The sequence below is a fragment of the Acidithiobacillus caldus ATCC 51756 genome, assembly GCF_000175575.2.
Lineage (GTDB): Bacteria > Pseudomonadota > Gammaproteobacteria > Acidithiobacillales > Acidithiobacillaceae > Acidithiobacillus_A > Acidithiobacillus_A caldus.
On sequence record NZ_CP005986.1, the window covers coordinates 111,626 to 339,855 of the forward strand.

The 228,230-nt window shown below is 61.2% G+C and carries 219 protein-coding genes, 2 tRNA genes and 10 pseudogenes (2 of these 231 running past the window's edge); 107 read left to right on the top strand and 124 right to left on the bottom strand.

All coding sequences use genetic code 11. The features are described 5' to 3' along the window. Together ACAty_RS00545 and ACAty_RS00550 are read left to right on the top strand one after the other, a co-directional pair. Positions 1 to 832: the 3' portion of a site-specific DNA-methyltransferase gene (locus tag ACAty_RS00545; protein ID WP_004869889.1), read on the top strand. Its footprint begins 455 nt before the window's first position; the window shows 832 of its 1,287 coding nt (coding positions 456-1,287); its start codon lies beyond the left edge, outside the window; the stop codon is at positions 830 to 832. Next, positions 829 to 1,065, top strand: coding sequence for a DUF7220 family protein (locus tag ACAty_RS00550; protein ID WP_004869891.1), 237 nt, complete (start codon positions 829 to 831; stop codon positions 1,063 to 1,065). Before ACAty_RS00545 ends, ACAty_RS00550 begins: the two co-directional genes overlap by 4 nt. On the opposite strand, the gene ACAty_RS00555 is transcribed toward ACAty_RS00550, so the two are convergent. The 7 genes from ACAty_RS00555 to ACAty_RS00585 all read right to left on the bottom strand — a co-directional run bounded on the left by ACAty_RS00555 (position 1,041) and on the right by ACAty_RS00585 (position 3,435). Beyond that, on the bottom strand, positions 1,041 to 1,247 hold the full coding sequence (locus ACAty_RS00555; RefSeq protein ID WP_004869893.1) for a hypothetical protein: 207 nt from the start codon (positions 1,245 to 1,247) through the stop codon (positions 1,041 to 1,043). The genes ACAty_RS00550 and ACAty_RS00555 overlap by 25 nt on opposite strands. Positions 1,248 to 1,257: 10 nt before the next feature. Continuing rightward, positions 1,258 to 1,623, bottom strand: coding sequence for a hypothetical protein (locus ACAty_RS00560; RefSeq protein WP_004869896.1), 366 nt, complete (start codon positions 1,621 to 1,623; stop codon positions 1,258 to 1,260). A 9-nt stretch (positions 1,624 to 1,632) separates the two neighbouring features. Continuing rightward, the gene (locus tag ACAty_RS14735) at positions 1,633 to 2,013 is read right to left on the bottom strand and encodes a hypothetical protein (protein WP_051620694.1); all 381 of its coding nucleotides are present in this window, start codon (positions 2,011 to 2,013) and stop codon (positions 1,633 to 1,635) included. Positions 2,014 to 2,016: 3 nt separating this feature from the next. Then, positions 2,017 to 2,301, bottom strand: coding sequence for a hypothetical protein (locus ACAty_RS00570; RefSeq protein WP_004869900.1), 285 nt, complete (start codon positions 2,299 to 2,301; stop codon positions 2,017 to 2,019). A gap of 67 nt (positions 2,302 to 2,368) precedes the next feature. Next, a complete protein-coding gene (locus ACAty_RS00575) occupies positions 2,369 to 2,566 on the bottom strand; it encodes a hypothetical protein (RefSeq protein ID WP_004869902.1) in 198 nt (65 codons plus the stop codon). Beyond that, positions 2,563 to 3,159 carry a DUF3489 domain-containing protein gene (locus ACAty_RS00580; RefSeq protein ID WP_004869903.1) on the bottom strand — a complete coding sequence of 199 codons (597 nt, stop codon included), beginning with the start codon at positions 3,157 to 3,159 and terminating at the stop codon, positions 2,563 to 2,565. Before ACAty_RS00580 ends, ACAty_RS00575 begins: the two co-directional genes overlap by 4 nt. Before the next feature lie 33 nt (positions 3,160 to 3,192). Further along, on the bottom strand, positions 3,193 to 3,435 hold the full coding sequence (locus tag ACAty_RS00585) for a DUF6900 domain-containing protein (protein WP_143969850.1): 243 nt from the start codon (positions 3,433 to 3,435) through the stop codon (positions 3,193 to 3,195). A 98-nt stretch (positions 3,436 to 3,533) separates the two neighbouring features. Here ACAty_RS00585 and ACAty_RS00590 point away from each other — a divergent pair, with 98 nt between their 5' ends. The 41 genes and pseudogenes from ACAty_RS00590 (at position 3,534) to ACAty_RS00785 (ending at position 40,473) form a co-directional block, all read left to right on the top strand. Continuing rightward, positions 3,534 to 5,399, top strand: a complete 1,866-nt coding sequence (locus tag ACAty_RS00590; protein WP_038471368.1) for a phage terminase large subunit family protein — start codon at positions 3,534 to 3,536, stop codon at positions 5,397 to 5,399. Then, a complete protein-coding gene (locus ACAty_RS00595; protein ID WP_004869909.1) occupies positions 5,396 to 5,608 on the top strand; it encodes a phage head-tail joining protein in 213 nt (70 codons plus the stop codon). The genes ACAty_RS00590 and ACAty_RS00595 overlap by 4 nt, the downstream gene beginning before the upstream one ends. After that, on the top strand, positions 5,608 to 7,062 hold the full coding sequence (locus tag ACAty_RS00600; RefSeq protein ID WP_004869912.1) for a phage portal protein: 1,455 nt from the start codon (positions 5,608 to 5,610) through the stop codon (positions 7,060 to 7,062). The genes ACAty_RS00595 and ACAty_RS00600 overlap by 1 nt, the downstream gene beginning before the upstream one ends. Positions 7,063 to 7,064: 2 nt before the next feature. Beyond that, the gene (locus ACAty_RS00605; RefSeq protein WP_004869915.1) at positions 7,065 to 8,327 is read left to right on the top strand and encodes a S49 family peptidase; all 1,263 of its coding nucleotides are present in this window, start codon (positions 7,065 to 7,067) and stop codon (positions 8,325 to 8,327) included. Then, a complete protein-coding gene (locus ACAty_RS00610) occupies positions 8,324 to 8,713 on the top strand; it encodes a head decoration protein (RefSeq protein ID WP_004869916.1) in 390 nt (129 codons plus the stop codon). Before ACAty_RS00605 ends, ACAty_RS00610 begins: the two co-directional genes overlap by 4 nt. Positions 8,714 to 8,726: 13 nt before the next feature. Next, positions 8,727 to 9,755 (top strand): major capsid protein, encoded by a 1,029-nt coding sequence (locus tag ACAty_RS00615; RefSeq protein WP_004869918.1) that lies wholly within the window; start codon positions 8,727 to 8,729, stop codon positions 9,753 to 9,755. Then, complete coding sequence (locus tag ACAty_RS00620) at positions 9,749 to 10,084, top strand: head-tail joining protein (RefSeq protein WP_153801792.1); 336 nt, start codon at positions 9,749 to 9,751, stop codon at positions 10,082 to 10,084. The genes ACAty_RS00615 and ACAty_RS00620 overlap by 7 nt, the downstream gene beginning before the upstream one ends. Next, positions 10,081 to 10,632, top strand: a complete 552-nt coding sequence (locus ACAty_RS00625) for a hypothetical protein (RefSeq protein WP_038471373.1) — start codon at positions 10,081 to 10,083, stop codon at positions 10,630 to 10,632. Before ACAty_RS00620 ends, ACAty_RS00625 begins: the two co-directional genes overlap by 4 nt. Then, complete coding sequence (locus tag ACAty_RS00630; protein WP_004869923.1) at positions 10,629 to 11,105, top strand: phage baseplate assembly protein V; 477 nt, start codon at positions 10,629 to 10,631, stop codon at positions 11,103 to 11,105. Before ACAty_RS00625 ends, ACAty_RS00630 begins: the two co-directional genes overlap by 4 nt. A gap of 11 nt (positions 11,106 to 11,116) precedes the next feature. Further along, positions 11,117 to 11,413 (top strand): PAAR domain-containing protein, encoded by a 297-nt coding sequence (locus tag ACAty_RS00635; protein WP_004869926.1) that lies wholly within the window; start codon positions 11,117 to 11,119, stop codon positions 11,411 to 11,413. Further along, positions 11,410 to 11,769 carry a GPW/gp25 family protein gene (locus ACAty_RS00640; RefSeq protein ID WP_038471377.1) on the top strand — a complete coding sequence of 120 codons (360 nt, stop codon included), beginning with the start codon at positions 11,410 to 11,412 and terminating at the stop codon, positions 11,767 to 11,769. Before ACAty_RS00635 ends, ACAty_RS00640 begins: the two co-directional genes overlap by 4 nt. Beyond that, positions 11,766 to 12,620 carry a baseplate assembly protein gene (locus tag ACAty_RS00645; RefSeq protein WP_004869930.1) on the top strand — a complete coding sequence of 285 codons (855 nt, stop codon included), beginning with the start codon at positions 11,766 to 11,768 and terminating at the stop codon, positions 12,618 to 12,620. Before ACAty_RS00640 ends, ACAty_RS00645 begins: the two co-directional genes overlap by 4 nt. Positions 12,621 to 12,657: 37 nt before the next feature. Continuing rightward, on the top strand, positions 12,658 to 14,229 hold the full coding sequence (locus tag ACAty_RS14740) for a phage tail protein (RefSeq protein ID WP_004869932.1): 1,572 nt from the start codon (positions 12,658 to 12,660) through the stop codon (positions 14,227 to 14,229). A 33-nt stretch (positions 14,230 to 14,262) separates the two neighbouring features. After that, positions 14,263 to 14,955 carry a hypothetical protein gene (locus tag ACAty_RS00655; RefSeq protein WP_004869934.1) on the top strand — a complete coding sequence of 231 codons (693 nt, stop codon included), beginning with the start codon at positions 14,263 to 14,265 and terminating at the stop codon, positions 14,953 to 14,955. Between the two features lie 12 nt (positions 14,956 to 14,967). After that, positions 14,968 to 18,123: a DUF4815 domain-containing protein gene (locus tag ACAty_RS14745; RefSeq protein ID WP_004869937.1), complete on the top strand. Its 3,156-nt coding sequence runs from the start codon at positions 14,968 to 14,970 to the stop codon at positions 18,121 to 18,123. A gap of 12 nt (positions 18,124 to 18,135) precedes the next feature. Further along, complete coding sequence (locus tag ACAty_RS00665; protein ID WP_004869938.1) at positions 18,136 to 18,384, top strand: hypothetical protein; 249 nt, start codon at positions 18,136 to 18,138, stop codon at positions 18,382 to 18,384. 14 nt (positions 18,385 to 18,398) lie between these two features. Next, complete coding sequence (locus ACAty_RS14750; protein WP_004869939.1) at positions 18,399 to 18,926, top strand: hypothetical protein; 528 nt, start codon at positions 18,399 to 18,401, stop codon at positions 18,924 to 18,926. Positions 18,927 to 18,947: 21 nt separating this feature from the next. Beyond that, on the top strand, positions 18,948 to 19,259 hold the full coding sequence (locus tag ACAty_RS00675) for a hypothetical protein (protein ID WP_004869941.1): 312 nt from the start codon (positions 18,948 to 18,950) through the stop codon (positions 19,257 to 19,259). After that, on the top strand, positions 19,259 to 20,671 hold the full coding sequence (locus tag ACAty_RS00680) for a hypothetical protein (RefSeq protein WP_004869942.1): 1,413 nt from the start codon (positions 19,259 to 19,261) through the stop codon (positions 20,669 to 20,671). Before ACAty_RS00675 ends, ACAty_RS00680 begins: the two co-directional genes overlap by 1 nt. Next, positions 20,668 to 21,120, top strand: a complete 453-nt coding sequence (locus ACAty_RS00685) for a hypothetical protein (RefSeq protein WP_004869944.1) — start codon at positions 20,668 to 20,670, stop codon at positions 21,118 to 21,120. The genes ACAty_RS00680 and ACAty_RS00685 overlap by 4 nt, the downstream gene beginning before the upstream one ends. Then, a complete protein-coding gene (locus ACAty_RS00690; protein ID WP_226824401.1) occupies positions 21,120 to 21,449 on the top strand; it encodes a hypothetical protein in 330 nt (109 codons plus the stop codon). The genes ACAty_RS00685 and ACAty_RS00690 overlap by 1 nt, the downstream gene beginning before the upstream one ends. Before the next feature lie 81 nt (positions 21,450 to 21,530). Then, complete coding sequence (locus tag ACAty_RS00695) at positions 21,531 to 23,027, top strand: phage tail sheath subtilisin-like domain-containing protein (protein ID WP_004869948.1); 1,497 nt, start codon at positions 21,531 to 21,533, stop codon at positions 23,025 to 23,027. A gap of 11 nt (positions 23,028 to 23,038) precedes the next feature. After that, positions 23,039 to 23,551 carry a phage major tail tube protein gene (locus ACAty_RS00700; RefSeq protein WP_004869950.1) on the top strand — a complete coding sequence of 171 codons (513 nt, stop codon included), beginning with the start codon at positions 23,039 to 23,041 and terminating at the stop codon, positions 23,549 to 23,551. A 12-nt stretch (positions 23,552 to 23,563) separates the two neighbouring features. Beyond that, entirely contained in the window at positions 23,564 to 23,812 is a 249-nt protein-coding gene (locus ACAty_RS00705; protein ID WP_004869952.1) for a phage tail assembly protein, read from the top strand. Next, positions 23,809 to 23,955, top strand: coding sequence for a hypothetical protein (locus tag ACAty_RS15700; protein WP_004869954.1), 147 nt, complete (start codon positions 23,809 to 23,811; stop codon positions 23,953 to 23,955). The genes ACAty_RS00705 and ACAty_RS15700 overlap by 4 nt, the downstream gene beginning before the upstream one ends. A gap of 9 nt (positions 23,956 to 23,964) precedes the next feature. Beyond that, positions 23,965 to 27,045, top strand: a complete 3,081-nt coding sequence (locus ACAty_RS00710; protein ID WP_004869957.1) for a phage tail tape measure protein — start codon at positions 23,965 to 23,967, stop codon at positions 27,043 to 27,045. Between the two features lie 30 nt (positions 27,046 to 27,075). Next, positions 27,076 to 27,945 carry a phage tail protein gene (locus ACAty_RS15040; RefSeq protein ID WP_004869960.1) on the top strand — a complete coding sequence of 290 codons (870 nt, stop codon included), beginning with the start codon at positions 27,076 to 27,078 and terminating at the stop codon, positions 27,943 to 27,945. Beyond that, positions 27,945 to 28,175, top strand: coding sequence for a tail protein X (locus tag ACAty_RS00720; RefSeq protein WP_004869962.1), 231 nt, complete (start codon positions 27,945 to 27,947; stop codon positions 28,173 to 28,175). The genes ACAty_RS15040 and ACAty_RS00720 overlap by 1 nt, the downstream gene beginning before the upstream one ends. A gap of 3 nt (positions 28,176 to 28,178) precedes the next feature. Further along, on the top strand, positions 28,179 to 29,246 hold the full coding sequence (locus tag ACAty_RS00725) for a phage late control D family protein (protein WP_004869964.1): 1,068 nt from the start codon (positions 28,179 to 28,181) through the stop codon (positions 29,244 to 29,246). After that, positions 29,233 to 29,517, top strand: coding sequence for a DUF6127 family protein (locus tag ACAty_RS00730; protein WP_004869966.1), 285 nt, complete (start codon positions 29,233 to 29,235; stop codon positions 29,515 to 29,517). The genes ACAty_RS00725 and ACAty_RS00730 overlap by 14 nt, the downstream gene beginning before the upstream one ends. Further along, positions 29,514 to 29,990 (top strand): hypothetical protein, encoded by a 477-nt coding sequence (locus ACAty_RS00735; protein WP_004869968.1) that lies wholly within the window; start codon positions 29,514 to 29,516, stop codon positions 29,988 to 29,990. The genes ACAty_RS00730 and ACAty_RS00735 overlap by 4 nt, the downstream gene beginning before the upstream one ends. Next, positions 29,987 to 30,469 carry a lysozyme gene (locus tag ACAty_RS00740; protein WP_004869971.1) on the top strand — a complete coding sequence of 161 codons (483 nt, stop codon included), beginning with the start codon at positions 29,987 to 29,989 and terminating at the stop codon, positions 30,467 to 30,469. Before ACAty_RS00735 ends, ACAty_RS00740 begins: the two co-directional genes overlap by 4 nt. A 328-nt stretch (positions 30,470 to 30,797) precedes the next feature. Further along, positions 30,798 to 32,147 (top strand): DNA cytosine methyltransferase, encoded by a 1,350-nt coding sequence (locus ACAty_RS00750; RefSeq protein ID WP_004869972.1) that lies wholly within the window; start codon positions 30,798 to 30,800, stop codon positions 32,145 to 32,147. Positions 32,148 to 32,207: 60 nt separating this feature from the next. Further along, positions 32,208 to 34,190, top strand: coding sequence for an McrB family protein (locus ACAty_RS14755; protein WP_004869975.1), 1,983 nt, complete (start codon positions 32,208 to 32,210; stop codon positions 34,188 to 34,190). Then, a complete protein-coding gene (locus ACAty_RS00760) occupies positions 34,168 to 35,493 on the top strand; it encodes an McrC family protein (RefSeq protein WP_004869977.1) in 1,326 nt (441 codons plus the stop codon). The genes ACAty_RS14755 and ACAty_RS00760 overlap by 23 nt, the downstream gene beginning before the upstream one ends. 16 nt (positions 35,494 to 35,509) lie before the next feature. Next, positions 35,510 to 35,704: pseudogene (locus ACAty_RS16705) on the top strand (hypothetical protein); the annotation flags it as partial. A 139-nt stretch (positions 35,705 to 35,843) separates the two neighbouring features. Further along, positions 35,844 to 36,242 (top strand): annotated as a pseudogene (locus ACAty_RS00765) (integrase core domain-containing protein); the annotation flags it as partial. A 30-nt stretch (positions 36,243 to 36,272) separates the two neighbouring features. After that, a pseudogene (locus ACAty_RS00770) lies at positions 36,273 to 37,148 on the top strand (IS5 family transposase); the annotation flags it as partial. A 234-nt stretch (positions 37,149 to 37,382) separates the two neighbouring features. After that, positions 37,383 to 38,942, top strand: a complete 1,560-nt coding sequence (gene istA / locus ACAty_RS00775) for an IS21 family transposase (protein WP_004869982.1) — start codon at positions 37,383 to 37,385, stop codon at positions 38,940 to 38,942. A gap of 22 nt (positions 38,943 to 38,964) precedes the next feature. Next, the gene (gene istB / locus ACAty_RS00780; RefSeq protein WP_004869984.1) at positions 38,965 to 39,699 is read left to right on the top strand and encodes an IS21-like element helper ATPase IstB; all 735 of its coding nucleotides are present in this window, start codon (positions 38,965 to 38,967) and stop codon (positions 39,697 to 39,699) included. 168 nt (positions 39,700 to 39,867) lie between these two features. After that, the gene (locus ACAty_RS00785) at positions 39,868 to 40,473 is read left to right on the top strand and encodes a transposase (protein ID WP_082179223.1); all 606 of its coding nucleotides are present in this window, start codon (positions 39,868 to 39,870) and stop codon (positions 40,471 to 40,473) included. Positions 40,474 to 41,005: 532 nt separating this feature from the next. Here the strand turns inward: ACAty_RS00785 and ACAty_RS16045 are convergent. Both ACAty_RS16045 and ACAty_RS00790 read right to left on the bottom strand, forming a co-directional pair. Beyond that, entirely contained in the window at positions 41,006 to 41,164 is a 159-nt protein-coding gene (locus ACAty_RS16045) for a hypothetical protein (RefSeq protein ID WP_004869988.1), read from the bottom strand. Between the two features lie 239 nt (positions 41,165 to 41,403). Then, positions 41,404 to 42,528: a Fic family protein gene (locus ACAty_RS00790; RefSeq protein ID WP_014002076.1), complete on the bottom strand. Its 1,125-nt coding sequence runs from the start codon at positions 42,526 to 42,528 to the stop codon at positions 41,404 to 41,406. Between the two features lie 812 nt (positions 42,529 to 43,340). Between ACAty_RS00790 and ACAty_RS00800 the strand changes: the two genes are divergently transcribed. The 8 genes from ACAty_RS00800 to ACAty_RS00835 all read left to right on the top strand — a co-directional run bounded on the left by ACAty_RS00800 (position 43,341) and on the right by ACAty_RS00835 (position 52,600). Then, positions 43,341 to 44,795: a DUF3375 domain-containing protein gene (locus tag ACAty_RS00800; protein ID WP_004869991.1), complete on the top strand. Its 1,455-nt coding sequence runs from the start codon at positions 43,341 to 43,343 to the stop codon at positions 44,793 to 44,795. Between the two features lie 244 nt (positions 44,796 to 45,039). After that, positions 45,040 to 46,302, top strand: coding sequence for an IS256 family transposase (locus ACAty_RS00805; RefSeq protein ID WP_004868469.1), 1,263 nt, complete (start codon positions 45,040 to 45,042; stop codon positions 46,300 to 46,302). After that, complete coding sequence (locus ACAty_RS00810) at positions 46,299 to 46,916, top strand: DUF4194 domain-containing protein (RefSeq protein WP_051620697.1); 618 nt, start codon at positions 46,299 to 46,301, stop codon at positions 46,914 to 46,916. The genes ACAty_RS00805 and ACAty_RS00810 overlap by 4 nt, the downstream gene beginning before the upstream one ends. Further along, a complete protein-coding gene (locus ACAty_RS00815) occupies positions 46,909 to 50,301 on the top strand; it encodes an ATP-binding protein (protein WP_004870006.1) in 3,393 nt (1,130 codons plus the stop codon). Before ACAty_RS00810 ends, ACAty_RS00815 begins: the two co-directional genes overlap by 8 nt. Further along, a complete protein-coding gene (locus tag ACAty_RS00820) occupies positions 50,298 to 51,491 on the top strand; it encodes a DUF3322 domain-containing protein (RefSeq protein WP_004870008.1) in 1,194 nt (397 codons plus the stop codon). Before ACAty_RS00815 ends, ACAty_RS00820 begins: the two co-directional genes overlap by 4 nt. Positions 51,492 to 51,553: 62 nt before the next feature. Further along, entirely contained in the window at positions 51,554 to 51,817 is a 264-nt protein-coding gene (locus tag ACAty_RS00825; protein WP_004870010.1) for a type II toxin-antitoxin system Phd/YefM family antitoxin, read from the top strand. Positions 51,818 to 51,828: 11 nt separating this feature from the next. Beyond that, positions 51,829 to 52,170 (top strand): type II toxin-antitoxin system RelE/ParE family toxin, encoded by a 342-nt coding sequence (locus tag ACAty_RS00830; RefSeq protein ID WP_004870013.1) that lies wholly within the window; start codon positions 51,829 to 51,831, stop codon positions 52,168 to 52,170. 353 nt (positions 52,171 to 52,523) lie between these two features. Then, positions 52,524 to 52,600 (top strand) — tRNA-Met (locus tag ACAty_RS00835). Between the two features lie 129 nt (positions 52,601 to 52,729). Here the strand turns inward: ACAty_RS00835 and ACAty_RS00840 are convergent. From ACAty_RS00840 to ACAty_RS00900, 13 genes are all read right to left on the bottom strand, one after another. Beyond that, on the bottom strand, positions 52,730 to 54,037 hold the full coding sequence (locus ACAty_RS00840; protein WP_004870015.1) for a ParB/RepB/Spo0J family partition protein: 1,308 nt from the start codon (positions 54,035 to 54,037) through the stop codon (positions 52,730 to 52,732). Further along, the gene (locus ACAty_RS00845; RefSeq protein WP_004870017.1) at positions 54,030 to 54,809 is read right to left on the bottom strand and encodes a ParA family protein; all 780 of its coding nucleotides are present in this window, start codon (positions 54,807 to 54,809) and stop codon (positions 54,030 to 54,032) included. Before ACAty_RS00845 ends, ACAty_RS00840 begins: the two co-directional genes overlap by 8 nt. After that, the gene (locus tag ACAty_RS00850) at positions 54,806 to 55,237 is read right to left on the bottom strand and encodes a hypothetical protein (RefSeq protein WP_004870019.1); all 432 of its coding nucleotides are present in this window, start codon (positions 55,235 to 55,237) and stop codon (positions 54,806 to 54,808) included. Before ACAty_RS00850 ends, ACAty_RS00845 begins: the two co-directional genes overlap by 4 nt. A 92-nt stretch (positions 55,238 to 55,329) precedes the next feature. Continuing rightward, entirely contained in the window at positions 55,330 to 55,917 is a 588-nt protein-coding gene (locus tag ACAty_RS00855) for a S26 family signal peptidase (RefSeq protein ID WP_014002081.1), read from the bottom strand. Next, entirely contained in the window at positions 55,914 to 56,198 is a 285-nt protein-coding gene (locus tag ACAty_RS00860; protein ID WP_014002082.1) for a hypothetical protein, read from the bottom strand. Before ACAty_RS00860 ends, ACAty_RS00855 begins: the two co-directional genes overlap by 4 nt. Before the next feature lie 6 nt (positions 56,199 to 56,204). Next, the gene (locus tag ACAty_RS00865; protein ID WP_038471395.1) at positions 56,205 to 56,429 is read right to left on the bottom strand and encodes a hypothetical protein; all 225 of its coding nucleotides are present in this window, start codon (positions 56,427 to 56,429) and stop codon (positions 56,205 to 56,207) included. Next, positions 56,426 to 56,701, bottom strand: a complete 276-nt coding sequence (locus ACAty_RS00870) for a hypothetical protein (protein WP_038471398.1) — start codon at positions 56,699 to 56,701, stop codon at positions 56,426 to 56,428. The genes ACAty_RS00865 and ACAty_RS00870 overlap by 4 nt, the downstream gene beginning before the upstream one ends. Then, positions 56,701 to 57,900, bottom strand: coding sequence for a carbon-nitrogen hydrolase family protein (locus ACAty_RS00875; RefSeq protein ID WP_004870028.1), 1,200 nt, complete (start codon positions 57,898 to 57,900; stop codon positions 56,701 to 56,703). The genes ACAty_RS00870 and ACAty_RS00875 overlap by 1 nt, the downstream gene beginning before the upstream one ends. A gap of 140 nt (positions 57,901 to 58,040) precedes the next feature. Further along, the gene (locus ACAty_RS00880; protein WP_004870029.1) at positions 58,041 to 58,238 is read right to left on the bottom strand and encodes a hypothetical protein; all 198 of its coding nucleotides are present in this window, start codon (positions 58,236 to 58,238) and stop codon (positions 58,041 to 58,043) included. Next, a complete protein-coding gene (locus ACAty_RS00885) occupies positions 58,235 to 59,029 on the bottom strand; it encodes an ExeA family protein (RefSeq protein WP_004870032.1) in 795 nt (264 codons plus the stop codon). Before ACAty_RS00885 ends, ACAty_RS00880 begins: the two co-directional genes overlap by 4 nt. A gap of 2 nt (positions 59,030 to 59,031) precedes the next feature. Continuing rightward, positions 59,032 to 60,345: a DDE-type integrase/transposase/recombinase gene (locus ACAty_RS00890; protein ID WP_038471401.1), complete on the bottom strand. Its 1,314-nt coding sequence runs from the start codon at positions 60,343 to 60,345 to the stop codon at positions 59,032 to 59,034. Between the two features lie 133 nt (positions 60,346 to 60,478). Next, complete coding sequence (locus ACAty_RS16320; protein WP_226823421.1) at positions 60,479 to 61,012, bottom strand: DUF6431 domain-containing protein; 534 nt, start codon at positions 61,010 to 61,012, stop codon at positions 60,479 to 60,481. Between the two features lie 590 nt (positions 61,013 to 61,602). After that, positions 61,603 to 61,923 carry a hypothetical protein gene (locus tag ACAty_RS00900; protein ID WP_014002084.1) on the bottom strand — a complete coding sequence of 107 codons (321 nt, stop codon included), beginning with the start codon at positions 61,921 to 61,923 and terminating at the stop codon, positions 61,603 to 61,605. 1,348 nt (positions 61,924 to 63,271) lie between these two features. On the opposite strand from ACAty_RS00900, the gene ACAty_RS00905 reads away from it, so the two are divergent. Continuing rightward, on the top strand, positions 63,272 to 64,327 hold the full coding sequence (locus tag ACAty_RS00905) for an IS5 family transposase (protein ID WP_038471408.1): 1,056 nt from the start codon (positions 63,272 to 63,274) through the stop codon (positions 64,325 to 64,327). A gap of 194 nt (positions 64,328 to 64,521) precedes the next feature. Then, a pseudogene (locus tag ACAty_RS15710) lies at positions 64,522 to 64,627 on the top strand (IS30 family transposase); the annotation flags it as partial. 153 nt (positions 64,628 to 64,780) lie between these two features. On the opposite strand, the gene ACAty_RS00910 reads toward ACAty_RS15710, so the two are convergent. From ACAty_RS00910 to ACAty_RS00920, 3 genes are all read right to left on the bottom strand, one after another. After that, positions 64,781 to 65,278, bottom strand: a complete 498-nt coding sequence (locus ACAty_RS00910; protein ID WP_201765144.1) for a DsrE family protein — start codon at positions 65,276 to 65,278, stop codon at positions 64,781 to 64,783. 148 nt (positions 65,279 to 65,426) lie between these two features. Then, entirely contained in the window at positions 65,427 to 66,482 is a 1,056-nt protein-coding gene (locus ACAty_RS00915) for an IS5 family transposase (RefSeq protein WP_014002136.1), read from the bottom strand. Between the two features lie 78 nt (positions 66,483 to 66,560). Next, positions 66,561 to 67,922: a hypothetical protein gene (locus ACAty_RS00920; RefSeq protein WP_004873230.1), complete on the bottom strand. Its 1,362-nt coding sequence runs from the start codon at positions 67,920 to 67,922 to the stop codon at positions 66,561 to 66,563. A gap of 185 nt (positions 67,923 to 68,107) precedes the next feature. On the opposite strand from ACAty_RS00920, the gene ACAty_RS00925 reads away from it, so the two are divergent. Further along, on the top strand, positions 68,108 to 68,587 hold the full coding sequence (locus tag ACAty_RS00925; protein ID WP_038471414.1) for a DUF302 domain-containing protein: 480 nt from the start codon (positions 68,108 to 68,110) through the stop codon (positions 68,585 to 68,587). Positions 68,588 to 68,680: 93 nt separating this feature from the next. Here the strand turns inward: ACAty_RS00925 and ACAty_RS00930 are convergent, their stop codons facing one another. Next, entirely contained in the window at positions 68,681 to 69,175 is a 495-nt protein-coding gene (locus tag ACAty_RS00930; protein ID WP_014002086.1) for a DsrE family protein, read from the bottom strand. 125 nt (positions 69,176 to 69,300) lie between these two features. Here ACAty_RS00930 and ACAty_RS00935 point away from each other — a divergent pair, with 125 nt between their 5' ends. Continuing rightward, positions 69,301 to 70,518, top strand: a complete 1,218-nt coding sequence (locus tag ACAty_RS00935; protein WP_014003081.1) for an ISL3-like element ISAtc2 family transposase — start codon at positions 69,301 to 69,303, stop codon at positions 70,516 to 70,518. A gap of 98 nt (positions 70,519 to 70,616) precedes the next feature. Here the strand turns inward: ACAty_RS00935 and ACAty_RS00940 are convergent, their stop codons facing one another. Together ACAty_RS00940 and ACAty_RS00945 are read right to left on the bottom strand one after the other, a co-directional pair. Continuing rightward, complete coding sequence (locus ACAty_RS00940) at positions 70,617 to 71,171, bottom strand: FUSC family protein (protein ID WP_014002087.1); 555 nt, start codon at positions 71,169 to 71,171, stop codon at positions 70,617 to 70,619. A gap of 36 nt (positions 71,172 to 71,207) precedes the next feature. Then, a complete protein-coding gene (locus ACAty_RS00945; RefSeq protein ID WP_004870041.1) occupies positions 71,208 to 72,113 on the bottom strand; it encodes an oxygenase MpaB family protein in 906 nt (301 codons plus the stop codon). A 255-nt stretch (positions 72,114 to 72,368) separates the two neighbouring features. On the opposite strand from ACAty_RS00945, the gene ACAty_RS15065 reads away from it, so the two are divergent. The 5 genes from ACAty_RS15065 to ACAty_RS16595 all read left to right on the top strand — a co-directional run bounded on the left by ACAty_RS15065 (position 72,369) and on the right by ACAty_RS16595 (position 74,940). After that, the gene (locus tag ACAty_RS15065) at positions 72,369 to 72,665 is read left to right on the top strand and encodes a toxin-antitoxin system TumE family protein (RefSeq protein ID WP_077272838.1); all 297 of its coding nucleotides are present in this window, start codon (positions 72,369 to 72,371) and stop codon (positions 72,663 to 72,665) included. Continuing rightward, positions 72,643 to 72,987: an HVO_A0114 family putative DNA-binding protein gene (locus ACAty_RS00955; protein WP_226823167.1), complete on the top strand. Its 345-nt coding sequence runs from the start codon at positions 72,643 to 72,645 to the stop codon at positions 72,985 to 72,987. Before ACAty_RS15065 ends, ACAty_RS00955 begins: the two co-directional genes overlap by 23 nt. Positions 72,988 to 73,603: 616 nt before the next feature. Continuing rightward, positions 73,604 to 73,765, top strand: a complete 162-nt coding sequence (locus ACAty_RS16710) for a YMGG-like glycine zipper-containing protein (RefSeq protein ID WP_206743975.1) — start codon at positions 73,604 to 73,606, stop codon at positions 73,763 to 73,765. 577 nt (positions 73,766 to 74,342) lie between these two features. Next, a complete protein-coding gene (locus ACAty_RS14760) occupies positions 74,343 to 74,801 on the top strand; it encodes a lytic transglycosylase domain-containing protein (protein WP_226823019.1) in 459 nt (152 codons plus the stop codon). 16 nt (positions 74,802 to 74,817) lie between these two features. Beyond that, positions 74,818 to 74,940 carry a hypothetical protein gene (locus tag ACAty_RS16595; RefSeq protein WP_014002093.1) on the top strand — a complete coding sequence of 41 codons (123 nt, stop codon included), beginning with the start codon at positions 74,818 to 74,820 and terminating at the stop codon, positions 74,938 to 74,940. 88 nt (positions 74,941 to 75,028) lie between these two features. Here ACAty_RS16595 and ACAty_RS00965 read toward each other — a convergent pair whose 3' ends face one another. Then, positions 75,029 to 75,373: a hypothetical protein gene (locus ACAty_RS00965; RefSeq protein ID WP_038471420.1), complete on the bottom strand. Its 345-nt coding sequence runs from the start codon at positions 75,371 to 75,373 to the stop codon at positions 75,029 to 75,031. A 275-nt stretch (positions 75,374 to 75,648) separates the two neighbouring features. On the opposite strand from ACAty_RS00965, the gene ACAty_RS00970 reads away from it, so the two are divergent. Further along, positions 75,649 to 76,323 (top strand): hypothetical protein, encoded by a 675-nt coding sequence (locus ACAty_RS00970; RefSeq protein WP_051620700.1) that lies wholly within the window; start codon positions 75,649 to 75,651, stop codon positions 76,321 to 76,323. A gap of 240 nt (positions 76,324 to 76,563) precedes the next feature. Here ACAty_RS00970 and ACAty_RS16195 read toward each other — a convergent pair whose 3' ends face one another. After that, entirely contained in the window at positions 76,564 to 77,268 is a 705-nt protein-coding gene (locus tag ACAty_RS16195; RefSeq protein ID WP_004870052.1) for a hypothetical protein, read from the bottom strand. An 85-nt stretch (positions 77,269 to 77,353) separates the two neighbouring features. Between ACAty_RS16195 and ACAty_RS15720 the strand changes: the two genes are divergently transcribed. The 7 genes and pseudogenes from ACAty_RS15720 (at position 77,354) to ACAty_RS01010 (ending at position 85,087) form a co-directional block, all read left to right on the top strand. Then, positions 77,354 to 78,001, top strand: a complete 648-nt coding sequence (locus ACAty_RS15720; RefSeq protein ID WP_141738383.1) for a hypothetical protein — start codon at positions 77,354 to 77,356, stop codon at positions 77,999 to 78,001. Between the two features lie 9 nt (positions 78,002 to 78,010). Further along, complete coding sequence (locus ACAty_RS00980; RefSeq protein ID WP_014002098.1) at positions 78,011 to 78,550, top strand: DedA family protein; 540 nt, start codon at positions 78,011 to 78,013, stop codon at positions 78,548 to 78,550. A gap of 754 nt (positions 78,551 to 79,304) precedes the next feature. Further along, a complete protein-coding gene (locus ACAty_RS00990; RefSeq protein WP_038471426.1) occupies positions 79,305 to 80,096 on the top strand; it encodes a hypothetical protein in 792 nt (263 codons plus the stop codon). A gap of 665 nt (positions 80,097 to 80,761) precedes the next feature. Beyond that, positions 80,762 to 81,042, top strand: a pseudogene (locus tag ACAty_RS16325) (transposase); the annotation flags it as partial. A 162-nt stretch (positions 81,043 to 81,204) separates the two neighbouring features. After that, positions 81,205 to 82,164 carry a glycosyltransferase family 2 protein gene (locus tag ACAty_RS01000; protein WP_038471432.1) on the top strand — a complete coding sequence of 320 codons (960 nt, stop codon included), beginning with the start codon at positions 81,205 to 81,207 and terminating at the stop codon, positions 82,162 to 82,164. A gap of 9 nt (positions 82,165 to 82,173) precedes the next feature. Next, positions 82,174 to 83,814, top strand: coding sequence for an ArnT family glycosyltransferase (locus ACAty_RS01005; RefSeq protein ID WP_004870060.1), 1,641 nt, complete (start codon positions 82,174 to 82,176; stop codon positions 83,812 to 83,814). Between the two features lie 253 nt (positions 83,815 to 84,067). Next, positions 84,068 to 85,087, top strand: coding sequence for an IS5 family transposase (locus ACAty_RS01010; RefSeq protein WP_169737323.1), 1,020 nt, complete (start codon positions 84,068 to 84,070; stop codon positions 85,085 to 85,087). 164 nt (positions 85,088 to 85,251) lie between these two features. Here ACAty_RS01010 and ACAty_RS01015 read toward each other — a convergent pair whose 3' ends face one another. Beyond that, positions 85,252 to 85,698: an MFS transporter gene (locus ACAty_RS01015; protein WP_082179227.1), complete on the bottom strand. Its 447-nt coding sequence runs from the start codon at positions 85,696 to 85,698 to the stop codon at positions 85,252 to 85,254. Positions 85,699 to 85,746: 48 nt separating this feature from the next. Here ACAty_RS01015 and ACAty_RS16715 point away from each other — a divergent pair. Both ACAty_RS16715 and ACAty_RS01025 read left to right on the top strand, forming a co-directional pair. After that, positions 85,747 to 85,905: pseudogene (locus tag ACAty_RS16715) on the top strand (transposase); the annotation flags it as partial. Positions 85,906 to 86,372: 467 nt separating this feature from the next. Beyond that, the gene (locus tag ACAty_RS01025; RefSeq protein ID WP_004870068.1) at positions 86,373 to 87,329 is read left to right on the top strand and encodes a hypothetical protein; all 957 of its coding nucleotides are present in this window, start codon (positions 86,373 to 86,375) and stop codon (positions 87,327 to 87,329) included. A 209-nt stretch (positions 87,330 to 87,538) separates the two neighbouring features. Here the strand turns inward: ACAty_RS01025 and ACAty_RS01030 are convergent, their stop codons facing one another. Next, entirely contained in the window at positions 87,539 to 87,724 is a 186-nt protein-coding gene (locus ACAty_RS01030) for a hypothetical protein (RefSeq protein WP_004870070.1), read from the bottom strand. 99 nt (positions 87,725 to 87,823) lie between these two features. Further along, positions 87,824 to 88,645 (bottom strand): annotated as a pseudogene (locus ACAty_RS01035) (IS5 family transposase); the annotation flags it as partial. Between the two features lie 142 nt (positions 88,646 to 88,787). On the opposite strand from ACAty_RS01035, the gene ACAty_RS16260 reads away from it, so the two are divergent. Together ACAty_RS16260 and ACAty_RS16265 are read left to right on the top strand one after the other, a co-directional pair. Next, complete coding sequence (locus ACAty_RS16260; RefSeq protein ID WP_198408163.1) at positions 88,788 to 89,324, top strand: hypothetical protein; 537 nt, start codon at positions 88,788 to 88,790, stop codon at positions 89,322 to 89,324. Beyond that, the gene (locus ACAty_RS16265) at positions 89,273 to 89,971 is read left to right on the top strand and encodes a hypothetical protein (protein WP_198408164.1); all 699 of its coding nucleotides are present in this window, start codon (positions 89,273 to 89,275) and stop codon (positions 89,969 to 89,971) included. The genes ACAty_RS16260 and ACAty_RS16265 overlap by 52 nt, the downstream gene beginning before the upstream one ends. Here the strand turns inward: ACAty_RS16265 and ACAty_RS01045 are convergent. The 3 genes and pseudogenes from ACAty_RS01045 to ACAty_RS16600 form a co-directional block, all read right to left on the bottom strand. Beyond that, positions 89,963 to 91,188: pseudogene (locus ACAty_RS01045) on the bottom strand (IS110 family RNA-guided transposase). The gene ACAty_RS16265 and the pseudogene ACAty_RS01045 overlap by 9 nt on opposite strands. Positions 91,189 to 91,672: 484 nt before the next feature. Then, positions 91,673 to 92,383 (bottom strand): annotated as a pseudogene (locus tag ACAty_RS01050) (IS110 family RNA-guided transposase); the annotation flags it as partial. A 357-nt stretch (positions 92,384 to 92,740) separates the two neighbouring features. Further along, entirely contained in the window at positions 92,741 to 92,872 is a 132-nt protein-coding gene (locus tag ACAty_RS16600; protein ID WP_004870081.1) for a hypothetical protein, read from the bottom strand. A 378-nt stretch (positions 92,873 to 93,250) separates the two neighbouring features. On the opposite strand from ACAty_RS16600, the gene kdpA (ACAty_RS01065) reads away from it, so the two are divergent. The 6 genes from kdpA (ACAty_RS01065) to proB all read left to right on the top strand — a co-directional run bounded on the left by kdpA (ACAty_RS01065) (position 93,251) and on the right by proB (position 100,348). Continuing rightward, positions 93,251 to 95,011 (top strand): potassium-transporting ATPase subunit KdpA, encoded by a 1,761-nt coding sequence (gene kdpA / locus ACAty_RS01065; RefSeq protein ID WP_038471437.1) that lies wholly within the window; start codon positions 93,251 to 93,253, stop codon positions 95,009 to 95,011. A 4-nt stretch (positions 95,012 to 95,015) separates the two neighbouring features. Beyond that, positions 95,016 to 97,076, top strand: coding sequence for a potassium-transporting ATPase subunit KdpB (gene kdpB, locus ACAty_RS01070; protein WP_004870085.1), 2,061 nt, complete (start codon positions 95,016 to 95,018; stop codon positions 97,074 to 97,076). A gap of 10 nt (positions 97,077 to 97,086) precedes the next feature. Then, positions 97,087 to 97,689 carry a potassium-transporting ATPase subunit KdpC gene (kdpC, locus tag ACAty_RS01075; RefSeq protein ID WP_004870087.1) on the top strand — a complete coding sequence of 201 codons (603 nt, stop codon included), beginning with the start codon at positions 97,087 to 97,089 and terminating at the stop codon, positions 97,687 to 97,689. A 245-nt stretch (positions 97,690 to 97,934) separates the two neighbouring features. Next, positions 97,935 to 99,104 (top strand): porin, encoded by a 1,170-nt coding sequence (locus ACAty_RS01080; RefSeq protein ID WP_038471440.1) that lies wholly within the window; start codon positions 97,935 to 97,937, stop codon positions 99,102 to 99,104. Between the two features lie 101 nt (positions 99,105 to 99,205). Further along, positions 99,206 to 99,400 (top strand): hypothetical protein, encoded by a 195-nt coding sequence (locus tag ACAty_RS01085; protein ID WP_004870092.1) that lies wholly within the window; start codon positions 99,206 to 99,208, stop codon positions 99,398 to 99,400. Between the two features lie 45 nt (positions 99,401 to 99,445). Then, the gene (proB, locus tag ACAty_RS01090; protein ID WP_077272696.1) at positions 99,446 to 100,348 is read left to right on the top strand and encodes a glutamate 5-kinase; all 903 of its coding nucleotides are present in this window, start codon (positions 99,446 to 99,448) and stop codon (positions 100,346 to 100,348) included. A gap of 681 nt (positions 100,349 to 101,029) precedes the next feature. Here the strand turns inward: proB and ACAty_RS01100 are convergent. Beyond that, positions 101,030 to 101,929, bottom strand: coding sequence for an IS1595 family transposase (locus ACAty_RS01100; RefSeq protein ID WP_014002140.1), 900 nt, complete (start codon positions 101,927 to 101,929; stop codon positions 101,030 to 101,032). 66 nt (positions 101,930 to 101,995) lie between these two features. On the opposite strand from ACAty_RS01100, the gene ACAty_RS01105 reads away from it, so the two are divergent. The 6 genes from ACAty_RS01105 (at position 101,996) to ACAty_RS01130 (ending at position 106,407) form a co-directional block, all read left to right on the top strand. Then, a complete protein-coding gene (locus ACAty_RS01105; protein ID WP_238323806.1) occupies positions 101,996 to 102,181 on the top strand; it encodes a hypothetical protein in 186 nt (61 codons plus the stop codon). A 618-nt stretch (positions 102,182 to 102,799) separates the two neighbouring features. Next, positions 102,800 to 104,377 carry a potassium-transporting ATPase subunit KdpA gene (gene kdpA, locus ACAty_RS01115; protein WP_004870103.1) on the top strand — a complete coding sequence of 526 codons (1,578 nt, stop codon included), beginning with the start codon at positions 102,800 to 102,802 and terminating at the stop codon, positions 104,375 to 104,377. Between the two features lie 44 nt (positions 104,378 to 104,421). Next, entirely contained in the window at positions 104,422 to 105,168 is a 747-nt protein-coding gene (locus tag ACAty_RS01120; protein ID WP_004870104.1) for a response regulator, read from the top strand. Positions 105,169 to 105,411: 243 nt separating this feature from the next. After that, positions 105,412 to 105,681, top strand: a complete 270-nt coding sequence (locus ACAty_RS01125; RefSeq protein WP_004870107.1) for a metal-sensitive transcriptional regulator — start codon at positions 105,412 to 105,414, stop codon at positions 105,679 to 105,681. Between the two features lie 328 nt (positions 105,682 to 106,009). After that, complete coding sequence (locus ACAty_RS16050) at positions 106,010 to 106,150, top strand: hypothetical protein (RefSeq protein WP_004870110.1); 141 nt, start codon at positions 106,010 to 106,012, stop codon at positions 106,148 to 106,150. Continuing rightward, complete coding sequence (locus ACAty_RS01130) at positions 106,150 to 106,407, top strand: hypothetical protein (protein ID WP_004868019.1); 258 nt, start codon at positions 106,150 to 106,152, stop codon at positions 106,405 to 106,407. The genes ACAty_RS16050 and ACAty_RS01130 overlap by 1 nt, the downstream gene beginning before the upstream one ends. A gap of 336 nt (positions 106,408 to 106,743) precedes the next feature. Here ACAty_RS01130 and ACAty_RS01140 read toward each other — a convergent pair whose 3' ends face one another. After that, positions 106,744 to 110,007 carry a DEAD/DEAH box helicase gene (locus ACAty_RS01140; protein WP_226824137.1) on the bottom strand — a complete coding sequence of 1,088 codons (3,264 nt, stop codon included), beginning with the start codon at positions 110,005 to 110,007 and terminating at the stop codon, positions 106,744 to 106,746. A gap of 389 nt (positions 110,008 to 110,396) precedes the next feature. Between ACAty_RS01140 and ACAty_RS16720 the strand changes: the two genes are divergently transcribed. Both ACAty_RS16720 and ACAty_RS01145 read left to right on the top strand, forming a co-directional pair. Further along, the gene (locus ACAty_RS16720) at positions 110,397 to 110,654 is read left to right on the top strand and encodes a type II toxin-antitoxin system RelE/ParE family toxin (RefSeq protein WP_226823048.1); all 258 of its coding nucleotides are present in this window, start codon (positions 110,397 to 110,399) and stop codon (positions 110,652 to 110,654) included. Next, on the top strand, positions 110,651 to 110,932 hold the full coding sequence (locus ACAty_RS01145) for a HigA family addiction module antitoxin (RefSeq protein ID WP_038471449.1): 282 nt from the start codon (positions 110,651 to 110,653) through the stop codon (positions 110,930 to 110,932). Before ACAty_RS16720 ends, ACAty_RS01145 begins: the two co-directional genes overlap by 4 nt. A 119-nt stretch (positions 110,933 to 111,051) precedes the next feature. Here ACAty_RS01145 and ACAty_RS01150 read toward each other — a convergent pair whose 3' ends face one another. The 6 genes from ACAty_RS01150 to ACAty_RS14765 all read right to left on the bottom strand — a co-directional run bounded on the left by ACAty_RS01150 (position 111,052) and on the right by ACAty_RS14765 (position 115,483). Further along, a complete protein-coding gene (locus ACAty_RS01150; protein WP_004870120.1) occupies positions 111,052 to 112,059 on the bottom strand; it encodes a hypothetical protein in 1,008 nt (335 codons plus the stop codon). 117 nt (positions 112,060 to 112,176) lie between these two features. Continuing rightward, positions 112,177 to 112,488 (bottom strand): hypothetical protein, encoded by a 312-nt coding sequence (locus ACAty_RS01155; RefSeq protein ID WP_004870122.1) that lies wholly within the window; start codon positions 112,486 to 112,488, stop codon positions 112,177 to 112,179. Then, complete coding sequence (tnpC, locus tag ACAty_RS01160) at positions 112,478 to 114,040, bottom strand: IS66 family transposase (protein WP_004870123.1); 1,563 nt, start codon at positions 114,038 to 114,040, stop codon at positions 112,478 to 112,480. The genes ACAty_RS01155 and tnpC overlap by 11 nt, the downstream gene beginning before the upstream one ends. A gap of 8 nt (positions 114,041 to 114,048) precedes the next feature. Beyond that, positions 114,049 to 114,456, bottom strand: a complete 408-nt coding sequence (gene tnpB, locus ACAty_RS01165; RefSeq protein ID WP_153801812.1) for an IS66 family insertion sequence element accessory protein TnpB — start codon at positions 114,454 to 114,456, stop codon at positions 114,049 to 114,051. Further along, a complete protein-coding gene (tnpA, locus tag ACAty_RS01170) occupies positions 114,432 to 114,728 on the bottom strand; it encodes an IS66 family insertion sequence element accessory protein TnpA (RefSeq protein WP_004867952.1) in 297 nt (98 codons plus the stop codon). Before tnpA ends, tnpB begins: the two co-directional genes overlap by 25 nt. A 194-nt stretch (positions 114,729 to 114,922) precedes the next feature. Continuing rightward, a complete protein-coding gene (locus tag ACAty_RS14765; protein WP_051620702.1) occupies positions 114,923 to 115,483 on the bottom strand; it encodes a cytochrome b in 561 nt (186 codons plus the stop codon). Between the two features lie 842 nt (positions 115,484 to 116,325). Here ACAty_RS14765 and ACAty_RS16330 point away from each other — a divergent pair. After that, complete coding sequence (locus tag ACAty_RS16330) at positions 116,326 to 116,682, top strand: DedA family protein (RefSeq protein ID WP_226859608.1); 357 nt, start codon at positions 116,326 to 116,328, stop codon at positions 116,680 to 116,682. A gap of 716 nt (positions 116,683 to 117,398) precedes the next feature. Continuing rightward, positions 117,399 to 117,800: a DUF4168 domain-containing protein gene (locus ACAty_RS01185; protein ID WP_051620706.1), complete on the top strand. Its 402-nt coding sequence runs from the start codon at positions 117,399 to 117,401 to the stop codon at positions 117,798 to 117,800. Between the two features lie 432 nt (positions 117,801 to 118,232). On the opposite strand, the gene ACAty_RS01190 is transcribed toward ACAty_RS01185, so the two are convergent. The 3 genes from ACAty_RS01190 to ACAty_RS01200 are packed head-to-tail and all read right to left on the bottom strand — an operon-like array spanning position 118,233 to position 121,036. After that, positions 118,233 to 119,237 carry a hypothetical protein gene (locus ACAty_RS01190; protein ID WP_004870130.1) on the bottom strand — a complete coding sequence of 335 codons (1,005 nt, stop codon included), beginning with the start codon at positions 119,235 to 119,237 and terminating at the stop codon, positions 118,233 to 118,235. A gap of 60 nt (positions 119,238 to 119,297) precedes the next feature. Next, positions 119,298 to 120,572 (bottom strand): Y-family DNA polymerase, encoded by a 1,275-nt coding sequence (locus ACAty_RS01195; protein ID WP_004870132.1) that lies wholly within the window; start codon positions 120,570 to 120,572, stop codon positions 119,298 to 119,300. Further along, entirely contained in the window at positions 120,569 to 121,036 is a 468-nt protein-coding gene (locus tag ACAty_RS01200) for a LexA family protein (protein WP_004870134.1), read from the bottom strand. Before ACAty_RS01200 ends, ACAty_RS01195 begins: the two co-directional genes overlap by 4 nt. A 120-nt stretch (positions 121,037 to 121,156) precedes the next feature. On the opposite strand from ACAty_RS01200, the gene ACAty_RS15110 reads away from it, so the two are divergent. The 3 genes and pseudogenes from ACAty_RS15110 to ACAty_RS15735 form a co-directional block, all read left to right on the top strand. Beyond that, entirely contained in the window at positions 121,157 to 121,654 is a 498-nt protein-coding gene (locus tag ACAty_RS15110) for an LEA/WHy family protein (protein WP_038471461.1), read from the top strand. Between the two features lie 71 nt (positions 121,655 to 121,725). Then, a complete protein-coding gene (locus ACAty_RS01210) occupies positions 121,726 to 122,280 on the top strand; it encodes an FUSC family protein (RefSeq protein ID WP_004870141.1) in 555 nt (184 codons plus the stop codon). Between the two features lie 415 nt (positions 122,281 to 122,695). Beyond that, a pseudogene (locus tag ACAty_RS15735) lies at positions 122,696 to 122,923 on the top strand (IS3 family transposase); the annotation flags it as partial. A gap of 89 nt (positions 122,924 to 123,012) precedes the next feature. On the opposite strand, the gene ACAty_RS01215 reads toward ACAty_RS15735, so the two are convergent. The 15 genes from ACAty_RS01215 to ACAty_RS01290 form a co-directional block, all read right to left on the bottom strand. Further along, on the bottom strand, positions 123,013 to 124,185 hold the full coding sequence (locus ACAty_RS01215; RefSeq protein ID WP_004870143.1) for a tyrosine-type recombinase/integrase: 1,173 nt from the start codon (positions 124,183 to 124,185) through the stop codon (positions 123,013 to 123,015). Between the two features lie 593 nt (positions 124,186 to 124,778). Continuing rightward, on the bottom strand, positions 124,779 to 126,854 hold the full coding sequence (locus ACAty_RS01220; RefSeq protein WP_038472482.1) for an O-antigen ligase family protein: 2,076 nt from the start codon (positions 126,852 to 126,854) through the stop codon (positions 124,779 to 124,781). Positions 126,855 to 126,962: 108 nt separating this feature from the next. Next, positions 126,963 to 128,408: a mannose-1-phosphate guanylyltransferase/mannose-6-phosphate isomerase gene (locus ACAty_RS01225; RefSeq protein ID WP_004870147.1), complete on the bottom strand. Its 1,446-nt coding sequence runs from the start codon at positions 128,406 to 128,408 to the stop codon at positions 126,963 to 126,965. Next, positions 128,405 to 128,851 (bottom strand): GDP-mannose 4,6-dehydratase, encoded by a 447-nt coding sequence (locus tag ACAty_RS01230; protein WP_051620708.1) that lies wholly within the window; start codon positions 128,849 to 128,851, stop codon positions 128,405 to 128,407. The genes ACAty_RS01225 and ACAty_RS01230 overlap by 4 nt, the downstream gene beginning before the upstream one ends. Before the next feature lie 66 nt (positions 128,852 to 128,917). Continuing rightward, positions 128,918 to 129,352 carry a PIN domain-containing protein gene (locus tag ACAty_RS01235; protein WP_038471464.1) on the bottom strand — a complete coding sequence of 145 codons (435 nt, stop codon included), beginning with the start codon at positions 129,350 to 129,352 and terminating at the stop codon, positions 128,918 to 128,920. Beyond that, the gene (locus tag ACAty_RS01240) at positions 129,342 to 129,593 is read right to left on the bottom strand and encodes a type II toxin-antitoxin system Phd/YefM family antitoxin (RefSeq protein ID WP_004870153.1); all 252 of its coding nucleotides are present in this window, start codon (positions 129,591 to 129,593) and stop codon (positions 129,342 to 129,344) included. Before ACAty_RS01240 ends, ACAty_RS01235 begins: the two co-directional genes overlap by 11 nt. A gap of 115 nt (positions 129,594 to 129,708) precedes the next feature. Next, entirely contained in the window at positions 129,709 to 130,878 is a 1,170-nt protein-coding gene (locus ACAty_RS01245; RefSeq protein WP_004870155.1) for a glycosyltransferase family 4 protein, read from the bottom strand. Between the two features lie 259 nt (positions 130,879 to 131,137). After that, positions 131,138 to 132,304 carry a glycosyltransferase family 4 protein gene (locus tag ACAty_RS01250; RefSeq protein ID WP_004870156.1) on the bottom strand — a complete coding sequence of 389 codons (1,167 nt, stop codon included), beginning with the start codon at positions 132,302 to 132,304 and terminating at the stop codon, positions 131,138 to 131,140. A gap of 300 nt (positions 132,305 to 132,604) precedes the next feature. After that, positions 132,605 to 133,891: an O-antigen ligase family protein gene (locus tag ACAty_RS01260; RefSeq protein ID WP_004870158.1), complete on the bottom strand. Its 1,287-nt coding sequence runs from the start codon at positions 133,889 to 133,891 to the stop codon at positions 132,605 to 132,607. Then, positions 133,888 to 134,766, bottom strand: coding sequence for a glycosyltransferase family 2 protein (locus tag ACAty_RS15115; protein WP_038471474.1), 879 nt, complete (start codon positions 134,764 to 134,766; stop codon positions 133,888 to 133,890). The genes ACAty_RS01260 and ACAty_RS15115 overlap by 4 nt, the downstream gene beginning before the upstream one ends. Next, positions 134,759 to 135,835 carry a glycosyltransferase family 4 protein gene (locus tag ACAty_RS15120; RefSeq protein WP_004870162.1) on the bottom strand — a complete coding sequence of 359 codons (1,077 nt, stop codon included), beginning with the start codon at positions 135,833 to 135,835 and terminating at the stop codon, positions 134,759 to 134,761. The genes ACAty_RS15115 and ACAty_RS15120 overlap by 8 nt, the downstream gene beginning before the upstream one ends. Position 135,836: 1 nt before the next feature. Beyond that, complete coding sequence (locus ACAty_RS15125) at positions 135,837 to 137,264, bottom strand: glycosyltransferase family 4 protein (protein ID WP_004870164.1); 1,428 nt, start codon at positions 137,262 to 137,264, stop codon at positions 135,837 to 135,839. A 94-nt stretch (positions 137,265 to 137,358) separates the two neighbouring features. Beyond that, on the bottom strand, positions 137,359 to 138,807 hold the full coding sequence (locus tag ACAty_RS01275; RefSeq protein ID WP_004870166.1) for a flippase: 1,449 nt from the start codon (positions 138,805 to 138,807) through the stop codon (positions 137,359 to 137,361). A gap of 334 nt (positions 138,808 to 139,141) precedes the next feature. Beyond that, positions 139,142 to 139,447 carry a hypothetical protein gene (locus tag ACAty_RS01285; RefSeq protein WP_004870168.1) on the bottom strand — a complete coding sequence of 102 codons (306 nt, stop codon included), beginning with the start codon at positions 139,445 to 139,447 and terminating at the stop codon, positions 139,142 to 139,144. Beyond that, the gene (locus ACAty_RS01290; RefSeq protein ID WP_004870171.1) at positions 139,444 to 139,806 is read right to left on the bottom strand and encodes a MarR family EPS-associated transcriptional regulator; all 363 of its coding nucleotides are present in this window, start codon (positions 139,804 to 139,806) and stop codon (positions 139,444 to 139,446) included. The genes ACAty_RS01285 and ACAty_RS01290 overlap by 4 nt, the downstream gene beginning before the upstream one ends. Positions 139,807 to 140,326: 520 nt before the next feature. On the opposite strand from ACAty_RS01290, the gene ACAty_RS16335 reads away from it, so the two are divergent. Continuing rightward, on the top strand, positions 140,327 to 140,716 hold the full coding sequence (locus ACAty_RS16335; protein ID WP_051620716.1) for a hypothetical protein: 390 nt from the start codon (positions 140,327 to 140,329) through the stop codon (positions 140,714 to 140,716). On the opposite strand, the gene ACAty_RS01300 is transcribed toward ACAty_RS16335, so the two are convergent. The 6 genes from ACAty_RS01300 to dhaK form a co-directional block, all read right to left on the bottom strand. Further along, positions 140,702 to 141,532 (bottom strand): Wzz/FepE/Etk N-terminal domain-containing protein, encoded by an 831-nt coding sequence (locus tag ACAty_RS01300; protein ID WP_004870176.1) that lies wholly within the window; start codon positions 141,530 to 141,532, stop codon positions 140,702 to 140,704. The two genes, ACAty_RS16335 and ACAty_RS01300, sit on opposite strands and share 15 nt — an antisense overlap. 225 nt (positions 141,533 to 141,757) lie before the next feature. After that, the gene (gene wbaP / locus ACAty_RS01305) at positions 141,758 to 143,206 is read right to left on the bottom strand and encodes an undecaprenyl-phosphate galactose phosphotransferase WbaP (RefSeq protein WP_004870179.1); all 1,449 of its coding nucleotides are present in this window, start codon (positions 143,204 to 143,206) and stop codon (positions 141,758 to 141,760) included. Positions 143,207 to 143,443: 237 nt separating this feature from the next. Continuing rightward, positions 143,444 to 143,857, bottom strand: a complete 414-nt coding sequence (locus ACAty_RS16605; protein ID WP_272945200.1) for a putative PEP-binding protein — start codon at positions 143,855 to 143,857, stop codon at positions 143,444 to 143,446. Then, positions 143,760 to 145,925 (bottom strand): putative PEP-binding protein, encoded by a 2,166-nt coding sequence (locus ACAty_RS01310; protein WP_153801794.1) that lies wholly within the window; start codon positions 145,923 to 145,925, stop codon positions 143,760 to 143,762. Before ACAty_RS01310 ends, ACAty_RS16605 begins: the two co-directional genes overlap by 98 nt. Then, entirely contained in the window at positions 145,903 to 146,517 is a 615-nt protein-coding gene (gene dhaL, locus ACAty_RS01315; RefSeq protein WP_004867375.1) for a dihydroxyacetone kinase subunit DhaL, read from the bottom strand. The genes ACAty_RS01310 and dhaL overlap by 23 nt, the downstream gene beginning before the upstream one ends. Then, a complete protein-coding gene (gene dhaK, locus ACAty_RS01320; RefSeq protein ID WP_004867373.1) occupies positions 146,514 to 147,521 on the bottom strand; it encodes a dihydroxyacetone kinase subunit DhaK in 1,008 nt (335 codons plus the stop codon). The genes dhaL and dhaK overlap by 4 nt, the downstream gene beginning before the upstream one ends. A gap of 351 nt (positions 147,522 to 147,872) precedes the next feature. On the opposite strand from dhaK, the gene ACAty_RS01325 reads away from it, so the two are divergent. Further along, on the top strand, positions 147,873 to 148,406 hold the full coding sequence (locus ACAty_RS01325; protein WP_004867367.1) for a carboxymuconolactone decarboxylase family protein: 534 nt from the start codon (positions 147,873 to 147,875) through the stop codon (positions 148,404 to 148,406). Positions 148,407 to 148,500: 94 nt separating this feature from the next. Continuing rightward, complete coding sequence (locus tag ACAty_RS01330; protein WP_238323807.1) at positions 148,501 to 151,344, top strand: bifunctional diguanylate cyclase/phosphodiesterase; 2,844 nt, start codon at positions 148,501 to 148,503, stop codon at positions 151,342 to 151,344. Between the two features lie 91 nt (positions 151,345 to 151,435). Here ACAty_RS01330 and ACAty_RS01335 read toward each other — a convergent pair whose 3' ends face one another. The 16 genes from ACAty_RS01335 to cysM form a co-directional block, all read right to left on the bottom strand. Beyond that, positions 151,436 to 151,822 (bottom strand): DUF4168 domain-containing protein, encoded by a 387-nt coding sequence (locus ACAty_RS01335; protein ID WP_004867361.1) that lies wholly within the window; start codon positions 151,820 to 151,822, stop codon positions 151,436 to 151,438. A 146-nt stretch (positions 151,823 to 151,968) separates the two neighbouring features. Continuing rightward, positions 151,969 to 153,324 carry a DNA repair protein RadA gene (radA, locus tag ACAty_RS01340; protein WP_014002191.1) on the bottom strand — a complete coding sequence of 452 codons (1,356 nt, stop codon included), beginning with the start codon at positions 153,322 to 153,324 and terminating at the stop codon, positions 151,969 to 151,971. Beyond that, a complete protein-coding gene (gene alr, locus ACAty_RS01345) occupies positions 153,321 to 154,418 on the bottom strand; it encodes an alanine racemase (protein WP_004870208.1) in 1,098 nt (365 codons plus the stop codon). Before alr ends, radA begins: the two co-directional genes overlap by 4 nt. A gap of 78 nt (positions 154,419 to 154,496) precedes the next feature. Next, positions 154,497 to 155,381, bottom strand: coding sequence for a hypothetical protein (locus ACAty_RS01350; RefSeq protein WP_004870211.1), 885 nt, complete (start codon positions 155,379 to 155,381; stop codon positions 154,497 to 154,499). 148 nt (positions 155,382 to 155,529) lie between these two features. Beyond that, complete coding sequence (dnaB, locus tag ACAty_RS01355) at positions 155,530 to 156,903, bottom strand: replicative DNA helicase (protein WP_004870213.1); 1,374 nt, start codon at positions 156,901 to 156,903, stop codon at positions 155,530 to 155,532. 16 nt (positions 156,904 to 156,919) lie between these two features. Beyond that, positions 156,920 to 157,366, bottom strand: a complete 447-nt coding sequence (gene rplI, locus ACAty_RS01360) for a 50S ribosomal protein L9 (protein WP_004870216.1) — start codon at positions 157,364 to 157,366, stop codon at positions 156,920 to 156,922. Positions 157,367 to 157,426: 60 nt separating this feature from the next. Beyond that, positions 157,427 to 158,347 (bottom strand): DUF2232 domain-containing protein, encoded by a 921-nt coding sequence (locus tag ACAty_RS01365; RefSeq protein ID WP_004870218.1) that lies wholly within the window; start codon positions 158,345 to 158,347, stop codon positions 157,427 to 157,429. Positions 158,348 to 158,365: 18 nt separating this feature from the next. Further along, entirely contained in the window at positions 158,366 to 158,644 is a 279-nt protein-coding gene (gene rpsR / locus ACAty_RS15140) for a 30S ribosomal protein S18 (protein ID WP_004870220.1), read from the bottom strand. A gap of 39 nt (positions 158,645 to 158,683) precedes the next feature. Beyond that, the gene (gene rpsF, locus ACAty_RS01375) at positions 158,684 to 159,061 is read right to left on the bottom strand and encodes a 30S ribosomal protein S6 (RefSeq protein WP_004870223.1); all 378 of its coding nucleotides are present in this window, start codon (positions 159,059 to 159,061) and stop codon (positions 158,684 to 158,686) included. A gap of 138 nt (positions 159,062 to 159,199) precedes the next feature. Further along, on the bottom strand, positions 159,200 to 160,237 hold the full coding sequence (gene nagZ / locus ACAty_RS01380) for a beta-N-acetylhexosaminidase (RefSeq protein WP_226047721.1): 1,038 nt from the start codon (positions 160,235 to 160,237) through the stop codon (positions 159,200 to 159,202). Then, positions 160,215 to 162,314, bottom strand: a complete 2,100-nt coding sequence (locus ACAty_RS01385; RefSeq protein ID WP_004870229.1) for an APC family permease — start codon at positions 162,312 to 162,314, stop codon at positions 160,215 to 160,217. The genes nagZ and ACAty_RS01385 overlap by 23 nt, the downstream gene beginning before the upstream one ends. After that, complete coding sequence (locus ACAty_RS01390; protein WP_004870231.1) at positions 162,315 to 162,806, bottom strand: L,D-transpeptidase; 492 nt, start codon at positions 162,804 to 162,806, stop codon at positions 162,315 to 162,317. A gap of 16 nt (positions 162,807 to 162,822) precedes the next feature. Further along, positions 162,823 to 164,145: a 23S rRNA (uracil(1939)-C(5))-methyltransferase RlmD gene (gene rlmD / locus ACAty_RS01395; RefSeq protein ID WP_004870233.1), complete on the bottom strand. Its 1,323-nt coding sequence runs from the start codon at positions 164,143 to 164,145 to the stop codon at positions 162,823 to 162,825. Positions 164,146 to 164,216: 71 nt separating this feature from the next. After that, positions 164,217 to 164,942, bottom strand: coding sequence for a DUF1318 domain-containing protein (locus ACAty_RS15145; RefSeq protein WP_004870236.1), 726 nt, complete (start codon positions 164,940 to 164,942; stop codon positions 164,217 to 164,219). Then, the gene (locus ACAty_RS01405) at positions 164,943 to 167,036 is read right to left on the bottom strand and encodes a hypothetical protein (RefSeq protein WP_051620723.1); all 2,094 of its coding nucleotides are present in this window, start codon (positions 167,034 to 167,036) and stop codon (positions 164,943 to 164,945) included. After that, a complete protein-coding gene (gene cysM, locus ACAty_RS01410) occupies positions 166,999 to 167,883 on the bottom strand; it encodes a cysteine synthase CysM (protein WP_004870241.1) in 885 nt (294 codons plus the stop codon). The genes ACAty_RS01405 and cysM overlap by 38 nt, the downstream gene beginning before the upstream one ends. 114 nt (positions 167,884 to 167,997) lie before the next feature. Here cysM and ACAty_RS01415 point away from each other — a divergent pair, with 114 nt between their 5' ends. Continuing rightward, complete coding sequence (locus ACAty_RS01415) at positions 167,998 to 168,756, top strand: VIT1/CCC1 transporter family protein (RefSeq protein ID WP_004870244.1); 759 nt, start codon at positions 167,998 to 168,000, stop codon at positions 168,754 to 168,756. Beyond that, entirely contained in the window at positions 168,756 to 169,451 is a 696-nt protein-coding gene (gene pgl, locus ACAty_RS01420) for a 6-phosphogluconolactonase (protein WP_004870248.1), read from the top strand. Before ACAty_RS01415 ends, pgl begins: the two co-directional genes overlap by 1 nt. Positions 169,452 to 169,560: 109 nt before the next feature. Here pgl and ACAty_RS01425 read toward each other — a convergent pair. Together ACAty_RS01425 and ACAty_RS01430 are read right to left on the bottom strand one after the other, a co-directional pair. Then, positions 169,561 to 169,636, bottom strand: a tRNA-Lys gene (locus ACAty_RS01425). Between the two features lie 67 nt (positions 169,637 to 169,703). Beyond that, on the bottom strand, positions 169,704 to 170,273 hold the full coding sequence (locus tag ACAty_RS01430; RefSeq protein WP_004870251.1) for a DUF4337 domain-containing protein: 570 nt from the start codon (positions 170,271 to 170,273) through the stop codon (positions 169,704 to 169,706). 85 nt (positions 170,274 to 170,358) lie between these two features. On the opposite strand from ACAty_RS01430, the gene msrA reads away from it, so the two are divergent. Both msrA and msrB read left to right on the top strand, forming a co-directional pair. Further along, positions 170,359 to 170,955 (top strand): peptide-methionine (S)-S-oxide reductase MsrA, encoded by a 597-nt coding sequence (gene msrA / locus ACAty_RS01435; protein ID WP_004870254.1) that lies wholly within the window; start codon positions 170,359 to 170,361, stop codon positions 170,953 to 170,955. Positions 170,956 to 170,961: 6 nt separating this feature from the next. Further along, positions 170,962 to 171,405, top strand: coding sequence for a peptide-methionine (R)-S-oxide reductase MsrB (gene msrB, locus ACAty_RS01440; RefSeq protein ID WP_004870257.1), 444 nt, complete (start codon positions 170,962 to 170,964; stop codon positions 171,403 to 171,405). A 39-nt stretch (positions 171,406 to 171,444) separates the two neighbouring features. On the opposite strand, the gene ACAty_RS01445 is transcribed toward msrB, so the two are convergent. The 31 genes from ACAty_RS01445 to ACAty_RS01595 all read right to left on the bottom strand — a co-directional run bounded on the left by ACAty_RS01445 (position 171,445) and on the right by ACAty_RS01595 (position 211,579). Beyond that, on the bottom strand, positions 171,445 to 174,576 hold the full coding sequence (locus ACAty_RS01445; RefSeq protein ID WP_038471487.1) for an EAL domain-containing protein: 3,132 nt from the start codon (positions 174,574 to 174,576) through the stop codon (positions 171,445 to 171,447). Between the two features lie 120 nt (positions 174,577 to 174,696). Continuing rightward, positions 174,697 to 176,661, bottom strand: coding sequence for an exodeoxyribonuclease V subunit alpha (recD, locus tag ACAty_RS01450; RefSeq protein WP_004870262.1), 1,965 nt, complete (start codon positions 176,659 to 176,661; stop codon positions 174,697 to 174,699). A 5-nt stretch (positions 176,662 to 176,666) separates the two neighbouring features. Next, entirely contained in the window at positions 176,667 to 180,224 is a 3,558-nt protein-coding gene (recB, locus tag ACAty_RS01455; protein WP_004870266.1) for an exodeoxyribonuclease V subunit beta, read from the bottom strand. Further along, positions 180,221 to 183,661, bottom strand: a complete 3,441-nt coding sequence (gene recC / locus ACAty_RS01460; RefSeq protein ID WP_004870269.1) for an exodeoxyribonuclease V subunit gamma — start codon at positions 183,659 to 183,661, stop codon at positions 180,221 to 180,223. Before recC ends, recB begins: the two co-directional genes overlap by 4 nt. After that, positions 183,658 to 184,395, bottom strand: coding sequence for an HvfC family peptide modification chaperone (locus ACAty_RS01465; protein ID WP_004870273.1), 738 nt, complete (start codon positions 184,393 to 184,395; stop codon positions 183,658 to 183,660). Before ACAty_RS01465 ends, recC begins: the two co-directional genes overlap by 4 nt. Continuing rightward, positions 184,392 to 185,225 carry a DUF692 domain-containing protein gene (locus tag ACAty_RS01470; RefSeq protein WP_004870276.1) on the bottom strand — a complete coding sequence of 278 codons (834 nt, stop codon included), beginning with the start codon at positions 185,223 to 185,225 and terminating at the stop codon, positions 184,392 to 184,394. The genes ACAty_RS01465 and ACAty_RS01470 overlap by 4 nt, the downstream gene beginning before the upstream one ends. Positions 185,226 to 185,231: 6 nt before the next feature. After that, positions 185,232 to 185,537: a hypothetical protein gene (locus ACAty_RS01475; RefSeq protein ID WP_004870278.1), complete on the bottom strand. Its 306-nt coding sequence runs from the start codon at positions 185,535 to 185,537 to the stop codon at positions 185,232 to 185,234. A 52-nt stretch (positions 185,538 to 185,589) separates the two neighbouring features. After that, positions 185,590 to 185,940 carry a hypothetical protein gene (locus ACAty_RS01480; protein ID WP_004870280.1) on the bottom strand — a complete coding sequence of 117 codons (351 nt, stop codon included), beginning with the start codon at positions 185,938 to 185,940 and terminating at the stop codon, positions 185,590 to 185,592. A 52-nt stretch (positions 185,941 to 185,992) separates the two neighbouring features. Beyond that, positions 185,993 to 187,348, bottom strand: coding sequence for a sigma 54-interacting transcriptional regulator (locus ACAty_RS01485; RefSeq protein WP_004870283.1), 1,356 nt, complete (start codon positions 187,346 to 187,348; stop codon positions 185,993 to 185,995). A gap of 6 nt (positions 187,349 to 187,354) precedes the next feature. Further along, complete coding sequence (locus ACAty_RS01490) at positions 187,355 to 187,639, bottom strand: hypothetical protein (RefSeq protein WP_004870285.1); 285 nt, start codon at positions 187,637 to 187,639, stop codon at positions 187,355 to 187,357. Positions 187,640 to 187,667: 28 nt separating this feature from the next. Next, positions 187,668 to 189,167: a HAMP domain-containing sensor histidine kinase gene (locus tag ACAty_RS01495; RefSeq protein WP_004870287.1), complete on the bottom strand. Its 1,500-nt coding sequence runs from the start codon at positions 189,165 to 189,167 to the stop codon at positions 187,668 to 187,670. Further along, on the bottom strand, positions 189,164 to 190,450 hold the full coding sequence (locus ACAty_RS01500; RefSeq protein ID WP_038471490.1) for a dihydroorotase: 1,287 nt from the start codon (positions 190,448 to 190,450) through the stop codon (positions 189,164 to 189,166). Before ACAty_RS01500 ends, ACAty_RS01495 begins: the two co-directional genes overlap by 4 nt. Beyond that, positions 190,440 to 191,423 (bottom strand): aspartate carbamoyltransferase catalytic subunit, encoded by a 984-nt coding sequence (locus tag ACAty_RS01505; protein WP_004873232.1) that lies wholly within the window; start codon positions 191,421 to 191,423, stop codon positions 190,440 to 190,442. The genes ACAty_RS01500 and ACAty_RS01505 overlap by 11 nt, the downstream gene beginning before the upstream one ends. Continuing rightward, positions 191,420 to 191,926 carry a bifunctional pyr operon transcriptional regulator/uracil phosphoribosyltransferase PyrR gene (gene pyrR, locus ACAty_RS01510; protein ID WP_004873233.1) on the bottom strand — a complete coding sequence of 169 codons (507 nt, stop codon included), beginning with the start codon at positions 191,924 to 191,926 and terminating at the stop codon, positions 191,420 to 191,422. The genes ACAty_RS01505 and pyrR overlap by 4 nt, the downstream gene beginning before the upstream one ends. Continuing rightward, a complete protein-coding gene (ruvX, locus tag ACAty_RS01515; RefSeq protein WP_004873234.1) occupies positions 191,923 to 192,369 on the bottom strand; it encodes a Holliday junction resolvase RuvX in 447 nt (148 codons plus the stop codon). The genes pyrR and ruvX overlap by 4 nt, the downstream gene beginning before the upstream one ends. Next, positions 192,362 to 192,919: a YqgE/AlgH family protein gene (locus ACAty_RS01520; protein WP_004873235.1), complete on the bottom strand. Its 558-nt coding sequence runs from the start codon at positions 192,917 to 192,919 to the stop codon at positions 192,362 to 192,364. Before ACAty_RS01520 ends, ruvX begins: the two co-directional genes overlap by 8 nt. 61 nt (positions 192,920 to 192,980) lie before the next feature. After that, complete coding sequence (gene gshB, locus ACAty_RS01525; RefSeq protein WP_004873236.1) at positions 192,981 to 193,913, bottom strand: glutathione synthase; 933 nt, start codon at positions 193,911 to 193,913, stop codon at positions 192,981 to 192,983. Beyond that, entirely contained in the window at positions 193,906 to 195,201 is a 1,296-nt protein-coding gene (gshA, locus tag ACAty_RS01530) for a glutamate--cysteine ligase (protein ID WP_014002209.1), read from the bottom strand. Before gshA ends, gshB begins: the two co-directional genes overlap by 8 nt. Further along, positions 195,198 to 196,367 carry a citrate synthase gene (locus ACAty_RS01535; protein WP_004873238.1) on the bottom strand — a complete coding sequence of 390 codons (1,170 nt, stop codon included), beginning with the start codon at positions 196,365 to 196,367 and terminating at the stop codon, positions 195,198 to 195,200. The genes gshA and ACAty_RS01535 overlap by 4 nt, the downstream gene beginning before the upstream one ends. An 89-nt stretch (positions 196,368 to 196,456) precedes the next feature. Continuing rightward, complete coding sequence (erpA, locus tag ACAty_RS01540) at positions 196,457 to 196,828, bottom strand: iron-sulfur cluster insertion protein ErpA (protein ID WP_004873239.1); 372 nt, start codon at positions 196,826 to 196,828, stop codon at positions 196,457 to 196,459. Between the two features lie 74 nt (positions 196,829 to 196,902). Next, positions 196,903 to 197,190, bottom strand: a complete 288-nt coding sequence (locus tag ACAty_RS01545; protein ID WP_004873240.1) for a hypothetical protein — start codon at positions 197,188 to 197,190, stop codon at positions 196,903 to 196,905. Next, on the bottom strand, positions 197,187 to 199,514 hold the full coding sequence (gene feoB / locus ACAty_RS01550; protein ID WP_226824213.1) for a ferrous iron transport protein B: 2,328 nt from the start codon (positions 199,512 to 199,514) through the stop codon (positions 197,187 to 197,189). The genes ACAty_RS01545 and feoB overlap by 4 nt, the downstream gene beginning before the upstream one ends. Next, entirely contained in the window at positions 199,507 to 199,788 is a 282-nt protein-coding gene (locus ACAty_RS01555; RefSeq protein ID WP_004873242.1) for a FeoA domain-containing protein, read from the bottom strand. Before ACAty_RS01555 ends, feoB begins: the two co-directional genes overlap by 8 nt. Before the next feature lie 106 nt (positions 199,789 to 199,894). Then, positions 199,895 to 200,386, bottom strand: a complete 492-nt coding sequence (locus ACAty_RS01560) for a phosphate-starvation-inducible PsiE family protein (RefSeq protein ID WP_193787413.1) — start codon at positions 200,384 to 200,386, stop codon at positions 199,895 to 199,897. Between the two features lie 11 nt (positions 200,387 to 200,397). Further along, complete coding sequence (locus ACAty_RS01565) at positions 200,398 to 203,427, bottom strand: FAD-dependent oxidoreductase (RefSeq protein ID WP_038471495.1); 3,030 nt, start codon at positions 203,425 to 203,427, stop codon at positions 200,398 to 200,400. A 48-nt stretch (positions 203,428 to 203,475) separates the two neighbouring features. Then, entirely contained in the window at positions 203,476 to 204,456 is a 981-nt protein-coding gene (locus ACAty_RS01570; protein WP_004870307.1) for an alpha-ketoacid dehydrogenase subunit beta, read from the bottom strand. Continuing rightward, complete coding sequence (pdhA, locus tag ACAty_RS01575) at positions 204,444 to 205,430, bottom strand: pyruvate dehydrogenase (acetyl-transferring) E1 component subunit alpha (RefSeq protein ID WP_004870308.1); 987 nt, start codon at positions 205,428 to 205,430, stop codon at positions 204,444 to 204,446. The genes ACAty_RS01570 and pdhA overlap by 13 nt, the downstream gene beginning before the upstream one ends. 68 nt (positions 205,431 to 205,498) lie before the next feature. Further along, positions 205,499 to 206,233, bottom strand: coding sequence for a DUF429 domain-containing protein (locus ACAty_RS01580; RefSeq protein ID WP_004870310.1), 735 nt, complete (start codon positions 206,231 to 206,233; stop codon positions 205,499 to 205,501). A 55-nt stretch (positions 206,234 to 206,288) separates the two neighbouring features. Further along, positions 206,289 to 208,109, bottom strand: a complete 1,821-nt coding sequence (locus ACAty_RS01585) for an SLC13 family permease (protein WP_004870312.1) — start codon at positions 208,107 to 208,109, stop codon at positions 206,289 to 206,291. Next, positions 208,109 to 208,840 (bottom strand): winged helix-turn-helix domain-containing protein, encoded by a 732-nt coding sequence (locus ACAty_RS01590; RefSeq protein WP_004870314.1) that lies wholly within the window; start codon positions 208,838 to 208,840, stop codon positions 208,109 to 208,111. Before ACAty_RS01590 ends, ACAty_RS01585 begins: the two co-directional genes overlap by 1 nt. Further along, positions 208,841 to 211,579, bottom strand: a complete 2,739-nt coding sequence (locus ACAty_RS01595; protein ID WP_226047719.1) for a sensor histidine kinase — start codon at positions 211,577 to 211,579, stop codon at positions 208,841 to 208,843. A 252-nt stretch (positions 211,580 to 211,831) separates the two neighbouring features. Here ACAty_RS01595 and ACAty_RS01600 point away from each other — a divergent pair, with 252 nt between their 5' ends. The 4 genes from ACAty_RS01600 to kdpC (ACAty_RS01615) are packed head-to-tail and all read left to right on the top strand — an operon-like array spanning position 211,832 to position 216,359. Next, complete coding sequence (locus ACAty_RS01600; RefSeq protein ID WP_038471499.1) at positions 211,832 to 211,924, top strand: potassium-transporting ATPase subunit F; 93 nt, start codon at positions 211,832 to 211,834, stop codon at positions 211,922 to 211,924. Continuing rightward, entirely contained in the window at positions 211,921 to 213,687 is a 1,767-nt protein-coding gene (gene kdpA, locus ACAty_RS01605) for a potassium-transporting ATPase subunit KdpA (protein ID WP_004870320.1), read from the top strand. Before ACAty_RS01600 ends, kdpA (ACAty_RS01605) begins: the two co-directional genes overlap by 4 nt. A gap of 10 nt (positions 213,688 to 213,697) precedes the next feature. Further along, positions 213,698 to 215,764 (top strand): potassium-transporting ATPase subunit KdpB, encoded by a 2,067-nt coding sequence (gene kdpB, locus ACAty_RS01610; RefSeq protein ID WP_004870322.1) that lies wholly within the window; start codon positions 213,698 to 213,700, stop codon positions 215,762 to 215,764. Positions 215,765 to 215,774: 10 nt separating this feature from the next. Then, complete coding sequence (gene kdpC, locus ACAty_RS01615; protein ID WP_004870323.1) at positions 215,775 to 216,359, top strand: potassium-transporting ATPase subunit KdpC; 585 nt, start codon at positions 215,775 to 215,777, stop codon at positions 216,357 to 216,359. Between the two features lie 159 nt (positions 216,360 to 216,518). Here kdpC (ACAty_RS01615) and ACAty_RS01620 read toward each other — a convergent pair whose 3' ends face one another. After that, the gene (locus ACAty_RS01620) at positions 216,519 to 217,454 is read right to left on the bottom strand and encodes an extracellular solute-binding protein (protein WP_004870325.1); all 936 of its coding nucleotides are present in this window, start codon (positions 217,452 to 217,454) and stop codon (positions 216,519 to 216,521) included. Positions 217,455 to 217,571: 117 nt separating this feature from the next. Here ACAty_RS01620 and ACAty_RS01625 point away from each other — a divergent pair, with 117 nt between their 5' ends. Further along, complete coding sequence (locus ACAty_RS01625) at positions 217,572 to 219,053, top strand: FAD-binding domain-containing protein (RefSeq protein ID WP_004870327.1); 1,482 nt, start codon at positions 217,572 to 217,574, stop codon at positions 219,051 to 219,053. A 105-nt stretch (positions 219,054 to 219,158) separates the two neighbouring features. Here ACAty_RS01625 and ACAty_RS16200 read toward each other — a convergent pair whose 3' ends face one another. Then, positions 219,159 to 219,746, bottom strand: a complete 588-nt coding sequence (locus ACAty_RS16200) for a cytochrome P460 family protein (protein WP_004870328.1) — start codon at positions 219,744 to 219,746, stop codon at positions 219,159 to 219,161. Between the two features lie 335 nt (positions 219,747 to 220,081). Here ACAty_RS16200 and ACAty_RS01635 point away from each other — a divergent pair, with 335 nt between their 5' ends. Beyond that, positions 220,082 to 221,614: a DHA2 family efflux MFS transporter permease subunit gene (locus ACAty_RS01635; RefSeq protein ID WP_004870330.1), complete on the top strand. Its 1,533-nt coding sequence runs from the start codon at positions 220,082 to 220,084 to the stop codon at positions 221,612 to 221,614. 92 nt (positions 221,615 to 221,706) lie between these two features. Further along, positions 221,707 to 222,615, top strand: coding sequence for an EamA family transporter (locus ACAty_RS01640; protein ID WP_004870331.1), 909 nt, complete (start codon positions 221,707 to 221,709; stop codon positions 222,613 to 222,615). 185 nt (positions 222,616 to 222,800) lie between these two features. Here ACAty_RS01640 and ACAty_RS01645 read toward each other — a convergent pair whose 3' ends face one another. From ACAty_RS01645 to ACAty_RS01655, 3 genes are all read right to left on the bottom strand, one after another. Next, a complete protein-coding gene (locus ACAty_RS01645; protein ID WP_004870333.1) occupies positions 222,801 to 223,418 on the bottom strand; it encodes a hypothetical protein in 618 nt (205 codons plus the stop codon). Continuing rightward, entirely contained in the window at positions 223,402 to 223,938 is a 537-nt protein-coding gene (locus tag ACAty_RS01650; protein ID WP_004870335.1) for an RNA polymerase sigma factor, read from the bottom strand. Before ACAty_RS01650 ends, ACAty_RS01645 begins: the two co-directional genes overlap by 17 nt. A 208-nt stretch (positions 223,939 to 224,146) precedes the next feature. Further along, positions 224,147 to 224,905, bottom strand: a complete 759-nt coding sequence (locus ACAty_RS01655) for a substrate-binding domain-containing protein (RefSeq protein ID WP_038471502.1) — start codon at positions 224,903 to 224,905, stop codon at positions 224,147 to 224,149. A 308-nt stretch (positions 224,906 to 225,213) separates the two neighbouring features. On the opposite strand from ACAty_RS01655, the gene typA reads away from it, so the two are divergent. After that, positions 225,214 to 227,031, top strand: coding sequence for a translational GTPase TypA (gene typA, locus ACAty_RS01660; protein WP_004870339.1), 1,818 nt, complete (start codon positions 225,214 to 225,216; stop codon positions 227,029 to 227,031). Positions 227,032 to 227,046: 15 nt separating this feature from the next. Here typA and ACAty_RS01665 read toward each other — a convergent pair whose 3' ends face one another. Both ACAty_RS01665 and apaG read right to left on the bottom strand, forming a co-directional pair. After that, the gene (locus ACAty_RS01665; protein ID WP_004870341.1) at positions 227,047 to 227,652 is read right to left on the bottom strand and encodes a class I SAM-dependent methyltransferase; all 606 of its coding nucleotides are present in this window, start codon (positions 227,650 to 227,652) and stop codon (positions 227,047 to 227,049) included. 11 nt (positions 227,653 to 227,663) lie between these two features. After that, a complete protein-coding gene (gene apaG, locus ACAty_RS01670; RefSeq protein WP_004870342.1) occupies positions 227,664 to 228,047 on the bottom strand; it encodes a Co2+/Mg2+ efflux protein ApaG in 384 nt (127 codons plus the stop codon). Positions 228,048 to 228,207: 160 nt separating this feature from the next. Between apaG and ACAty_RS01675 the strand changes: the two genes are divergently transcribed. Continuing rightward, on the top strand, positions 228,208 to 228,230 hold the beginning of the coding sequence (locus ACAty_RS01675; protein WP_004870345.1) for a DNA-formamidopyrimidine glycosylase family protein. Its footprint extends 784 nt past the window's final position; only the first 23 of its 807 coding nucleotides appear in the window; its start codon is at positions 228,208 to 228,210; its stop codon lies off the right edge, out of view.

Consider the following 228,230-nt stretch of genomic DNA (forward strand, 5'->3'; position numbering starts at 1 on the left):
CGACGTGCCCGAGGAACCCGTCTCCCGGCTGGGCGACGTCTGGCGACTCGGGCCGCACCGCCTGGTCTGCGGCGACGCAACCACCGCCGAGGCCTATGCGCGCCTGTTTCCGGACGGCGAGCGGGCGGACATGGTGTTCACCGATCCGCCCTACAACGTGAACTACGCCAACAGCGCGAAGGACAAGCTGCGCGGCAAACACCGCCCCATCCTCAACGATGCGCTGGGCGAAGGCTTCTACGATTTCCTCTACGACGCGCTGTCGCTGCTCGTTGCCCACACCCGCGGCGCGATCTACGTCGCCATGTCCTCCAGCGAACTGGATACACTGCAGGCGGCTTTCCGCACCGCCGGCGGCCACTGGTCCACCTTCATCATCTGGGCCAAGAACACCTTCACGCTGGGTCGCTCGGACTACCAGCGCCAGTACGAGCCGATCCTCTACGGCTGGCCGGAGGGTGGCGAGCGTCACTGGTGCGGCGACCGCGACCAGGGCGACGTCTGGCAGATCAAGAAGCCAGCGAAGAACGATCTGCACCCGACCATGAAGCCGGTGGAGCTGGTCGAGCGGGCCATCCGCAACTCCAGCCGCCCCGGCGACGTGGTGCTCGACCCCTTCGGCGGTTCCGGCACCACCATGATCGCCGCCGAGAAGGCCGGGCGCGTGGCGCGGCTGATCGAGCTCGACCCGAAGTATGCGGACGTGATCGTGCGGCGCTGGCAGGACTGGACGGGCCAACAAGCCACCCGCGAGGCGGATGGCGTGGCGTTCGACGACCTGGTCGGCACGGCGGATGCCATCGGCCCGGCAGATGCCGAGGAGGCACTGTGAAGCAGTCGCGCTGGATGTCGCTGGTGGAAGCCGTGACCAATGTGCTGGTCGGCTATGGCGTGGCGGTGGCGACTCAATGGCTGGTGTTTCCCCTGTTTGGTCTGTACGCCACGCTGCAGGAGAACTTGCTGATCGGCCTGATTTTTACCGTCGTCTCTTTGATTCGAAGCTACCTGCTGCGCAGGGTGTTTGAGGCGCTGCGCGTGCGTCAGCTGTCCGCAAACTCGGGGTAAAGGTCGCCGCTGCTGATGTCGGCGCGGTACGTGACGTTGCGAAACTCGTCCGGCGCGTCAGCCAGGATCACGCCGCCGACCGACTGGATGGCGACGCCGTACTTGCGGGTGAGTGCCGTCAGCTCGGCGATGAACTGGTCGTAGTGGGCTTCGAGTTGTGGGGTGGTGGAGATGGCGGCCACGTTGTGCTCCTCACGCCGCCAGGGACTCTTCGACGATCTCGCAGTGGATCACGAAGCCCGTCAGGTAGGGAAGGCCCTTGGGGATGCCGTACTGCTTGCTGGTGCTGCGGCCAATCGTCCAGCCCATCCAACGCTGCGTGGCGGCGTTGATCGCGTCGGCCAGGGTGGCGCCTGTGTAGAGGCCGTTTTGCACATCGTCGGCAAAGTGGCGTCCGTGGCCGCTGTCGAGGAAGGTGCGCACCGATTCGAGGGGCTGGCCGGTGGCCTCGGAGACTGCGGTCATCGCGATCGGCCAGGCGGCGTCGGCGTGTTCGTTCATCGTGCCGTAAAAGCCCCAGGCGTCGTTCTGGGCGGCGGGGATTTGCTTGGTGGTCATTGTTTTCTCCTACGGATTGGTGGTTGCGATACCCGTATGAACGCGCTGTTCGATGGAGAAGCCAAGCGCTTTTTCAATCGAATCGGGCCAGGGCGTGACCCGGATGGTCGTGGGGTCGTAAATCTGCTCGCGCGCACGGGATAGGGCGGCGGAGGCCTTATTGAGAGCTTCTCTCTCCGTCTTTGCCCGGACGTGGAACACGACGCAGTCGTGATGATCGGTGGTGCGGATCGCATTCACTGACCAACGGCGCGATGGGGCAGCTGGCCTGGTCTTTTGTCGGCCTGTCCCGCCGCACTTGAAGCACACGCCGCCCAGCACGTTGGCGTAAATGGCAAGACGACCCTTCCCCTGGCAGCGCGCGCATGGATAGGTCGTGGGCGTCTTCATCGCTTACTCCTGGTTGGCGGCGCGGGCGACTTCGTGCGCGCGGGCCAGTTCCGCCTGGGCGCTGGCAATCAGGTCCAGGCGCAGGTTGGGCAGGATGTTGCTGGCCAGCTCGTTCAGGAGCCAGTTCATCGTTTTTGCTTGGTCGTGAACCGTTTCGGCTCCTTCAAATCGCTCGGCGTAACGGTCGAGTTCGCGCAAGCTGCGCTCCAGGGTGCTGCGTGCCTGGGCGATGGCCTCGCGGGCGTTGCGTTGGGCGGCGTCGATCAGGTAATCGCGTTCGGTTTTCATGGAGGGCTCCTTTCGGTGGGTGGTTGCGACACCCGTATGAACGCGCTGTTCGATCGAGAAGCCAAGCTCAATCTGCATCGTGCTGGGCATCAAGGGCTTCAATCGCCAGCACCAGATCGGCGATGCGGTCGGCCTCGAAGCCAAAGCCCCGGCGGCGCAGAAGGTGCTCAATGCTCGGATGCTTCATCCGGGCGATCTTCCGGCAGGCATCGAGCAAGGCCTGCAGCGGTGCTGCCGGGATCGGGTCGTCGGGCTGCGTGCTCATGCGGTGGCTTCCTCGGCAATGCGGTAAAGGCGCTGCCCTGCACCCGGCGTGCCAGCAGGCCCTTCGATCTTCTCGGAGACGATGGTCAGGCCCAACTTCTTCTTGAGTGCGCCGGCAAAGGTGCCGCGTACCGTGTGCGCCTGCCAGCCCGTCGCCTCACTGATCTGCGCGATGGTCGCGCCCTCGGGGCGCTTCAACATCTCGATCACCAGCGCCTGCTTGCTGTTGCCCGGGCCACGCTTCGGGCCGACATCGGGCCGATCCTGTTGCCAGCTGGCCTCGGCGGCGGTGACTGCGGCCTCCAGTTCCGGGTCGACGGCCAGGGGCGGCGTGGCAACGCGGGTGGCCACCGTCGGCGGCAGGACATCTTCCGGCTGCGCCTCGCCCTTGATGATGGCGATGGCGGCTGGGCTCAGGCGCCACTGGCCGCCTTGCTGCTCGATCAACCCCCGCTGCGCGAGGCTGGCGATCATCTTGAGCTTGGCGCCGCCCTTGAGGGCCAGCAGCGGTTCGATCAATCCGCCGGCGTCGCAATGCGCGCGGGTGATCAGGTCCAGTTGGCGTTCGGTGATCGGGGTGGTTTGTGCGGACATGGTCGTGCTCCTTGTGAGTGATGTGAAGGAAGGTCAGGCGGCTTGTTGTTGGATCGGCCGATCAGTGGCCTTGGCGGCGGCGCTTTGGCCTGCGGTCAGGCCTGCTTGGTAGGCCGCCATCAGGGCGCTTTGGACGGCCCAGACGCTGACGTCGTGGAAGTCCAGGCGGTCCCTGTTGCGGGTTTCCAGGGTCTCGATGAAGAGATGGTCCAGGGCGATCCGGGCGAGCAGCTGGTCCAGTTGCTGGGCGGTCTTGTTGGCAGTTTTTCGCATCATGGTTCTCCTTGGCGTGTGTTGCTGTGGTGTCTGTATGAACGCGCTGTTCAAGCAGAAAGCCAAGCGTTCGGCCTATCTATTTCGCATCGGAGTGGCTTGTGTTCGACACTGCTGAATCGGCTGTTGAATCGGCCTGGAAACGGGGCCTCGCGCCCGACCCCATCCTCACCGTCGATGACTGGGCCAACCGGCACCGGATGCTCTCGTCGGTCGCCTCAGCCGAACCCGGCCGCTGGTCGACCAGCCGCACGCCGTATCTCAAGGAGGTGATGGAGGCGCTGTCGGCCACCTCGCGCATCGAGCGTGTTGTGTTCATGGCCGGAGGGCAGGTGGGTAAAACCGAATGCGGACTCAACTGGGTCGGCTACGTCATCCACCACGCCCCGGGGCCGATGTTGCTGGTGCAGCCCACGGTGGAAGGCGCCAAGCGCGTCTCCAAGCAGCGCGTCGATGCGCTGATCGAAGCCAGCCCTGAACTGGCCAGCCGGGTCAAAGACCCCCGCAGCCGCGATTCGGGCAACACCCAGCTGATGAAGGAATTCCCCGGTGGCGTGCTGATCATGACCGGCGCCAATTCGGCGGTGGGCCTGCGCTCGATGCCGGTGCGTTACCTGTTTCTGGATGAGGTCGACGGCTATCCAGGGGATGCCGATGGCGAGGGCGATCCGGTGGCGCTCGCCGTGCAGCGCGCTGCCACCTTCGTCAATCGCAAGGTCTATCTGTGCTCAACGCCGACGCTCAAAGGCTTCTCGCGCATCGAGGCGGCCTACCTGGAGTCGGACCAGCGGGTGTTCGAGGTGCCCTGCGATCACTGTGGGGCGCACAGCCAGATCCAATGGCGGGACATCAAGTGGCCGACCGGCAAGATGGCGGACGCCGCCTGGCACTGCCCGGCCTGCGACGGCATTCATCCCGAGTACCGCAAGCCGGCACTGCTGGCCAACGGTCGTTGGACGGCTAAGGCCGAGGGCGATGGCAAAACGGTGGGATTTCATCTGTCGAGCCTGTACAGCCCGTGGCTGACCTGGGGTGAGATCGCCCAGGAGCACCACGCTGCCAAGGACGACCCGGTGCGGCTCAAGGTCTGGGTCAACACCAAACTGGCCGAGACCTGGGAAGACCGGGAGGGAGAGACCTTGGATGCGGAGGGCCTGATGGAACGTCGTGAAGCCTACGGGCCTGCGATTCCGGCTGAGGTGGCACTGCTCACCTGCGGTATCGACGTGCAGGACGACCGACTGGAACTGGAAGTGGTCGGCTGGGGCCGAGACGAGGAGTCCTGGTCCATCGACTACAAGGTGCTGTGGGGCGACCCGTCGGCACCGGACACCTGGTCGCAACTGGATGCTTACCTCGGCAATCGTTTCGAGCACGAGACCCTGGCCAACGGCCTGACCATCGAAGCTGCTTGCCTCGACACTGGTGGTCACCACACCCTGGCGGCCTACGCATTCTGCAAGGGCCGCGAGAGGAAACGCATCTGGGCGATCAAGGGCGGTTCAGGCAAACGGCCGATCTGGCCCAAGCGACCGAGCAAGGCCAACAAGGGCAAAGTCAATCTGTTCACGGTCGGCGTCGATGCCGCCAAGGAAGCGATCTACGCCCGGTTGAAGAAGACAGGCTCAGGCCCAGGGGCGATGCACTTTCCGATGGATCGGGATGCGCAGTATTTCGAGCAGCTGACCGCTGAGCGGATTCGCACCCGGTATGTGAAGGGCTTCCCGCAACGCTTCTGGTGGAAGCCCGATGGTCGCAGGAATGAAGCGCTGGACTGCCGGGTGTACGCCTATGCCGCGCTGCACGGCCTGCTGTCGATGGGCCTGAACCTGAACAAGCGGGTCGAGGCGCTGCCTCCCGCGCCCGTCAATCGCAAGTCTGCCAGCAACGCCACACCGGTGACTGTGCCCATGACCGCCAGCCCGCGCCGTCGGCGCATGGCGATTTCGTCGGGTTATGTGAGATGACCATAGAAGAGCTCAAGGCACAGCTTGATGCGCTGCGAGCAGCGCGCTACAGCGGGATGCTGACCGTCAAAGCCGGCGACAAGTGGCTGACCTACAAGTCGGACGCCGAGCTGCAGGCGGCGCTCCAAGATTTGGAGCGCGAGGTCGCCAACGCCGAAGGCCGCCGCCCGGCGCGGCGTATCCGCGTCTACGCGAGCAAGGGGTTGTGATGGGCGTGTGGCAACAGTGGCGTCAGCGGCTGGGGCGGCAGGTGTTGCGCGTCGGCGCGATGGTCGGCGGCTTCGAGGGCGGCTTGTCGTCGCGCCGCCTGAAGATGTTTCAGGCCAGCCGCGCGCACGTCAACACCCTGATCCAGTCCTCCGGCGCGGACATGACCGCGCGCGCGCGCTACCTGATCCGCAACAACGGCTACGCGGCCAATGCGGTGGAGTCGTGGGCGAGCAATGCCGTGGGCACCGGCATCAAGCCCTCGTCGGCCATCGCCGATGCCGCGCTCAAGGATCGGGTGCAGCGCCTGTGGCTGCGCTGGACGGACGAGTCGGATGCCGAATGGCTGACCGACTTCTACGGCCAGCAGCGCCGTGCTGCGCGCGAGCTGTTTATCGCTGGCGAAGTGTTTTTCCGGCTACGGCAGCGCCGGCCCGAAGATGGCCTGAGCGTGCCGCTGCAGCTGCAGATGCTGCCATCCGAGATGCTGCCGCTGACCGACAACCGCGTGCTCGACAACGGCCACGTGGTGCGGCAGGGCATCGAGTTCGACCGCATCGGCCGTCGCGTGGCGTATCACTTTCTGCGCCGCCACCCTGGAGACATCACCGATCCAGGCTTGGCCGGCGAGACGGTGCGCGTGCCCGCCGAGATGGTGCTGCACATCATCGACCCGGTGGACGCCGGGCAGCTGCGCGGGGTCTCGCGCTTCGCGCCGGCTTTGGTCAAGCTGTTTTTGCTCGACCAGTACGACGACGCCGAGCTTGACCGCAAGAAGGTCGCGGCGATGTTCGTGGGCTTCGTGCGCCGACCCGAGCGGGACTTTGACAACAGCGGCGAGCGCGACGCGCAAGACGAGCCGCTGTTGCCGCTGGAGCCGGGCCAATTGCAAATCCTGGATGAGGGCGAAGACATCACCTTTTCCAACCCGGCTGATGTGGGCGGCAACTACGAGGCATTCCAATACCGAACGCTCTTGCAGGTGGCCGCCGCCTTGGGGCTGCCCTACGCCAACCTGTCGGCGGACATGCTCAAGGCCAACTACTCCAACACCCGAGCGGCGCTGCTGGAGTTTCGCCGCCGCATCGAGGCCTTCCAGCACTCGGTGCTGGTGTACCAGCTGTGCCGCGCGGTGTGGGCGCGCTGGATGGACACGGCGGTGCTGTCTGGCGCGCTGACGCTGCCGGACTACGAGCGCCGGCGCGCCGAGTATCTGGCGTGCAACTGGCTGCCGCCGCGCTGGGACTGGGTCGATCCGCTCAAAGACATCCGCGCCGAGATCGAGGCCATCGAGGCTGGGCTCAAGTCCCGCACGCAGGCGATTGCCGAGCGCGGCTATGACGCCTCGCAGGTCGACGCCGAGATCGCCGCCGATCGGCAGCGCGAGCGCGACCTTGGACTGTGGTTTCAGCGTCGGGCTGCGCCAGTCCCTGTCGATCAACCCGAGCCTGACTGACCATGACCGATCTGCCCCACCTGGCGTCCCGCCTGTACGGGACGCCGCTTCTGATCGCGCGCCCCAAGCTCGATGTGATCCTGGGCGTGATGGCGCGCAAGCTCGCCGGGCAGCCGCTGGCGATGCCGACGACCGAGTCGGCGCAGCCGAGACCACCCGCGCTGCAAATCGTCGACGGTATCGCCATCGTGCCGGTGCTGGGGACGCTGGTGCGGCGCTCGGCGTACCTGGACGCGACCAGTGGCCTGATGAGCTACCACGCGATCCAGGCGATGGCCGAAGACGCCTTTGCCGACCCGCAGGTGCGCGCGGTGCTGCTGGAGGTGGACTCCAGCGGCGGCGAGGCGGGCGGCGTTTTCGACCTGGCGCTGCGTCTGCGTGCCTTGTCCAAAGCGTCCGGCAAGCCGCTGTGGGCCATCGCCGACGAGGCAGCGCTCTCAGCAGCCTACGCCATCGCGTCTGCCGCTGAGCAGCTGTGGCTGACCCGCACCGCCGAGGCGGGCTCCATCGGCGTGGTGGCGGCGCACGTGGACCAGTCGGGCGCGGACGCCCAGGCCGGGCTGTCGTACACCCTGCTGCACGCAGGCGAGCACAAGATCGACGGCCACCCGCACGCGCCGCTGCCCGCAGAGGTGGCAGCCGACATCCAAGCCGACATCGACCGCCTCTACGACCAGTTTGTCGAGCTGGTGGCATCACACCGGCGGCTCGATGCGCAGGCGGTGCGCGCCACGCAAGCGCGCATCTACCGAGGCCAAGCCGCCCTGCAGGCGGGGCTGGCCGACCGCATCGGCACGCTCGATGACGCGCTGGCGGCGCTGCAGCAGCGCCTGGCGCGGCGCGCGAGCGCCGATCGCTCTGCGCCCCGACTTTCCCACTCTTGCAAGGAGATGACCATGCACGATGACGCCCCCGATGCGCTGGCCGCCGAGGTCAGCGTTGACGCAAACGCTGCGGCCGCGCAGGCGGCCGCGCCCGATACAGCTGCGCTGGCTGCGCAGATCGAGCAGCGGCTGCGCGCCGAACTGGCCGAACTGAACGAGATCGCCGCCCAGGCCAAGCGCCTTGGCGTGACGGTCGATCCGGCGCAGGCGCTGGCCCAAGGTATCAAGCCCGATGCGCTGCGCCGCACGGTGCTGGAGCAGGCGGCCGCGCGCGATGCGGCAGCCGACATCGTCGCCGTCGCCCTCGCGTCGGCATCGTCCCCATCCGTCGCCGACAGCCCACTGGTCAAGGCGGCCAAAGCTTACGGAGGTAATCAATGAGCACGCTGACATCTGAGCCGACGCTGGGCGATGTGCTCAAGCGCGAGTACGACCCGGACTACACCCGCGAGACGGTGACCCTGAAGGCGGGTGCCGCCTATCCGTTGGGTGCCGTGCTCGGTCGCATCACCGCCACCGGCGTCTATGCCTTCTCGCCCGCGGCATCGACCACCGGCCTTGAAGGCGCGGAGATCGCCTGCGCCGTGCTGCTGGAGCCGGTCGCTGAGAGCACGACGGACACCAAGGCCTTGGCCCTGGTGCGCGGCCCAGCCATCGTGGCCGATCAAGCCCTGGTCTTTGATGCGTCGGTGGACACCGATGCGCAGCGCGCCGCCAAGCGCGAGCAGCTGGCTGCCTACGGCATCGTGGTGCGTACAGCCGTTTGAGAGGAGATTTTCCATGACTGTGATCGTCAATCCGTTTGCTGGGAGCGGCTTTACCCTGGCCGAGATGACGGCGGCCATCCAGCAGCTGCCCAATCGCTACGGCCGCGTGGGCGAGCTGGGTTTGTTTGCGTCCGAGCCAATCTCGCAGCGCACCGTGGTCATCGAGTCGGTCGACGGCGAGCTTCGCTTGCTGCCGTCTGTGCAGCCCGGCGCGCCGGCCACCGTGGGCACGAGCGAGCAGCGCACGCTGCGTTCGTTTGTCGTACCGCACATCCCGCACAACGACGTGATTCTTCCGGCGGAAGTGCAAGGCGTGCGCGGCTTTGGCGCGGCAGCCAATGAAGACCCGCTGGTGACCGTGATGACGCGCAAGCTCGCGCGCATGCGCGCCAAGCACGCGCAGACGCTGGAGTACATGCGCGTCAACGCGCTGCTGGGCGTGACCAAGGACGGCGCGGGCCAGACGATCTACGACTGGCACGCCGAGTTCGGCATCGCGCGCGCGCAGTTCGACTTCACCTTTGGCGGCAACGAAGACATCATCACCCGCTGCACCCAGGTGGCGCGCCACATCGAAGAGCATCTCAAAGGCGAGACCATGAGCGGCATCCATGCGCTTGTGAGCCCCGAGTTCTTCGACGCCTTGGTCAAGCACAAGAGCGTCAAGGATGCCTACGCCTTCCACCAGGGCACGGCCGGCGCCAACCCGCTCAGAGACGATGTGCGCCGGGGCTTTCGCTTTGGCTCCATCGTCTTCGAGGAGTACTTCGGCACCGTGACGCTGGCCAACGGCACGACCGAGCGCCTGATCCCGGCGCGCGAGGGCGTGGCGTTCCCGCTCGGCACGCTGGACACCTTCCGCACCTACTTCGCGCCGGCCAACCTGATGGAAGCCGTGGGCACCTACGGTCAGGAGCTTTATGCGTACCAGGTGCCGCGGCAGGACGGCAGCGGCATCGACATCTACACCCAGTCCAACCCGCTGCCGATCGTCAAGCGCCCGGCCTTGACCGTGCGGCTCTTCTCCAGCAACGGATGGTGATGACGCCGTTTGCGCGCGCGCAGCGGCTGGTCGCCGACGCCGTGCGGTCGACATTTGCCGAGCCGGTGCTGCTGCACCGCGAAACCGGCGATCCGCAGCCGCTGCGCGGCATTTTCAGCGCCGCGCACGAGGCGGTGGATGTCAGCAGCGGGCAGCCGGTGTCGATGGTGCAGCCGCTGCTGGAGGTCTGGAAGGACGACTGCACGCCGCCGCCGGTCGAGGGCGATGCGGTGACGGTGCGCGGGCAGCGCTATCTGATCGTCGATGTGCGCCCGGACGGGTGCGGCTTTTTGCGGCTGCTGCTGCATCTTGACGGGGCGTCGCCGTGAGCAAGCCACCACGCACTGTGATCCGCGAAGCGGTGGCGCAGCGCCTGGCAGCGCATTTGCCGGCGGTCGATGCGCGCATCACGCCGCAGCGCATCCACGTGCATCGCGCCACGCCGCTGGCATCTGGCCGCTTGCCGGCGATCCTCATCTACGCGCAGCAGGAGCGCATCGAAGAGCAGCCGCACGCTGATCCGGGCTTGCGCTACCGCAAGTTGGACGTGGCGGTCGACATCGTCGCCGGTGGCGCGACCGCCGCCGACGATGTGGACACGCTGGCGCAGGCGGTCGAAGCGATCCTCGATCAGGACGAGACGCTGGGCCGCCTGGTCGAAGGCACGCGGCTGTTGCGCATCGAGATCGACCAAGACGGCGAAGGCGAAACACCGGTGCTGGCGGCGCGCCTGACCTTTGAGGTCAGCTACTGGACCAAGCCCATCGAAGAAGAAGGCCGCCTGCCGCTGCACGTGCTCTACAGCTGGGTGCCCAAGATCGGCATCCCGCATGAGCCGGACTATGTGCCGCTGACCGATCCGCCGCCGACGCCATGAGCGAACGCCATCTGCATCACGACCTCACCGAAGACGAGCGACGGCTGAGCAATGTCGTGCTTATCGGGCAGGTGGCCGAGCTCGATGCGAAGAAGGCCCGGGTGCGGGTGCGCGCCGGGCCGATCCTGACCGGCTGGCTGCCGTTTGCCACGGTGCGCGCCGGGCCTGACCGCACCTGGCACGCGCCCGAGCCGGGCGAGCAGGTGGTGCTGGTCGCGCCCGGCGGCGACCTCAACCAGGCGGTGGTGGTGGGGTCGATCTACCGCGACGCCTATCCGCCGCCGGCGGACGACCCCGACATCAGCTGCACGGTGTGGAACGACGGCGCGTTCGTGCGGTACGACCGCCGCCAGCACCACTGGCACCTGTCGGTGCCATCCGGCGGGCGCATCGTCATCGAGGTTGGCCCCAGCAAGATCGAGATGGATGACGCTGGCATCCGCATCACGGCGTCGCGCATCGATCTCAACTGATGGAGTGCGACATGCCTGCCGTGACGCGATTGGGGGATCTGTGCACGGGGCACGGCTGCTATCCGCCGCGGCCGAACATCACGGCGGCATCGACGGTGTTCGTCAACGGCATCCCGGTGCATCGGGAAAAGGACGAGTGGGATTTGCACGGCTGCGCAGTGTGTCCGCCGCATGGCGGCCGCTTGGCCGCCGGCAGCCCAAGCGTTTATGCCGAGGGCAAGGCTGTGGGCCGCATCGGCGATCCGGTGGACTGCGGATCAGCAGTGGCGCAGGGATCTCCAAACGTCTTTTGTGGTGACCTCACATGATCGGAGTGGATGCATCCACAGGTAAGCCGCTTTCTGATCTTGACCATCTTCGCCAAAGCCTCCGCGACATCCTGACCACCCGCATCGGCACGCGCGTGATGCGCCGTGACTACGGCTCTCGCATCCCAGACCTGATCGACCGCCCGATCACGCCGCGGCTCGCTGTGGAACTGTATGCGGCGGTGGCGGAAGCGCTGGCGCGCTGGGAGCCGCGCTTTCGGCTGACGCGCGTGCGCATGACGGATGCGCGCGCAGGGTGGGTCGAGCTCACGCTGGAGGGCGAAGTGCGGCCGCAGGGCTTCGCCGACCGCCTGGTCACCTTGTCTGGCATCGGCATCGCAGGAGATCGGTCGTGAGCGCGTATCCCGTCACTGTCGCCGACTTGGCGAGCCTGCCGCCGCCGCAGTCCATCGAGGAGTTGAGCTTTGAGCGCATCTTTGCCGAGATGCTGCAGGACTTTCGGGCGCGCTATCCGCAGTACAGCGCGCTGCTGGCCTCCGACCCGGCGATCAAGCTGATCGAGGTGGCGGCCTACCGCGAGTTGCTGCTGCGTGCCCGCATCAACGAAGCGGCACGGGCCAACCTGCTGGCCTTTGCCGTCGGCAACGACCTGGAGCACCTCGGGGCCTTCTATGGTGTTTCCCGTCTGCCGCAGGAACAGGACGAGCCGCTGCGTCGGCGCATCCGCGCCCGCATCATGGGCTTTGCCAACGCAGGCGGTGCGGCCCACTACCGCTACTGGGCCTTGTCGGCCTCGCCGGAAGTCGCCGATGTGGCGGTCGATAGCCCCGGGCCGGGTCGGGTGCGCATCAGCGTACTGCCCACCGGTCACAGCGACACCGTGCCGGAAGCGCTGCTGGACACGGTGCGCGCCACGGTACTGCGCGACGACGTGCGGGTGCTGACCGATACCGTGGAAGTGGTGCCAGTCAGCCTGGTGCCGGTGACGGTCTCGGCGCAAATCTGGCTCTACCCCGACACCCCGATGGCGGTGTTCGACGGGTTGGCCTCGCGTCTGACCCGCGAGCTCGCCCAGGCCGCCGTGCTCGGCTGGGACCTGACCCGCTCCTGGCTGATCGGGCAGTTGCAGCAAGCCGGTATCCACAAGGTCGCGCTGCTCAGTCCGGACGCGGACATTCGTATCCACAGCACCCAGGCGGTGCGCCTGACCGATGTTCAGCTGACCTTCGCGGGCAGAGACCGGTAAGCGCGCCGCCCTGGGGTTTCTCTACCCAGGAGGGCGCATGACATCGGATCACCTGCTGCCGCCCAATGCCACGGCGCTGGAGCGTTCGCTGTCGCTCTCGACCGACCTGTTGACCCGACTGGGCGGCGAGACCGAGCCCCTCAAGGGCTTCAAGACCGACCCCAGCGACAGTCTTTTGCCCTGGTTGATCTGGGAGTACGGACTGGGCGAACTGCTGCCCTACCTGCCCGATCCTCGCCGGGCGATTGCCGAAGGCATCCGCTGGCAACGCTTGCGCGGTACCCCGGCAGCGCTCACGACCGCCTTGTCGTGGATCGGTGCGACCGCCACGGTCGAGCAGGAAACGCCCGGCATTCACTTTGCGGAGTTCCAGTTCGATCCGGGTCAGGTGCTGGATGACGATGGGGCCATCGCTAACCTGATCGCCATCGCCCGGTTGTCGGCACCGGCCAGAAGCCGCCTGTCACGCATCTACCACGGCTGGGATCTGCGCCGTCTGGTGCTCGATGAGAGTCGGCTGGGCGAGGCGCTGCTGTCGGACCACAGCGGCGTGTTCTGGCGGGATGGGCAGACCAAGCTGTCGTTTGGCCGGGTCCGCCAATTGGCGAACCCGCCGCCCGACATCGTGCTGGCGCCCGCGCGGGAAGCCGTGCGCTTTGCGATCGCGCGCCTGATGGATCGCTACTTGTTGAGCTTCTCGGCCCTTGGTGATCCGGGCCATACGCCCAACGAGGAGATTCTGCATTCGCACCTGTTCACGCTGGCCAATGCGCAGGGAGTGCCCGACCCCGTCGGCGTGCGACCCGAGCGCAGGTTTTGCAAAGCGATGGTGGTGCTCTCGGACAGCACGCCCTTGGGCGACATCAACGCCAACCTGCCGAGGTTTGTCTGGCAGGAACACGGCGAACAATTCGGACTCGGTAAGGGCACCTTGTCCGAATCGGATCATCGCCTGCGCCGAGTGGAAGTGCTGGAGCGCTTTTATGCCCAGCATCCGACGGCGCTGGCGGTCCCGGTCGTTGAAGTCACGCCGGGCCGATCACCAACAACCACCGCCACCGTGCGCGCCCGCGCCGATACGGCGCTGGGCGTACTGCGCCTGGGCGATGTCATGCCGGCCCGGGATGTCCTGTCCCTGACACGGCTGTACAGCCTGATCCAGGCGCCGCTGCCTGACCCCGCGAGTTTGCGCCCACGTCTGTACCAACGGGCGCAAGTAGTGCTCTCCGAGGTGACGCTGGGCGATGTGAACAGCCGCACCCCACGTCGGGCCATCTATCGCACCCGGCCTGTTGCCCGACTGGGTGATCTCACTTTGGGTGAGGCCGCTGAGATCGAATGGCGGCCACTCACCGAGATGCAAATTTGCACATCGGTACTGACGCCGCCACTGCCCTATGACTTTGAAGACGCTGCGGCAAGGATGCTGCGCCTGCTGTCTCAGGCCACTGAGCCCTATGTCTCGGCGGTGCTGCAGCCGGCACGGATCTCGACGGCCAGTACCCGCGCTGCCTGGCGCGGCCAGACCTGGACCGGCGTGCGCTGGCCACGTTCAACCTGGACCGATACCCGCGAGCTGATCGGCAGCGCCCATAGCACGCGGTCCTGATTTTCTGACCCCATTCATTTCCTGGAGCACCCGATGGCCATCCTGACTGCCAGCGGTCGCGCGGCCCTTGCCGCCGCGATCAAACAACAGACCCTGCACCTCGCCTTGGGCGAGGGCGACCCCTTGTGGGACACCACCAACGCGATCAGCCCCCCGTTTGATGAGGCTGGGGTGATTGAGCTGGGTTTCCAGCATCTGGCCGACATCCGCGTCACCTCACTCGATGACCAGACCGAATACGCGCTCGACATCGACTACAGCGCCAATGCCCGTGAGGGCGTGATCCGGCGTCTGCCTGACAGCACCATCCCGGAAGGCGGTGACGTCACCGTCCACTTCAAGGTCACGCACCCGCCCGAGTCGATTGGCCAGACGGCGCTGCTGCGCGAAGTGGGCCGCCGGGTGGTGGACGAGGTGCATTTCGTCACGGCCGACCCCGAAGGCGAGATCGTCGTGCCGACTGGGCGCTACCGGCTGGTCACCGAGCCCACGAACCACCTGTTCATCCGCGTGCGTTTCGACTTCGAGGATGCCGCCACCAGCGTGGTGCGCGAGCAAGGCCTCTTCGTCGGCACCCAGACCGATCCCGCTTTGCCTATCGGGCAGAAGTTTTTCATCCCCGCCCAGATCACCGATCCGGGCATTTTGCTCGTGCTGCAGAACTCGGTGCCCATCGTGCGCCAGCCTTCGACGCGCGAGACCTTCGAATTCGTCGTCACGTTCTAAGCGAGGCCATCCATGATCGAGCGTTACTACAACCTGTTTGACCCGGCCAAGCATTACAGCCAGCTCTTGTTCCGCGCCGGCGATGGCCTGCAGTCCCGAGAACTCAACGAGATCCAGACGACCCTGATCCACCGCCTGCAAGGCGTGGCCGATGCCTTACTCAAGGATGGCGACATCGTGTCCGGCTGCAATCTGCAGGTCAATCCCGATACCGGCGCAGTAACGCTGGAGGCGGGTCGCGTCTATCTGCGCGGCGCGGTGCGCGATGTGCCGGCCGCCACTTTCACAGTGCCTGTTGATGGTCGCGTGGCCGTCGGTGTGCGCTTCACCACCCGCATCGTCACCGAACTCGAAGACCCCAACCTACGCGAGCCCGCCGTCGGCGTGCGCAACTACCAGGAGCCGGGGGCCGGTCGTCTGCAGGAGACCATCGCCTGGGGCTGGGAAGGCGCGGGCACCAGTGACGGTCAGCCCGGTGACTTCCACGCCGTCTATGCGCTGGACAATGGCATCCTCGAGAACCGCCGCCAGCCGCCCGTGCTCGATGGCGTGATCGCGAGCCTGGCGCGCTACGACTATGACGCCAACGGCCACTACGTCACCGAAGGGCTGGGCGTCCGATTCCTCAGTACCGATGCCCAAGAGCACATCTTCTCGGTCGCCGAAGGCCGGGCCAACATCGACGGTTTCAAAGTCGAGCGCAGCCAATCGCAGCGCCTGCGGCTGCCCATCGATCCGGATTTGCAGCGGGTGTCCTCGGAACCGCAGGTCTTCAATGATTCGGGCGATGGATCGATGGTCGTCACCATCAACCGGCCACCGCTAGCCCAGGTGCTCGACATCAAGGTCACCCAACAAAAGACCGAAACGGTGGCGCACGGTGCCTTCACCGGTAGCCGCGATGTGCTGACCGAACCGACGGTGGTCGCGGTGCTGGAGATCAAACAGGGTGGAACGACCTACGTGCAAGGCACTGATTACAAGGTGGTGGGCGATGAGATCGACTGGAGCCCGGGGGGTGCCGAGCCGGCTCCCGGATCGAGCTACCAGGTCACCTACCAGTACATCGCCAGCATCACGCCGACCGAATTGACCGACACCGGCTTCAAAGTGGCTGGCGTCGTACAGGGCTCGACGATGTACATCGACTACCAGTGGAAGCTGCCGCGCGTGGATGTGCTGGCGCTCACCGCCGATGGCCAGGTCGAGCGCATCAAGGGCATCAGCCAAGTGCGCAATCCCGTCGCACCCACCGTCCCGGCCTCGCGCCTGGCGCTGGCGGAGATTGCCTACGACTGGCGCAGTGGTTCGCAGCCGGTCGTGCGCAATGTGGCGATTCGCACCATCAAGGTCGCGGAACTGACCGCGATGCAGCGCCAGATCGCGGACCTCTACGATCTGATGGCGCTCGAACGGCTGCGGGTCGACGCCAATATCCGTGAGCCCGCCGTCAAGAAGGGGCTGTTCGTCGACAACTTCCTCGACGATGACCTGCGCGACCATGGTGCAGCGCAAACCGGGGCCATTGTGGCCGGGGTGCTGACGCTGCCGATCACTGCTTCGGCGCAGCACGCCAAGGAGAACGGTAATGCGCTGCTGACGTTGGACTACACCCTGACCCCGGTGATCGAGCAGCTGGCCCGTACCGGGTCGATGAAGATCAACCCCTACCAGGCCTTCGAGCCGGTGCCGGCCCGGGTGACGTTGAATCCGGCGGTGGACCAGTTCACGGTGACGAATACCACCTGGGCCTCGGACGTCACCGAGCGGCTCATCACCGGCAGCGGCTTGCTCGAGCAGGTCGTCGAGGTTCGCCGTTCGGAGCAGGTGCTGGCCTCCTCGAGTGAGGAGGCACGGTTTCTGCGCAGCATCGATGTGGCCTACACCGTCATGGGCTTTGGGCCGAACGAGGCGCTGGCGCAACTGCGCTTCGACGGCCTCGTGATCGGCCAGCCCTCCGGCAAGGCGGCCGATGCTGCCGGTCTGCTCACAGGCAGCTTCCGCATCCCGCAGGCCATCCCCGCCGGTGCGAAGCTGGTGGAATTCCTGGGTGCCGGCGGCAGCTACGGCTCCGCCACCTACGTCGGTCGGGGTCAGATCGTGACGGAGACCCGTCGTCGCATCCTGACCACGGTAGTGCGTCGCTGGGACCCACTGGCGCAGACCTTCACGTTGCCCGAGCGCCGCACCATCGGTGGCTTGGAGTTGTGGTTCACCACCAAGGGCGGCGCTGCGCCAGTGATCGTGCAGATCCGTGAAACCCAAGTGGGCCTCCCGACCACGACCGTGCTGACTGAAGGTCGCCTGGCGGCTGCTGACATCAAGACCGATGGCAACCCGACCCGGATCACCCTCGATCCGGTGGCACTTGAGGCCAACCGCGAGTACGCCATCGTGGTGCTCACCGACGATGCGAACCACGCCGTGTCGGTGGCCGAGCTCGGCAAATACGACCCGCGCACCGGCTGGGTCACGGCGCAGCCCTACCAGATCGGGGTACTGCTCTCGTCCTCCAACGGCATCACCTGGACGCCGCACCAGACGCAGGACCTGACGTTTCGACTCTTGGGTTGCCGCTTCACGCAGCAGTCCAAGACGATCAGTTTGGGCCAGTACACGGTGACCAATCTGTCGGATCTGATGGCACTTGCCGGCGTTGAACGCCCTGCGGCCGGCACCGATGTGCAGTTCCTGGCGACCGACCCCCAGGGGCGGATCTACACCCTGTCGGAAGACCAGGGACTGGCGCTCACCGAGAAGCTCTCCGGCAACCTGGCGGTGTCGGCCAAGCTGACGGGTTCGGAGACGGCCAGTCCGATCTTGTATCCGGGCACCCAGCTGGTGTTCGGCACGCTCGAAGCCGCAGGCGACTACCTGTCGCGCGCCATTCCCGCTGCTGCCACCTTCAATGTGTCCGTCACCTTCGATGCGCTCACCCCCGGCACGTCCAGTGTCACGGTGCAGGCCGAGTCCGGCACGCCAGGCAGTTTTACAGACCTGGCGCTGGACAAGGGCGTGGAAGTGGGCAACGGCTGGGTCGAGCGCACCTACAAGGCCAGCAGCCTCGTTGGCGTCGGTGCCGACCGCACCACGCGCGTGAAGCTGGCGTTGTCCGGCAATCCCCAGCACCGGCCCTTCGTGCGCAACCTGCGCGTCATCGTCACCTGATGGGGGTGAGCGATGACCCAGGAGCGCACACCGCGCGGCTATCCACTGCCGCACCCGACACATCTTCTGTCGGACGACGTGCATCGACTGCGCGAGGCGATCACCCGCATCGACGCCGACATCACCGAGGCGGCGCAGCAGCACTCGAGTGTGAGCACCTTTTTGTCTGGTGCGATCGATGGCCTGGCGGCCGAGCAGTCGGCCACCGACCGCTACGTGCATCGGCTGCGTCTGCGCGCTTTGCACGGGTATGACTTTTGAGCGAGGAGCCACACATGGCACGTGATCCCCTGTTGCGCGACGCAGTGCGCGCGATCAAGACCAAGATCGGAGTGGCGGCGGAGACCGCCACACCGGAGGAGCTGGCCTATCTCGGTACCGCGATTGACCGCATTGGCGGGCGCGCGACCGTCCTCGAAGTCGAGGAGATGGGTGACATCAAGATCGCCGAGATCACCGAGCACGCGGCATCGGTCGAGTCGCAGACGATTGCCAGCATCACCGCCACCAAGGAGGCAGCCGAGGCGTCGGTGACCGCCACCAAGGAGGCGGCGGAGGGCTACATCGTGGCGACGCGCAATGCCGCGCAGGCCGAGATCGACGCCACCAAGGTCAGCGCCGTCAACACGGTCAATGCCGCGCGCGACGCAGCGGTCAATACCGCCAACGCCAACCGTGATGCCGTCATCGCCGAGGTCAATGCCTTCAAGGCGGCTGCCTTGGCCGACGTGGCGGCCGCTGCTGGCAGCGTGACGCAGCAGCTTGTGTTTGGCGCGCGGGCGTTTTTCTACGCGCAGATGTAACCCTCTTGAAGGAGTCAACCCATGGGCTTGTTAGCAACCCTCAAATCCGCTGCCGGTACGGCGGCTGTGCTCTACACCGTACCGACCGGGCGGTCGGCTACGGTCAATCTGTCTGCTTGCAATGCGGGGCAGGCGGACGCGCGTGTGCGCGTGGCTGTCGGCACCGGCGATGCACCGCCTGGGAGCGGCTGGATCGAGTTTGATGCGACGCTGGCGTCGTCGAGTGTGCTCGAGCGCACGGCGATTGCGCTGGCCGCTGGTGAGCGTTTGTTCGTGCAGGCGAGCACGGCGGATGTTTGTTTCAACGCCTGGGGCATCGAGGAGGTCGCGTAATGGGACGGTATCTATCCAATCCGCTCGGCCGCAGTGACGGCCCCGTGAGCGATGTGCGTTACGCCGTGTGCAACTTCGGGGGCAGCGGGGGCAGTTACTACCGGCTGCTTGATGGCGACTTCAAGCCGGCGCGACAGATCCCGAATCTTGCGCCCGCGATGACGCCCATCTCGGTCAGTGCCTATGCCTCTTACGGCACCGTCCAGCCCTCCGGGTTGGGGATTTCGCTGGACCCGGTGTTTGCGCTGGGCGGGGCTTGGTCGGGACCGGCCAACACCAGTGGAACCTCGACCTACTACGACGGTGCGCTGCAACAGGCCATCAACTTCGGCGGAGCCACTGCCGCGCCGAGCACCAGCAACAGCAATTACGACCACTACACCGGCCGCTGCGGCGAGTTCGGCCACGACCGCTGGAACCTCGACAACCGTGGCGCGATCCTGCTGCCCCAGCGCAGCCCGACCTTCGGGGTGGAGACCAAGACCGAAGCGAACGATGCCTTCGTCAATGGCGATCTGGCCGACGGGAGCCTCACGCTGCTGCTTTGGAATGGACGCCTGTATCTCACCCGCCGCGCTGAGGTGGAAACGGTGGTGGTTTCCAACGGCGTCCGGGGCTGGATCAGCCGCTTCACCGTCCCAGGGTTGCCCAACGGCTACTTTGGCACGGCGTCCTACAACCGCACCCGCAACGAGATCGTCATCCTGGGCGGCAGTTCCGCCACGTCCAGCAGCGGGATGTGGCTGCGGCTGTACCGCAATCTGCCGGTGCTCGACGAGACCAGCAACCTGGAGACCATCCTGTCGGCCATCACGCCGCTCGAGGTGGCGATCACCTGGTCGGGCTGGACGCCGGCAGCCAATGCCGAAGCGGTCGGTGGGGCCACGCCGGTGCTCACCGATAACGGCGATGTCTACATCGGCTTCTTCAACGCCGGTACTGCGCTTTATGTGGTGCGCTTGCCGCGTACTGGGGACACCACCTTCGGTGCCCTGGTCAATGCCATTTCCTTTGGCGTGACAACCAGCTATGGCCGGCACAACGCCCGGGGTTCCGGGATGCAGGTGATGCAGACCCGCGATGGCAGCACCGTGGCCTTCTACAGCCAGTACTACTACTACGGCGCGGGCCTGGGGGTCATCACCGTCAACAAGCGCTCGAGCAGCGCCCGGGTGATGTACGCCGACAACCAGACCTCGGACGGTCGCAGTCTGCTGCACTGGGGTGCGTCGGGTTTTGCGGTGGCGTTCAATGCGTCGAGCAGCTACAGCGCGGGCAGCAGCGGTGCGGTGTACGGCTACGACTGTGCGGTGCAAACCGCCACCGTGTCCCCGGCGCAAATCGTGCTGCCCATTCCCAACGGCTACAACACCGGCGGCACCTATCCCTTCTACGTGGAGGTCAGTGTATGAGTGTCTATTTCGATATCCGCAACGACGCGGTGGCGGTGATTGAGACCGACACACCCGAGACCGGCTGGATCAAATTGACCACCAAACAGTCGCGGCTGGCGGCCCGCTACCGAGTCGAGGCGGGCAAGGTGGTGGACGCCTATCCCGGCAAGACGGACGAGGAGGTGCTGGCCGCGATTGCCGAGCAGCAGGCGGCGCAGGAGCAACCAACCAAGCCGTCGTCTCCGCGTGTCTTGACCAAGTTGCAATTCCTCAACCGCTTCACGAACGAGGAACTGGCCGCTGTGTACACGGCGGCCAAGACCAACGTGCTGATTGAGGTTTTCCTGGACAAGCTAAAGCTCGCGCAGGAAATCAACCTGGACGACCCGCAGACCGTGGGCGGCTTGCAAGCGCTGGCGGCGGTTGGATTGCTGTCGGAGGCCCGCGTGCAGGAGGTGCTGGCGTGATGCGGACGCTGCAGCGCGCCATCGGACAGCGTCTGTCGCTGTTGGCGATCTGGCTGCTGTGTCAGGTCGCCGCAGCGGTGGCATCCGCGTGGATGCTGCTGGCCATCGTCACCGGTTCCCGCCGCGCCTGGACGCTGGCGGTGTCCTACGACCAGCTCGCCAACGCTGCGTTTGGCGGGCACGAGGACGAGACGATCTCCAGCCGCGCCGGTAAAGCCGCACGCCGAGGCAAGCGCTGGGCCTGCGTGCTGTGCCGGCTGCTGGATCGGCTTGACCCCGGGCACTGCGAGAAGGCCATCGAGCCGGATCGGGGCACGGCGCTGCGCTGAGCGCTCAATCTCAGCGCATCCAACTCCTTTTCAACCCCCCCGTAATCCGCCAATTGGCGGATTTTTTGTCTGGAGACACGCATGACAGACCGTTTTCTGCACGGCATCGAGATCGTCGAGATCAACGAAGGCGCGCGCAGCGTGCGCACCGTCAAATCCTCCGTCATCGGGCTGGTCGGCACAGCGCCCGACGCCGCCGGCGCGCAGCGCGCCGAACTGACGGTCGGCAGCGGCAACGCGGCGCTGCGCGTCGTCGCCAAACAGGCTGGTGTCGTCGGCAACGCGCTGCGCCTTGAGTTGTGTGCAGCCGCCGAGCCCAACCAGCCGTTGGCCATCGCGGTCGATGGGCGTGCGCCCGGCCTGATCCTGATTTTGGTCACGCTGGCCAGCGATGCCGATGGCCAGCGCATCAGCACGGCAAGCGATGTCGCCGCCGCGTTGAATGCGGACGATGACACCAAGGCCCTTATCGAGGCCGCCGCTTTGGGCGACGGAGCCGGCATCATGCAGTCGACGCTGGGCCCGAAAGCGCTGGATGGCGGCATGGACGAGCCGTTCCCGCTCAATGTCCCGGTGCTGATCACGAATCGTCGCCTGATCCCGCATCTGGGCCAGTCCGGCACGCTGCCGTGGGCCATCGCCGGCATCTACGACCAGTCCGCGCCCATGATCTACGTCGTGCGCGTTGCCGAAGGCAGCACGATGAGCGAGACGATCAGCCACGTCATCGGCGGCCGCGACGCCGCCGGGCAGCTCACGGGCATCAATGCTTTGCTGACGACCCGCGCAGAGATCAAGCCGCGCATCCTGATCGCGCCGGGGTTTTCGCACAACAAGCCGGTGGCGGACGCACTGATATCGGTGGCGCACAAGCTGCGCGCCATCGCCGTCATCGACGGGCCCAATACCAGCGACGAAGCTGCCATCGACTATCGAGCGCAGTTTGGCTCGGAGCGGGCCTATCTTGTCGATCCGTGGCTGATGGTGCGTCGCCCGGACGGCTCGCAAGCGCCCGAGCCGGCGTCGGCGCGCGTCGCCGGGCTGATCGCGCTGTCCGATGAGATCAACGGCTTTTGGGCGAGCCCCTCCAACCAGGTCATCCGCGGTGTGCTGCGCCCGGCGCGCTCGCTGTCGTGGGCGATCGACGACCCCAACACGCAGGCAAACTACCTCAACGAGTTTGGCGTGGCGACCTTCATCGTGCACGACGGAGTGCGTCTGTGGGGCAACCGCAGCTGCGCCACCGATCCGCGCTGGAGCTTTCTCTGTGTGCGCCGCACCGCCGACATGATCAACGAAAGCCTGCTGTACGCGCATCTGTGGGCGGTGGACCGCAACATCACCAAGACCTACGTCGACGAGGTCACCGAGGGCGTCAATGCATATCTGCGCCAGCTCAAGGCCAAGGGCGCGATTCTGGGCGGCAAATGCTGGGCCGACCCCGACCTCAACACACCCGAAGCCATTGCCGATGGGCGCGTGTACTTCGACTTCGACTTCACGCCGACATACCCGGCCGAGCACATCACCTTCCGCTCGCGCATGGTCGGCGACTACCTCGAGGAAATCTTCAAGTAAGGAGCAAGGCCATGCCCATTCAACTGCCCCGCGTGCTCAAGAATATGAACCTCTTTGTCGATGGCCGCGGCTACGCCGGGCGCATCGACGAAATCCAGCTGCCCAAGCTCACGCTCAAGACCGAGGAGCACCGCGCTGGCGGCATGGATGTGCCGGTCGAAATTGACCTCGGCATGGACAAGCTCGAAGCCGAGCTGACCATCTCGGACTACGATCCCGAGGTGTACAAGCTGTTTGGCCTGCTTGACCTCAAGCCGGTGCAGATCACAATCCGCGGCGCGATCCAGGCGCAGGGCGAGGATGCCAAGCCGGTGGTCGTCAACCTGCGCGGTGGCTGGCGCGAGATCGACGCTGGCACCTGGAAGCCCGGCGACAAGAGCACGCTAAAGGTCTCGGTGGCTGCGAGCTACTACAAGCTCACCATCGACGGCCAAGAAGTGGTGGAGGTGGACGCCATCAACCTGGTACGCAAGGTCGGCGGCGTCGATCAGATAAACGCCATCCGGGCTGCGATCGGGCTGTAACTGGGGGTCGCTATGGGTCACGTCGAACGCATCAAACTCAACTTTCCCATCGAGCACGACGGTCTGCCGATCCAAGAGATCGCCCTGCGCCGCCCCACCGTCGGCGACCACCTGGCCGCGCAGAAGGCGGCTGGTACCGACGCCGAGCGCGAGATCCGGCTCATCGCCAACCTGGCCGAGTTGCCGACTGACGCCATCCTCAAGCTCGACATGAAGGACTACGCCCAGTTGCAGAAGGTGCTGGGCGGTTTTTTGCAGTGAATCCGGGTGAGCTCTCCGCCCTCGTGGTGGAGCTTGCCCTCTACACCCATTGGCCTCGATCCGAGTTGCTCGCCCTGGAGGTGAGTGAGTTGGTCGAGGCCTTGTCATTGGCGCGGCGCTTGTCGGCCACGCCGTCTTCCTGAGGTTTCCCAATGGCCACCGCACATCCTGTTCAGATCAGTATCGGTGCCACGCTGGCGGCATCCCTTGGTTCGGCGGTGCGCGGTGCCCAGGCGCAGCTGAACCAGCTGGGCTCCACGATGGCCGAGCTGGGTAACAAGCAGTCCGGCATCAAGCAGCTGGAGACCCTGCGCGCCCAGGCCAAGGATGCCGCACTGGCGATGCGTGCTGCCCAGCAGAAGGTTTCCGGGCTGGAAGCGAACATTGCCAACCAGGGCGGTGAGCCTTCGGCCAAGCAGGCCCGCGAGCTGGAGCGTGCCCGTGCCGCAGCGGCTCGGGCGGAGGCAGCCTACCGTCGCCAGCGGGCAGCGGTGGATGAACTGAGCACCTCTTTGCAGCGTGCGGGCGTCAACACCCGCGCCATGGGCAGCGAGTCTGCGCGGCTCGGCAGCCAGCTGGAAACGCTCCGATCCCGTACCGAAGCCCTGACCCGTGCCCAACAGGCACAGGCCCGCAACCTGGAGAGCCGCAGCGCCTACCGCGCCCAGATGATGGATGCGGTGGCCCTGGGCGGCGCCCTCTATGGTTTGGTGCAACCGGCGGTCCAGTTCGAGTCGGTGATGGCCGACGTCAAGAAGGTGGTGAACTTCGACACGCCGGATCAGTTCGGGCAGATGAGCAAGGATGTGCTCTTGCTGTCGACGCGCATTCCGATGGCCGCTGACGGCATTGGCGCCATCGTCGCGGCCGCCGGTCAGGCCGGCATCGCCCGCGAGGAGTTGCTGCGCTTTGCCGAGGACGCCGCCAAGATGGGGGTGGCATTTGACCTAACCGGTGAGCAGGCCGGAGCCGCGATGACCGGCCTGCGCTCGATCTTCGGATTGACCCAGGACGAGGTGGTGAAGTTGGGGGATGCCATCAACCACCTGTCCAACAACATGGATGCCAAGGCATCCGATCTTCTGAACATCGCCAACCGGGCGGGATCGACGGCGAAGCTGTTCGGCCTGTCCGGGGCACAATTGAATGCCCTCGGGGCGACCTTCCTCGCCTTGAAGACGCCGCCCGAGGTGGCCGCCACCGGCATCAACGCCTTGCTGATGAAGCTGGCAACCGCCGACAAACAGAACGAGAAGTTCCAGCAAGGCCTGCAGGACATCGGGCTGTCGGCCGAGGTCATGAAGAAGATGATCCAGCGCGATGCCCAAGGCGCGCTGACCACCTTCCTGCAGCAGGTGAAGAACGCGCCCGATCTGATGGGCACCCTGTCTGATCTCTTCGGCATGGAGTACGCCGACGACATCGCCAAGCTGGTGGGCTCGATGGAGACCTACGAGAAGGCGGTGGGCCTGGTAGCCGACCAGACAGCCTATGCAGGCTCGATGCAGAAGGAGTACGAAGCACGCTCGGCCACCACCGCCAACAATCTGCAGCTCCTCAAAAACCAGATGAGCCGGCTCGGCATCACGGTGGGCAATGCGCTGCTGCCGGCCTTGAACAACTTGGTGGGCGCGCTGATGGCGCCCATCGACAGCCTGGCCAATCTGGCCGAACGGTTTCCTATCGTCACCCAGGTGGTGGTGGGGACTGTCGGTGCCGTGCTGGGGCTGAAGGTGGCGACGATTGCGCTGGGTTACGCCTGGACCTTTGTGAAGGGGCCGATCTTGGGGGCGCGGGTAGCGTTTCAGTCGGCACGCGCTGGTCTTGCGTTACTGCAAGTTCAAGCGGCGGCCACCGGAGCTAGTGCCGGAATTTTGTCCATCGCCTGGAGCCGCATCCAGACAGGTGCCCTTGGGCTGATCGCGCCGATCAAGTCGGCGGCACTGGCTTTCTGGTCGATGTTGCCGGCGATTGGTGCGACCACGGTGGCGCTCTTGGCCAACCCGATCACCTGGATCGTTGCCGGCATTGGGGTGGCGGTTGCCGGACTGGCCTTGGTGATCCGCAAATACTGGGACCCGATTGCCGCTTACGTCGGCGGTGTGTTCGAGGGCATTCGTTCGGCCATGCAGCCGGCCATCACCAGCTTGACCACGGCCCTGGCCCCGCTGGCACCGATTGGCCAAGTGGTGGCGTCGGTCTTCGGGGTTGTCGCCGATGCAGTCAGCGGCCTGGTCGGCTGGGTGAGCGAGTTGCTCGCGCCGGTGACGCTCTCCAAGGATGAATTCGACAGCCTCTCGGCATCGGGCCAGTCCCTCGGGACGGTGATCGGCAGCGTATTGAGCGCGGCGTTTACGGTGCTGACATTCCCGATTCGGGCAGTCGGTACGTTGGTGGGCTGGGTGATGGAGGGCTTTCGGTGGCTGGTGTCGTTCTCGCCGCTGGCTGCGCTGCAAGCCGCCTGGCAACCGCTCTCGGGCTTCTTCGGTAGCCTGTGGGCCGGCGTGGTCAGCGGGGCACAGTCGGCCTGGCAGCAACTGACCGCTGTGCTGAGTTCGCCCAACCCGCTGCAGGCATTGCAGTCGGTGATGGGGTCGATGCTGAGTGCGCTCGGCAGCCTGCCCGGCCAGTTCATGAGTCTCGGCAGCGCGATGCTGCAAGGCCTCGCCCAAGGCGTGCGCAATGCCGCAGAGCAGGCCGTCGCAGCCGTGGGTGAAGTAGCCGCAGGGGTGCGTGACCGCTTCAAGGCGATGCTGGGCATCCACAGCCCGTCGCGGGTGTTCGCCACGCTGGGCAGCGCGCTGTCGCTCGGCCTGGCGCAAGGGGTGGCGGCAGCGGGGCCGGCGGTAGTGAATGAAGTCGGGCAACTCGCGCAGTCACTGCAGGCGGTGCCGTTGGTACTGGCCACACCCGAGGTGTCGTCACCCGGGCTGCGCCTGCCCTCACCGGATCGGCCTTCTATGGGCTTGGCCGTGCCGTCGGACTGGGGCGTGTCGATCCGTCGTGATGGGGTCAATCGGGGTGACGAGCCTGTTCTCCCTCGTTCAATGCGTGCGGTGCCGTCTGGTCAGATCTCCACGCCCGGTGCGCCCTCGATCCACTTCGCCCCGCAGATCACCATCCACGCGCCCCCGGGCAGCGACCCACAGGCCCTGGCCGATCTGCTCGACAGTCGGCTGCGCAGCCTGATCCGCGAAGTCTTGCGTGGCTCCAGCGCGGCACTGCACGACTGATCCTTCTATTCCTTGTTGCGGAGGTTCGCTATGGCCGAACGCGTGATGTTGGCCCTGGGGCCGTTTCGTTTCGAGATGGGGCACGCCACCTACCAGAGCCTGGCCATGAGCCAGTCCTGGCGCTGGCCGGAACAGGCCCGTATCGGGCGAGAACCTGCGCTGCAGTTCACTGGCCGTGAGCCAGCGGAGATTCGGCTGCAGGGTGTGCTGTTTCCGGGGTTCGATGCCGGTTTGGCACAAGTCGAGGAAATGCGCGAACTGGCTGATCGGGGCGAGCCGCTGCAACTGGTCGACGGCCTGGGGCGGGTGTGGGGCGCGTGGGTGATCGTCGAAGTGGGCGACACCCGCAGCGTGCTGATGGACGATGGCCAGCCGCGCCGAATTGCGTTCGAACTCAAGCTCAAGTCGTACGGCGAAGACAACATCGTCACCGATATCAGCGGCGGCTGGAGCCCGTTTGCCGTGCTGCTGCCGATCATCGATGAGGTGGCGACCGACCCGCTGGGCGCGCTCAATACCGTGGTCGGCGATGTGGTGCAACGAATTGCGGGGTCGATGGGCGGCAGCGTCATACAGCGCGCATCCGTGCTGCAGGACGCCGTGCGCGACGTGATGCAGCCGTTGCGCACCGCGCTCAACGGCGCAGTCAGCCGACTGCGCGAGGCAGGCGTGACGCTGCCGGCCATCGATGCGCTGCTCACGAGCGTGGCGCGCGCCAGCGCCGCGCCGCTGTCGTCGTATGACGTGATGGCCGCGCAGATCGCGGCGCTGCGCGACGACATCGAGCGCGCCCGCCGCGAAGCCGAGCGCCACCCGCAGGCCGCCGAACTCCAAGAGGTGCTGGGCAGCGCCGAGCGCGCCTTGCAAGGTCTGGTGCCCGCCGAGCAGGAGACTGCCTGATGCTGACGCAAGACGACATCGTGGTCATGGCCCGCGAAGGGGACATGATCGACTACCTTGTGTGGCGGCACTACGGGCGACTGGACGTGCTGCCGCTGGTGCTGCAGCACAACCGGGCGCTGGCGCGCCTGAGTGCGCGCGACATGCTGCGCTTGCCGCAAGGCACGCCCGTGCGCATGCCCGTGCTGGCCGATGCGCCGCAGCTGCCTGTCGTGCGCCTGTGGTCGTAAGCCATGCAGCCGCGCTTTCGAATCATCGCCGACCGGAACGACGTCACGCGCGCCGTCGCCGATCGGCTCATCGAGCTCATCATCACCGACGAGGCGGGGCTGGCGTCCGACGTGGTGCGCTTGACGCTCGATGACCGCCGTCGCGCCGACGGCGCAATCGCGCAGCTGCCGCGCATTGGCACGCAGCTCGAGGTTGCCTTGTCATACGCCGGCGGCGCGTGGGTACCGATGGGTCGCTACATCATCGATGAGGTCGAAATCAGCGCGCCGCCGGCCACGCTGACGGTCTCGGGCAAGGCCGCCGACATGGTCGGGCCATTTCGCAGCCCCAAGACGCGATCGTGGCACGACACGACGCTGGCACGCATCGTCGAAGCCATCGCCGCCGAGCACGGCTACACGCCCAAGATCGACCCCGAACTGGGCGCAATCGCCATCCCGCACGTCGACCAGACCGAGGAGTCTGACATGGCGCTGCTCACCCGGCTGGCGTCCAAGCACGATGCCGTATCCAAGCCGGTGGCCGGCCACCTGGTGCTGGCCAAGCGCGGGGCGGCCAAGAGCGTCACCGGCCAAGCGCTGCCGACGATCACGCTGCGGCCGGATCAGATCAGCGAGTGGCGCTATCAGTACAGCGCCCGCCGGATAGCGGGCAAAGGCGGCCCCGGTCTCGCCGACAACAGTGACGAGAGCCACGGCGGAGTCAAGGCCTACTGGTGGGACTACCAAAAGGGCGAGCGGCGCGAAGTCGTCGTCGGAAACCCGCCTTATGAGGAACTGCGCTACGTGCACGCCACCGAAGCCGAGGCCCGAGCCGCTGCCGCCACCCGCAAAAACCGCGGCGAGCGCTCGCGGGCCGAGCTGAGCTTTCGGATGCCCGGAGACCCGCGCCTGGCCGCCGAGGCGCGGCTATCCATTGCACTGCGACCGGTCATCCCGACTCGGTGGCGCATCACGCGCGTCGAGCACCGCTTGAGCGCGCAGGGGTACAGCACCAGCGTCGAGTGCGAACGCGACGTCACCGATCCGATATCGATCACGCAAAGCGAGGTGAACGATGACACCCCATGACACCCAGCCGATCACGATCACAGCCAACGAGCTCAAGGCGATGCTGGAGCAGGCTGCCGAGCGCGGCGCTGAGCAATGCCTGGCCCGCCTCGGCCTTGAAAACGGCCACGCCGCGCGCGACATCCGCGAGCTGCGCGACCTGCTGGCCGCTTGGCGCGAGGCGCGCCGCGCCGCCTGGCAGACCATCGTCAAAGTCACCACGACTGGCATCCTGGCTGCGCTGCTGGTCGGCATTGCAGTCAAGCTCAAACTGACAGGAGGCGGCTCATGATCGAAACCCTGTTGGGCGGATTGCTGGGCGGCGCTTTCCGGCTCGCGCCCGAAATCCTCAAGTGGCTCGACCGCAAGGGCGAGCGCAGCCATGAACTGGCGATGCAGGACAAGGCGCTGGAGTTCGAGAAGCTGCGCGGCGCGCAGCGGATGGCCGAGATCGGTGCCGGGGCCGATGCAGCGTGGAACGTCGGCGCCATTGAGACGCTGCGCGAGGCGGTCGCTGCGCAAGGGCAACGATCCGGCGTGCGCTGGGCCGATGCCTTGTCGGCCAGCGTGCGGCCGGTGATCACCTACTGGTTCATGGCGTTGTACTGCTCGGCCAAGACGGCGGCGTTCGCGGCCGCAGTGACTGCCGGTGCGGGCTGGGGCGCGGCCATCCTGCACGCCTGGACAGACGCCGATCAGGCGCTGTGGGCCGGGGTGCTGAACTTCTGGTTCCTTGGGCGGGTATTCGAACGGGTGTGGCCGTGATCACGGTTCCGCAGGCGGCCATCGACCTGGCCAAGCGCTTCGAGGGCTTCCACCGCGTGGCGAAGAACGATCCCGGCCGCGCCCATCCCTACGTCTGCCCGGCTGGGTACTGGACCATCGGCTATGGGCATCTCTGCGATCCCAAGCACCCGCCGATCACCGAAGCCGAGGCCGAAGCCTACCTCGCCCAGGACTTGAAGGCAGCGCTCGCTGCCACGCTGCGCTACTGCCCAGTGTTAGCCACCGAGCCGGAAGGGCGGCTTGCCGCCATCGTGGACTTCACGTTCAACCTCGGCGCGGGAAGGTTGCAGACGTCGACGCTGCGGCGGCGGGTCAATCAGCGGGACTGGCGCGGTGCAACGCAAGAGCTACGCCGCTGGGTATACGGCGGAGGCCGGATCTTGCCAGGTTTGGCTTTGAGGCGAGAGGCAGAGGTTGCGCACCTTGACGTCGATCCACTGAAAAGTGGAGCTGCGTGACTTCGTAGGCGCTTGATTGCGCACAAGTACGCATTTGTCTTGCTTTGTGAGGATTTTGGTGGTCTAATATGAGGTATACCCTGTACAAGGAGCCACCGTGGCTGTGCCAACGAAGATCTCAGTACTTGTCCCCGATGACGAAGCTCGTCGCTTTGAAGCCTTCTGCAACGAACGTGGGTACAAGAAATCGACGCTGATTGTTCGACTGATCAAGGAGCACTTGGATAGAGAGCAGTACCCGTTCCAGGGGTCATTGCTCACCCCAGCCTCCAGCAAGGAACGGGATTCCGTAAGTGCAAAGAAGAGCCGATAGAACGGGAACCAAGAAGTGACAACACCAAATAAGCCAAGACTTTCCTGCATCGACCTCTTCGCGGGATGTGGTGGCCTGAGTCTCGGGCTTAAGGAAGCGGGCTGGAGCGGGCTCTTCGCAATCGAGCGCGACCCAATGGCGTTCGAAACCCTGTCTCAGAACTTCCTGGTTCCGGGGGCGCCATACGCGAGTTTTGCAGACTGGCCTGCATGGCTGCCAAAGACAAACCATGACATCGTGGCCCTCCTGAAGAACGAATCAGTGCGGAAGCACCTTCGATCTTTGCGTGGTGCGGTGACGATGATAGCGGGAGGGCCGCCATGTCAAGGATTCAGCGTCGGAGGGCGCCGCGATGGTGCAGACGAAAGGAACAGCCTCGTTTACCAAATGCTTGACATGGTTGAGCTGGTTCGCCCGCGAGTCGTGCTGATTGAGAATGTTGAGGGGATTGCACGCCGGTTCGTTGCACGCCCAGGCGAGGCGAGCACCTCTGTTGCTGAATCGGTAATCGAACGGCTCTCAGATCTTGGCTATACGAGCATCTTTGATGTGCTCGATGCCAGTCTATTCGGAGTTCCCCAATCCAGGCGCCGCGTGGTCATTGTGGGCATTCAAGACTGTCCGATGTCTCCTGCAGACCTTAAGGCGACCTTTAACGAGATGCTGAGTAAATCAGCAGTCGCAGTACGCCAACATTGGGGTCTACATCAAACCAAGAACGTCACTGCGAAGGAAGCCATAGCCGACCTCACAGGCGGCGCCCGGGTGGTGTGCCCCGATTCAACAGAGTTTGAGTCGGCCGTATACACCAAGGCCACCTCCGCATATGCACGCGCGATGAGGAGGGGGCAAAAGACGGGGAGCATTCCGGACTCCCACCGTTTCTCGAAACATGGCGAGCGAATCCAGGCACTGTACAACCTGGCTCATCAGACCCAACCCCCTGGGCGACTGTCGAAAGCGTTCTTGCTTGAAAACGGCACAAAGAAGGACAAGAAAGTTCTCATCGATGCGTCAGCGGTAGTGTCGACGATCACGACTCACCCGGATGAATTTATTCATTATGCTGAGCCGCGGAATATTACTGTCCGCGAAATGGCAAGACTTCAATCATTTCCTGACAACTTTCACTTTTACGGCCGATATACGATCAACGGACCGCGCCGAAAACACGACGTAGCAAGGTGCTCGCAAGTGGGCAATGCAGTGCCGCCGCTGATGGCTGAAGGTCTTGGTCTAGCGTTGCGCAACCTTCTTGACTTGCTGAATGCGCAATCTGCCGCTGCATCCCCCGCGCTGCCAGCAAGACAGCGCCCCAAGGTTTCAGCGCAGGAAAAGATCTTCTCGGGGATTGTTGCCGACTGAGCAGCGAATAAGATTGTATTCACAGGGGCAAGTCGCCCCTTTTCTTCTTCCAGGATAAATATGGCTCTTCTCGACCTTCTACGATCAAACAGCAAGCCGACCTGCGAAGCTGAGCGCACAAGCGCCCTCGCTGAGATAGGCGGGCTATTCCCGGACACAGAGTGGGGGGTGGACGCCGACTTCAACTATTACACACAAGCCAACATTGACAACCTTTGGACCAATGAGCTTCGCCGGGGCATCAAGAACAAGCTCGAGACTGCCGGCCTTGGTGAAGCGGATTACGGGACTTGGCTTGGGGACGTCCATTTCCTGAACATCGGGATTTACCGCAAAAGCCTCTTTGAGCGCTACAGAAGTAACGCGGGCTGGCGCCTAGTTCTCATGGCCTTGCCACGGGCAGGCGCGATCTTGGTAGGTTTGGCGTCCCATTATCAAAACGCCCAGAATCACAACAGGCTCGGCGAAGTATCGAATCTTCTCTTCGACATCGCCTCGGAAGCATTGGTGAACGATGGGCAAGGGCCAATGTACGGCCGCAAGATCTCAAGCGCCGACTGGGACCAGAACGGCTTATTTCCGACTCCGCTAGCGTCCATCGCAGGCATCTCCGTTGCCCCAGACGTTGTCTTTCTGAAAGACATTCGAACAACAACGCTCAAGAAGATATTGGCATCCTTTGTCGCGGTCAAAGTTCTGCCCAACTCGGTTGCCCAGGCCGACCTGCATCGCGAGCTCATGGAATTGGCAGTTTCCGCGAAATACCTCTCCGCAAAGGTCTACCCATTCAGGAGCCTCGAGGAATTTGAGGCTCTCCGGGCCCTTGCGCTGCAGGACCTGGCCGCAGCCGGTACGCGGTTGCTATTACGGAAGAAGAGCTCAACCCGATCTATCGTTCGCGTCTATTATGGCCCACCCGGCACCGGTAAGACCCTAGCAGCCGTCCGCGAAGCGGTGAAACTTGTCGAGCCAGGCTTCGACGACAAGGGAAACCCGACGACGTCTTTCGAAAAATTCAACGACTATCGAGATCAGTGCGCTTTCATCACTTTTCATCCTTCGCTTCAGTACGAGGACCTTGTCGAATCGATTCGGCCGGTGATATCCGATGACAATGACGCCCCTGGCGATGAAGGCGATACGCCTGACGAAGCCTCACCAAAAGGTCAGCTTCGTTACAGAGTGCACGAGGGTTTGCTACTCCGCATGATCCGGCGAGCGCTTCAGACGCCTGGGAAGGAGTTTGTGATTGTCGTAGATGAGATAAATCGAGGTGATGTCAGCCGAATCCTGGGTCCGTTGATATCAACCTTGGATTCTGACAAGAGAGTTGGAGCTGAATTCCCGATTGGAATAGAGCTTCAATACCCCCGCGCAGAAGAGTTGGAATCCCGGCTTTTTATGCCGTCAAACCTACATTTGATTGGGACAATGAACTCGTCCGATCGGAATATCGCGCTCGTTGATCATGCGCTTCGACGCAGGTTTGAGTTCATTCAAATTCCGCCAGAGCCTTCCCTGCTGCGAAGCACGACAGATGCGCAATCGATAGATTGCGGGCTGCTTCTGCGAACGATCAATGCCAGGATCGAGCATCTGCTAGATGCAGATCATTGCATCGGTCATGGCTACTTTATCGGCTGCGATACCAACGCAAAAGTGATCGAGCGACTAGCGACTAAGGTCATTCCGTTGCTGCGAGAGTATTTCTATGGCAACGAGGGCTTGATGTTGATGGTCCTTGGGGACTCTGCCTCGCAGACTGCGAACTTCTTCAAGCTCAATCCCCCTGAGAAGCAGTTCGAGACGCTATTTGGAATAGATCAGGATACGGCGTCCGCCTACGGCTACCGCCCTCACAAGACTCCCAAGAGCCTTGAGCTGGACTCCCGATTTTGGAATCCGACAAGGCTTATTCCCGGGCCTGATGACGAAGCTTATGCAGTTAGCTGTCTACTGAAGCTTTGTCAATCAGGATCGCCAGTTCCTCCGAACTCTGGTGACGTCGAGGGGGAAGTGAATGAAGCGCCTGCTGCGGTGTGAGGAATGGTCAAAGCTGCGCGTAGGTCCCGGACTTGAGCTGGAGTCCTTAGAAGAACTTACCTCGATTGTTGCCGGCTGGAAGTATAGTACCGGCGAAGATCCCGACGCGTACTTCGACATTTTGCCAGGAGCGCTAGTGCCCAAATTCTGGACGGGCACGCTGGAAACCGAGCTTTTAGTCCTTGAGGTTGCGCCGATTGGGGCGAAGCAACTCGAACCAGAACTACGGTCCAACCTGGATGGCAGCTTGTCGGCGATGCTGGCAACCGCCTTGTCGGCCCAGTCAATGACAGCGGGACTGGCATCCATAAGCGCAGATGGCAGTAGGCATGACGCTCTTATGGAGATGTTCTGCGATGAACTGCAACTCGCGCGTCGCCGCCAAGTAATCCGAAGATACGCATCGACCTCCGATAGCCTGCCCTCGCCCAGAGGCCGAATATCGTTTCCGGGCCAGTGCTATGAGAGCATTCGGAGACCAGGCCGCTTCGCGTCTGCGTGGGTGGCACTCACCGAAGACGTCCCTGAAAACAGGATATTCAAGGAAGTCTTACTCCGCTACCGGCCGCGATGCTCTGCACGAATCCGCGGCCGCATTGATCTATGTCTATCCGAACTCGACTCCGTTGATGCTTCCGGAGATCACCGCTTGGAGTGGGCAAAGGTGCGCGCGGACCGGCTTCCACCCATTTATCACTCCTTGCTTCGGCAAAGCAAGGCCCTCTTGGATGAAGAGGGTGCCGGAGTTTTTGCTGGAGACAAGCTTGCCACGGCAGAGATTGTCTTTACGTCACGCCTTTTTGAGCAATTTGTGGCCAAGGAACTGTCTTGGATCTCGCCGGCAGCCGGCTTGGTCTCCAAAGCGCAGGATCGAGGGACATTTACATGCTCACGAGGCGACGGAAAAGGTGTTTTTGAGTTGATTCCGGATGTGAGATTGATTGACGACCGTGGAAAGACTGCGCTGATAGTGGACACCAAGTGGAAGTCCCTTGACATGCGCAAGCGTCATCTTGGCATTTCGCGCGAAGACATCTATCAAGTCTTGACTTATGGGTCGCGCTTCAATTGCGCCGACGTTGTCCTCCTATACCCCGACGTGACAAACGAGACAGGCAAGACCGGTTACTACCAAAAATTCGAGTCCATCTTAGGTGCTCGAAAGTATTCGGTCCATGTCCTGAAGATACCGCTGCTTGCACCCACGCTCATGGTTGCAAGGGACTTGCTTAGGAAGCTAATTACAGAGAAGGGCCTGCCGGTTACGAATTCTATAGCCCAGGCTTCTGCCTTGATTACATAGGAATGGTAGGCTTGGCTTGGCGCGGGTAAAAGATGAGTCCCGATCAAAAATCATGGCCTCAATCAAGAGGCGTGATACGAAGCCTGAACTTCTGCTCCGCAAGGAGCTCTGGCGGCGAGGGCTTCGTGGATATCGACTAGACGTCCAACTCCCGGGGCGGCCCGACATATTTTTCCCGAAGCACAAACTTTGCATATTTGTGGACGGGTGCTTCTGGCACGGATTGCCCAATCCACTACAAAGGCGTTGCAAGAAATACAGAGTACTGGGATGCAAAAATTCAACGCAACATTGCGCGGGACCAGGCAATCACGAAGAGCCTCATCGCAATGGGTTTTGCCGTTATGCAGGGCAGCATCCGGTCGCGGCGGGTCATCGAAGTGCTGGCGAAGCTGGTCAGCGAACATGGCGCACCGCGCTATCTTCGTTCCGACAACGGCCCGGAGTTCGTCAGCCGGGCCATCCTGCGCTGGCTGCACGGCGAAGGCATCGAGACCGCCTTCATCGAACCGGGCAAGCCTTGGCAGAATGGCACCGCCGAGAGCCTCAACGGCAAGTTCCGTGATGAGTGCCTGAGCATGGAGTGGTTCCGGAATCGGTTCGAGGCCAAGGTGCTGATCGAGACCTGGCGGCGGCACTACAACGAAGACCGGCCGCATTCGAGCCTCGGCTACCGCACACCGAAGCAGTTCAAGGCAGAGCAGAAGCAACAAGACGAATCATCAACCACCCCGGCCATCCTCAACTGATCGGTGGTCCTAAGAAATCCGGCAGGTCACCACCCGCTGGCGGTACTGGCCACGCGCATGCCGTGGGACGAGATCGAGAAGTCGCTGGCTCCAGCGTTCGCACACAAGGACCGCGCTGGTCGCGCTGTGGAGGAGGCGGACCTGTTCGGCACGACGCTGCAATTGGTCGGCGGTGGTGTGAGCAACCGCGGCCGGCCGCGCCTGCCGATCCGGCTGATGGTGGCGCTGCTGTACCTGAAGCACGCGTTTGACCTCAGCGACGAGGAACTCGTCCTACGCTGGAGCGAGAACGTGGTGTGGCAGTTCTTCAGCGGCATGGCGTACTACACGCCCAAGCTGCCGTGCGACGCCACGCAGATCGGGCGCTTTCGGCGCGTGCTGGGCGAGGCCGGGGTGGAGCAACTGCTGAAGTCCACGATCGAGGCGGCGGTGGCGATGAAGGCCGTGGACAAGCGCGAGTTCGAGCGCGTCATCGTGGACTCCACGGTGCAGGAGAAGGCCATTGCGCACCCGACCGACAGCCGGCTGCTGGAGGTGGCGCGCGAGAAGATCGCTCGTCTGGCCAAGCGTGCCGGCATCCAGCTCAAGCTCACGCACGCGCGCGAGGGCAAGACGCTGCGCCGCCGGGCCGCGGGCTACGCCCACGCCAAGCAGTTCAAGCGCCTCAAGCGCGTGCTGCGCCGCCAGCGCACCATCCTGGGCAGTCTGCTGCGCGAGGTGCGACGCAAGATGACGGCGTTGCCACAGGCGGCGCAGGACGGCCTGACGGTCTGGCTGGAGCGCGCCGAGCGGCTGCATGCCCAGAAGCCGCACGACAAGGGCAAGCTGTACGCGCTGCACGCCCCGGAGGTCGAGTGCATCGGCAAAGGCAAGGCCCGCCAGCCCTACGAGTTCGGCGTCAAGGTCTGCGGATTCCGACCCAACGTGACCGCTGATTCCGAAATAGTGTGACCGGCGATTCCGCGATCGTGACCGCGGATTCCGATTTGATCGTGACCGATTTCGGCCGGTTGTCGGAATGAGCGGTCACGTTGTCGGAATGACCGGTCACGATCAAATCGGAACGGGGTTTGTGCAGTCAGGCGTGGCAACGTCGTTTGTCAGGCCGGTTACCCTCGCGCGCTTTGCGCGGAGACGGGGATGCCGGCGGAGCCGATTGCCATGCACAAGATCAAGGAGCTGTTACGGCTCAAGTACGACTGCGCGCTCTCGCACGAACAGATCGCCCGCGCGCTGTCGATTTCGAAAGGGGTGGTCGCCAAGTATGTGAAGGCGGCCGAAGTCAGCGGCCGACCGTGGGCGGAGCTGTCCGCTACCGACGAGGCCGAGCTGCGCCGTCTGCTGAGCGTCGGCTCGCGCGGCCGCGGGGCGAGTCTCGGCTACGCGACGCCGGACCTGGCGGCGGTGCATCAGGGCCTCAAGCAGAAGAACGTCACGCTGGCGCTGCTGTGGGAGGAGTACGTGCAGGCGGCCGACGGGCCAGCCTACCAGTACTCGCGCTTTTGCGACCTGTACCGCGAGTTCGCCCGGCGCCTGAAACGCTCGATGCGCCAGGTGCATCGCGCCGGCGAGAAACTCTTCATCGACTACGCTGGCGACACGGTACCGATCGTCGATGCCGCGACCGGCGAGATCTCGCGGGCGCAGATCTTCGTCGCGGTGCTGGGCGCATCGAGCTACACCTTCGCCTGCGCCACGGCGACACAGTCGCAGGCCGACTGGCTGGGAGCGACGGCAAAGGCGCTCGCCTTTATCGGCGGGGTGCCCGAGTTGATCGTCCCGGACAATACGCGCTCGCTCGTCGGCCAGGCCGACCGCTACGAGCCGCAATTGCAACGCACGACTGCCGAATTCGCCGCGCATTACGGCGTGGCGATCCTGCCGGCGCGCCCCTACAAGCCGCAGGACAAGGCCAAGGTCGAAGTTGGCGTGCAGGTCGTGCAACGCTGGATTCTCGCGCGGCTGCGCCATCGGCGCTTCTTCTCGTTGATGGAGCTCAACGAGGCCATCGCCGCCCTCATCGAACCGCTGAACGCACGCGCCTTCCGGCGCCTGCCGGGGTCGCGTCGTAGCGCCTTCGAGACGCTCGACCGGCCGGCGCTGCACCCGCTGCCGGCGACCGCGTTCCAGTTCGCGACGTGGAAGCGGGCCAAACCCAACATCGACTACCACGTCGAGTTCGACGGCCACTACTACAGCGTGCCGTATGCGTTGGCCGGTCAGGCGGTGGAGCTGCGCATCACCGCGAGCAGCATCGAGTGCTTCGCCGCCGGCAAACGTGTCGCGGTGCATGCGCGCAGTCACCGCCGCGGCGCCTTCACTACACTGGACGAGCACATGCCCGCCTCGCATCAGGCGCACCGTCAATGGACGCCGGGCAAGCTCATCAGCTGGGGCACCGCGATTGGTCCGCATCTGGGGGAGGTGGTGCGCTACCAGCTCGAACGCATGCCCCATCCGGAACAGGGCTACCGCGCCTGCCTCGGCCTGATGCGGCTCGCCCGCCAGTACGGCAAGGAGCGCCTGGAGGCCGCCGCGACCCGCGCCGTCACACTCGGCGCGATGCGTTACCGCAGCGTCGCTTCCATCCTCAAGAGCGGCCTCGACCGCGCCCCCTTGCCCCCGACCGCCCCGCAGCAGGCCGAACTCGCGTTGCCCACCGCCCACGAGAACCTGCGCGGCGCGCACTACTACCACTGATTTCTACCACCGGAGCCACACAATGCTGATGCACCACAGTCTGGAACAACTGCGCGCCCTGCGTCTGGAAGGCATGGCGCGCGCCTTCGAGGAACAGCTCGCGCAGCCGGCAATCGCCGCCCTCAGCTTCGAGGAGCGCTTCGCGCAACTCATCGACCGTGAGGTGCTCGCGCGCGATGGCAAGCGTATCGACCGCCTGCTCAAGGCCGCCCGCATCAAGGTCGGCGGCGCTTGCCTCGAGGACGTCGATTACCGCGCCGGGCGCGGCCTCGACCGCAGTCAAATCGCCGCACTCGCAACGGGCCACTGGATTCGCCAGCACCAGAACTGCCTCATCACCGGCCCGACCGGCAGCGGCAAGACCCGGCTCGCCTGCGCGCTCGCCAACGCCGCCTGCCGCCAGGGGCTCTCCGCGTACTACGTGCGCCTGCCACGCCTCTTCGAGGAGCTGCGTATCGCGCACGCCGACGGCAGCTTCAGCCGGCGGCTGATGCAGCTCGCCCGCCTCGATCTGATCGTCATCGACGATTGGGGGCTGGCCGCGCCCTCGGCGCAGGAGCGCTCCGACTTGCTGGAGCTGCTCGACGACCGGGTCGGATCGCGCGCGACGCTCATCACCAGCCAGCTGCCGATCGAGCACTGGCATACCTACCTGGGCGATCCGACCTTCGCCGACGCGATCCTCGACCGCGTCGTGCACGCCGCCCACAAGCTCGCCCTCACGGGCGAGTCGATGAGAAGAAAGGAGAAGGCATGAGGCCGTGCAGGCGAGACGGCTTACCCACAGGCGCCCGCCCGCCAGCGTATGAGGCGCGCTGGCGTTCGCCTGTGGATAAGCCTGCGCCCACGCCCGAATTGACCGTGATCGTGACCGACGCGGTTAGAATCTGAACCCCACGCTTGCGCGCAAACCCACCCGGTCACGATCCTCGGTGCAGGCGGTCACGTTCGTCGGAATGCGCACAAGGTCAGCGTGGCGGTGACCCACCGGCATGGACTGATGGTCGGCGCGCGCAGCTTCCCCGGCAACCCGTACGACGGTCACACGCTGGCCGCGCAGTTGGAGCAGACGACCACGCTGCTGCAGGACATCGGCGTGAAGCCGACCACGGCCGTCGTGGACCTGGGCTACCGCGGCGTCGATGCCCAGATTGCGCCGGTGCAACTCGTCCATCGGGGCAGGAGCAAGACGCTAAGCGCCGCGCAACGCGCCTGGCTGCGCCGACGCCAGGCCGTGGAGCCGGCCATCGGGCACCTGAAGGCCGATCACCGGATGGACCGCTGCTGGCTGAAGGGAGCAGAAGGCGACGCGCTGCACGCGGTGCTGTGCGCGGCAGGCTTCAACATCCGCTGGCTGCTGCGGGCCATCGACCGCCTGGGCCTGGCGGGCCTTTTCTTCGCCGTAACCTTCGCCCTGACGCCGCTGGCACGCATCGGCCAACAGGCCATGACCACCCTGGCGCCCCGTCGGGGCGCGCTCCGCTCATCGATGGCGCGTCAGCGTTTGGTCCATCGCCCAGTGGGTGGGTGAATTTCGCAGGACCGACTAATTGCCCAAATCATCGAATCCGCACCCTCAAGGCCGAGGTGTTACTATCTGGCTCAGAAAACGGACGCGGGTTCGGTTCCGTGTTCCGCCACCATTTAGAAAAGACAAACCCGTCTCTCTGGGGTCATTCTCCGGGGTGACGGGTTTTCTTTTTTTTCCTTGTTTCTAAAGGGTTTGCGCCCGTTTCACATCTTTCCAAAGCACCTCTCCGCACCATCGATTCTCCCCATCTTCCCGCCTTTCTTTCTCTGTTTGGCCCCTGATTCTCTGTTTTCTCCGGACCAAGTCCGAAGCGCGTCCGGAAAGCTACATCCATGATTGATATGGGTTTGCGGCTTGTTGCCGTTTTTGGCGGTTGTCTTAGGTCATCGCTCGATGTCGCAACCGGACGTTTTTTTCGAAATCGCCCGCCTCGGCCATGAAAAGAAGCGCGGTCAACTCCGCTTTCCTACCCCCCAAAATAGAAAAGCCGACGCTGATGGTCGGCTCTCTGGGGTGGTCTCCGGTCCAGTCGTCACTCGGTGGCGAAGCCGAACTGGCGGCGCTGCTCGGTCCAGTCCTCGGGAAAGGTCTGGGTCAGCTTCGCCAGCGAGAGCCCGTTGGGTTCCTCACCGTTGATCAGGGCTTCGACGATGTCGGGGGCCAGGGTCGTCAGTTTGAGGATGCGGGCCACATACGAGCCATCGACGTCAAGGGTACGGGCAAGCTCGCTGATGGACTTGATCTGGCCGGATTCGAGGATGTTGGTCCAGGAAAAGGCTCTTCCCAGCGCCTGGAGTGTTAATCAGCGAGCAGCCAGTTGTTTTTGATTGAGATGAGCGACTTCCATCTTGGTCTCCTTCCGAACGAGTTGGCAGGATTCCATGAAGGCGCTGTTCGGCCGACGAGCCAAGGCAATTCCAGGAAGCGCCGCTACTCCGGCAGATCGTTCAGCTCGTAGGTGGTGCTACGTCCGCCCGCATCCGATTTCCGCAATACACCCCGAGTGAGCAGGTCATTGATGTCGCGCAGCGCCGTGTCCGGCGAGCATTTGGCGATGGCCGCCCACTTGCTGCTGGTGAGTTTGCCTTCGAAACCGTCGAGCAGCTTGTTCAGCAACTTCACCTGTCGCTCATTCAAGGGTGTGGTCGCCCAGCGCTGCCAGAAACGGGCTTTCGTCAGGACGGCGTCCAGCGTGTGCTGGGCCTCGTCGACGGCACGATGAAGGGTGTCGAGGAACCACGCGAGCCACTCGGTGACATCCAGCGACCGTTTCTGGGTCCGCTCCAGGATGTCGTAGTAAGCCTTGCGTTCGCGCTGGATCTGCGCCGACAAACTGTAGAAGCGTTGCGGGCTGCCGTCGGCGCGTGCCAGCAGCAGATCGCCAATGGCCCGCGCGATACGGCCATTGCCATCGTCGAACGGATGCAGCGTGACGAACCACAGATGGCCGAGCCCCGCTTTGATCAGTGGTGGCTCGTTTGACGCACCATTGAGCCAGTCAAGGAAGCGGCCGGTTTCGGCCTCGAGGCGATCAGCCGGCGGTGCTTCGAAATGCACCCGCTGGCGGCCGATGGGTCCGGACACCACTTGCATGGGGCCACTGGCGTCATCGCGCCAGCTACCGACCTTGATCTTGGCAAGACCGGAGTAGCCGGTAGGAAACAGCGCGGCATGCCAGCCGAACAGACGCTCCCGCGTTACCGGTGCCTGGCAGTTGGCCGTGGCGTCCAGCACCATCTCGACCACGCCCTCGACGTGCCGATCGACCGGGGCCAAGGCGCCGATGTCCACGCCCAGCCTGCGGGCGATGGAAGAGCGCACGGATTCGACATTGAGCTGCTCGCCCTCGATCTCGCTGGTCTTGACCACGTCTTCGGTCAGTGCCGCCAGGCTCGCCTGATCGCGCAGGGCCATGCCCACGTCGGCCAGACGGCCCATCAACAGCCCCTGGGCGCGGCTGACCTCAACCATAGGCCCAGCCAGTGCTGCCAGGTCGAAGTGCCAGTTCGGCCAGTCTTTCGACTGCCAGATGTACTTGTAATCGCCGCTATTCATGCGGAGATTATGGGGCGCATTCTCCGCACACGCAAGTCTTTCCCCGCATACGGCGCGGTGAATAGGAGCGCCATTCGCCGCATGGAGGGCTGCCTTGCCCCGGAATGGGTGTAAATGGGTGTGCTTTTGGTCAGGATGACGGACGCGGGTTCAATTCCGCGTGTGGGAACTGAACTGACCTTGGAAAGCAGACGAGGTTGAACGCCATTTTCGGTGACCAATCAGGCCAATAAAACTGCTTGATTGTCCGCAGATTAGCCTGTCAACCCCCGCTTTTCGCTCTGGTACGCAGGGCTTCGCAACTTGCCAGAACGCCGGTATCGCGTACTTTCAATAGTCGTTTGATGCGGGATACCACCCCACCACCAATTACTCCGTTTCGCCCGGACCCGCGCGGCGATCGAAGAAGCGGGCGCCGCTACCCAAGGCGAGCAACCGTCACGGTTAGCCGGTGCCAAAGGCACCTTGGGAGGCCTGAGTAGGCAACGCCCGCGGTCCCCATGCAAGGCAGCCCTGGCATCGCGATAGTCGATAAAGATCCGTTCATGTACACTTTTTACGATCTAGATCGAGTGTGACGCAAACCAATGGATGGCCAACGCCATGAATGCCGAACCGTTGGTCACTACCATCGATGTCGCTCGTCACTTGGGCGTGGTGAAAGACACCAACTACCGCTGGCATGGGCGCTAAGGGTCGCCAGTGCACCGCGTGGGGCGCTTGTGTGCGACGTTCAAAATGTCCGAGGTGGCAGAATGATGGACAACGGCAGTAGGAAAAACACGGACATCGGTGCCAAGCTGGACTGACTGGTGACCCTCGACTACGCCACCCTAGACGCCCTGCGCACCCACCATCCCGCCTGGCGACTGTTGCGCTCGGACCATGCGCCGCTGGTAGCGGCCTTTCTGCACCGCATATTCGTGGTGCCCAACGTGCGGATGATGGCTGCCGCCGACTTGTCCGAGGCGCTGGAAGACGAGTTGTACGCCTTGCGTCTGCAGCTCGGCGAAGCGGCGTTTCCCAAGCCCGCTCTCGACTATCTGAACGATTGGGCGTCGCCGGATAAGGGCTGGCTGCGCAAGTTTTACAAGCCCGGCACCGACGAGGCGCAATTCGATCTCACACCCGCGACCGAGAAGGCCATCGCCTGGCTGGCGCAGCTTTCCGAGCGGCAGTTCGTTGGGACGGAATCGCGCCTGCTCACCCTGTTCGATCTGCTCAAACAGATGAGCGAAGGCAGTGAGGCCGACCCGGCCAAGCGCATCGCCGAGCTGCACAAAAAACGTGATGACATCGATGCCGAAATTGCCCGGGTGTTGTCGGGCGACGTGCCGCTGCTGGATGACACAGCGCTGAAGGATCGGTTTTTGCAGTTCATCCAGGGGGCGCGCGAGTTGCTCACCGACTTTCGCGAGGTAGAGCACAACTTCCGTCAGTTGGACCGGCGCGTGCGTGAGCGCATCGCGCTGTGGGAAGGCGGCAAGGGCGACCTGTTGGACGATATCATGGGCGAGCGTGACGCCATCGCCAATTCCGATCAGGGCAAGAGCTTCCGCGCCTTCTGGGACTTTTTGCTATCCAGCCGTCGTCAGGAAGAATTGACCAAGCTATTGGATCGCGTGCTCGCGTTGCCCGCGGTGGCGGACCTGAATCCAGACACCCGGACCCGCCGCGTGCATTACGACTGGCTGGAGGCCGGCGAACATACCCAACGCACGGTGGCGGCTTTGTCGCAACAACTCCGCCGCTTTCTCGACGACCAAGCCTGGTTGGAGAACCGCCGCATCATGGATATCCTGCACGGCATCGAGAGCAAGGCCCTGGCGTTGCGGGAAGCGCCGCCAACGGGAACGGTGATGGAGGTGGCTGAGGCCTGCGCCGATATCGCACTGGCGATGGAGCGGCCCCTGTTCACGCCGGCGATCAAACCAGTCATTGCCAGCCTGACGCTGCTAGCGGGGGACGAGGATATCGACCCCTCCGCCCTGTTCGAACAGGTGGTGGTGGACAAAGCGAGGCTCACCCGTTATATCCGCCATACCTTGCAGGATAGGGCGCAGATCACCTTGCGCGAACTGGTGACCTCCCAGCCCCTGCGGCAGGGCTTGGCGGAACTGGTGGCCTACCTGCAACTGGGCAGTGACGCCTTCAACACGGTGGTGGATGAGGACACGCCGGAAGCCATTCACTGGCAGGCTGAGGATGATCGTGGCGAAACTGTGCATCGCACGGCCCGCTTGCCTCGAGTGATTTTTACGCGCTGAATACAAGACGAAAAGGGCAATGCAACAGGGATGGAACAAGATAGCACCGGCGCAATGACCACTGCTGCAGCCGAGCCGGATCTGTCGTCGTTACTGATCGGGCTGCTCAAGGGGGTGCAGTACCGGGAGCAGAGCTATGCTCGAATCTGGTGTACGGGAGGTCTACAACTAGCTTGAGGAGGGTGGCGCACTGTTGCTAGAAAAGGGTTTCTGGATCCGATTCGCAACGAATGAGGAGTGCGCCATGCAAGAGAGTACTGGTTTCGACGGAGGAATGGGAGAGTTGGGCCTGAACATCGAGGGCTTATTGCGGCGGTCCGCGCGCCAGCTGATCCAACAGGCCATCGAGGGCGAGGTGCAGGTGCTGCTGGAGGAGTATGCCGCGGTACGCATGGTCGATGGTCGCCGGGCCGTCGTGCGGAATGGATATCTGCCGGAGCGGGAGATCCTGACAGCGGTCGGCCCCGTGCCTGTACAGGTCCCCAAGGTGCGAGACCGCTCCGGTTCGGGCGTGGTCTTCCGTTCTTCCCTGGTACCGCCCTACGTGCGCAAGTCGCGGACCGTGGCCGCAGCGCTCCCCTGGTTGTACCTGCACGGGGTATCGTCGGGACGGATGCACGAGGCGCTGTCTGTTCTCCTGGGCGAGGAGGCCAAGGGGCTTTCTCCGGCCGTGCTGGGACGCTTGAAAGTCGAATGGGCGCAAGAGCATGCCCAATGGCAGCGCCGGTCTCTACAGGGAAAACGCTACGCCTATTGGTGGGCCGACGGGGTCTATACCCAGCTGCGGGCGGAGGACGATCCCCGGATGTGTCTCTTGGTCATTATTGGCGTGACGGCCGAGGGCAAGAAGGAGGTCGTGGCGGTCACCGACGGTTTACGGGAGTCCAAAGCCTCCTGGCTAGAGATCCTGCGGGACTTGCGCGACCGCGGGCTGCAGGAGGCGCCACTACTGGCCATAGGAGATGGGGCGATGGGTTTCTGGGCCGCCCTGGACGAGATTTACCCACAAACCCGTCATCAGCGCTGTTGGGTGCACAAGACGGCCAACATCCTCAACGAGCTACCGAAGCGCCTTCAGGGGAAAGCCAAGGCCGCCCTGCAGGCGATCTGGATGGCCGACACCCGTGAAGCTGCGGAGAAAGCCTGGCAAGCCTTCGTGCGGGACTACCAGGCCAAATATCCCAGAGCGGTCGCAAAGCTCGAGAAGGACCGGGACGTGCTGCTGACCTTCTTCGACTTCCCGGCAGAGCACTGGCGGCATATCCGCAGCAGCAACGCCATCGAATCGACCTTCGCCACCGTACGGCAACGCAGCAGCCGCACTAAAAACTGTGTCTCTCGAGCCACTTTCCTTGGCCTGAGCTACAAGCTCATCCAGCAGGCAGAGAGACACTGGCGCGGGATTCAGCATCCGGAAAGACTGCGCGAGCTCTTTGCCGGGGTGACATTTGTCGATGGGATGCCTGCCAACGAAACCCGGCTGGATCCTCAACAGGACGCCGCCTGAATCGTGTTAGCAAATGCTCATACACCAATCTTGACCATAGCTCCCGGGAGCAGGACGAGCGCCAGTGGGCGGCATTGCTAAACCTGCAGGCCCGCGTGCGGGACTACGTGGCGGTACTCAATCTGGAACTGGTGCTGGATGAGGCGGAAGGGTATGCCTTCCTGAAAAGCCGCCCGGAACCTGCTGAGGATGATCCGTCGCCACGCTTGCCCCGTCTGGTTGCACGCCGCCCCCTGTCGTTTCCGGTGAGTCTGTTACTGGCCTTGCTGCGCAAGAAACTGGCCGAATTCGATGCTGGCGGTGGCGACACGCGTCTGGTGCTATCGCGAGACGAGATCGTCGAACTGGTCCGGGTTTTCCTGCCGGACGGGCCCAACGAGGCCAAACTGATCGACCAGATTGAAACCACCATCAACAAGGTGGTGGAACTGGGCTTTCTACACAAGCTCAAGCCTGCGAGTGGTAGCTTGGCAGGGCAGGCCAATTTCGAGGTTCGGCGCATCCTTAAGGCCTTTGTCGACGCGCAGTGGCTGGCCGAGCTTGATGCCCGCCTGGCGGCCTACCAATCCGCCCTGTCTGGCGCGGCGTCGAGCAAGGAGGCGCGCGATGAGTGAGGCGCAGTCCCTGGGGCTGGATTTCGTGGCGGACGATGCCTTGTCGGGTTTTCGTCTCATGCGGCTTTCGGTTTTCAATTGGGGCACCTTCGACGGCCGGGTCTGGACGCTGCAACTGGACGGCAAGAATGGGCTACTCACTGGTGACATCGGTTCCGGCAAGTCCACGCTGGTGGATGCCATTACCACGCTGCTGGTGCCAGCCCATCGCATCGCCTATAACAAGGCCGCCGGAGCGGACAGCAGGGAACGGACCTTGCGTTCCTACGTGTTGGGGCACTATAAATCCGAACGCAACGAGGTCACGGGGGTGGCTAAGCCGGTATCCCTGCGCGACGAGCACAGCTATTCCGTCATCCTGGGCGTGTTTTACAACGCGGGGTACGACCAGATGGTGAGCCTGGCGCAAGTGTTCTGGATGAAGGAGGCGCAGGGGCAGCCCGCCCGCTTCTTCCTCGGGGCCGAGCGCAGCCTGTCGATCGCCGAGGACTTCGCAAACTTCGGCACCGACATCGCTGCCCTGCGCCGCCGGCTGCGCGGAACCGGCGCCGATCTCTTTGACAGCTTTCCGCCCTATGCGGCGTGGTTCAGGCGCCGCTTCGGCATCGAGAACGATCAGGCGCTGGAGCTCTTTCACCAGACGGTGTCGATGAAATCGGTGGGCAATCTCACCGACTTCGTGCGCAACCATATGCTGGAGCCGTTCGAGGTGGCATCGCGCATCCAGGCACTGATCGGCCATTTCGACGATCTCAACCGCGCCCATCAAGCCGTGCTCAAGGCCCAGCAACAGGTGGAGTTGCTGACGCCCTTGGTGGCCGACTGCAAGCGGCACAGCGAACTGGTGAAGGAGGTGAATCATCTGCGGCAATGTCGCGACGGCCTGCGGGCGCACTTTGCCAGCCTCAAATTGGGATTGCTGGACAAGCGCCTAGATCTGCTCGATGAAGAGTGGAACAAGATCGATGGGCAGGTTCGACGCCTGGACGGTATGCGCGAGGAGCAAGGCCGACAGGTCGATGAGCTGAAACAGGCCATCAACGACAACGGCGGCGACCGTCTGGAGCGGCTCGCCGCCGAGATCCACAGGAAAGAGCAACTGCGCGATGCGCGCAAGGCCAAGGATGCGCGTTACCGTGAACTGGTGGCCGTTTTGGGTGAGTCCGTGCCCCGCGACGATGCCGGCTTTACCGCGCAGCGGGCGCAATTCAAGGCGTGGCGGGAAGATATCCAAAACCGCGATGCCGACCTCCAAAATACGCTGACCGAGCATGGCGTGAGCTTGCGCCAGGGAAAGCTCGAGCACGAACGGTTGACCGCGGAAATCGAGAGTCTCAAACGCCGTCGCAGCAACATCGACGACCAGCAGATTCAGATACGCGCCGCCCTCTGCGCCGCGCTGGGCCTGGAGGTGGATGATATGCCCTTCGCGGGCGAGTTGATCCAAGTACGCGATGAGGAGCGCGACTGGGAAGGTGCGGCCGAAAGACTGCTGCGCGGCTTCGGTCTGGCCCTGCTGGTGCCGGATGCCCACTACAAGGCGGTGGCCGAGTGGGTGGACAGTAGCCATCTGCGCGGGCGCTTGGTCTATTTCCACGTGCGACCGCGCAAAACATCCGATCTGCCGGAACTGCACCATGACTCCTTGGTGAGGAAACTCGTCATCAAGCCCGATTCACCCCACTACGACTGGCTGGAGCGGGAGCTCGCCCATCGTTTTGACGTGGCCTGTTGTGCCACGCAAGAGCAGTTCCGCCGGGAAACGCGGGCGATCACCCGCGCCGGCCAGATCAAAGACCCGACTGGCCGGCACGAGAAGGACGACCGGCACGCCATCTCCGACCGCAGCCGCTACGTGCTTGGCTGGAGCAACAGCGCCAAGATTGCCGCGCTGGAAGCCAAGCGCCGCCAGCTCGAAAGCCATCTCGGCGAGCTGGGCAGCCAGATCGGCAAGATCGACGGCGAGCGGAAGGAACTGCTATCCAAACTGGATGCATTGACCCGCCTGGAAGAGTTTACGAGCTTCGAAGAAATCGATTGGGCCAGCGTGGCAACGGACATCGCAGCTCTGGAAGACGAGCGCCAAAAGCTTGCGCAGGCATCGGATGTCCTCAGCCAATTGAACGAACGCTTGCAGGAACTGCAGCAGGCGCTCAAGGGCACCGAAGAAGAATTGCAATCCGTGCGCGACCGCCGCGCCAAGGTGGAGCAGCGTCGCTCGGATGCACAGGAACTACGCCAGCAGACGGCTTTACTGGTCCAGGACGCCGCTATCGATGCGACGCTGTCGACCACCTTGGAGGCGATGCGGGCCGAGGCCCTGGGAGAACACCAATTGACCGTAGAATCCTGCGACAACCGCGAGCAGGACGTACGCGCCTGGCTACAAGCTCGGATCGATGCCGAAGATCGGAAACTTCGACATCTCACAGAAAAAATTATCAAGACGATGGTCTCATTCAAGGAAGCCTTCAAGCTTGAGACCGCCGAGATGGATGCCAGCCTGGAAGCCGCCTTCGAATACGAAAACCTGCTCATACAGCTCAATCGCGATGATCTACCGCGTTTTGTTGCGCGGTTCAAAGAACTGCTCAACGTCAACACCATTAACGAAATCGCCAACTTCAATGCCCAACTGGCTCGCGAGCGTGAAACCATCAAGGAGCGTATCGCCCACATCAACAAATCGCTGGGTGAGATTGACTACAACCCCGGGCGCTATATCGTGCTCGAATCGCAGGCCAGCCCCGATGCCGAAATTCGCGATTTCCAGCAGGATCTACGCTCCTGCACCGAGGGTGCGATGACTGGCTCAGATGATACCCAGTATTCCGAAGCTAAGTTCCTCCAGGTCAAGGCCATCATCGACCGGTTCCGTGGCCGTGATGGCTTGTCGGAACAGGACCGCCGCTGGACCGCGAAAGTCACCGACGTGCGCAACTGGTTCGTGTTCGCCGCCAGCGAACGCTGGCGCGAGGACAATAGCGAACACGAGCACTACTCCGATTCTGGCGGCAAGTCGGGCGGGCAAAAAGAGAAATTGGCCTACACGATTCTCGCCGCCAGTCTGGCCTACCAATTCGGCCTGGAATGGGGGGCGGTGCGCTCGCGCTCCTTCCGCTTCGTGGTCATTGATGAGGCGTTTGGGCGCGGCTCGGATGAATCTGCCCAATACGGCCTAAAATTGTTTCGACAACTCAACCTGCAATTGTTGATCGTGACGCCGCTACAGAAAATCCACATCATCGAGCCCTTTGTATCCAGCGTAGGGTTCGTGCACAACGAAGGCGGTCGAGCCTCCAAATTGCGTAACCTGTCCATCGAAGCGTACCGGGCGCAGAAGGCCTCGATGCCAAGCAAATCGCAGCAGGCGCCTACGCCGTGACTTGGACTGGCCCAAAAGAATTGAAAGCGCAGTTGGTGCGGCTTTGGGAGCGCGGTGAACTGCTGCGAGATACTGTGACAGGCCAGACGCGTTTTCCTTTGCGCATGTCTCTCAGGTCCCCAACCTCTGCGGACATTACAAATCGTTTTGATGAAGTTCGCCAATGGGCCGCCGAATTGGACGCGACGAATGCAGTGCGCGTGGAGTGGCAGGAGCGCAAGCACCGCGTCCAGGGCGCGCAAAAGCTGCCAACTTGCGTGTGGGTCGAGACGATTGAGGATGCGTTGACCTGGTTAGGCAAACGCAAAGATTGGGAACGCTTTTCCGCCCTGATTTCCGCCACCCGACAAACGCACCCAGTCTTGCTGCCCTGGCTAGAGAAGCACCCACTGCAGGCATTGGCGCTATCCGAAGAATGGTCACGATTACTTGCTGTAGTAACATGGCTTGCCGAGCATCCGCGTCCCGGCATTTACTTGCGGCAAGTGGATTTGCCAGGCATTCACAGCAAATTCATCGAAACCCATCGCGGTGTACTGACCGAATTACTGGATCTGGCCTTGCCTGTCGCTGCGGTGGAGACCAGCAAATCCGGTCTGCGTCAGTTTCCAGCCCGTTACGGATTTTTGGAAAAACCGATCCGTATTCGCTTCCGCGTACTTGATCCGTCGATTCATGTCGTACCCGGCTCAGCATCCCCCGACATAACTCTGGATGCCGATAGCTTCAGTCGCTTGGCGCTCGACGTGCAGCGTGTATTCATCACCGAGAACGAAACCAACTTCCTGGCCTTTCCGCAGGTAGCGAATGCCATCGTGATTTTTGGTGCTGGTTATGGTTGGGATGCACTTGCCCGCAGTCATTGGCTCAAAAGCAGTGCCATGTATTATTGGGGTGATATCGATACGCACGGTTTTGGCATTCTGGATCAGCTTCGCGGCCACTTTGACCACGTGGTTTCGTTCTTGATGGATAGAGCCACGCTCCATGCGCACGCGGTTTTTTGGGGCAGTGAGGACAAACCCCTCCGAGTGGACTTGCACCGACTCACGATCGAGGAGAGAGCCCTCTACGACGACCTGCGCAATAACCGCATTCGCCCCGGACTACGGCTCGAGCAAGAGCACATCGGCTTTCACTGGCTCGCCCACCGCCTTCATGTCCCTGATAGCACGTGCACATCCAATTGAGCTGCCTTGCCGTAAGACCAAAATAAGACTATATTTGATCTCATCGAGTCGGGAGCACAGCTATGCGCTACTCATCACAAGTCAAGCCGATCAGCTATCTCAAAGCCAACGCAGCCGAGGTGCTGACGCGCCTCGCGGAGCAGCGTGAACCGATGGTCATCACCCAAAACGGCGAAGCCAAGGCGGTACTGCAGGACATCGCTTCGTTCGAGGAGACGCAAGAAACACTGGCCTTGCTAAAGATTCTCGCGTTGGGCAATCGGGATTTGGCCGCTGGCAAGGTCAAGCCTGTCTCTGACGTCGTTGCCCGCTTGCGGGCCAAGTGAACTCCACTCCGATGGCAGGCACGCCTGCCAAGTTTGAGGTCTTGCTCACCGAGGGTACGGAGCAGGACTTGGAGGCCATCCACGATTACCTCTGCGAATTCGACTGCATCGCCAACGCCACCCATGTGTTGGATGAGTTGATGTCCGTTGGGGAGAGTCTGTCGAAATTCCCGGAACGCGGTAGCTATCCGAAGGAACTGGTCGGCCTTGGGATCAAAGAATACCGCCAGATCTTCCTTAAACCCTATCGCGTGATCTACCGTGTCACAGGCAGCCAAGTCATTATTTACCTGATTGCGGACGGACGCCGCGACCTGCAATCCATACTCGCTCGTCGCCTGTTAGGTGCTTGACGTGCAGCAACCCGCGCCAGCGCTCATCAGCTCGGGAGGCCGGCGGGACGCGCGCCTGCGCGCCAGACCCCGTCTGTATTGGGCGATGGCCCTAGCGAGCGCCGCCGAATTGGCCGGATCGCTGGTCAGCTGCAGAGTTACCATGATGCAGTCGCCGCTCTGAGCGACATGACGACCACATCGCCCTTGGCAGCGCGGCGGCTGATGATTGTAAAAACTGCCTCGCCCGCACGAGTTGCGCTGCTCGTATCGAACCTACCTACTTTTCGCCGATCTCTACCCCATCACGAGGACGCCGCCGCACACACTCTATTGACAGCACCGGCGCTTGGGGCTTAAATGGCAACCCTCACGGCGCTTTAGCTCAGTCGGTTAGAGCAGCGGAATCATAATCCGCGTGTCCGGGGTTCGAGTCCCTGAAGCGCCACCAATAAAAACAAAAAGTTAAGAACTTTTTCCCACCCATCCAAATCGACTTCCGTGCAATTTGTGTGCAAATCGGCTCGAAAGGCACCTGCTTTCCCGCAGACCCGTGAAGCCCGATTTGCACAGCGGTTGCTCACGACAGGGCCCTGCCCAAGGCATCCAGCAGGGTGTCCCGATCCAGATCCAGAGGGCGGGCCAGGCCCGCTTTCTCAAAGATCAAGGCGATCAGCTCGCCTGGTAGCTCGATCGTGATGGAGTCACTCCGACCGCGACTGGCCTGTTCCACTGCCGTGTAGGGGCTGGCTACGGGATCCGAAGCATCCTGCCGCTCAAATCTGGGTTGATCGATCTCTGGCTCCAACCGATCCGTCTCCGGGTTCCAGTGCTCCGGAGCGTCCTCAAAGCCTCCGGCGTTGCCGGAATCTTCCACTGCATTCTGCTCGTGGTTCCGGAAACTGGTCGGAGTTTCGGTTTCTGCTTGGGGCTCTTTTTTCCGCTCGTCAGTGCCTGAACGGTCCACGGTGCTCGCCAGGGCATCGGCAAGGCTCATGCCGCCCTGCACCCGTGCCAGTGCCGCCGCCTTTTCGGGATCGGCTTGCCAGGACTGGAGTATCCGCAGATCGTCCAGAGAGAGCCCCCGCCTCTGGAGACCCAGACCGGACTCCAGATCGTAACGGCTGGCTTCTTCGTCCACCAATGAACGCGAATAAGGCTCGCCTTGGGCAATCCGCACGCGCACCGCCTCCAGGATGGCTTGCCGCCCATCGGCAAGCCAAGGCTTCATGCGCATCAAGTCGGCTTGCCCAATCTCTTCCAGGGGTACACCGATTCGATTGGAGACTTCCTGAGCCTCTGGGCTGGCAACATTCAGTATTTGGAGAACCCATGTCCGCGATTTTCCCAAGCGCCGAGCTAGTTCACTCACGGAAATCTTCGTCTCGTCCAGTAGCTTTTGCAGTGCCCTGGCCGTATCCAGGGGGGTCATATCTGCCCGCGCCAGATTCTCCACCATCTGCATTTCCAGCCGGTCGTGTTCCGACTCGGGAGTCACCAGCACTGCCGGAATCCGTGCCAGGTCATACCCTTTGCGCCGACAGGGCTCCCCCGTTTGCAGGGCGATTTTTGCGGCACGCCAACGCCGCTCGCCGCTGACTATGCGGTAACGGCCACCGCCCAGAGAGCGCACGGTAATGGGCTGGATAATGCCGTGCGCCAAGATGCTGCCCGCCAATTCTTCCAGCCCGTGCGGGTCATCACCGTCCGACATACCGGAGATGCGCCGGGGCTGATCCGGGTCCGGTTCGATGGCATCCAGCGGCAAAAATTGGTAGGCCGATTGGGGTGTGTCCGCAGGCTTTTTGGCGACGGCGGCCTCCAGATCCTGGAATGCCCGCCTGGTGACATTGTTCTGAATCGCCTTGCTGATATCCACCTTAGCCATATGCCTCCTCCTGAGTTTCTATATCGTCCACCACCAAAACCTGCTCGATGAGTTTCTTGCAGACCGATGCCCACACCGCCACGGCCGGGTCGTTCCGGTCGTAATCCCAGACGGGCTTCCCGTCTTTCAGCGCGTTGGGAACGAGGGTTCGGGAAGTCAACTCCTCCGGCAGCATGTGCGGTCCAGCCGCAGCAGAGCGACGGAGCGTGTCAAGAATCGCTTCCTGATGCGTGGAGTTCTTGATGCGCTTGTTGACCACCAGCCGCAGGTCCAGACGAATCTCCTGGGCAATGTCCGTCCAGATTTGCAGCAGCCCGGCGAGCCCCTGGATCGCCTGAATCTCCGGCTCCAGAGGAACCACCAGCAATCCGCCCTGTTGCATGGGAACCACCTGCCGCGCCCCCACAGCAGGCGGCGTGTCGAATACCACCAGGTCGTAATCGAGGGAGTGCAGCCGGTGTAGCGCCCTCTGCGTCTCTTCCTCGGGCTGCTTGTCGACCTCGGCGGCATACTCGTTGCCAGGCAGCACGTCAAAGGACATGCGCGACGCCACGGGCCTTGGAACCGGCAACTCGTCATCCCACAGATCAAGCACCGTACCTGCTTCGTGCCGCGCTCTCCCGGTAGCCAGAAAGGTCGCGTTTCTTTGGCCGTCCAGATCGACCAGCAGAGTCCGTGCGCCCTTGGCCCGCGCCGCGTATTCGGCGATGTGCAGGGACAGGGCGGTTTTTCCAACTCCGCCCTTCTGGTTCGTTACCGTAATGAACTTCATGAGGAATCTCCCTTGTTCGCAAGAGCTTTCGCTCGCCGTTCCCGTTCGTAGGCGGGTGGGTACTGGTACCAGGCCCACCAGTAGAGCATCGTGTAGTAGAGGCTCGACACGCTGATCTTCTCTTTCGCCGCCAAGGCCTCCAGCCGTATGGCGGTCTCGTACCGGACGCGCACGTTGACCTGCGTCCAGCCGGTGACGGTTTTGCTGCCCACCTCCGAAAGCCGGGTGGTCAGGCCCCTGGTAGGCCGCCAGCGCAGGCCATATTTCCACGGCGCTTCGGTGAGGAACCGCTCCGCGCAGTCCTGATACATGGACTTGAGCGTCTTTCCCAGGGCGAAGGCCAGCGCCTTGGTGTACAGGTGCATCTTCACGGGCAGGCGGGTGGAGACTTCGGCGTATCGGCTGCCCCTTTCCTGTAAGACACGCATGGGCTTCGACTCCATTGTTGTTGACGTTCCTAGGGTAGGGCCAAAGCCCGATTGCTCAGCCGGATGCCCCCGCAGGTTTTGGGAAAGCCGCATCAATCCCCCTTCCGAAGCCAGTATTGGCTACCGGGGAGGATCCAGTACGGATGTGCCGCTTGCAGGATATGCCCTTGAGACGCCGGCCCGTAATAGCTGGAGTCAAAGGCGTAGTTCCCCGGTGCGTAGAGCCAGACCTGGCCGTTTTTGAGGTGGTAGGTGCCGAAGGGGTAATGCAGGATCGCATCCCGCCCGCCTGGGGTGCGCCGGTCCACGTGCGAGTTCGGCAGGTAGCGGCCATCCACCCAGACCCCCTGACGGGAGAGCGTGACCGTCTGGCCGGGTAGTGCCCCGACCTGCTTGATCCAAGGCTGATTCTCGGGAAACCAATGGTCCCGGAGGCCTTCGGCAACCGCAGGGTGGGTGATGGGATCGGGAAGCTCCACTTCCACCAGCTCTCCATCGTGCAGCGGATAGGGGTTGCCGATGAGTTGGTAGAGACCCAACGGCTCGCAGGTCGACAGGTTCAGGACCAGATGCTCCCGTTGCATCCAGATCCCCACGCCAGCGAGCAGGCACAGCAGACCAACGATTGCCCAGAACAGCCACCAAAGCAGTCGCTTTGCCCAGACGTACCAGCACTTCACTGGTTGCTCCAGTGTCGGTTGCAGGGACGAAGGCTACGGGCCGAAATGCAGGCGTTGGCGGCATGCTGCGCCCGATATTTCGAGAGCATCCGCTCCGAGCGTTCGCTCAAATAATCCGGCCCACGCTCTGCGATGACGGCGCGTTCCACGGCGGCTGCTGGGATGCCAAAGCGCAACAATGCCCGTTTCAGGACTTTTCGCTTGGGCATGTCGGTGCGGTCGAGTACCCAACAGGCCCAACGCACCGCTTCCTGTATGGCCGTGGTTTCTGTGCGGTTCATGTTCATTTACTGCAGCGTAATTGCTATACAGTTGTCTGGGTTGCCATCATCAACCCAAATAAAATCCGTTTTGACCGATTCAACATCATCTACCGCGCCCATTTCCTTCAAAGTAAAAAGCGCTTTTCGTGAGAGACGATGCCATTCAATAAGATCGGGTAACATCCTCTGCAAGGTCTCTTCATCCAGTCGTAAAAAGTCTCTTACCTCATTGAAACATTGTTCTTTCATGAATAATTTCCCTTGTCTCGTAGACGGTCACGGATCTCCCGCATCTTTCTGCCATGGCGATCCAGAATCCAGGCCATGGGAACAAAGAACAGCCGGAACGGGAGAAAAAACAGGATTTCGAGATGCGTGGCGGCCCAGAGCAGTCCCTCCGCCATCTTGCGGGGGGCGGGACGCTCGAAGTACCGAATCAGTGCAGCATCCCACTTTCGGAATAGCGCTTTAGCTTTCATGCACAGGGTATAGACCGAGCGGGCCCGAGATAGCGCAGCCATCACTGGTTCACCGCGAAGAGCACCGGAACCCCGAGAAAAGTCCCCCAGGCCTTGGCGGAAGCTCGCTGAATCGCAGGGATGTCAGTGCCCCTGGCCCACCAGTCGTTCGCCGGAGCCAGCAGAACCTGTGGGCGGTGGAGTGCCAGATTCAGCGCAGGCCACATCAGCAGTTGTTCGTAACAGATCAGATACCCTACCCGCAGGCTCCCAACCCGGGTCATTTCCGGCCTCTGGGAAAAGGGGGCCATGCGAAAACTTCCTACGGGTGTCCAGGGGTGCCACATGGAGAATGGGACGGGAATAGTATCGGGAAGCACCCGAGTCCGCCCGTCGTGGATCTGCACGAGCGCGTCCACGTAGCCGCGACCATGGGGGACGAAGGTACCGACAAATACCGTCTGGCATGGATGATCGGCGGTCCAGTGCACCACCGGCCTCCAGATGTCCTCCGTCCCGACCAGCCAGAGTCCAGCTACGGTCTCCGGCAGCAGAACTATATGGACACCCTTGTGCAGCAATGCCATGGTGCTTCGCTCCAGTCGCATCGAAGCCTCGACGTAGGACAGCGGCGAATCGAGATGCCCCAGGCGGGTATTCACCCCAACCCAACTGGCAGGAGCAGGATGGCGCGCGGCCAGCACAAGCGATCCCGCCCCCAAGGCGGCGGCCGTGCCGACACCAATCACCAGCCCGGCCAATGCCGCTTTTCTGCCCAAGGCTGCCAATGCGATACCGAGCAACACCAGCATCACGCCCGTCCATCCCTCCGAGATGGCCCCCAGCCAGGGAGAGGTCCATCCAATGATCCCCAGTGGGGGAAGGATGGTGGAGATGGCCGACAGCAAAGCCGTGGTCACCACTCCGGCGCAGGGTGCCCCGATCAGTGATCGGGACTTACGAAAGATTGGGCTGTAGAAGAAATAGGGGAGAGCAAAGATCAGCGACGATCCGGTCCAGAAGGCCAAGCCCAGAAGCAAACCGGCAGACGGAAAGAATACCGCCGTTCCGTGAATGAGCCCCCAGGTGGTTGCCAGGTGATAACCGAGCATTAGCAGGAACGGTCCCGCCCAGCCACGGAAGGCAACGGATGGGATTGCCACCAAGGCCGCAGGAGCAAGCCAAATGGCGTGAGGCCAGGAGAGCCAGCCGATGGCCGCGCCGATCAGAAATGGAGTCAGGAGATGGATTGCTTGCTTCATGTCGGGGTGTTACGTCCCGCGATAATTTCGGCGTAACGTCCCGCGCTATTTGAGGGCGAACAAGCGGGTGCGTCCCACGCGGGTTTAGAAGATACGCGCACCCAGAAGAGCACGGGACGGCGTCATCCCGTGCGATGGGTTCAGAACGGTGGATGGGATTCTGCGGACCGGATCCGATGAGCCCTGGCCTGGGCGCCGTAGCGGCTCTCCAGCAGACTCCCCAAGGCGTCGACGAAGTGCAGCAGCGCCGCTGCGGCCTCATCGGACAGCCCTGCCGGGAACAGCCGGTCCCAATCCTCCAGCAGGGCATCGGCCTCGTCGATTGGCGGAGCCTTCATCGTAACGCCTCGATGGCGGTCTGGATCAGGTCGTCGGGCAGATGGTTCAGCCCCTTGGGCACGGCCAGGCGCAGGGCCGTGTGGAGGACGTTGCCGGCCTGCCGTGGGCAACCCTTGGATGCCTGGTGGAGCAGCTCCAGGCCGGAGTCGGACAGCAGGGTGTGCGAACAGCCGGCGGAGCGGAAGGCATGGGTGATCAGGGCGGCGAAGCGCTCTCGCTCCAGGACCGGGCGCAGGTGATAGCGGACCCGGATGCGACTGGCCAGGGCGGCATAGGGAACCCGATCCAGGGTTTGTGCGAGGCTCGGGTGGCCCACCAGCCAGACGGTCAGCAGATCCCGAGAGTCGAAGGCGAAGTTGAGGAAGGCCGGGAAATCGCGGAAGAAGTCCGGGGGGAGGTTCTGGGCTTCGTCCAGGATCCAGACGGGTAGGACCTGCTTGTTCTCGACCAAGTCCTGGATGCGTTCCTTGAGGTCTTTCCATAAATGGGCGCGGCGGTAGTGGGGTTCGACGCCCAAGGCGCGGCCCAGAGCGCGGTAGATATCGACCCGGCCGAAGTCCGTGTCGGACTGGTAGACGACGCGGTAGCGATGGGGATTGAGTGGCTCGGTGAGCAGGCGCAGGGTGGCGGTCTTGCCCACCCCGGGGTCGCCGGTAAGCAGCCCGAGGCCGGGAGTGTGCAAGAGCCATTGGAAGGACTCACGCAGACTGGCAAGGCTGCCGTCGTCCCAGAGTTCCGGGGACTCTTTGCTCAGAGGTAGATGTTTCAGACCGAAGTGTTGGAGAAGCATGGTCAACCCTCCTTCTTGCCGTAATACTGCCGATGGGCGATCTCGACCAGGCTGCTGCCGGTTTTTTCGGGGGCATCTGGGGCCGGACTGGGCTTGTGGCGGCGACGTTGGGCGTTGGCTTCCAGATCCAAGGGGGTAGCCGGTCCCAGATCCTCGCCGGTTTCCTTCTCTACGCGAAGGACGCGCTTGCCGTGGGGATCCACGACCAGGGTGACGGCTTTGCCGGCAAGTTCGTAGGGGACTTCGAAGCGCCGCCCTTCCCAGGAGACGGTGCCATCCTTGCGCACCTTCCGGGGGAGCCGGTGATAGAAGAGATCATCGATCCGGGGAGCCTGGATGCCGAGGCTGCGGATATGGGGCAAATCCTGCTGGTAGCGCTGCAGCGGTGTGAGCCCGGCCAACCCGCCATGGGGCCGCTGGTGATAGACCTGCTCCAGCCAGGCCCAGAGGCGGGCGTTGAGGTCGTCGAGACCGCGAATGGCCCGTAAATCCAGTTCGCTGAGGAACTGATCGCGGAAGGTGCGGTGCCAGCGCTCCAGCTTGCCCTTCCCCTCGGGGGCATAGGGGCGGCAGTAGATCAGCGCGATGCCCAGGTGGACGCAGATACCTTGCAAAGAGGCCGAGCGGTAGGCGGCGCCGTTATCCACCACCAGTTTCCGGGGCACGCCCCGCTTGAGCAAAGCCTGTTTGAGGACGCCCTCGATATCGAGGGCCGTCTCTCCGAGACAGAAGGCGCTGTGGGTGAGGAGCCGGGAGGCGTCGTCCATCAGGGAGACGAGATAGACCTTGCGCGGTTTCCCATGGAGGGAGATCCGGGGGCCATGCAGCACATCGCCATACCAGACATCCCCGGCATGGGCGGCGACGAAGCTGCGTTTTTCCTCTGGCGCCCGTTCCTCGGGCCGGGACAGGCCATGATGTTGCAATAGGCGGTGGATGGCCGAGCGCGACACGCTCCCCAAGGGGACTTGGCCGCTGCTTTCCAAGAGCAGCACGATCTGCCCCAAAGAGCGGCGGGGATTCTCCCGCTTGAGCACCAGGATCTGTTCCTGAACCTCGGCGGCGATCTGGGACCGGCCGCGGTCCCGACGGGGACGGGGCGCGAGGCCATCGATCCCATGATCCCGATAGGCGTAATACCAAGCGGCGATGGTCTTGGGGCTGAGCAGGGTCCGGCGGGAACCGGGGACCTCGTAGTGGCGCTCGGCCAACTCCCGGACCAGGCGCTGGAACTCTCCCCGGTTCAAGGAGCGGTGCAACAAGGGGCCGAGTACCGACAAGCGGAACAAGGCCACTGGATCGATCGGTTTGGTCATGGCAATTCCTCATGGGGCAAAAACGCAGCCCCATGCCACCAGAACCGCCCCCATCGTGGGGAGAGGGTAAAGTGTGTGGGGTCAATCTGTGGGTGGGTTTTCCTCCGTCTCGCCAGGATCAGCGTGCCAAAGATCAGGGGACGGTGGCATCGTGGCTATCGAGCCAAGCAACCAGTTCAGAGAGCGGTTGCCGATCCAGGACCTCGACCCAAAACTCCGGCCAGCCGGGTGTGCGCCCCCAATGGGGATGATCGGTACACAGATGGAATTGCCAGAGGGGATGCCGGCCTTGGAGCCAGCGCAACCAGCGGCGGCAAGTATCTCGGCTGGGTCCAAAGCGCAGGCTGGTGAACGACAAGGAGAAACTCAGCCACAGGTACAGCAAGACGCACTGCTGGATGGCCCAGCCATACCAGCGTCGTGGGGCTACACAGGAAGGCAGTCGGGAACACGTGTGGCGGCAGCGTCGGCAATAAAAGCGAGGGATCCAGACGGGGTTTTCCGGCCCCCGAGGCGAACGGTCCGCCTTGCGCTCATAGTGGCCATGGTGCCAGGGGTGACCAGACCCACAATGGGGGCAATGCGCTGGACGATAGCGTTCTTGATACTGGGCAAGGGTTTCCCGGTGTTGTTGTAAGGACAGAATACCAGCTACGATGCGCTTCAAGGGCAGATCCTCCAGGTTGAGCAGGTTGGAACGTCTCGAAAGCTTCCTACCATACCCAAGGGGAGTCTGCCCTTCCTACCCTCCTAGCTGTCCCAGTTTATCCAGGAACTGTTTCCCATAATCCCTCCAACGGAAAGCGGGATAACTCGCTTCGCTGATTCTGAAATAACGAAAGACGTAACACGGGGTATAGACCGACAGAAGCAGAGATAGCGATGCGGGTGTTTTCGGAACCCCCGCATGGAGACGACCCGGCACCGGCAGGTGTTTTCGGAAAACACCCCAAGATCGGGGAGGGCGCAGGCACGAGCCAAGGCCAGCGACACAGCACAGGTGATTTAAAGCGGCATTCTCTCCCCCCGCGCCCCCTCACCCGATTCGTGTCGGACTTCCTGACCGTACCTACGTTCGTTTCCGATGGGGGCGGCCACACGCTTTCCACCGGGCTGCGGAAGAAGAAATACGCCGAACTCAGCGACAAGGAGCTATTCCCTATCGCCTGGCAGAAGTACCGCAACCGCCTCAGCGGCAGGCCGAAAAAAAAACGCCCCAGGAATGACCTGGGACGCCCTCTTCACTGGTCCTCTGGCTTACCTACGCCGGTTCATCCAGTAGTATCCGGCAATCGCCCGCCACTTGGCGGCCTCGTCCTCTGCACTCTCTGGTTCGCTTGGCGTACCGTCGGCTTCCTCCATGCAAGCGGCCTTGTACTCCAGCCAACACCACACGATTGGGAACAGAAAATACCAGCTCAATATAAAGACCAACGCTACAGTGAAGTCATCCACTGGCAACCCACGGGCGAAACCGTAGCCGATCAGTGCCATGATAATGGCCCAAGCAGTGCCGTGGACCTGAACATAGTCCTTGAGAACCTTCTTCGCGTAATCCTTTCGAGACAATTTTTTCATCTCTAACCTCTTTGCGGAATCGTTTCCTCACACCTTGCCACCCATATAGTATTTTTTGGGGCGCGTCGCAAGTTTTTGCCAGAAATCTTGTAAAGAATCTCCTTTGGATATTTCATCACCATGTTATCGCCTATTACATGAGGGTCAGAGGGGCCGGATCGCCGTCCAGCTGGTCCACCGCGCCCCGCACGTCCTCCAGCATCACCCGCCTCGACGGCACCTCCGCATGCATGGTCGCATCCCCTATCCTAAACGGTTACATTGTAAACGTAATTACCGTAAGTTTTAAGAGGATTAGAGTAATCCGTCTGCCCAATCGGTGGGGTGCGTGCCTGGCCCGCCGCGCCACCCCAACCCAAAGTCGGAGGTGGACACGGGTATCCACCCTAAGGTCGGAGAGCGCGCAGGCATCAGCCAACTACCGGCGAGTGGAATCCCGGATTCCATCCAGAGCCCAGATGAACTCCCGGAGTTCACCCCAATACGGGGGAGACACGGGCTAGTGAATGCCGGGCGTTCACCCCAGAGCCGATGACGCGGCAGGTGTTTTCGGAAAACACCCCATCTCGCTGGGAGGGCGGAACCGCTCTAGGCGAAACGTGGGCTGCGTCACGGCTCCAAGGAACCGACAAGCGCGTCCCTATTTTCCCTTTATCTTGCGTTCCAATCTCATGGAGTAATAACTCCAGACGCTTCACTTTGTAGGGAATGTTCAGGAAAAATGGTTTGGCTCGACGGCAGGTGGTTTCCCGGAAATCATCCACCTATCGCCGAGAAGGCAATCTGCGAAAGCCAGCCTTTCGCCTTGGTGACCAGGTCACCGCCAGTGGATCGTCTACCTACCCGCACTCAATCCTGGTCTAATTACGCTTGCGTTCCACTTTCAAGGGGTAACAGCCCACATGTCCGCGTTTTACCGAGCATGACCGCTTGCCAGATAGCTTCCGCAGGCAGCCACCACCTGCCCTCTGAGCGTTACCAAGCCCGCTCTTACGGGTTAACCTTCCACTGAGGTATGACGGCTTGAGACTGGAAGCGGTCATTGGGAACATATGCCACAAGCGGTAGAGTACGGGGCGTGGGCGCTCTCACATCGCCGCCGTGGTCCGCGCACGCTACTCGTCGGCAGTGCTCTGGCGGAGCTTGTATAGCGCCAAATTGTCTAGCACGCTTGGTCACCGGAGCAGATTGCCGGGAGATTGCGTATGGAGCACCCGGAAGACCCCAGTCAGCGGGTTTCACTCGAGGCTATATATCAAGCGCTGTGAAAGACCCTGACCTACGACTAAGAAGCTGCTGAAAAAGTCGGTGGTATACTGGGCAAAATGGTGCAGCGGGGGGTGGAAAGATGCGTGGAGCCAAGGTAGAGACTCAAGGGTTATTCAGCTACGTTTCCCCGGAGCAACGGGTGCCCCAGGACCATCCGCTGAGAGCGATCCGGGCTATCGTGGAGCGGTCCCTAGCGGAGATGGATAGCCACTTCAGCACGATGTACTCGAGCTACGGTCGCCCCTCCATTCCCCCGGAGTTTCTCCTGCGCGCACTGCTCCTGCAGGTCTTCTACAGCATCCGCTCGGAACGGCAGCTGATGGAGCAACTCAACTACAACCTGCTGTTCCGCTGGTTTGTCGGTTTGGGAATGGACGACGAGGTCTGGGTGCCCACGGTCTTTACTAAGAATCGCGATCGGTTGCTGGATCACGGGACGGTACGGGAATGCTTCCGATCCGTACTGGAACAGGCTCGCGGCCAGAATCTGCTCTCCGAAGAGCATTTCTCCGTCGATGGTACGCTGTTGGAGGCCTGGGCCTCGCAGAAATCCTTTCAGCCCAAGGATCCCGAAGATCGTAGCGGTGATGGCTCCGACTTCCGGGGCCAGGAGCGCAGCAATGAGACCCACGCATCGGTGACGGACCCCGATGCCCGGCTGTACAAGAAGGCTCCCGGAGAGGCGTCCCGTCTGGCCTACCTGGGTCATGTGCTAATGGATAATCGGCATGGATTGATTGCCGGGGAACAGGTGACCACCGCCGATGGCACGGCAGAAGTGGATGCCGCTACCCAATTGGTGGATGATCTGGGCGGGAACCAGCGCATCACCCTCGGTGCCGACAAGGGCTATGACCGTCACGGCTTTGTTCAGGATCTCCGGGACCGGAATGTGACCCCTCATGTAGCCCGCAAGCGGAAAGGCTCGGCCATCGATGCCCGGACTACTCGCCACCGGGGCTATGCCATGAGCATCCACGTCCGGCGGCGGATAGAATCCATCTTCGGCTGGATGAAGACTGTGGGAGGGATGCGGAAAACCCGATTCCGTGGTTTGGAACGGGTCGGTCTGCACTTCTCCTTGGCGGCCACCGCGTACAACCTCGTGCGGATGGCGCGACTGGCAGTGGCTTGATGGGATTCGTGCGTCCGGAATCCGTCCAAGGGCTACCAAAAGCTCAGAAAAACAACAAAACAGCTGCGCCCGCGCCTGTTTCCCGGGGTTTTGTGACCGAATATCCCAATCAAAAGAGATTTTTCAATATTTTTTCAGCGACCTCCTAAGGTAAGAAAATGCCGCGACACGAAGAGCTGTAGAAGCATATCCTGCTGCGTGAGTATTTTGCTGACCCACATAGCCCCTGGCAGCGGCCCACTTACCTAATTGCCAATGGGCGTGCTGCGTCAGCACTGCCCGAAGGGTACGGATTTGGCGCTACACTCCCAGTAATACTTGACTATTGAAAATCTCTGGTTTCCTAACGCCAGCTAAAGTCTTGCCTAGAAATCAGCTCGTTAAATAGGCGTGTTGCGGCAAATTGAAATCGACTTTCAATGCTCATATGCTCCCTGCCATCAGCCAATTTGGCTAGGGTTTTACGTAGTCAAATCCATGGCTCTCTAATTGCATAATTCTGACTATGCCAGCAGGGACAATAACCGCAGAAGGAACCAACTTTGGCATATGCCCTAACTTCTTTTTAAACTGGAGCATGGTGTTGTGGCATGCATCAAATTCAACGCCTTCTGCATTCAATGCCGCTATTCTTTGTTTCATCGGGCTGTTCGCCAGCAAGAATTTCAGACCGGGCCCGAATGCGACTATCACTACTTGGACTTTTTCTTGCCCGAAATAGTTTAAAATATTCTGGCTGGTATTCAGAGCCAAGTTCCATCGCGCCGGGTTATCCTGACTGATTTGTACCACTAGCTTTCTGTTCGCAAACGGGTGATCGTGAACGAAAGCGGGATGATCGAAATGAAAATCATGTAGCATTGAAACATTGGCTACCGCCAATGTTGTTCCGAAGATAATGAACAACATCCCCAGAAACAGTTTATTCACTGCGTGTTTTAGAAACATCATTAGGAGGTCGCTGAAAAAATATTGAAAAATCTCTTTTGATTGGGATATTCGGTCACAAAACCCCGGGAAACAGGCGCGGGCGCAGCTGTTTTGTTGTTTTTCTGAGCTTTTGGTAGCCCTTGGACGGATTCCGGACGCACGAATCCCATCAAGCCACTGCCAGTCGCGCCATCCGCACGAGGTTGTACGCGGTGGCCGCCAAGGAGAAGTGCAGACCGACCCGTTCCAAACCACGGAATCGGGTTTTCCGCATCCCTCCCACAGTCTTCATCCAGCCGAAGATGGATTCTATCCGCCGCCGGACGTGGATGCTCATGGCATAGCCCCGGTGGCGAGTAGTCCGGGCATCGATGGCCGAGCCTTTCCGCTTGCGGGCTACATGAGGGGTCACATTCCGGTCCCGGAGATCCTGAACAAAGCCGTGACGGTCATAGCCCTTGTCGGCACCGAGGGTGATGCGCTGGTTCCCGCCCAGATCATCCACCAATTGGGTAGCGGCATCCACTTCTGCCGTGCCATCGGCGGTGGTCACCTGTTCCCCGGCAATCAATCCATGCCGATTATCCATGAGCACATGACCCAGGTAGGCCAGACGGGACGCCTCTCCGGGAGCCTTCTTGTACAGCCGGGCATCGGGGTCCGTCACCGATGCGTGGGTCTCATTGCTGCGCTCCTGGCCCCGGAAGTCGGAGCCATCACCGCTACGATCTTCGGGATCCTTGGGCTGAAAGGATTTCTGCGAGGCCCAGGCCTCCAACAGCGTACCATCGACGGAGAAATGCTCTTCGGAGAGCAGATTCTGGCCGCGAGCCTGTTCCAGTACGGATCGGAAGAATTCCCGTACCGTCCCGTGATCCAGCAACCGATCGCGATTCTTAGTAAAGACCGTGGGCACCCAGACCTCGTCGTCCATTCCCAAACCGACAAACCAGCGGAACAGCAGGTTGTAGTTGAGTTGCTCCATCAGCTGCCGTTCCGAGCGGATGCTGTAGAAGACCTGCAGGAGCAGTGCGCGCAGGAGAAACTCCGGGGGAATGGAGGGGCGACCGTAGCTCGAGTACATCGTGCTGAAGTGGCTATCCATCTCCGCTAGGGACCGCTCCACGATAGCCCGGATCGCTCTCAGCGGATGGTCCTGGGGCACCCGTTGCTCCGGGGAAACGTAGCTGAATAACCCTTGAGTCTCTACCTTGGCTCCACGCATCTTTCCACCCCCCGCTGCACCATTTTGCCCAGTATACCACCGACTTTTTCAGCAGCTTCTTAGGTTGGCCTCCTCGCCTCAAAAACTGATCATCGCCTGCATGGCAAACTCATTGTCGGTTGCAGCGCTAACGGCTGCGCCGGGGCTGTTTGGTGCCACCCCTGGGGCCTTGAGCGTGCGAAAATAGTATCCCGCCATCAATTTTGTGAACGGTGTGAAGTGGTACTGCAGGGCAAGAGCCCAGGTCTTGAATATTCGCTCCTGACCCGCTGCCTCTAAGTTGGGGAGACGATTGTAATAGTCATAGCGAACGTCCGCCTCAATCCGTTTGGTGAGGAAAAGCCCTCCCTCGATATAATATCCGTTGGCAGTGTTGTTAATGTTCGTATACAACTGATCATTGTACAGTGCTGGCTGCAAGCCGAGTGCTTGACTGAAAGCGGCAGGCGCAGAGATCCATCCATTACCTCGCATATACTCGAATTTCAGCCTGCGACCCCACTGGTGCATGTAGCCTTGCAGGTACTGAAATCCAGCCCCCTCCCGCTGCATGGTATATGCGTGGCCAAGATAGTCCGGCTGTGCGTTCTGGTACCAAACCCAAGCGGTGACATCACTGCGGAACGGGCCGTGCCCACCGAAGATATATGATCCCTGAAGTCGGGCTGCATACAGGGGACTATTGGAGAGATTCCCCGCCGCTACGCTTCCATACATGCCAACCATGGCCCCGTAAGCGACCTGCCAGTGTCCCCATGTCTTCCAGTCAAAAAGCTGAATACCTGGGTACCGGAACGCGTTGACTCCGAGGGCTTCAGAAGAGGGGACAAGCACAGATCCACTGGGACCCGTTGCATAGGGCGATGACGGACTCGCCTCATAAAATGGTTGCAGCATTAGCTGATTGATGACCGTAGGGAAAACCACATAGTTGTAGCTCATGTACCCATTCATGGCATCTTCCGCACTCGGTGCGCGGATTATTCCTGCTTCAATGCGCACCCCGGGAACGTAGCCACTGAACGTGAAACGACCATCTTGCAGTTGTGGAGTATACTGCCCCCTGACCATAGTAGCGGCATTATTCCCAAATTCACCCGCAAAAAAGTAAGAAATATGTGGATTGATCCACCCTCGGATCATTAAACGAGCACGCTGGATAATACCCGTAGTGCTATTTGAAAAATTCGGCCCCACCAAATTGTCATGGGGTACAGCGGAAATATATCGTTTCAGAGCTGGATTATAGATCTCTGCCGGCGTTCCCGCCATCGCGAAAACATCTGGTTCGATAAACCCAGAAATCAGAGGAACATTCTTGGCGTTGGTATCCTGAATTTTAAACCAGTTTGCTGCCGACGCTGTTGTGAAGCATATGCCAATCGAACTTACCGCCAGAGCGATAGCGAGTCGACGTTTTGCCGCGACGGGACCATTCATTGTTCCACTCCTTTGGACTTGTGTTAATTGGTTATTCGTGTAAGCATTATTCGTGCCGCTTTGAAAATATTGACAACCATCCTCAGAGTGGCGCGAAATGGCGCAGCTAGGCCTTGTACTAATGTCCGACAAGGAACAGCGCAATCTGTTTTTATTATGATTTACTTATTTTTAGGAGATGTGAAATGAGAAGCTCTGTAACAATTCTTGCAGGTATCACAGCCGCCATATTCATGACGTCTGTAGCCGGCGCGACCGACCTGTATGTTGAGACCATTTCGGCACCAATCAATCAAGTCGCCCCAGAGCTGGCGCACGCCTTGGCTGCACACCACTTCAAGGTCGTGATGCATCTGGACATATTGAAGCGAATCGAAGCGAAAGAAATGCAGTTGCATATCCCTCACCTGAATAGGGGTCAGTTCACCGATGTACAGGCTTTTGTATTTTGCAACCCAATGTTTTTTAGTCAGTTACTCAACAGTGACTGGAAGTCCGCTTCGCTCTGCCCCTTGAATCTAACAGTGTACGGAAAGGGTATGTCTACCACGATCGTGTATCCTGAGCGCATCGCGTATGTTCAGAAGACTCCCGCCAATCGGACAGCACAGCGTATCGACTCCGCAGTTATCGCAGCTCTGAAAAGTATTCCCAAAGTAAACTGATCCTCACAACGAAACGCTTTTACTCTTGGCGCTAGGGTTGACATCAGGGCGCCAGGATGATGAGCGTTAGGCACAGCGTGGCATATTGAGCCATCAATACACGGGAACCAAGGCGTATCCTCGCTGCTGGTAAGCAATCACCGAGATGAAGCCACTCTCGACAGGCTGTACAGTTGGTATCAACGCAGAGGGATGAACATCCATGCCATGGAGAGCAACACCGCAGGCCTGGAAGCGGATACCTTCCTTGGTGAGCATACCAATCTCATGCTCGATAGTTGCAACAGCTCGTTCCTCGGTATACGGGATTCCCCTACGGTTTTTTGTCAAGAAGGCAACGTCTGGTCCAATAAAGACCACGATGAAATGTGGCGTTACCTTCTGTTGTAGAAGCTGTTTACGGGTTAGGCCGATAACTTTTACCAAGTGGGCAACAGCATTGGGATTTTTGATGTTAACCAGAAACACCGCCTTGGCCGAATGAAGACCAGAAAGTGCCTGTGCATCGGATAGGGTGTTACCTTGACTGATGCAGGAAAAGAGGCCTGACGATATAACCAACATAATTGCTAATATTCTGAAGCTCATGGCGTTTCCTCTCCTAGTCAACGAGTCAGCCTGCTAACCACGAAGCAAAATCAGGCTCTTCGACATTTTGAGTGGGTAAGGCGGTATGATTGCCTAGTGGAGCGGTCAGCAAGCCGAGGGGATTTATGGACCAAGGGAATCAGCTGTTCACGCTGGCATTGGGCCTAGTTCCACCGTGGGCGGTGGACGCGGTTCGGTTTACGGTGGAGGAGAAGCGCCTGGACCTCTATGTGAACTTCTCAAGAGGTAGCCACTTCCCTTGTCCGGTCTGCGGTCAGGATTGTCCCGTCCATGACACGCAGGAGAAGGTCTGGCGCCACCTCGACTTCTTCCAGCATGCGGCCTACCTCCATGCTCGGGTGCCGCGGGTCCAGTGCCCGGAACACGGTGTGCATTTGGTGCCCGTCCCCTGGGCGCGGGAAGGCTCAGGATTCACACTGCTCTTCGAGGCTCTCGTCATGGCCATGGTCCGGGAGATGCCGGTGTTGACGGTTTCCCGATTGGTCCGGGAGACGGACCAGCGACTCTGGCGGGTGATCGACCATTATGTCTCCAAAGCCCGCGAGGCGGTGGACATGTCGGAGGTTCAGGCCATCGGTGTCGACGAAACCAGCAGCCGGCGCGGCCACGACTACATCTCCCTGTTCGTGGACCTGGCGGCCAAGCGCTTACTCTTCGCCACCCCAGGCAAGGATGCTCAGACCTTTGAGAAGTTCTGCGAAGATCTGCAGGCCCATGGTGGTAACTCCGAGGCTATTGCGGAGGTGAGCATGGACCTCTCTCCAGCCTTCCAAAAAGGTGCCGCAGAACACCTACCCAACGCCCAGGTCACCTTCGATCGCTTTCACCTGATGAAGCTCATCAATGAGGCCGTGGACGTCGTGCGCAAGGGAGAGGTGTACTCCCAACCCGACCTAAAGAAGAGCCGCTGGCTTTGGCTCAAGAATCCAGGAAAGCTCTCGGCCAAGCAGAGCGCCAAGCTCCAGGAGCTCCTCAAGAACCAGAACCTCAAGACGGCCCAGGCCTACCAGTTCCGCCTGACCTTCCAAGAAATCTTCACGATCCAGAATCGCCACCAGGGCGCTGTGCTCCTCAAGGCCTGGATGGAAAACGCCAAGGCCAGCGGACTACCCCCTCTGGTCAAAGTCACCTACACCCTCATGAACCACTGGGATGGCATCCTCCGCTGGTTCGAGAGCCAGATCACCAACGGTATCTTGGAGGGCTTCAACAGCCTCCTGCAGTCTGCCAAGGCCAAGGCCCGTGGCTACCGAACCCACAAGAACTTCATCAATATGGCCTATCTCATCCTGGGTAAGCTCGATCTCCGGCTACCCACATGAAACGTCGAAGAACCCAAAATCAGTACCGACGTCTTTACGCCCCGTAAGAAAGGTGTTTTGGCAGAGTAAGCGCTAAGACTGAACGACAGCTAACGCTGCTATTTTTCCCTGATTACCGGCAGTACATGTAACATGTATCCGCCAAAAAGTCCTACCATAGCCCCAAGCAGAACCTCGCCCATCCGCATGGTAGCATTCAGCCATGGAGGGCTAGTATTCAAATGGGAGAAAATCACGATCAGCAGTAGCGTCGATACGACCTGCCGCCCGCGATCAGCAAACCCTAATATTTGGCTGAGTAGTAAGGATAGACCTATCACCACGGCCAAGGATCCCATGTTTGGCGGAAAGTAAATTAGATAAATCACCGCGGCAAAGGCCCCCAGGATGCCTGAGATCAAGGTGGCCCAAAAACTGGATCGTGTTTCCTGCCAGTGATCCTTGAAGACGGCCAAGACCGTGACCGCTGACCATAATGCGCCAATGACTGCTGCCGTGACATGGGTGGGTACCAGTTCATCAAGGCCATAGCCCATGAAATACGCGATGAGAACCAGGACGGTGATGATCGTACTGCGCAAATACGGATCCCGGCGCTGCAATTGCATTTGCTTTTCTTTTAGTTGCAGAGCACTTCGTGTAAACAATGACATGACAGTGGCAAATCCCCCATTTTCAGTGTCGTCGACTTACCTCGGACCAAGTTCGTCGAGAGTGTAGCCCGTAGGGTAGCTTGGTCGACGTAATCGCGTGCGTAAAACAGGTCTTTGGTGTAGTGGCAAGGCGGCAGCAACTTTTCCTCGCACGCGCAGCGCTTGAGTCAGTGACCATCTCAACCAGGCTGGTTGAGGCGGGATGCCTAAGGCGGATAGCAGGGGTGCATCGAGCAAGGCATGGATGGCGGGGCGGCCCAGCGCAAAAAGAGCGCGGGGCAGATAGAATCCGAGCAGCAGATCGGAGGTCTGCCGGGCAACGTCGCGGTTGGACTGAGCAAGGCGGAATCGTGCGCTTTCATAGGCGATGTTGAACCGCTCGAACTCCCCATAGTCCATAGGGATGTCTTGAATATGCATGCGCTCACCGACGGCATGCCAAAAGTAGAACCAGGCCAGTCGTTCGCTTTCCTGCAGGGCGCGGTACCCATAGCGGTCTATCCAGCGGATCGGTTCGTAGACGAAGGTGGACAGCACATAGAGATAGTCTTCATTCCGAATGGGATAGCGTGCATGTTGGCTATTGATATTGGCGATGGCGGCCTTTCCCCGTGGGCTATTGTAGCCGTGCTCGATGATCTCGCTGAGCAAGAGATCGGTGTCGTCATAGCGTTTTCGGGTCCGTTCTGTGAGCTCACCCGTGCTGCGCAGCAGCGCGGATATCCGTGGAACGGCGTAGGTCCGGAATAATGCCAACTCCAATGAGCGGGCCACATCGAAGGGAAACGCGCAGGTGGCGATCAGGAAGGTCATGCGGCAGTGATCGGCCAGGGGATCGAGCTGCAGGAGTTCCTGGGTATAGGCGGTATCGGGACGGATGAGCCCTCCACAGAGGATGACGGTGAAGGATAGGATGGTGCCCGAAGAGGCCTCCGGGAGCAAACGACGGACTGGGGATTATCGCCGTATCGCGATGCGCAGGTTGCCGGCGTCCGGAATATTCCCCGATGGGTCTCTGAAGAGAGTCCCGCGCAAGATCACGGACTCCGCTGGTAGCGTGAACCCAGTTTGGGCAAGTTGTCGCTAAGCGCGCAAGTTTCTTCGCTACCGAGAGGGATCCAGAATCGGATCCACCGTCTCCGACCATTTGGTGTTGGTTCCCTTGCCAACAATGCTGCCCATGGCTACTCTTAGCCCATGAAGGCCACAAAACTGGCTCAACGCCGAGTCGTTCTTTCGGAGACGCGCTTCGCCGAGATCGTGGTCTGGCATGTTGCTAACCCGGTACCAGGCAGCGCTCACTCGTTCAAATATCGGCTTGCCTATGTGGTCCTTGGTGACTGCGTTCTGCGCTACGACAACGAGGCTGGGAAAGGAGACCATCGGCACGTGGGCGGTACGGAAGAGGTCTACCGATTCTCCAGCCCGCGCCAGTTGATGGCCGATTTCTTTGAGGATATTGCGAGGTGGAATGATGAACACCCTGACGATTGAGGTCCGCCCCCTGCGCGACAGTCTAGCGAACGCCGCGCAGGCTATGGAGGACTTGGTGCCGACCGAGACCTCTATCAGCTTTGATTCTCCCGAGCTGCTCTGGAAGGTTTTGACCGCAAAGCGGTGGGAACTCCTGAAGGTCATGGTGGGCGCCGGTCCGCTGGCGTTACGTGAGATCGCACGGCGGACGGGGCGCGCCGTGAAATCTGTCCATATGGATGTTCATGCACTGTTGGATGCGGGGGTCATCGAGCGCCGGGCGGCGGGTTTTATTTTACCGTACGATGCCGTGCACGTTGATTTTTTTCTCAAAGCTGGATGATGTGCCAACTATGGCAGCTCTGCGGGAACATTGCACCTACGGGGCTTGCGGAGATATTATCGAATGCGGAGAATGGCAAATTCAGACTGAAAGCGGTCATTCAACGTGTTGAATAATTTGCCTATAGATAGCGTTATATCACATCAATTTGAAACAAAATGGCACTCTCCCTATTTCCCAATGTGCAACGAGGGGCGATCCTTCTTCGGCAGATTGTAATAGGCAACAGTTCCCGCACCATTGAGTGCAATGAGAGCCAGACATCCGGAGAGCGGTATCAGCAAGAGAAGCACAATGGTGATTTGAAGTATCCGACGCAACGCGTGAGGGTAAATCATCAGTGTCGTCTCGCTACTGTAGGTATCTGGCTACAGTCAGTCTTCGCATATTGGCCGCCAATTCTGCTGTTCATCGGATAATTGTTGCATCTTTCCTCTTGGCACGAAACATGCTGCTATTCAAGCTGTCTCAACAAGCGGGAGGGTACACCATGTCTTCGTTTGCCAAATCACGAGGTCTAGAGCGGCCTCAGTCTTCCACCTTGCGGATTAGCTTCAATGGTCGCAAGGCTTGCTTTTTCGCACTGTGCCTGACGGCTCTCACGGGTTGCGCGAATATGACGCCCACCCAACAATCTGCTTTGAGTGGCGGGGCGATCGGTGCGGCTGGCGGTGCAGTGATGGGTGCCGTGGTTGGCGGGAGTCCCGCCGTGGGTGCTGCCGTCGGCGGCGCAGCCGGAGCTGCCGCCGGGGCATTGCTGTCACAAAATAGACAATGATGAATCACCCATTCGAGGGTTTACAGCTGGCGGGTCAGGTGCCACGATCCATCAATGATGTCGAAGGCTCGGTGATTACAGAGATGAGCTGTCTGGGAGCTGATCTCCTCTATGTGTATGCCCCTCCGTGTGATGAGTCAGGGAAGGCAGCCCGACCTGCCAACGACTCTCTCGTGATGTTCTGGGATTTTCCTGGGATTTCCCGGACCTTCTTTCACCGGTCAGAGGCGCTGGCGATGTTTCTTCCGGTACGGTGGCTTCTGCGAGAGGGGCCACCGGGAGTCTGGGTATACACCACAATACCCGTGGTGTGGAGTAAAGATCCCGGAGATAGGGCGCTAAATCCTGTCCTTCACAAACTGGCGGCAAATGTACAGTCCGTTTTTGATCGCGTCTGCGGGGAATCAGTCCCCACGAGTCCCTCTTGCGCTCGGGATTGATCACCATGCGCCTGGGCAGACTTCGTCAGCGGGATCGATGGATCCAGGGACTCGTTCTGCTGCCGCTATTCGTTTTTCTCCCCCAATCCTTGCAACCCGCCCCGCCCGGTATCCCTGTTGTGTTGCAATGGAAAGTGATGGTGTCGGAGCGGAATCAAGCCTGGCATCGCTTGGCGGGATCCCTTGTAGCGCCAATCCGGCTGGCATCCCACAAGACGGGTCTTTCGCCAGCTCTTCTGGCCGCTGTGGTCTATGTGGAGAGTCGAGGGCGGGCAGGGGCAGTCAGTGCTGCTGGGGCCATTGGCCCCATGCAGCTGATGCCAGCCACCGCATGGACGGTTTTGCACGTCAACCCCTGGCAAGTGCAACAGAACATTCTGGGTGGGGCGCAGTTTCTGCAAAGCCTCCTCAAGCTCTTTCATGGAAACCTGACCTTGGCATTGGAGGCGTATAACGCCGGCCCCACCCGGGTAGCCTCGGGAGAACCGCCTCCACCATCTGCCGTCACCTACGCGAAAACCGTTGAAACGTTTCTACGGCGGGCAGAGGTTAGAACCGATTCGTCGCCGCAGAAGCGCTTCCTCCATCAGTTGTAGTATCCGGGAGGCGGTGGTGGCGGACCCGGTGGTGGTGGCGGAGGAGCCCCTGGCCCGGGCGGAGGGGGTGGTGGCGGTGGCCCGTAAACTCCTCCGGGACCCGGAGGCGGCGGTGAAACTTCTGCGTAACAACCCGTGAGCCCCAGGCTCAGCCCGAGGAGGGTCAACCAGCCAACTAGCCTCACGCCCTTGCGTTTGCGCCCATCAATGTTCATTCGTGTTCTCCTTCAATACCCATAGATCGAGCGGTCGTACTTGCGCTCTGCTTTGTACATCCTCTTGTAATATTTACGGCGCGCCTTCCAGTAGCGATGTTCCGCCTTACGCTGACGCTTCTCCCAGCGCCGCTCCCAATGCGCCTCTCTCCGATACGCCCGCCAGGAATATGCCGGACCGTAGCCATCGGTATACAGGTCCCCTCCTGCAGGTTGTACCCAGACACTGGCAGAGGGTACTCCCAAAGCCAAACTGAGCGTATCGGCCCGCGCGCTGCTGAGGCTTGTGGCGAAAACGGCCCAGAAGACCAATGGGATTCCCCAAAGAACTATACGGCTGTGAAGCTTGCTATTCATTGCTGCCTCCCTATCGTACTCTGCAAACCCAAGCAGGAAAGATGCCAATCCGTAAAATCCGCTGCCAGGCTGCGAAACTCTCGCATCTTCAACGCTGAGATGCCACTCCCCAGGCCGATCGGGGCTGATCTCGTCTCCTTCAGGCGACAGTTCTGGGGGAAGTGACCAAGGGGTTACACTGTTTGCCGCGGTATCCCCACGAAAAGGAAGGGCGTTTTGCGGTTGGCACGAGGATTGCTGACCTTGCTCACAAGCCGTGAAACAGGAGTGATCCCATGAAAAGAAATCGGTTGTTCGCAGTATTGATTGGCACCGGTCTGCTCGCTGCTACCGCAACGGCAGAGGCCTCTATTTACTCGGTCATGAATCAGGCCGACGTGTCCGGCAATGTCCAGGGCACTACCAACCAGTATGGCAACACTACCGGCGGCCTCGGTGTGCGGGGAAGCCTGTTTTCGAATGGACTTTTCGGTACCGCCAAGTATCGCCATCAATTCGGTACAGCCGATCAAGGAGATACGAGCGGTGACAGCAATACCTTTGGTCTGAAAATCGGTTACCTCTTCCCAGCAAGCCCGATTCTCGCAGTCGGACCGTATCTGGGCTACGAATACAACCGATTCTCGCAGAACGATGCGTATCTGAATTCCCAATCGTCTCAGAGCCTCGACAACCTTGGCGGTGGTTTGTACGCCGCAGCTTCCTTACCTTTTGCGAACGTAACCGGGTATCTGGGATATCTGGGGGGTGTCTCGGAAACCAGCCACGTCACAGGCTTTCCGCCCCTGCGGTATAACCGATCCTCGAATCTGCTGCAGTTGGGGGTGACCGCCTATTATCCTCTAGTTGCCAATCTGAATTTCTTTGTGGGCCTGCACGATGATGACTTCACCCAAGCCGGCGCTCCCAACCTGTTGCGGGGCACGGTCGGAATTGGGGCGGCGTTTTAAGCGTTCCGTGATGGAATAAGGAGTCTTTCATGTTGCCGCCGAAGAAATCCTTGCTCTCGCTGTTGCTCGTATCGAGTCTTGGCTGGGTTGCAGTTGCGCACGCCGACCCGTTGAATTTCAGCCTCGATTTGGGTGGGCCAGGGTACACCATAGGGTTCTCCAACTACCCGCAGTACAGTTTCTGGGCGCCGCCTCCAGTATATGAGGAATATTATCCGCAGCCGCTCTATGCGCAGTATCTCATGTGGTACTACTACCCCCAGTACTACTATGAGTACTACCCAGCGCCGCCACCTCCACCTCCTCCAGGGGCTCCACCGCCCCCGCCACCTCCGGCAGGTGCGCCGCCACCCCCGCCTCCTGGGGCATATTTCGCGGGCTTGGGGATTCCTCCGCCACCGCCACCTCCTCCAGGGGCACCCCCACCGCCACCACCGGGAGGACCACCACCGGGAGGACCACCGCCGGGAGGACCACCGCCGGGAGGACCACCACCGGGAGGACCACCACCGGGAGGACCACCGCCGGGAGGACCACCGCCGGGAGGACCACCACCGGGAGGACCACCGCCGGGAGGACCACCGCCGGGAGGACCACCACCGGGAGGACCACCGCCGGGAGGACCACCGCCGGGAGGACCACCACCGGGAGGACCACCACCGGGAGGACCACCACCGGGAGGACCACCGCCGGGAGGACCACCGCCGGGAGGACCACCACCGGGAGGGCCACCGCCGGGAGGGCCACCGCCGGGAGGGCCACCGCCGGGAGGGCCACCGCCGGGAGGGCCACCGCCGGGAGGGCCACCGCCGGGAGGACCACCACCGGGAGGACCACCACCGGGAGGACCACCACCGGGAGGACCACCACCGGGAGGACCACCACCGGGAGGACCACCACCGGGAGGACCACCACCGGGAGGACCACCACCGGGAGGACCACCACCCAGATAGCCTCGGAAACCGTCCCCGTTTCTCGTATAGATCCGGGGCGTTATCTTTTGGGAAGAATCATTCGCATGGAGAAAGTCTTGACAGAATCTTCCTGGAAATGGCCGCTGGTATTGGCCGCGGTTTTGGGCCTATCCGCTGGAATGGGTAGCACTACGGTATCCGCGCATGTCATCATCTCATCCAGAGGTGCGTGCCATTGGTTGCGCAGGAACGCGGTTCAGCCGTCGCCCGCGACTCGAAGGATCTTTGCGCAGGCGCGCCGTTTATCGGGGACGAAAACCAGCATTTACCTCGATCGTAGCAAAACGATTGCGCACGTCGCGCACATTCCGGATGCACCCTACCTCACGGCGATTGTTGGCAGAGAAGCTCGATGTGTCGCAGTCAGCCCGGTTTGGCTTGATCCGCTCACTACCGCAGAAAGGCTCTGGCTGACCTTGGTTGGAATCGGCGGACTAGAGCATCCTCATACCTACAAAATGATGCTGCATGCTGCAGAAAACCCGCCCTCTGGACTGTTTTCTGGGCTTGCTCGCTGGTGGGGGCGTAGGACCGCGGATCGTGCGATTCTTGCCTCCGAGAAACAAGCCACTCTGTGGCTACGCAAAGACAATCCCAAAGCGGCCTACGCGGCGCTAGAGCGATTGCAGAGACTCCCAGACTTTGCCACGGATCATTGGTTACCCAAAATCTCCGCCCAGAAACGGGCAGTACAGCAAGGATGACGATACATCGTGCAATGGTTGCATCATGAGGCAATGGCATACCTGCAGGAACTTCACGCCACCGTGCAGGCAGGGGCTGGAGTTGTTGGTCAATACGGCGTCTGGATGGTGTTTGGCAGTCTGCTGATCGAGAGTGCAGGAGTAATCTTTGCTCCCGGGGAGACCTTTCTGATCGCTTCTGGTTTTCTGGCCGCGCAAGGAACGCTGAATCCGGGCTTGCTTTTCCTTCTCGCCGTTGCTGGCACCTCCCTGGGTTGGTTTCTCGCGTATTTTCTTGCGGACCGAGTGGGCATCTCCTGGCTACGCAAACACGGGAAATGGATTGGTGTGACACCTGATCGTTTACAGAAAACTCATCGATTCCTCGAGAAATACGGCAGCATTGTGGTCCTCTTTGGGCGTTTTGTGGTGCCACTGCGACAGCTTCAGGGATATATTTCCGGATCTGCAGAAGTTCCATTACGAGACTTCTACCTCTGGAATGTTCTCGGTGCCGTGACCTGGGTCAGCTTTTGGGGCGGTGCAGGGTATTTGTTGGGTTTGCTCTAGGCTCAGAGGCACTAGCTCCCCGCTGTCACGATATGACGACAAGTAGACATGAAGCTAACTGGCGCAGTGCAAGGTGATTGCGCGTGTTGTCCGTCAGATGAATGCACGACCGTCGCCATTTGAGTACATGCGACGAATGCTGTCCCATGATAAACACTTGCGGCCACATCTGGCATAGTTCATGCTTGAATTCCTTGGCGGTAACTCGAACGGAGGACGATCACCCATGAATAAAGCTCTTGCGTCAGCATTTTTTGGAATAGGTCTTGCGATGACTGCAGGTTATGCCGCTGCGGCATTGCCTCCACCACCGCCAGGAGGAACTGCTCCCACCCCTGGAGCCATGCCCCCACCGCCACCTGGGGGTTCGGTGCCCACTCAGCCGGCCGGCACACCAACTCCTATGCCCACGAACCCTCCCTATCCAGCCCGTTCGTATGCAGCCACCCCCGCACAGCCTAATGGTCCCGGAAATCCAGCCACCCCGGCAATGCCTGGGAACCCACAGGCATACAACCAAGTCCAGCAGCATCGGCACGGTTACGTCGATAACGACGGTATGATGCGGGGCAATCACTTTGGACCCGGTGCGATGCATCCGCATGGAATGATGGCTCGTCCCATGATTATGCGTCCTAACATAGAGCGCCCGAATATTCAAAGGCCACACATTCAGGTGCCGCATTTCAGCCACTGACGTGCTCGCTCCAGAGGACATGCCCTCTGGAGCTCCTTCCGTTTTTGAGGATCTCGAATGCGCAAATACAAAACGGGTCTCTGTCTACTGATTGCATCTCCTGCCTTGGCGTGGGGATCCGCGCAGGCCTCCGGTCAGTTTACCATCGGAGATTTGCCAGCCTTCTATCAAGGCTCCTTCGGAACCAATAGCAACCTTAATATTTTCTATAACTCTACCTACTTTCAGTACCAGAATTCCACACTTCGGCTAAAACTTACCGTTCCCGAACTGTCCGTGTCAGGTTTACCTAATGGCGCCACTCTCTCAGGCGGCGGAATCGCCAGTAGGGGTCAAACCAACACAGGAACGCATAGCGCAAGTGGCATAGGGGACATCTGGCTGGCAGCTCACTATACTGCGATCCAAAACCAAGGGCTGGTCCCTTCGGTTGTGCCCTTCGCGAAGGTGAAGCTTGGCACTGCTTCGGCAGCCCAAGGGCTGGGCACGGGACGAAACGACTATGAGTTTGGGGTCGGCTTGAATGACAACATAGGCACGCGCATCTTTCCATTCGCGCACCTGGCCTATCGGATTGTGGGCAATCCTCCCGGCGATAATCTGCAAAACATCTGGACTTACAATCTTGGATCCAGCTTTGAAGTCACCCCGCGAAATATTTTCACGGCGATGTTTTCTGGAGCGCAATCAGAACAGCCCGGCTACAGTGGGCCAGCTGATCTAATCCTAGCCTGGAACTATAATCTCACTTCCGCAGGCTCAGGGATCCAGCTGTTTGTGGATAAAGGCTTAACCAATGGCAGTCCGGATTACGGTATTGGCTTGGGGGTACAATATGTCTTTTCGTGAGACTCTTTGAAAAAGGAGGTTCAACAATGAACAAGAATAAATCGAGAAGTTGGATGGCTCTGATTACAGCAGCATTGTTGCTGCTTAGTGCAAGTGGGGCCTATGCAGATGATGATGACGGAGACGGCTTGGGTTTCACCTTGGGGTTGGGGCTGCCAGGATTGAGTGCGGAGGTAAGCAACCAGGGGGCTTATTATGCCGCACCCGAATACTACGCACCCCCTCCGCCCGTAGTATATGCGCCACCCCCACCGCCTGCCGTCGTGTATGAACCTGCGGCGCCGGTCTACTACGCACCAGCACCGCGGCGAGGGCCGCCACCATGGGCTGGTGTCTGGCGGCACTAAGGATTGAGCCAATTAGCCAAGGAGTCCTGCCTCTGTTTTTTGCAGAGGCTGAACTCCCGAGGAGTTTTGCGATATAAACTCACTCAAGAAATGGCACGTTTTTTCGCAACGTCTAGGGGGTTTACTTTTTCTTCTCTGCGGATCGTTTATGGGGTCTCGCTGCAGGTTATGGATTTGCCCGTCGCACCCAGCGTCTCTCCAGTTTCGGTAAAGAATCCCGGAACTCTGCCCAGAGTGCTGCGGTCCGGGATCACGAATTTCTTATCGACGCCCTTCCATTTTCGGATTAGCGCCATCAGTAAGTTCCTGCCGGAACCCCCGCATGTGTCTCGCAAATACAAAGGATCCGCCATGGACGGGCACACCACTCGTGACGTCGCGTACAGCATCGGCATTCGTGTACGCAAGGGGATCGAATCCATCTTTGGCTGGATGAAGACCGTGGGGGAATGCGTAAAACGTGATTCCGTGGATTGGAACGGGTTCGTCCGCATTGTACCCTGGTGTCCGCCGTCGACAATTTGGCGCGCACGGAACGATTGGGTGTGGTACGATGGGAAGCATTGCGTTCAGAGTTCTGGCAACTGGGGGTTGTTTGAATTAAAAGGCAAGAAAAACACCTCACCTGGGAGGTCTACTCTGGTTTTTCGACAAATCCGGGTACAGCGCCAGTTTTATCTCAGGCATTTTCTGCAGATGTGTAACATCGAAGGATCACAATTTGATAGCCGATCTCATCTAGCGCAACTGACGCGAGTCAAATGACCAATAGCCGACCCGAAGTTTCTCTCGTGGTACCCTGCCACGACGAGGCCGCAAATCTGTCCACTCTCTATGGACGTGTCCGGGCTGTTATGGATGAATCCGGGAAATCTTGGGAAATGGTCTGTATCAACGATGGGAGCAAAGACGATACGCTAGAGCGGCTCCTCACGCTGCACGAGAAAGATCCCCGCATCGTAGTGATCGACCTCTCCCGCAACTTCGGCAAGGAGGCGGCCCTAACGGCAGGACTGGATTACGCGCGGGGCGAATGCGCCATTCCCCTGGATGCGGATCTCCAAGATCCGCCCGAGCTCATCCCCGTGCTCCTAGCCAAGTGGCAGGAGGGGTACGAAGTGGTCAACGCCGTGCGGCTTTCACGGGATGGGGAATCCTGGGCAAAGCGCGCCAGTGCCCACGTCTTCTATCGGATCCTCAATAGGATCAGCGAAGTGGCCATTCCTGAGGACACCGGAGATTTCCGTCTGCTTTCGCGGCCTGTGCTCGAGGCTATCAAAATGCTCCCGGAGCGCCGCCGATTTATGAAGGGTTTGTTTGCCTGGGTCGGGTTTAGGACGACCCAAGTATATTATCGTCGTGAGCCTCGAAATGCCGGTAATACCAAGTGGAATTATCGGCGCCTGTTGAATCTTGCGGTGGAGGGGATTACCTCCTTCAGTCAAGTGCCTTTGCGGCTTGCCGCCCATCTTGGGCTGATGGTATCCATTCTCGCCTTCCTATATGCGATCTACATGGTGATCGGCACACTGGTCTACGGTAATCCTGTGAAGGGCTACCCGTCTCTCATGGTGGTAGTTCTATTCCTAGGTGGAGTGCAATTGTTGGCTTTGGGTATAATTGGGGAATATATTTCCCGCATCTACGAGGAGAGCAAGCAGCGACCTATTTATCTCGTAAAAAATACTTGGCTGCGTGGCACAGATAGAAAGGACGATTAATCAAGGCGCATGAAGAAGCTATCGATCGTAACATACTCCATCATCATATTCCTCGTCTCCTTTTTGTATTTCTCCTGGGCAACAGGCAATACCAGTCTGTGGGACATCGATGAACCCATTTATGCTCAGTCTCTTAAAGAAATGATTGCCCATCACGATTTGGTGGTGCCTACGTTCAACGGTCACATTTTGCCCGATAAGCCGATATTGAATTACTGGTTAATGTGGTGTGGAACGAAGGTTTTTGGCTGGAACTCATTAGGGCTGCGTGTGGGCTCGGCCTTCGTTGGTGCGCTGCTCATTCTGTTGTTATGGATCTATGTCAGCCGGCTATATAACCCTACCATTGCATTACTTGCAGCTTCCATCACGGCCACTCTGCTACATAGTACCGTCATCTTTCGCAGTGCAACACCAGATCCGCTGCTCATCCTTACGGTTTCCGCAGCGCTGATTTTCTTCATCACCGGTTATGTGGAGAGAGACAAGAACCACTATCGGTTCCTGCTTTTCTCTTACGCTGCTATGGCCCTTGCCACGCTGGACAAGGGACCGATAGGCTTTCTTCTGCCCGGTCTCATCATCGTGCTTTTCCTCCTGATCCAGAGAAATCTCCAGTTTCTCTGGAACGAAGGGCGGCTGTATATCGGCATCCCTCTCTTTCTCATCATTGTGCTGCCATGGTACGTGGCTGTTGGCATAGAGACCCATTGGGCCTGGGACCAGGTCTTTCTACTGCAGCAGAACATTGGCCGCTTCGACTCAAGCATGCAGGGTCACCGGGGACCATGGTTTTACTATGTGCTGAGTATTTTCCTGGGAATGCTCCCCTGGTCTATTTTTTTACCCCAGACTCTTGTTTTGGCGATCAGAAAAAGGTACTTTCTGGATGGGGAATTTCATGTTCAGAACTTGTTCTTAGTGATCTGGGCCGCTGTCTGGTCAGTCTTCTTCAGTCTTTCTGCGACGAAGCTACCGAATTATGTCTGGGAAGTGTATCCGCCTCTTGCCATACTGCTCGCCGTGTATTTTGTTCAATTGCTACGAGAGCACGAAACCCGTCCGCCGGTTCTCTACTGGCTATCTGATCTTGTGCTCTTTACGATCGGGGTTACCCTAAGCATTCTTGGCGGGTGGGTCCTGCCTAGAGTGCAGCCAGAACTCCCAAATCTCGCGTTTATCGGCTTGCCCTATGCTATTGCAGCTGCGATGGCCACGATCTTTCTCTGGAAACGAAGACTTCGGGCGGCTCTGAGCAGTCTTGGAGCGGGTGCGATTATACTCAGCGCGTTGCTGGTATTTCAGTACACCCCAGAATTCAACCACCTGAAGCCGTCGCGCGCTATGGGTGAAAGGATCAGGGAGATACAGCAAGGATTGCCCTACCGTCTTGCCTCGTGGCAATGGTTCCAGCCCAATTTTCTGTTCTATGCCGGAGAGGGCGCCATGCGCATACACCGCCTCCCGAACTTAGACAAGGTGCCTTTGCTGGCTCGTCATATGCCACTGTACCTGGTGTGTCCATATTCGCGGGTACGGGATGTGCTTGCTGCGGTAAAGCCGCCCTATTGCACGACGTTGCTGCTCGTGCGCTATGAGATCTACGATCATGAAAAGATTTCGCTCTTGAGGATAGAGAAGGGTTGTTGAATTGTGGCTCTTCGATATTTCGAGTGGGTAGGGCGATATGATGGTAGAGTATGCAACCTCGGCATTCGGGCGGGGAAAGACCCGGACTGAGGAGTCCATGGACGTTTAGGCGCTGGATCGGAAGATCGGCCAGCTGGAGCTAAAAGGCAATTTTTTAGCCTCCGGGGTCTCATGGGCGCCTCGAAAAACCCCATCCTGCCCGAGTTTTTGGTAAAATGGTGGGCAGGTAGATGGCAGCAGGATAGACGGGATGATTGCTCGCAGGACTGCGGTGACGAACGATCTGTTGGCAGATGACGGTTACGTCCAGAAGGCGGATAGCATTGGGGATCCGCTACAGAAGATCAATGCGGTGGTCGATTTCGCTGCTTTAGCGCAAGCGGTAGAGGAGATCGCTCCCCGTCCAGAGCAACCCAAGGGTGGGCGTCCTCCCTATCCTACCGAGGTGATGGTTCGGGTCTTGGTGGTCAAACGTTTGCACGGCCTTTCTGACGAGCAGACCGAGTTTCAACTGCTGGATCGTCGCAGTTTCCGGCGCTTCTGTGGCCTCGAGCATTCCCGCAATATTCCGGATCGGACCACAATCTGGAACTTTGAGAATCGGATTGGGGTAGAGGGAGTCACGGCCCTGTTCAACGAGTTGGACCGACAGATTCGTGCTCATGGCCTGGAGGCTCGTGCGGGGCAGATCGTGGATGCCACCTTGGTGCCTGCCCCCAAGCAGCATTTTACCCGGGTAGAGAAAGAAGTCTTGGAGCAGGATGCCATGCCCGCCGGCTGGAAGCCGGCCAAGCGACGGCAGAAAGACGTAGATGCCAGCTGGACCAAGAAGCATGGGAAGTCCTACCACGGCTACAAGTGCACTGTCAGTGTCGATCGCAAGCACAAATTCATTCGCACCTGGGTGGCTGATACGGCCAGTGTGCACGATTCCCAGCACCTGGAAGCCGCGCTCGACGAATGGAACACCAGTGCCGAGATTTATGCGGACAAAGGCTATGTGGGTGGCGAGCGAGAAGAGCGTCTACGGGAGCAAGGCTATCGCCCGAAGATCCAGCGCAAAGCGAAGCCAGGCAAAGCGCTTTCTGCCTGTCAGGAGCGACGGAATCGACGCATCGCGAAGGTCCGAGCGCGCGTAGAGCATGTTTTTGCCGCCATCCACCAGTGGGGCGGCAAGCAGATCCGCACCATCGGCCAGGCCCGTGCCACCTTCGCCGCGGGCATGATGGTAGTGGTCTACAACATGCGCCGTTTGGCCTTTCTGGGGGCGTAATGCGTCCAGAGGTCAGGAAATAGAGGAAAAAATCCTACAACAGGATGAGAAACCGGCTCAAAAAGTCCATTTTTGAGCCTCGGCGGGTTTCTTCATGCCGTGTGGTCTGATTTTTGGGGTTTATCGAGGTGCCCCATTGGGCCGCTTTCCAGTCGAACCATAGGTCAGGGCTTCGTGCTGGTTTCCAGGTACTCCAGACTCAGCCCCTTGGTCTCGAGTTGGTAGTGCCAGGTCACCCATGCTGCTGCAATGGCGCATACTGCCAGAATCGCCAGCACACCAGGAATGGTGACGCCGGTCTCCATGAGCGGAAAGCCCACGGCTGATAGCAAGGCGCCTATCCGGGCAACAGCCGCCGCCAGTCCCGAGGCGCTGCCGATTAAATCCGTCGGAAACAGTTCAACGGCAAAGGCAAATACGGTCACGCCCGGTCCCATGCCGATACCGAGACAGTACACCCGGGCTCCCAGGAAAACCGCCCAACTCCGATGGGACAAAAGTGCGAGGGAAAGGGTTATCAAGCTAAACGCCATAGCAAAAAAGCCGATCCACTGGAGCCGAACCCTCCCCAAACGATCGATTCGTGGCAGAATGAGTGAAGTGGCACCCAAAAGTTGGACAGGGACTTAAGCTCTGGGCTTCTGAACAAGGAGTCGGAGATGAAGGGGAAACGCAAGCAGTACACGCCGGAGTTCAAGGCGCAGGTGGCTCTGGCGGCATTGCAGGACGACAAGACAATGGCAGAGCTGGCTCAGGAGTTTGGGGTGCATCCCACCATGATCAACGCCTGGCGTCGGCAGCTGGTAGACCATGCCGCCACGGCTTTTGAGCGGGGAAAGACCCAGCCTGAGGAGTCCGTGGACGTTCAGGCGCTGTATCAGAAGATCGGCCAGCTGGATGTCGGTCAGCGCGATAAAATGAACAGGATGCTTGCCAGATCAGCGAGTCATTTGAACACCTTGCTTGGTGGGCGATCGCCGGTCCTTTTTGTTATAAATCATGCCAGTATGTCGACGATCGCCCCGCTGGCATGTGTTCACGCCAGGACGCTTACGATTGTTCTACCGATGACGCTGACTAACATGCCGAGGCCAAAGCCCGTGGCTACCGCACGCACAAGAACTTCATCAACATGGCCTACCTGATTCTGGGTAAGCTGGATCTGAGGCTACCCACATGAAACGTCGAGGAACCACGTTATGGAATGTTATGATTTTGTCTAGTTTGCTTGCTCTATGTAATCATGCAGAAGATTCTGTCGCTGCGAAAATTTAGGAGAGCATAAATGACCACCGCTACTACTGCGGAACCCACGATTGCCGAGTATTCCCCGCAACAACGCGCCTTCGCTGCAGTGCGTATCCTTTTTGGGTTCGTCTGGCTGATCAACACCGCCCTGCAGTTGAGTCCGGCATACCGTGCGCATTTTCTCGGTACCTTCGGTGCGGACTGGGTCAGTGGGCAACCCGCGTGGGTGATGGCTTATGGACACTGGATGGCATCTGTGGTGGCCAGTGTTGGCCCGAACCTGGTCGCCTGGATCACTATTGTGCTGGATGCGCTTCTCGCCGTCAGCCTGATCAGCGGACTCTTTTTGCCATTCTTTGCTTACGTCGGGGTGTTTTACAACCTCTGGCTATGGAGCACCGTTGGCGGCTTCGGCGGCCCCTACACCCAAGGTGCCACGGATCCGGGAACCGCCATCATCTACGCGCTGGTTTTCGTTTTTGTCATTACCAGCCGTTCCTGGGACTGCTGGAGTCTGTCTGGCACGCGCCCCGGGCGTCTTTCTCCTGCGGCCATGCACACCGCGCGAATACTCTTCGGCCTGCTCTGGGCCTTCGACGCCTTCTGGAAGTGGCAGCCCTTTTTCCTGCATAACGCTGTCAGTTATCTCCAGCAGGCCTTGTCCGGTGAGCCGGCATGGATTGCCGCCTATATCAACTTTTTCATCACCGTCATCAACGCCGTGGGACCTTTCCTCTTCGGCGTTTTTGCGGCGCTGGCGGAGAGCGTGATCGCTCTTTTCCTCCTGATCGGTGGCAAGCAGCTCCGCTGGATCATTCCCGTCGGCATCGCCTATAGCTTTGGCGTTTGGACCACCGCCGAGGGGTGGGGTGCGCCCTATCTGCCGGGCAGTACCGCCAACAAGGGGGATGTCCTTGGTACCACCAACATCTATATCATTGCCTTTTTGTTCCTGGCTGCGTGGGTCTATTGCCGGCCACAGAAGGAAAAATAGGGCCCTAATTGGCATTGAAGCCTGGGTTTTACCCGCGCCTGGCGGCTGCAAAATGGAGCGGAGACCTCTGTGGAAGTCAATCGGTACCAACCGATCTTTCGCCATGTTTACCTTCAGCCGGGTCTGCAATACATAATCAATCCCAGTGCCAATCGCAACTGGGATGGGAACGTCCGCTATCGCTGCACCACCGCCCATTCCGCGTTGAATCATGCAGCCTCGTGCTGCAGGGATTCGTAGCCGATGCAGGCCAGCCAAACCGTCTTCGGTATGGGTCGGGCGCCACTTTTGTAGTAGTCAATCATTCGCCGGGTCATGCCAATCGCCTGAGCGGCCAGACTCAGGCTGAGCTGGTTACGCTCCATCCAGGCGGTGAAGTCCTCGCGCGTGGGCAAGCCTGCCTGCTGACGACCGAGAAGCCATAGAGTTGATCTGCTTTGAGATTCAGGCAGTTGGGCCAACTCAGGCCATCATCTCATGCTGGGTTCTGCCGGCCGAAGCTGATCAGAGCCGAATTGGCATTTCAGCACCCGAAAGATGTGCTCTCCCCGAGCACGGATCCGGGCAATGGCGCGGTTATAGCGCTTGAGTGCCGCCAAGCCGGTTTTCTGACCAGGGTAGCGCCGGCGCGCGACCGCGTTCTTAATGCCCCGGTCCGCGAGGACCACCGACTCCTCTCCAGTAAGGAGCCCATCCAACATCTGATGATCCGGTACCTTGGCCGCCGTGAAGTCCACGGCCTGCACGATGCCCTGGAGATCCGTTGCCACATGCGCCTTCATCCCGAAATACCATTGATTCCCTTTCTTGGTGGAGCTCATCTCCGGATCCCGCTGGCGGTCTCGGTTCTTGGTGGAGCTCGGGGCGTGAATCAAGGTGGCATCCACGGTCTTGCCCTCCTGCAGCAAGAGCCCTTTCTCCTGCAACACAGACTGCACCTCGGCAAAGATGGCCTGGGCAAGCGCATGGCGCTCCAGTAAGCGGCGGAACTTCAGGATCGTGGTCTCGTCAGGAACGAAGTCCCGGCCCAGGTCGATGCCCACGAATCGGCGCAGCAAAGGAATCTCATAGAGGGCCTCTTCCATCCCTGGATCGGAGTAGCCGAACCATTGCTGGAGAAAGTGGATACGCAGCATCCGCTCCAAGGGCATGGGCTTGCGGCCACTGCCACCCTTGGGATAGTGCGGCTCGATCAAGGCCACAAGCCTGGCCCAGGGAACCACGGCATCCATCTCGGCCAGAAAGCGTTCTCGCTTGGTCTGCTTGCGACGCCGCGACAGGCTGGGCTCTTCGGCAAAGGTCATCTGTCCGGACATGGATAGCATCTCCTAGCTGCTCGGTCAGCCCATTGTATCAGATGGCTAAATCAGAGACTCCCTAGCAGAACTTACCGCGTCCCTCGGTGTTCCGAGAGAGGTTCTGGCCAGCGATGAAGAGATTCATTACGCGTGGCAAGACTTGCCGCGCGAACTGCGTGAGATACCTCCAACTCTGCGCGGAGAACTCATCGCCCGCATGTGCGTGGCTGTAAGTACCGGCTTGTTCGACGGTGCGATGAACTACATCTGGAACGCCGCTATCCTTCAGCTACGCACGAAGGTTCGCAACTTCGGCTTGCCTATTGTTGCCCAGATTGTTCAATCCGATTTCGAAGAAAATGACCTTCTCGAACTTCAGGATAGTCGTCTGCTAGAGCTTTGCTTGAAGCTAAATCTCGTCAACGAGGATGGCTTCTTTTTCCTTGATCAGTGCCGTAACGTCCGGAACAGCTTCTCTGCAGCCCATCCGACGATCGGCAAAGTCAATGACCGCGAATTCACCACCTTTCTAAATCGCTGCGTAAGATATGCGCTTGCGGACTCGGTATCGCCGAAAGGTGTTGATATTAGCGCCTTCATTGCGGCAGTTAAGGGTGCGCGATTTACCTCTAATCAGAACGACGTGTGGGTAAAACACGCCTGTCCGAGACGCACGACGCACAGCGCCAAATGCTGATTGGAATGATACACGGAATCTATTGCGATCCGAATACGTCCGAACCAGCCCGCCTAAATGCCTTAGACATCTGTGATGCGTTGAAGGGCGGATTTACCTCTGCGCTGAGAGCAGATCTCATCAATAAGCATAGCGAGTACGCGGCCAAGGGAGATGAACCGCGCCATACGGCTTCCCTTCAGTTCTTCGAGAAGCTTGGTCTGTTGGGATTGCTCAACGAGTCCGAGCAGCACGCGGTTTTTTATCGCGCAATCGATCGCTTGTGGGGAGTTCACAACGGGATGAATAACTTCTACAACGAATTACCTTTTGCCGAGCGCCTTCTTGAGTTGTCACGTCAAGGCGCGGTCCCCGAGACAGTACAGGAGCATTTCGTTCAAGTAGTCGTTTGTTGCAACGTCGGAAATGGCTATGGTGTTTCCTGGTCTGCTGCTCCAAGCTATGAACAAATTATCAGGGCGTTCTCTCCACGTGAAATCGCTACAATGATTCGGCTCGCGGTCACAAAAGACTCGACGCTTGGGCGGCGCGTGTCGAGTTTCCCATCTTGCCGCGAGAGATTTACTGTGAAAGAAACCGGTGAATGGGCACGACAGGGCCTGACCCCCGAGTGGCCACTGTCAGATCGGTATGACGCTCTACGCTAGCTGTTCCTGCGACAGGTAGCCGAATTCGATCAGCTTTCTGATCCAGCGAGGAGCATTGCGTCGCACGCTAAGCGCCTCATAGTCTGTGTCGGCATCCCGGTAGTTCGTGCCGTGCGAGAGCATGAGGTAGATGATGCGCAACATTTTGTGGGCCAGAGCGATGATGGAACGCTTGTGTCCCCGACGGACGACGAGACTCTGAAATTTGGAGCGCAGAGCGCACTGCGTCCGACTGGCGGCGTGAGCGCATTCACAGAGAATTCGGCGAACGTAAGGATTACCCTTGCGAGTTCGCCCGGTTTTTCGCTTCCCGGCGGATTCGTTGTTCCCTGGGCACAGGCCGGTCCAGGAGGCCAGACGATCCGCGCTTCCGAAGACGCTCATGTCGTCGCCGATTTCGACCAGCAGCAAGGCCGCACCCACGACGTCGATCCCCGGCAAGGTTTGCAGGAGTTCGAGAGCCTTCTTTTGCGGCTCCAGACCTTCCAGCAGCTGGGCATCGAAGAGGGCGATGCGAGCTTCCAGATACTCGATATGCCGGAGCATCTCCTCCAGGACAAAGCGGTGACTGGCCGTCAACTCGCCCTGCAGGGCATCCAGGATCTCCTCATGACTGGCTTTGAGTCGCCGGCTGGCCAGGCGGAGTACGGATTCCGGAGAGTCGCCCTGAATCAGGGCTTGGATCATGGCCCGAGCCGATTGCCCATGGATATCGCTGACCACAACTCCCAGGCGAATCCCGCCATCCGTAAGCACCTTGTGCAGACGGTTTTTCTCCGAGGAGAGCATGCCCACCAGTTTTTGCCTTTGCCGTGCAATGAGCCGCAGTTCCCGCAGTTGTGCCGGGGGCACGAAGGAACCTCGCAACAGCCCGGCTCGGGCTAGGGTAGCAAGCCACTCAGCATCCCCCACATCGGTCTTGCGGCCCGGGACGTGTTTGACGTGACGGGCATTCACCACCTGCGCCTGGATGCCCACCTTTTCCAGTGCCGCATAGGGACTCTTCCAGTAGATTCCCGTGCTCTCCATGACCACTGTATCGGGTCTATGGGAAGCACACCACTGCGCCAATTTCCGCCGGTCTCTCTGAAACGCACCAAACTGCCGCCGCTCGATCGTGACACTACCGTCTGGCTCCGTGAGCATGGCGCAGGCGGTAACCGGGCCTGATGAATGTCCAGGCCAATGACTCGTTGAAAGAGGGGTTGCAGTTCCATAACGGTATCTCTCCAAGTATGATCAAAAGGGAGAGATGGCAGGTGCCAGTGCCGAAGAAACCAGCCTGTGGCAAGCCTCAGGCGGCCCTTTTACTGTGCGCTCTCCAAGGAGGCAATCCGGGGTGCGAGTCGGCCTGACGGGTCACGTTAAGTTCGGGATGGAATCGCCAAAAATTTGCTCGACCTCACCCCGCCATCTCCTCACCCCACATTCTCTTTCATCCTCCGGGGCGGCGCGAATCGCAATGTCCGTTAAGACGACGCTTGCCCTAATTGACCCGGCTAGTGTCCCCAGCGGGGTCAAAGCCGCTTACGATCAGTTCTGCAAGTAGGCGCCGTGACGGCTGAACCTCCACTCAAGCCGAGGTTCATCGGGATAGTCCTTGAGCAGCGCCTCAGCTCAAACATTAATGTGAAAGAAATCAGCGGAATGGGCACGACAATGCCTGGCCCCGAGTGGCCATTCCAAGATCGGCGTGACGCTTTACGCTGGCTGCTGCTGTGGTTGCAGGAAGCCGAATTTGATCAGTTTCTTGATCCAGCGAGAAGCATTGCGCTGCACGCTCAGCGCCTCATAGTCCGTGTCGGCATCCCGGTAGTACGTGCCGTGCAGCAGCATGAAGTAGATGATGCGCAGCATTTTGTGGGCCAGAGCGATGATGGAGCGCTTGTGTCCTCGGCGAACAACGAGGCTCTGGAACTTGGAGCGCAGGGCGCATTGGGTACGACTGGCGGCGTGGGCGCATTCGCAGAGGATCCGGCGGACATAGGGATTGCCCTTGCGGGTTCGCCCACTTTTGCGTTTCCCGGCGGATTCATTGTTCCCGGGGCACAGGCCGGTCCAGGAAGTCAGTCGATCAGCGCTTCCGAAGACGCGCATGTCGTCCCCGATCTCGACCAGCAGCAGAGCGGCTCCCACCATATCGATACCCGGCAGGGTCTGCAGGAGTTGCAGGGCGTGCTTCTGCGGCTCTAGCCCCTCCAGCAGCTGAGCATCAAAGCGTGCGATTCGGTCCTCCAAATACTCAATATGGTTGAGCGTCTCCTCCAGGACAAAGCGGTGGCTCGCCGTCAACTCGCCTTGCAGGGCATCCAGGATCTCTTCGTGGCTGGCCTTGAGCCGTCGGCTGGCTAGTCGAAGTACCGCCTCTGGGGAGCCCCCCTGAATCAGGGCCTGGATCATGGCTCGAGCCGAACACTTGCCAGCAGGGTGATCGTCGACGTACCGACCTTATACATAACAGAAAGAACCGCCGATCGCCCACCAAGCAAGGTGTTAAGTTGAATTGCTGATTTGGTGTGCATCCTGTTCATTTTTCCGCGCTGACCGACAGGGTGATCGCCGAGCGGCACTCCCGACCATCTGCCTTCGGATATCCGGGCAGCGTTCGCGGATCCAGGAAGACAGGGTCCCAGGCCTTGGGTATCCCAGTGCTTTTCGCGTACTCGCCAGGCAACGGCCATGACCGAGATAGTAGTCAACGGCGGCCTGCTTCTGCGCCTCCGTATAAGGCGATCGCGATCGAACGTAACCCTTGGGGCAGTCCCGAGTTCACGCATACTCACGGTACCAAGCATTGAGGGCGTTTTTGCTCGGATAGCCCAGGCAGAGGATGGTGGCCGCGCGCTTCCCGCACTCCACATACCACTCCACGGCACGAATATGTTCCTCGTAGGAATACATGAACTACCTCGATGGTATCCAAGTTTTATCCGCACCCCCATCTGACCTAAATTTATGCATTTTTTACGCACTTTATATATTTTTTTTATAGACACTGGGTTCGCCGTTTGCAAAGCTCTTTCCCACGATCGGTCGTGGACCGCCCAGTTTGGGCGTCCATGGAGTCTGCTTTGATAGTGACAAGCACCCGGGGGGTTGTTATGGAGTACGTGTATTTACTGATTATATTAGGCTTTTTTCTAGTCTCCATAGGTTTGGTCGAAGGATTGGAACGGTTGAGGAAGATAAGATGAGCCCGTTTATTTGGATCGGCCTCGGCCTGGGTGTTTTTCTCTTTGGTTACCTGTTGGTGTTTCTAATCTTCCCGGAGCGTTTTCTATGATGCCTAGCATCCTACTGACCTTAACCCTCTTGGTAGTAACGATAATACTCGCCATTCCCTTGGGACGATACATGTATCGCGTGTACCAAGGAGAAAACTTCTGGGCATCAAAGTTGCTCGCCCCAGTCGAAAGAGCCCTCTACCGCGTCTCTGGAATCTCTCCGGATCAGGAGATGGATTGGAAGCGCTACGCCATAACCTTGCTGGTATTTAGTTTGTTTGGCGGTTTATTCCTGTATGCCCTCCTCCTGGCACAACGATCACTGCCGCTCGATCCATTGCATTTCCGTGGAGTCCCTGCAGGATCAGCCTTTAACACAGCCGTGAGTTTTTTGACCAACACGAACTGGCAAGACTACTCAGGCGGTTCGACAATGAGTTACTTGTCCCAGATGCTCGGGCTTACCGTGCAGAATTTCCTCTCTGCGGCAGTTGGTATTACGTTTCTGCTACCGCTAATTCGTGCATTTTCTCGACACAGCACCAGAGACGTAGGAAACTTTTGGGTCGATCTAACCCGCACGGTACTTTACGTTCTGCTGCCCTTGGCAAGCATCCTAGCCATTGCGCTGATGGAGCAGGGAGTCGTCCAAACTTTGGTGGCCGATGTATCCGTTCATCTTGTTGCTCCATTTTTATCTCACGGCAAAGAGATCGTCTCACAGACCCTGCATGTCGGACCGGTAGCTTCACAGGAGGCCATCATGATGTTGGGCAACAATGGTGGTGGTTTCTTCAATATGAACGATGCCCATCCGTTTGAGAACCCGACGGGGTTGACCAATCTCCTCGAAACAGGCGCAATGATTTTGATTCCGATCGCGCTGGTTTTTCTTTTTGGGCATATGGTTCAATCGAAACGTAACGCGTGGATCATACTGGTCGCCATGCTCGTAATCTTTGTGCCGCTGACCTTTATCAGTCAGCATTTCGAACTGGCTGGCAACCCTCTGTTAACCCAGATGGGAGTAAATCAGAGTAATACCGTAAACTTAGCTGGTGGTGGGAATCTGGAAGGAGTGGAAGATCGGATTGGTGCTGCTGCCTCGGCGCTCTTTGCAACGCTCGCGACTGCCACGTCCACAGGTGCAGCCAACTGCGCGTATGATTCTCTGATGCCCCTTAGCGGTGGGATCAATCTCTTCCTGATGCAAATGGGAGAGGTCGTATTTGGTGGGGTGGGATCTGGTCTTGCAAGCTTTCTGACCTTTATGATTTTCGCGGTATTCATCGGAGGTCTTATGGTCGGTCGCACCCCGGAGTTTCTTGGCAAAAAGATTGAATCCTATGAAATAAAAATGGCATCCCTGTCGATTCTGATCATGCCGCTTTTGGTGCTTATTGGTACCGCCATCGCAGTTTCTACGCACGCGGGCCGGGCGGGAGTTTTTAATCCCGGACCTCATGGTTTCAGTGAGATTCTGTATGCGGTTACCAGCCCAGCAAACAATAATGGTAGCGCCTTTGGAGGCTTGAGTAATGATACGCGCTTCTACAATATATTGACCGGAATGTGCATGCTCTTTGGTCGGTATTGGGTATACCTACCACTTCTGGCCATGGTTGGCTCATTGGTGGAGAAAAAGCGTGTCCCAGCGAGCGTTGGAACCTTGGCGACAGATACGCCTATTTTCATGGGATTGACAGTCGGGGTGATTCTCCTGGTGGGCGCATTGAATTTCTTTCCGGCACTGGCGCTGGGCCCAATTGCCGAACAATTAACTCCTGTTACCTCCGTATTGACACATCGAGGATAACGTTATGTCGGATATGAATGTATCTTCTCCAATGATTTGGGGTACAATTGTCAAAGATTCTGCTCGCGACAGTTTTACTCTGCTCTCTCTCCGGCATCAGCTCCGCAACCCGGTTATGGCCGTGGTATATTTGTCGTCCTGGCTGTTGCTGGTCATGCTCGTGTACGACCTGTTTAGGGGATCAAGCGAAACCGTTTTTGTCGGATTTATCGACTTGTGGCTTTGGCTGACGCTTCTCTTTGCGAATTTCGCGGAAGCCCTGGCAGAGCGCCAAGGGCAGGCTCAAGCGGCTAGTTTGCGGCAGAGTCGGCAGGAGATGGCCGCAAAGAAGTTGTCTCGGGCCGAACGTTCATCGGCCTACACGATTGTGCCGGGTGCAAGCCTTCGTGTGGGAGACTTTGTACTGGTCGAGGCAGGAGATCTGGTGCCAACTGACGGCGACGCGGTTTTGGGGGTGGCTGCGGTCGATGAAAGCGCTATCACCGGAGAGAGCGCCCCTGTCATTCGGGAGAGTGGAGGTGATCGTAGCGCGGTTACCGGAGGTACGCGCGTGATTTCCGACTGGTTGGTGATTCGTGTTACCCAGGAAGCGGGTAACACCTTCCTCGACCGGATGATCGGCATGGTAGAGAGCGCCACGCGCCGGAAGACCCCAAACGAAATTGCCCTCAGTGTGTTGCTCGTTGTGCTTACCCTGGTCTTTCTGGTGGTCACCCTGACGCTCTACGCATTTTCCTGGTACAGCGTTCACTACGCCAGCCACGCGGGCCATGTGATCAGCCTCCCAATTCTCATAGCTCTCCTGGTCTGCCTGATTCCAACAACCATCGGTGCGCTGTTGCCGGCCATTGGTATCGCTGGCATCGTCCGGCTCCTGAAGGCCAAGGTGGTCGCCATGTCGGGACGCGCCATCGAGGCGGCCGGTGACGCGGACATTCTCCTTTTGGACAAAACGGGAACGATCACCCTGGGCAACCGGCAGGCAGATATATTTTATCCGGTCGGTCGCGTAACCAGTGACGAGCTTGCCCTGGCGGCACGTCGGGCCTCATTGGCCGACAATACCCCGGAAGGCAAGAGCATTGTTGCGCTCGCGGAGAAAAACTTCCCCGATCGTAAGGAAGCCCTCCCCGAAGGCGCCACCTTCATTGCGTTTACGGCAGAGAGCCGCATGAGTGGTGTCAACTGGGACGGCGTGGCCCTGCGTAAGGGGGCACCGGACGCGATCAAAGCCTATGTCCTTGAGTCGGGTGGCGAGTGGCCCAAGGAACTGGACACGCTGGTCGATCAGGTTGCCGGTAGCGGTTCGACACCGCTCGTCGTTTGCGCCGACGCCCAAGTATTGGGAGTCGTCGAACTACGCGACATCATCAAATCCGGTATCCGGGAACGCTTTGCCGAACTGCGAGAAATGGGTATTCGCACAGTTATGGTTACCGGAGACAATCCGTTGACTGCCGCCGCCATAGCCGCGGAAGCCGGTGTGGACGACTATCTTGCTGAAGCCAAACCGGAAACGAAGCTTGCGCGGATTCGCCAATATCAGCAAGAGGGTTATATGGTCGCGATGACCGGCGACGGGACCAACGATGCTCCTGCTCTTGCACAAGCGGACGTTGGCCTGTGCATGGCCAGTGGTACCCAGGCTGCTCGGGAGGCATCCAATATGGTGGATCTGGACTCCGATCCTACGAAGTTGCTGGACATCGTGCGCATCGGAAAGCAATTGCTGATGACCCGAGGAGCACTCACGACCTTTAGCATCGCCAACGACGTTGCAAAGTACTTCGCAATCATCCCCGCTGCTTTTGTCGCCACGTACCCGCAACTCTCGGCGCTCAACATTATGGACCTGAATTCGCCAAGCGACGCCATTATGGCGGCGGTGATTTTCAATGCGATCATTATTCCGTTCCTCATCCCCTTAGCACTGCGCGGAATTAAGTTCCGAGCCGAATCCGCAGAGCAAATCCTTCGCCGAAATGTCTGGATCTATGGGCTAGGCGGCATCGTTGCCCCATTTGTCGGGATCAAGCTCATCGATATGCTGTTGGCCGTACTCTAGGAGAAGACAGATGCTTAAAGAGATCAGAACGGCGCTCGTGTTATTTTTGTTACTGGCGGTATTGACTGGGCTGGTCTACCCCTTGGTCATGACCGGCATTGGTCAACTGGCGTTTCCGTATCAAGCCAACGGCTCTTTGATACGCGAGAATGGCAAAATCGTGGGGTCGGCGCTGATCGGCCAGTACTTTCGCGAACCCCAGTACTTCTGGAGTCGACCCTCAGCAACATCACCCATGCCGTATAATGGGGCGGGTTCGAGCGCCTCCAACCTTGGCCCGAACAACCCTGTGCTGTTGCAGCACGTCAAGGCTCGGGTCGAGGCACTCAAGCGGGCCGACCCCGCAGAAAAAGGCCCGGTTCCGGTCGATCTGGTGACGTCTTCGGCGAGCGGACTCGACCCCGACATCAGTATTGCCGCGGCAAACTACCAGATTTTGCGCATCGCCCACAGCGGAGGGATCAGCCCAGCCAGGTTGAAGGCACTCGTGCAGCGCTATACCACCTATCCGCTTTTGGGTTTTATCGGTGAACCGGTGGTTAATGCCGTACGCTTGAATCTTGCTTTGCACGCCATATATCAGCATATGAGCCGAGGCAGAGAGGGTAAGTAATAGCTTGCCCAGGAAACGGGTGCGATGTCCTCGGCGGGCAAACAAGCACGTAAAACGGGAATATGTCGTTAATAAAAAGGCGCCGAGAGGCGCCTTTCTTTGTGTTCAAATTTTACGCAAATTTTATGTATTATTTATTTTATTTTTACGATAAACCGTCTATCTTTTAGGGAGTACCTAAATGGTGGCGAACCTCACGCTACCAACGTGGGTATCCGTAGAGTTCTTCCAGAAGGAGTGGCAACGTGACGATCCGTAACTCCCTGCGCAGGCAAATCCAGTACGCATGTGTCGCACTCTGCGTGCCCGTATCTGCCAGCGCTCTGACCCTTCCGAGCCCCTATATGGTCTCTGCAGGCCCCTTGGGCCAGATCGGCGTACAGGGGGTAGTCAGTGGTCTTGGGTTTTATCAGGATAATCCCCAAGGGACTGTTGCCGGAACCCTGGCCAGCAAGCATGTCGGTGCCGATATCAGTAACGGTCTTGTCATCGTGCAGAAAAGCAGTGGCCTCGTCCAATTCACCCTCGAGGCCGGGGCCTACAGCTTCCCGACCCTGGCATCCTGGTTCACCTCGGCGAGCCAAACCGTCAACGACTTTGGGGCCCTGCCAGTTGCCTACGTGACGCTTGCCCCGAGCAAGGCGTTCTCTGTGGAGATCGGTAAACTGCCCACCCTCATCGGTGCCGAGGACGGGTTTACCTTTCAGAACCTCAACATCGAACGGGGACTGTTGTGGGATGTGGAACCCATCGTCAGTCGCGGTGTGCAGGCCAATTACAGCATGGGTCCGCTCAGCGCATCTTTGTCCTGGAACGATGGCTATTACTCCAACCGCTACAACACGGTCAGCGGCGACCTGACCTGGACCATCGATGGCAGCAACAGTCTGGAGTTCTACGCGAGCGGGAACCTCGGCAAAGCCGGTGGCAGCACGACCAATACCTACGGTGCGGGGAATATCGCCGACGGGGCCGACGACAGCACGATCTACGGACTGATTTACACCTACAACCACGGTCCGCTGACGATAGAGCCCTACCTGCAGTACATGCGTACGCCGGCCCAGTTGGGGATTGGCCTTGACCACGGCTTTTCCAATTACGGAGGCGCCGTGCTCGCGAGCTACAGCTTTACTCCGACGTTCAGTCTGACTGGCCGGGTGGAGTACCTCGGGGTGTCGGGCCATCCAGGCTTGGGACAGGAGTCCTATGCCAGCGGCATTACCGACCTGCCCGAGGATTCCCACGCTTGGTCGGTGACCCTGACGCCCACCTATCAGGCCGGGGATTTCTTCCTGCGCGGGGAATTGTCCTATGTCACCGCGTCGTGTCCGACGGGCCTTGGTTTCTCAGGGGCTACGGGCCAGGGAACTACCCAGTTGCGGGGACTTATCGAGACGGGTTTTTTGTTTTGAACGACAGTTGATGGTGGAGGCTTCGTTGGGAGTTTGCGAAGCCGTATGGCGCTCGCCCACAGTGGGTATGCCGAATGAGGGTAGCTATGGAACCGCTTAAGATGCAGATAAAGAAGGCCGAATGGCAAGGATATCGCTGGGCGCTGGATCACCCACAGGCCAATCCCGATGCCATAGAAGCCGCCTGTTACACCCTATATTCCGAAAACCGTGCTGGTGTTCTGCTCTATGCCTTCGAGCGCGGCTGTGCTTTGGCGCAAGCCGGTGTCCAGCCGGAAGCCCCCGAGCCTGTGTAGAGATTATCCGACGAGTATACGTGAACCGTCTCAGAGGAGTCCGTCATGTTGAGAAGTGCAAAGGTTGAACTACGGCAAAATCCGTCCACGAGGCACGTCACGTGTCTGGGTCATCGCTGGGTCATCAAAGTGGGAAGCAGCGTGCTCACTCGGGATGACGGCCAACCGGATCGTGTGGCTATTCGCGGCCTGGTCTTTCAGATAGCGGCGCTGCGCGAGCAGGGTGTGGAGATAGTGCTGGTGAGCTCGGGCTCCGTCAGCGTCGGCCAAGGCCACTTGCGCGAGCGTGCCGGCGATCCTGGCACCGATGCGGTGGTACGGCGAGTCGCGGCAAGTTTGGGGCAGGCAGCGCTGATGCGGGTCTTCCAGGAAAGCTTCGAGGCCTGCGAAACGTTTTGTGGACAACTGCTGCTGACGAGCGCGGATCTTTCCGGTCGGCACGCCCAGCGCCGTCTGCGCCGTTCCCTCGGCACGCTCCTGACCATGGGTGCTGTGCCGATCGTCAACGAGAACGATGCTACGACACATGCCGGTAACGGCATTGGCAACAACGATCTGCTCGCTGCCCACGTCGCCCGAGCCTGGCGCGCGGACTTATTGGTTTTACTCACCGACCAGGGGGGCCTGTACACCGCTGATCCACGCCGAGACGCCCTGGCGCGTTTGGTAGAGGTCTGCCATGGCAATGATCCCAGGATACTGGCGATGGCTGGCGGCGACACGGGAGTGCACGGAACGGGCGGTATGGCCACCAAGATTCAGGCGGCTATCCTCGCCGGTGGCCGTGGTATTCCCACGCGCATCGCCGCTGGACGACAGAGTCACGTATTGTTACGCATTCGCCGGGGAGAAAGAGTGGGCACCTGGGTTCTGCCGCCCGCGACCTGGAGCCTGGGTCAGCGCTTGGGGCTGCCGGCCCTCCCGCAACCGGCTTACCAATGGGCGTGAACCGGAAACGCCGCCGCTTGCCCCAAGGAAAGTTATCGTGCTCTCGCCGAACCCATGGCCATCCCTGACGAGGGGTTTGGTTTGGCTGCTGCCGGCGGTGTGGTTTTGCCTCGTGTGGCTTGCACAGAGCAGACTTCGTTTACGCAGGGCATTCCGAGATGGCCAGCGCTGGGCGCGCCAGCACCCGCAGGCGGACTTGCATCCGGCAATTCTTACTGCCCAGGCGCGCTGGCCACTGCGCGATGCAGGCCAAGATCCGTGTTTTTACGCCTTTCTCAAGGGCTATCACGCAGCGCGTCGGCAGGATAGGGACGCGCTGCAAACGGGGTTGAAGCCGTGATCCATGTCGTCCGTAAATCCGTTTTTCTCACCTTGGGTCGCTTTGGGAGGAGTTGCTTATGCTATACGGTGTGATTCTGAGCTTTGCTTTACTCCTTTTGGGCCTTTATTGGCTCTACGCTCGGCACCTCGCCGCTGCCGATTCTGCGCGTAGGGAGCGGCAATCCTTGCGGGCCAGACCGGGTATTTTCCCCGGCATCGAAAAGCTCCTGCCGCGTGTCGCGCCCCACGATCTTTTTCCGTGGGGCAAAGCTTTTTTTGAGCCCAGCCGCAGGGCTAGGGAATCGCGCCAGTGGGAGCTTCTGGTCGACCTCGAGCACCGCGCTTTTTGGTACATGCCTGTTAACCTTTCTCAGCAACAAGCCGGACCGGGATATGTTCCATACAGGCATTGAGCAACCTCAGGGGCAGTTCTGGCTCCCAGAAACGGCGATTGAAGCGATAGACAAACTCGTTCAGATATTCCTGCAGATATTTGCCGGATACCCCATGGAATGTGCCCAAAAGAAAGGCCTTGAGGTTACCAATGGCGATGTGTACCCACGGCAACCACTCGTCCACCTGATGCGGTTTGGTCACGCGCCCCTCATGCTCTTGGCTCTCTCCGAGAACTCGCAGCGCTATTAAGCCGTCGGTGCGGGTAGGTTGCTTGGGGCGCAAGCGTCGCCGCGCGAATTCGCGAATCCGGTCGGCAGAGACCGAAGGCGTCGTCTCGATGGCAATAAAGCCCGCCTTCTTGCCCCGGTTTTCCACGGCAACCAAGATCGGTGTTTTGCCTTCGGCCCCTCGACCGCTCTTCCCCCCAGACCGGCGTCCACCGACAAAGGCATCGTCCAACTCTACCAGCCCTTCCAAGCGATACAGACTGTCGCGATCGCCCATGGCGCGGCGCATGCGGCGCAACATCCGGTGAGCCGTGATCCAGGAGACCCCAATCTGCTTCGACAGCCGCAGGGCGGACAATCCGCCCTTGTCGCTCGCCATCAAATAGATGGCCAGGAACCATTGCACCAGGGGCACATTGGACGAATGAAAAATTGTGCCGGCCGTCACCGAGGTCTGATGGCGACAGTGCCCGCACTGAAAGAGTTTTCGTCCGGCGATCCAGTATCCGCGGTCATGGCCGCATTTCGGACATCGAAACCCCTCGGGCCAGCGCTTTTGTTTCAGCGCCTCCAAGCAGGCCTCTTCCGTGCCAAACCGCGCTTGCCACTGCAAGAGGTTCGTCGCTTCAGCTTTCATCTCAGACCTCCTTTCTCTATGCCTCACAGAGAGTTAGAGCTTGATTGCTGAGAATGATTCAGAGGCATGTTTTGGTATTGCCGCGAAACCTCCACCCTGGGATTTTGGCGCATCGATCCCGATGGCGCGGCTTTCTGGCAGGAATGGCGTCTTGCGCCCCAGGAAGTAGACCACCTTCGTCGGCAGTACGTGCAAGAGGGAGCGCAAGCATCGATGTCCTCCGATGTGCAACCGCGTGCCGTTGGTTTTTAGGGAAGATCCCTGCTGTTGTCTGGACGGAAGGCCTTTTACGGATCGAAACGGTATTCCCTGGGGGAAGCCCATCGATCCACGAGAGGCCTTCCGCCTCCTGTATCCCGCTCAGCCGCAAAGGAGTGTGAGGTTATGAAGCAGTTACCGATCATGGCGCAAGTCGCCCAAGGGCGCCTTTCGGGGTTTGCACTGGGACCTTTGGTTCATTCCGCTGAGCAATGCCGAACCTCCGGAACGCAAGGTGCGGCGGATCGGTGCGGTGTATGTGATACGCTTACCCGACCTGGTCTTGCCGGCGCTCCAGCATCTCCTTGAGACGCGTATGCGTGAAAGTTATCTGCTCTGCCTTTGCGTTAGCCAGATCTTTCGCGGCTGCCACCCGCGCGACCACGCCTTCATCCAATCGGACTGGGCAATCTGGTCTTGAGGAGAGCCCCATGCATCCCTTACTTGCCAGCGTCCTCCAAACCCTTTTCGTCCTGGGGCTGACCATCCTGTTGGCCTATCCCCTCGGAATATATCTCGACTCGGTCTACAACGGCCGCGTGTTTTGGGCGCGGCGGGTATTGGGTCCGATAGAGGAGATGATCTACCACCTGGCAGGCAGCGCACCAGGACATGGATTGGAAACGTTACGCTCTCAGCTTTTTGGGCTTCAACGGGCTCGGCGCACCGAGTCTCTACGTCCTGTTGCGTTGGCAAGGGGCTTTGCCTTTCAATCCGGAACACTTTGCCGGCATGTCGCCCATTATGGCCTTTAACACCGCCGCAAGTTTCGTGACCACCACCAATCTGCAGGATTATGGTGGCGAGAGCACGTTGAGTTATCTATCCAAAGCCGCAGGCCTTGCGCAGCAGAATTTCCTCGCCGCCGCCAGTGGCGTCGTTACGCTGCTGGCAGTGGCCCGCGCCTTCATGCGCAGCGAAGGACGGGGGCTCGGCAATTTCTGGGTAGACACCACCCGAACGGTGCTGTACCTCTTCTTGCCGTTGGCCGCCATTTTTACGGTGTTTTATATCCAGCAAGGAGCCATTGAGAATTGGGTGGCCTATGTCCACGCGGATTTGATACAGCCCTTTTGGCATGACGGTCACTGGATAAGACATCAGGTTCTGGCCATGGGGCCGGCTGCCTCACAGGAAGCGATCACCATACTGGCGGGGGATGGAGGAGCTGTTTTCAACGCAGGTGTGGCACATCCCTTCGTGAATCCGACGCCTTTGTCCAACCTCGGGCAGATGGTGTCCTTTTTGCTCATCCCCACCGCCCTGATTTTCTGGTTCGGGCGTGCCTTGCGGCGCCCCCGGGTAGCTTGGGCGATTCTCGCCTGTACCACGCTCTTATGGCTCCCTCTGGCTGTGACGAGCGAAGCGGCGGACCTCGTTTCCAATCCCCAATTCCCACCCAGCGTTTCTCGCGCAAGCGGCCCAGACGCGGGCGGAGGTGGTAATCTGGAGGGGGTTGATCTGCGCTTCGGATCCGGCGCATGTGCGCTTTTCGGCAGTCTCGCTGCCACCACGGGAGCCGGTATGTCTGGCTGTGCCTACGACTCCATGATGCCGCTATCCAGTGGTATCAACATGGTATTTATGCAGCTGGGGGAGCTCTTGTTTGGGGGAGCTCGTGTGGGCCTGGAGAGCTTCCTGGCAACTATGATCTTTGCGGTTTTTTTAGCAGGATTGATGACCGGGCGCAGTCCAGTCTTCTTGGCCAAAAAAATTGAGGCATTCGAGATCAAAATGGTGGCCTTGTCCCTATTGGTGATGCCGGTGCTTGTGTTGCTCACCACGGCTTTCGCCGTGAGTGTGCCTGACGGACGCGCTGCCGTGTTCAATCCTGGTCCCCAGGGGTTCAGCGAGGTCCTCTACGAATTCACGAGCGCGGTAAACAATAATGGAAGCGATATGGGCGGTCTGAATGTCAACACCACCTTCTACAACGCACTCTCGGCCATGGCAATGCTGTTCGGAAGATACTTTGGAATACTGCCGCTTCTGGCCATGGCTGGGAGTCTTATCCAAAAGAAGCGGTTGCCGCAAGGCGCGGGAATATTGCGAGAGAGCTCGGTACTCATGATTCTCTTCGTCACTTTCGTTATCGTCGTACTGGGAGCGATTACCTTCCTGCCGGCCTTTGCCCTCGGTCCGCTGGCAGCACAATGGGCCATCCTGCCCCCCCCACAACTCCAGTGGTGAGCGTGGTGACTGCTTAGACGAGGCGCGCGGGAGGCTAAAACGGTATGGAGAACAAATTGGCAATACTCGTGGTTGAGGACGACTTGCGTATCGGTAGACTCCTCGAGAATAATCTGCGCCTCGGGGATACGTACCTTGTGGATTGGGAGACATCGGCGGCCGCAGCACAGCGGGCCGTGCGCCAGCGCCGCGCGCACGAACGCACGCCCTATTCGGTCGTCTTCTTGGACTTGGGGCTTCCGGATCGGGACGGCTTGGATCTGATTCCGTGGTTTAGAACGCAGTCGGCCGATCAGGTGATTATTGTGGTCTCGGCTCGTGGAAACGAAGCGGATAAGATTCAGGCCTTTCAGCTAGGTGCTGACGACTATCTAACCAAACCCTTTCATTATGGGGAACTGATGGCTCGTCTCCAAGCGCACCTCAGAAGGGTTCATGTCACGACGAACGAGGGCGCTATAGTGCGGGGAGAATGGCGATTGGACGACAACAGACGCGTGCTGGTGATCGGGGAACGGGAAATTCTGCTCACCAATAAGGAGTACCAACTCATGCGCATTCTCTTACGCAACTGCGGAACCATCGTTCCGAGTAAGCGTATCCTGAACGCCATTTGGGGCCACACGCATGAGGAACACACGCATTACGTACGTATATACGTGCAAAGGCTGCGTGAGAAAATCGAAAGCGATGCAAGCCTTCCCCAATTCCTGCTCACTGAGCTTGGAATTGGGTATCGCCTCGTTGTTCCCGACTTTACCGAGAAACAATCAAAAACTAACAGAGATTAAGTAACGACAATAAAGAGTTATTTTTTGAAATCAGCCCACAGGTATTTGTGGTATTCGTTTATCAATCGGCGTGCAAAAGGGGATAATTCTGGGCACGCTTTATCGTGACGATCTCCTATGTGCGAGAAAACACGGAACTATTACAAGCCCATATAGAGCAGATGTACACCTCCGGTAATGCCTTGACAGACTCCTGCGCGCGGGTATCCACTCTGCGTTTAAATACTGTTAGGGGGTATAGGTATGTCGGCACACGATCGACGGGCCATCCTGCAGCGCATGGCCCGTCTGGAAGGCCAGGTCCGCGGTATCCGGCAAATGCTGGAGGAAGACCGCGATTGCCCAGAAGTCCTGAATCAGATGGCCGCAGCGCGCGCCGCTTTGGATAAGGTCGCCCGGATGGTTTTTGAAGATCACCTGGATCACTGCTTGGTAGATGTTATCCAGGACGGGGATGCAGACGAACCGATAGCGAGTATCAAAGCGGCCTTCGCCTGTTATTTCTTGCCCTGATCACGGGAGCTCTTCATGTCTTCTACGCTGCTGTTGCTCCTGCTGGCCGCTTTTTTGGTAGCCTTCTTTCACGCGATCCTTCCCGATCACTGGATGCCCATTGCGATGCTCGCACGCACCCAAAGATGGCCCATGCGACGAGCTCTGCGGGTTGCGGCGTGGGCCGGTTTCGGTCACATCGCGGGTTCTCTCATCCTTGGGGTCATTCTTTTGGCGCTGGGATACGGCCTTGAGGGAAACTTTGCGCATTTTGCTCGGTATCAGGACGAGATCCTGGGAGGCATCTTACTCATGACCGGTGCTGGGCTTCTGCTTTGGCAGATGATACGTGGCGCCCCTCACCCTCACCCTCACCCTCACCCTCACCCTCACCCTCACCTTCACGACCAAGACCAAGACCACGACCACGACCATCATGGGCATGACCACACAGGGCATGCATCGTTGGGACGCTCTTGGTGGACCTTGATGGTCGCTGGGGTTGCGGCCTCTCCAGATGGGGCTTTTGTCCCAGTGCTCATCGCAGCACTGCCGCTGGGAACGCTGGCCATTACGGCGGTGCTGCTGACCTATTCCCTGGCGACGCTGGTCCTTATCCTACTCTTGGTCTGGCTCGCTACGTGGCTGGGTCTACGCTGGCGGTGGGCTTGGCTGGATCGTAATGGCGAACGATTGAGCCCGCTCATTCTCATGATTCTAGGGCTCGCCTTAGTGGTAGGGCTTTGATTCGCAAAACGGGAGGAAAACGTGACTCTCCTGACGATATACGGCGCATCGGTGGTCACTCGGATGATGATATTTTATGCTCTGGAGCAAAAATCATCGTGGTTTACTCTAGCATTTGGTATAAGCTGCATCGGTTCTGCGATCTACGGGTTTCTTGCCGGAACGTGGCCCTTTGGCATCGTAGAATCTATCTGGAGTTTGGTGGCCTTTCAGAAGTGGTATTCCATGTTGGACAATCCTGAGAAATAGCATACTCCCGAGTCGATAATGTGGATCTCATGAACGGCAGCTTCCGCTGCAGTCCTGCTCTTGCGACCGTCCATATACGGCGGTGAGCTACCCAAGTTGGAATACCTCTTGTAGCTCAGTATCGCTGAGATTACCAATCCATTGTTCTCCAGCACCGACGGTTAGGTTGGCTAAATCCCGCTTTGTTTTCATGAGTTCGTTGATGCGTTCCTCGAAAGTAGCTCTGGTGATCAGCCGATGTACTTGGACATTTCGCTGTTGACCAATGCGGTAGGCGCGGTCTGTGGCCTGCGCTTCCACCGCTGGATTCCACCAGAGATCATAGTGAACGACATGAGAGGCTGCCGTCAAATTTAGCCCTGTGCCTCCAGCTTTGAGAGACAAAATCAGGATACGCTCTCTGGGATCCTGTTGAAATTTATCGACCATGACATCGCGTTGCTTTCGGGTGACCCCACCATGTAGAAACGGTGGCAGATGACCTGTTGCCTCTCGAATCCAAGGACGCAGCAATTCTCCCATTTCCCGAAACTGGGTAAAGATCAGACATTTTTCGTGGTTAGCAAGAATGGGTTCCAGCAAATCCAGGAGTAGCGAGGCCTTTCCAGAAATCGATGGGCCCCTATCCCCCTGTTCCTTCAAGTAATGGGCAGGATGATTACAGACTTGCTTGAGGGCTAAAATCATCTGTAGCACGAGCCCCTTTCGGTGGAAGGTGTCGGACTCTCCCCGGATCACCTGGAGCGATTCCCGCACCACGGATTCATATAAGGCGGCTTGTGCGTCTGTGAGAGTAGCGTATTCGTCTTGCTCGATCTTATCGGGCAGGTCGCTGATGATCTGTCTATCTAATTTGACTCGTCGAAGCAGAAAAGGTGCGGTAACTTTTTGGAACTTGTGGATCGCATGCTGATCCCGATTCCGCTCGATAGGAACGGCAAATTCTTTGGTGAAGCGTGCCAGGGGTCCAAACAATCCCCGGTTGGCAAAATCCAGGATGCTCCAGTATTCGGACAAGCGATTTTCAACGGGGGTGCCGCTCATGGCGATGAACGATCGGGCTGGTATGGACTTAGCTGCCCTGGTCTGGGACGCTGCGGGATTCTTGATGTTCTGCGCTTCGTCTACCACCACCACGCGCCAAGGCAGTTTCTTGAGACGAGGGGCATCGGACCGCACGACACCATAGGTCGTGAGCAAGATGTCGGAACGATCCGTGCTCAAGGTACGGTCCACGCCATGAAATACTTGGACGGTCAGAGAGGGGGTGAACCGCTGGATTTCCTTAAACCAGTTGGTCAGCAGGCTGGTCGGAACGACAATTAGTACCTTGCCGTCCGCCAACTCCCCTTCCTCTTTGAGTTGACAGAGCAAAGCAAGCACCTGCAGCGTCTTGCCCAAGCCCATATCGTCGGCGATTACACTGCCAAAGCCCGCTCGAAAATTCCGGTATAGCCAGGCAAAACCGCGTTGTTGGTAGGGGCGCAAGGTAGCGTGCAGGTCCGCGGGGGGAGGTATCGTATCGACCTCCCGCAGTTGCCGTAGTAGCTCGCGCGTGGCCTCATCAAGGTAGACGGGATGTCCACAGTACTCCTCGGCCAAACCAGCTCGTAAGGCCTCGTGTCCAGAAAGCACCGGTGGCTTCTGGAGTTCTGCGCGCAGCCGCTCGATATCGCTGGGGTCCAATAACACATACGCACCACGGAACCGCAGGAGACCTTGGCTATTCGATACCAGCGTCTCAAATTCTTCCGGGGTCAGCTGATGGTCACCGATAGCCACCACCCAGTCGAACTGAAATAGATCATCGATATTGAGCATACCCTGATGATGGCCTGCCTGACTTCGCATGCACAGGGAGACCCGGGGACGTAACAACTCGGCCAATCCTTTGGGAAGAACGGTACGAATACCCAACAGCCGCAGGGTCGGCAGGGTGCTCTGTAATAAGTCCGGCAGTGTCTCCGCCCCGACTGGAATGGGCGTAGTGGCAGCGTTCTGTAGATAGCTTTTGAGCGGGGGGAAATAGGTCGCAAGGAGCGAGGCAGTTTGCAAGACCGGATATCTGGAATTCGTCCACTGTTCGTCCGTCAAAAAGTTGGCCATGGGTATCGGCGGCATTCCCAAAGGGGCTTCCCGATCCTCTACCGCCAAAGAAAGCGCAAAGTCCTCCGTGGACTCCTCGAGCCAAAGGATTGGCGCCTTTTTTAGTCGGGTCCAGTGCAGGCGAGCAAGCCAGGCTTGTATTCCCGAGGCAATGGCACCTTCTCCAGGACCAGAGAACCGACCACGCAAAGAACAAAAGAATAGATTCGTGATGGGAACACCATCCCGCATGCCACCATCTGCATAGGTTAATCTGCTGATCAATGCATCCAAAAAAAGACTGCAAACGGTCATAGCCTGAAGTTCTGGCGACAATGTGAAAGGCTTTTTGCCGAAATTACAGAAGAGCAGATTAAGCGGTCCTGAGATGGCCAGCTGGATCAGCAGATCGCGTACACGCTCGTCCATGAGCGCGGGAAGCCAGCGGATAGCAACCCGGTCCTTGGGGAGCGCGAAAATCTGTGGGACTACTGCTCCCCGGGCTAGCAAGTGCAAAGCCGCCATGTATCCGTGATAGAGACCTCTGACGGAAAGTGGAAGATCCGGCAAATCCACTGGACGAACCGTGCCAAGACGCGAGACCCATTCTGCCCAATCCTCTGGTCCAGCTTGTCCTTGGAGCCTTACCGCGTACTGATTATCCAGCGTGAGGCGAACTGCATCGGGTACCCAGCTGAGATCCGAATCTTCTTTTATCGGGGATTCGAGGATCCTGCGGGCCGATCGGGCAATTCGCTGAAGCATGGCGCCATACGTGGCGCGAAAATCCACGCCAGGAAAGAATATCGGCTGGGCAGGCAGAATCTGCACTAGAGTCTTGCCAAGTTCTGGCAGGGTGGTGTAATCGAAGGCGAAAAGAGGATCGGAAGGCTCGGCAGGAACCTGAAAGGGGATCGCTTCGCCAGATGCCGAGCACAATGATTCAACAGTAGGCAGCGCGGACTCCGCCTCGCGGGCAATATGAATATGCCGATCCTGCAGCGCAGCGACAAGGTCTACACCTTTCAGCGCAAATACCAAAAACGGATTGCCATCAATCTCACGGCTCAACAAATAGATCACAGCCGCGATATGTTTGCAGGGGACGGCCCAGTCCGGGCAGGTGCACTGCATGGACAAATCCTTCCATTGCGAGGGAAAGACGGAGATACCCAGAGAATCGGCAAAAGAGAGAACGGCGGGGTCCAGTTCCCGGTTGAGAAGTTGGGAAAGAATCCAAGGATCCCGACTGAGACCGTCGATCAAGGAGTCTGCTTGCACAGCGGGTATCGGCGGTACGTCGATCGCTACCTTATAAGGCCGTGCTCGTGAGCCTTGGACAAGAGCTTCGATATGACCGCCATGCATTTTTAGGCTAGTCACAGCCCCACGGTTGGCGTAACCGCGACCGCGCGGCAGCCGATTATCGTAGTCGATGTGCGTCAGTGCTTGTAACCACTGTGCGCCCCACCAAGTTGTTCCAAAGGATTTCGTTGTCATGCCGTTCTATGGTACGAATTCATCAGTTGGCAGGCGTAAGTCAGGTGACCTCCACGAAACGCACGTATGGATACTGCCGGACTTTTGCGCTGATGACAAGTGTCGCGCGACGGATTATAGTATGAACATGACGCGATCGTTCCGCCACAAGGGCGTTGAGGCGTTTTTCTACAGTGGCGGCAAGGCGGGGTCTACCGGACCATGCTGCCAAACTGGGAGTCGTGTTAACTGTCCTCGAAGCAACGGAAGGAGCCGGGCAAATGAGTGCACCTCGGTGGCGTTTGCATCGATTGACAGGAGACTACCAAGGATACTGGTCGGTTCGGGTGAATGGAAAATGGCGGGTGATCTTTCGCTTTGAAGGAATTCATGCGGAACTGATTACATGGATAATCGCTGAGGTGGCGTTATGAGCGAAATGCATAAACCTGCACATCCAGGTGAGGTTTTGCGAGAATACTTACCTGAGGGGATGAGCGTCACAGACGCTGCCAAAGCGCTTAACGTGACGCGACAATCCTTATCGGCCGTATTGAATGGAAGGGCGGGCATCAGCATCGAAATGGCGCTCCGCTTAGAAGCAGCGCTGGGGATAGAAGCAGAGTTTTGGCTGCGTATGCAGATGACCTTCGACCTGCGGGAAGCGCGACAGAAGGAACTGGTCCGCGGCGTGCGATATATAGCCGCTTGAGATACAATCCGTTCCAGACTGGAAGCTGGCCATAATGCTAGCCTTCCTCGACGTCGCCTGTAACGCCAAAAAGGAATTGAGAGACAAATGTCGCCTCAACATACGCGCTACCAGTCCTGTCATTGACCATACGTGGCCAGAACGAGACGCTTAGTTGCCTTCACCCAATTCATAGTCGCTGACCGATAGATGCGCAAATACCTCGCAAGCAGACGCGCTTTTTGGTGATGGCCGCCTTTTATTGTCTTAGCTGTATGAGAAAATAATCGCAGGCTATTCTTTGCTTTGGACCGCCAATAGGTGCGCGCTTTTTGATACATGGGTATGCGAAGTTGCCGTATCTTTGCGCTTTGTAAAGATGCAAGATTATCATTCTGCAGTTTCAGTATAATATTCTCACGCTCCGCCGCGAGAGCGGCGTCTGCGTGTCGTTCTGCCCCAAAAATATCGAACGGCATATTGATATACGCACCCGCTATGAGGGCCAGCTTGGTGCGTCCCGCCGACGGATAGTAAGAGGGGCGGACAAACGCCTTGAATTTTATGTTAACAAATCGTAATAGTCCCAGCTTCTTTTGATCGTGATAATATCGGATCAGACCAGCGATACCTGGATGTGCACGCATGAATGACGTTTTGTCCTTTTTGTGAAGCTTGTCAACCAACGGTACAATCGGAATTAATGCGGGCAACTGCTTGCCAATAATACGCGAGAGATTGTGAAGAGCGATCCGGGACTTCATCCCCTGAAGATATATGCTCAATCGCATCCGAGTAAATATACCTCCAAGCTTCCTTGCCATTCGTCTTGCGTAGCTGTCGTCTTTGAACAGTCGTGCGTACTGCTGCTCTAGTGTATAGCTACGCCAATAGCTTAGATACGCTTTGGCAATAGCTAGTTTTGTATCGCGGATCGTTTTATCGTACGCGGATATCTGCTTGTAGTATTCTGGTTGCGCCTGATCTATGATGTGTCGCAGATATTTATTGCCGCCGAACAGATAGTATTTGAATCCTATTTTAGGTTTAGCAACATATCCGCGAGGGATTCCGTCATAGTTGAAATGGGTATATCTGCCCAACGTTACTCGGCCCTGAAAGATGGCCGAACTTTCTGCCCGAAGCATGGCAATATTATCCTTCGACGCCAATATGTCATTATATTTCTCTCTCGCCACTGGCGTCTTACTCGCTTCTGCTTCAACGTAACCGTCCAAACTAGACCGCTATTGTCCCAAGCGAGGTTATCTGAGTCGTTTTTTATCGGCGGTCGGCTGGTGGGGTTGGGTGGGTCTGGCGTCCTTTACCGGTGAGAGCAGATGGGGTGGGACATTCCAGCTCTGGCGGTTGTCGGTGACCACGGTGACGGTCTTGCGGTTATACTTGACCACCGTGCCCATCAAGCGTCCCCCCTGGTGGGCAAAGCTGACGCGCTGACCGGGATGGAAGCGCATCATCTCCAGGTGCGCCTGCATCGACTCGAGCATTTTCAGGCGCGCCACCACGCGCTGGTTGAGTTCCAGCAGTTCCTCGAAGCTCAGGCCGTCAATGTCCATGGGCATGGTCGAGATCCGAGCGCAGCGGGTTGTTGGCAAAGCGGTCTTTCCAGACCCGTGGGGTCAGTGCTTCCACATCTCGGGCCGGGTGCAGGGCGACCCGTTGCAGGACATCCACCAGGTAGGTGTAGGGATCGACGTGATGTAGTCGGCAGGTGGTCAGCAGGCTCTGGATGATGCCAACGTGCCTTGCCCCCACCTCGCTCCAGCAGAACAGCCAGTTCTTGCGCCCCATCGGGATGACCCGCAGGGCCCGCTCCAGATGATTGGTATCGATGGGCACCTCGGGATCGTTCAGGTAGACCTTGAGCTGAGCCTGGTGATTCTCGGCATAGACCAAGGCCTTGGCCAAAGGATCGCTGTTGAGCAGATCCATGCGTTGGCGTTGCTGGTGACACCAGCTGAAGAAAGCCTCGGCCATCGGGCCGGCATGGCGGCTGCGGTAGTCGCGCTTCGGTTCGCCTTCGAGTCCCTGTTCTCGAATCTGCTGTTCGACCCGGTACAGTGCGCCGATCCGGGTGAGGGCCTCCTGCGCCGCCGGGTCCTGGTCCTTGGCCCGCTCAAAGTAGCGCCGGGTGTGTGCCCAACACTGGGCCCGAGTCACCTGTGGTCGGGATTTGGCATAGCGGTCGTAGGCCGCATAACCATCACTGAGCAGCACGCCGGCAAAGCCCGCGAGCTGTTGCTCCACGTGGGCGCTGCCACGGCTCGTCGACCAGGTAAAGCACAACTCGTCGTCCTCTCCATGGATCGGCCAGTACCAGGTGGCCTGCAGCTGACCCGGCTTCTTGCGCCCCGCCTTGATCGGCGTCTCGTCCATCGCCAGCACACGGCTCTGCAGGATGTGCCGCCACTGAGCATCGTAGATGGGGCGCAGGAGCTCAATGGCCCGTTGGGTGTAGTTCGTCAGCGTACTGCGACTCAGGGTGATACCGGCGTCCTGGAGTCGCTGGTGTTGACGATAGAGCGGGAGGTGGTAGCAGAATTTGTCCACCAGGATGCCGGCCAGCAGGCTGACATCGGCGAGGCTACCCGCGAACACCGCGGCAGGGGCCGGCACTTCCCGCAGGCTGGAGGAGGCCTTGTGCCGCCATACCGGGCGGCGGTACTCGAGCACCACGTAGCTGCCGGGACGCTGGGCCAGACGGCGGGTGATCTGGTAATCGATCACCTCGTACTGATCGGCATCGGGGCCATGGAACTCGGGCGCGGAGAGTTCGATCACCTCGACGGGGACATCGGGGCCGAAGCGCAGACCGGCATCGGTCACATCGTCGGCGTTGCGCTGCTTTGGCTTGCGCCGCCGATAGCTGATCTCTTCGGTGGGCGTAGGATCGGCCGCCGGTGGGGCATCGCCCAGCAGAGTGCTGAGATCGAGCTGATTGGGATGTTCGAGGATCCGCTTCTCGGACTTGCGCCCGAACAGCTGCCGCTTGAACCAGTCGAGTTGCTGTTTGAGCGAGGCGATTTCGGCGCGAAGGGCCTGGATGACCGCGGTCGGATCTCCCCCAGGGGAGAAGGTATTTTTTGCTGTGCAGTCCGACAGTTGCATGCACGGCATTATACCTTTTCGGGTCTCCCGAGGCTATGATTTCTGCCTTTTTCGAAGCGTTTGAAGCGGCGCAGCGAGGACAGATCGATGCCTTCGATGATCAGCTTCAGCTCCGTCCAGCTCAGCATCCGCCTGTCACCGCCCCGGCCATCCACATAAAAGCGGCCCGCTTCCAGGCGCTTGCTCCACAGGCAGTAACCGCCCTGCTCGAAGTACAGCACCTTGAGCTGCGTGCGCCTGCGGTTGATGAACACGAACAATTGGCCGCTGGCCGGATCCTCGGCTAACTTCTGTCGCACCAGGGCGCTGAGCCCATCGAAGGACTTGCGCAGGTCCGCAGGCGGCGTATACAGCCATACCCGGAGGACGGCCGACCCGGGGACCAGCATGGTCAGCCTTGGCGTAGCCGCAGACACACCCCATTGCCCAGATCGAGCTCGATGTGCCAGCCACGCGCTGGCTCAGAGACCTCGGGTGCCAGCTCGAGCCAATCGTTCAATGAGCCGCCTCGGGCACTGGCGGGATCCTCGGCTAAGCCTGCACTATCGGCCCGCAGCTTGCGCTTCCAATAACCAAAGGTCGCCACGGCTACACCGGCTTGGGCACAGAATGCTCTTTGCGTCAGGCCGCTGACCCCTTGTTCGTCGATCAGTCGTTGCCAGTCGGCCCTGCTGTACCGCTGCTTCATATCGCGCTCCTGTATGTAAATGCAGGAACAGGTTATGGCGCGCAGGTCAGGCCGGGAAGTACGGTGCGGTTTGAACGGTTACGCTTCAACGGCACGAAGCGAGAGAATGGATTCGGCATAACTGGACGCAGCGTAAAGCCACAATCCACCTGCGCCCAGGATACTAAAGACAAGCGCTCGAAGAATGTGCTGGTTCACGTCGTCTCCTCGCTTGGTAATATCCTAAGCTTGGGTAACATGCGGATAAGGGTATCGTCTCGCAATATGTAATGGTGATATAACGCGGCTGCGCTGTGAATCACGATTAGCACTGCCATGGCCAGAGCGATTGCGGCGTGTATCTGGAGTATGCTGTGAAATACCAGCGCCGGATCCGGCGTTATTGGTAAGCTCCAGTGCCAAAGCCCAATGGTCAACCCCTTGCCCAGCAAGCCCATCATCCAGATGCCGACGCCGCACTCCAGGATAATGAGGGTATAGAACGAGCCGTGGATGAGTCGTGCCCAACGCCTATGTATCTGTGGTGTCCCTTCGCCAGACCGCCTTCCGAGAACGATACGCGTCAAGAGCAGGGACAAAGTGAGCACGAGAATCAGGAGCCCGACCTGCTCATGCACGACGATCGCGGTATCCAGATGCTCACGTAACCACGGAACGCGGAGATTGGCCGCGCCAAGCACACCCTGGAAGACAACAAGCACGGCTATGGACCAATGCAATAGCGAAAACACCAGGCGCGCGTAGGTACGTTGCACGTTGCTGCTAGGTGCGTTACCCGATCCTTGTTTCATGCCTGGTTGCCAAGTGCGAATCGATATTGTCGTACCGAATGAGGCGATAGGACGCGTCGAATGCGTTTGGTATGCTATTCATATTGGTTTATGCCCTTTATACTCCGAGCAGTGCGGTAGATTTTATGTGCCAGTTTATACGCACGCTTCCAGTGGTGATCGTCAAGTTCCACAATCATCGTGTTTGCAAGGTATTCGCATTTGTTTTTTAGGATCGACGTCTCGTAGTGAGGATTGGTGCGCGTATGATCATCGCTTGCCACGACATTGGGTGAGAAAGTTGTGGAACCCAGGGCCACTGCAACAAGCATAGCGTAAACCTTGGGTAATACAGTTGCACGTCTGCTATATTTACTTGTGTCTCTGCTATCGGTAGCGTGCCCTACAGAAAAGAAATCGCGGGACTGCATAACTTCACCTCCGTATCTCTCACAGAAGCAGGCATATGTTGTGCCAAGTGCTAGTAAGTCTTTGAAATTCTTTCGCGATACGCGTTGATCGTAAAAGTTATGTCGCCGCATAGCGACAAAATTATTTTATAAGATCAATCTAATATGCAATCTGCTTCTGATACGCGCCGATATTCCGCGTTCCTTAGTCATTCTAGGTAATCGTTGTTGAGGTCGTTCATTGGCGACATAAAGTGATCGCGGGTCGGCCGAGAAGTGCGAAAAATAGGCATGGTATGGCGTATCGGTTCGGCGTATACTCTTGGGGATGGGCACAGGGGAATCTTGATAAGCCGTCTCGCACTGAGTCGGTTGCCATTGGTTAGATACTGTGCGCATCGCCAAAAACTGGTGCATATGGTGCTTGATATTATTCAGTTTGTTCAAAGCGATCTGGCAGATGCTGTGAGGGTTTTGTCTCCGATTGTCCGGGCATACGGCCTTCCGATCGTATTTATTGGGATCTTTGTCGAAAGTGCAGGGATGGTGCTTGCCCCCGGAGAAACGCTACTTATCGCCGCGGGATTCCTCGCGAGCAAAGGCACGCTCAACCCGATAGCGGTTCTCATAGTGAGCTTAGTTGCCACGATTCTTGGGTGGTTCATTGCGTACTTTATCGGCAGCTGGCTGGGGATATCTTGGTTGCGGCGTCATGGTCGTTGGATCGGCGTGACGCCAAATCGGTTGCAGAAAACCCACGCCTTTCTGGAATAATATGGCCCCATCGTCGTCCTGTTCGGGCGCTTCGTAGTTCCGCTGCGGCAACTACAAGGATACATCTCCGGATCCGCAGAATCGTCCTTCAAGCAGTTCTATCTATGGAATATTCTTGGGGCCGCGTTATGGGTTGGATTCTGGGGAGGGGCAGGGTATATCTTCGGTCTGTTGTAGATATATCAGAAGTAATGTGTTCAATTCGATGAATACTAATAGAATCACCAGAATTTGACAGGGCTAATAACGACGCGTTACGGTGATCGGGCGGTGCAGATAATTGCGCCGATTGGCAAATCGCAGTGATTACTGTAAGGAGAGTGGATTGTGAAATACCGTTCGTTACTACGCTATCCGATCGTTGCCCTGGGAGTTACCGCCCTGGGAATCGGCGGAGCCTTTGCAGCAACGACCTACGCACCACCATCCCAGCAGAGCGGCAGTCCTAATCCGCCTCCACAAGCGACCGCGGGGCATTCGAACTCCGGGTATGGAACCATGACCCATCACCGCAAGCAAAGTGGTATGGCGACGGGTGGTTCCGACCATGCTGGGGGCGGCATGACGCAGTCGCCCTCCGCTCAGCAGAGCGTCAATGGCGGTGGTACGTCGACAGACTGAGTCGTGTCCCCCGTGCTCCGGGGCGTGATGGTCCTTCCCAGATCGTGGCGTCCGGGAGCATCCCTAATCCGATGTAGATTCCAGAGGAGTAAACGATGGCAAAAACACCGATGGTCTTATCCGGACTCGCGCTGGTTGCGCTGGTCACCGGAGGTACGGCTTGGGCGGGCACGGCCCAAGACAGCAGCCAAGGGGCTCCGACACCGAGTCCCGCCATGACGGGAAAGGGTCCCCACGTAGGGCATCACGAACTCGTGCGTTTCGCCAGTGCCATTCGGGCTATTCAGCCTGTCGATGAGCAGGCACACAAAGTGTTGATGAATCCGCACCTCGCGGCATCGCAGAAGCGTGCGGATCTGGCCCACTACGATCACAAAATCACCACCACGCTACAGCATTATCATTTATCTCCCGTGACCTATGAGACGCTCTTGCACAAGGCACAGGTAGATCCCAGTTTTGCCAAAAGGACAGAACGAATCTTGAAGAAGGGTTAGTTTCAGCGGTGGTTGTTCGATAGGGCTTGCCTCCGACCCCCAAGTCGGAGGTTTTTTTGAGTAAGCTGATCCTCTTTCTAGTAACCGCTGGCATGGATTCCAGACTCGACAGTTGTCTCGCAGATAAATCTATTCTGGATCTCGCGAACGTCCGCTAACGCTGCATTCCTGTCGCTCACTGACTTCACATCCCAACTCCAGTCTGTACGAATCGGGACTGCTCGAAAAGCCACCTGCCCACCAGATATTGCACAGGAAGGAAGTTGACGCCATGAGGATTAATCCCGCCATTCCAACCAAGTTTTGTAAATAGCATTTCAGACACTGGTTATCGATTATTGCCGTTTTTTCTGGGTAATGGGGTATGATGACGAATCTGTAGTGGCGGTGAGTCGGCAACGAGGGCTAGTTAGAATAGGCTCAACGTTTCGGCTAGTGCACCCCCCAGGTTGGCCCATTCCGTCCGGAGTCTACCACCCACAACACCCGTACTCCGAGATCGGACAGGACCACACGTACCCGGTCGAGGATTCTCTCGCGTTCCAGAGTCGGTGCCCCATACTCCACGCGACACAGGGACGCTTTGAGTTTCCCCTTGGCCTGGACGTACACCTCGAGCCTGTCCGGCGCATGGGCATCCAAGAGAACGGTGCATTCCTGCGTTGGCACGGCTATTTCGGCCAGCCAGTGCTGCAACGCGTGCCGGATGGAAAACCCCATGTTCGTCAGCATCTGATCCAAGGGGTCCAGTGTCTCCTCCTCGTCGTGCTCCAGGAACTTCAACAAGGGTGCCAGGTAGCCCAGGCTTTGTGGGGCCCAATTCAACGCGCTGGCCATGGCGTTGCGCAAATCCTCGAGATCCATCCATTCGATGTCCGCTCCCGGCGGCAATTCTACCCGTCCCACCAGGATCTGCAGTCCTGGAGTGAACTCCTTGCGATAGGTCCACCAGTACGGAGCGGAGGCCCCGGGCGTGTTGAAATCCCAGAGAGTTACTGGACTCACGTCGCGCAGGAAATGGGCACTCTGCGGCGCCGCCGCCCAAGAGACGGCACTGCGCTTGGGCAGAACCTGCAGCTCTTTGAGTAGCTTGGTGATCTGCTTGCGGTCCTGCGCCGTGCAGCGCCCGGTCCAGGGGGCCAACAGCGGCTGCCCCACCAACACCGAGCGAGACTCGTCGGTGTAGCTCTTCTCGCAAGCAAAGCCTACGGCCTGGTCCCAAATGAATTGCCAGACCTCGCTCAGGCCCTCGGCACGCAAGGCCTCCAAAAATCCCTGAAACAGTTCCTGGTCCCCGTGCTCGAGGCACTCGTAAATTGCATTCATCAGGTGGGCGCCGCTGTCCTGGGCATCCTTACCCGCGCGGTCCATCAACCCACGGGCCAGGGGGAGCCATTCCTCGAGGCGTTGCAGAACTCGGTGACTGCGACTGACCATGAGATCTCCTCTGTAATTGGACCGGATTGTGCCACAAACCCCGGGTGGACCGGCAGCTTTCTACCTCGCGAAAGCCACCGGCAAGGACCACCAGTCACTGAGATAGCTGGGGCTGCGTCGGTCGGAGCGCATCGCCCAGTCCCGCCCTTGCCGGAGACCGCCCACACCCCGGGCCAACGTGTGTTTGCCAAAACGGTCCTGCGCTCGTTGCAGGGCTTCCTGTAGCCGCTCCGCCCGTTCCTCGCCCCCCTCCTGGACAGCAAACAGGTCGCCGGTACGCGCCTGGGCCTGCAGGTCGAAGAGCAGGATGCCCGACTTTTGGTAGGACACCCCCGGCTGAAAGGCTTCCGCGGCGGCACTGCGCACCGCTTCCCACAACACCCGGTAATCACGGCTAGGCTCCGGCAGGCGGCGATGTGCCGTGCCGCTGTAGAATCCCTCGCGAAAGGGAGAACTGCGGACCATAACCTGGACCGAGCCTGCCCAGAGGGCTTGCTCATGCAGCTTCTCGATACCGCGCTGGGTGTGCAGCGAAAGGCTCTCCAACACGTCGGAGAACTCGGTGACCGCCCGCCCAAAGGAACGGCTGCACTGGATCTGCTGGCGGGGCGGAGACACTTCCTCCAACGACAAGCAAGGCACTCCGCGCAACTCCTGCTGCATTCTCGCCAGGGCCACACCGTAGTGCTGTCGCAGCCAGCGGGAGTCCGTCCGCGCCAAGTCTCCCGCGCTCTGCACCCCCTGGGCTTCCAACCGTGCCGCGAGTCTCCTGCCCACCCCCCAGAGGTCTCCGACCGGGGTCTCGTGGAACCATTGGCGCCGTTGCTGGGGATCCAGATCTCCCCAGATACAGACGCCTTCCGCAGTCCGTTCCTTTTTGGCCCAGTGGTTGCAGACCTTGGCCAAGGTTTTGGTGGGCGCCACCCCCACACAGACCGGCAAGCCGAGTTGCCTGCGAATCTGCTGGCGAAGGTGTTGCGCCCAGGAGTCAGCCTCTGCATCTGCCACGGGCACCTCCAGGAATGACTCGTCGATGCTGTAGATCTCCTGACCCACGGCCTGATTCCCCAACAGGCGCATGAGCCGCGCGGAAAGCTCCCCGTAGAGGGCATAGTTGGAAGAGAGCACCACAATGCCGTGTTGCTTGGCCAGCTTCTCCCACTGAAAGTACGGGGCACCCATGGTCACCCCCAGGGCCTTGGCCTCGTTGGAGCGGGCCACGGCACAGCCATCGTTGTTGCTCAGCACCACCACAGGTTTCCCCTCGAGCCTGGGCTGAAACAACCGCTCGCAGGAGACATAGAAGTTGTTGGCATCGACCAGGGCCAGGGTCATGGCGCAAAGCTATGAATGACGTGAATCACCACCCCCCAGACCACGAGCTCCTGGCCCTCGCGGATGGGAATGGGCGCATAGCGATCGTTCCCCGGCAGTAAGGCGGGTTGGCCTGCGTGCTTACCCAGGCGCTTCACCGTGAGTTCCCCGTCCAGAGCGGCGACGACGATCATCCCTTCCTTGGCCTGCACCGCGCGATCGACGATGAGCAAGTCTCCGTCATGGATCCCATACGCGAGCATGGAATCCCCGGAGATGCGGAGGAAAAAAGAAGCGTCCGGGTGTGCCAGGAGGTGTCGGTGCAAATCCAGGCTGCGCTCTACATGATCGTCCGCTGGGGAAGGAAATCCGGCGGGGATCCGGGAGAGATACAAAGGCAGGGGACGATGCTCGGCATCGGGGTCCGGTCGATAGACCGTGAGGCCCACCCGGGCCAGTTTGTCGAGAATAGCTTGCTCGAGCATGGCAAACTCCTTGGAAAGGCTTTGAAGCTTCATTGTCCCCTTGGCGCAAGGGGTTGTCGAGGCGGGAACTGGTGCCCAGGGCGTGGGGTCCATGATGAGGATATAAAAAGGGAGAACGGAATGACGCGATCCATCGGACGGCGTTTCCACAAAATACGCCTGACTCTGGGAAACCTGGTCTTTGTCGTGTTGCTCATGGGGCATGCCTATGGGGACACGCGCCCCGTGATTCGCTACGAGGGGAGTCGCTTACTGGGCGTGGAAAGAGGACAAGCGCTCCTGCGCGTGCGCCTTGAGGTCACCAACCCCGGTAAGCAAGCGATCCCGGTGGAATATGGCCGAGTGGACTTGCGCCTCGGCCACCAGCCCATCGGCCATGGCACCATACCCCCCACGAGCTTCCCGGCGCATCGGCAAAGGGCCGTGGAGGTCCCTGTGGAGCTCTCCCTCAGCCGCTTGGGCGGCTTGCTGCCTGACCTGCTGTTGCGGCCCGCGCTGCCTTGGTCAGCCCAAGGGTACGTGCAGCTTGCGGGACCCAGGATTCCCATTGATGAGCAGGGAGAGGTGCGCAGCACCCAGGTCACCCCGCTTTTGGAGCAGATCTTCCGGGAGGAATGAGGCTGTCGCCGTGAATCGCACTAGGTCTTGCGTTACCATCCCACCCTGATCGCAGAGCAGGAAACCCTGTCATGAATCTCTTCCCCCAAGCCCAAGACCATCTCCTCCGGGCGGAGCGCAAGCTGCAACGCAAAGGCCCCTACCTGCACAGCGTTGCCTTGACGGTGTTGGTCATGGCTGCCTACTTCCTGGGCTACGGTCTGGACGATGTGGTACCCACCCACGTCACGGCGGCGGTGATTGGCGCCCTCTGGTCTGCTGTGACCGTCCTCGCGGTTTTCAAGGACGAATGGACGGAGACCTGGCACGGCTTTTGGTCGACGTTGGCCTCGGGTCTTTTGGGGGGAGTGGTGGCGATCTTATACCTCTTGTACCTGCCGCAAAAGATGCTCGCCCTTGCGGTTGTCATGGTCGTTGCCCTGCTGTCGAGTCAACTGCTGGGATTCCAAGACCGTGGCCGTCAGGTCGTCTCCACCGTCTTGCTCATCGTGATCTTCTCCCACCTGAACCGCAGCCCTCCCTGGCTCAATGTTGGCATGCGCTTGGCGGAGGTGCTCATTGGTTCCATGGTAGGACTGCTCGGCGGCTGGCTGCTGAGAAACGCAGGGGTGCTGGAAGAAGAGTAGTAGCCTTGCAGGAGTTACGTCCCGCGATAATTTCGGCGTAGCATCCAAAACTTTTGGGGTCAAATGTGCAAAAATCCAGATGCCTTGGCCGGGGTTCCGGGACCAGCATAGCCCTTGGGATCGCCCGTCTGCCTAAGCATTCCAGGTGGCACAGGTGATGCGTTCATCGGGGGAAAAGCGCAAAAGCCCGATGCCAGAGTTCATGACGCGGAGCAGCCACCAAGTGCTCGGCGCGTATCTTCGCCGCTTGGTGGACTTCTTGATCTGCTGAACATCGGACGGATGCGAGACAGAAATCCAGTGCACCAGGGCAACGGGCGGTATAGGCCAAGCCGTTGCTTTAGCGGACCGTTGGGGTGTTCCGGTGGTAAACTTGGCTCGTAGCAAATCCCTATTCCAGAAACACGGAGCCCGAATCTCCCTGTCCCGCAAGGGAAATTGTTACGACAACGCGCCTATTGAGGGCTTCTGGGGGAGCCTAAAGGACGAAATGGTACACCACGCCACTTTGAAGCCGCATGGAGGCCGAGGCCGCTATCCGGGAATACATCGAGATTTTTTACAATCGCCAGCTCGCCACTCACGTCTCGGCTATCTGGCACCGGCTGTCTTCGCCCAGTCCTACTGGAGGCCAGCCGCTTGAAGCGATAGCGTCCACTATTGCAAGGACACCTCATCCGTGAACACTATCCTCCTGATAGGCATGCAATTGCCTTGATGCAGCGATCATTCTTACACTCGCTGACCAGATACAGGATTGCCACACCCCCCGCAAAATCGGTGGTCGGGCGCCAGGGCGGCACCGCAACGGGTACAGAAGCGTTGGATTTGGACGCCCGAAGGCGACGGGGACGGCTTGGGTGTGGTTGAAACTCCGATAGCTGGATCTGCTCCGCGCACGGCCTCTACTAGGGACTTCCCGCTCAGATGGGTATATCTGGCCAGCATCTGGGCGGTTTTGTGACCGGTGATCCCCTGCACAACCGCTGCATTCAGCCCCCGCTCGAAGAACCGGCTGGTGGCCTCGTGGCGTAGATCGTGAAAGTGGAAGTCCTCCAGGCCAGCCACCTTGACCGCCTTGAAAAACGAAGCCCGGACGCCGTCCTGTGTGGCGTAGCTCCACACGCGGTTGCCATGCCCGTTGTGGCGCGCTCTCTGCCGTTTCAAGGCGTCCTCTGCCCGTTCAGAGAGGGGCACCGTCCGGCCCTTGCGGGTCTTGGTCAGTTCCGGGGGGAGTTTTATGGTGTGGTCGGTGAAGGATATGCGGTCCCAGGTCAAGGTAAAGACCTCTCCCTGCCGCATCGCGGTCTCCAGGGCGACAATCACGAGATCGGCAAGCTCCGGGTTCTTCCTGGCGCAGGCCTCCAGCAGGCGGTCTTCCTCGTTGCCAACAAAGCGCCGGTCCCGGCCTTCGGGCAGGCGGGGTTTGCGGACGAGTTCAACCGGGTTGATAAGATCGACATAGCCCCATTCCTTTCTCGCGATGGTGTACAGGTGCGAGAGCACAGCCAGCATAAGGCGGATGGTGTTTGCCGAGCGGTTCTCTTTCTCCATGGCACGGATGGCTTGGGCCACCTGTGGACCGTCGAGATTGGGGAGTGGAACCGCCTGCCACAGGCTGCGTGACCACCACTGGATGAGGGAATGTTCCCTCCTGGACGTGCGCGGTGCCTTGGAGGGCAAGATCTCCCGCGTATACCGTTCAAAAGCGGCTTTCAGGGTGAGTTCCCGGACTTCCACTTTTTTGTAGACTTGGGCGGGTGTCTGGGTTTCCAGGCGGGCTTCGACCTGTGCGGCCCACTGTAGTGCTTCCCGCTTGGTGTCAAAGGTAGCGGAAAGCGATGGGTAGCCTCTTCTGCGTACCTGGGCACGCCAGAACTTGCCGCTTTGGAATACGGATGCCATGGATCGCCTCACCATCTTGGTATAGCGCAATGGTGCCGGGCGACGGAGGAGCTATCAAGAGAGAAAGGGGGTACTAACCCAGAGACCAGAAAACCACAAATCCCTTGGTCGGTGGCAGGTTGCCCGAGGCGTGTAAATATCCTCAGAAGGCGCAGAAACCCCCTACCTCGGCGGATGATTGCCGACAGACAATAACAAAGCAGAACAAGCGGGTACGCCGCAGTCTGTTGTTTATTTGTGTGTTATTCTTCAAATCATAATCCGCGTGTCCGGGGTTCGAGTCCCTGAAGCGCCACCAATAAAATCGAGCAGATAAGAAAATTCCCCAGCGCCAGAACCCGCAGACGTCTTCTTGGGCCCGGGCAAGGGCAGGCGGATCTGCCATGTTGTATCCAGTCCTTGGGACCCTCGTCCGCAATATCCTCTCGATCTGATCGGTTCCAGCTCCCGGGGACGACCCACATCGGGACGAGGCAGGGCAATCGCTGGCATATCCTAAGTTGCGGCAGCGCGTTCTTGGCACAGCAGGGACGCTACACCCGACCTGCCTGGGCCTCGGGGAGCGGGCACGCACCGGATATATCGCGCTAGCGTCAGGATTTGGTTGGCGTCGCCATAGTCTTTTCGGCGTGGACGATCTCGCGCAGGAGTTCCAGGGTGGGACCGAAATCCGGGTTGGCCTCGAGGCTCGCGATGAGGGTCTTTTCCGCCGCCTTGGGATCGTGGGCCAGGAGCCACTGGCTGCGGGCGATGACCCACTCCAGGAGGGCGCGCGGCTCCGGGAAGAGCGGCCGCTTGAGGCCCGCCTGCAAGAAGGCGATGCCGCCCGCCACATCGCCGCGGTTGAAGAAGGCTTGTGTCGCGATCTCGCTGCGCAGGTTGACGCTTTCGGGGGTGAGGGCAAGACCCTTGCGCCAAGCCAGCACCGCGTCGTCCCGAGCTACCGCCGGGCTCAGGCCGAGGACGCTGCTGCCGTAGTTGAGATACAAAGACCCGATGGCGTTGTAGACCCCCGCCTGGCGGGGAATACCCACGAGCGACTGGCGATACTGGTGGAGGGCGGCCTCCAGCAGCACCTTTTTCTGGACCGTGGGCATGGAGGGCTCCTGCGCCACGAGGTTCAGATAGGCGTTGCCGGTGTACACCCAGGGCTGAGTCGCCTGCGGGCGCGCCGCCTCCAAGAATCGGGCTGCTTTCATGAGAAAGATCGCGCGCGCATTGGCGTTGGGTATGAGGCCGTCGAGCCAGGCATTGGCGCTAAAAAGACCGTAGACCGCAGCGTCCAGCGCCAAAAACCAGCCCGCCAGCACAAAGAGCAGGGCCATGCTGAGCTGGATCACGCCGGGGTGCCGGATCCCCAAGCGGGGCAGCAAGGGTGCCGTATCCTTGGGCTGTTGGTACAGGCGCCAGGCCTGGGCCAAGAAGATTCCGGCCAAGATGCTCAAGGGCAGGTTGTAGAAGATGAAGTTGCCCAACGCGTGGCCGGTGATGGCGAAAACCCCCAGCACCAGCCCCAGCGCCCAGTAACGGTTTTCCTCGGAGATGCCCAGCCGTGCAGGATGGATGATCAGGCGATAGAGGGCGTAAAACAAGGTCCCGGCAAAGGCCAGCAAAAAGCCCAGGTTGATGAGCCCCCCTTCGGCCAGGAACTCGATGTAGTCGTTGTGGGCGTAGGTCCCCGCCGAAGCCAGCTCCCCGTGCAGGCGGTAAGCGGGGTAGAAGAGAAAGTAACTGCCAAGGCCCGTACCCAGATACGGATGACTCAGGAAAATGTGCCAGGTGGCGATCCACATCAGACCGCGTGAGACCGTTTCTATGCTGCTGCTGATGTAGCCCGGCGCAAGATGGCCGAGCATATCGTAATGGTGCAGGTAGCCAAAAATGGCGTATGCAGCGACTTCTATGGCCAGCACCAAAGCAAGCTTGCGCCCGAAACCCGGCGTTTTGCGGAAGGCGATCAAGGCCACGAGAAAGGTGCAGAGCCAGGCCAGAGCACCGCCGCGGCTATAAGTCATCCAGAATGCAAAGGTGGTGAGCGTCAGCGTGACGAGGTAGAAAAGAACGGTCCCATCGATGCGCCGTAGCGCTTGTCGAGCGTCGTCGCGCTGACCATCGAGGTAAAAAAAGCGCCCCAACAGCACGAACCAAAGCAAGTTCATCCAGGCAGCAAAGCTGTTGGTGTCCAGCAGAGGACCTTGGACACGAATGTTTCCCAAGGCCTGACCGGTGGCAACGCCGTCGAAATATTCCCAGAAGGCGATGCCGACGAGTACCCAGGTGGTGACGAGTATCCCGCGCCAGAACCACGGCCAGACGGCTGGGATATCCCCCTCACTTTGCAGGACCCAGAATAAAAACCCCAGTGGCACCGCCCCCAGAGTCCAGAAATAAAACCAGCTACTGTACGGTACATGGCTCCAGAAGAGCGTTAGCCAATACCAAAAGAGCCAGAGCAGCATGAAGACCGGCAGAAACCCCCGAGGCCAGGGCAGACCGGCCTGAAGACGGGGCCACAGCACCGTACCACCCCAGGCCAGCATCAGGACGCTGCTCAGGGCCAGCAAAGGGATGGTCTGGCCGTTGTAGTACCAGCTGCTGATATAGCCCAGAAGGGGAAGCAAACTGAGCCAAAGAGCGCGGGTGGCAGAGATCTTGGGTTTGGTTTTCATCGCCGGCATGTCGTAAACGATTTACCGCAGTCTAGCAGAGAGCCTGCAGTCACTGGAAATCTCTGCGTCGCGGCGTGCCCAAGGGCACAGGGGCTGCGGCCATCGCCATCAAGCCGGTGTGCGCCCGTAGCGATCTTCAAAACGCACGATATCGTCCTCTCCCAGATATTCGCCGCTTTGCACCTCGATCATGACCAGATCGATGACGCCGGGATTGATGAGGCGATGGGGCGTGCCGGCAGGAATGTAGGTGGATTCGTTGGTGCGGATCAGGCGCTCTTCATCCCCATTGACAATCTTGGCCGTCCCCGACACCACAATCCAGTGCTCGCTGCGGTGGTGGTGCATCTGTAGGGACAAGGCTGCTCCGGGCTTGACCAGGATACGTTTGATCTTGAAACGAGGTCCCTCTTCCAGAACGGTATAGGTGCCCCAGGGCCGGTGGGCGGTGCGGTGCAGGGCGTGGCTTTCGTGGCCGCGACGCTTGAGTTCGGCAACGATCTTCTTGACCTCCTGATCCCGATCCTTGCGGGCGATCAGGAGCGCATCCGGCGTATCGATGATGACCAGATCCTCGACGCCCAGCAGTGCAGCCAGTCGCTCCGAGCTGTGTACGATGCAGCCATGGGCATCCTCCAGAACCACCTCGCCAACTACCTGGTTGCCCTGCGCATCGGCCTCCAGTAAGCCACCAAAGGCCGACCACGAACCGATATCGGACCAGCCGAAGTCCCCCGCCACCACGGCCGCCCGTTGGGTGGGCTCCATAACGGCGTAGTCGACGGAGATGTCGGGTAGCTGGGCAAAGCTTTGGGGGAGTTCCAGGTAGTCGTCCTGCCGACGCCCATGGGCAAGGACTTGCCCCAGCGCTCGGGATAATGCCGGTTGATGATTGGCGAGTTCCTCCAAGAAGATCCCCGCACGCAAGCAGAACATGCCGCTATTCCAGCTATATCCGCCCGCATCCAGGAAGCTCTGGGCCCGCGCCAGATCGGGCTTCTCGACAAAGCGTCGGACGCGGTGGCCAAGTACGCTGCCCTCGGCCATCAAGACCTCGCCCGCTTCGATATAGCCATACCCCGTCTCCGGCCAGCCGGGAGTGATGCCAAAGGTGACCAGATAGCCCGCCTGAGCCAGTTCCCGGGCTTTCTCTACCGCAGCCAGAAAGGAAGGCAGATCCTGAACCAAGTGGTCGGCAGGTAAGACCAGCAGTATCGTATCTGGACCGAAGGATTCCTGCAGCTCCCATGCCGCTGCCGCTATGGCGGGTGCGGTATTGCGGCCTACGGGTTCCAAGAGGTAGCGCAGCTGCCGATGCCCTTCCCTAGAGTCGACAGCGTCATAGGCATCCCGCGTCTGAAAGTAGTAATCGCGATTGGTGACGGTAAGGATCTCCTGCACGTCAGGTATTGCCGCCGCTCGCCGGAGACTCTTCTGCAACAGGTTCTCGCCATCGGGCAAGGTCAGAAAGGGTTTGGGGTGGCTTTGGCGCGACAGGGGCCAGAGACGGGTACCGGCGCCGCCGGAAAGAATCACCGGGATGAAGGCGTTCATTGCGCTTGTCCTCCAGCTACCCGCCGCAGGTCCGCCTCCATCATCATCTGCACCAGGGCATCGAAGCCCACCTCGCGCTCCCAGCCTAGCTTTTCTCGCGCTTTGGCAGGATTACCGATGAGAATGTCCACCTCGGCCGGGCGGTAAAAGGCCGGGTTGACGCGGACGACAACCTTCCCGCTCTTGCGGTCGATACCCTGGGTCTTTTCGTCTTTACCCTGCCATTCCCGATCAAAGCCAGCGCTTTTAGCATCCAGGTTACCCAATTCTGATACATCCTGCAGACCGTGGCGAATCTGCGCCAGGGTCAGGGTGATCTTGCGGGTAACGAACTCGATGCCGCACAGGGACGATTCATGGTGTTGGGGGATGTCGCTAGAGGCGTGCATTCCAAATCTCTCTTGGTAGTTGATGGCGATCCAATAGGGGAAAAGCTTGGCCACGCCGGAATGCCGCCGTCTGCAGATACCGACAGACGAAGCCGTTGGCGCCGGTGAGGTGGAGTTTCATCAGGGTTCCCGCCAACCACTTTGTAACGGATTGGTGAGCCAGACACCGAGAACGGATCGGCCATCCTGCACATCCTCGGTCAGAAGATGCGACACGCCTGCCTCCTTTACCGTTGCAATCAGCAAAGCATCCCAAAACGACAAGGAGTGCTCAATGACCAGGGACATAGCGGTGGATACTGCAGCAGGCGATGCGGTCACTGTCGGAAAAAGCACCATCCAGTCATGCACCTGTTCGGCGGCATCTGTAGCGGGCATGCCATTTTTTAGAGTGACCACATGAAAAAACTCCCCCAGCGCCTGGGTAGCCAGGATGCAGTCGCTTCCCACGGCTTGATCCAGAACGTCCATCGCCCGCCCGTGACGTTCGCCCGCATCGCGGTCCATCGCATAGACAAGGATGTTCGTGTCGAGGGAAATGCGCTTAACGCGCATGCGCGGCTTCCCGATCGAAGGAGTCCCCTCCCAGCGAATATCCCTGCCGCATCCTGGCCCGGGACCGTTCCAGTGCGGCTTTTTCGGCCTCCGACATCCGCCCGCCGACCTCGATGGGTGCGATGCGCGCCACCGGGCGCCCCCTTTTGGTCACAATGATCTCCGTGCCATGGGACGCCATTTCAATGTATTTTGAGAAGCGCTGGTTGGCCTCCCGAAGCGACACATGCTGGATGGCCATCGATATTACCTCATTGCGAATAAGCCATTGAACTAAAATGTAGGACATCTGGCAATTGTGGTCAAGGACGATCCACACAAAAGCAAGATCCGAACGGACATGACCAAAGCGTGGATCAAGCCGAACATCCGCCCTGTTTGCCACTTTGGAACGCCGCCCACTCCCGCTCCACGAATGCCGTGAACTCCGCGCGGAAACGCTCTGGGGCGAAGCGCAGGGCGTTTTCGCGGCAGGCTTCCGGGGTGATGGCCGCGCCCGCAGCCTCGAAGCGCTTCACGGCGGCGATGATGGCGGCGGCGGATTGTTCGTAAAAGAATACGCCGGTGGGCGCGGGGGACGACCCGGCGCGCTCCGCATCCAGCAGGGGAACGATGGTCTCCAACGCCCCACCCCTGCCAAGGGCGATGACAGGCGTCCCGCAGGCCTGGGCCTCTAGGGGGGAGATACCGAAGTCCTCCTCCGCCGCGAACACGAAGGCCCGCGCACGCTGCAGGTGATCGCGCAGGACCTCCACGCCCGCAAAGCCCAGCAATTGCACGTTCGGCCCCGCCTTGGCCCGGACCTTGGCGAAATCCGGCCCATCCCCGATCACCACCAGACGCTTGTCCGGCATGGCGCTGAAGGCCTCGACGATCAGGTCCACTTTCTTGTATGGGACCATGCGCGAGGCGGTAACGTAGAAATCTTCCTTGTCCCAGCACAGGGGAAAATCCGCCACATCCACCGGCGGGTAGATGACACGGGACTCGCGCCGGTACACCTTGCGGATGCGCCGTGCGATAAAAGAGGAATTGGCAACAAAGGCGTCCACACCGTTCGCCGTGCGAACATCCCACAGGCGGATATAATGTAGGATCGCCTTTGCCATCCAACTCCTTATGCCCCGCTGTAGCCCAGCCTCCCGTAGATATTGATGTTGTAAGTCCCAAGCATAACGGATGGGGGAGTGCACATAGCTGATATGAAGTTGATCTGGCCCAGTCAGTACCCCTTTGGCCACCGCATGGCTGCTGGACAAAACCAGGTCATAAGCGGAGAGATCCAATTGCTCGATGGCCAGAGGCATGAGGGGTAGATAGCCGCGATACTTTTTTCGTGCCCGAGGCAGGCGCTGGATGAAGGACGTGGTCGCCGGCTTGTTGTAAATGAAATCACGCTGACCAAGGGGCAAAAAATCCACCAGGCTGAAGAGATCGGCGTCGGGATAACAGGCAAGCATCTGCTCCAGTACCCGCTCCGCTCCCGCGTAAACCACCAGCCAGTCGTGAACTATGGCGATGCGCATCAGTCTTCCGCAGCCTCCGCAAGCACCCGCCAGGTCAGTTCGGCGGTTTTAGCCCAGTTGAATTGTCCACAGCCCGCGGCTGCCCCTTCTCTCGTAGACCCGCGCGCAGGGAACTATCCTCGATAAGCCCATTCGGCGCGCGCACAAACCACCAGCCAGTCATGGATTTATTGCTATATGCATACCTCGGCGTTACCTTTAGTTCTTCGGGAGTCAGCCAGTGCGGCATAAATGTTGAAGCAATAGGTTTCGCGCCGAGTCATTGTATATCATTAAGTAACTGTCGCTGAAAATGTGTTGGCCCCATCTTGGCAGATACCTCCTTTTGCAGCGCCTCTGCCTTACTCACAACATCGTCGTAGGAGCGCATCATGCTGGTCAATAGCTGCACGAATTCATCCGCAGTGGAAGCAATATACATTTGATTCACCAGCCATACAGGAAATCCCTCTGCACCTTTTGGTGTGGTTACCATAGGCTTGCCGTATCCAATGGCATCCAGCACCTTGATCTTAACACCTGCGCCAGAAAAAATTGGCGCCACAACAATCTGCGACTTGCATACGAATGCGTCAATATCATCCACAAAGCCACAAACGCGCACACCATCGTATGCAGAAAATTGTTCGCTACCCTTTCCCGCCACATGCAACTGCACACTGTCTCGCCTTAATTCCGGCAAAACCTTGTCACAAAACCAATGCAGGCCATTATAGTTATTTGGTAACGTAAGATCGCCATAGTAAGAAAGGATGAACGGCGTCCCCTTCCCGGACTCTCGGGCTCCACAAGGCTTGTCGGCAGGAATGGGAAGGGCCAACCGAAGTCTGTCCGCAGGCAAACGGTAGTGCAGTAGCAAGGTATCCCTCTCTATTTCTGAAATCGCATAAAGATATGAAAAATCGGAAAGAAACATATTTTCGAGAGGACGATATTGTAGAACAGACATTTGGTGGGCGAGTTTGAGTAACCCTCGCGATTCCAAGGCAACAGAATAATGATATGCACTTTCAATATTGTGGACCCTAAGAATCGATTTCGCATTCTTTGGTATTATGCGCTTGATATCCGACCACAGGCTAAATAGCTGCATACCTTCGATGAATATAACAATTTGATCGGTATTAGCCACAATTGCCCGACGAATATCTATTACCATGCGCCGATTGTACCTGCGAACACAGGCAAGCGGATAACGCCAACGCCACGGCCGGGGATCAATGCCTCTTGCGTATAAATGGAGATGAACATTGGCGGGTAGCGATTCTGGAGTGATAAGCTCCTGTGGATAATCGATCGCGTAAATTGTTACGTCGTCCACAATGGAAGCAGTAGCCTCAATGCGACGACGAATATCCTCGGATCCACCATTGGAATGTTTACGGTATGGATTCACTAGCGAGCAAAATATGACATGGGTTATCATATATAATTTCTACCCATATTTAATTTCGTGGATGGCGACCGCTTCCTTTGTTATCGCCAGATGACCGATATTGCTCAAACCCCAGTGCAATTGCCCCCGCGTCCGAAGGGGCAGGACCGTCTGCTGCCAGTGGTGAGCGCGGGCACCGCTGAGAGGGCGCCGGGGAGCGATCTGATGCATTTGATCAGACGGCATGCGCTGCAGTAACTCCAGCAGGTAGCGTTGAACGCCGGTTATCGGGTGAGAGAGAATGCGCGTGTTTATCGCGAACTCTGGCAGTCTGTTGGTAGTCACAAAATGTCATGCCTTCCTGGAAATAAGCCAGACCGTAAATAACAATAAATAATCCAGCGTAGTGATCCCGAATATGCTGGTGAACGGAAAGGTGGAACAGGCGCTAACCACACCGATGGTGAGGATACTCCGTGGATGAGCTTGGAGGCCTTTCATAAGGGTTTTCCACAACTGCCATATAAATGCCAGAATAACAAGGAATCCAACCAGTCCAAACTGGAACAACAAAGATAACCAGACATTGTCAATAACAATTTTCTGGGTGAGGGCAAATCGACTGCTCTGCATTAACCCCGTGCCCAACAGCATCGTAGCCACGCCGTGGTTTAACCATATTCCACTGTAATGCGCCCATTCTTCATAGCGTATGAGCAAGGACGCGTCGGCAAAGAGATGATCAGTACCGCGTAATCCAGCGATGATCGCAGGCGCTACGAATGCGACAAACAAGCCTATGCCCGCATAGACGCCCCAAAGCAGGGACAGTCGGATGCCGCGCCACTTGAAAAATGTGATTAAAGCTGCCGTGGTCACGGCAAGCAGCACCTCCACATAAGTGGCTCTTGTCAATGTCATGTAGGTAGCCACAAGCGCTAGAACGAAGCCAATGGCAGCTAAAGATTTACGGCGTCCATTCCATTGACCTAGGGCCGCCACGCTCATAGCCGCTACCAGAGCGAGGTAGTGCCCAAAGTTGGAGGCCGAGCCAAAGAGAGAGAAGGCACGCACCCGTCCATAAAAATCCCAGGAATAGACCTGAAAGTATTGATCCACAGATATAGTAGGCAGAATAGGATCGTTAGTGACGCTTTGCCAGATTCCCAAGCTAACCAAGAGTACAAAAAGCCATGTGATTATCGTGGCAATCTGCCGCTCATCTACGGTTTCTTTGAAAGCATACAGGAGCGGAAGTAACAATAGAAAATATAATGTTGACTCAAAGCTATAAACAATGTATATCAAGGAGTAGTTGGCGAAGAACGTAAAAAATACGGCTTCAAAAAACAGATAAGTTACTAAGGTCGCCCACGCAAGAAGTATCGGCGCAGGTGTGCCTAGCTTGCGTTTTATCAACACGCCCAAGACTGCAATGGCTATCATGAGCAATTTTAGGACAACGGTTGGAATTTGCACATGACCAGAGAAAATAGCCATCTCGATCTGCGGCATCACTCCATTAATCATGGAAAGCAGGAGCACCAGAAGCAGGATATATCCCAGCCAATGGCTGAGCCCCCAACTCTGCTCCCGCACCTGCTGGCGGCTCTGTGTATATGCTACGGCGACCCTCATCCGATTTTCCTCATGCCAGCATAGGTGCCGCGCAGGGTCGCGACAAAACCGGGCAGGTTACATCGCAACACTCGCTTGGCCAGGCGCCCCAGCACGCCAATGGAAATTGGCCACGCTGGGATCAGCGCGTAGCGTCGGAAAAAGCGAACCGCCGACGCATTGAAGTAATAATCCAGCAATGGACTGCCTTTGCCTGTTGCCGCGTGTTCTCTGTGAAGAACGATGGATTGATCGGCAACGGCGAGGCGCCACCCCGCCTTGCGTAGGCGAAACGAAAAATCCGTATCTTCCCAGTACATGAAAAAAGTATTCTCGTCCAATAACCCGACTTCTTCCAGCGCGCGGCGGCGTAACAAGATACTGGCAGCAGTAAGGTAATGAAGCCTTGCGCCAGGCACTGGACCGAGGTGATGCCGTGTACGTCCAGACCAAAAACACACACTACCCCCACCCCAAGCCTGAATGTCCTTGGGATTGTCCAAATAGTAGAGCACAGATCCAACCGCGCCAACCCCAGGATCAGTCTCAGCCACAGCGACCATGGCAGTCAGCGCGTGGGGATCGACTGTTGTGTCGTTGTTCAGGAGCCAAATATAATCAGCACCTTCTTCCAGGGCACGGCGGACACCCACATTGCAACCACCGGAGAAACCGAGGTTACGCCCCGTTTCCAGGATGGGAACCTCGGGATGGGCAGCGCGGATGCGCGCGACGGAATCATCCGTAGAGCCATTGTCGACCACTAATACGCGATAATTGGTATAATCTAACGACGCTAAGGAATCCAGACAGGCGATAGTGTCTTGCCAGCCGTGCCAGTTGAGAAGAATTATCCATATTGCAGGCGAGTTATGGTCAAGTAATGTTTCAGGCATTGGTGTACTTCCGCAACACTAGCTCGAAAGAATCACATGCCCTTCTCCACGTAAATTTTTTAATGGATTCGTAACCAGCACGTGCGAGATCTGAACGTAACTTTTGATCTGCGATTAATGTTCGAACTGCTGCCGCCAGCCCTAAGGAGTCAGCAGGTGGAACGAAAAGCCCATTGTGTCCGTGCTCAAGAAATTCGCGATGACCGCCTATATCGGTAGCTACCACAGCAGTGCCACACATCATCGCTTCGCAAGCGGGAAGTCCCCAGCCCTCGCTGAGACTGGGCGCCAAAAATATGGCTGCACGGTTATAAAGTTCCCTTAGCAATAAGGGAGAGGGAAGCCTATAATATTCAATCCACGGAGGCAAAGTGGGTCGACGAGTTGTGCCAAACAAAGTTCCGACTAAGCATGGGAACTCCTTCTTCAAGGAAATCAGTGCCTCAACACCATATCGGGATCCTTTCCAAGACAATGGATGGTACAACATCATAATATGATATGGGTTACGCAATTTGATATCGTGATCGATTCCGAATGAATCAAAATCAAGGCCGTTCGGTATATAGTCGCTCTCCTCTCCCATGGAGTCAGCAATATCTTTTAACCAACGTGCTATCACGATCTTATGTAAGGGGGCGCGCCATGTCTGCTCAAGCCTGGAAATATCGTTATGTCCCCAATTCTCCCAGTGCTGGATAAGATAAAACTTTTCCCCTTTGCTCGAAGGATAATCGCTCACCCATTCGGCTGTCTGCCACGCAGTGGCTATAATAGCATCACTCTCGTGTATAAATCTCTCACTCAGCGATGGGCGCCAGAGTAACTGTACCCTGGGATCAATAGAAAACCATTTGTTTGGGAGATAACTTTTATCGATCGCGCGTTGAAAAAAACGAGCTAGTTTTTTGGGGTATTCTAAAATTGCAGTAGTTTTATCGAGCAGCGCAGTATGCACCACCGCTACGGAATGTCCATTTGCCGCTAGACAATTAGCGTATTGATAGACCACTTTAAATCCGCCAATTGGATGTTTTCCCGGTCCGGGAAGTGTAAAGGTGATCTTCAACTTAACGGATTCCTGCGCAATCAACATTGTTTGTTGGCAAGTCGTTGGCTTGAGCTAAGTTATGTACACTCGTAGGCCACAGTGCATACCATTTGTTATTATTGATGATATCCAGGAGATGATACGTGCTAGCAAACCAGTCCCTGTAGGCCATACCGACTGACTTGGGCTCCTCATTTCTTTCGGCAAGCGCCAACCAATTTACTATTGCATCGGCGATGGCGTCTGCGCCTGTATTCTCAAAGTAAAAGGCATGTTGACCAGCGACCTCCCTAAATATTGGAATGTCTCGTGCAATGATCGGTAATCCGTGGTAGGCAGCTTCAATTAGCGGAAGACCGAAACCTTCCGAGAAGGATGCAGCCAAAAGTGCCGTGGAGTTACTATACAGCGATACTAATGCCGCATCATCAACGAACTCAAACCAAAACAAGCGGTTACCATACTCTCTATGGTTTATTATCGTTCCTTTAATGCTGGGTTGTAAAAGCCCGACTTTGCCGACGATAACAAGAATTACGTCTAAACCTTTGCTCCATAGTGTTTCAAAGGCCTGTATGACCTGCGCGTGACCTTTATGGGGATCCATAACACCTACCATTAGGAAAATAGGCTTATTCTTGGCATTCAACGTAGTATGGATGCAGTCTGGTACACCGTAGGTACCAAGTTCTTTTAAATTGATAAAATCTGCCCCTAAATAGAAAAAGCCTATTTGGAGATTTTTATTTTCGTAAATCCCTTTTTTATTTAACCAATCTAATAATTCGTCCGCGATGGACTTAGAAACGCAGATAATCCCATCTGATGTAGATAGAACACCGTGCAACCAGTTGCGATAAGTTCGGCGAGCGATGTGCGCTATTAGTGAGGATGTGAGGTCGCTGTCTCCTAGACAGCAAGAGCGTAAATCAAGAAGGTCGTGGACGACAAAGTAGGTTTTTAGACCTTGTAATCGTAACTCTTGTAACGCCTTAAAGTTGAATTTTCGGTATAAATCTAGGCTGATAAATATGTCTCCGGGTTTTACGTTAATAGGATAGTTGTTCAACCCCGATGAGTGACAACGATCGCCATCGTGGCCTTTCTCGCCGCATGTTATGAGGCCGTCGCGAGTCGATTTGACGGTAACAACTTGATAGCCCTTCGCGGCTGCTGATAATTGCTCTAATATCTTATGTACGACGCGATGTATGCCCCTTGCATCCTTGTATGATGATATCGCAGAGATATCGTAAAAAAGTGTCGGTTGAGCAGTGACGGCCGCAAGATCTTCATAAATGTGACCCCTGTGCTTGGTAGGCGCAAAATTTATCCGCCGATTTCTTGTCCTGAAGTAGAATACGGCGACATCAATCCATCTCATTGGCAGGGGAAAATATTCCGATATTAACCGGAGCACATTTCGTAATCTCTGCTTACTTTTCATAAGTCACGCGGAATCTCATATGTTGTAAATACTGTGCGTAATACGGTCTTAATTTGCCCTCTATTGTTTTGCTCAGTGAGCAGCTCTATTCTAGTTAAAAAGTGCAAAGTAATCGTACCTTATGCTTTACATTGTCAGGAAGGATATGTAAGGATAATAATGCAGTTGCGAGTATTATTCCTATTGTGCATATCATATAGTACAATGGCTCAATGCTTATTGACGCTAGCAGTATCGATGCGCCAAGGATGGGCAGTGCTTTAATTGATGGTTTCGCTAGTAATGGCAAATTACCGCTAGCCTTAAACCACGCAAAAGAATCTAGTGTCATTCGCAGTGACCAGGCGATGGCCGCTCCAGTAATTCCGGCATATTTTATTAGAATCCACAGAATGGTTAAGAAGGGTACCAGCTGAATAAAGTAAAACTTAGTAATTATATCTGGTCGTCCTATTCCCTGTAGGTATGAATAACACGGGTATGATGGTCCATTTAACCATATTCCAATCAGTAAAATAATTGCTATGGGTGTGGTCTCGTTCGCGAGAGGTTCGCCGATCCAGAGATCGAGAAATGGGTGCATAAGTAGTATTGCGGTGACTATTAAGGGAGTTTGGATGGCGATGAGCGATCTAATTGACGGATCCAAAAGGTCCTTGTTATCCCCTGGTTGGTTTTGAGAAAAACGCGGGAATAACGTTGTGTTGAGAGCGGATGGCAGATAAGTTAATTTTTGAGTTAAGTTAAAGGGTACGGTATATGCGGTTACGGAAGCGGCTCCGAGTTGGACGCCGATTACGAGCCGATCAATGATGGTGAGCAGAGGTATGACGGCACCGGAAACGCTCACCCAGCCACCAAAGCGGAGTAACGGACCGATCTCTGCGCGATCCAAGATAGGCCATCCCACAATGGGGAGGCTGCGCGTGGTTACCCACAGCATGACCAGAACCCCCATCAGGCGTCCCGCCAGCGCTGCGGCGATAAGCTCAGCGATGTTACCATGGCCAAAGGCAACGCTGAGCAATGGAAAGGTCTGTAGCCCAATCACGCCGATGATTTGGCTGATATTCAGCGAGAGAAATGCTTGCCGTGCCTCGAGTGCTCCGGCTAGTACAGAAATGAGGGCGATGAGCGGTACGATGGCTGCGAGCCAGGGGATGGCCCTCTGTGCCTCGCCGCGCAGTTCCACTGGGATCTGGAAGATCTCGGCGAAGAGCCAATGGCCCAGAAAGTACAGGACGATTCCGCCCAACAATCCCATGCCGGCGCTAAGGATGAATGCCGTCCAGAAGGTGCGATTTCGTTCGTCGCTGCTTTCCTGGCGGGCAACTCGCTGCGCCACGGCGCGTCCGAGCCCGAGGTCAAAGGCGCCAAAATAGCCGAGCAAGGTGAAGGCGAGGAGCAGGACGCCATAACGGACTTCACCGATCCAACGCAGATAAAGGGGGACCGTGGCCAGCGAAACCACGGTGGGGATGAGCAGACCCGCCAGATTGATGAGGGTGGACTGGGCGATGCGGGGAGAATGTGTTGCTGTCATGCAGGCGTAGGACCCCGCGTAGCGGTCGGGATCTTAATAACCGTAATCCTTCCGCTCAGGGCGATACGATGAATCGGCAGATGGCGTAGATTAGAGGCGCGGAGAGGAACAGCGACTTTGCACCCGTGTATCTTCCTCTGCAATTGGGTGGTAAGGAAGGCTGGATTGTTGATGGGAGGTTTGGAATCGATAAATAGGTCCAAATCGCCGCCCAACTTGCGGTCATCCACCCGCGAGCCGAAGAGCCAGACACGGGCTTCCGGGCCGAAGCTTTCCGCCGCACTTTGGCGGATTTGGGCGATTTGCTCGGGGCTGAGGCGCATGGTTAGTCCACCTATCTCGAACCTGGCGGTTTTGGGGAGTGCGGGCATCCGTTCGCGACGCCAGCCGGCGAGGTCCAAAACAGGATGTCTTGGCTCAGGTGTAGCTCCGGCTCGTCGAATATCCAACAGCCGCCTGGACCGCCTTCGCCCAGATCGAAAGGCGTCCCTACCTTGTTGCCAAGCACCGAACTGGCCCGCGCATTAGCCGGCGCGGGGCGGGGACGGGTAACCAGTTGACCGGCGATGATCTCGCCCACGACATTGTCGGGCAGGCTGAGAAGGTCTTCGTAGCGCGCGAGGCGCTCAGCGGTGGTCATGCCGCGCCTCTTCCGGCATCAAGACCTGATGCGGCAAGATCGTCCACTTCCCGGCGCAGAGCGGCGATCTCCGCCCGCAGGGCGTCATACTCGGCCATTTTGCGCTGGAGGAATCGGACGGTGACGATGGCCTTGTGTTCCATGCCCTTGGGGGTGAGGAGGTAGGCGTAGGCGCTTTTGTCGCGATTGCGCCGGAAGTTCCCAGCCTTGATCAGGCCCTTGCTGATGAGGGCCTTGATGCAAAAGTTGGTTTTCCCCACGCTCACACCCATGGCGGCGGCCAGTTCGCGCTGGGTGTATCCCGGATGTTCCGCGATGAGTTTGAGCAACTGGTAGCGCGTTGCATTATCAAGTTTCATTGTGTGCTCACACGATGAACATGGGCACGAGCATAGGGTGTCTGTTGCTGGAGTGTCAAGTTGCGGAGCTCTGGCGTTTATTACCCCAAGGGCAACATGCCGGATCTCCCGCATCAGATTCAAGCCGCCCTGTTCTCGCAGGGAGAATTCCAGTTCCAGGAAATCCCCTTTGGTTAATTCCCCCACGAGCCCCGACACCCGCAAGCCTCCTTCTCTGATGCTCCAGATTCTCCCGGCGTGCCAGTCTTCCTCCCGCAGGCCCCGCGCCCGGATTTCCAGCCTTTTCGACTGGCTCGGCCGCACGCGATAGTGCTCCCGGCCGCGGCCAAATGGGGAGGCAGGTAATGCGTGCTGGAGTACAACCGGTACCGAAGCAGTGCTGGAACGGGTGCGCGATACAAGCTGGTATCTTCGCCAGAAACCAGATTGGAGAGCATAGGGATCCCTCTTGGCAGTTATTTCGTTGGTCAGAAGTATGCGGGGTTTGTGGATAAGTCGGCGCCCGGCTACACTCTCCGGCATGGACGTTCAAGAAACCATCGACAGCCTGCGTAGGGTACTGGAGAGTGTCATCGCTCCCGGTGTGGAGTCCTTGCGGCTGCGGCTCGATGCGCTGGAAAGGGATCTCCAGGAGAATGGGCAGGGCATCGACCGTCTGGATGCCCGGATCGATCGCCTCACCGGAAGAATGGAGGAGGGTTTCTCACGGCTCGACGTCCGTATCGACACCTTGGGCACCAGTATCCATGCCCGCGTGGACCACCTCACTCGACCAGCGCGTGGTGGCGCGTCTGAAAATGCTCGAATCGATGCAAGCGCACTTGGAGATGATGCACTTTACTCCCGGTCAGCGCGTCAGCTTGGGCCAATGACGGTTTGGTTTGAACGGTTACAGTCAAGTGGTCGCTGAGTCATCGTTGGACTTGCGACTGGAGCGAAGCAGCACCACGAGTATTCCAACGAAGAGCCCGCCAAAGAGTGCCAGAATCAATACCACCAGCTTCTTGGGTGAAACGGCTACCGGATCGTAACTGGGTTGTCGGACCACCTCAGGAGGGCGGGTGTTTGCCGGGGATAGTTGATTCTCTGCATTGGCAATCTGCTGGAGCAGGGAGGACGCCTCGGAAAACCGCATGGACTGCTCCAGGAGTAAAAGTGCGCTCGGCTCTCGGTGTTTGGTGTGCCGGGTATCCGATGGGCTGCTGGTTTCCAGGGCTCGATATTGTCGTTGCAGCTCTTTCAGCTGAGTCTGATGGAATTTGAGGGTCTGCGCGTAACGATCCTGCTCACGGCTCAGCAGACTCTGCACGATGCTATGCAGGTAGCTTTGGGCCTCCTCCGGGCTTCGTCCGTAACTCTCTAGTTCCAGGAGATTTGCATCGCTTTTCTCCACGCTTGCGCTGTGGATCCTGGGTAACTGCTTCTTTGCTTCTATGGTATTGACTGGACGATAGTTATTATAAACCTTCTGCGCCAGCAAGCTGGTATTCGCCAGGGGCTGTCCGGCCACCATGCCCACCTGCACAATGGCCTTACTTTGGTAGATCGTAGTGCTCGTAGCCAGGTAGAGCCCCGCCAGAGCGAGAAAAACCACACTGCTGCCCACGACAAGCCACTTGCCTCGCCACAGACGTTCCCAGAGCTCCCATAAACTGATTTCGTCCTCGGGCGGCGGGCTCGCGATGATCTGAATGGCCGGCGGTGTCGTAATCGGTTGCTCACCCACATTGGCCTCCTGGTTGCGATGGAGGATGAAGGAACGAAGACTAGCGATTAGTTGATCGAAATGCAAACAGTTGATGCAGATGTCGTAGTCTTCTTAATAAGCAATAACTGCGAAGGGTTTGCATGGGTTTTCTCCTGCCAGAAAAGGATAATATTGACTCTCAGGGTTTTCTCGGTCTAGGCAACGAATCATTCGGTTACGTCAGCATAATTTATATTGGAGACATCAATAGGCGCCATCTCGGCGCAAGACCACGCGCACGGTCCGCAGGAGGATGACGATATCGTACCAGAGCGTCCAGTTTTTGATATACCAAGCGTCGAGTACGCTTCGATCCGTGAAAGTAGTTTCAGACCGACCGCTGATCTGCCACAAGCCTGTGATGCCCGGGCGAACCAGTCGGTAGAGGGAGATGTTGTCGCCATAACGTTCTGTCTCGCGCGCTATCAGTGGCCGCGGTCCAACGAGGCTCATATCTCCGCGTAGTACATTGAAAAGCTGGGGTAACTCATCGAGACTGCTGCGCCGAAGGAACCTGCCTATGCGGGTGACGCGCGGATCGTCGCGTAGCTTGAAGTTGCGTTGGTACTCCTCGGCTATGGCAGGGTTCTCTGCCAGATAGCGTTGCAAGCGCGCCTCGGCATCGGGCACCATGCTGCGAAACTTGAGGCATCCAAAACTCTTCCCGTCGCGCCCCACCCGTGTCTGCCGAAAGAAGACGGGTCCACCATCCTCTTTGCGAATGCGCCAGGCAATCGCGACAAAGACCGGGCTCAGGAGCAGAATCAGCAAGAGCGAGCCGATCAGGTCAAAGCTTCGTTTGATCAGACGAGGAATGGGCCTAGCTAGGTTATCGCGTATGCGCAGCATGAAAACTTCGTGGCTGAAGAAGTGCATCACTTCCAGGCCGTAGAGGGGCAGTCCGCGTAAGGCTGGGGCAATCGCGAGATTGGGATAGTGGAGTCCGAGCAGGCGCAGCAGCGATTCTTGCTGTCCCCAGTATTTGTTGTCCAATGCCAGAACCACTTGCGGATTGCCCAGGTCGCTCAACGTCTCCAGTGGTTTTGGGCCAAGGGAATGCAAGGCGGGTGCACCGGCATTTAGCAAGGATTGACTGGGCTCGACTCCTTCGGGTATCAGGATCCATCGCACCTCGTACCCCAATACGGGGTCACTTTGAATGGCCTGCATGGCGTCGCGAGCATTTGCTCCCGAGCCGATGATGGCGACTGGGCGATTCCAAAGTCTCAGGTGCAGAAAGAGCCAGCGCAGGAGCAGTCGGCCCAGGGGCACGAGCAGCAAAGCCAGTAGCCAGGCGGAAAAGAGCCACAGGCGTGACAGAGGCCACTTGCCGCTGAAGGCAATAGCCGCGTTGAGGCCCAGAAGAAGGGTAAAAACGGCAATGATGTCGCCCACCTCATCCCAGAGAACCCGCCGCCGCGCGTAATGGCCTTTCTGCTGAAAGATCAGCATGCCGAGAACGGCAAGGAAAAGGTAGAGAAGAATGTTGATTTCTGCCAGGCTGCCCCACCAGTTGCCCAGTACGTACCAGACATTCTGATGGTAGTAGAGGGCGTGGGAAATTCTGCTGAAGTACACGGCGACAAAGAAGGCAAAGAGGTCGCCAATGGCAAGCGTCCATGAAATTTTGCGGCGCAGCGCCGATATCTCCACAGTTAGCCTCCTACCATCGCGCTGCAAGCGCGCCCATCGTCTTCGCTTGCTGGGGATCGGGCTTTGAATTGACGTGGAAACCCTGGTGCCAGATCTCGGCCTTCTGGTGGCGATGCTCGGTGGTGTGTTTGCGAAGGCTCGGTAACGGTTCTCGGAAGCGCATGGAGTCGTTTTTTCCACGATCGATTGTTACGGATCATAGCACACTACGGCCGCAGGCTGACGATGTTGTGTCGTTCAGACGCTGTGGATATCGCTCTCACGCAGAGCGCGAGCCAGTGCAGGGATCAGCGCCGGCGCCATGGACAGGCGGCGGATACCCCGGGCGATGAAGGCGCGGGCCATGGAGGGATCGGCGGCGGCTTCGCCACAGACGGAAACCGGCCTTTGCTTTTGTTGTGCGACCAGAGCGCAGAGGTCCAGTAGGGCGGCGCGACCACTTGCTTCGATTTCGCCGAGATCTCCTTGCTCGCGATCCACGGCCCAGGTGTATTGGCCAAGGTCGTTGCTCCCTACGGAAAAGAAGTCTGCGAGGGGGACGAAGTCCTGTATTTTAAGTGCCGCGGCGGGGACCTCGACCATGATCCCCAGGGACACGGGCCACAGGTGTGGAATCTTTTCTGCGGAGAGTTCCGCGTGCAGGCGCTCCAGAAGCTGCCGGGNACGGGCCCCTTTTAAGAGGNANGGNGACCANGGGCAGCAGCAGGCGNAGGGCGNAGCCCACCCCAGCGCGCAGGAGGGCACGCTCTTGGCTGCGGAAAAACTCGGGCCGACGTTCCAATACCCGGATGCCCCGCAGACCCAGGGCCGGATTGGGCTCGGCGCCGAGCCTCAGGAAAGGAAAGGATTTGTCGGCACCGGCATCGAGCACGCGCAGGATGACGGGCCGCTGGCCGGCGGCCTGCAAGAGTTCCTGAATGCGCTCTATCTGCTCGACTTCTGTCGGCGCTTCGGTGGCGCCCAGAAAGAGCATCTCGCTGCGCAGCAGACCGATACCGGCGACTCCCAGGCTCGCGGCGGCCTTGGCCTCGGCGACGTTACCGACATTGGCCCAGAATTCCACCTGGCTGCCGTCTGCCAGGGGGAGGCTGGTAATCGGTTGGGGGGGGACCGTGGCGGCGGCGGATGCCACGATTCGCTTGGCAAAGGCCTCCTGCTCCTCTGCAGTGGGGTCGAGCCAATAACGGCCAGCGCCTGCGTCCATGGCGACCATCTGGCCTTCGGCGATGGGGGCGTGGCCAATACCCACGAGGTAGGGAATATTGGCGGCGCGCAGCAGGACGGCGGCATGCGACTGCGGCCCTCCCCGGCGATCCAGCACCCCCAGTGTTCCGCCGTGCGAAAGCCGGCGGGCGACCGAGGGGGGGAGATCTTCCGCCAGGAGGATGCAGGCCCCGGATGTAGGCAACTGCCAATCGCCCAGCACGCCCAAGGCTTCCAGGACCCGAGCGGAGAGGTCGTCGAGGTCGCTGAGACGGGCGCGCAGGGTGGGATCCTGAATGGCTTCGAGATCGTTGCGCAGGCCCTGCACCGCAGCCACCCAGGCCTCGGCCGCACTGAGGTGCTCCACCAGGATCCGCCGTTGCACCCCCTGAGTGAGAGCCGGGTCTTGCAGAAAGAGACTCTGTGCTGCGAGGATCTCATCGGCTGATGTGTCCTCCAGAACCTTTTGCCAGGCCCCCTGTATTCTCCTGAGCTCCGCCTGCGGATCGCCTTTTTGCTGGGTTTCGGGCTGCGCTTTCCGGGCCCGGCGCAGGATGTGCACGGGGCCCATGGCCAGTCCGGGCACCGCCGGACGTGGTGTGGCGTGGGAGGCGACCTGGTGCGATTCCGAGACATCGTCGCGCGTTATTGCGGCACCGGCACGCGGGCTGCTTGCGATCGTGACCGCGGCGGGGGCCGACGTGAGCAGTTTCGCCATCTCCTCCAACTGCGCCGTGGCCTGGGGATTTTGGATAGCGTAGAGCCAAAGCTTTTGTCCTTGACGCCGATCCAGGCGCAACAGGCGGCTGAGGCTGTCCAGTGGCAGGCGTGTAGCGCCGCCGTCGATACTCACGAAAAACGCACCGGGTGCTTGCTGTGCCAGACGCAGCAAGGCGGCCGCAGGGCGTAGATGCAGACCCGCAGGATCGGTGAGGGTGACCTCGATGCTCTGCAGGTCGAGCGCCTCTACACTGTGCAGGCCATCGTCGTCAGGCTTTGCTGAAGCCTCTCCGTATTGTGGGGTTGCGTCGTCCGCACCGACCGATCCCGCGCGAGGCGCTTCGGCCAAGGCATCCCGTTTGCTCTCCAGAGCGCCCCGGGCAGCCCGGCAGACGTCGTCGAGGCTCGCACCACCGCCGGCTGCGACGGCGGCGGCGAGGGCTCCCTCCACATAGGGAGCCGGACAGATGCGCACCGGCACGCGCTGCGGGGTGTCCAGCAGCGAAAGCGCAGTCTGCGCGCTCAGTAGGGCACTGCCGAGATCGAGGAGGATCAGGACTCCTGCCGCATCGCCAAGATCCTCCAGTGCGCTCAGGATGGCGGTGGCATCGGTGCCGAGCTCGCTACCGTCCTCCCCGGCACCAGCGGCGACGGCCACCCTGAGGTCTGGCGCCACCTGTCTCAGAAGCGCGAGCAGGGCGTCGGCCATTGCCCGGCTGTGGCCGACCAGGAGCAGGGCGACGTTGCCTTGCTGCGGGGATGCTACTGCTCCCTCAGGAGGTGCTGGTGTCGTCACCGGCCAGGCATTCCAGAATCAGGCTGGCGGAGGCGGCTCCGGGATCGGCGTGGCCGCGGGAGCGCTCACCGAGATAACTGGCGCGCCCCTTGCGGGCGATCAGGGGAATGGTCGCCGCAAGTCCTTGGCGCGCGGCTTCTGCGGCCTTTTGCAGATCGGCGTTTGACTGCAGGGTGTCGATGGCGGGGAGTAGCGCATCGACCATGGTCTTATCCCCTTTTTCGGCCTTGCCTAGGCGCTGCAGGCCGGCAAGACCCGCTGCCAGGGCGGCGGCAAGGCCGGCATCGTCCAACGTCTGGCTACCGGCGGGCAGGGTTTTGCCCGCCTCCAGAAAAAAGGTCCCGTACAAGGGGCCAGAGGCGCCACCGACGGTGCCGATGAGGGTCATGCCGACGAGTTTGAAAAGGGCGGGTAAATCGGCGGGCGGGGTCGCCTCCAGTTTTTCCCACACCTTGTGGAAGCCTCGGAAGAGATTGCTGCCGTGGTCGGCATCGCCGATGGCGGCATCCAGGGCGTTGAGGTCGTCCTTCTCCTGAGCGAGGCGCGCTTCGATACAGCGCAGCCAGTTCTCTAGTGCCGCCAGATCTTTCATGCGGGGCTCCCCCAACACAGAGCGGGCGTGCGCACGGGGGCATCCCAGAAGCGCCGCAACTCCGGGGTCAGACGCAAAAGGGTGATGGCGACGCCAGCCATGTCCAGGCTGGTCATGAAAGGGCCCACGAGGCGGCGACTCACCTGCAGTCCTGCATCTCGGGCAATCCGCTCCGCCGCGCGATGGACCACGTAGAGCTCCAGCAGGGGGGTGGCACCCAGGCTATCGACGAAGAGCAAGACTTCGTCGCCTCGGGTGTAGGGCAGATCTTCGAGAATGGGCTTGAGCAGAAGCTTCGTGAGCTCATCCGCCGATGCCATGGGAATGCGGCTGCGCCCGGGCTCGCCGTGAATGCCAATGCCAAACTCCACCTCAACGTCCTTGAGGGTAAAGCTGGGTTGTCCGGCCTGGGGGTTGGTGCAGGGACTGAGAGCCAGACCCATGGAGCGCGCCCCAGCATTGACCTCGCGGCCAATGCGCGCGACCTCCGCCAGCGGGAGGCCGGCGGCTGCGGCAGCGCCGCAGATCTTTTCCGCCAGCACCGTGGCACCCACACCACGGCGGCCAGCCGTGTAGAGGGAGTTGGTGACGGCAACATCGTCGTCCAGGAGTACCGTTTCGGAGGGGATGCCGGAGTCGGCCAGAAGCTCTGCGGCCATCTGGAAGTTGAGCACATCGCCGGTGTAGTTCTTGACGATGAGCAGCACCCCCGCGCCGCCATGCACGGCCTGACCGGCGGCAAAGATCTGATCCGGCGTTGGGCTCGTGAAGACTTCGCCGGGGCAGGCGGCGTCCAGCATGCCAGAGCCTACGAAGCCCCCGTGCATGGGCTCGTGCCCGGAACCACCGCCGGATACCAGGGCGACCTTGCCCGGCACCGGGGCGTCTGCACGCAGGACGTAGCGCGGGTCCTGCTCCACGCGAATCAGATCGGCGTGGGCCAGCGCCATACCTTCCAGGGCTTCACGAACGATATCGTCGGGCCGGTTCATGAGGGCTTTCATTGCGGTGCTCCTTCCTTTGCCTTGCGTGCGTCCACTTCCTTGCGTACCTCTTCCAGAGCGGTCTGCAGCTTTTCCAGTTTGAAGCCAAGCCCATGCTGTTCGACGTGGGGCTGGCGTTCCTGGAGGAGCTTGGCGTGAGCGTATAGTGTACGACCGATAGATTCATCCTAGACGAAAACGGCAATGCTGGCATCAAGGGATTGGAGTGGACCGATGCTTGAGTGAGCGCTGGAGATCTGTCGCTCTTTGACTAAATACCGATCGGTCGGTATGATGAAAATACGGGTGGCCGCAGCTGGCCTTCAGCCCGTTTTGTCCTAATAACCTGACATGCAAAAGGAGCAAAAGGCAATGGATCTGAAACTCACTCCGCCGGAACAGGCACAAGGTGACCTTGCGCAGATTTATGTCGAGATACAAAACGCTTTTGGTGGTGTTCCCGAAGGCTTGCAGCTTTTTGGGGTGAGTCCAGCCTTGCTGCGCAGTCAATGGCAGAATCTGGGATATTTCGCTCAGCACCCACATTTGTCCGCCAATTTCTTTGCCTTGTTGCGGTATATCCTCTCGGAGGAGGGAAACTGCCAGTTCTGCATCGGTTTCAACGAAGCCCTGCTCCTCAATGCCGGATTCAGTAAATCCGCCATTGCCAATGCACGTCAGAATCCAGCGCAGGGTCCATTGGAGGATCGGGAAAATGCCCTTCTGGACTATGTCCTTAAAGCGGTGCATGATCCGCATAGCGTGGGCGCAAAGGAAGTGGAGCGATTGCGTCGTTTGGGCTGGACGGATCAGGACATCTTCGATGCCGTGGTCCACGGAGCGCAGCATCAAGCCATCGATACCGTGTTCGAGACCTTCGGCGTGGCACCCTACGTGCCCGCCTGAGCGGCGAGTTCGTTGTCGAATCGCCGAAGTGTGAGTACGGGGGCTGGTGGTCTGGGCCCCTGTGAGGGAGTGGGAAGCTATTTTAGATTCTGTAGTGCAAGACCAGTCGGGTACGGCTCTGGATGGTGCCCGTGATCTCGTAGAAAGTCTTTGTCTCCTAGCCGAGAGATTGACGGAGGGAGCGCTCGCGTCGGTCATGCTGCTGGACGGTGAGGGGGTTCTGCGCCTCTTTGCCGCACCGTCGGTGCCGGAAGCAGCGCGCGAGCGACTGGATGGGCTGCGCCCGGGTCCGGAGAGCGGTTCCTGTGGCAATGCGGTGCTGTGCAACGACTCCGTCTTTGTCAGCCAGACCTTGCGCGATCCACGTTGGGCGGGGCTTCGGGATCTGGCCGAAGAGTTCACCCTTCTGGCGTGCTGGTCCACTCCCATCCGCAATAGCTACGGCAATGTCCTTGGGACTTTTGCCCTATCGAGCTTTACGGAGCGGGCCCCAAATCGCGAGCAGGTGCGTCTGTTGGAAAGCATCGCTGCAGTGATTGCCGACGTGCTTTTTCAGGAAGAGCGCGATGGGCGGGATCGTTGCTTCGCGGCGGCCCTGCGAGCCATCGACGAGGGCGTGCTGCTGACCGATGCCGAGCAACGGGTGGTGTACGCCAACCCCGCCTTTCTGCGCCTGAGCGGCTACGAACTTGCGGAAATCCTGGGCAAGAACTGCCGCTTCCTGCAGGGGCCGGATACCGATCCCGCCACGCGTCAGAGTCTGCACGATGCCTTGGCCGAGGGCAGGGTGTTTCACGGCGATATCCTCAATTACCGGCAGGATGGTACGCCGTTCTGGAACGCCCTGAACATCAGCCCGGTACGCGATGCGCAGGGGCACATCACCCACTTCGTTTCGGTGCAGCGGGACGTGACCCTGTCGCGCCGCACCGAACAGGAACTGCGCCTGTCGGCGCAGGCCTTCGAGACGCAGGAAGGCATCCTGATTACCGATGCCCAGCGTCGCATCGTAAAGGTCAACCAGGCCTTCACCCGGGTGACCGGGTATACCCTGGAGGAGGTTCGTGGGCTGACCCCAGCTATCTTGCAATCGGGCAACCAAGACGCGGATTTCTACGAGGCCATGTGGCGGGAGATCGAGCGGGAAGGGGCCTGGCAGGGAGAGATCTGGAACCGGCGCAAGAATGGCGAGGTCTATCCGGAGTTTCTGAGCATTACTGCGGTGCAGGACGGTAACGGGCAGGTCAGCCATTACATCGGGCATTTCTTCGATATCAGTTACCACAAGGCGCGGGAAGCCACTCTGGAGCGTCTGGCGCGCCACGATCCCCTGACGGATCTGCTCAATCGCCGAGCGCTGGACGAGGAACTGCTGCGCGCGCAGCGCCGTGCCGATGCGCAAGAGCGTCTCCTGGCCGTGGTGATGCTGGATCTGGACGACTTCAAACCCATCAACGATCGCTACGGTCACGATCAGGGAGATGCCCTCCTGGTGCTGGTGGCTCAACGACTGCGCGATCATTTGCGGCGCAGCGATGCCATCGCCCGCCTTGTGGGGGACGAGTTCGTGCTGATGCTGGAGGACCTGCGCCAGCTGGATGAGCTCGAACCCATCCTGGACAAGCTGCAGCGCGCCCTGTGTCAGCCCTATCGATTGCGCGATGGGGTCGAAGTGCAGATCGGTGTCAGCATGGGGGTGAGCATCTATCCCTTCTCCGCCCAGGGGAACCTCGATGAGTTGCTGCGGGAGGCGGATCAGGCCCTGTTCGCCGCCAAGCAGCAAAAAGGACAGCGTTTGCGTCCCTGGTCCTTCTGGGAGCCGCCGCAGAGCGCGAGGCGGCTCTATCCCTTGCGAGAACGCTTTCGGACCCAGGGCGTCGAGGCCTGGTTTCAGCCCGTCTGGGATCAGCAGTCCGGCCGAGTCGTGGGGATCGAGGCCCTGGCCCGCCTGCGCGGCGACGACGGTTCGGTCCTCGCACCCGGTGAATTCCTGCCCCAGCTTCAGGAAACCGATATCTTCGATCTGACCAACCAGATCCTTGAGCAGTCTTTGACGGCCCTGACGGCTCTGGACGATCTGGATCCGGAGCTCTGGGTGTCGGTGAATCTCGATCCCCAACTCATCGGCATCACCTGCCTCAAATGTGTGCAACAGATGCTGCAGGGTCAACGGATCGCACCCCAGCGGATCGTCTTTGAGCTCCTGGAGAGTGGTGACTTTCTGGATCGGCGTCTAGCGCAGGACCATCTTCTCGATCTCAAAGCCATCGGCGTCCGGCTCGCCCTGGACGATATCGGTAGCGGCTACTCTTCGCTGCTCCGCCTCAAGGAACTGCCCATCGACAAGATCAAGCTGGATCAGTCCTTTGTCCGTGGTCTGGAGGAGCGGCCCGGCGATCTCCACTTCGTCGAGGCCCTGCTGGAACTCAGTTCCAGTCTGAATGTGGAGCTGGTGGCGGAAGGTGTGGAGACGGCTGCCATTCGCGATGCGGTGGCGGTGGCGGGGGTGCGCTATCTGCAAGGTTATGCCATCGCCCGCCCCATGCCCCTGGACGCTCTGCGTAACTTCCTGGTCTCGGGCTGCGAACCCCTGCGCCAGTCGGGCCCGCGCAGTCTTCTGGGGATCTATGCCGAACAGATGAGCGAGCACGCGGTCTTGCGCAAGGCACTGCGTCAATCCTGGACCATCCTCGATCTGCCGTCCCTGCGGGACCCCCAGAATTGTCCCACCTATCGGGATATCTGTCGCCTACCCGATGCGGACGCTCAGCGGATTCTCGCGGTATATCGCGACTATCACGAGGCCATCGCCGCCTTTGCCGACACGGATGCCCGGCATTGGATGCAGCGGGTGGCAGAACTGGAGCGGCAACACCGGCGCTTGTCCGACGCCCTGCTGGATGCCATTCGCACTGCGAGTGCCACATCTTCGCAGTAGTGACAAGTTGCGACAAAAAACCCTACCGCTGGGGTAGGGTTGGCAAGCGCTCAGCCGGCGCGTGCAAAGCGCAGCGGCCGATGGTACCTGCTCAGTGCATGGCGCCTTCCACTTCCTTGGCAAAGGCGGGATCCCGCTGGGTCTCCTGCAGAAGCTCGGTATAACGCTGCGCCGTCAAGTGGTGCTGGGCTAGGATGGCGTTGGTTTTGGCCATGTACTCGTTCTTGAGCTTTTCCTTTTGCGCCGGGGTCAGCTTGGGATTCATGGCCTCCTGGTGCACCTGGTTGTTCAGACCCTGCAACTCTTTGACGGCGCCGGCAAAATCGTGGAGCTGGGCGGGGCTCAGCTGGGGGGTTGGGGCGGCAAAGGCGCCGTTGGCCAATAGCAGGCAGGTGCCGGCCGCAAGGATCAGACCACCGATCCGACTCGTACCGTGTGCTGCGCGCTGGGAATGCTGCGTCGAAATCCTGTGCTTCATGAAGCCCTCCACTTGAGTATCGGTGCGAATGAGAACTCTCTACCTACATGATATATAAGCAGATAGTGTGATCCGACCGGGATCGGACCGAGTCACCATAACCCACCGTCAGCGCCCGCTGCAAGGTCCCCATGCCCGGAGCGTGATCAGCCAGTAAAAGCGGCGTCGACGGCGTCCTGAAAGCGCGCGCAGGGCAAGGTCGTGAATCCGGCCAGCCGCGGATGCTCGCCGCGCGGCAAAATGGCGCGGGAAAAACCCAACTTGGCCGCCTCGGCTAGGCGCGTATCCGTCGCCGCCACCGGCCGCACCTCCCCCGCCAGACCCAATTCGCCAAAGACGACGGTGCCGTCGGACAAGGACCGATTGCGAAAGCTGCCCAGCAGGGCCATGGCCACGGCAAGGTCGGCGGCGGGTTCGTCCACCCGAATCCCGCCGGCGATGTTGACGAAGACATCCTGATCGAAGAAAAAACTGCCCCCGTGGCGATGGAGAATGGCGAGGAGCAGGGAGAGGCGGTTGGGATCGAGACCAATGGCCACCCGTCGGGGGTTGGCCAGGGGACTGGGCGTGACCAGGGCCTGAACCTCCACCAAGAGGGGCCGCGTGCCCTCTTGGGTGGCCAGCACCACGCTCCCGGGCACGGGTCGCTCGTGTTGGGAAAGGAAAAGGCGGGAGGGATTGCGGACCTCCTGTAGCCCCTTTTCCTGCATCTCGAAGACCCCCAGTTCGTTGGCGGCACCGAAGCGGTTCTTGATGGCCCGGATCAGGCGGTAGGGGCTGCCGGCCTCACCCTCGAAATAGAGGACGGTGTCCACCATGTGCTCCAGCACTCTGGGACCGGCGATGGCGCCTTCCTTGGTCACGTGGCCCACGAGAAAGACACTGGCCCCCGTTGCCTTGGCGTGGCGTACCAGGCGCGCGGCGCATTCGCGCACCTGGGCGACGGATCCCGGGGCGGATTGCAGGCTATCGCTGTAGAGGGTTTGAATGGAATCCACCAGGACCACCGACGGTTTTTCGGCCTCCAGAATATCGGCGATGAGCTCCCAGCGATTCTCGGCCACCACGCGGATGGTCTCGGCCTGGACCCGCAAACGGCGCGCCCGCAGCGCGACCTGCGCGGACGATTCCTCCCCCGTGACATACAGTACCCGCTGGCTGCGGCTCAAGCCCTCGGCGATTTGCAGCATGAGGGTGGATTTGCCGATCCCCGGTTCACCACCGAGGAGGATGGCGGCACCCGCCACCAAGCCGCCACCCAGCACCCGGTCCAATTCTCCGAGCCCCGTGTGTTGGCGAGTGGTGGCATCGACGGCGATGGCGTTGAGGTATTCGGGGCTGCTGGCCACGGCATAGGCCGAGCTACCAGCGCGGACCTGGGACCGCTCTGAGCGTTGTTCGACCAGGCTGTTCCAGGCGCCGCAGTCGGGACAGCGTCCCAGCCACTTGGGACTCGTGCCCCCGCATTCCTGGCAGACGAAAAGGGCCTTGTCGCGACTCACGGGACGAGCACTCGCGGAACCCGGGCCTGGATACGGGTGCCCAGCTCATAGGGGATGGTGCCCAGCCGCTCGGCCAGGGACTCCAAAGGCTCGGCTCCAACACCCATGAGGGTCACCCAGTCGCCTTCCTGGGCGTCGCTGTCTTGCAGGTCCACAAAGAGGAGATCCATGCTCACCCGCCCCAGGGTTTGGCTGCGTTGCGATCCAATCCACACCGGCGCTCCCTGCCCCAGGTGCCGATCAAAGCCATCGCCATAACCGCAGGCCACCACGCCCACCCGCTGTTCGTGGGGGGCTTGGTAAGCGGCGCCGTAGCCCAGCCATTCGCCCGGCGCGAGGCGACGGGTGGCGATGATCTGCGCCTGCCAGGAGAGCACCGGGCGAAGACCGAGGTCGCGACCGGTCTGCCCCGGAAAAGGGGATAGTCCGTAGAGCATGAGGCCAGGACGCATCCACGGAAAGCGCGCTTCGCCCAGGGCGAGGACGGCTCCGGAGTTGGCCAGGGAGTGCTCGCCCAGGGTCCGCTCGCCCCATTGGCCGATGGCGGCGCGGAATTCACGAATTTGCCGGGTGTTGTGGGGGTCATTGGGGGTGTCGCTGCGGGCGAGATGGCTCATCAGGCCCAGGATGCGCAAAGGGCTTTGCACGGCGGCCAAGGCCTCGAACACCGGGCCCAGAGCGCTCGGGGCGAAGCCCAGGCGATGCATGCCCGAATCGAATTTGATCCAGATGGACAAGGGCCGATTCCAGCGTTGTTCTTGCAACCAGGCAAGCTGCGCGGCACGGTGGATGACCAGGATATGGCCGCGGGCCGCGGCCAGGGGGATCTCTCCGGGCGCAAAGGGCCCGGCCAAAAGGCAGGCCGACGGCCCCAGGGCCAGGTCATAAAGCTGCTCGGCCTCCTCCATGCTGGCGACGGCAAAGCCCTCCACCCCGGCACGGGCAAGCTCCGGCGCACAGACCGCGAGGCCATGGCCATAGGCATTGGCTTTGACGGCCGCCATGAGCTTCGCCCCGGGCATCCGCGCCCGCGCCACAGCGACGTTGTGGGCCAAGGCGGAAGCGGAGATACAGGCGCGGACGGGGCGGGTCATGTGGCCAGTTTAAGCCGACCACGGCGGAAAAGCACGGGAGACACCGCGCCGGGACTTGGCACGGTACCAACGACGGAGTTAAAAACGGTAGGCCAAACCCAATTCCATACCAAATAGGTTCGTGGAGGAGGGGGGTTCCCGGACCGTGCCGGGGATTTGCACTATGGGCGTTCCCTGATAATTGATGGTCTCGAGAGACGGATACTCTTTGGTGCCGGTGTACGTGAAGTGGGTAAAATTCAGACCGCCGAAGATATGCCAGTTTCGGCTCAGAGCGTAGTCTGCACTGATTTTAATGCGTTCCTGGCCGCTAGTGCCAAACCCACCGCTGAAACCGGTGTCTGAGACGGTATATGGTCCACTGCTAGTCACCGTACCGGGGACGTCGATGCCACCACCAACGACCGCCAAAAACTGGCCGTCTACCCCAACCACGAAACGTGGTGTCACCGCATATTGGAATAGAGCGCCGAGGCCGACGAGACCGGAGTGGTAATGTTCATCATAGCCGCCAGGACCTTGCAGACGACGATCCCAATTCTGATAACCGCCAGCGACGTAGGGCGTCAGCATCGCGTTGGAGGAAAGGAAAAACCCCTTGCCCAGTCGGGCGATCACGCGATTTGTCGTGGCATTGTCCGTCGTGTTCAAGTGCTCTGCGGGTGTAGATCCATGGTAGGCAATGCCACCTGAGGAGTAGTAGTTTATTGCGAAGTAGAGGTTTTGAGTGAGTTTGTCGTTCATGCCACTCAGATGCACCGCAAAGCCAGGCATCCAACCGGACTCGATATCGGAGCCATAGGTGGGCGCTGGAGAGATGTGCTCCTGGTAGTTCATCAAGGTGCCGGTGGCTGCGATGCCGATCTCGTTATTGGCTGCCACAATGGGATTGTCCGATTGCGCCTGGGCCAGAGGGCTGAGACCCATGGCGGTGAGGGCCAAAGCAAGGATGCGAATCTTCATGCTTCTCTCCATCAATGATTGGGGTGGTGGCTTCAGCATTTGCTGTAATGCTGTGCCTGCAGGTAAAAGTAGTACAAAGCCGTATTCTGTCAAGCCGAGACAATGGGGTGGGGTGCCGAGACGGTTGGACGAGGTGCGAGGTACCTCGCTAAGCGTAATCCCCGGGGGGGGCGTAGTTCTCGAAGCGGGTGTACTCGCCGAAGAAACTCATGCGCACGGTGCCGATGGGGCCGTTACGTTGCTTGCCGATGATGACTTCGGCGATGCCTTTGACCTCTTCGTTGTCCTTGTTGTAGACCTCATCGCGGTAGAGGAAGAGGATGAGATCGGCGTCTTGCTCGATGGCGCCGGACTCGCGCAGATCCGACATTTGCGGGCGCTTCTCGGTGCGGTTCTCGAGGCTGCGGTTGAGCTGGGAGAGGGCGATGACGGGTACCTGGAGCTCCTTGGCGAGCGCCTTCAGAGAGCGGCTGATTTCCGAGATTTCCGCCACCCGATTGTCGGAGCGTCCCGGCACCTGCATGAGCTGCAGATAGTCGACGATGATGAGACGCAGATCTTGCTCGCGCTTGAGGCGGCGGGCGCGGGAGCGCAGTTCACCGGGTGTCAGGGCAGCGGAGTCGTCCGTGAACAGGGGAGCTTTACCGAGCTCGCCGATGGCCATGGCAATGCGGGGCCAGTCGTCGTTACCGAGGCTGCCGTTGCGCAGGCGGTGCTGATCCACCCGCCCACGCGAGGAAAGCGCCCGCAGCACGATCTCCTCCGTCGGCATTTCCATGCTGAATACCGCTACCGGCAGGCCCTCGGAGCAGGCCACGTGTTCGGCAATGTTCATGGCGAAGGCGGTCTTGCCCATACTGGGTCGCCCGGCCACTATGACCAACTGGCCGGGGTGCAGGCCAGAGGTTTTCTCGTCCAGATCGGCAAAGCCGGTGGGCAAACCGGTGACGGTCTTGCGCTCGCGGGCGTTGGCCTCGATACGATCGATGACCCGGGGTAGCGCATCCTTGATGCGGGTGAAGGCTACCGCGTCCCGCTTCTGGCCCTGGGCCAGTTCAAATATCCGCCGCTCGGCCTCCTCCAGCAGGGTCTGGGCATCCCGTCCCTCGGGTCGGTAGGCCAGATCGGCAATTTCCCGCCCGGCATGGATGAGTGCGCGCAGGATGGCGCGATCGCGCACGATGCTGGCGTAGGCAGGCACGTTGGCCGCCGAAGGGGTGGCATTGGCCAATTCCACCACGTAGGCGACGCCGCCAGCCTCCGCCAGAAGCTCGTGATCCTGCAGGTACTCGGCCAAGGTGATGGCATCCAGGGGCTTCTGCTCCAGGAGCATCTGCCCGATGCAACGATAGAGCACCTGGTGGCGTTTCTGATAGAAGTCCTCCGGGCTCAGCAGGTCGGCGATGCGATCCCAGCTTTCGGGATCGATGAGCAGGCCGCCGATGACCGACTGCTCTGCCTCTAACGAATAGGGCAGGGCCTTGATGGCACCGCCATCCTGCAGGGCAAAGGGATAGTCCATGCCCGGGATCCCGGGTTCAGGCGCGTTCCACCACCACGTGGATGTCCAGCTCGACCTCGGGGTGGAGGTGGAGGCGGGCCGTGTGCTCGCCAACGCGCTTGATGGGGCCATCGGCCAAGCGCACCTCACTGTGGCTCACCGGATGGCCCATCTCGCCCAGCAGCCGGGCGATGTCGTGGTGGCTGACGGAGCCGAAGAGGCGGCCATCTTCACCAGCCTGCAGGGCAATACGCACGGCCACATCAGCGAGGGCGGCGGCGCGCGCCTGTGCCGCCTGTAGACGTTCCTGTTCGGCCGCTTCCAGAGCGGCCTTGCGCTCGGCAAAACTCGCGAGGTTGCTGGGTGTGGCCAGGACGGCCTTACCCTGAGGGACCAGGAAGTTACGCCCGTAGCCGGGGCGTACCTCGACGACGTCACCCAGACGACCGAGCTTGTTGATACGTTCCAACAGTATGACTTTCATGTGGACTTCCCTCTAAAGTTTATGCACGGAACCGGTATGAGCCCGGCCCCGATTCTCGGATTACGGTCCCGGCGGGCGCAGGCGCCCATGCCAGGAAAAAAAACGGTCCAGAATACCCAGCAGCATCACCGGCAAGGCCAGCTGCGACAGGAGGATCAGGCCCAGATAGAATAGCACCAGCCCCCAAGCCGGCCAGCTGCGCAGCACAAACCACAGATGTACCAGGCTCAGGCCCTGAAGCAGGTAGAAGGCGCTCAGGAAGAGCGTCAGATTCTCTGCCCACCACAGGCCAAGTCCCGTCAGCACCAGACTGGCGGCGGTGCTGAGCAGGAACGGCCAGATCCACCAGGAAGGCAGAACCAGAGTCGAGAAAGGCCGCTGTACGCGTAGATCGCCCTGCAGCCGTTCACGCCAGCGGCTGGCGAGAACCCCGGCTACGGTCCCCATGAGCACTACCCCGAGGGATACGACTCCGGGCGTGAAGGGGACCACCAGATCGATAGCCTCTTTCTGCTGTGTGCTCAGGCGCTCCGCCAGGGGCTTCAGGAGCGTTGCCAGCTGGCTTTGCCAATATTCCGGGCCCGCGGCACCGGGTAGGACCCAGAGCGTCACGAGGAGGCTCAGTAGACCCAGGACCGCCAGTGCCCAGAGCAGGCCACGCCAGTCTTCACGCCACAGCAGCCCTTCACCGATGAGGCGACCGGGAAGCCAGGCGAGGAGAACGAAGGCCACGGCAAAGGCCGGACTCCAGGTGACTATGCCCACGCCGATGGTGGCTATGGCCAGTACTTCCAGGCTTTCCTTGCGCCCCGCCTGCATGGTCACCAGCGCCAATAGGGCGACGACGTTGATCAGGAGCGGCAGGGCAAGCACCGGCAGCAACCGCGCCAGCGCAAACAGGAGGACGATGGCGGCGCTGGCCTGCCAGCGACCACTGAGGAACCAGCCCAGGAAACCCGAAGACTGGTCTGCCCTGTTCACCTTCGCGGCAACCCGAGCTCAGCGCACGACGTAAGGCAGGAGCGCCAGGAAGCGGGCCCGCTTGATGGCCGTCGCTAGCTGCCGTTGGTACAGCGTGCTGGTGCCGGTGATGCGGCTGGGCACGATCTTGCCCGTTTCACCGATGAAGGCCTGTAGCGTCTTGAGATCTTTGTAATCGATTTCCTTGACGCCCTCGGCCTTGAAGCGGCAGAACTTGCGCCGCCGGGAGAAGCCCCCGCCACCGCGGCGATCATCGCCATCCCGATCCCGGTCCCGATCTCTTTGCTGAAATGCCATGATGTGAACTCCTTGACTGATGGTGCTCCGACGGCGGCCTTATTCGCCAGCGGCTGTCTGCAATTCTTCCTGACTCTCGCTGCGCTCGCGTCGGTCGTTTTCGTCCCGGGCGAGGAAGGAGGGCTGGGTGATGGCCTCATCCCGTGCCAGGATCAGGTGACGCAGCACTGCGTCGCTGAAGCGGAAGGCGTCTTCCAGTTCCGCCAGGGCGGCGGCAGAGCATTCCACATTCATGAGGATGTAGTGGGCCTTGTGGGCCTTCTTGATGGGATAGGCCAGCTGGCGCCGACCCCAGTCTTCCAGGCGGTGAATGGTGCCGCCGTCGCCTTCGATCATGCCGCGATAGCGCTCGATCATCTGGGGAACCAGCTCGCTCTGGTCGGGGTGGACCAGAAAAACAATTTCATAGTGCCGCAAAATAAAGCTCCTTACGGTTCACGGGGAGTCCGGACGCCGATCGTCCGAACAAGGAGACACCGGAAAAAAGGTGAGCGCGTATTCTACCTGTTGCCCCGGGAAAAACAAGCGCTTGCCCCGTGCATGGCGGGCCATGCCTCAGAGCTTGGCAAGGCGTGTCCGGATCGCATCCCGCGCAGCGGGGCTGAGCGGTGATGTCGCCGGGCGAGCGGAAAGGTTTTCCAGTCGCGGCGCAGGCAGGTCACCGCGATGCAGGACCGCCAGGGATTCCTCCACTGCCTGCCGGTCGTTGCAGACCAGCAGCAGTTCGGCACCCGCGCTCTGGGCCGCGTGCACGCGCTCGGCCATGCCCCCCACCACCGCCGCCCCGGCCATGACCAGGTCGTCACTGACGAGGATTCCGTGAAAGCCCAATTCCCCACGGAGGATGTCCTGCAACCAGCGGCGCGAGAAGCCTGCGGGGTTTCTGGGGTCGACGGCGGGGTAGAGGCAGTGCGCCGGCATGATGGCGGGGATGCCGGCAGCGATGAGGGTACGAAAAGGCTTCAGATCCGCTTGCAGCAGTGGCCAGGGACGGAGGTCTTCGGGCAGGCTGGTGTGCGAATCCGCCGTCACTGCGCCGTGTCCCGGAAAATGCTTGGCGACACCGGCAAGGCCCTGTTCCTGCAGGCCAGACCATAGCGCTCCTGCCAACTGCGCTACCCACTCTGGCCGGTCGCTCAGGGCCCGATCGCCAATGACCTCGGAAACTCCCCAGTCGATATCCACACAGGGCGTAAAATCGAGGTCGATACCCAGATCGCGCAACTCAGCGGCAAGCAGTCGACCCCAGTCGCGGGCAAGATCGATGGCGCTCTCGATCCCTTCCGCCTCGGCCAGACGTCCCAGAGCGCGCTGCGGTGGAAAGCGGGTAACGCCCTCGCGCAGGCGCTGCACCCGCCCGCCCTCCTGATCGATGCCGATGAGCAACGGTGGCTGGCGCAAGGCCCGTATCTCCCGACAAAGCTCTGCCACCTGCAGGGCCGACAGACAGTTACGGGCGAAAAGGATGACGCCGCCGATGGCCGGATCTTGCAGGAGCTCGCGCTCGGCAGCGTCCAGCTCGCTGCCCCCCAGGTCCACCATGAGTGGACCGCGGGGCAGGACTACCGGTTTAACTGCGGAAGGCTGGGTCATGGGATTGGGGTTCCGAGCTGGGCTTGCTCCGGGCAGGATCGGCCTGTACCAGCTCGAGGTCCGGGGGCATGGAGATGGGCAGGGAGATGCTGGTCAGCTGACTGCTGAACCCATGCACGTGTACGGGGACGATCATCATGCTGAAGCCATCGTGCTGCAGGCGATCCTGGATGATGAAGCTGACCTCGTCGTGGAGGATGCTCCAGATGGCATTACGGTGCTTGGAATCGATCACCCGCCCAGCAAAGAAGATGCTTTGCGGGAAGTAGCGTATGGCCACGTTGGCCAATTCTTCCATGGCCTGGATGCGGTCGGTGCCGTAGGTGGCGAACCAGGTGGCGGGCATGCCCTGACTGCGGCAGAAGGCCACGTACTGGTTGCCCTCAGTCTCGACATAGACCTTGAGTTGCTCTACGGCCTTGCGGCCCTTGAATTCACCCTGGCCAACGATTCCGGCCAGGAGAAAAACGTAGTTCTTGACGAAACCGCCCACCATGCGGTGTGCCGTCAGCAGCGTGTGCAGGCCCAGACCGTCGAAGCGATGCACGAAAAAGACGGCGGTATTGGCGCGCGGGTCCAGAGGCAGGGGCGGGCCCGGCTGGATATCTTCGGGGACGATATCGAGCATGGTCTCGTCCAGTTCGCGGGTGAGTTTGCCGAGCTCCTGATAGTGGCGATAGATGAACCAGGCAAGGACGATGACGATGCCGGTGACGAGGAGGGTAAACCAGCCGCCGGCATCGAACTTCTCAAAGATGGTGATGAGCAGGATGGATGCCGTCACCACGAGCCCGATGCTGCTCACCACCAGGCGTTTGGCCCAGGCCGGATGCTGCCCGCGCTGACCCCACCAGTGGCGGGAGAGCCCCGCCATGGTCAGGGTAAAGGTGATGAACACGTTGATACTGTAGAGCACCACCAGCACCCGTACCTGCCCGCCGGTGGCCAGGAGGATGGCGATGGCCGCCGCGCCGATGAGGAGGACACCGTTGCGGGCGACGAAGCGGTCCGACAGATAGGAAAAGCGTTCGGGCAACCAGCGGTCCACCGCCATGTTGGCCATGACGATGGGCGCGGTGATGATACCGTTGTTGGCGCCAACGAAGAGGAGCAGCCCTTCGGTGAGCAGAGTGAACCAAAGGGCCGCCGGCGCCAGGTGCAGGCCACCCACGGTCCAGTGCTCGGTGATGCTGCGATAGAGCACGGCATTGAGGGTCTGCCCGTGCACGATTTGAACGTGGTAAAGCAGATACAGAAAGATCAGGCTGCCTGCCACCAGGGACAGGGAAATGGCCAGATAATTCATGGCGCGACGACCCGTCTGTGCGCGCGGCTCGCGCAGCATGTGGACGCCATTGGCAACGGCTTCGAGGCCGGTGTAGGTACCTCCCCCCATGCTGAAGGCGCGTAATACCAGGGCGATGATGAAGAGCAGGCCAAAATGACCGAGATCGCTCTGGGTGCTGCGGACCGTATCCTGAGCCACCTGTGGCAGTTGCGGCAGGTGCGAGAATAGTCCCCAGCCCAGCACGAGGATATGGCTGACTATGAAGCCCAGAAAAATGGGTAAAAGGATCTTGATGGATTCCTTGGCCCCACGCAGATTGATCATCACCAGGAAGAGGAGGATGCCGATGTCGATGGGTATCCGCCAGGCGTACCAGCTGCCTGGCAGCAGGCTCAATACGGCCTCGGTCCCGGAGGCGACGGAAATGGCAGCGGTGAGTATATAGTCGATGATGAGCGCCGAACCGCTCACCAGTCCCGCCAGCGGATGGAGCAGGGTCGTGGCGGTATGGTAGCCACCCCCGCCTTCCGGAAAGAGGGAAATGACCTGCCGGTAACCGGCGGCGATGATGAAGACCGTCAAGGGGATGCCGATGGCCAGGATGACCGAGAGATATTCGTGTCCCTTGAGGGCGTAATAGATCTCCGGTGGACCATAGGCCGACGACGACAGGGCGTCGGCGCCAAGTCCTACCCAGGCGAGAAAGGCGGCAAAGGTGACGCTTTCAAAATTCTTGGGGTTGAAGACATCCAGACCACGGCGCCAGCGCGGCAAATGCAACCAGGACATTCAGGTTCTCCGAGGCGGTGGTGGCGAACTGGGAGGAGCAAGGCCGATGTAGACGGGCAGCCCCGCCGGACAAAGATCGAAGAGCGCGCAGATATCCTCCGGTGCCAGACGAACGCAGCCAGCCGATGCGGCCGTTCCGAGCTTCTGGCGCTGCGCCGTTCCGTGCAGGTAGATGTAACGGCGAAAGGTGTCCACCACACCGCCGCGGTTGCGCCCCGGCTCGAGTCCCGAAAGCCAGAGAATCCGGCCCAGAATCCAGTCCGCGTCCGTACCGTCGGCGGCGGACCAGCAGCGACCCGTCCAGCGGCGTCCGCGCAGGATGGCCGTGGCTGGCAGGCCGGCGCCGATGCGCGCCCGCACCTCATGCCAGCCGCGCGGGGTGCAGGCGCTGTCGCGTACTTCACCGAGCCCGGCGCGGGCGGTGGAGGCGGGCCCCCACCAGAGGGTCGTGCCGCCACAGCGCAATTCCACCCGTTGCCGGCGGGCGTCCACCCAGAGCCAGGTCCTTTCAGCGGGTGAAAAGGGCAACGGATTCGACATGCGCCGTGTGTGGAAACATATTGACGATACCCGCCGCCTCCAGACGAAAGCCCTGTTGTTGCACGAGATAGGCACTGTCGCGAGCGAGGGTATCGGGATTGCAGGAGACGTATACTAGGCGCCGCAGGGCGGGACCGATGCCTTTCAGGATCTCGATGGCGCCAGAACGCGGTGGATCGATGAGCATCTTGCGTACGCCGGCGGCGCCCGGGAGGTCGGCCAGGGCCGTCTGGGTGAGATCCGCTGCGATGAAATGGGCACGCGCAGCGAGTCCGTTGAGTTCGGCGTTGAACCGTGCCTGGGCAACCAGGCGGGTATCTCCTTCTACTCCCAGGGCGCGCGCGCCGAGGCGCGCCATGGGCAGCGTGAAGTTGCCGAGTCCGCAGAAAAGATCGACGATTTCCTCACCGGGCTCCGGCGCCAGCAAGGCCATGGCGCGCCGTACCAGGACTGGGTTGATCCACGGGTTGACCTGGATGAAACCCAAGGGCTGAAAGCGCAGGCGCAGGTCGAACTCCGGCAGGGCATATTCGAGCTCTGGCACGTCCTCCCCAGGCAAGGCTTGCAGGCTCTCGGGGCCGCCTCCCTGGAGCAGGATACGCAGACCGTGGGCGTCCGCGAAGCCCTGCAGAAGGCGCAGATCGCTACGGCTCAGGGCGTCCAGGTGGCGCAGGATGAGGACGGCGTGCGCGTCGGTGCAGGCTATCTCCCACTGGGGAATGGCTGCGGGGCGCTGGAGGCGGGCCACCAGAGCACGCAGGTCGAGAATGCGCTCGCCCACCCGCGGATCCAGCACAGGGCAACTTTCCATGGCCGCGACGAAGCTCGAGTGGTACTCGCGAAAGCCCACCAGAGCACCGCGGGTCTTGGGCACCCGCACCGACAAGCGTGCCTTGCTGCGGTAGTGCAGGCTGGGCCCCTGGATGGGTGGCAGGATGCGCGCCGGGCGTACCCGCCCGATGTGCTGGAGCTGATCCTCCAGATGCCTTTGCTTGACGGCTATCTGGGCGCCGGGCTCGAGGTGCTGCAGGCTGCAGCCACCGCAGACGCCCGCGTGGGCACAGGGCGGCGTGACCCGCTGGGATGAAGCCCGTTCCACCTCCACGACCCGCGCCCGGTCGTAGCGCGGCGTACCCTCGTAGCGGCGAACCCGGACACACTCCCCGGGCAGGGCCCCGGCGACGAAGAGCACCTTGCCGTCGACACGGGCCACACCCGTACCCTCGCCATCCAAGCCGGTGATGTGGACGCGCTCCACCGGCATGTCCCGCAGGGGCTTGGGGCGGGTCACGACTGGGCCTCAGACATCGACGGCAAAGGTACCCCGGTCATGCTGCCGGTACCGCGGCTGGAGGGAGAAAATCACTTGCGCTGCCAAGCCCCGCCGGCCGTCTGATACCAGTATCCCGGGGGTGCCTTGCGGATCCAGGCCTGGGCGAAGGTTTCCTGGATCTGCGCTTTCCACTCCGGATGACCGTTGGCGTCGGCGATCTGCTGATAGAGGTTGCCGAGCGCTCGATTGTAGCTGGCGACGAGACCCGGCAGGGCGGCGCGCTGGGCGAGGGAAACGGCATCGGCATCGTGTACCGCGACCAGTCCGGCGTTGGTGTAGCCTACGGCTCCGCTGACAAAATAGGGCTGCATCTGCGCCGCCAGGGACTCGAGCTCGGCGCGGGCCGCCACGACACCAGGGCTGGAGGCATTGAGGTCGGCGGCCGCGCGCGCCGTGCCGCTGAAACTCGTGAAGACGGTGTTGGCCAGGGCGCCGGCACCGCGTTCCCACCAGGGAGCCGCCGGAGATGGCCGGAGCCAGGCCGAAGGCGCCGGAGCGACCGCACTGCGCCCGCTGGCGCTGGGGGTGGCGGGAGCGGCGGGTGCCGTGCCCTTCTCGTGAACCTCCACCTTACCCTTTTCCGCGGCACGGTAGACCTGTTCCACGACCTGATCCGCGAGCTTCTGCGCCGCCGCCGCGGGGAAATAGATATTGACGGTGACACAGGCCGAGAGCAGGGCGACCATGGCCAGACCCAGTAGGCTCCGCGTTACACTCTGAGCCAAGCGACGCACTGTTTTCAGACGGTTTTCCACCTAGGGTCCTCCTTGTATGGGCGTCTCGCCGCGGATGGCAGCCAGCAGCCGGGACACCAGCTCACTCCACTGCGTGCGGCGATTGTACCCCACGATGTTCACCCTGGGCAGTCCCGCGCCCTGCAGGAGGGTGAAATGATCGCTTTTCTCGGCATCTTCCGCGCCACCGATACCCGAAAGCTCGGCAACGCCATCCGTGAGGCGGACACCCATGCCCAGTTTTTCGTAGTGAAAGGTCTTGAAAAGCCGCAGATACAGGCCCTGGAACAAGCCTCCGATACCACCGCCACCGCCCAGGCGGCTCAGGTTTTCGATAGCCGTCGCGCTGATCTCCTGCTCCAGGCCGGGCTCGCGCTGGGAGTAGAGGCGGGCATCGAAGCTCACCGGCCGCCAGTCCAGGAGCACGAGGTGGTGGATATAGCCATCCAGAGCGCCGTTGATGTAGCCAAAATGGAAAACGTCCGTCATGGGTCGCAGATGCAGGCGGTGCAGACGGATGTCCGCCGTCAGGACCGGCGCCGTCCCCAGAAAGTGGGAGATGGCCAGATCCCGCACCTCCACCTGCCCGCCAAAGACCTGCGCCGCCAGGGTGCCATCGGTGCTCAGGCGGCCATCGGCATAGGCCAGTTGCGGAAGGCTCGCCGACAGTGTCCCGCTGAAGGGGGGCCAACCCAGATCGCGGGTCAGGGGCGCCAGCTGCAGATCGTGGAGGGCGCCATTCATGCGTAGGGAAAGACGGCCCGTTCGCCAACTGGCGCGCAGATTGCGCAGGCCAATGCTGCCGCCGAGCAGGGCAACCTGCATGGGGGAGCGCGACTCCAGCGTATGTGGACCCAGGGTGAAGTCGCCATCCAGGGCGCCAAAGGGCAGCGCGTACACCGCCCCTTCGCGCCAGTTCAGACCCGCCCGCCCGGGACCGGTGGCAGACCAGTGGCCGGAACTGGAGATGCCGTCGATGCGCAAGTACCCGCGCGGATCTGTCAGGGCCCCGTCGCGCCAGCGCCAGCGCGCAGAGCGCAGACCCGGCCCGAAGCGCAGGGCGATCTCGGCGACACCGGCGGCGTCCAGACGTGCCGGCACGCTGCCGGTGCTCAGGATCGGGCGGATCCACTGGGCGTAGAAGGGCCGCATCTGCACCTCCCGGGCATCCAGGGACCAAGCCAAAGGTTGCCTTCCCATACGCCCTGCACGAAAGCCCGCCTGCCCGAGGCCGGGCCAGCGCAGCTCGCCGTCGCGCAGCTCCCAGAAACCCTTTCCCACCAACCAGTTGCTGGACAGTTGGACGGGTCCTTCCTTGGGTGCCTCGGCAAACCAGGGAGTCCAGAGGAGCGCACCCTTCTGCCAGTGCAAGACGGCACTGCCGCGCCAGTCGGTAGCGTGCATGGCGACCACCCGCAGACTTGCCCTGCCATGCTCCGCCGCCTGCAGCCCATCCGGGCTCTGCCAGCCGAGATTGTGTGCCTCTACGTCCACGGCGGCAATACTGAGCTCATGCCAGGAGGCCCCCTGAGCCTGCCCCGTCACGACCAGAGTGCCGCTGCTGTGCCAGTGTGGTGGTAGCAACGAAGCGAGCCAAGTCTGGGCCGGGGCCTGCCCCTGCAGGTGACCATGCCATGTACCGCCCGCCGTACTCTGCCACTGCCCACGCCAGTCCCCCGCCCGTTTGCCTCGCAGCGTGAGCTGCATCCCGGCCGCGCCGTTCAGGGCGGCGATGGCACCGCTAAAATGCAGGGACAAGGGCCCGTAGGCCCGGGACAGGATCTGGCCCGTACCGGCGTCGCAGCGCCAAGGGCCACTGGTGTGCAGAGTGCAGGCGAAGGTCGCCTGCTGCCAACCACCGTGTCGTCCGAACTGCAGGGCGGCGCTGGAGAGGTCGATGCGCTCACCCCCGTGCCCGAGTGTATGCAGCCGAAGGCGCGGCTGCTGCAATGAAAAACCCGGTCCCGTGATGCTCTGGGCGCGGAGCTCCAAGATGGTGGCACGGGCCTGGGCGCAACCATGCGAGAGACCGAGGCCGAGGACGGCGAGAAGCGCTCCCCAGCGGCGCACGATGGGCTCAGGCAGGGAAAACGCCGGTGGAGAGATAGCGGTCACCGCGGTCGCAAACGATGCTGACGATGGTGCCGGCATCCAGCTCGGCGGCGACCCGCAAGGCCGCGACCATGGCGCCGCCCGAGGAAATGCCGGCGAGTATGCCCTCCTCCCGCGCCAGCCGCCGCGTCATCTCCTCCGCCTCATCCTGACCCACGTCGAGGATACGGTCGACGCGGGAGGCATCGTAGATGGCAGGCAGATAGGCCGCAGGCCAGCGCCGGATGCCCGGAATCTGCGATCCCTCCCGGGGTTGCACGCCGACGATGCAGATGTCCGGACGGACCTCCCGCAGATAGCGGGAGGTGCCCATGATGGTCCCGGTGGTACCCATGGCCGAGACGAAATGGGTGACGCTGCCGCGGGTGTCGCGCCAGATCTCCGGACCCGTGCTGAGGTAGTGGGCCTCGGGATTGTCGGGATTGGAAAACTGGTCGAGCATGACGCCTTCTCCGGCAGCGACCATGGCGCGGGCGCGCTCGATGGCGCCCTCCATTCCCTGTGTGGCGGGGGTGAGGAGAATGTCGGCGCCGAAGGCCCGCATGACCTGACGTCGTTCGATGCTCATGTTTTCCGGCATGATCAGGGTAATGGGGAGCCCGCGGATGCTGGCGGCCATGGCCAGGGCGATGCCCGTGTTACCACTGGTGGGCTCGATCAGGCGCGTTCCGGGAACGATGCGCCCACGATCCAGGGCGCGGCGGATCATGTGGGTAGCGGCGCGATCCTTGACGGAGCCCGCCGGATTGTTGCCTTCGAGCTTGGCGAAAACCCGCACCCGGCCAGGCCGATGCAGGCGCTGCAAGAGGCAGAGGGGGGTATTGCCGACCCAGTCTTCCAGTCCGGCCATGGTGATGGTCCTCGGAGCACAAAGCGATGGCGACAGCCTAGCACCGCAATGCGCTGGACCCAAGGTCCAGAGCCTCCTAAACTGGTAGGACAGACGCTCAGGGAGGGTTTCGTCATGACGTCCGAACCGCAAAGCGCCGCCCTCGATGCCCGCAGTGTGCGCCGGCAGGAAGCCATGCACCACGAGCACCACGAACATCACCACCACGAGCAGGTAGGCTGGCTGCGCGCCAGCGTCCTCGGTGCCAACGATGGCCTGCTCTCGACGGCGGCGCTCCTCACCGGTGTTGCGGCAAGTAGCATGGGCGCGCAACAACTGGTGCTTACCGGTGTCGCCGCCCTGGCTGCTGGCGCCTTTTCCATGGCGGCCGGGGAGTACGTTTCGGTCAGTTCCCAGGCCGATACCCAGGCTGCCGATCTGGCCATCGAGGCCCGGGAACTGCGCAAGAACCCCGAAATGGAACTGCTGGAACTCACCCACATCTACGTAAAGCGCGGCCTCGACGAAGATCTGGCGCGGCAGGTGGCCGCCCAGCTCATGGAGCACGACGCCCTGGGCAGCCACGCCCGCGATGAGCTGGGATTGACGGAAATGGCGCAGGCGCGCCCCATCCAGGCCGCCGGCGCCTCGGCCCTCTCCTTTGCCGCGGGGGCCATCTTCCCGGTGCTGGCAGCGGCCCTGGCGCCCCGGGCGATGGTCTTGCCCCTGCTCTTCGTGGTCACGCTCGTATTGCTGGCGATCCTTGGTGCCGTCGCTGCCCGCGCCGGTGGTGCACCCATGTGGCGCGGTGCCCTGCGGGTCCTCTTCTGGGGTACCTTGTCCCTGGCGGCTACCACGCTCATCGGCCACGTCCTGGGGGCGCAGGGTATCTGATGGCCCTCGCTACGCCCAACTGGCACATCCACCGCGATGCCGACCATTTGGCGCAGGCTCTGGCGGAGGCCATCGCCCGCATCGCGGCGGAGTCCATTGCCCAGCGCGGCGCCTTTCACCTCGTTCTGGCGGGGGGGCACACGCCAGCGTCGACCTACGCACGTCTGCCGCAGCTCGGTCGCCGCTGGCAGGACTGGCACCTGTACTATGGCGACGAGCGCTACCTACCACCAGGCCACCCCGAGCGCAACGACAGCATGGTAGAGGCGCAATGGACGGGAAAGGTGCCCATCCCCGCGCAGCAGCACCACCGCTTGGCGCTGGTCGACGATCCAGAAGCAGCTGCGGTCGCTTACGCCCGGATTCTACCGCCGCAGGACTTCGATCTGGTGTTGCTGGGTCTTGGCGAGGACGGCCACTGCGCCAGCCTTTTCCCCGGACACGCCTTAGGCTTGGATGCGGGTGCACCAGCCGTCCTGGCCGTGGACAATGCCGCCAAACCGCCGCCGCGACGTATCACCTTGAGCGGTTGGCGACTGCTCCGCAGCCGTAAACGCTTTTTTGTGGTCACGGGTGCCGCCAAAGCCGCGGCGATTTCCCGCTGGCGCGCTGGAGAGCCCCTCCCGGCGGCGCAGCTGGGCGCCGGTGCCGAAGTCTGGATGGACCCGGAGGCGGCGCGCTGGCCCACCCCCTAGGGTCTGCAGCCGCAGGCATGGACGCCTCTGCGGCGCACGAAAGTGATTGTGGCGGGAGGAGGTGCCGCCCGAGCTTTGGGACGGTGTCCAGTCTTTAGCGGATTGGATATGGTGGGAGCGATGGGATTCGAACCCATGACCCACGGCTTAAAAGGCCGCTGCTCTACCGGCTGAGCTACACCCCCAGACCTGTCACGCGAACAGGGTCGCCATTATCGGGCGGCCCTGTTCTGGGGTCAAGGCGAATTCGGCTCAGATGGCCAGCATGGCAGCGGCCCAGAGGCCGATACCGCCCAAGGCACTGAGGATACCCAGGCCAAAGAGCCAGGTGCGGCGGGTCAGGGCGGTGATGGAGGCCAGGGAAATGGCGATCTGCAGAAAGATCATGGCGATTTCCATATCGTTGTGCGGCCGGTTGAGTCGGGCCGATTCGGCATCGGCCTTGGCCGACTGCGCCTCGAGGGTGCGCGCCTTCTCCAGGATGGCGCTCTTTTGTTCGGTATATTTCTGGATCTTGGGGGCAAATTGCCGTGCCTTGTCGGGGTCCAGGGTGCTGCCCAGTTCCAGCAGGTGCAGTTTGGTGCTCACGGCCTGGTAGTAGTTCCACTGGTCGGTGGCGCGGGCCTTTTCCAGCACCGCCTCGTTTTTGTAGAGCAGAACCTCGTTCATGAGGTGGCTGCCCTGGTAGCTCACCACGGCGCCGAAGGCGGCGAGGATGGCCGTGAATATGGCCACCCATTGCCCGAGACTGTGACCCGATCCCGCCCCATGGTGCAGGGCCTCTTCGTGCGGGGCGTGGGTGTGCAGACCGTGTTCGCTCATGGGCGCCTCGTTTGCCGTCGGCGGAAAATCCGCGCTATCCTGAGATCTCGTCCGGTGTTCGTCAATCCTGTGGGAGAGCCCGACCATGGCCGTTGCTACACCACCCCCTGAGTGGGATGAGGAAGCCGCCTCGGCGCCGGCGCAGGCCATCCTCGCCGGCGGCTGTTTCTGGTGCGTGGAGGCAGTCTACCGGGAACTCCGTGGCGTGCAGGCGCTGACCTCGGGTTACTGCGGTGGGGCGGCGGAGGATGCCCACTATGAGCGGGTCTGCAGCGGTCGGACCGGCCATGCCGAGGCACTGCGCATCGATTTCGACCCCGGCCAACTGAGTTACGGTCGTATCCTGCAGGTGTTTTTTGGGGTGGCCCACGACCCGACCCAGAAGGATCGGCAGGGCAACGATATCGGTCCTCAGTATCGCTCGGCCATTTTCCCGCTGAATCCGGCCCAGGAGCGCGTCGCCCGGGCCTACATCGCGCAGTTGGAGCGCAGCGGGCTCTTTACCGGACCCATCGTCACCGCCATCGAGGGGCCAGCGACTTTTTACCCCGCCGAGGCCTACCATCAGGATTATGCCCATCGCCATCCGGATCAGCCGTATATCTGTGCGGTGGCGCGTCCCAAAGCGATCAGTCTGCGGCGTATCTTTCCCCAGTTTCTCAGGACCCCGAGCCAGGAGTAGACACTCATGCCCACCTCTTCCGCCGGTTACGATCTTGGCCCTCTGGATCCCAAGCGGCGCGCCGAACTGGCTCGCGATCTTCCCGCTCCAGTGCGCCACATCCTCTTCGAGCACGGTACGGAGACCCCCTTTTGTGGCGGTCTACTGCACGAGAAGCGGGAAGGCGATTATTGCTGCGTGCTCTGCGGCCTACCGCTTTTTCGTAGCGCCGACAAATTTGAATCGGGAACGGGATGGCCGAGTTTTGTCGCTCCCTTTGCTCCGGACCATCTGAAGGAAATCACGGATTACAGCCACGCAATGGTGCGTACGGAAATCCGTTGCGCCCGCTGCGACAGCCACCTTGGGCACGTCTTTCCGGACGGTCCGCCGCCTACGGGTTTGCGCTACTGCCTCAATTCCGCCGCACTCCGGTTTGTCCCCAAGGAGCCACCGCAGCCCAGCCGTTGAAGCGGCCCACAGCAAGGCGTGCGCCGGTGCGGGGCAGGCTTAGCTCAAGGATGTGTTCTGGGTGGTGGGATTGCCGCGTTTCAGTTCCCGCATGGCTGTGGTCAAGGCCCCCCGCGCGCGTGTCAGTGCGGCCTCGTCGCCATGGACGAGGGCTGTGTGATAGGCCTGGTGGGCTGCCGCAAGGCTCGTTCCCTCCAAATGGTGTTCGCGCAGGAAGCGCCCCAGTCGGCAGGCGCGGTGGTCGCCGAGATGGGGGAGCTTTTGTACCACCCTCGGTGCCAGTCGATAAATGGCGTCGAACTGCAGATGTGCCGCGTAGGCACCGAGCAGGGTCTGGGGCAGGTCCGGCTGAGGTCGAGGCCGATAGTGCGCGATCCAGGACCAGACCTCCTGTGCCGGCATCGGCCGGGCAATGCTGTAGCCCTGGACGTAGGGGATGGCCAGCACGCCGAGGGCGTCGAGGATGCTGAGATCTTCCACCCCCTCGACGACGTAGCGGGCGCCAATGGCTTGCGCAAGGCCGCCGACGTTGAGAACGAAATTGAGATCTTCGGGTCGCTTGCCGATTTCGCGCACAAAGCTCTGATCGAGCTTGACCTCGTCCACGGCAATCTCGCGCAGCCGCAAGAGGGAGGCGTAGGCGCTGCCGACATCGTCCAGAGCAATGCGTACCCCCAGACGACGGATCTCATCGATGCGGTCGCGGGCAAGGGCCAGGTTCAAAAATTCGCCGCTTTCGAGAATCTCCAGGGTGAGCTGGGCCGGGGCCACCCCGCTTTGGCGGACGACCCGGTGCACGAGGTCGATGAAGGAGGCGTCCAGGAGCAGATCCGGACCGATGTTGACGGAGACTTCCAGATGCCTGCCCCGGCGACCGCCCTCGACGGCCAGCGCAAGGGCCTCGGACAGCATTTGCCGGGTGAGCTCCCTTTGATCGGGACGCGACAGTTGAGTCAGAAAATGCGCCGGTGTCAGGAGCAGGCCGCCTTGTTGCAGGCGGGCCAGCGCCTCGAAGCCTGCCACCTCGCCCGAGGCCAAAGCGATTATGGGCTGAAAATAGGGGACCAAGGCGCCACTGTGCAACAGGGTAGCGTAGGGAGCGGGTTCCTCCCGGCCCTCCTCCCGGCCCCGATACATTTCCCAAAAGTGGGAACGCTGGTGCTTCCCGACCTTTGCCCGGTACATGGCGTGATCGGCGTGGCGCAGCAACTGTTCGGCATCGCCATCGTCGAAGGGGAAGATGCTGACTCCGAGGCTACCGCCGGTATGGGCCTCGATACCGCCGGGCAGCAGGGTTGGCGTCTGTAGGGCACGGTCGATGCGCTCCAGGAGCTGTTCCAGATCGTCCATGCGGCTCAGTCCTTCCAGCAGCAGGGCGAATTCATCACCACCCATGCGGGCGATGAAGTCGGTCTTGCGCAAGACTCCCTGCAGGCGCAAGGCGAGGGTCCGCAGCAGGGCATCGCCAGCGGCGTGTCCATAGCGGTCGTTGACGGGTTTGAAATCGTCCAGATCCAGCATGCAGATGGCCAGCAGACGATCCCCTCTGAGCGCCCGCTCCATGGCCTCGGGAATACGGTCCAGGAGGGCGACGCGGTTGGGCAGGCCGGTGAGGGCATCGTGCCGCGCCATCCAGCTCTGTACCTTGCGTTCCTGCTCGATGCGCTCGCGCAGGTCCAGTTCGTCCAGACCGAAGCCCAGGAGCCGGCTAATCCTGGCCAAGGCACGCAGGGTTTCTTCATCGAAGACGTCTTTTTCGGTACTGATGATGGTCAAAAGGCCCCACAGCGCACCGCCGCGCAGGATGGGAATGGCGGCAGAGCTGGCCCAGCCCTGCTCCCGGAAGGTCGGGTGATAGGCGGCGTAACGCGGGTCGTGGCAATAGTCGTTATGGTAGCGCAGCCGCTGGTTTTGCCAGGCCTCGCCGACGATGCTGGGTGGCTCGCGCTGATCCGTGTGGATGTGGAGGTTTGCCAGCACGTTGCTGCCGCGCCCGGCCGAGGCGAGGGGGCGGAACCAGCCGTCGCGATCGGGACGGACGACGGCGACGGTACTGAAAAACGTACTCTCCACCAGGCGTTGGCAGCTACGCCGGAGCATTTCGGCCTCGGAGCGGGCACGGATGAGGACGTCGCCCTCGGCGAGAAAGGCTCGATACAGCCCGTGCACCTGTTCCAGGTGGCGGTGTTGCTCCAGTCGGCGCAGAGCGATTCCGAGCATGACGGCCAGGTGTTGGAGCAGCCGTTGCCGTTGGGGATTGGAAAAAAAACCGGGCAACGTGCTGTAAAGCCCGAGGATTGCCTGAATCCGCTCGCCGAGAAGAATGGGAATACTTGCCGTGCTGCGCCAGCCGCGGGCGTTGGCCGCCTCACGCCAGGGCCCGAAGTGCGGATAGGTGTGGATGTCGTCGACGATCACCGGCTGGGCAAGGTGCCAGGCTCGTCCCGCTGGACCTCTGGCGGTTTCACCGCCATCGATGCGGATCTCTCCGACCTCCAGATAGCTGGACATGCCCGCGCCGATGCTGGCCAGGATCCGTAGGCCGCCGCGGCCGTCGGGTTCGCCGAGCCAAGCGGCGGCCAGGCCGGGAATGATCAGAAGTTCATCCAGGATGCTTTGGGCCAGCTGGGTGACGGGTAGCTCCGCCACTAGAAGGAGATCGATCTTTTCCGTGACCTCCGTCTCCACCCCCCGGGCTTCGTCCATACCCGCCAGCTGCGCGCTGAGATCCTGACCCAGGCGTTGCAGCAGAAGGTCGCGCAGATTCCCGTCGCGCTGCAGGAGGGGATCCAGAGCCTTGAGGAGCGCAGTGGCATAGAGGGCGGTCGCCTCTATCACGTATTCCGGCACCACACCAAAGAGTGCGTGCCGACGCCCTGCTTTGCGTGCACGGGCATCGCGCTCGGCATCCGGCAGAACACTCAAAATCATCCAGGCGTGCTCGCGCTGCGCGCGGATGAGGCGTTCCAGACCATCGTCGCCCAGGCGCTGAAGGAAGGGTCCAATTAGGGAGTGTTGCCGGGCGTGGACATAAAAATCGTCCACGGCATGGACGATGGCGGTTTCCACCAGGTCCTCAAAGCGGTCCAGGGGGGAGATGAGCGCTGGTCGATCTCGCCCGGCGGACACCTCGTCGGCACCGGACAACGACCCGGAGGATGTGGATTTCAAGGGCGCTCCCGCGTTGGAGGATGACTTGGACCCAGTGGGATATTCCTGGCAAGGTGATGGATAGAACCGATCTTATCTTACGACCTACCTCTGCCTCTGCCTAGTCGCCGTGCCGGGAGTTCAGTGGCCAGAGACCTCGGGGAACAGGCGCGTCGCCAGTCCACTCATGCGCCGTCCGTGCCGGCCCAGAATCCGGCTCAGCGTTTCCAGGGGAGTGACGGCGATGAATTCGCGCCGCGCCCGCGTGACGGCGGTGTACAGTAGCTCGCGGCTGAGCACCGGCGAATCTTCGGGAGGCAGGATCAGAAGAACGCGCTGAAACTCGGAACCCTGGGCCTTGTGCACGGTGAGGGCATAGGCGCTGGTGGCGTCGCCAAGGCGTTGGGGGTGCAGGCGCAGCGGCGCCAGCTGTGGCCCCCGGGGGAAATAGACCTGCAATCGTCCCTGGGTGTCGGGGAGTACGAGGCCGAGATCACCGTTGTAGACACCGGCTATGGGATCATTGCGCTGGACCAGCACGGGACGCCCGGGATACCAGTCGCCGGAATATCCCGGCGGACGCAGTTGGGCTGCCATCTGGGCATTGATGCCGGCAACCCCCCAGGGGCCCTCGCGCAGGGCGCACAGGATGCGGAAGGTGTCGGCAGCCGCGAGCAGCTCGCGCACCCAGGTAGCGTGTTCCGTCTCGCCGCTGGGGACCTGCTCCAAGCGGGCTTGGGTGGAGCGCCAGGTACGCTCGGCCAACTCCAGGAAGTTTGCGCGCCCAGCGCCCGCGCGGGGATCGATCCAGCCCAGGGCGCTGCCCTCCACCGTGGTACTGGCGGCGAGGAGGTCGATCACGCACTCGGCGTCTCCGCTACGGATGGCCGTGGCCAGCTTGGCGATGGGTCCGTCGAAGCGGTAGCTACTGCTCAGCCGTACCACCGCCTCCTCCAAGGCACTGGCATCGTCGCGGAGAGAATCCGCCGCCAGGGCGATGCCCCAGCGCCTTTTCAGGTCCTCTGCCGTGGCCGGCGAGTAAACGGCGCGCCCACGGCAGATTTCTGCCAGCACCGCGCCGGCCTCCACCGAGGCCAGCTGATCCGGGTCGCCCAGCAGAATGAGTTGGGACCGCGCCGGTGTGGCGCGCAGCAGGGCAGCCATCAGGTCGTGCTGGATCATGGAAGCCTCGTCCACCACCAGGAGGTCGAAATTCAGGGGACGATGGGCGTCGTGCCGCAGGCGCCGGGTGCCAGGCCGGGCCCCCAGGAGGCGGTGTAGGGTCTGGGCCGGGGGAACCTGACGCAAGAGATCGGCAAGATCGTCGTCGCCGCGTCGGACAAAATCGTCGACGCTCTGCCGCAGGGCTGTGTCCATGCGCAGCGCCGCCTTGCCGGTGGGAGCGGCCAGCGCAACCCGCCGCGGCGCGGCTTGCATGAGCAGCACCAGGAGACGGGCGATGGTGTAGGTCTTGCCGCTACCGGGTCCACCGGTGATGAGGGTAAAGCCGCGCTCGGCGGCCAGAGCGCAGGCGAGGCGCTGCCCATCGCCAGCGCTGGAGCTACTGGCGGGGCCGAAGAGCCGCGTCAGGGTGGCAGAGCCCTCGGAAAAATACGCGACGGTGGTGCCGACGCGGCTTTGTAACTGGCGGTCGATCTCCCATTCGTCGCGAAAATGCCGGCGCAGGTACAGACGCCGTCCATCCCAGACCAGGGGAGTTTCCGGCCCTCGCTGGCTGATATTGGGGGGAGTGCGGTCGTGGTATTGTGCCAGCATCCGGCCGCCACGGATGAGGGCGGCCTGCCAAGCTTCTGGTCCAGACCCCATCGCTGCGAGGAATTCCTCCAGGGCTTCACCGGCCTGTTCTGGCCAGTCCAGGTAGTAGAGGGGCTGGGCGAGAAAAGCCGGCACATCCAGACTGGTGTGACCGAGGCCTTCGAGGTGGACGGTGATGGCGGCGAGGAAGAGGAGTTCGGGGGCGATGTCCGGGTCGCGCTCCGCCATCCAGCGGGCCAGAGCGGGCTCCAGAGGGCCGATCCAGCCGGCACGGTGCCAGTCGTCCAATAGCTTCAGGATACGGGAACGATCGCGGGGGGCGTGGGGCATGGGGTCTAGCTCCTGCCCACGGCGCTGTCCAGGGCGTCCAGCAGTTGGGGGTCCGCCGCGAGGTACAGGAGCCCGCCGCCGGCGGTGGCACAGGCGCGTAGATACCAGAGCCAGGCACCGCCAAGATGCTGCTCGGTTCGATACTGGCGCCCCAGGCGCTGACGCAGGTGGCGATGTAGGGCCAGAAGATAGAGGGCCGCCTGCAGTTCGTAGCGGTGCTCGAGGACATCCTCGCGGATGGCCGTGTCGCCGTAGGCAGCATCGTTTTCACCGAGACGCGTGGATTTGTAATCGAGGACGTAATAGCGGCCATCCACGGCAAAGACGAGATCCATGAAGCCGTGAAAGAGCCCGTGCAGGTTCTGTTTGCCAAGTATCGGGCGTTCGCGTCCCGGCAGCAGGTACTGGCGGCAGAGGGTGTCGAGCTGGTTCGTGGGCAGATGCTGGCTGGGAAACCAGAAGGGCATTTCCGTGCGCGCTCCGCGCAGCTCAGCGAATGTCGTCCCGAGGGACCCAAGGGGGCTGGCGCGCAGTACCGCAAACCAGTGGACGAGGACGGAGCCCCATGGCGCGTAACCGCGCTCATCGCAACGATGCAGGAAATCTTCACGCCAGTCTTCGGGCCAGCGGCCGTCACGCCACAGCCATTGGAGGAGTTCGTGAAGGAAGCGTCCCGCCCCGGGCCCTTGGGGAAAGGTGTGCCAGCCTTGCCCTGCCGCCTCCGCGCCCGGGTCTAGGCGATCTGGGGATGGATACGGGCCAACGGAGGTTTGGAGGCTCTGGCTGAGGCGGCTGAAGCTGTGGATACTCCAGTCGCGTTCGAACCGAGCCGTGTACACCGGCGGTGTTCGCCTGGGCTCCGGGGGTTCGGCGAAGCGTGGTGCTGGGGCGCTGGGGATGGTGTCGGCGGCGAGCACCCGACAGGCGGGGTACCGTTTCCAGGTTTCCAGGCATTGGTCAGGGGTCTTGCCCTCGTCTGCGCCCAGCAGACGTCCCACGGCACTGCGCCACCAGAGTGGAGTGGAGGCGGTTTTGCCCGCCGCAAGGCCAAGCCAGAGGGCATACTCGGCCCGGGTCAGGGCGACGTAGAGCAGACGCAGATCTTCCCGCAGGCGTTCCCGGTCCATGAGCTCTGCAGATGGACTTTGCCAGGATAGGGTCGAATGGTCGTCGTCGGTGACGACCTGCCAGGGTGGGACGTTCCCGTCTTTGCGGGTTGCGGCGATGAAGGGGAGGAAGACCAGGGGATACTGCAGGCCCTTGGCGGAGTGGATGGTGCGGATGCGGATACAGTGCGCGTCGCTTTCGAGGCGCAGGACGTGGCTATCGGCGGGGTTGTCCTCGCTGTCTTGCTCGCGCTGCAAATGCTCCAGGAGGGCCTCTCTCCCCTCCAGATGCTGACTGGCCTGTTGCAGCAATTCGCCGAGATGCAGCAGATTGCTGAGACGACGCTCACCGTCGGGACGCGCCAGAATGCGCGCGGCGGTGGCCTGCTGGTGCAGGCGCCGGTGCAGGGTGGTCAGGATACCCGAGTGCGCCCAGATCCTGGCGTGTTCACGCAGCCGTTCCACCTCTTGCGCCCAGAGTCCCTCGTCCGTATCGAGTCGCCACAGGTCGTGCTGGGCAAGACCCAGTAGCGGCAGGGCAAGGGCGCAGCGCAAGGCGGCTTCGTCTTCGGGGTGGAGCAGGGCGAACAGCCACAGACGGAGTTCTTCGGCTTCGGGACTATGGTAGACGGACTGCTTCTCGCTCAGGAAGGCTGCTGGCAGCCCGCGTCGGTGCAAGGCCGAGAGCATGATGGCGGCTTCCTTGCGATCGCGCAGGAGAATGGCGATGTCGCCGGCACCGACGCGTCGCAGTTTGCCATCGGCACCGACGAAACCGCTGGTGGAGTCCCCGAGCAACTGCGCGATGGTGGCTGCGGTCCACTCGGCGAAATGGGTCAGGAACTCCTCCTTGGTCAGGGCCAGAGGGTGCTGGGCAAAGGTGATGGCCGGGCCTTCCTGTCCGCCTAGCTGCCAGCGCTGGCTGCGGCCGGCAGCAGCTACGGCCTGATAGGGCAGGGGATCGTCGCCTTCGCCGCGGTAGTCGAAGGCTCCGCCGGGACAGCGCTCGTCCGCCCGCGCGTAGAGGGCATTGAGGGCCCCCACCAGAGGCTCGGCGGAGCGATAGTTGGTGCCCAGGACATAGTGCCGCGGGGCGGTATCGGCCCGCGCGCGCAGGTAACTGTCGAGGTCCGCCCCGCGAAAGCGGTAGATGGATTGCTTGGGATCGCCGATGAGCAGCATGAGGCTGTCGGGCCACGGCTCACTGGGGCGATAGATGCGTTCGAAAATGGCGTACTGGCGGGCGGAGCTGTCCTGAAACTCATCGATGAGGATGACCGGGAAACGCTGGCGCAGCGCCTCTGCCAGCGCCTCGCCGCCGGGGCCGCGTAGCCCGTTCCAGAGTGCTCGGCTAAGGTCATTGAATTCCAGCTGGCGCAGGCGTTGCTTTTCCTCGCCGTAGAGCGCCGCCATGCTGGCTGCCGCCTGCGCCAGCGCCTGGCCATGCAATACCTCGTCGTCCACTTGCCATTGTTGGAGTGCGGCAAGGAAGGTATCGAATTGCGCCTGGGAAGGCGGTGCCGGGCAGTGCATGCCCTTTTTGACACATTCCGCCAAGGCGCTGCCCAGTTTGGCGACCGTGGCCATGGCCGTGGGAATGGAGGCGTCCTTCTCCACACACCATTGGTCGAGGCTCTGGAGTGCGCCTTGGAGTTTCTCCGGAGGGAGGCTTTTTCGATTCAGAGGGTAAGGATCACGGTCGGCAAGTTCCCGTAGCCACCGGCCATAGGTATCGCGGAGGGTACTGGACCACTGCGCCTTGAGCTCGGTGCCCGCCTTCAGCAGGGGCGCGGCTGCGTTCTCCAGCCAGTCGTGGAAGGCTGCTCTCGGTGCGGGCAGGGGCGGATCCAGCCAGGGCAGTCCCGCGACCTGTTCCAGCAGGGTTTCCGGATCCGGGGTACGCTGGAGCCACCAGGGTGCGGCACGCTGCAGCGGATAGATCTCGCGCCGCCAGAAATCCTGCACCGCGCGGATGCGCAGGGGTGCGCTGTCCGTCAGGATCTCGGCTTCGGGATCGTGACCCGTAGCCAGGGCGTGCTCCCGCAGGACCCGGTGACACCAGGCATCGATGGTGTGGATGCTGGCCTCGTCCACGCTGTTGAAGGCGTTTTCCAGACGGATAATGGCCGCCGCCCGCGTCGCCGGATCCGGGTAGTCACGCAGCAGCCTCTGCAGGAGCGCATCACTGGAGGCAGGCGGGGCGCCCTCGCGCAGGGCAGTAATGGTCTCATACAGACGCAGGGCGATGCGCTCCCGCAATTCCTCCGTGGCCGCCCGGGTAAAGGTCATCACCAAAATCTCACGGGGCTGGCGTGGCGGTGTCGCGGGCTCGCCGTGGCCGAGGAGCAGACGCAGGTAGAGGGTGGCGATGGTGTAGGTCTTGCCCGTGCCGGCGCTGGCCTCGATGAGGGCGCTCCCCTGCAGGGGCAGGCTGAGGGGATCGAGGACGCGGCTCATTGCGCCGCCTCGCGGAGGCTGCTCACGCTGTCCACCGCCCGCTGCAGTAGCTGCGGGCCCGACAGTTCCAGCCCATCCGCCAGGGGCTGGACCGCTGCCAGCCACCGACGGTAGGGTTCGTAGATCCTGCGCGCCAGATCCAGAGCCGATAGTCCGGCGCTGCTGCGCCATTCCAGCACCGCCTCCGGGTTGGGAAAGTGGCGTTGCAGTAGCCAGTTCTCACGCCAGGCACCGGCTGCACCGCGGCCGTCACCAAGGATGTGGCGACGACTGCCGGCGCCGTCGCCACGATCGGCATCCGCCAATAGGGCGAGGGCCCAATCCAGACTGAGGGGATGTGGCTCGCGCAGGGCTTCTCCCAGCCATGCCAGGAGTTCCGCCAGGGATTCATCGGCTGCCACTGGCGCCGGCGCACAGAGCCAGCCGTCCTGACCGAGGAAGAGGCCGAGCACCGCGCCCTCCCGTCGCTTGGTTTGCAGCACCGTGAGCTCCAGCCACCACAGCAGCAGGCGATCTGCCCGGGCCTTGCCCCCATGCCACAACTTGCTGGTGTGGCGACGCAGGTGGATGCCCAGCGGATTGGCGTTCCAGGAGCGATCTTTGGGCAGCCTGGCTTGGAGGCGAAAGCCATCGCCCAGAAATTCGTCCTCCAGCACTTCGTGCTCGGGACCCAGTGCTTCGGCTACGGCCTGCCAGCTGCCCAAGAGGGATTCCATGAGGGTCAGCAGCCGCTGCTGCTGCAGTATTCCGGCGGCGGCCAGGGGTAGGTGCCCCCGTCGCGCCTCGGCCGCAAGACCCTCGCGCAGCTCCGCGGGGCTCGCCGCGCGCTCCCAGAGCTGCTGCAAGATCTGCCACTGTCCGAGTCCGTCCAGCCGGAAGGCTTCGTCGTCCGCTGCCATCCTGTCGCGCCACGGCGACTCGACGCCTAGGCGCAGGGCGTAGAAGCTCGCCAGTGCGTCGGACAGGGCACCTTTCAGGTCCAACAAAGCGAGCTCCAGGCGGGCAGCGGGAGGCGAAAGGACAGCCACGCTTCGGTCCTCCACGGTGGACACGGGGAACCACTCGCGGGCAAAGCTCTCTGGGCCATCGGGCTCCAGATAGCGGGGGCTGAAAGGCTGCAGGGGGTCCAGGTGCAAGCGCGTGCGCAGGGCGTCTTCGCCCCAGATGCCGACGATCTCGCGCTGCAGTTGCAGGATGAGGGCCGAGGGAGCGCGGTTTTCCTGATTGCGCGGATCGCGGCCGGTCCAGCTGAGGTAGAGACCATCCCGGGCAGAGAGCAATGCCTCCAGCATGAGATAGCGATCGTCCTCGCGGCGCGAGCGATCGCCGGGGCGGGCCATGTCGGGCAGGGTCATGAGATCGAAGTCGCGTCGCGGATCGGGACGCGGATAGTCCTCATCGTTCATGCCCAGCAGACAGACCATGCGGAAGGGAATGGAGCGCATGGGCATCAGGGTGCAGAAGGTAACGCCGCCGCCCAGGAAGGCGCCATCCCCCGCGGACTCGAGGCCGTCGAGCCAGGCCTCGCGGAAGATCTCCAGAGGTAGAGGCCCGTCCCAGGCGGCCTTCTCGGTTTGCAGCAGCCAGTCCTCCAGGGCACTTTCCAGTTGCTCGAGGGCCTCACGGTCCGCCGTATCGCTGGCCACAAAAAAATCGGCAAGGAGCTGGCGCGCCCGCTCCACCCAATGCTCCGGGGTCGTCGCCTCCTTCAGGCGTTGGCGCCAGGATTCCAGCCGCTCCCAGAGCACCCAGAGTTTGCCGAGGAGGGCGGCATCCAGGCTGCCCACCTCGGCGCAGGCCTCGATGCCGTCGAAGTGACTGTCGCTGCCGTTGGTGTAGCCCAGCAACAGACTCTGGAGCGCGAAGGCGCCGCTGGTGGGAGCGCCGCAGGCGGCAAAACCCAGATCGGCTCGGTGCGCCGCCGACAGGCCCCAGCGCCAGCCTCCCTGTTCCAGCCAGGCATGGATTTGGGGCAGATCCTCCGGCGCAAGGCCAAAGCGTCGCTGCAGGGCGCTGCAGTCCAGGAGATCGCGGATCTCGCTCTGGGTGACGCGGCCTTGGGGCAGACCCAGCAGCCAGACCAGGGCGCGGATCAGGTTTGAGCGCTCCTGCGGGGTGAGGTCGACGATATGAAACGGAATATAGCGCGGGTCGTTCTTTCCATAGACGCCGAACACCGCCTGAACCAAAGGCGCATAGGAGGCTATGTCCGGCACCATGACCACGATGTCCCGTGGCCGCAGACCACGACCACGGCCAAGGCGCAGCAAGAGCTCATCCTGCAGTACTTGGAGCTCGCGCAGAGGGCCATAACTGCTGTGCAGGACCAGGGAGTCGTCGTTCTCGGCCAGGGTTCTGCCGGGCTCCCGGCTGTCTACGAGATCGCGGATACGGGTCTGCAGCTGCCGCAGCAGGGTGGTGCCGGTATCCTCGGTGAAGAAGTCCACCCGTTGCAGGCCCCAGAGCGGACCCATCTCCACGCTCTCGTCGAAACGATCCAGAAGGCGCATGAAATCGCGTCCCTGACGTCCCCAGGCTGCCAGAAGGCGTGGGCCGAAACCCGCTTCTGAGGTGCCGAGGACACGGCGCCGGCGCTGCCGACGCAGATCCTCATCGGCCCCGGCGACATCGCTCCAGTGATACGCGCTGGGATTGGGGATGGCCATGAGCACCTGCAGGTGCCTCCCAAGGGCAGCCAGGGCCTCCAGGCTCTGGGCTGGCAGGCTGACGGCACCGAAGAAGATGAGTCGGGGCGGCAGATCCAGAGAGCCAGGAGCGGCTTCCCGCAGGCGCTGCAGAAACGCCTCGTGGATCTCCCCGCGGCCAGCGAAGTGGCTGCCACCCTCCGTCACCTCGCGGCAGAGCCAATGCCAGAGCTGGGCCTGCCAGCGCTGGTCCTGCGGCAGATCACGCAGGACGCCGCGTCCGTCGCGCAGGGTCCAGCGGCCTGCGGCCCAATCCTTCAGCCAGTCGGCACGATAGACCTGATACTGATCCAGGAGATCTGCCAGAAGGCCCGCCAGGCGCCAGCGCCGCTCCAGGGCGGAGGAATCCGTGGTGGCCAGATAACGCAACAGTGGTACGCCGCCGGGGTCCGCTTCGTGCGCGAGTCTCGGCAAGAGCCGCAGCAGGCGCCAGCGCAGCGCCGCCTTGCTCCAGACGGTGTCGTCGGGCACGCCACGGGGTCCCAGCACCCGACGGTAACTTTCCCACAAGAAGCGGGCGGGCAGGCTGACCCGGATCCCGGCACAGATCCCATCGCCCTCGGCCAGCTGCCATTGCAGCCATTCGCCCACGGCATTGCTCTGCACGAGAAAGGTGTCCTCCACCAGGGGCGGCAGCGGATTGGCCCCGAGCCACTGACGTATGGCCGTGAGCAGATCCTCCAGGCGATCGCCGTGCAGTACCACGACGCCGGGCCGGGGAAGCCCACTCACCGGCTTTCGTCCTCGCGGAAACCGAGGAGAGCCTCCGCATCCACCAGGCTCCTGAAGAGATTGGCGATACGCGCGCGCAGACCGTCGTCCAGGGGACTGTCGGGAAAAGCCCGGGCCACGGCCGCCGCCACCGTGCCCGCTCCCTCGCTGAGAGCGCTGAGCAGGCGCGCCTCGGCCAGATCGAGTTCCCGGTGACGAACGAAGCCTTCGCCGTCGCGGTAACGCAAAACATAGACGGTTTCCGCCACCGGCGGGCCCGTGCGTTCCTCGACACGATGCACGGCGTAGGCATAGGCGCGCAGGCTGTGTGTGGGATTGAGCAGTGGCCGGTCTTGCCAGGACCGGAAAACTCTCCGGGCAGGAGGCGTCGGGACCGAGGGGGCCAGGGATAGGGCCAGCTCTTCCCATTCCCAATGGGCGAGGGCCGCAAGCCACGGCGGCTGTCTTCCCTCTCGAGCAAGGAGATGGCGCAGAAAGGCTTCGGGACATTCGTGGAAGGCGGGGCTTGGGAGAGAACCCTCAGCGAGGAAGTCGTGCACGAGCACCGGCCAGTCAGAACCGAGGAGCCTTTTGCACTGCGGATAACAGGCGGCAAGCCCTGCCTCGAGATTGCTGAGTAGAAGTTCGCGATACAGCGTGAAGGTAGCGCCGGTCATGCCCGCCGCCGCAGCCATCTGTGCGTCACCGCGGCGCAGAGCCATGGCCAGGCGATGCAGTGGTGCGCCGGCGCTCATGCCGCGGCGACAGTAGCGGTAGCCGCGAGTTGGCCGAGTTCCTCCAGCAGCAGATCCAGTCTCGGGATGGCGTGGTCCCACTCCAGGAGGATCGGACGTGGACCGAGATACGCCAAAGCCTCCCGCAGTAACTGCAACACCGGCGCCGAAACCCCGCGGTCGTGGGTGTCGATGAGCTGACCGCTGGGATGTGCAGCGTGTCCTGCCAAGTGCAGATAGACCACCCGCTCTGCCGGTAGTGCCCGCAAGAAGCTCAGGGCGTCGTAGCCGTGATTGCGGCTGTTGACGTAGAGGTTGTTGATATCCAGGAGAATCCGACAGTCGCTCTCGTGTACCAGCTGGCAGAAAAACTCCGTCTCGCTCAGCGTGCTATTCGCAAAATCTCCGTAGTATGCGGTGTTTTCCAGCAGCAACGGGCGCTCCAGAATGTCCTGCACTTGCACGATACGGTCGCGGCAGTGGCGGAGGGTGTCCTCATTGAAGGGGATGGGGAGCAGGTCGTGGAGGTAGGAACCATCGCGGCAGAAGGCCAGATGTTCACTATAGTGTGGACAACCGTGTTCCTCCAGAAACCGCGCCACGTCGTCCAACAAGGCGCGATCCAAGGGATCCGGGCCACCAATGGATAGCGACAGCCCGTGTGCCAGGAGCGGCACACGCTCGCTCAGCTGACGGAGGGTATGCGCAGGGCGCCCACCGAAGCGGAACCAGTTCTCCGGAGAGGTCTCCAGGAAGTCCACGGGCAGAGGGTCGCGTGCCGCGAGCTCCGCCAGAAAACTGCGGCGCAGGCCAAGGCCCAGGGCAGAGCCGGACGGTGGCAGCGCAGCCATCGCGCCTCAGTTGTCCTCGGGCATGGCCATGTTGTGCGTGTCCATGTAGTGCTTGCCGCAATTGCCGCCGTGTGCCTTGATGGCCGCAGCGCTGACACAATGTCCCTCCGGCGCCATGGAGCGGGAGCAGCCGCCCTCACCCATTTTCGTGCTCATGGACCGAGAGCAGCCGCCTTCCGTCATGTTCTTGCTGCTCTGCATGGTGGTGGACGCCGCCGGCGCAGGCATGGCTGCGAGACTGGCTGCCGGCAGAGCCCCGAGGCTCAGGGCGAAGAGGGAAGCCAAAGGTAGGGAGCGTTTAGGATCGTGCACGATGAATCCTCCTGAAATTCCATTGCCCGGCACATGGCCGGACGGTTGCCCTTCAGGCCTTGCCCGAGGGGCCACGACTGCCGAAATAGCCGACACCCAAGAGTATGGCCGCCATCACCAGCTCCTGAATGGCGGGTATGAGCCAACCCCGCGGCCAGGCATTGAACCAGACCATGGCCAGGGTGATGACCCCAAGCAGCACCATGAAGCCGCCGAGCTTGCCCAGGGCACGGAAGACATTGGCGGCGGTGAGTACGCCGATGCCCCGATGCAGGCCGAGGCCCCGCAGGCGGCGATCGAGAAACTGCGGCGCGACGAGGTAAGTGAAGGCGACGGCCAGAAAGAGCAGAACCGCGACGGCGATGATGACGCCAAGGATATCCAGCACGTTGGATGCGGGCATGGGGCATACCTCCAGCCCCTACCATAGCGCGGCATGCCGCCGCTGCCAAGGATCAGTCCGAATCTTCTTCCTTGAAGGCTGCCGGATCCAGGTGGTAGCGCCGCAGCAGGCGGTAGAATTCGGTGCGGTTGCGTTGCGCCAGCTGTGCCGCCTGGCTCACATTGCCACGGGTCATGCGCATGATCTGGATGAGGTAATTCATCTCGAAACGACCCTTGGCATCGGCCAGGGGAAGCACCTCTCCCTCGCGGTCGCGCAGGGCGTGGCGGATGAGGGGTGCACCGATACGGGGTGTGGTGGACAGGACCACGGCCTGCTCGATGACGTTGGCCAACTGGCGGACGTTACCGGGCCAGGGAGCAGCCACCAGGAGTTCCATGGCCTCGGGAGCAATGCCGCGCACGTCCTTACGGTTCTTGCTGGCGGTGTCGCGGAGAAAGAACTCCGCCAGCAGGGGGATATCTTCGGGCCGTTCCGCCAGGGACGGCAACTCCAGCGTAACCACGCACAGACGATAGTAGAGGTCGTCGCGAAAGCGCCGTTCCGCCATTTCCTTTTCGAGATCGCGGTGACTTGCCGAGATTACCCGAACGTCCACCGGAATACTCTCCGTGGCTCCCACGGGTCGTACCACGCGCTCCTGCAGTGCCCGCAAGAGCTTGACCTGCAGCGCCAGAGGCATGTCGCCGATTTCGTCCAGAAACAGGGTCCCGCCATCGGCGGCCTGAAAGAGGCCCACGTGATTGCTGGCCGCCCCGGTGAAGGCCCCCTTCTTGTGGCCGAAGAGTTCCGACTCCAGCAGTTGCTCGGGAAAGGCGCCGCAATTGACGGCGACGAAGGGCTTGTTGCGGCGCGGGCTAGACTGGTGAATGGCCTGGGCCAGGAGTTCCTTACCCGTGCCGCTGGCACCGTGAATGAAGACGCTGGCGTCCGATGCCGCCACCAGTCGCGCCTGATCCAGCACCGCCTGCATGCGCGGGCTGCGGGTGAGGATACGCTCGAAACCCAGGTCCGAGGTCTTGCGGCTGCCGGTACTGGCCGCCGTGAGATTGAAGGCGCGTTCCACCTGAGCCATCAGATCCTTGCCGTCGAAGGGCTTGGTCAGAAAGGCGAAAACCCCCTGATCGGCGGCGACGAGGGCATCGGGGATGGAGCCGTGCGCCGTCAGGATGATCACCGGCAGGGTGGGATAATCGCGGCGGATGGCATCCAGCAGGGCCATGCCGTCCATCTCGTCCATCTTGAGGTCGGTGATGACCAGGCCCGGATGTTCCATGGCCAGCACCGACAGGGCCTCGCTGCCATTGGCGGCAGTGAGGATGGCGTAGCCTGCACTTTTCATGCGCAAAGACAGCAGCCGCAGCAGATCGGCATCGTCATCTACGAGAAGGATCTTTCCCTTGTCCATGCGTTTTCAGTTTCCCTGGGGTACGCGGGCGTTTTTTTCGATCTGGACCAGCTCATTCAGCTTCTTGCGCAGCTCACCCTCACGCTGCAGCGCCTGGCTCAATCGGTTTTGCAGGTCGTTCACCTTGGCCTCCAGTTTCTGATAGCCGGGGTCGCCGGCGCGCGCGGCGGCCAGCTGGCGCGCCAGATTGCTGGCCTCGCTCTGGGCCGATCGGCAGTCGGCGGTGGGCGCTGGCGCCTTCTCCAGCTCCGCCACCTTGGCTTCGAGGGCGGCGAGACGACTGGCGGACACGACCACTTCTCCGGGAGCGAGGACCACGCTAGGGGGCTTGGGTTTCTCGCTCGGCAGGTTTGCGCAGCCGCTGAGACTGGTCAGTGCCAGCATCAGGACGAGACTCGGGCGCCATCGGCAAACGACACCGGAAATGCGCACCGGGACCATCGGAATCGACAATTTCAAGACTTCCCCCGTAGCTCGTAACGTATTCTCTGGCAATGGCAAGCCCCAGGCCACTGCCTTCCACTTTCCCCTGACCGCTGGCACTGCCGCGGTAGAGGATATCAAAGATCTTTTCGCGCTCCTCGGGCGTCACCCCGGGGCCAGCGTCCATGACGTCGAGGACGGCATCCCCGTCCACGGGCTGCAGCCGCAGGCGTATGGTAGTCCCTTGGGGCGAGAACTTCACCGCATTGGACAAGAGATTGTCGCAGATGGTGCGCAGCCGATCGCGATGACCGGCGACCAGAAGCGGGGCAAGTTCCATGTCCAGCCGCAGGTTCTTGCTGCGCAGCACCGGTTTGTAGCTCTGCGTGAGCTCTTCCAGGAGCGCGTCCAGACGCACATCCTGCTGCATCCCGGCCGCCACCGGCCCTTCGGCGATGCTGAAGCGCAGGAGATCCTCGATCAGGCGTTGCAGGCGCAGGCTATTGTCGCGGACGATGTGGACGATCTCGCGCTGCTCGGGATCCAGTTCATGACCCAGGTCCTCTTGCAGGAGCTCGGCGCCTTCGCGAATTGCCGTGAGGGGCGTCTTCAGCTCGTGGGAAAGCTGCCGCAGAAAGTGGATCTTGGCCGCCTCCAGCTCGCCCAGGCGCTGCCGCAGCCACTCCAGGCGGTCGCCCAGGCTGGCGATGTCTCGCGGGCCGTTGACGCGGATGGGGCTGTCCAGATCGCCCGCGCCAAGGCCAGTTATGGCGTGGTCCAGGCGACGGATGGGGCGGGTGATGAGGACGATGAAAAAGAGGGCCACGGCAATGGACAGTGGCAGCACCAGGAGTACTTCGAGGATGGTCAGGCGTTTGATGGCCAAGGCCCGGGTGCCGAGTTTGGCCACTTCGGAACTGATGCCGTCGTTGACGTCGCTCTGCAGGCGCTGCACCTCGCCGTTGGCGCGGCTGAATTCGCTTTCCAGGGCACTGCGGTTGCCCTCCAGGGCGGCGACGGGGAGCAGGCGGCGCGCCTGGCGCAGATGGGCGTCGAGGCGGTTCAGGCGAGCGAGATCGGTCTTGGTGGGAGCGGCCTTGCGAAAGCGAGCGCTGACATCCCGATATTCCTCATAGCTCTGCTGAAAGAGCACGAGCAGGGCGGAATCCTGCAGCACCGTGTACTGCAGCCCGTAGCGCTCCATGGAGCGCACGGCGCTGCTCATGCGGTTGGCCGAGTCGCTGAGGGCCACTGCCCGCAGAATGCCCGCCTGTCCCTCCTCGGCAAAGTGGGCAATGGCAATGGTCACGCTAACGATGACCAGCACCAGCGGAATGATGGCAAGGCCAAAGCCCACTACCACCAGGCGGGAGATGGAATTGGGACGCAGGTTCATGGCTCCCGGCGATGGACGATGCGCCCATCCCGCAGGGTCAGCCGTACGGCCCCGCGCAGCTCCCACTGGCGGTAGGGATGGTTGTCTCCCGCGCTCCAGCCTTTTGCCGGTGCCTCCCAGGCGTATTCCGGATCAAAGACGCAGAGATCCGCAGACGCTCCCGGGGCCAGGCTGGGCGGCGGCAGACCCAGGGCCGTAGCCGGCCCCGTGGTGAGGCGCTGCACCAGTTGCAGCAGAGAGAGCACGCCTGCCCGTACCAGATTCAGGGATAGGGGCAGCAGGTACTCGATGGCGGCGATGCCAAAGGGGGCTGCCGCCATGGTGGCGTTCCCGTGATCCGGCCCGCGTGGCTCGTGCTGCGCCGACAGCACCGACAGGGTGCCGCGCGCCAGTGCCCGACGCAACCCCTCCTGCTGGCGGGCGTCCCGCAGCGGTGGCAGGATCTTGGCGTGGGTATTGAAGTTACCGATATCCTGGCTCGTGAGGAGCAGGTGGTGGATGCTCACCCCGGCCGTAACCGCCTGTCCCGCCGCCTGCGCCGCGGCAAGCTGGGCGACGGCCGTGGCACTGCTCAGGGTGGGAAAGTGCACCCGTGCGCCGACGAGTCGCGCGATCTCGAGATCGCGATACAGACCGATGTCCTCGGCGGCACGGGCCCGCCCGGTAAGTCCGAGACGTAGGCTCAACGGGCCCTCATCCACCACACCATCCGCCGCCAGACGCGAGTCTTCCGGGTGCAGCAGAACGGTACGGTCAAAGTCGGCGGCGTAGGCAAGGGCCAGGCGCAGGATCTGGGCGTCTTCGACACTGCGCTGGGCCTGACCGAAGGCGACGGCACCCGCCTCCAGCAAGGCGGACATCTCGCAGAGCCCACGACCATCGAGCTTGGGTGTCAGCGCTGCGCAGGGCATGACGCGGATGAGGCCGACGGCTTCTGCCTGGGCCAGTTGTTCCCGAATCACCCCGGGCGTATCGGCGACGGGCTGGGTATCGGGGCGCAGGAGTACGCGGGTGAAGCCGCCCGCCGCCGCGGCCCGCAGCTCCGAACCGAGGTCGCCGTCGCGCCCGGAGCCTGGGGTATGCCCCTGGAAGCTCGTCTCGATGAAGCCGGGACAAAGGCAGCAGCCGTGGGCATCGACGACCTCCGTCGCTGAGAAGTCGCGGGGAATATCGCCCACGGCCAGAATCCGGCCCTTGGCGATGGCAAGGTCGGCAACGCCGTCAAAACCCGTGCTCGGGTCCAGCAGACGTGCGCCGCGAATGAGGCGGGCTTCAGTCTTCATGGCCAGGGACCCCCGCAAGCAGACTGAGAACGGCCATACGCACCGCCAGCCCATGCTCCACCTGGGCCAGCACCACGGACTGCGGTCCATCCACGACGGTGCTGGCGATTTCCACACCCCGGTTGATGGGGCCCGGGTGCAGCACCAGGGCGCCGGGTGCAGCCAGCGCCAATCGCTCCGGGGTGAGGCCAAAGCGGCGATGAAACTCATCGAGGCTGGGCAGACGGTGGCTTTCCATGCGCTCCCGCTGCAGCCGCAGGGCGTAGACGATGCTGGCACCGGGCAGGGCGGCACGCGGGTCGTGGTGGACCTGGACACCCAGGCTGGCAAACTCCGGAGGGACCAGGGTGCGCGGCCCCAGCACCCGGATCTCGGGGCAGCCCAGGATCGACAGGGCGTGGATCAGGGCCCGGGCGACCCGAGAGTGCAGCACATCACCCAGGATACAGACCACCTGTTGCTCCACGGGTCCCGCCAGTCGGCGGATGGTGAAGACGTCCAGGAGCGCCTGGGTGGGGTGGGCGTGCTGACCATCGCCGGCGTTCACCACCAGAGCCCGTTCCCCCAGGTGCCGGGCCAGGAGGTGCGCGGCCCCCGCCTCCGGATGACGGACGATAAAACCGTCCACCTGCATGGCCATGAGATTGTCCACCGTGTCGAGCAGGCTTTCGCCCTTGGTGGTGCTGCTTTGGCTCGCGCTGATGTTGAGCACGTCCGCCGATAGGCGTTTGGCGGCGAGCTCAAAGGTGCTGCGGGTACGAGTGCTGTTCTCGAAAAACAGATTCACCAGCGTCCGACCGCGCAGCGTCGGTGTCTTCTTTACGGTCCGTTGGGCGATGCTCAGGAAAGACTCGGTGGTATCGAGGATCTGCAGGAGGTCTCGCTCCCGCAGGCCCTCGATACTGAGCAGGTGGCGCAGGCGTCCCTGGCCATCGTACTGCAGGTTGCCGTCGCCAAAGTGCAGGGTGTTCACGCGCGGGTCTCCCGCGTCTGGATTTCCAGACGCAAGGGCTCGGGGCCCATGAGCTTGATCTCCTGCCCGCTGTCCAGGGGCAATTGCAGGGCCGAGAAGTCGGCGGCGATGGGGAGTTCCCGGCTGCAGCGGTCTACCAGCACCACCAGGCGGATGCGCCGTGGCCGACCGTAGTCAAAGATCTCGTTGAGGGCGGCACGGACGGTTCGGCCGGTGTAGAGGACGTCGTCCACCAGCAGAATGTCGCGATCCTCCACATCGAAGGGCAGCCGCGAGGCACGCACCTCCGGGTGCAGTCCGATACGGCTGAAATCGTCGCGGTAAAAGGAGATATCCAGTTCGCCCAGGGGTAGCTCGAGGCCAAGACGGCGGTGCAGGGCATGGGCTACCCAAACGCCGCCGGTGAAGATCCCGATCATGGCCGTCGCCGTGGGATCCACCAGTGGCCGGAGCCGTCCAGCCAGGGTATCCAGGAGGGCATCCACGTCAAAGCAGGAGTTCATCCGCGACACCTTTCGCTCTGAAAGCCGCGGAGGATCTCGCAGGCCGCTAGGGGGTCCAGGGCCAGCCGCTGCCGACGCTTGCGCGGACTGGCCTCGCGCAGGCGGACTGCGGCGGTGACGCTGCTCAGGCGCTCATCCTGCCAGAGGATGGGCAGGCCGTAGCGTTGGCTGAGCGCTGCCGCAAAGTGACGAGCCCCGCGGGCGACGGCGCTTTCCGTACCATCGGCGCGGGCGGTGAGGCCGACGACGCAGGCGACGGGCGCCCACTGCGCTAGGACCTTTTCCAAAGCCGGCCAATCGGGCCCGCCACCGCCGTTGGCCACGGTGCCCAGGGGGCGGGGCGCAATGTCTAGGTGGGCGAGAATGGCCAAACCGATGCGACGACTGCCGTAGTCGATGCCAAGCCAAGGACCAGTGGCGCTTTGCGCAGGATCCTCAGGCATGACCCGCCGCGCCACTGAGCAGACGCATGTCCACCCCGAGTCCGCGAGCCGCCGCCTGCCAGCGCTCGGCGGGGGGGAGCTCGAAAAGGACACTGAGATCAATGGGCCCGTGTAACCAGGAGTTCTCGCTGAGTTCCTGTTCTAGCTGTCCCTCGCCCCAGCCGGCATAGCCCAGAGCCAGGAGAAAGCGCTCCGGCCCGCGGTGCTCGGCTATGGCCATCAGAATATCCGGCGAACTCGTCAAAAAAAGCCCCTCCCCCACGGCCATGCTCACCTGCCAGTCACCGGCACCTTCGTGAAGGATGAAGCCGTGCTGCGGTTGCACTGGGCCACCCCAGAAGACGGGTTTTTGTGCGGCATCCTCGGGCGGGGTGATGTTCACGGCCTCGAGGGCTTTGGCCAGGGAAATATCCAGCAGGCGATTGATGACCAGTCCCATGGCACCCTCTGGGCTGTGCTCGCAGATGACGATGACGCTGCGATCGAACATGCCGTCGTGCAGATTCGGCATGGCGATGAGAAGGTGATTCTTGAGGGACGAAAAGCTCATGCGCTCATGATACCTGCTTTACCGGTTTTTGACAGATACACCCACGGCTCCCGGGATCGCGTCAGGCCCCTTGCTCCAGACGCTGCCATAGGAGATCCGCCGCGTCGATGCCCGAGAAGCGCTGGATCTCCCGCGCGCCCGTGGGGCTGGTCACGTTGATTTCGGTGAGATAACCGCCGATGACATCGAGCCCCACGAAGAGGAGCCCACGCTCGCGCAGCACCGGTCCCAGGCGCGCACAGATCGCACGCTCGCGCGCGTTCAGATCGGCTGCTTGCGGCTGCGCCCCGGCCACGAGGTTGCCGCGGAAGTCATCGGCAGCCGGTACCCGCAGCATGGCCGTGGCGATGGGCTCACCGTCCACCAGCAGAATCCGCTTGTCGCCCTCGCGGATGGCCGGCAGGTAGCGCTGTGCCATGACGGGATGGCGTCCCCACTGGGTCACCGTCTCCAGGATGCTGCCGATGTTGGGGTCGCCCAGGCGCAGATAGAAAACACCCTCGCCACCCCGCGCATTGAGGGGTTTGACGACGATCTCCTCGTGCTCGCCCAAGAAGGCGCGCAGGGCCGCCATGTCGCGGCTGATGAGGTGCTCCGGCAGGAACTCGGGAAAGTGCAGGGCAAAGAGTTTCTCGTTGGCCTCGCGCAGGCTGCGCGGGTCGTTCACCACCCAGGTACCGGCATGGTCCAGGAGGTGGCAGGCCAGCAAGAAATCCAGATCCACCGGCGGGTCCTTACGCATCAGCACGAGATCCAGTTCCGCCAGGGGGCGATGGACGGGCGCGCCCAGGCGATAATAGTCCGTGGCGCGATCCCAGACCTCCACCGGCCACAGCCGTCCCCAGGCCCGACTGTCTCGGACCCAGAGTTCGGCCAGGGTAAACACCCACAGACGATGCCCCCGCCGCTGACCCGCCAGCAGCATGGCGAAGGTCGTATCCTTGGCGGGTTGTATTCCGCCAATGGGGTCCATGAGGACGGCAGCCTCAAGCACGGCTCTGGGTACTCCAGTCGCGCGCCTCCCGAGCCGCCGCCATGACCGCGAGGCGCGCGATGACGCCATAGGCATAATAGCGGTTGATGGGGGCGTCGGGCGGGGAGTTGCGGCAGGGGTTGACCCCTGTCTCGGCAAAGGCCATGGGTTCGAAGTGGGCTCCCGGCGCGTTGAGGTTCTCGTCTTCGCCGCGCTCGCGATGCACGCGATAGAAGCCGCCCAGCACCTGCTGCCCCACCAGGTACACCACCGGTTCGGCCACGGCGTTTTCGGCCGTGCGCTCGTAGGTGTAGACCCCCTCCTGAATGAAGACGTCGCTCACGGGCAGGCCCTCCTTGCTCTTGGCCATGCGTGTGCGCGCCTTGCGGTTGAGCTCCAGGAATTCTTCACCGGAATAGGCGGTCATCACGCCCATGCCGTAGGTTCCGGCATCGGCTTTGACGATGACGAAGGGGCGCGCCTGGATACCGTAATGGGCATAGCGCTCGCGGATGGCGTCCAACACCGCGTTGACGTTGGCGACCAGGCAGTCGCGACCTTCGGCGCGCATGAAGTCGATACCCTGACAGCGCCGGAATATGGGGTCGATGAGCCAGGGATCGATGTCGATGACCTCACCCAGTTCCTGCGCCAGACGCCGGTAATGGGCGAAGTGCTGGCTCTTGCGCCGGGTACGCCAGCCGGCGGCCAGGGGCGGCAGAATGGTCTGGGCAAGACCCTCCAGCAGAGGCGGCGTCCCGCCCGAAAGATCGTTGTTGAGGAGGATGAGCTCGGGCAGGAAATCCCCCGCCTGCAGATGATCGCCGTGGCGTTCTAGGGCCTCCAGGCGCAGCCGACCACCCGAGGGTAATTCCAGCTCCTGAGCCTCCCCCCTCAGGGAGGCCACCCGCACGTTCAGACCCGCCTGCTCCAGAAGTTCCGCCAGCCGCGCCACGTTTTCCAGGTAGAAACCGTTGCGGGTGTGGTTCTCGGGCAGCAGCAGTACCCGCTCCAGTCCCGGATGGTATTGGGCAAGGTAGTGCTGCACCGCGCTTACATACAAAGGCGCATATTCCGGGTTGAGGTTGTTGAAGCCCGCCGGAAAAAGGTTGGTGTCGATGGGCGCGAGCTTGAAGCCGGCATTGCGCAAGTCCACGGAGGCGTAGAAAGGCGGTGGTGTTTTTTGCCACTGACAGCGAAACCAACGTTCGATGGCGCACTGCTCCGTGATCAGGTGCTGTTCCAGGGACAGGAGCGCTTCGACGCGATCCGTCGCCAGACGCGGCGCCGTGCCCATTACGCCGATCATGGGTTTTGACCCCGGGACGGCCCACGCGGATAATGCCGCGGTCCGGCGCCGGTATATACCTGGGTCGGACGAAAAATCCGATTGTCCGCCAGCTGCTCGCGCCAGTGGGCCAGCCAACCCGCCGAGCGGGCCATGGCAAAGATGGGCGTGAACAGATCGCTGCGGATACCCATCTCGTGGTAGAGGATGCCGGAATAAAAGTCCACGTTGGCGTGAATGCCCTTGGGACCCAGCCGCTCACTGGCCTGACGCTCCAACTCCAGGGCCACGTCAAAGAGCTGGCTGTGGCGTAGATTGCCGGCCTCGGCCAGACGCTGCATCATCCCCATGAGGAGAACGGCGCGGGGGTCGCGGGTCTTGTAGACGCGATGCCCGAAGCCCCAGATTTTTTCCTTGCGTGCCAGGCGCTCGTCCAGGAAGCTTGCCACCTTCTCCACCCGGCCGATGCTTTCGAGCATTTCGATGACCTTCTGGTTGGCGCCCCCGTGCAGTGGGCCGGCCAGGGTGCCGATGGCGCCGGCGATGACGTGATAGGGGTTGGTCAAGGTCGATGCCGTCACCAGAACCGAGAAGGTGCTGGCGTTGATGGTGTGCTCCGCATGCAGAATGAGGCAGGCATCGAGGATACGGGCGTGCAGTGGGTCCGGCTCGGAGCCCGTCAGCATGTACAGAAAATTGGCGGCGTGGTTGAGGTCGGCCCGCGGCGGCAAAGGATCGTTGCCGTAGCGCATCTGTTCCCACATGGCGACGATGGTGGGAATGCGGGCGATGATGCGCATGGCCATGGCGTCCAGGTGCGACACGTTTTCCCGTTCGCTGTCGGACAGCTCCTGCTGGGGATAGAACATGCCGAGACTGGCCACGGCGCAGTGGAGCATATCCATGGGATGCCCGGTGACGGGCATGAACTTCATGATCTCGCGGACGTTGTACTTGACCTGGCGATGACTGCGTAGACCGCGGTCGAAACGTTCCAGAACCTCGGCGCTGGGCAGCTCGCCGTCCAGCAACAGCAGGGCCACTTCCTCGAAGCTGCTGTGCTCCACGAGCTCGTCGATGGGATAGCCGCGGTAGGAGAGGCGCCCGGCCTGCCCGTCGATTTCGGAAATGCTGGAGCAGGTGGCGGCAATGCCCTCGAGACCAGGGGCAACGGATGTTTCGGCCATAAGGACCCCTCAACGCAGCCAAAGGCCGGATGATACCCCAGAACGGGAGGAGATGGGGAGACGGGAACGCCTCCCCCGGTGTCTCGGGCTTAGGCCGAGAAGGAGGAGCCGCAGCCGCAGGTGGTGGTGGCGTTGGGGTTCTTGATGACGAACTGGGCGCCCTCCAGGCCCTCGCTGTAGTCGATCTCGGCACCCACCAGGTACTGGTAGCTCATGGGGTCCACCAGCAGGGTAACCCCATGCTGCTCCACTTCCGTGTCGCCGTCGTTGACGTTCTCGTCAAAGGTGAAGCCATACTGAAAGCCCGAGCAACCGCCACCGGTGACAAAGACCCGCAGCTTGAGATCCGCAGAGCCCTCCTCCTCGATGAGGGACTTGATCTTCTCCGCCGCATTGGTGGTCAGGGTCATGACGGGCGGCAGCTCGCTCAGGTTGGTCATGCTTTCCGTTGCAGTGCTCATGAAGGTGTTCTCCCGCGCCATAGCGCTCTAATGTGCCAATACCCGACTAGTTTGCTCGTCCATGGCCGCCGTCGTCAAGTTTGGTCACGGTCCACCCAGACAAAGCGTGCCGGCGCCGGGGCTTGCGCGCTGGCATCGTTCCCGGCACGGCCGCTGCAGGCGGTGCAGCGGCTGGCGCAGGACGATGCCGGGTTGGTGGAAGGACCGAGGGCAAAGATCCGGCGTACGCTTTTGCGCCGGCGCCAGTGCGCCAGTGCCAGGGCGGTGGAGTCGGCATCGAGGCCCGTGGCGAGGCTCAGCTCCGCCAAGCTCAGGGGGCGGGCACGCAAGGCATCGCGGACGCGGAACAGGGGGCTCATCATGGTCTTTGCGCAAGCCCATGGCTAGGGGTCTTGCCTTGGACGCGGCGACCGTAACGCCGCCACTGCCACCAGAACAGGGCGATCAGCGCGAGCACCATGGCCAGCCAGGCGAGGGATTGGCCTGGGTGTCGGGCAAAGGTCCCCAGCTGATAGACGCTGCCAGCGGCGATCCAGGCCGTCGCAAGACCGTAGAAGACAGAAAACCAGGCCCAGGGACGTCCAATTTCCCGGCGTAGGGCGGCAAAGGTGCTGGCGCAGGGCAGGTAGAGCAGGACAAAGAGCAGATACGCGAAGGCCGATAGATCCGTGAAGCCTGCCGTGAGCCCTTTGAGGGTGGCCTCATCGGCACCCGCGGCAGCGGCGCTCGCGGCCCGATCGCCGATAGAGGCAAAGCCCAGAGGGTCGGTGAGATTGTGCAGGAATTCCTGCCCGTGGGCCGGAATGGTGGCGAGGGCGGCGCGCAGCTCGGCGCCGAGGTCGGGATCGCGATAGGCGGTCATGAGGTCCGTCTCCCCCTGGCGCTGATAGATGCCGTTCATCACACCGATCACCACTTCCTTGACCAGAGCGCCGGCGACGAGTCCCGCCACCGCCGGCCATTGCTCCGTACCGATGCCCATGGGAGCGAAGACGACGGTCAGAGTCCGGCTGCCCTGGGCCAGCAGGGAGTGCTCCATATCGGTGCTGCGCAGGCCACCATCCACCCAGCCGATACCCGGCAGGAGCAGGAGAATGGCGCCGAGCACGGCGATGACTTTACCCACCCGCATCACGAAGACGCGCAGGCGGTGCCAGGCGTGCAGGGCGACGCTGCGCAGTCCCGGCCAACGGTAGGGCGGCAGTTCCAGTGCCAGGGGCCGCTCTGCCCCGGGCAGGGGACCCCGCCGCAACAGCCAGGCCGTCAGCACGGCCGCCAGAATACCCGTGAGATACAAGGCGAAGACCACCTGCCCGCCGTAGCCCCGAAAAAAGACGGCGGCAAAGGCCAGGTACACCGCCAGGCGTGCCGAGCAGGACATGAAGGGCTGCATCAAGGCCGCGATTACCCGCGCCCGCGGATCCTCGATGGTGCGTGTGGCGAGGATTGCCGGCACGTTGCAGCCAAAGCCGATGACCATGGGTACCATGGCCGTGCCCGGCAGGCCGAGATGGCGGAAGAAACGATCCATGACAAAGGCTGCCCGCGCGAGGTATCCCGAATCCTCCAGCGCGGCGAGCAAGAGAAAGGTGAAGGCAATGGGCGGCACGAAGCTCAAGACGATGCTCACCCCACCCCCAAATCCCCCCGCCAAAGCCTGTACGCCCCAGTCGGGAAGGCCCGCGTCGAGGAGCAGATGGCCCAAGCCGTGGACCAGAATGGCCTTGCTGCCGTCCTCGAAGAAATCCTGGAAGATCGCACCGGCGTTGAAGCTTGCCACCAGGAGGGCATAGAGGACCCCGAGAAAGATGGGCACGCTGATGACCGGGTGGAGGATCCAGCGGTCCAGGCGCTGCGTCCAGCGCTCTTTGGCAGAGGCGGTGGTGGCCGGCAAAACGGCACGGGCCGTGTCTTCGGCCCAGGCGAAGCGGGCGGCCGCCAGGGCATCGGCGGCATCCTCTCCGGTTTTTGCCCGTATCTCCTCACGGGCCCGGCGAGCATGCGGCTCAGCATCCGTCGGCGGCGGCGCCAGCCCTTCCAGGATACGCAGCCGATCCAGGGCCGCGAGTGTGGGCGTCTGGGCGGCCAATTGGGCCAGGGTGTGCGCAAGCTCCGCTGGATAGAGGGCAGGAACGGGCTCGCCGCCCTGCGGAAAATCCCGTTCCAGGGCCTCGCGCAGTTGCGCAAGCCCCTCGCCGCGGCGAGCAACCATGGGCAGCACCGCGATGCCCCCCAGACGCTGGCGCAGCCGGTCGAGATCCGGTACGGCGCGGCGGGCGCGGGCCTCGTCCATCATGTTCAAAACCAGCAGCAAAGGGCGACCCAGGTGCAGAAGCTCGTGGGTAAGGAGCAGGTGGCGTTGCAACTGGCCGACGTCCACCACCTGCACGAGGCCGTCCAGTTGCGCGTTCTGCACGTAGGCGCGGGCGATGTCCTGATCGACCCCACCGCCGCCCAAAAGGCTGTAGACGCCCGGCAGATCGACCACGATGAGTTCACCCGAATCCAGACGCAGCCGCCCCTCCCGTCGCTCCACCGTCACCCCGGGCCAGTTGCCCACCTGCTGGTGCGCACCCGTGAGGGCGTTGAAGAGGGTGGTCTTGCCGCTATTGGGATTCCCCACCAGAGCGATGCGGCGGCCTCCGCGGGCGCCGACCATGGCCGTGTGCGACATGGGTTCAGTCATCCTGCCTGTTCCCCGCCTTGAGCGTTGGACCGCCGAATCGGCGCACGGCAATGGATTCCAACCAGGGCCGGCCAAGGGCGATGCGGACGCTGCCGATTTGAAGGACGGCGCCCTGGGCATTGGGCCCCTGACAGATCTGTGCCAGGCATCCAGGACGCAGACCGAGACCGAGCAGGCGCCGCCGCTCTTGCGCCGAGGTCTGGATGGCACAGATTTCCACCTGCTCACCTGCGCGGGCCGAGCTCAGGCGGTGGGGGGAAAGGACTTGGGTCATGACGCTCACACTCCCAACGAGTTCGTGGGGACACTATATCATAATGGTAATCATTTGCAATATCAGCCCAGGGGAGGGCCGTCCCGGCGGACGCAGCCGCCGACGCTCAGTCCAGGTCGCCGTGCCTGGGTGTAAAACGCACGGCGGCGATGCGCGCCCCCACGAGCACGGCCAGGAGGGCGGCCGTGGCGAGGAGATCCAGGGGCCCCAGACGGTGGGCGTAGAGACCGATGAAGAGCTCGCGGAGCACAAAGACGATGGCCACTTCCGACAATACCCGCAGCCGGATACGGTGAAATTCCAGATAATCGGTAAAAGTGCGAAAAAGCTCGATGAGGACAAAGACGGAGAGGACATCCGAGACGAGACTGCGGATGACTTCCTCTTGTCGGAAATCCCGCAAAGAGCCATAGATGTCCCAGAAAAGGCTGGCCACGGCAAACACCAGCGTGAGGAGCATGAGAAAGATCATCACCGCGACGATGACGTCGAGGATCTTGGCGTAAAAACGCAGAACCGTCCCGCGCAGACCCTCGACGAAGCTGCCCGGCAGGATCTGGGACGGGTGCGTCGGCGCCGGACGCTTGCCCTCGCTCACGGGCACTTCGCTTAGGCCTTGGCCCGTGCCGAGCGGCGCAGGCGGGACAACAGCCGTCGCGCCATCTCGCCGAAGAGTTCCGTCTGGGTGGGGTGCGGATGGATGGCCGTCGCCACCTGTTCCAGGGTGAGCTCGGCACTGACCATCATCACCGCCTCACCCACCAGAGTGTCGGCGTGATCCGTCAGGAAGTGGACACCGACGATGCGATGGCTCTGTCGCTCCGCCACCATCTTGATCAGGCCGTCCGTTTCCCCAGTCATCATGGCCTTGGCATCGATGCTCATGGGTACTTTGACTTCCACGACGTCGAGGCCAGCGGCCTTGGCCTGTTCCGTCGTCAGGCCGACGAAGGCCACCTGGGGGCGGGTGAAGGTGACACCGCAGTCCTTGCGCGCTTCGTAGGTGGCGCGGTGACCCAGGAGGTTGGCCGCCGCCACCCGTCCCTGCTGGGCGGCGGTGTGGGCGAGCATGTAGCCGCCCACCACGTCACCCACGGCATAGATGTGCGGTACCGAGGTCTGGCCCCGGGTATCCACGGCTATGGCCCCGCGTTCACCGAGCCGGACCCCGGCACGCTCCAGGGCAAGTCCGGAGGTATCGGGACGTTTGCCGGTGGCGATGAGCAGCAGGTCTGCCGCTACCACCTGCGTTTCCTGCCCTTTCCCATAGCGGATCTGGAGGTTGCCCGCCTCTCCGGAGATGTCCTTTACCTGCACATCCGTAAAAACCTGTAGCCGCGGGCTGTTCTTGGCCAGCGCACGCATCAGTTGTTCGGCCAGTTCCGCTTCCATTTCGGCCACGGGGCGCGGAAGTGCCTCCAGGACCGTCACCTCGGCGCCAAAATCGTGGAACATCTGCGCCATTTCCATGCCGATGGCACCGGCGCCGATGATGCACAGACGCTTGGGCGGGGCGGTCAGATCCCAGACGGTGTCCGAGGTGACGGCGGCACCCGCCGCCAGGGCTTCCTTGGCGCCGGGAATAGGGGGAACGAAAGCGGGTGCGCCGGCGGCGATGACGCAAGCAGCAAAAGTCAGGGTGCGCGCGTCCCTGCCCTCGATATCGACGCTGTGGGGCCCAGTAAAGCGGGCGTGTCCCTCCAGAACCTGTATCTTCATGCCTTGGTCGGTCTTCAAGGCCATTTCGCCGCGGGTCTGGACGATGCTGCGCCGATGTTGCTCCAGCTGCTGCCAGTCGAGGTGCGGCTCACCCAGCTGGATACCCATGGCGGCATCGTGGACGCGATCGCGGATGCGGTCCGCCGCCGCCCGCCAGGCCTTGGACGGAATGCAGCCGCGCCAGAGGCACTCGCCACCCGGGAGGGGCGCATGGTTGACCATGGCCACGCGGATACCGTTCTCGGCCAGTTCCCGGGCGCAGTCCTCTCCTCCCGGACCCGCGCCGATCACCAGGACCTGAACATCGTAGTTTCCCTCCGGGATGACCGGGCCGCTCGCCGTAAGCCAGCTCTGCGGCGCCTCCACCAGCGCCTTGAGATCCTTGAGGAAGGCAGCGGCATCCGCCCCGTTCACCACGCGATGGTCGGCGCTGATGGTGACGGGCATGCCGTCCGGCCCCGTCGCCGCCACGGCGAGGATGGCCGCCGTTCCCGGGGTGACGATGGCATCAAACTGGCTGACGCCGTACATCCCCATATTGGAGATGGTGAAGGTGGGATGCTGGTAATCCGCCGGGCTGAGACGCCGCTTGCGTGCCCGCTCCAAGAGCGGTGTCCATTCCTCCTGCAGGGTCTTGAGATCCTTGTTGGCCAGATCGCGCAGGACCGGCACCACGAGGCTGCCGTCCTCGGTGGTGGCAGCGATGCCAATGTCGTGGGGCCTCCCCTCGACGATGCGATCCGGATGCTGATAGGCGGCATTGATGCGGGGTTGTCGCAGCAGTGCCTCGGATACCGCCTTGGCCAGAGCCACGGTAAAGGAGACGCCCTCGGCTTTGGCCGCACGCTGCAAGGCCTCGGGACGGATGTGCATGGTTACGTGGAAGACCGGAATGGTCAGGGAGGCGGTCATGGCCTGGCTGATGGACTTCTCGATGGCCGTCATCGGACGCCCGTCGCCCGGGACGGCCACCGCAGCCGCGGCGACATTGGACGCGGCGGCGGTTTGGGCGGAGACGTCGGCGGCGACGATGACGCCGTCCGGCCCACTGCCCCGCAGTCCATCCAGACTCAGCCCGCGGCTGCCCGCCAGAAGCCGGGCATAGGGCGTTGCCTTCGCGCCACGGGGACGGGGTGCGGGGCGAATGCTCCCGTCGCTGGGCACCGCCGGCGCCGGTTCCGCGGGGGTCACCACCGGCGCTGTGGCGGGCGTCGGGGCGGGCGTGCCAACGCTGCGGTTGGCCGCGCCGCCGGTGGCGGACGCCAAGGCCCGCTTAGCCTCGCGTTGCACCTTGTCGGCGCTGTCCACCAGCCAGGCCATGGCCTCACCCACGGGAACGACACTGTCCACGCTCAGCATGGGCCCGGAAAGGAAGCCCGAGCGGAAAACCTCCACATCCATGATGGCCTTGTCCGTCTCGACGGTGGCGACGATATCGCCGCGCTCCACGCGATCTCCCAGTTGCTTTTCCCAGGACACCAGGACACCCTCGGTCATGGTATCCGACAGCTGAGGCATCTTGATGGGATATGCGTTTTCTGCCGGTGCGGCGGAAGCTGCCGGTGCCGGTACCGATGCTGATTCCGCCTCCGCCTCTACCGCCGCCCTGGCGCGCGAGTCGGTCGATTTCGCTGAATCTGCCGTCACCATGCCCGGGGAGTCGACGGAGCCCTGGGGCGTGTCCGTCAGATAGCCGATGGCTTCCCCAACGGGTACGACGCTGTCCACGGCCGCCAGGGGGCCGGCGAGGAAACCCGAGCGGAATACCTCCACGTCCATGATGGCCTTGTCCGTTTCGATGGTGGCCACCACGTCGCCCCGTTCCACTCGATCGCCGGGTTGCTTCTCCCAGGAGACGAGCACGCCCTCGGTCATGGTGTCCGAAAGCTGGGGCATCTTGATGACGTAGGGTTCAGCCATGGTCTGCAAATTCCTCAGGACAAGGGGTGGGCTGGCCGCGCCGGCGGCCTAGCGACCCAGAAGTTTGCGCGCCGCCGCGACGACGTCGTCGGCGTTGGGGATGGAGGCCTTCTCGAGGCGCCGGTTGTAGGGGGTGGGTACGTCCCGGGCATGCACCCGCACGGGCGCCGCATCCAGCTCAAAGAAACACTCCTCGTTGAGGATGGCGATGACCTCGGCACCTACCCCCACCGGGGCCTCGTCTTCTTCCACCACGATGGCCCGGTGCGTCTTGCGCACGCTGGCGGCAATACCCGCCCGATCCAGGGGTTTGAGTGCGCGCAGATCCACCACCTCCGCGGCGATACCGAGCTCCTTGGCCAGTTTGTCGGCGGCGGCCAGAGCCCAGTGCACACTGATGTTGTAGGCGAAGAGGGTGAGGTCCTTGCCCGGGCGCACGACCTCCACACCCTCCAGCGCGGTGAAGTATTCCTCGTCCGGAACCTCGCCCTTGAGGTTGTACATGGCCTCGTGCTCGATGACCACCACGGGATCGTCGCAGCGTACGGCGCTTTTCAGCAGGCCGTAGGCGTCGCGCGGCGAGGACGGAGTCACGACCCGCAAGCCCGGCACGCCCATGAACACCTTCTCCATGCGCGCCGAGTGCTGCGCTCCCAACTGGTGGGCGGTGCCACCGGGCAGGCGCAGAACCAATGGACAACGGATTCGCCCGCCGGACATATAGTGGATCTTGGCGGCATTGTTCATGAGCTGGTCCATGGCGAGCCAGGCGAAGTTGACGCTCATGATTTCGACGATGGGACGGCAGCCGAGCATGGCCGCACCCACCCCGATCCCGGTATAGCTGTTTTCCGAGATAGGGGTGTCGATGACTCGCTTTTCACCGTACTTGGCGTAGAGGCCCGTAGTGGCCTTGTAGGTACCGCCGGCCACACCGATATCCTCGCCCATGGCGAACACCAGGGGATCCCGTGCCATTTCCTCGTCGTGGGCGCGCAGGATGGCCTGCCAATAACTCAGTTCTGCCATGCCTTGCAGCCTCCTTCGACATACACATAGCGCTCCAGATCCTCCACCGCCGGCTCGGGGCTCTGCTCGGCAAAGGGAATGATCTCCTTTTCGATTTCGTCCTGGATGGCCTGGTCCATGGCAGCGAAATCCGCCTCGCTAAGGACTCCGGCAGCGACCAGGCGGGCCTTGTAGATGCCAATGGGATCCCGCTGCGCCCACTGTTCCACCTCGTCCTTGCTACGGTAGGCGCCAGAATCGGACATGGAGTGGCCACGCAGACGGTAGGTCATGAGCTCCAGGAAGTAGGGACGGCGTTTTTCACGCACGTAATTCACGGCCGCCTCGGCGTGCTGCAGGACGACGTCGATATCCTGGCCATCGCACTGGGCCGCTTCGATACGATAGGGCGCCACGCGCTTGTACTGATGGATTTCGACGGTCGCGCGCTCGATGGCCGTGCCGATACCGTAGAGGTTGTTCTCACAGACGAAAAGCACCGGCAGATCCCAGAGGCTCGCCATGTTCATGGTCTCGTGGAAGGTGCCCTGATTATTGGCACCATCGCCCAGGAAGCAGATGCTGATCTCGTCGCCACCGCGCATCTGGATGGCCTTGCCAAACCCGGCGGCCAAAGGAAAGGGCCCGCCCACCAGGGCGTAGCCGCCCATGAAACGCCGGTCCGGGTCGAAGAGGTGCATGGAACCGCCACGCCCCTTGGAACAGCCCGTTTCCTTGCCGAAGAGCTCGGCCATGACCGCCTTGGGATCGACACCCGACTTGATGGCGTGGATGTGGTCGCGGTAGCCGGTGACCACATAGTCGTGGCCGGGACGTGCCTTTTCCAGCACGCCGATGGCGCAGGCCTCCTGGCCCGGATAGAGATGCAGAAAGCCGCCGATCTGCCGCTCCTGATAAGCCTCTGCACAGCGCTCCTCAAAGCGGCGGGCGAAGAGCATCTCCCGCAACAGGCGCTTCTGGTCGGTCGCGTCCATGATCCTCCTGAGTACGATTTTGGTGAAAAGTAAATCCGGTCAATGATGGCTTAGGCCCGGCGCGAGCGTCAAGGGTAAGGCCGCGCCGCGTGCCCCAGTACTCCCGAAGGCCGGGGGACGACGATGAAACCCTCGCGCACCATTCCGGCTTTCCAAAAAGGGGCAACGCCCGCGGCCCAGTATCCGGCCTCCTCCCGTTCTTCCAGAGCGAGACCGGCGAGGCCGGCAACCAGTGCCTGCAACTCGTCGTGATCGGGTTTGCGCGCAACCTGCAGAGGGAAGCGCGCGCAGAGGCTCGAAAACGCCGCGTCGAGGTCGATGGGATGGGTCTTTGCCTTGGCCGGCAGGGTGCGCAGGCCAAGCCCACGCCAGGCGGCGGTGGGAAAGGATTCCACCGCCCGCCCCTGGGAGTGGCGCGGATCCTCCAGCCTTGGCCAACCCAGCTGCGCCAGGGTATCGAAGACCGCGATGGAGAAGGCGACGAAGGGCCCATAATTGGCGGGCTTCACCTGTCCCGGCGTGCCGGTCTTGGCCGGCGTGTTGAGGGCGCGCTCGCTGCACCGCGAATGCGCGCAGCCATTGTCCCCATCCTTCCAGGCCTGAGGGCCGTCCAGAAGCATGCACGACGCACCTAGCTCCGCGGCAATCTCGGCAAGGCGCTGGGCCAGGGCGTCGGGCCGAGGGCTGCCAGACAGCCCAAGGCTGGGGAACTCGACGCGAATCTCCCCGTCACCTCGGCGCAGGAGGGCGATCCCGCAATCGCGATAGCACTTGTAGGCGAGATCGACGGATAGTACGGTCACGGGCGCTGCCAAGGGGCGCGGGCGCTCGGGGACCGTGTCGACATCGGCGCCACCTTCAAAAGGGAAAAAACTGGGGCAACGTCCAGCTGATGAGTACGCCCATGAGGATCAACAGCGGTAGCCCCACCCGAAAGAAATCCATGAAGGTATAGCCTGCGGCATTCATGGTCAGGACATTGGTCTGGTAAGCCATGGGGGTGGCGTAGCCGAGATTGGCGCCAAAGAGTACCGCCAGCAGGAAGGGTTCGGGGGACAATCCCAGACCATGGGCGATCTGCACCGAGATGGGCGCGCCGATGAGGGCGCCCGTGGTGTGCGAGGCCACATTGCCGAGGAAGGCGACGAAAAAGAGGATGAGGCCCACGAGGATGGTCGGTGGCAATCCCTGGGTCAAGCTGAGGAAGGCCTGGGCCAGAAAATGCGCGGCCCCGGTCTTGACCAGGGCCATACTCAGGGCGATACCGGCGGCGATGAGGAGGATGACGGAGGCACTGATGGCGCCGCCCACCTGGCGCCACTCGATGCAACCGGTGACGATCATGAGCAGGACGCCCACGGGTGCCGTGACGGCGATGGGCAAGAGATTCAGAGCCGCCGGCAGGACGATGGCGAGCATGATCAGCAAGGCCAAGGGCGCCTTTTTGCTGCGCGGCAGGTCGACACTGGCATCTAGAAAGGTCAGATCGCCGCGGGCGCGGATCTCGGCAATGCGCTCCCGTGCGCCCTGTACCAGGACGACGTCGCCGTTGCGCAGGCGCTCGGCCTCGAGATCGTCCGTCTGCAGGCTGGTGCCGCGGCGGTAGATGCCCAGCGGGGTGAGATCGAAGCGGGCGGCGAAACGACTGCCCTTGAGGGTTCGCCCCACCAGGGGAGAGGCGGGTAGTATCACCACCTCCACCACCTGCTGGTCACTGTCCGCATCCTTGTCCTTGTCCGCGGCATCGACCTTCTTGTCGCCGAGGGTCAGTTCCGCCCCGATGCTGGCCTCCAGATCCTTCAACTTGTCGGCATAATCGCGCACCTGCAGTTCATCGCCGGCGGCAAGCTTGAGGTCGGGGAAGGGCACGAGGATCTGCTCCCCCCGCTGTACCCGACTCACCTTGAGATCGCCCACCTCCTTGCGCAGCTCCGCCAGGGTCTTGCCGGCAAACTTGCTGTCTTCCTTGAGCTTGAGCTTGGCATTGAAGATGCGCGGTGAGCGATCACCGGAGGGTGTTGGCCGCTTGGGCAGGAGCAGGGGGGCGATGAGCCAGAGGTAGACCATCGCCACCCCGCCGGCGATGGCGGCGGGTAGGGTGAAATGGAACATACCCATGGGCGGCAGACCCAAGGACTGGGCCACGGACACCACCACCAGGTTGGTGGAAGTACCGATGGTAGTGGCCATGCCGCCGATGAGGGCCGAAAAGCCCAAGGGCATGAGCATGCGTGAGACCGGCCGGTTGGTGCGCAGGGCAATACTGGTGAGCAAGGGGATCAGGAGGACCACCAGAGGCGTGTCGTTGACGAAGGCGCTCAAGACAGCGGTGACCAGGAGTACCAGCAGTAAGGCCAGGGGTGGCGCCCAGTTCCAGACCTTGCTCAGAAATCGACCCAGAGGCTCCAGGGCGCCGGTGTGGACGATGGCCGCGCCGGCCACCATCAAGGAGACGATGGCTACCAAAGCCTCATTGCCAAAGCCCTGGAAAAAGATGGTGGGGTCGAGGGTGCCGTGGCCCACCCGCATGGGCAGCAGGGCGAAGAACAGGGGGATGATCACCAGGATCCCGAGGCTCGTGGTGGCCACCGGAATGTTCTGCCGGCTGTAGGAGACCAGCGCCAGGAGGGCGATGATCATGACCGCAATGGCGTGGATGCTCGGGGTATCGACGGGCATCAGGAATCGCTCCGGCTGGGGTCGGGGATGACCAGACGGTAGCCCAGACCGAGCTCCGTGATCAAGTACTGCGGCGCATTGGGGTCTGCCTCGATTTTCTCGCGCAGGCGCTGGATGTAGATGCGCACATAATGGTTGTCCTCGGCGTGGGATGGTCCCCAAATGGCCGCGAGGATCTGGCGATGTGTGAGCACCGCGCCGGCGTGGCGCAAGAGCAGGCGCAGCAGCTGATACTCCTTGGCCGTGAGGCTGATCTCCCGCGCGCCAATGCGCAGGCAACGGCGGTCGTCGACGAGCGCCCAGTCGCCCACGCGCAGCGGGCCTTGCTCGCTTTTGCGACCCAGGCGGCGCAGATGGGCCTGCAGGCGGGCCAGCAGCTCGCCCACGGTAAAAGGTTTGGTCAGATAGTCGTCGGCGCCGCGCTGCAGGGCTTCCACCTTGTCGACTTCCTGGCCACGCGCCGAGAGGACCATGACGATGCTCTCCGGCGTTTCCCGACGAAACCAGGGGATCAGATCGAGACCGTCGCCATCGGGCAGACCAAGGTCCAGAAAAATGGCGAGAAAGGGATCGGCTCCCTGGGATCGGCGCTGGCGCAGTCCCACCTTGGCCTTGGCGGCGGTGTTCTCCCAACGGAGGTCATAGTGCCCCTCGGCCCGCAGCGCCCGTTGCAGGAACTGGGCGATGGCCGCATCGTCCTCTACCAGCAGGATGGCCGCCTCCTGTGCCACTCACTCCTCCTGGGGCAGCGAGGGCGGCGCTTCCCGGGGCAGGGAAAAACAGAACTTGGCGCCGCGGTTCATGACCTGATTGCTGGCCCAGATGCGTCCGCCGTGCATCTGCAGGACACTCTGGGCGATGGCGAGACCGAGGCCGCTGCCGCCCGTGCCCACAGGTGGTTTGACACGGCTGAAGCGCTCGAAGATCTCGCGCTCGCGCCCCGGCGGAATACCGTAGCCGTGGTCGATGACGCAGACGAAGATCTCCTGGGGGTTGGCCCAGGCCTGAATGTCGACGGCAGTGCCCGGCGGGGTGTAACGGCAGGCGTTTTCGATGAGATTGCCCAGCACTTGGGTGAGCAGCGTGGGGTCACCGTGCAACAGCGGCAGATCGGCGGGGATCTGGACGTTGAACGGGCGGTCGGCGCAGGGGCTCTGGCGCTCGCGGCGGGCGCTGCCGAGGATATCCGTCAAGGGCACCCACTCCTTGTGCAGTTCGGCACCACCCGAGAGCAGCGCGGCAACGCGGAGGATGCGCTCCATGGTCTGGCTCATGCGTTCCGTTTCCGTCCGGATATCCCGGATCAGCTGCTGTTGCTCTGCCTCCGGCAGGGTGCCGTGTAGACGCTCTAAGGTGCCGAGGGAGCCCAGAATGGTGGTCAGCGGCGTGCGTAGGTCGTGGGAGACGGCACTCAGCAGGGCGCTTTGCATGCGCTCCAACTGAAGGTGCAGATCGGCCTCGCTACGCCGCTGGAAGGTACGGGCCGACTCCAGGGCGACGGCCACCAGCCGGGTGATGGTCTCCATGTAGCGCAGCCAGTCCGCGGGTGTGCGTCGGATCTCCACATCGCTCACCATCATCACGCCCAGCACCCGTTCGCCGGCGGATATGGGCAGCATCAGGGCGGGCAGGCCCGATAGGGTATCCGTGCCCATGCCAGCGGGGCGACCGTGCTGGAATACCCACACCGCCGCCGACTGCAGGCCGTCGCGCTGTTCGCCGAGGTCCGTATCCTCGGGCAGCAGGCGCAGAGGCAGACCGTCATCGGCCCCGGCAGGCAGCCAGAAGGCGGTACTGAGGCCCAGGGTACTGTGGATCTGCTCGGCCGCGGTGGTCAGGATTTCCGGTGCGCTGCGCAGGCGGCTCAGGGCCTGCACCAGGGTGTAGAGGTTACGCGCGCGGCGCTCGCGCATTCGCGCCATGTTTTCCTGTTCCCGCGAACGGGCCACCAGCTGGCTGATGAGGACGGCAAGGGCGAGGATGATGCCAAAGGTCACCAGGGAGCCGAGGGTTGCCGGCAGACCCCGGCTCAGCCCGAAGGCGTAGAAGGTCACCAGCGCGCTGGACAGGGCGATGATGGAGGGCCAGCGCCCATAATGCAGCGCCGTCCCCACCGTGCCCACGAGGTAGAGGAGGAAGACGCTGGGCAGTCCGAGCAGCGGATTCAGGGCCAGGGCCAGCAGCGACAGGCCGATGCCGAGACCGGCACCGATGGCCAGGGCACGGTTACGCTGGCGCCGCTGTTCCGGGCTGATGGTCATGCCGAGGTACTGGCGGCTTCTTTCCAGACTCTCCTCGCTCACGGCCTTCTTGAGGGGCAGCGGGTGGACGACCACATCCATTCGCCGCCGGCGGTTCAGTAGCTTGCCCAGCAGCGAGCCCGGCCACCACCAGATGTAGCGGCGCAGGCCCTGGGCCTGACCGACGAGGATCTGTGTCACATCCCGTAACTCGGCGTAGGCCAGGATCTCCGCCGCCACATCCACGCCCGTCAGACGCACGGTTTCGGCACCGAGGCGTTCGGCCAGATGCAGATGGCTCCAGAGCCAGGCCTGTTCCTCGGGTTTTTGCAGGAGTCCGCGGGGGGTGTCGACGTGGACCACGATCCAGGGGCAGCGCAGGGCCGTGGCCAGGTGGTAGCCGGCCCGTACCAGATGCTCGTCCTCGGGATACATGCCGATGGCCACCAAGAGGCGCTCCCGTACCCCGCCGGACTTGGAGTCTTCGGGGTTTTCGGCGTTGAATTGACGCAGCTCCAGGTCGACGCGGTCGGCGGCGATGCGCATGGCCAACTGGCGCAGGGCGATGAGGTTGCCCTTGCGGAAGAAGTTGGCCATGGCGCGCTCACCGCGTTCCCCCAGGTAGACCTTGCCCTCCTTGAGGCGCTGCAGGAGGTCGGTGTCGCTGATGTCCACCAGGGTCAGCTCCTCGGCCTCGGCGATGACCCGATCCGGTACCGTTTCCCGAACCTGCACGCCGGTAATGGCCCGCACGACCTCGTTGACGCTTTCGAGGTGCTGGACGTTGACGGTGGTGGCCACATGGATGCCTGCGTCCAGGAGTTCCTCCAGATCCTGCCAGCGTTTTTGGTGGCGGGAACCCGGGGCGTTACTGTGGGCGAGCTCATCCAGAAGCAGAAGGCCGGGACGCCGCTGGAGGGCCGCATCCAGGTCGAATTCCTTGAGGGTGACGTTGCGGTGCTGGGCCTCTCGCAGGGGGAGCTGGGGCAGGGCATCGGCCAGGGCCTGGGTGTCGCTGCGCTGATGGGTCTCCACAACGCCGATGAGCACGTCCCGACCCTTGTTCATCTCGTCCAGGCCGTAACGGAGCATGGCGTAGGTCTTGCCTACCCCAGGGGCGGCGCCGAAAAAGATCTTCAGCCGTCCCCGTTGTTTGGCGGCCTCTTCCTTTTGCACGGCCGCCAGCAGGGCATCGGGGTCCGGTCTATCCTCAGTGATGTCGTCACTCATGGGTTCCTTGTGGCCAGCCGTGGCGCCCTCGCTTTCCAGCATCATAGGGTAAGGGCTGCGGCGGGCCAATAGGCTGCGGGGCGGCTGGAGTCGTGCCGCCGACTTTTTATGGCATTTTTACACGGCTGTCGTTATGGTGCCAAAGTCTGCAAGGAGATCGATCATGTTTTTGCTCTACCTCGTGATACTGCTGATACCTTTCGGTCTGGGCGCGGGCCTCGTCTATTTTCTCGAGCGTGTGAGGAGCTGGTGATGGATATCTTTACCTGGATCGGTCTTGGCCTTGCCGCTGTCTTGCTCGTATATCTGTTCTTTTTCCTGTTCAACCCGGAGCGTTTCCTATGAATGACGCCCTGCTGCTCACCTTCACCACGATTGCGCTGAGTATCGTTCTCGCGTGGCCTCTGGGCATCTACATGCGGCGTATCTACAGCGATGAGCATTGCCTGGCCAAAAGGCTCCTGGGGCCGGTGGAGCGTGCCATCTACGTCGTCGCTGGCATCGATGCCAAGGCCGATATGGGTTGGAAGCAATACGCCCTGCTCTGGATTTTGTTCAATGTGGTGGGCGGTGTTTTTCTTTACGTGCTTTTGTACTTTCAGAATTACCTGCCACTCGATCCCATGCATTTTGGCAGCCCCGGTGTACAGATCAGTTTCAACACGGCGGCGAGTTTCGTCTCCAACACCAACTGGCAGGATTACGGTGGCGAAACGACCATGAGTTATCTCAGCCAGATGCTGGGCATGGCCGTACAAAACTTTCTTTCGGCCGCCTCGGGCATCGTCCTGGCCATCGCCATGATTCGCGGCTTTACCCGGGCAGAAAAGCCGGGCATCGGTAACCTGTGGGTGGATCTGGTACGCACGACCCTGTATGTGCTCATCCCTCTGTCCATCGTTCTCGCCCTCTTTTTCGTGGAGCAGGGGGCCATCCAGAATTTTGCCGCCTACGTCCACGCCGATTTGCTCCAGCCCTTTGTCCACCAGGGCAAGCTCATGACCCAGCAGGTCATCGCCATGGGGCCGGCGGCATCGCAGGAGGCCATCAAGCTCCTCGGGACCAACGGCGGCGGTTTTTTCAATGCCAATTCCGGCCATCCTTTCGAGAATCCCACGGGGCTGACCAATCTCTTCCAGATGGTGGCCATCTTCCTCATTCCCTTTGCCCTGGTGTTCTATTTTGGACATCGGGTCAAGAACCTGCGTCTGGGGGTAGGTATCCTCGCCGTCATGCTTCTGCTGTTCACCCCTTTGGCATTGCTCAGTCAGCAACAGGAACTGGCGGGTAACCCGCTGCTGACGGCCGTGGGCGTCGATCAGAACAACACCCCGGCTCTGGCGGGGGGTGGCAACATGGAGGGGGTGGAGGAGCGCATCGGCGCCGCCGGCAGCGCCCTCTTTGGTGCGGTGGCCACGGGTACCTCCACGGGTGCGGCCAACTCTGCCTACGACTCCTTCATGCCCTTGTCGGGAATGGTGAATCTGCTCCTCATGCAACTCGGAGAGGTGACCCCAGGCGGGGTGGGTACGGGCATTGCCTCCATGCTCGCCTTCGTCCTCATCGCCGTTTTCCTCGCGGGCCTCATGATCGGCCGCACGCCCGAATTTCTGGGCAAGAAGATCGAGGCCTACGAAATCAAGATGGCCTCTCTGGCCATTCTGGTCATGCCCCTGCTGGTCCTCATCGGCACGGCCGTGGCCGTGAGCCTGCCCGGTGGGCGCGACGCGGTCTTGAATCCGGGCGCCCACGGCTTTTCGGAGATTCTTTATGCCGTGACGAGCCCCAGTAACAACAACGGCAGTGCTTTCGGCGGCCTTAACGCCAACACCACCTTCTACAACCTGCTGACGGGCCTGTGCGTACTGGTCAACCGCTACCTGGCTTATCTGCCCTTGCTGGCCATTGCCGGCTCCCTGGCGGCAAAAAAACGGATCCCGGCCAGTCCCGGTACCCTGAACCCGGCCACCCCCCTTTTCGTGGTCTTCACCACCATCGTGGTCTTGCTGGTCGGGGCATTGAACTTCATCCCGGCTCTCGGTCTTGGGCCCATCGCCGAGCAGTTGAGTCTGCCCTCGGCAGTCCACACCGCTTCGACTGGTCATTGAGAGACGCACCATGACGACCCATCACATCCATAGTGCACGTTTTTCCTGGCGCGATCTGGGCCGAGCCGCCATTCGTGAGAGCTTCCGCAAGCTCGATCCGCGGGTGCAGTGGCGTAACCCGGTGATGTTCGTGGTGTATATCGGCGCCATTTTGGTCACCGCCATCGGCATCGCCGACCTTCTGCACGGCCGCTGGTCCGAGGCGGGCTTTGTCTGGGCCGTGGATTTCTGGCTTTGGCTCACCGTGCTCTTTGCCAATTTCTCCGAAGCCCTTGCCGAAGGGCAGGGCAAGGCCCAGGCAGCGAGCCTGCGCCAGGCCCGCCACGAGGTCACGGCCAAGAAGCTGCGCGAAGCGCGTCACGACGCCGGCTGGGAGGAGGTGGCGGGAGCGAGCCTGCAGCCCGGGGATTACGTCCTGGTGGAGGCCGGTGACACCATCCCTTCCGATGGTGAGGCCGTGGAGGGGGTCGCCTCGGTGGACGAGAGCGCCATCACCGGTGAAAGCGCCCCCGTCATCCGCGAAGGCGGCGGCGATCGCAGCGCCGTCACCGGCGGCACCCGGGTGCTGTCGGACTGGCTGGTGGTGAGAATCACCAGCAGTCCCGGCGAGACCTTCCTCGACCGCATGATCCGTATGGTGGAGGGGGCGGCGCGGCGCAAGACCCCCAATGAGATCGCCCTGGCGGTGCTGCTGGTGCTGCTCACCATCGTGTTCCTGGTGGTGACGGTCACCCTCTACCCCTTTTCCTACTATAGCGTTCACTTTGCCAACCACAGCGGCACCGTGATCAGCACCACGGTGCTGGTGGCCCTCTTGGTCTGCCTCATTCCCACCACCATCGGCGCCTTACTGCCGGCCATCGGTATCGCCGGCATCATGCGCCTCTTGCAGGCCAATGTGGTGGCCAAGTCGGGCCGCGCCATCGAGGCGGCAGGGGACGCCGATGTCCTTTTCCTGGACAAGACCGGCACCATTACCTTTGGCAACCGCCAGGCTTCGGCCTTCTACCCCGCCCCCGGTGTGACGGATCAGGAGCTCGCCAGTGCCGCGCGCCTGTCTTCCCTCACGGACGATACTCCCGAGGGAAAAAGCATCGTCTTGCTGGCGGAGCAGAAGTATCCCAGTGCCCGGGAGAGCGTGGGGGAGGACGCCAAATGGATTGCGTTCAGTGCCGAAACGCGCATGAGCGGTGTCGATGCCAGCGGCAAGGAGCTACGCAAAGGCGCGCCCGATGCCGTCAAAGCCTGGGTTCTGGAAAAAGGCGGACAGTGGCCGGCGGAGATCGACCAGATCGTGCAGAAGGTGGCCCAGTCCGGCGCCACACCCTTGGTCGTCGCTCTGGACGGCCGCGGTTTGGGGGTGGTGGAGCTCAAGGACATCGTCAAGCCCGGCATCAAGGAGCGCTTTGCCGAACTGCGCAAAATGGGTATCCGTACGGTGATGGTCACGGGCGATAATCCCCTGACGGCGGGGGCCATCGCCGCCGAGGCCGGAGTGGACGATTATCTGGCCGAGGCCAAGCCCGAGACCAAACTCGCGCGTATTCGCGAGTACCACCAGGAAGGCCACATGGTGGCCATGACCGGCGACGGCACCAACGACGCGCCAGCCCTCGCGCAGGCCGATGTGGCCGTGTGCATGGCAAGCGGCACCCAAGCTGCGCGGGAGGCGGCCAACATGGTGGATCTGGACTCCGATCCCACCAAGCTTCTGGAGATCGTCCGCATCGGCAAGCAGCTCCTCATGACCCGCGGGTCTCTGACCACCTTCAGCATTGCCAACGATGTGGCCAAGTACTTCGCCATCATCCCGGCGGCTTTCGTGGGAACCTATCCGCAGGTCGCCGCGTTGAACATCATGGACCTGAGTTCGCCTGAGAGTGCGATTCTCTCGGCGGTGATCTTCAATGCCGTGGTCATCCCTTTCCTGATCCCATTGGCCCTCAAGGGCGTCGCCTACCGGGCGGTGTCGGCGCAAGCGCTTTTGCGCCGTAACCTCCTGATTTACGGCCTGGGGGGGCTCATTGCGCCCTTCATCGGCATCAAGCTCATCGACATCCTCCTAAGCCTTCTGTGAGGGGTGCATCATGATCCGTTCCTTACGCGCAGCACTCATCGTCTTTGCCCTGCTGGTGCTGGCCACGGGCATCGTCTACCCCCTTGTGGTCACGGGCCTTGCCCAGCTCCTTTTCCCGCACCAGGCTAACGGCTCCCTCATCCGCGAAGACGGCAAGGTGGTTGGTTCCCGCCTCATCGGCCAGTATTTCAACGAGCCCCAATATTTTTGGGGACGTCCCTCGGCCACGGACCCCGTCCCCTACGATGCCGAAAACTCCGGTGCCTCCAATCTGGGCCCGACCAATCCGAAGCTTATCCAGCACGTCCGCGAGCGGGTCGCCCGCCTGCGCGCGGCCGATCCGGCCGAGGGCAATCGTCCGGTGCCGGTGGACCTCGTCACCTCATCCATGAGTGGTCTGGATCCCGATATCAGCATCGCCGCCGCCCGTTACCAGCTGGCTCGGGTGGCCCAAGCGGGGCATCTGCCGGAGCAGCAGGTGGCGGCACTCATGGAGAAGTACACGAAGCCCGCCTTGTTCGGCTTCATCGGTGAGCCGCGGGTGAATGTGCTGGAGCTCAATCTGGCCCTGCACCGCCTCTATGAGGAGCGCTGACAGATCCTTTGGCTAATGTAAATTCGCAAAAGGCGCCCATGGCGCCTTTAATTTTTACCTCAAGGAGAATCTCATGGGCTTCCCTCCAGAGCCGCGTCCTCGGTCCTTTGCTGAGTCCGCGATAATGCGGGAAGGGTTTTCATAGGGTGAGAAAAAGGATCAGCTCTTTTTATTGTCGGCCTCCACTGCTGGACCGTGGGGCGCGCTGTAACCGTTGTCGCGGAAGATTTTTTGCCCCGTCGCACTGCGCAGGAAATCGACGAACTCCTGTCCCAGTTGGGGATGGGGAGCGTCCGTCAAAACCGCCGCGTAGAACACCAGGGGCTGGGGATGCACGACCTTATCTTTCCCATCCACGCTTATCGTGAACTGCACCTTGTCGTACCAGTCCTTGGCGTAGCGTGGGTCGCTCAGGTTGATCTCGGGAGGCAGTTTGACGCAGGGCAGTTTTTGTGAGGTGACCGCGCTCAGATAGCCCGACGAAGCCGCCAATTGCCCGGACTTGAGCCGCGTCAGTAGAGATGGCTCCGTGAGAATCTGCCGGGGATTCATCTGCTCTCCGAGGATTTTCTGGGCGAGGCCAGGGATGTGGTAATAACGCTCGGCCAGAAGCATGGTGAAGATGATGTTCTGCCCCTGGGGATCCGTGCGTGGATCCGTCCGACCAAAGGTCACTCCCGGCATCTGCAGGACCTCATACCAGGCTTTCTTGCCCTGGGCCGCGGCCGCAAAGTCCTTGGCGTAGGGACTGTCGGGGCTGTAGGCAATGCACATCTGCGTGCTGGCGACGGGATAGGCCTCGCGCACCAGGCCCGCCTGCTGGAGGATCTCCACAGGACCGGGGGTGATGGAGACGAAAACGTCCGGACGAATCTTGTGGTCGGCGATGAGGCGGGCAAGCCCATAGGCTCCCTGGCCCTCGCCGCGGTAATCCACCCCGCGCGTCTTGGCGAAATCGGGCCCGAGATGCAGATCCATCACGGCACCCATGGAGCCGGCGTAGGCAACGTAGAGATCCTCGGCATTCGCCTTGGCAGCGCCGACGGCAAGGGTAAGGGGCAGTAGTAGACAGCTGAACAAGACGGTTGGGCGCACGCTAGTCTCCGGGATTCGAAATATCTGCATGAATATATCGAAGTGCTTCCCTTGTCAATGCTCGGCGGCACCCTTGATCCAGTTGAGGAGGCCCTAAGCCCGTGGCAGACTGCCATCATGACGGACTTGGCCCTGGTGTGGTTCAAGCGCGATCTGCGGTGTACGGACCATGCCCCTTTGGCGGCGGCCGCCCGTTGTCGCAGCGCAGTGGGGCTTTACGTGCTCGAGGACGAGTGGCTGGGGGCCCCGGAGTGGGATCCCCAGCACTGGGAGTTCATCCGCCAGAGTTTGCTGGAGCTGCGCGATAACCTTGCGGCGCGGGGAATGCCTCTGCTGCTACGGCGGGGCGCAATGCCGCTGGTGCTGGCGCAGTTGTGGCGCGATTATCCTTTCACGGAGCTCCTCAGCCACGAAGAAACCGGCTCGGCGTGGACGTACGCCCGAGATCGGCGGGTGGCCGCCTGGTGTCGCGAGCGCGGAATAGCGTGGCGCCAGTGGCCACAGTTTGGTGTGGTCCGACCCCTTGCCCAGCGCGATGGCTGGGCTGAGGCCTGGGAGCGATTCATGGCACGGCCGCCGCTGGCGGCGGTCGGGCAGCTCCCCGGAACGACCACGCCCTTGGATGGCGGCGATATTCCCAGTCTCGACGCATTGGGTCTACCAGCGGCGCGGCCAATACCGCCGGCAGGCGAGGCCGCGGCTACGCGCACCCTCGAAAGCTTCATTGCCGAGCGCGGCAGTCGCTACCTGCACACCCTGTCGAGCCCCCTGCTGGCGGAGCGTGGCTGTTCACGTCTCAGTGCACACCTTGCTTACGGCACCGTTTCCATGCGCCAGGTGGTCCAGCGCACACGCCAGCGCCTGCGGGAATTGCGCAAGGAGGGCAGCGCTGAGGCGGGCGAGCGGGCGCGGCACCTGCGCGGTTTTCTTTCGCGTCTACACTGGCACTGCCACTTCATTCAAAAGCTGGAGGATGAGCCGGCCAGCGAATTCCACAATTTTTCGCGCAGCTACGATGGCTTGCGTGAGGACGATTGGAGCGAAGAGCGATTCTTGGCCTGGGCCGAGGGTCGGACCGGCTTTCCCTTCGTCGATGCCTGCATGCGCTGCCTACGCGCTACGGGCTGGATCAATTTTCGTATGCGGGCGATGTTGGTGAGCTTTGCCAGCTACCACCTCTGGCTGCATTGGCGGGGCACCGGTTTATTCCTGGCGCGGCAGTTTTTGGACTTCGAGCCCGGCATCCATTGGAGTCAGATGCAGATGCAGTCGGGCACGACGGGCATCAATACCCTACGCATCTACTCCCCCAACAAGCAGTGGGCGGACCAGGATCCGCGTGGGGAGTTCGTGCGCCGTTGGCTACCGGAGTGGGGCAGCCCCGACTACCCGCCACCCATCGTCGATGAGCAGCGTGCCGCCCGTATTGCCAAGGAGCGGATATGGGCGCGCCGCCGCCAGCCCGAAGCGCGCGCCGAGGCCCGACAGGTTCTCGAGCGCCACGGCTCGCGCAAGGACCGCAGCCGCACGCCAAGGCCCAAGGCTCAGCCGCAGCCGCCAACCACGACCGAACAGCTGGAGCTTTTCGCCGGCGAGTAAAGGGCCGGCTAGAGCCGCCCACTCCCCAAGTCGCGATGCGTGGCGACTCCGGGTGGCCGCTCGGCTGGCCAGTTTCCGCGGGGAGCGTTCACAGAGGACGAAGCCTTACTGCACCACGTGCCCCGGATATTTTTTCAGCAGGGTCAGGTACTCGGGGTTCATTTCCTGCTTGGGGAAAAAGGCCTTCCACGTCGTTACGGGCAAGAGTTGCTGCGGGGGCGGGGCGAAGACGAAGTCCTGCTGGCGCACCAGGGCGTGGCAGGCGATGCAGGAGCCGACCTTGCCAAAGGCGATGACCTTTCCCGAGGGCTGGTAGGCGGCCATGATCCAGTTCCGATCGCCGGCATCGAAACCGGGAGCCTTCAGCATGGCCGTGACCCCCACCAATTGCTTCTGGAGGTTGTAGTTTTCCTTGATGAGCAGGCTACCGTCCTCGTAACGCCGGACCTTGAGTATGTCGCCGGCCGCTTCGATGTTGCGTATGGCGGGGGCATTGGCGAGGTCCGTCGTCAGCGGGTCTACGGTGCGCGAGCCGACCTGAAACGGCGTGCTTTCGGGCATGGTGGCGTGGGCCTTCTCGAGCGTCTGGATCTGCTGCCAGAGGGCCGCGGGAGTGACGGTCGTTGCCATTACCGGTACGGCGAAAGTCAGCAAGAAAGCGGTGCTCAGGGCGTTCAGTTGCGCGGTTTTCATGATGCGGACTCCTCTTTTGGGCATGGCCCCGGGGCGCGGGCCTACGCTTATAGAGTCGTTTTCATGGCCGATTATTCCCGGGCCGCCAAGGCGATGCGTGTGTCGTTCCATTCGGAGGAAACCGACTTCTGTCCTGGGTGACACGCTTGGATTACGGGTGAGTAGCGTGACTATCCCAAGACCGTCAGACAGGGTGTTTGGGAAAAGTCGGATAATCGCGCCGGTTTTTGCGGCCAGTCATCGAGCGTTGGCGCAAATCCCTGGCCCGAAGCGGCGAATTCATTGGGCGTGGAGCGGTTGGACAGGGAGTTCAAAAACTTCGTAGAGTAGGGATTATGGCCACGATTCCTGCCGCGCATGCCGAGCAACCGCCGCTCTCCCTGGTCGCTATCACCTTTGCCGTGATGGCAGCGATCATCATGAACGTGCTCGACACGACCATCGTGAACGTGGCCCTGCCGAACATGGAGGGAGCTCTACGCGCCAACGCTGACCAGGGAACCTGGATCCTCACCACCTATCTGTTGGCGATGGTGATTGTGACCCCGCTCACGGGCCTGATCGTCGAACGCTTTGGGCAGGAACGCGCCATGCTCTGGAGCGTTGGGGTTTTCGTGTTCTCCTCGGCCATGTGTGGGCAGGCCCACAGCCTGGTGGAAATGGTGTTTTGGCGTTTTTTGCAGGGCGCATTCGGCGCGGCCATGGTTCCCATTGGCCAATCGGTCCTGGTATCGAGCTATCCCCCGGAGCGCCGTGGGGTGGCCATGGCGACCCTGGGCATGGGCATCATGCTGGGTCCCATCGCTGGCCCCATCCTCGGTGGACTGCTGACCGATACGGTGGGTTGGCGCTGGTGCTTTTATGTCAATGTTCCCGTGGGACTGCTGGCCTTGCTGTTGATCTGGCTGTACGTGCCCCAATCGGGTAAGAGTACCCAACCCCGCCGGATAGACTGGCTGGGATTTCTGCTGATGGCCATCGGATTGGGCGGCCTGCAGATCGTGCTTAGTCTCGGTAACCAGGATGACTGGTTCAGCTCGCACTTCATCGTCAGTGTGACGCTGATGGCTCTGGTTGCGCTGCTGTTTTTTGTCTGGCGTTGTCTCGAAATCGCTTATCCCGTCGTCAATCTTCGTTTATTGAAAGATCGGGCATTAGCCCTGGGAAGCGCCGGTATCGGCATCTTTGGCCTGGCGCTCTACGGTGTCATGGTCATTCTTCCCATCTATCTGCAGGATCACATGGGCTATGAGGCGGTGACCTCCGGTTATGTGATGGCTCCGCAAGGAGTGGGGGCCATGATCTCCATGTGGGTATCCGGACGGCTCATCAACCGCGGCGCGAGTGCGCGTTGGATGGTGTTTTCGGGTATTCTGCTCGGTCTCTGGGGTTCCTGGTACACGATACACTACGACCTCAGCGTGAGTCCGTGGTGGATCGTCTTTCCCGGTTTCATCCGCGGTTTGGGCTTGGGGTTGATTTCCATCCCCATCTTCAACCTTGCCTTTGCCACCCTGACCAAGGAGCAAACGGCCGAAGGTTCCGGGATATTCAATCTGATGCGAAATCTCGGGGGTTCCGTGGGGATCGCCATCATCTCCACCATCATGTCGGAGCAGACCCAAGCGGGCTGGAACCAAATCGGTGGACACATCAATACCTTCAGTGACGCGCTGCGGCGCTACTGGCACGCATCGGGTCTACACCCCGATCCGAGTACCTGGGCCATCATGGGACAGACCCTGGGGCAGCAATCGGCCATGCGCGGTATCCTCGATGCCTTTACCCTGGTCTTTTACAGCTTTATCGCGATGATTCCTCTGGTGCTGCTCATGCCACGGCGAAAAGCACCAGAGCATCGCCAGTAGAGGGCAGCCTCTGGTCACGATTCGCTTCTGGAGCACGCATGCACAGTGTTTCCTTGACCCTGGGCCCTCTTCAAATCCCTCTCTGGATTCCCGTGACCATCTTTGCCGCGGTGATGCAGACCTGGAGAACCGGGGTGCAGGCCAGGCTCAAGGGCCAGTTGAGTGCGGGAGCGGTAAGCTTTGCGCGCTTTCTCTATGCCATGCCACTGGAGTTCCTGGCCTTCCTGATTCTGCTTGGTCACTTTGGTCCGGCACTTTTCCGGCACAACCATCTGGAGTTTTGGTTTTACTGCCTGGCGGGCGGTTTGGCTCAGATCTTCGGGACGGTGTTTCTGGTTCAGTCGTTTCACAGCCGAGGACTGGTGGCCGGTACCGCCTACGCCAAAACCGAGGCTGCCCAGCTGGTCATTCTGACGACCCTGTTTCTGGGGGCGCAGCTACCACCAGCGGCCGTCGTCGGCATTTTTCTGGCTCTGGCCGGTGTGCTGGTGCTCGGAGCCAAGGGCTGGGACTTTCTTGCCTCCAGCTTCTGGCGGGGATTGGGACAACCAGCGGCGCGCTATGGCTTGGCGGCGGCTTTGGGCTTCGCCCTGACCGCCATCGCTCTGCGGGCGGCAAGCGGCGAGGTGGATCCTGGGCTCCCGCCGCTGGCCACGGGCCTGTGGATGCTCTTGGTGACCAATTCTCTGCAAACGCTACTGCAGGGAGGCTACCTTGTCGCACGAAAGCGGGAGCAGTGGCGTGAGAGCCTACGGGGCTGGCGCATCGCTTGGCCCGTGGGCCTTCTGTCGGCGCTGGGCTCTTGGGCCTGGTTCAGTGCCTTCGCACTCACCCAGGTAGCTCTGGTTCGGGGTTTGGGCCAGATTGACACCCTCTTGGTCTTCCTTTTTGGCCATCACATCCTCAAGGAGCGCCTCGGTCGGGCCGAGATCGTGGCGACTCTGCTCATCGTCATCGGTGCCCTCTGTATCGTTGCCCCAGATATAGGTTGGCGAGCCTAGAGCTACCTGCCCTGGCGCGTGAAGAGGAGTAACCGGAGTAGCGTCGTCGGTTCGCTCGACGGGGGCGAATGGAAAGCGTAAACCGTTTGTCCGGATGGTATTGGCAAAGCGATTGGGATTGGGTCTGTGGACCGGCTATTTTGGCCCCAGAAGGGGATAGCGACGTTGTCGCCCACGAAGCCGTTCTAGACCACCCCCTGACGCCGCACGGCCTGCGTCAAAAGTCTCAAGGCCTCCTCCGAGTGACTCAACAGCAGGATAGGATAACCGTCCTTGCCGTGTAGGCTGCGCCAATGCCGCTGACCTGCCTGGCCACTGGGAGGCAGGGGGGTGGGGTTCTTGAATACCAGCATCCAGGCCCAGCCGGGCATCTGGCCATCGGCTACCTTCTCCATGAAATAACTCCAGTGCCACACCGGCAGCGTCGCCACGTGGCAGTCTTTGGCCAGCTGCCAGATGGCGGTGGTAAGCCGTGTGGGATCGAAACCAAGAGCTTGGGCGGCGGCCTCGGGCTTGGCCATGAGCTGGCCACGTAGGCCCTCCTCGCCGCTGACGTGGCGAAAGGCGGCCTCCATGAGGGGCGGGGTCTCCAGCCTGGCTGCCACTTCGAGAACGGCGGCCCCGGTGCCGCCAGCCAGGGCCGATCCCAAGAGCCACTGCCACGGTCGGAAGAAGAATAGTCGGCGACCGGGATCCTCGGGCCCCGTTCCCAATGGAGACGGCGATGGCTCGTATTCGGGTACGGGCAAGGAACGCAGGGCCTGGCGCAGGCGCTGCTCGAAGTCTTCAGGATCCGGTGGCATGGTTTTGCGTATCCCCGCGCAGCGCGCGTGGCTGAAAAAATTGGCGCAGGGCTTGGCGTCCGCGGCTGATGCGGCTCATGACCGTGCCGACGGGCACGCCAAGAATCTCCGCAATCTGCCCATAGCTGAGATCTTCCAGATAGAACAGGCTGACGGCCTCCCGCTGAATGGTGGGCAGCGTGTTCAGAGCGCGAAGGATATCCATCTGCAGGTCCGATAGGGGGGCAAAATCGGGATAGGGCAGAGTCGCTTCCGATTCCTCGGGAACGAAGCGCGCCGACTCGGCCAGCGTGCGCCACCATAGGCGGCGCTGAATGGTCAAAAGCCACGCCCACTCTGCCTCGGCGACGCGCAGGGATGAGCGTTTGGGCCAGGCACGCAGCAGTGTTTCCTGGCTGAGGTCCTCGGCACGATGGTAGTCTCCCGTCCAGGCCCAGGCCACCCGAAAGAGGCGCGGACGGTAGTGACCCAGCCAAAGCGCCTCGGCATCGGACGGCCGATCGCGCTTGCGCCCGGTCACACCGACCTCCCGCGCTCCACGTGGAGCCTCGGGCGGTGGCGCCGCCGGCTGGACCGAAACGCCCTGATCATCACCAGGGCACTGCCGGGCCATGCACCTTGGCGACCCGCCACAGACCTTTGGCCTTTTTGCCCATGGTCTTTACCAGCACCCGGTTCCCCCGCCAGAGGCGGGGTGGTCGGAGCGGGCTGCACTGAACTGCGGACCATCAATCCCGCCAGCCAAAGCGCGTGAAGATCGCTTTGCCCTGCGGGCCCAGCACGAAATGGTAGAACTCCCTGGCGGCGGGCTTTGCCTGGCCACGCCGAGTCAGGGACAGATCCATGTCCCGGTAGAGTACGTGACGCGGTCCGAGGGGTACGATCTCGGCAACCTTGGGATGGGCAATCTGCCAGATGTTGTAGATGATCCAGGCATCGGGAGCGTCCTTGCCGGTCCAGCGTTGCAAGGCATCGGCGCTGTTGGGAGCGTAGTAGACGATATTGGCGCGCAGTTTGCGCAGGGTGTCGAGATTGCCGTTCTTGCCGGCGATATCCTCCCACAGGCCCGTCTGCCCCGCCCCCTGAACCACCATGACGGATACGCCAGGCTTCAACAGGTCCTCGAAATCGCGGATCTTCAGCGGGTTGCCCGGGTGCACCAGAATGGCCGCGGGGCGCAGATAGGCCGGGATGATGCTTTTCTCATCCACGAGGCCGGGCATGTTGGTGAGGAAGTCCGTCATCATGTTTTCCGAGCCGGAATAGATGAGATCGGCATTGTCGAGGGCCTGCTCCCGCCATTTGGGCAGGGGGCCGGCGACCACCTGCACCTCCACATCCGGGTGCGCCTGGTGGCAGGCCTCCGCCGCCGCCTGCATGGCCGGGAAAGGCCCGCCGGGGCCATAGACGTGGAGCACCTCACCGGCGCTTGCGCCGAGAGTCCACAGTAGAGAGACGAGTGCTACGAGATATGGGGCACGGTACATTCAGAACATCCTCCCAGGATTCCATCGGTGGTTGTAGCGGGCAGCGGGGGGATAGCGATTCCAGATCCCACGACCCTTATCTTGGCCATCGGCCGCCTTGAGAGTGTCTCTGGCGCTGGTTTTTATTCCAACGATACCCGCCTCTTTTGACGGCGCCATGTGCGAGCCGTGCCGCGCTCATCGGACCGCCGTGCGTTCTGCGGTGACACGCCCGCGGCATTTGCTTTTCGGGGACCAAATCGCTATAAGGGAGCCCGTCGTCGGGCGAAGCCCGAGCTCCCGCCATTCCCGTAACCGTGAGGACATTCGTGCCGCGCTCCATCCGTAATATCGCCATCATCGCCCACGTTGACCATGGCAAGACCACCCTGGTGGATCAGCTCCTGCGCCAGTCCGGTACCTTTGCCGCCCACCAGCAGTTGGAGGAGCGGGTGATGGACAGCAACGCGCTGGAGAAGGAGCGTGGCATCACCATCATGGCGAAGAATACCGCCGTGCAGTGGGGCGATACCCACATCAACATCGTCGACACGCCGGGGCACGCGGATTTTGGTGCCGAGGTGGAGCGTGTGCTGGGTATGGTCGACGGCGTGCTGCTGCTGGTGGATGCCGTGGAGGGTCCGATGCCGCAGACCCGCTTCGTTACCCGTAAGGCCCTGGAGCTGGGACTGAAGCCCATCGTGGTCATCAACAAGATCGACCGTCCCGGCGCCCGTCCCGACTACGTCATCAGCGCTACCCTAGACCTCTTCGACCGCCTGGGGGCGACGGAGGAGCAGCTGGATTTCCCGGTGATCTACGCCTCTGGCCTGCAGGGCTACGCGGGCCACGACGACAGCATCCGCGAGGGCGACATGCGTCCCCTCTTTGAGATGATCCTGGAAAAGGTGGCCCCGCCGGCGGGCGATCCCAGCGCACCGTTGCAGATGCAGATTGCCGATCTCGATTATTCCAGTTACGTCGGGCGCATCGCCGTGGGCCGCATCCGCCAGGGAACCATGCGGCCGGGCCAGGACGTGGTGATGATTCACGGCTCCGAGCAGAAACAGACCAAGGCGCGGATCCTGCAGGTACTGGGTTTCGACGGTCTCAAGCGGGTCCCCTGGGAGGAGGCGGTGGCGGGGGACATCGTCGCCGTCACCGGCATCGACGAGCCCTCCATCGGTGCCACCATCGCCGACCCACAGCATCCCAAGGCCTTGCCCTGGAAGCCCATCGACGAGCCGACCCTCAACATGACCTTTCAGGTCAATACCAGTCCCTTTGCCGGGCGCGAAGGCAAATTCGTCACCAGCCGTCAGCTGCGCGAGCGCCTGTACAAGGAGCTCCTGACCAACGTGGCCTTGCGCGTGGAGGATACGGACAACGCCGATGTGTTCCTCGTTTCAGGCCGCGGCGAGCTCCACCTCACGGTGCTGGTGGAGAACATGCGTCGCGAGGGCTACGAGCTGGCGGTGTCGCGGCCGCGGGTCATCCAGCGTCAGGTGGATGGCGTCTGGGAAGAGCCCTACGAAGCCCTGACCATCGATGTGGAGGAGGAACACCAGGGTGCCATCATGGAGCGTCTTGGCACACGGCGTGGCGAACTGCAGGACATGCAGCCCGACGGGCGCGGCCGGGTACGCTTGGAATACCGTATTCCCGCCCGAGGACTCATTGGCTTTCACACGGAATTCATGACGGCCACCTCCGGTACCGGTGTCATCAGCCACATCTTCGACGGTTACGGGCCGGTAAAGGGGGCCATTCCCGCTCGCATCAATGGCGTGCTGATTTCTGCGGAGGAAGGCGAGGCCGTGGGCTATGCCCTGTTCAACCTGCAGGATCGTGGGCGGCTTTTCATCGGCCCCGGCGACAAGGTCTATGAGGGTATGGTGATCGGTATCCACAGCCGCGACAACGATCTCGTGGTCAATCCCCTCAAGGAAAAGAAACTGACCAACATGCGCGCTTCGGGTTCGGACGAGAACATCCTGCTGACTCCGCCCATCCGCATGTCGCTGGAGGCGGCGGTGGAGTTCATTGCCGATGACGAACTGGTGGAAGTCACGCCGCAGTCCATCCGCATCCGCAAGCGCTACCTCAGTGAGAACGAGCGCAAGAAGGCGGCCCGCAGCGGCAGCTGAGGCCCTGTCCCGCCCTCAGACGGAGGCCGTTTTGCGCAGTCGGATGAGGCGAAACCAGCCGCCGAGGGCGGCTGGGCTGTCGCTGATGAGCACAAGGCTCGGTTCCTGCGCCAGGATATCCTCGAAGACCAGATCGGTATGTGTCGCCAAGGCTGCGGACAGGGGTGCTATGGCCCGGCGCAGCCAGGCCCGTTCACCCGGACGCAGAAACTTGTCCAGCAGACGTATCTCACCTCCTGGACGCAGCACGCGCACCACTTCCGCCAGGGCTTTGCGGGCATCCGGCACCACCGCCAGAATCAGGTGCAGGACCACGAGATCGACGCTCTGGTCGGCCAGGGGCAGAGCCTCGGCATCCGCCTCCACCAGCCAGACAGCCTGACCCCGTCCCTGTGCCCGGCGCAGCATGGCGCGGCTCAGGTCGATTCCCAGAACCTCTCTCCCCGCCGGCAGGTAGGGCAGATCCAGTCCGGTACCAATGCCATCGATGAGGATGCGCCGGGCATCCTCCGGCAGTTCCGTGAGGCTTTGCCGCCGCAGTGGACCGGAAAAGCCACTCACGGCCCTGTCGTAGATGGGAGCCCAGACTCCGTAGGCGCGGCGCAGGCTGGAGCGACTCACGCTGGCAGAAGTCAGTGAAAGACGGTGGCGACGGCAAGTCGGAAGGGCGGTATGGGGCTCTCGAAACGCTCGCCGCTGGCGCTCACCCAGCCGTAACTGCCGTGCATGCTGCCCACGGCCGTGGGCAGGACCGTCCCGCTGGTGTAACGGAAGCGCTCGCCGGGTTTCAGGGTCGGCTGTTCACCCACTACCCCGGGTCCCTTGACTTCCTGCACGCGTCCCTCGGCATCGGTGATGACCCAGTGGCGGTCCAGCAACTGCGCCGTCTCCGGCCCCAGGTTATCGATGGTGATCTGGTAGGCAAAGACATAATGCTGGGCGTCGGGGTCGGATTGTTCCGGAATGTAGCGTGTCTCCACCGCGATCTGGATCTCCGTGGGCGGATGGTCGGGCATGTGGCCTCCTGCTCGGCAGTGCGACAAAGTTTCAGTCTAGACTTCCCGGTGTGGGCTGCCAAGGGCGCCGATGGCAACGCGCGGACCACAGAGCACCTGGACTTTGGAAAGCGGGACGCAGGCGCTACACTGGGCCGCGAACTGGGTGCACGAGGTCACTATGGCAGAATTACCAGAAATAGA

Excerpts from the sequence above, each read along its gene's own strand:
- ACAty_RS01245 (WP_004870155.1), bottom strand. The coding sequence starts at position 130,878 with ATGCGCATCGCCATAGTTCACGACTGGCTGGTGGTTTACGCGGGAGCG.
- ACAty_RS01125 (WP_004870107.1), top strand. The coding sequence starts at position 105,412 with ATGTCGGCACACGATCGACGGGCCATCCTGCAGCGCATGGCCCGTCTG.
- ACAty_RS00695 (WP_004869948.1), top strand. The coding sequence starts at position 21,531 with ATGACAGACCGTTTTCTGCACGGCATCGAGATCGTCGAGATCAACGAA.
- ACAty_RS00585 (WP_143969850.1), bottom strand. The coding sequence starts at position 3,435 with ATGATGCGAAAAACTGCCAACAAGACCGCCCAGCAACTGGACCAGCTG.
- ACAty_RS00850 (WP_004870019.1), bottom strand. The coding sequence starts at position 55,237 with ATGCGTGTCTTACAGGAAAGGGGCAGCCGATACGCCGAAGTCTCCACC.
- ACAty_RS00735 (WP_004869968.1), top strand. The coding sequence starts at position 29,514 with ATGATCGAAACCCTGTTGGGCGGATTGCTGGGCGGCGCTTTCCGGCTC.
- cysM (WP_004870241.1), bottom strand. The coding sequence starts at position 167,883 with ATGGCCGGACTGGAAGACTGGGTCGGCAATACCCCCCTCTGCCTCTTG.
- ACAty_RS01210 (WP_004870141.1), top strand. The coding sequence starts at position 121,726 with ATGAATCTCTTCCCCCAAGCCCAAGACCATCTCCTCCGGGCGGAGCGC.
- ACAty_RS01145 (WP_038471449.1), top strand. The coding sequence starts at position 110,651 with ATGAGCGAAATGCATAAACCTGCACATCCAGGTGAGGTTTTGCGAGAA.
- ACAty_RS00935 (WP_014003081.1), top strand. The coding sequence starts at position 69,301 with ATGGACCAAGGGAATCAGCTGTTCACGCTGGCATTGGGCCTAGTTCCA.
- ACAty_RS01190 (WP_004870130.1), bottom strand. The coding sequence starts at position 119,237 with ATGGTCAGTCGCAGTCACCGAGTTCTGCAACGCCTCGAGGAATGGCTC.
- ACAty_RS16335 (WP_051620716.1), top strand. The coding sequence starts at position 140,327 with ATGGACGTTCAAGAAACCATCGACAGCCTGCGTAGGGTACTGGAGAGT.
- ACAty_RS00725 (WP_004869964.1), top strand. The coding sequence starts at position 28,179 with ATGCAGCCGCGCTTTCGAATCATCGCCGACCGGAACGACGTCACGCGC.
- ACAty_RS01085 (WP_004870092.1), top strand. The coding sequence starts at position 99,206 with ATGCAGATAAAGAAGGCCGAATGGCAAGGATATCGCTGGGCGCTGGAT.
- ACAty_RS00580 (WP_004869903.1), bottom strand. The coding sequence starts at position 3,159 with ATGTCCGCACAAACCACCCCGATCACCGAACGCCAACTGGACCTGATC.
- ACAty_RS00680 (WP_004869942.1), top strand. The coding sequence starts at position 19,259 with ATGGGACGGTATCTATCCAATCCGCTCGGCCGCAGTGACGGCCCCGTG.
- ACAty_RS00595 (WP_004869909.1), top strand. The coding sequence starts at position 5,396 with ATGACCATAGAAGAGCTCAAGGCACAGCTTGATGCGCTGCGAGCAGCG.
- ACAty_RS15125 (WP_004870164.1), bottom strand. The coding sequence starts at position 137,264 with ATGAAAAGTAAGCAGAGATTACGAAATGTGCTCCGGTTAATATCGGAA.
- alr (WP_004870208.1), bottom strand. The coding sequence starts at position 154,418 with ATGACCCGCCCCGTCCGCGCCTGTATCTCCGCTTCCGCCTTGGCCCAC.
- ACAty_RS01595 (WP_226047719.1), bottom strand. The coding sequence starts at position 211,579 with ATGAGTGACGACATCACTGAGGATAGACCGGACCCCGATGCCCTGCTG.
- ACAty_RS01385 (WP_004870229.1), bottom strand. The coding sequence starts at position 162,314 with ATGTCCTGGTTGCATTTGCCGCGCTGGCGCCGTGGTCTGGATGTCTTC.
- ACAty_RS00790 (WP_014002076.1), bottom strand. The coding sequence starts at position 42,528 with ATGAATAGCGGCGATTACAAGTACATCTGGCAGTCGAAAGACTGGCCG.
- ACAty_RS00840 (WP_004870015.1), bottom strand. The coding sequence starts at position 54,037 with ATGGCTAAGGTGGATATCAGCAAGGCGATTCAGAACAATGTCACCAGG.
- ACAty_RS00690 (WP_226824401.1), top strand. The coding sequence starts at position 21,120 with ATGCGGACGCTGCAGCGCGCCATCGGACAGCGTCTGTCGCTGTTGGCG.
- ACAty_RS00910 (WP_201765144.1), bottom strand. The coding sequence starts at position 65,278 with ATGATGTTTCTAAAACACGCAGTGAATAAACTGTTTCTGGGGATGTTG.
- ACAty_RS01545 (WP_004873240.1), bottom strand. The coding sequence starts at position 197,190 with ATGATGAGCCCCCTGTTCCGCGTCCGCGATGCCTTGCGTGCCCGCCCC.
- ACAty_RS00615 (WP_004869918.1), top strand. The coding sequence starts at position 8,727 with ATGACTGTGATCGTCAATCCGTTTGCTGGGAGCGGCTTTACCCTGGCC.
- ACAty_RS00905 (WP_038471408.1), top strand. The coding sequence starts at position 63,272 with ATGCGTGGAGCCAAGGTAGAGACTCAAGGGTTATTCAGCTACGTTTCC.
- ACAty_RS01130 (WP_004868019.1), top strand. The coding sequence starts at position 106,150 with ATGGTCGCTGGGGTTGCGGCCTCTCCAGATGGGGCTTTTGTCCCAGTG.
- ACAty_RS01655 (WP_038471502.1), bottom strand. The coding sequence starts at position 224,905 with ATGTACCGTGCCCCATATCTCGTAGCACTCGTCTCTCTACTGTGGACT.
- ACAty_RS00655 (WP_004869934.1), top strand. The coding sequence starts at position 14,263 with ATGGCCATCCTGACTGCCAGCGGTCGCGCGGCCCTTGCCGCCGCGATC.
- recB (WP_004870266.1), bottom strand. The coding sequence starts at position 180,224 with ATGAGCCGCGTCCTCGATCCCCTCAGCCTGCCCCTGCAGGGGAGCGCC.
- ACAty_RS00900 (WP_014002084.1), bottom strand. The coding sequence starts at position 61,923 with ATGAAAAAATTGTCTCGAAAGGATTACGCGAAGAAGGTTCTCAAGGAC.
- ACAty_RS01005 (WP_004870060.1), top strand. The coding sequence starts at position 82,174 with ATGAAGAAGCTATCGATCGTAACATACTCCATCATCATATTCCTCGTC.
- ACAty_RS01100 (WP_014002140.1), bottom strand. The coding sequence starts at position 101,929 with ATGAAAGCTGAAGCGACGAACCTCTTGCAGTGGCAAGCGCGGTTTGGC.
- ACAty_RS00630 (WP_004869923.1), top strand. The coding sequence starts at position 10,629 with ATGAGCGAACGCCATCTGCATCACGACCTCACCGAAGACGAGCGACGG.
- ACAty_RS00860 (WP_014002082.1), bottom strand. The coding sequence starts at position 56,198 with ATGAACCGCACAGAAACCACGGCCATACAGGAAGCGGTGCGTTGGGCC.
- istB (WP_004869984.1), top strand. The coding sequence starts at position 38,965 with ATGCTGATGCACCACAGTCTGGAACAACTGCGCGCCCTGCGTCTGGAA.
- ACAty_RS01485 (WP_004870283.1), bottom strand. The coding sequence starts at position 187,348 with ATGGACAAGGGAAAGATCCTTCTCGTAGATGACGATGCCGATCTGCTG.
- tnpC (WP_004870123.1), bottom strand. The coding sequence starts at position 114,040 with ATGCAACTGTCGGACTGCACAGCAAAAAATACCTTCTCCCCTGGGGGA.
- ACAty_RS00575 (WP_004869902.1), bottom strand. The coding sequence starts at position 2,566 with ATGAGCACGCAGCCCGACGACCCGATCCCGGCAGCACCGCTGCAGGCC.
- ACAty_RS01350 (WP_004870211.1), bottom strand. The coding sequence starts at position 155,381 with ATGAAGATTCGCATCCTTGCTTTGGCCCTCACCGCCATGGGTCTCAGC.
- ACAty_RS15115 (WP_038471474.1), bottom strand. The coding sequence starts at position 134,766 with ATGCCTGAAACATTACTTGACCATAACTCGCCTGCAATATGGATAATT.
- ACAty_RS01415 (WP_004870244.1), top strand. The coding sequence starts at position 167,998 with ATGACGTCCGAACCGCAAAGCGCCGCCCTCGATGCCCGCAGTGTGCGC.
- proB (WP_077272696.1), top strand. The coding sequence starts at position 99,446 with ATGTTGAGAAGTGCAAAGGTTGAACTACGGCAAAATCCGTCCACGAGG.
- ACAty_RS00665 (WP_004869938.1), top strand. The coding sequence starts at position 18,136 with ATGACCCAGGAGCGCACACCGCGCGGCTATCCACTGCCGCACCCGACA.
- kdpA (WP_004870320.1), top strand. The coding sequence starts at position 211,921 with ATGAATGACGCCCTGCTGCTCACCTTCACCACGATTGCGCTGAGTATC.
- ACAty_RS00815 (WP_004870006.1), top strand. The coding sequence starts at position 46,909 with ATGAGTGAGGCGCAGTCCCTGGGGCTGGATTTCGTGGCGGACGATGCC.
- ACAty_RS14740 (WP_004869932.1), top strand. The coding sequence starts at position 12,658 with ATGACATCGGATCACCTGCTGCCGCCCAATGCCACGGCGCTGGAGCGT.
- ACAty_RS00570 (WP_004869900.1), bottom strand. The coding sequence starts at position 2,301 with ATGAAAACCGAACGCGATTACCTGATCGACGCCGCCCAACGCAACGCC.
- ACAty_RS00710 (WP_004869957.1), top strand. The coding sequence starts at position 23,965 with ATGGCCACCGCACATCCTGTTCAGATCAGTATCGGTGCCACGCTGGCG.
- ACAty_RS15040 (WP_004869960.1), top strand. The coding sequence starts at position 27,076 with ATGGCCGAACGCGTGATGTTGGCCCTGGGGCCGTTTCGTTTCGAGATG.
- ACAty_RS00685 (WP_004869944.1), top strand. The coding sequence starts at position 20,668 with ATGAGTGTCTATTTCGATATCCGCAACGACGCGGTGGCGGTGATTGAG.
- ACAty_RS01585 (WP_004870312.1), bottom strand. The coding sequence starts at position 208,109 with ATGCCCGTCGATACCCCGAGCATCCACGCCATTGCGGTCATGATCATC.
- ACAty_RS01325 (WP_004867367.1), top strand. The coding sequence starts at position 147,873 with ATGGATCTGAAACTCACTCCGCCGGAACAGGCACAAGGTGACCTTGCG.
- ACAty_RS01430 (WP_004870251.1), bottom strand. The coding sequence starts at position 170,273 with ATGAGCGAACACGGTCTGCACACCCACGCCCCGCACGAAGAGGCCCTG.
- ACAty_RS01225 (WP_004870147.1), bottom strand. The coding sequence starts at position 128,408 with ATGAACGCCTTCATCCCGGTGATTCTTTCCGGCGGCGCCGGTACCCGT.
- ACAty_RS01465 (WP_004870273.1), bottom strand. The coding sequence starts at position 184,395 with ATGAGCGCCGGCGCACCACTGCATCGCCTGGCCATGGCTCTGCGCCGC.
- ACAty_RS00940 (WP_014002087.1), bottom strand. The coding sequence starts at position 71,171 with ATGTCATTGTTTACACGAAGTGCTCTGCAACTAAAAGAAAAGCAAATG.
- ACAty_RS01235 (WP_038471464.1), bottom strand. The coding sequence starts at position 129,352 with ATGCGCGTTAAGCGCATTTCCCTCGACACGAACATCCTTGTCTATGCG.
- dhaL (WP_004867375.1), bottom strand. The coding sequence starts at position 146,517 with ATGAAAGATCTGGCGGCACTAGAGAACTGGCTGCGCTGTATCGAAGCG.
- ACAty_RS00870 (WP_038471398.1), bottom strand. The coding sequence starts at position 56,701 with ATGGCTGCGCTATCTCGGGCCCGCTCGGTCTATACCCTGTGCATGAAA.
- feoB (WP_226824213.1), bottom strand. The coding sequence starts at position 199,514 with ATGACTGAACCCATGTCGCACACGGCCATGGTCGGCGCCCGCGGAGGC.
- ACAty_RS00805 (WP_004868469.1), top strand. The coding sequence starts at position 45,040 with ATGCAAGAGAGTACTGGTTTCGACGGAGGAATGGGAGAGTTGGGCCTG.
- ACAty_RS00970 (WP_051620700.1), top strand. The coding sequence starts at position 75,649 with ATGAAAAGAAATCGGTTGTTCGCAGTATTGATTGGCACCGGTCTGCTC.
- ACAty_RS00920 (WP_004873230.1), bottom strand. The coding sequence starts at position 67,922 with ATGAATGGTCCCGTCGCGGCAAAACGTCGACTCGCTATCGCTCTGGCG.
- ACAty_RS00880 (WP_004870029.1), bottom strand. The coding sequence starts at position 58,238 with ATGAAGGCTCCGCCAATCGACGAGGCCGATGCCCTGCTGGAGGATTGG.
- ACAty_RS14735 (WP_051620694.1), bottom strand. The coding sequence starts at position 2,013 with ATGAAGACGCCCACGACCTATCCATGCGCGCGCTGCCAGGGGAAGGGT.
- nagZ (WP_226047721.1), bottom strand. The coding sequence starts at position 160,237 with ATGACCCAGCCTTCCGCAGTTAAACCGGTAGTCCTGCCCCGCGGTCCA.
- ACAty_RS01290 (WP_004870171.1), bottom strand. The coding sequence starts at position 139,806 with ATGAAACTTGATAATGCAACGCGCTACCAGTTGCTCAAACTCATCGCG.
- ACAty_RS14755 (WP_004869975.1), top strand. The coding sequence starts at position 32,208 with ATGGCTCTTCTCGACCTTCTACGATCAAACAGCAAGCCGACCTGCGAA.
- gshA (WP_014002209.1), bottom strand. The coding sequence starts at position 195,201 with ATGATCGGCGTAATGGGCACGGCGCCGCGTCTGGCGACGGATCGCGTC.
- ACAty_RS01275 (WP_004870166.1), bottom strand. The coding sequence starts at position 138,807 with ATGACAGCAACACATTCTCCCCGCATCGCCCAGTCCACCCTCATCAAT.
- ACAty_RS00890 (WP_038471401.1), bottom strand. The coding sequence starts at position 60,345 with ATGACCAAACCGATCGATCCAGTGGCCTTGTTCCGCTTGTCGGTACTC.
- ACAty_RS00705 (WP_004869952.1), top strand. The coding sequence starts at position 23,564 with ATGGGTCACGTCGAACGCATCAAACTCAACTTTCCCATCGAGCACGAC.
- ACAty_RS01495 (WP_004870287.1), bottom strand. The coding sequence starts at position 189,167 with ATGAACCTGCGTCCCAATTCCATCTCCCGCCTGGTGGTAGTGGGCTTT.
- kdpB (WP_004870322.1), top strand. The coding sequence starts at position 213,698 with ATGACGACCCATCACATCCATAGTGCACGTTTTTCCTGGCGCGATCTG.
- ACAty_RS00915 (WP_014002136.1), bottom strand. The coding sequence starts at position 66,482 with ATGCGTGGAGCCAAGGTAGAGACTCAAGGGTTATTCAGCTACGTTTCC.
- ACAty_RS01565 (WP_038471495.1), bottom strand. The coding sequence starts at position 203,427 with ATGGCTGAACCCTACGTCATCAAGATGCCCCAGCTTTCGGACACCATG.
- ACAty_RS01150 (WP_004870120.1), bottom strand. The coding sequence starts at position 112,059 with ATGCTTCGGGCAGAAAGTTCGGCCATCTTTCAGGGCCGAGTAACGTTG.
- pgl (WP_004870248.1), top strand. The coding sequence starts at position 168,756 with ATGGCCCTCGCTACGCCCAACTGGCACATCCACCGCGATGCCGACCAT.
- ACAty_RS01220 (WP_038472482.1), bottom strand. The coding sequence starts at position 126,854 with ATGAAAACCAAACCCAAGATCTCTGCCACCCGCGCTCTTTGGCTCAGT.
- ACAty_RS01600 (WP_038471499.1), top strand. The coding sequence starts at position 211,832 with ATGGATATCTTTACCTGGATCGGTCTTGGCCTTGCCGCTGTCTTGCTC.
- ACAty_RS00635 (WP_004869926.1), top strand. The coding sequence starts at position 11,117 with ATGCCTGCCGTGACGCGATTGGGGGATCTGTGCACGGGGCACGGCTGC.
- ACAty_RS01250 (WP_004870156.1), bottom strand. The coding sequence starts at position 132,304 with ATGATAACCCATGTCATATTTTGCTCGCTAGTGAATCCATACCGTAAA.
- apaG (WP_004870342.1), bottom strand. The coding sequence starts at position 228,047 with ATGCCCGACCATCCGCCCACGGAGATCCAGATCGCGGTGGAGACACGC.
- ACAty_RS00930 (WP_014002086.1), bottom strand. The coding sequence starts at position 69,175 with ATGAGCTTCAGAATATTAGCAATTATGTTGGTTATATCGTCAGGCCTC.
- ACAty_RS01500 (WP_038471490.1), bottom strand. The coding sequence starts at position 190,450 with ATGAAGACTGAAGCCCGCCTCATTCGCGGCGCACGTCTGCTGGACCCG.
- ruvX (WP_004873234.1), bottom strand. The coding sequence starts at position 192,369 with ATGCCTGAGGATCCTGCGCAAAGCGCCACTGGTCCTTGGCTTGGCATC.
- ACAty_RS01185 (WP_051620706.1), top strand. The coding sequence starts at position 117,399 with ATGGCAAAAACACCGATGGTCTTATCCGGACTCGCGCTGGTTGCGCTG.
- ACAty_RS00845 (WP_004870017.1), bottom strand. The coding sequence starts at position 54,809 with ATGAAGTTCATTACGGTAACGAACCAGAAGGGCGGAGTTGGAAAAACC.
- kdpC (WP_004870323.1), top strand. The coding sequence starts at position 215,775 with ATGATCCGTTCCTTACGCGCAGCACTCATCGTCTTTGCCCTGCTGGTG.
- ACAty_RS01215 (WP_004870143.1), bottom strand. The coding sequence starts at position 124,185 with ATGGCATCCGTATTCCAAAGCGGCAAGTTCTGGCGTGCCCAGGTACGC.
- kdpB (WP_004870085.1), top strand. The coding sequence starts at position 95,016 with ATGTCGGATATGAATGTATCTTCTCCAATGATTTGGGGTACAATTGTC.
- ACAty_RS00885 (WP_004870032.1), bottom strand. The coding sequence starts at position 59,029 with ATGCTTCTCCAACACTTCGGTCTGAAACATCTACCTCTGAGCAAAGAG.
- ACAty_RS00675 (WP_004869941.1), top strand. The coding sequence starts at position 18,948 with ATGGGCTTGTTAGCAACCCTCAAATCCGCTGCCGGTACGGCGGCTGTG.
- ACAty_RS01470 (WP_004870276.1), bottom strand. The coding sequence starts at position 185,225 with ATGGCTGCGCTGCCACCGTCCGGCTCTGCCCTGGGCCTTGGCCTGCGC.
- ACAty_RS00700 (WP_004869950.1), top strand. The coding sequence starts at position 23,039 with ATGCCCATTCAACTGCCCCGCGTGCTCAAGAATATGAACCTCTTTGTC.
- ACAty_RS01105 (WP_238323806.1), top strand. The coding sequence starts at position 101,996 with ATGTTTTGGTATTGCCGCGAAACCTCCACCCTGGGATTTTGGCGCATC.
- ACAty_RS01480 (WP_004870280.1), bottom strand. The coding sequence starts at position 185,940 with ATGCCCGCATCCAACGTGCTGGATATCCTTGGCGTCATCATCGCCGTC.
- msrA (WP_004870254.1), top strand. The coding sequence starts at position 170,359 with ATGGCCGTTGCTACACCACCCCCTGAGTGGGATGAGGAAGCCGCCTCG.
- erpA (WP_004873239.1), bottom strand. The coding sequence starts at position 196,828 with ATGAGCACTGCAACGGAAAGCATGACCAACCTGAGCGAGCTGCCGCCC.
- ACAty_RS01520 (WP_004873235.1), bottom strand. The coding sequence starts at position 192,919 with ATGAGCTTTTCGTCCCTCAAGAATCACCTTCTCATCGCCATGCCGAAT.
- msrB (WP_004870257.1), top strand. The coding sequence starts at position 170,962 with ATGCCCACCTCTTCCGCCGGTTACGATCTTGGCCCTCTGGATCCCAAG.
- tnpA (WP_004867952.1), bottom strand. The coding sequence starts at position 114,728 with ATGAAGCAGCGGTACAGCAGGGCCGACTGGCAACGACTGATCGACGAA.
- ACAty_RS01240 (WP_004870153.1), bottom strand. The coding sequence starts at position 129,593 with ATGGCCATCCAGCATGTGTCGCTTCGGGAGGCCAACCAGCGCTTCTCA.
- ACAty_RS01120 (WP_004870104.1), top strand. The coding sequence starts at position 104,422 with ATGGAGAACAAATTGGCAATACTCGTGGTTGAGGACGACTTGCGTATC.
- ACAty_RS01260 (WP_004870158.1), bottom strand. The coding sequence starts at position 133,891 with ATGAGGGTCGCCGTAGCATATACACAGAGCCGCCAGCAGGTGCGGGAG.
- ACAty_RS00720 (WP_004869962.1), top strand. The coding sequence starts at position 27,945 with ATGCTGACGCAAGACGACATCGTGGTCATGGCCCGCGAAGGGGACATG.
- kdpA (WP_004870103.1), top strand. The coding sequence starts at position 102,800 with ATGGATTGGAAACGTTACGCTCTCAGCTTTTTGGGCTTCAACGGGCTC.
- ACAty_RS00560 (WP_004869896.1), bottom strand. The coding sequence starts at position 1,623 with ATGACCACCAAGCAAATCCCCGCCGCCCAGAACGACGCCTGGGGCTTT.
- ACAty_RS15110 (WP_038471461.1), top strand. The coding sequence starts at position 121,157 with ATGACGCGATCCATCGGACGGCGTTTCCACAAAATACGCCTGACTCTG.
- ACAty_RS00825 (WP_004870010.1), top strand. The coding sequence starts at position 51,554 with ATGCGCTACTCATCACAAGTCAAGCCGATCAGCTATCTCAAAGCCAAC.
- ACAty_RS00925 (WP_038471414.1), top strand. The coding sequence starts at position 68,108 with ATGAGAAGCTCTGTAACAATTCTTGCAGGTATCACAGCCGCCATATTC.
- ACAty_RS00620 (WP_153801792.1), top strand. The coding sequence starts at position 9,749 with ATGGTGATGACGCCGTTTGCGCGCGCGCAGCGGCTGGTCGCCGACGCC.
- dnaB (WP_004870213.1), bottom strand. The coding sequence starts at position 156,903 with ATGGACTATCCCTTTGCCCTGCAGGATGGCGGTGCCATCAAGGCCCTG.
- ACAty_RS00830 (WP_004870013.1), top strand. The coding sequence starts at position 51,829 with ATGGCAGGCACGCCTGCCAAGTTTGAGGTCTTGCTCACCGAGGGTACG.
- pyrR (WP_004873233.1), bottom strand. The coding sequence starts at position 191,926 with ATGAACTCCTGCTTTGACGTGGATGCCCTCCTGGATACCCTGGCTGGA.
- ACAty_RS01285 (WP_004870168.1), bottom strand. The coding sequence starts at position 139,447 with ATGACCACCGCTGAGCGCCTCGCGCGCTACGAAGACCTTCTCAGCCTG.
- rplI (WP_004870216.1), bottom strand. The coding sequence starts at position 157,366 with ATGAAAGTCATACTGTTGGAACGTATCAACAAGCTCGGTCGTCTGGGT.
- ACAty_RS00965 (WP_038471420.1), bottom strand. The coding sequence starts at position 75,373 with ATGAATAGCAAGCTTCACAGCCGTATAGTTCTTTGGGGAATCCCATTG.
- ACAty_RS00865 (WP_038471395.1), bottom strand. The coding sequence starts at position 56,429 with ATGAAAGAACAATGTTTCAATGAGGTAAGAGACTTTTTACGACTGGAT.
- ACAty_RS01570 (WP_004870307.1), bottom strand. The coding sequence starts at position 204,456 with ATGGCAGAACTGAGTTATTGGCAGGCCATCCTGCGCGCCCACGACGAG.
- ACAty_RS00640 (WP_038471377.1), top strand. The coding sequence starts at position 11,410 with ATGATCGGAGTGGATGCATCCACAGGTAAGCCGCTTTCTGATCTTGAC.
- ACAty_RS15065 (WP_077272838.1), top strand. The coding sequence starts at position 72,369 with ATGAAGGCCACAAAACTGGCTCAACGCCGAGTCGTTCTTTCGGAGACG.
- ACAty_RS01625 (WP_004870327.1), top strand. The coding sequence starts at position 217,572 with ATGACGGACTTGGCCCTGGTGTGGTTCAAGCGCGATCTGCGGTGTACG.
- ACAty_RS16200 (WP_004870328.1), bottom strand. The coding sequence starts at position 219,746 with ATGAAAACCGCGCAACTGAACGCCCTGAGCACCGCTTTCTTGCTGACT.
- ACAty_RS00605 (WP_004869915.1), top strand. The coding sequence starts at position 7,065 with ATGACCGATCTGCCCCACCTGGCGTCCCGCCTGTACGGGACGCCGCTT.
- pdhA (WP_004870308.1), bottom strand. The coding sequence starts at position 205,430 with ATGGACGCGACCGACCAGAAGCGCCTGTTGCGGGAGATGCTCTTCGCC.
- ACAty_RS14760 (WP_226823019.1), top strand. The coding sequence starts at position 74,343 with ATGGTGTCGGAGCGGAATCAAGCCTGGCATCGCTTGGCGGGATCCCTT.
- ACAty_RS00760 (WP_004869977.1), top strand. The coding sequence starts at position 34,168 with ATGAAGCGCCTGCTGCGGTGTGAGGAATGGTCAAAGCTGCGCGTAGGT.
- ACAty_RS01535 (WP_004873238.1), bottom strand. The coding sequence starts at position 196,367 with ATGGCCGAAACATCCGTTGCCCCTGGTCTCGAGGGCATTGCCGCCACC.
- ACAty_RS14750 (WP_004869939.1), top strand. The coding sequence starts at position 18,399 with ATGGCACGTGATCCCCTGTTGCGCGACGCAGTGCGCGCGATCAAGACC.
- recD (WP_004870262.1), bottom strand. The coding sequence starts at position 176,661 with ATGCCCCACGCCCCCCGCGATCGTTCCCGTATCCTGAAGCTATTGGAC.
- ACAty_RS00990 (WP_038471426.1), top strand. The coding sequence starts at position 79,305 with ATGCGCAAATACAAAACGGGTCTCTGTCTACTGATTGCATCTCCTGCC.
- ACAty_RS01335 (WP_004867361.1), bottom strand. The coding sequence starts at position 151,822 with ATGAAGCACAGGATTTCGACGCAGCATTCCCAGCGCGCAGCACACGGT.
- ACAty_RS01645 (WP_004870333.1), bottom strand. The coding sequence starts at position 223,418 with ATGCCACCGGATCCTGAAGACTTCGAGCAGCGCCTGCGCCAGGCCCTG.
- dhaK (WP_004867373.1), bottom strand. The coding sequence starts at position 147,521 with ATGAAAGCCCTCATGAACCGGCCCGACGATATCGTTCGTGAAGCCCTG.
- istA (WP_004869982.1), top strand. The coding sequence starts at position 37,383 with ATGCCGGCGGAGCCGATTGCCATGCACAAGATCAAGGAGCTGTTACGG.
- ACAty_RS16330 (WP_226859608.1), top strand. The coding sequence starts at position 116,326 with ATGGTGCTTGATATTATTCAGTTTGTTCAAAGCGATCTGGCAGATGCT.
- ACAty_RS00955 (WP_226823167.1), top strand. The coding sequence starts at position 72,643 with ATGATGAACACCCTGACGATTGAGGTCCGCCCCCTGCGCGACAGTCTA.
- ACAty_RS01195 (WP_004870132.1), bottom strand. The coding sequence starts at position 120,572 with ATGACCCTGGCCCTGGTCGATGCCAACAACTTCTATGTCTCCTGCGAG.
- kdpC (WP_004870087.1), top strand. The coding sequence starts at position 97,087 with ATGCTTAAAGAGATCAGAACGGCGCTCGTGTTATTTTTGTTACTGGCG.
- kdpA (WP_038471437.1), top strand. The coding sequence starts at position 93,251 with ATGATGCCTAGCATCCTACTGACCTTAACCCTCTTGGTAGTAACGATA.
- ACAty_RS00730 (WP_004869966.1), top strand. The coding sequence starts at position 29,233 with ATGACACCCCATGACACCCAGCCGATCACGATCACAGCCAACGAGCTC.
- ACAty_RS01635 (WP_004870330.1), top strand. The coding sequence starts at position 220,082 with ATGGCCACGATTCCTGCCGCGCATGCCGAGCAACCGCCGCTCTCCCTG.
- ACAty_RS01155 (WP_004870122.1), bottom strand. The coding sequence starts at position 112,488 with ATGGACATTGACGGCCTGAGCTTCGAGGAACTGCTGGAACTCAACCAG.
- ACAty_RS00610 (WP_004869916.1), top strand. The coding sequence starts at position 8,324 with ATGAGCACGCTGACATCTGAGCCGACGCTGGGCGATGTGCTCAAGCGC.
- ACAty_RS01000 (WP_038471432.1), top strand. The coding sequence starts at position 81,205 with ATGACCAATAGCCGACCCGAAGTTTCTCTCGTGGTACCCTGCCACGAC.
- rpsR (WP_004870220.1), bottom strand. The coding sequence starts at position 158,644 with ATGGCATTTCAGCAAAGAGATCGGGACCGGGATCGGGATGGCGATGAT.
- ACAty_RS16710 (WP_206743975.1), top strand. The coding sequence starts at position 73,604 with ATGACGCCCACCCAACAATCTGCTTTGAGTGGCGGGGCGATCGGTGCG.
- ACAty_RS01200 (WP_004870134.1), bottom strand. The coding sequence starts at position 121,036 with ATGCTCGAGCAAGCTATTCTCGACAAACTGGCCCGGGTGGGCCTCACG.
- ACAty_RS00875 (WP_004870028.1), bottom strand. The coding sequence starts at position 57,900 with ATGAAGCAAGCAATCCATCTCCTGACTCCATTTCTGATCGGCGCGGCC.
- ACAty_RS16600 (WP_004870081.1), bottom strand. The coding sequence starts at position 92,872 with ATGTATTCCTACGAGGAACATATTCGTGCCGTGGAGTGGTATGTGGAG.
- ACAty_RS00600 (WP_004869912.1), top strand. The coding sequence starts at position 5,608 with ATGGGCGTGTGGCAACAGTGGCGTCAGCGGCTGGGGCGGCAGGTGTTG.
- ACAty_RS01555 (WP_004873242.1), bottom strand. The coding sequence starts at position 199,788 with ATGACCCAAGTCCTTTCCCCCCACCGCCTGAGCTCGGCCCGCGCAGGT.
- ACAty_RS01025 (WP_004870068.1), top strand. The coding sequence starts at position 86,373 with ATGACCACCGCTACTACTGCGGAACCCACGATTGCCGAGTATTCCCCG.
- ACAty_RS14745 (WP_004869937.1), top strand. The coding sequence starts at position 14,968 with ATGATCGAGCGTTACTACAACCTGTTTGACCCGGCCAAGCATTACAGC.